The organism is Oceanicella actignis, assembly GCF_008124525.1.
Taxonomy (GTDB): Bacteria; Pseudomonadota; Alphaproteobacteria; order Rhodobacterales; family Rhodobacteraceae; genus Oceanicella; species Oceanicella actignis.
In genome coordinates this window covers 1-220,393 of sequence record NZ_VNHJ01000004.1, presented here as the reverse complement: position 1 = coordinate 220,393, position 220,393 = coordinate 1, and the positions used below count along the sequence as shown (strand labels likewise).

Sequence of the window (220,393 nt, the reverse complement as noted above, 5' to 3'; positions counted from 1 at the left end):
TGCGCCGCCAGGTTGACCACGAAGGGCGGCTCGTGCGCGTCGAAGACCGCGCGCAGCGCGTCGCGGTCGGCGATGTCGGCCTGGTGGAAGGCGAATCGCGGCCGCTCGCGCAGCTGCGCCAGGCGGTCGGTCTTGAGCTGCACGTCGTAATAGGGGTTGAGGTTGTCGAGCCCGACCACCGTCTTGCCCGCCTCGAGCAGGCGCAGCGCCAGGAAATAGCCGATGAACCCCGCCGCGCCCGTCACAAGGATCGGGGCGTCGTCGGGAATGTCGGCGAGCGGATCTCGGGTCATGGCGGGCTCCGTGGTTGCGCGCGGCGTCGGGGGCTGGAGGCTGATTAGGGCGCCCGGGCGGCCGCGGCAATGGCGGGGGCCCCCGCCGCTCCCCGATCAGCCGACGAGGCGCGCAAGCGCGGCCTCGAGCGCGTCGGGGTCGCCCTCGACGGCCACCTGCTTGACCCGCGCCTGGGCGCCGCGCTCGATGCGCACCGCGCCGCGCGGCACGCCAAGCGCCTTGGCCAGCAGGGCCGTCAGCGCGGCGTTGGCCGCGCCCTCGGCGGGCGGGGCGGCGACGCGCGCGCTCAGCGTCGGGCGGCCGTCGGCGTCAAGGCGCACGCCCTCGATCCGGTCGCGGCCGCCGCGCGGGGTCAGCCGCACGAACAGCGTCAGCCCGCCCGCGTCCCGCCGCCATGGGCGCCGCGCGCTCATGGCGCTCAGTAGGCGTGCAGCAGGTTGTTGGCAATGATCACCTGCAGCGCCATGATGCCGATCAGCACGATCACGGGCGACAGGTCCAGCCCGCCCATGGGCGGAATCACCGCGCGGATGCGCCGGTAGACCGGCTCGGTGATGCGGTTCAGGCCCGACCAGATCTGATAGACCAGCGGCTGGCGCAGATTGATGACGTCGAAATTGATGAGCCAGCTCATCACCGCCTGGATGATGACGATCCACCACGCGAGGTTGAGGATCATCAGCAGAATCGTCGCCAAGGAATGCATGTCGCCCCGATTTTCTCCGCCGCGCGCGGCCCTTCGCCGGCGCTGGCCACAGACCTAGCGGGCGCGGCCGCATCCTTCAAGCCGAGGCTGCGCGATGGCGCTTGACACCCCCCCGCGGACTGCTTATCAGACGCCGCAACGGGGCCGTAGCTCAGCTGGGAGAGCGTCGCGTTCGCAATGCGAAGGTCAGGGGTTCGATCCCCCTCGGCTCCACCAAGACAATCCGGCGAAGTCGGACGGGGACGGAGTTCTTGAAAAGGCGGGCCGGAGCCCGCCTTTCTCGATTCTCGCCCGGCGGGGCTCAGTCCTGCGCGCGGATGCGCTCGCGGCGCAGGGTGTAAAGGCCCGCGCCGATCACGATGGCCGCGCCCAGCAGCATCGGCGCGTCGGGGCGCTCGCCATAGAAGACCGCGCCCAGAATCATGGCGAAGACCAGAATCACGTAGCGAAACGGCGCCACGGCGGCGACGTCGCCCACCCGCATGGCCGCGATGACGCAGCCGAAGCCGACCAGGATCAGGCAGGCCGCCGCCGCCAGCCGCAGCGCCAGCGCCGGCGTCACCGGCGCCCAGCCCTGCGCGGCCGCCGCCGGCGCGGCCAGCAGCGTCAGCGCCGCCATGGTCCACAGCGTCGCCGTGGCTGAGGGCAGGGCGGGCGACAGGCTGCGGCTGAGCAGGTCGCGCGCGGTCATGCACGCCACCGCCGCCAGGACCCAGAGCGAGCCGGCGCCGAAGCCCTCGGGGCCGGGGCGAAGAATGACCAGCACGCCGACGAACCCCGCGGCGATGGCGCTCCACCGCCGCCAGCCCACGGGCGCGCCCAGAAACAGCGCCGCCGCGAAGGTCACCGTCAGCGGCAGCGCCTGGAGGATCGCCGTCGCGTTGGCCAGCGGCATGCGCATGAGCGCGGTCAGGTAGAACGCCGTCGCGCCCGCCTCGGCCGCGGTGCGCCAGGCCATCAGCCGCGCGTCGCGCCCGCGCGGCAGGCGCAGCGCCCCCAGCCGCCAGGCCGCCAGCGCCATCAGCGCCGTGCCCATCAGCCCCCGCAGGAACACCGCCTGGAACAGCGGCAGCGATTCGAGCACGCCCTTCATGATCGCGTCGTTGGCCGCGAAACCGGCCATGGCGGCGACCATCAGCGCCGCGCCGCGGGCGTTCTCGCCCGGGTCGCGCTCGGCCGCCGCGCCGGCGGGCGGGTGCGGGGGACCCTCGGCGACGCTCATGGCGCCAGCTGCGGCGGCAGGCGGGCGGACATGGCGCGCGCGCGCTCATACGCGTCGGCGAAGCGCAGCGCCGCCAGGTCCGCGCGCGGCGGAAAGATCAGCTGCAGCCCCATGGGCAGGCCGCGGGCGTCGAACCCCGCCGGCACGGCGACCGAGGGGCAGGGCGACATGCTGCCCGGAACCACGACCTCCATCCACTGGTGATAGGTCTGCATCGCGCGCGCGCCGATGCGCTCGGGCCAGGGGGTGCGGATGTCGAAGGGGAAGACCTGCGCCGCCGGCAGCGCCAGCGCGTCGAAGCGCGCGAACAGCCCCATCAGCGCGCGGAACCAGTCCGAGCGCGCCTGCGCCGCCGCCTGAAGGCGCTCGGCCGTCAGCGCCGCGCCGCGCTCGACCTCCCACAGCGCCTCGGGCTTGAGCGCGGCGCGCTTGAGCGGATCGGCCGCCAGCGGCGCCAGCCTGGCCGACACGAAGAAGCTGCGCAGGTCGAGCCATGCGCGCCACAGTCGCTCGGGGTCGAAGTCGGGTCGGACCGGCGTCGCGCGGCAGCCCATGCGCTCGATCTCGCCCAAGGCCGATTCGCACAGCTCGGCCACGCCGGGCTCAAGCGCATAGCGCCCGTCCCAATCGCCGATCCAGCCGATTCGCGCCCCCCGCGCCGGCCGCCCGAGCGCGCCAAGATAGCCCCCCCGCTGCGCGGGCAGCGACAGCGGCGCGCCCGGATGCGGCCCCGCGATCACGTCCATCAGCAGCGCCATGTCCCGCGGCGTGCGCCCCATGGGGCCCTCGGTGGCGAGCTGGGCGAAGAACAGCTCGGGCGCGTCCGGGTCGGGCACGCGCCCCATCGAGGGCCGCAGCCCGTAGACGTTGTTGAACGCCGCCGGATTGCGCAGCGAGCCCATCATGTCGCTGCCGTCGGCCAGCGGCAGCATGCGCAGCGCCAGCGCCGCCGCCGCCCCGCCCGACGAGCCGCCCGCCGTGCGCGCCGGATCCCAAGCGCAGCCCGTCGCCCCGTGCACGCCGTTGTAGGTTTGCGAGCCCAGGCCCCATTCGGGCGTGTTCGTCTTGCCCACGAAGATCGCGCCCGCCTTGCGCAGCCGCGCCGCCAGCAGCCCGTCGCGCCCCGCCACCGCGCCCGCCAGCAGCGGCGAGCCGCGGCTTGTCGGCAGGCCCGCCGCATCGGCCAGATCCTTGATCGCCATGGGCACGCCATGCAGCGGCCCGTCGGGTCCATTGCGGGCGCGGCGCCGGTCGGCGGCGCGCGCCTCGGCCAGAAGCTCTTCGGCCGGGCGCAGCGAGACGATCGCGTTCCACGCGCCGTTGAGCCGGCCGATCTGCTCGAGCGCGGCCTCCATCGCCGCCTCGGCCGAGACCTGGCCCGAGACGAGACGCCGCGCCAGCTCGGCACCCTCGAGCGCCATGAGCGGCGGCGGCGGCGCGGGCGGGGGCGGGGGCGGGTTCGGCGCGATTCGCGCCTGCGGCGAGGGCTGAACTGGGGCGGTCATGCGGGCTCCTTGCCAGGGCGGCGGCGCGCTCATGCTTGGCCGGGTCGGCCGGCCGGTCAAGCGGGCGATGGCGCGGTTTCCGTCGATACGAAATATTGTGCGCCGCAACATGGCGAAAGATAGGATGAAAACCCATAAAATAATCCAATCATGGGATGACGTTGCGCAAGGTCGCAATCGCTGCCCTGTTTGCGCAAATCCAGCCTCGCGCCGTTGCGCTATGATTGACGCAAGGACAGGCCGGCGCCGCGGCGCCGCCGAAGCGCCATGCAGGGAGAATTGCGAATGAACGCGCCCATCACGCTCGACGACAAATACGCCGCCGAAAGCGGCCAGGTCTTCATGAGCGGCACGCAGGCGCTGGTGCGCCTGCCCATCGCCCAGATGCGCCGCGACCGCGCGGCGGGGCTCAACACCGGGGCCTTCATCTCGGGTTATCGCGGCTCGCCGCTGGGGGGCTACGACCAGCAGCTGGCGAAGGCGCGCAAGCACCTGGCGCCGCTCGACATCCATTTCCAGCCCGGCGTGAACGAAGAGCTGGCCGCGACCGCCGTCTGGGGCTCGCAGCAGCTGCACCTGTCGCCCGGGGCGAAGAAGGACGGGGTGCTGGGCATCTGGTATGGCAAGGGGCCTGGCGTGGATCGCTGCGGCGACGTCTTCAAGCATGCCAACGCCGCCGGCACGGCCCCCCATGGCGGCGTGCTGTGCATCGCGGGCGACGACCATACGTGCAAGTCCTCGACCATTCCGCACCAGTCGGACCACGCCTTCATGTCGGCCCTGATGCCGATGATCTACCCCTCTTCGGTGCATGAATTCCTTGAATACGGCCTGCTCGGCGTCGCCATGTCGCGCTGGTCGGGCTGCTGGGTGGGCTTCAAGGTGATCGCCGACACGGTCGAGACCAGCTCGATCGTGGACCTGTCGCAGGAGCGGCGCGAATTCGTCATTCCCGAGGATTTCGAGATGCCCCCGGGCGGGCTCAACCTGCGCTGGCCCGACCCGCCGCTCGAGCAGGACCTGCGGCTGCAGGAATACAAGGGCTACGCCGCGCTGGCCTTCGCGCGCGCCAACCGCCTGGACGAGACGATCATCGACGCGCCGGGCGCGCGCTTGGGCATCGTCGCCTCGGGCAAGGCCTATGAGGACGCGCGCCAGGCCCTGCGCGAGCTCGGGATCGGCGAGGACGAGGCCCGCGCCATCGGCCTGCGGCTTTACAAGGTGCGCATGCCCTGGCCGCTGGAGCCGCACGGCATCCGCCATTTCGCCGAGGGGCTGGACGAGGTGGTGATCCTGGAAGAGCGGCGCGAGATCATCGAGAACCAGATCAAGCAGCAGCTGTTCAACTGGCGCGCCGACGTGCGGCCCAGGATCATCGGCAAGTTCGACCACCACGACCACGCGATCCTGAGCCATTCCAAGGCGCTGACCGTCGAGGACGCGGCCAACGTCATCGGCGCGCGCATCGCGCGGCTCGAGCTGGACGAGGGGCTCAAGGCCCGCATCGCCGAGCGGCTGCGCGCGCTGCAGGCCCGCGCCGCCCGCGCCCGCGCCCACGAGGCCCCCGTGGCGCGCACGCCCTTCTATTGCTCGGGCTGCCCGCACAACACCTCGACCAAGGTGCCCGAGGGCTCGAAGGCCATGGCCGGCATCGGCTGCCACTACATGGTCACCTGGATGGACCGCAACACCGAGACCTTCACCCAGATGGGCGGCGAGGGCGTGCCCTGGATCGGCATCGCCCCCTTCACCGAGGAAAAGCACCGCTTCGTCAATCTGGGCGACGGCACCTTCTTCCACTCGGGTCATCTGGCCATTCGCCAGGCCGTGGCCGCGGGGGTCAACGTCACCTACAAGATCCTCTACAACGACGCCGTGGCGATGACGGGCGGGCAGGTGGTGGACGGGCCGCTGACCCCGGCCAAGGTCACGCGCCTTCTGCATGACGAGGGGGTGGCGCCCATCTATCTGGTCTCGGACGCGCCCGAGACCTACGAGGGCGCGTCCGACCTCGCCCCCGGCGTGACGGTGCTGCACCGCGACGAGTTCGACCGCCTCCAGCGCGAGATCCGCGAGGTTCCGGGCGTGTCGGCCATCGTCTACGTGCAGACCTGCGCGGCCGAGAAGCGCCGCCGGCGCAAGCGCGGGCTGATGGAGGACCCCAAAAAGCGCGTCTTCATCAACCCCGAGGTCTGCGAGGGCTGCGGCGATTGCTCGATCCAGTCCAACTGCGTCTCTATCGAGCCGCTCGAGACCCCGATGGGCCGCAAGCGGACCATCAACCAGTCCACCTGCAACAAGGACTATTCGTGCGTGAAGGGCTTCTGCCCCTCCTTCGTCACGCTCGAGGGCGCCAAGCTGAAGAAAAGCCGCGGCGGCGCCGGCGCGGCCGAGGTCGCCGATCTGCCCATGCCCGCGATCCGCGACGTGGACGAGCCCTGGAACATCGCCATCGCCGGCGTCGGCGGCACGGGCGTGCTGACCATCGGCGCGATCCTGGGCATGGCGGCGCATCTGGACGGCAAGGCGGCGATGCTGCTGGACATGGCGGGGCTGGCGCAGAAGGGCGGGGCGGTGCTCAGCCATGTGCGCATCGGCCGGCGGGCCGAGGACGTGGCTGCGCCGCGCATCGTGCCGGGGGCGGCGGATCTGATGATCGCGGCCGACGACGTGGTCGCCGCCTCGGCCGAGGCGCGGGGCCTGTGCGACCCCGAGCGCACCCATGGCGTGGTCAACACCGCGCTCACGCCCGTGGCCGATTTCGTGCGCAACCGCGATTTCGACTTCAAGGCCCATGCGGTGCTGGCTTCGCTGCGCAAGACGCTGACGCCCGACTCGGCCTTCCTCGACTTCCGCGCCGCGGCCGAGGCGACGGCGGGCGACGCCATCGCCGCCAATGTGATGATGCTCGGGCATGCCTGGCAGTCGGGTTGGGCGCCGATCTCGCTCGACGCGATCATGGCGGCGATCGAGCTCAACGGCGTCGCCGTCGAGGCCAACAAGGCGGCCTTCGACTGGGGGCGGCTGCTGGCCGCGCGGCCCGAGAAGATGAAGGAGCTCCTGCGCCCCGACGACGCGCCGCCGGCGCTCGAGGACATGACCCTCGCGCAGATCGTCGCCCATCGCGAGGCGCATCTGACCGCCTATCAGGGCAAGCGCCTGGCGCGGCGCTGGCGCGCGCTGGTCGAGCGCGTGCGCGCCGCCGAGCAGGCCCTGGGCATGGACCCCGACGCGCCCGGCTCGCTGACGCGCGCGGCGGCGGTGTCCTACGCCAAGGTGCTGGCCTACAAGGACGAATACGAGGTGGCGCGGCTCTTGTCCGACCAGGGCTGGATCGCGGGGCTCAAGGCCCGTTTCGACGGCGAAGTCACGCTCAGCTACAATCTTGCGCCGCCCTTCCTGGGCGGGACGGATGCGAACGGGCGCCCGAAGAAGCGCGTCTTCGGTCCGTGGCTGCGCCCGTTGCTGAAGCTGCTGCGCCACGGCAAGGCGCTGCGCGGCACGCCGCTCGACCCCTTCGGCCGCTCCGAGGAGCGCCGCGCCGAGCGTCGGCTCATCGCCCGCTTCGAAGAGGATGTCGAGACCGCGCTCGGCGCCCTGCGTCCCGAGACCGCCGAGACGGCGCGCGCGCTGCTGGCGCTGCCCCAGCAGATCCGCGGCTTCGGTCCGGTCAAGGCCGAAGCCATGCGCAAGGCCGAGGCGGCGCGCGCGCGCCTGCTCGAGGCGCTGCGCAGCCCCGCCGCGCCCGGCCCCGAGGCGGCGCCCGACCAAAGCCGCATCGCCGCCCAGTGACGGCGCGCCCCGGCGCTTGCCTGCGCGCCGGGGCGGGTGCATTCTGGACGCCAAGCCCGACGGCCTGTCCCTCGCCGCGCCAGGAGACGCGCCATGACCCACCGGCCCACCCCGCCCCGGAGCGCGGGGCCATGAGCGCCCCGCGCCGCGCCGCGCCGCGCACCCTCGACGACGCCGATCTGCGCATCCTGCGCGTGCTCCAGAGCGAGCCGGCGCTGACCGTGGCCGAGGTGGGCGAGCGCGTGGGCCTGTCGCACACCCCCTGCTGGCGGCGCATCAAGCAGATGGAGGAAGCCGGCGTCATCCGCGGCCGCGCCGTGCTGCTGGACCCCGACGCGCTGGGCTTCGAGGTGTCGGTCTTCTGCCTGGTGCGGCTGACGCATCACGACGAAGAGGCGCTCAACGCCTTCGAGGAGGCCGCCCGGCGCCTTCCCGAGATCCTGCAATGCTACTCGCTGGCGGGCGAGAACGACTACATCCTGCGCGTGCTGGTGCGCTCGGTGAAGGAGTACGAGCAGGTGGTCAAGGTCTCGATCCTGCACCTGCCGCATGTGAGCCATGTGCAGTCGAACTTCGCCCTGCGCGAGGTCAAGAACACCCTGGCCCTGCCGATCTGAGCGCCGCCGGGGGCGTCCGGCCCTGATGGGGCGGGTCAGGCGGCGGGGAAGGACGCGGCGCGGGGCGCGTCGCGCCTTGGCGCAAGGCTTCGGCCCCGCAAGGCGCGCGGCGGCCCCGGGGACACACCCGTCGCTCCCGGCCCCGAAGACGCGCCCGCGCAGCTCGGACCCTGCGCCGCTCCGCACGTCCGCGGCCGGGACGCTGCGCCGCCTGCAACGCACGCAGCCGAGCGCTGGCGCAGGCCAAAACGCGCGGCCCCGCACGCCCGCGGCCTGGCTGGCGCGCAGCCCAGCGCGCACGCCGCTCGGCTTGAGCGTAGCCCCAAACGCGCGCGGCCCCGAACGCAGCCCCAAGCGCCCGGCCTGCGGCGCCGGCGCAGCCCCGAACGCGCGCGGCCCGGAACGCCTGCGGCCCGGAACGCGCGCAGCGCTAAACGCGCGCACCCCGAATGCCGCTCAAAACGCGCGCGGCGCCCACAGGGGGCGCCGCGAAGACGGGCGCCGCGCGGGCGCCGCCATGCCCTGGAAGGCTCAGTCTTCCTTGGGCTTGTAGTTGCTGCGCTCGGCGATGCGGGCCGATTTGCCGCGGCGCGCGCGCAGGTAGTAGAGCTTGGCGCGGCGCACCTTGCCGCGGCGCACCACGGTGATGCTGTCGATCAGCGGCGAGTGCAGCGGGAACACGCGCTCGACGCCCTCGCCGAACGAGATCTTGCGCACGGTGAAGGACGCGCCCAGGCCCGAGCCGCCATTGCGCGCGATGCACACGCCCTCGTAGTTCTGGACGCGGGTGCGGTTGCCCTCGGTCACCTTGAAGCCCACGCGCACCGTGTCGCCCGGGGCGAAATCGGGGATGTCCTTGCCAAGCTCCTTGATGTGCTCGGCCTCGATCTGCTGAAGCAGGTTCATCAGCGTTCGTCCTTCTTCTGCCCGCCTGTCGCGGCGGAGGTTTTCGCGTCCGAGAGCTCTGCCTCTCCTTCCGGGTCCGCGCTGCCTTCCGACAGGGCCCGCCAGAGGTCGGGACGACGTTCCTTGGTCAGGCGTTCGGACTGGGCGCGCCGCCAGGCGGCGATCTTCGCGTGATGGCCGGAGAGGAGCACCTCCGGTATCGCGCGGCCTTCCCATTCCGTCGGCCTCGTATACTGCGGGTGTTCGAGCAGACCGGAAGAGAACGATTCCTCCTGCGTCGACTCGGCGTTCCCGAGAACGCGGGGTATAAGCCGAACCGTGGCGTCGATCAATGCCATGGCGGGAATTTCTCCGCCCGTCAGCACGAAATCGCCCAGCGACACCTCCTCGACGCCGCGCGCGTCCAGAACGCGCTGGTCCACGCCCTCGAAACGGCCGCAAAGCAGCGTCGCGCCCCGGCAGGCCGCAAGGCGCCGCGCCATGGCCTGATCGAAGCGCCGCCCGCGCGGCGACAGGTAGATGACCGGCCATTCTTCGCGCGACAGCCCCGCATCGGCGTGGTCGATGGCCGCCGCCACCACGTCGGGACGCATGACCATGCCCGGCCCGCCCCCCGCCGGCGGCGCGTCCACCGAGCGGTGGCGGTCGAAGGCGAAGTCGCGGATGTCGATGGGCTCGAGCGCCCACAGCCCGCGCTCCAGCGCCCGGCCGGTCAGCGACATGCCGAGCGGGCCGGGGAACATCTGCGGAAACAGCGTCAGCACCCGCGCGGTCCAGACGCCGGGGGCGGGCGCCTTCATGCCCCGTCGCCCCCGTCGCGCGCGTCGAGCGCGTCGGGCGCGTCGCCGCCAGCGCCCGCGTCGTCGGCCCCGTGGGCGGCGTCCGCGCCGTCGCCGCGGGCGGGGAAGACCCCCTCGGGCGGGTCGGCCACGATGCGCCCGGCGGCAAGATCCACCGTCGGCGCCGCCTCGCGGGTGAAGGGCAGAAGGGCGGTGTGCGTCAGCCCCGGCCCGGCGATCTCGAGAAAGTCGCCCGCGCCGTGGTCATGCACCGCGATCACCCGCCCAAGGGGGGCGCCGCCGACGCTGACCACCTCGAGTCCGATGAGGTCGGCGTGGTAGAATTCGTCCTCGGGCAACGAGGGCAGCCGCTCGCGCGGGGCGTAAAGGCGCAGCCCGCGCAGCGCCTCGGCCTGCTCGCGCGTGCTCACGCCCGACAGGCGCGCGGCGTAGCCGTCCTTGAGCGGCCGGATCAGCGTGACCGAAAAGCTGCGCCCGTCGGCGGCGACCAGCGGCGCATAGTCGGCGATGGCGGCGGGCTCGGCGCAGAAGGATTTGAGCCGCACCTCGCCGCGCACGCCATAGGCGCCGGCCACGGCGCCGACGCAGACATGTCCGGCGGGGGCGTCGTCATGCGCCTTGGATGCGGTCATGGGCGTCGTCTCCTTGCGGGGCGGCCCCGCGCGCGGCGGGGACCGGCGCGGTCAGCGGACCAGCGGGCGGGGCGGCGCGGGGGCGCGCGACTCCCAGCCCGCGCGTTCAAGCTCGGGTTCTTCCAGGTTCTCTTCGGGCCAGCCGATGCACAGATAGGCCACCAGCGACCAGTCGGCGGGCACGTCCAGATCGCGCGCCAGCCGCTCGGGGTCCAGGATCGAGACCCAGCCCATGCCCAGCCCCGCGGCGCGCGCCGTCAGCCACATGTTCGTCACCGCCGCCACCACCGAGTAGCGGCGCGTCTCGGGCATGGTGGCGGCGCCCAGACCCGCGCCCTTGGGCGTGCTCTCGTCGCAGAAGACGGCCAGCTGCACGGGCGCCTCGCGCATGCCCGACAGCTTGAGCCCGGCGTAAAGGCGCGCGCGCTCGCCCGAATATCCGGCGAGCGCGCGGGCGTTGGCCTGCTGGAAATTCGCCAGCGCCGCGGCGCGGGCCGCTTCGCTGGCGACGTGGACGAAGCGCCACGGCTCGGACAGCCCGACCGAGGGCGCGAGGCGCGCGGCCGCGAGCATGGCCTCGATGACCTCGGCCGGCGCCGGGTCGGGGCGGAAGCGGCGAACGTCCCGGCGCAGCCGCATCAGCTCGGCGAGCCGGGCGCGGAAATCGTCGGGAAAGACGTCCATGCGCCGCCTCCTTGCGCCGCGGGCGCGCGGGGCTTACTCGGCCGAAGCCTCGGCGGCGGCGGCGGCCTTCTCGGCGCGGGCGGCGGCGCGCTCCTGCGCCTTCTTGCCCGGCTGGCCCTTCTTGAGGTTGGCGCGCTGCTTCTTCTCGATGGCGCCCGCCGCCTCGAGGAAGCGCGAGACGCGGTCGGTCGGCTGCGCGCCCTTGGAGATCCACTCCATGATGCGCTCGACGTTCAGCTTGACGCGGTCCTCGCTGTCCTTGGGCAGGAGCGGGTTGTAGGTGCCCAGCTTCTCGATGAAGCGGCCGTCGCGCGGCGCGCGGCTGTCGGCGGCGACGACGCGGTAGAAGGGACGCTTCTTCGAGCCCGCGCGGGCGAGGCGGATCTTGATGGCCATTGTCGTGTCTCCTTGGATGACCGGTGGCGGGCCGAGGCCCTATTTCTGCATCTGCTCGTGGTGGCGAATGACTTCCTGAATGATGAAGTTCAGGAACTTCTTCGCGAATTCGGGGTCCAGGTCGGCGTCCTGCGCCAGCTTCTGCAGGCGGGCGATCTGGCGCTCTTCGCGGGCGGGGTCGGCGGGGGGCAGGTCGTGCTCGGCCTTGAGCCGCCCGACCGCCTTGGTCGCCTTGAAGCGCTGGGCCAGGGTGTAGACCAGGATCGCGTCCAGATTGTCGATGTCGGCGCGGTAGGCGGCCAGAAGCTGCTGCGCGCGGGCGGCGTCGTTGTGCATTTCGCTCATTTCTTCTTGCCCGCTCCGCGCGTCAGGCCCGCAAGGCCCGGCGGCAGCGCCCCGCCGCCCAGACCGGGCAGCCCGCCCGGCAGACCGCCCGGCAGGCCCGGGGGCGTCGCGCCGGGCGCCAGCCCGGGCGGAAGGCCCGCCGCGTCGGGCGCCGGCGCGCCCTTGCCCAGCAGCGCGCCAAGGCCGCCGCGCAGCAGGCCCTTCTTGCCCATCTTGCCCATTTTCTTCATCATGTCCGCCATCTGGCGGTGCATCTTCAGAAGCTTGTTGACGTCCGAGACCTCGAGCCCGCAGCCCCTGGCCACGCGCTTCTTGCGGCTGGCCTGCATGATCTGGGGGTTGCGGCGCTCGGCCTTGGTCATGGACTGGATGATGGCGATCTGGCGCCGCAGCACCTTGTCGTCGAGGCCCGCGGCGTCCAGCTGCTTCTGCATCTTGCCCATGCCCGGCAGCATGGACATCAGGCCGCCGACGCCGCCCATGCGCAGCATCTGCTCGAGCTGGGTCTTGAGGTCGTTCATGTCGAAGCGGCCCTGACGGAACCGCTTCATCATGCGCTCGGCCTCTTCCTGCTCGATCGTCTCCTGCGCCTTCTCGACCAGGCTGACGATGTCGCCCATGCCCAGGATGCGGCCGGCCACGCGCTCGGGGTGGAATTCCTCGAGCGCGTCCATCTTCTCGCCCAGGCCGACGAACTTGATCGGCTTGCCGGTGACGGCGCGCATCGACAGCGCCGCGCCGCCGCGCCCGTCGCCGTCCATGCGCGTCAGCACGACGCCGGTGACGCCGATGCGGCGGTCGAAATTCTCGGCCGTGTGCACCGCGTCCTGGCCGGTCAGGCCGTCGACGACCAGCAGCGTCTCGCGCGGCTTGACCTCGTCGCGCACGGCCTCGACCTCGGCCATCAGCTCGTCGTCGATGGACAGGCGCCCGGCGGTGTCGAGCAGGTAGACGTCGTAGCCCCCCAGCATGGCCTGCTGGCGCGCGCGCCGGGCGATCTGCACCGGCGTTTCGCCGGGCACGATGGGCAGCACGTCCACCCCGATCTGCGCGCCCAGCACGGCCAGCTGCTCCATCGCCGCGGGGCGGCGCGTGTCGAGCGAGGCCATCAGGACCTTCTTGCGGTCCTTCTCCTTCAGGCGGCGGGCGAGCTTGGCGGTGGTGGTCGTCTTGCCCGAGCCCTGAAGGCCGACCATCAGCACCGGCGCGGGCGGGCTGTCGATGCGCAGGGCGCCGATCTCGCCCTCGTCGCCCGCCAGCATGGCCACCAGCTCGTCATGGACGATCTTGACCACCTGCTGGCCCGGCGTCACCGAGCGCGTGACCGCCTGGCCGGCGGCCTTGGCCTGCACCTGACGGATGAAGTCGCGCGCCACCGGCAGCGACACGTCCGCCTCGAGCAGCGCCACGCGCACCTCGCGCAGCGCCGCCGAGACGTCGGCCTCGGTCAGCGCGCCCTGCCTGGTGAGCTTGTCGAACACGCCCGAAAGGCGCTCTGAAAGGCTCTCGAACATCGGCGCCCCTCCTTGAGGCGAACGTTGCGGTGCGCCGCGGCCCCTGGGCCGTCGGCAAGCGGTTTCGCGCCGGCGGGCGCAACGCGCTGGCCGACGGCGATCCCCGCGCATGGCGGGGACCGGAAGCGTTGGCTTCCGGGGATTCCCGCGTCAGATACGCCGCCCGGCCCGGCAAGTCAACCGCGCCGGGCGCGGGCGCGTCAGGGCTCGAGCGCGTTCCACGCCGCGGTGAAGCCGGTGAGCGAGATGTCCACCGGGATCTCGCGGTTGGGCGGGGCGACGATGGTGAAGGTGGCCTTGGCGCCCTTCTTCATGGCCGCGATCAGGCGGTTCGGCGCCGGCTGCTGCAGGATGCACCCGCCGCGGTCGCAGATGGTGTAGCCGGCGACCAGGGGCTTGTCGCGGTCGATCTGGATGCGCACGCCCGCGGGCAGCAGCACGCCCAGCGGCACCGCCACCTGCATGGCCGCCTCGACCGTGCCGGCCTGGGTCTGCTGGGGCGGGATCTTGCGGATGCGCACCTGCATGATCTTCTGCCCCTGGGCGTTGAAGCCGTCCTGCAGCATCACGCAGGGCTTGCCCTCGGGCACGCAGACCACGCGCCAGTCGCCATGCCGCGCCACCTCGACCTCGCGCGGGGCGGCCGGGGCGGTCTTGGGCGCCTCGGCCTGCGCCGCCGGCGGCGCGGCGGGCTGGGGGGCCGGCTGGGGCGCGGCGGTCTGCGACCAGGCGGGGGCGGCTGCGGCGAGGGCCGCCGCGGCGAGCGCGATGCGAAGGGTGGAGGTCATGGGGTCGGTCGTCCTGAGTTTGTCCAGCCAAGAGCGGCGCCGGCGCCGCCCGTCTCGTGTCTGGGCGCGCGCGGCGGCGAAATCAAGGCCAAAGCCCGCCGCGCCCGGCGAATGCGCGCAGGAAATCGCGAGCGCCGTGGGGCGGCGCCCGCTTTCACGCACCGGTTTTCCGGATGTCGTCTCTTCCCTGTCGGACTGGCTCGGCCAATCGCTGAGGGCACGCTAGGCCGAGTCGCTCGGACGGTCAAGCCCTTGACTTGGCGGGAATCGCCGCCGCCCGCGCCCTCATCTTCCCTCGGCGCCGAGCGCCCCGCCCGCGCGCCGCCGCGCCGGCCCGGCCACGCAGGCCAGCGCCAGGATCAGCCCCGAGACCACCGCGATCATCCCCGCCGCGCTGACCGAGCCGCGCGCCCCCAGCCACAGCGGCCCGTAGCCAGCCAGCACATAGCCGACCAGCGCCGACAGCGCCGCGAACAGCATGCTCAGCCAGACCTGCCGCGACAGCGTGTTCGCGCACAGCCGCGCCGCCGCGGGCGGGCAGATGAACATGGCGATGACCAGGATCGAGCCCACCGCGTCGAAGGCCGCCACCGCCGCCGCCGCGGTCGCGCCCGTCAGGCCCAGGCTCAGCGCGCGCACCGGCACGCCGATGACCTGCGCATGGCCGGGGTCGAAGGTCGAGATGGTCAGCTCCTTCCAGAACAGCCGCGTCAGCGCCGCCATCGCCGCCAGCGCCGCCGCCAGCCGCCACAGCGGCGCCGGCAGCCCCGCCAGGGCGCGCGGATCGGCCGCCGAGCTCCAGCCCGTCGCGTCGAACCAGATCAGGCTTTCGAGATTGCCGTAAAGCGCGTGCTCGACGTCCAGATGCACGCCCGAGGCGCCCGTGCGCTCGAGCATCAGCACCCCCAGCGCGAACATGGCCGTGAACACCACGCCCATGGCCGCCCCGGGCTCGAGCCGGCCCACGCGCCGCACCGCCTCGATCATGCCCGCCGCGACAAGGGCCGCCGCGCCCGCGCCCAGCATCATCGTTCCGCCGGCCATCGAGCCGGTCAGCAGGAAGGCGGCGACGATGCCGGGCAGCGCCACATGCGAGACCGCATCGGCCAGCATCGACTGCCGGCGCAGCAGCAGAAAGTTGCCGGGCAGGGCGCAGCTCATCGCCGCCAGCGCGCCGATGACCATGGGCGGCAGGCTCAGCTGCACGAATTCCGGGCTCGAGATCTCGGCGATCAGGGGATCGATCATGGCGCCTCTCCGCCGCTTGCCATGGCCGCGTCCAGCGCCGCCAGCTGATCTGGCGCCAGCATGCGCTCGAGCGGGGTCAGCCCGTCGTCGCGCGTCAGGAACTCGGTCAGCCCCGCATCCAGCGCGTAGCCCCCGCGCAGAAAGCTGCGTCGGCGCATGTCGCGCGCCACCTCGGCGGCGGCCGCAAGCCCGCGCGCGGTGGGCGCGCCGTCGGGACCGATCATGCCGGCCCGGCGCAGCGCGCGAAGCTGCGCCGCATCGCCCGGGGCGGCGCCGCGCGCCAGGGCGGCCAGGCCCTGGCGCAGCAACATGCGCCGCCGCACCGCCCGCCTTGCGGCCAGCGCGGCCAGCGCGCCGCGCCTCGGCGCCGCCAGCATGGACAGCGCGAAAAGCCCGAACGCCGTCAGCACGATGAGCGCCCCCGCGGGCATGTCCTGCGCCGAGGCCGACAGCGCCGCGCCGATCCACCCCGCCGCCGCGCCCATCAGTGCGGCGAGCGCCGTCATCGCTTCGACCCGGTCGGTCCAGAAGCGCGCCGCCGCCGGCGGCACGATCAGCAAGGCCACCACCAGCACCAGCCCCACGATCTTGAGCCCGATCACCGTCACGCCGACCGCAAGGCCCATGATCGCCAGATCCACCGCGCGCACCGGCACGCCCATCGCCGCCGCATGGCCCGGATCGAAGCAGACCAGCGTCATCGGCCTGCGCAGCGCAAAGGCGATCAGTCCGGCCAGCGCGCCCGCCGCGGCGATGGTCAGCGCCTCGGCGCGCAGCATGCCCGCCGTCTGCCCCAGCAGAAAGCCCGACAGCCCCGCCGCCTTGCCCGCGTTCATGCCCTGGATCACCGTCAGCAGCACCACGCCCAGCCCATAGAAGGTGGACAGGATCGCGCCGATGGCCGCATCCTCGGGCAAGCGCGTGCGCGCGGCCATGCGGTCGGCCAGCCACATGCCCAGCGCCGCGCTCAGCGCCGAGCCCGCCAGCAGCCCCGGCAGCCAGCGCCCGTCGCCGCCCAGCCACGCCATCAGCATGAACGCCGCCGCCACCCCCGGCAGCGTGGCATGGGCCGCCGCGTCGGTGGCCAGGGCGCGCCGCCTGAGGCCGACGAAGGTTCCCGCCGCGCCGCCCGCCGCGCCCAGCAGCGCCGCGCCGACGGCGACCAGCGCGGCGTTGTAGCCGGCGTTCAAGGTCAGGGCGCGCAGGAATTCGCTCATCGGGTCCATAATCACGAGACCCTGCTTCGCGCGGCGCAGCCCCGCGCGCCTTCGCCCGCCGCGAGCTTGGGCGCAGGGCTGCGCGCGAGGAACGGGTGCATGGGGCGGCGGCGCCCGGAAGGGTCCTGCGGCGCGCGGCGGGACCCGGCCGCGCGGGTCATGGCGTCGCCGCGGTCTCGAGCCGGCCGCCATAGGCCAGCCGCAGGTTGCGCGGGGTCAGCGTCTCGGCCGTCGGGCCCTGCGCCACGACCACGCGGTTGAGCAGCAGCGCCCGGTCGAAATAGACCGGCGCGGTGCTCAGATCATGATGCACGCAGACCACCGCCCGCCCGGCGTCGCGCAGCTGGCGCAGAACCGCGACGATGGCGCGCTCGGTCGCCGCGTCGACGCCGGCGAAGGGCTCGTCCAGCAGATAGGCCTGCGCATCCTGCGCCAGGGCGCGGGCGATGAACACGCGCTGCTGCTGGCCGCCCGACAGCTCGCCGATCTGGCGCCGGGCGAAGCTCTCCATCCCCACCATGGCCAGGCATTCCATCGCCCGGCGGCGGTCGTTCCGGTCGAACAGGCGCCACAGCCCCTTGCGCCGGTAAAGCCCCATCAACGCCACGTCGATGACGCGGGCGGGGAACTCCCAATCCACCGAGGCGCGCTGCGGCACATAGGCGATCAGGTCGCGCGCGCGCTCGAGCGGGCGGCCCAGGACGCGCACCTCGCCCGTCAGCCGCGGCACAAGCCCGAGCGCCGCCTTGAGCAGAGTCGACTTGCCCGCGCCGTTGGGGCCGATGATGGCGGTCATGGCGCCGAGGGGAAAATCGGCGTCCACGTCCATGATCGCCGGGATGCGCCCGTAGCTGACGCTCAGACCGCGCACGCTCATGCCCTGGGCGGGGGCGAGCGCCATGGTCGCCGTCCCGGCCCTCTCGGCCGCGCCCGCCGCGGCATCGCGCGCAAGCCGGGCGGGTCCGGCCGCCGCGGCGGCTTCGCAGGCGGCGCTCATGTTTGCGCCTCGCGCAGAAGCCCGCGCATGCCGCGCGCCGGCGCCCGTCCGCCCAGCGCGCGGGCGATGGCGGTCACGTTGTGATCGATCATGCCCAGATACGTGCCCTCGTAGCTGCCCTCGGGCCCCATGGCGTCCGAGTAGAGCTCGGCCCCCACGCGCACCTCGTGCCCGCGCGCGGCCGCGCCCTCGATCAGCGCGCGCAGATTGCGCTCGGAGACCGAGCTTTCCACGAACACCGCGCCCACGCGGCGCGAGACCAGCACGTCCACCAGCTGGCGGATGCGCTGCAGGCCGGCCTCGGACTCGGTGGACATGCCCTGCACGCCCATCACCTCGAAGCCATAGGCGCGGCCGAAATAGCCGAAGGCGTCATGCGCCGTGATCAGCACGCGCCGCTCGGGCGGGACGGTGGCCAGGGTCTCGCGCGCATAGGCGTCGAGGGCGGCCATCTCGGCGCCGTGCCGCTCGGCCGCGGCGGCGAAGGCGTCGGCGCCCTCGGGGTCGATGCGCGCAAGCAGCGCCGCCGCCGGCGTCAGCAGGCGCGCCCACAGGGCCGGGTCCATCCACACATGCGGGTCCCAGCGGTCGGGGTAGGAGTCATGCGGGCGCAGCAGCGCGCGCGGCAGGGATTCGGCCAGCGCGGCGGCGGGCTTGCGCCGGGCCAGCTCGCGCAGGAAGTCGTCCATCTGCGCCTCGAGCCACAGCCCGTGCCACACCATCAGATCTGCGCGCAGCATCAGCGCCACGTCCGAGCGCGTCTGCCGGTAGGAATGCGGATCGATCCCCGGGCCCATGAGCGCCCGGACCTCGGCCCGGCCGCCGGCGAGGTTGCGCATCATGTCGCCCAGCATCGAGGTGGTGCAGACGACGCGCGGCTTGTCCTGCGCGCGCAGCGGCGCGGCCGCCGCCAGCGCCAGCGCTGCGGCGCCGGCCAGCAGGCCCCGCCGGGTCGGCGCGGCGGCGCGGGCGTTGGCGGCTTGCGCCAGGCGTCGGTGGGTCATGCGCGGTTCTCCTTCTTGCGAGCCGTTCTCATCTAGGCGCGCGGGCGGCGTCGCGTCAAGATAAATGAGAATGATTTTCAATTTCAGTTCGGCCCCGAACCGACGCGCTCTCGGGCCCCCGATCTCGAGCGCCCCGATCCCGCGACGCAAGATCGCCCCCCGGCCCGCCGTTGACATCCGCGCCCGCCGCGGCGCCCACTGGCGCGGCCGGCGCCCTGGCGCGCCCGCAACTGCGATGGAGGAGCGCATGTCCCCCAGGCGCCTGACCGACGGCCACGCCTTCGTCTCGGGCGGATCGAGCGGCATCGGCCTTGCCGCGGCCGAGCTTCTGGCGCGGCGGGGCGCGCCGGTGACCCTGGCCGCCCGCGACTCGGCGCGGCTGAGCGCCGCCGCCGAGCGCGTGCGCCGCGCCGCGCCGGGCGCGCGGGTGCGCGTCGCGCCGCTGGACGTGACCGACGCCGAGGCGGCGGCGCGAGCGCTGCGCGAGGCCGAGGGCGAATTCGGGCCGGTCGAGACGCTGATCCTGTCGGCGGGCGCGACCTTGCCGGGCCGTTTCGAGGCGCTGCCGCCCGAGGCGTTCCGCGCCTTGATGGAGGTGAACTATTTCGGCGCGCTCAACCTGCTGCGCCCGGCGCTTGCGGGAATGCGCGCGCGCAGGCGCGGCGCGGCGGGGCTGGTCGGGTCGGGCGCGGGGCTTGTGGGGCTGCCGGGCTACGCGGCTTACGGGCCGACCAAGTTCGCGCTGCGCGGGCTTGCCGAGACGCTGCGCGCCGAATGCGCGCCCTTCGGCGTCGGCGTCACCATCTGCCATCCGCCCGACACGGACACGCCGCAACTGGCGGCGGAACGGCCGCTCAAGCCGCCCGAGCTGGCGGCGCTGTCGGGCGCGGCGCGGGTGCGCTCGGCCGAAGAGGTCGCGCGCGCCTTGCTGCGCGGGATGGCGCGGGGCAGGGCCGAGGTCTTCGTCGGCGCCGAGCTGGCGGCGCTCGGCCGGCTGGGCGACGCCCTGCGCCCGGCGCTGCGGCTGTGGACCGCGCGCGCCGCGCGCCGCGCCCGCCGCGCCGAGCAGGGCCGCCGTCCCCCGCCAGGCTGAAGGCCGCCCCCGCCCCGGCGGCGCTTCGGCGGGGGCCGGCCGCGCGCGCCGGGCGGCGTCTTGCGGGCTGCGCGGCGACGGGGCACGCTTGCGCCGAAGCCGGCGTCGGGACCGGCGCGAGGGCGGAGGAGCGCATGGAAACGGAACGGGCGGATGTGCTGGTGATCGGCGCGGGGCTTGCGGGCATGACCGCCGCGGCCGAGGCGGCCGAGGCCGGGCGCAAGGTGATCCTTCTGGATCAGGAGGGGCCGCAGAGCCTGGGCGGGCAGGCCTTCTGGTCGTTCGGCGGCCTGTTCCTGGTCGACAGCCCCGAGCAGCGGCGCATGGGCGTGCGCGACAGCCGCGATCTGGCGCTGCGCGACTGGCTCGGCACGGCGGGCTTCCACCGCCCCGAGGACCGTTGGCCGCGCGCCTGGGCCGAGGCCTATGTGGACTTCGCCGCCGGCGAAAAGCGCGCCTGGCTGCGCGAACGCGGCGTGCGGTTCTTTCCCGTCGTGGGCTGGGCCGAGCGCGGGGGGCATGACGCTTCGGGGCCGGGCAACTCGGTCCCGCGCTTTCACGTCGCCTGGGGCACCGGCCCGGCGCTGGTCGAGGCGCTGGAGCGGCGGCTGCGCGCGCAGCAAGAGGCCGGGCGGCTGCGCCTGCTGTTCCGCCGCCGCGTCGACGAGATCGTCATGCGCGCGGGCGCCGCGGCGGGCGCGCAGGGGGCGATCCTGGCCCCGGACGAGGCCCCGCGCGGCGCGCCGACGAACCGGCGCGAGCTGGGCGCCTTCGCCGTCGAGGCCGAGGCCGTGATCCTGGCCTCGGGCGGGGTGGGCGGCGATCTCGAGAAGGTCCGCGCCCTGTGGCCCGAGCGCCTGGGCCCCGCGCCGCGCGCGATGCTGTCGGGCGTGCCGGCGCATGTGGACGGGCGCGGGATCGAGATCGCCGCCGCCGCCGGGGCGCGCCTGATCAACCGCGATCGCATGTGGCACTATGTCGAGGGCGTGCGCAACTGGGCCCCCATCTGGCCCGCGCACGGGATCCGCATCCTGCCGGGGCCGTCCTCGATGTGGTTCGACGCCTTCGGCCGGCGGCTCGAGGCGCCGTATCTGCCCGGCTTCGACACGCTGGGCACGCTCGAGCGGATCCTGCGCACGGGGCGCGATCATTCCTGGTTCGTGCTGACGCAGAAGATCATCCGCAAGGAATTCGCCCTGTCGGGGTCCGAGCAGAACCCCGACCTGACCGGGCGCAGCTGGCGCATGGTCGCGCGGCGCGCGGTCGGGCGGCGCGCGCCGGGGCCGGTCGAGGCCTTCAAGGAGAAGGGCGCCGATTTCATCGTGCGCGAGGATCCGCGCGCGCTGGTCGAGGCGATGAACGCCATGACGGGCGAGGATCTGCTGGACCCGGCCGACATGCTCGAGCAGATCGCCGCGCGCGACGCGCAGCTGGACAACCCGTTCTGCAAGGACGCGCAGATCATGGCCATCCGCAATGCGCGCCGCTATCGCGGCGACCGGCTGATCCGCACCGCGCCGCCGCACAAGCTGCTCGACCCGGCGAACGGCCCGCTGATCGCGGTGCGGCTCAACATCCTGACCCGCAAGACCCTGGGCGGGATCGAGACCGACCTGCAGGCGCGCGCCCTGGGCGCCGACGGCGCGCCCATGCCGGGGCTGTTCGCGGCGGGCGAGGCGGCGGGCTTCGGCGGCGGCGGGCTGCATGGCGCGCGGGCGCTCGAGGGCACGTTCCTGGGCGGGTGCATCTTCTCGGGCCGGGCCGCGGGGCGCGCGGCGGCCGGGCGCAGCTGAGGCCGGCGCGGGGGCGCTTCGGGCGCGATTCGCGGGGCGGTTCGGACGGCGGTTCGGGGGGCGGTTCAGCCGCTTCGGCGTTTTTTCGCGCCCGCCCGACGCAACGTCACGATCCTGTCACGACGAATCGATAGTTTCGGAATCGTTGATGACGCAATCGCATGGGGGGAGAAGACCGGCGGAGGGGAAGCCGCCGGCATCGACGGATCCCACGGGATCCCGACCGGAGCGGCGAAAGCCGCGGCGCCTGATTTGACAAGGCGTGCGTCGCGGGGCGCGCCGGTCCCTCTTGGTTGAAATTGATTTCAGTTCCGCATTCAAAGGCAGGCGCGGCGATCTCAAGGGTCGCCGCGCCATTTCCCGTGCCTCAGGCCGGCCCGCGCAGCGCGTCGGCGTCGCCCGCGCCCGGGGGCGCGCCGGCCGCGTCCTGCGTGGGGGCCTCGTCGGGCTCGACCGCGCGGCGGTAAAGATGCCAGGTCGCATGGCCCAGCACCGGCAGCGTCACCACCAGCCCCAGAAAGGCCGGCAGCATCGACAGCATCACCGTCGCGGTCACGATCCACGCCCAGCCGATCATCACCACGGGCGAGCGGAAAACCGTCTGGAAGCTGACGATCAGCGCCGTGATGAAGTCGCGCTCGCGGTCCAGAAGCAGCGGAATCGCCGTCACCGTGGCCGAGAACAGCACCGTCGCCAGAAAGGCGCCGTCGAGCGTGCCCACCGCCAGAAAGCCCAGCCCCTCGGGGGTGGTCGCGACGACGGTCAGGAACTCGTCCAGCGAGGAGAAGGACTTGCCCCCCAGGAACAGCGCCAGCAAGAGCCGCACCTGATAGATCCACACCCAGAAGATGAAGAGCGTCACGAAGGCCATCCAGCCCAGCTCGCGCCGGCTCTGGGCGAAGACCACCCCCAGAACGGCGCGCCAGCTCAGCGGCAGGCCCAGCTCGCGCCGGCGGCTGACCTCGTAAAGCCCGACCGCCGCGAAGGGTCCGATGAGCGGGAAGCCGACCCCGAGGAACAGGATCATCCACGGCATCTCGAGCCGCGTCAGGAAGGCCAGCATCAACAGCCCGCCCGCGGCGAAGATGCCGCCGAAGAACAGCCCGTAGAGCGGCGCGGCGCGGAAATCGTCCAGCCCCCTGGCCACCGCGTCGCGGATGTCGGCCCAGCTCAGCGGCCGCACCCTGGGCATGGGCGGATAGGCGCGCGGCGTTTGCGCGTTCATGGCGTTTCCCCCTGCGTCTTCGTTTCGTTGCGCAAAAGGTTAGCGCGGCGGGCGGGGGATCGCCAAGCTCAGCCTGCGGCGAATTCCTCGATCAGCGAATCGACGACCGCGCGCATGGCTTCGGCCGGATCGGCGCCGGCCTCGAGCGCGGCGGCGTGCACGCGCCGCTGCCGGTCGGCCGACACGCCCTGCGCGGCGATGGCGCGCGCATGGCGCAGCTCGGCCGCGCAGCCCAGCGCCTCGGCGTCGGGGCCGAGCATGTCGATCAGCTCCTCGACCAGGTCGGCCATGGGGGCAAGGCGCGCGCGCCCGTGATCGACCAGCTCGCCCGAGACGCCGTAGCGCTGGGCGCGCCAGCGGTTTTCGCGGATCAGCGTGTGCGGATACAGCCGCCAGCGCTGGTTGCGCGTGCGCAGGCGGAACAGATAGGCCAGAAGGCTCTGATAGAGCGCGGCCACCGTCGCCGCGTCGCGCGCCAGCGAGCACACGTCCGTGACCCGCTGCTCGAGCGTGGGGAAGCGGTCCGAGGGCCGGATGTCCCACCAGATGCGCGTCGCGTCCTCGATGCAGCCCGAGCGCACCAGCTGGTCGGTCAGGCGCCGGTATTCCGAATACGAGCCGAGCGGATCGGGCAGCCCGGTGCGGGGCAGGGCGTCGAACACCGTCAGCCGGTAGCTGGCCAGGCCGGTGTCCTCGCCCTCCCAGAACGGGGACGAGCAGCTGAGCGCCAGAAGATGGGGCAGGAAATACGCCGCCTGGTTCATCAGGTCGATGCGCAGGTCCTCGTCCTCGACGCCGACATGCACATGGCACCCGCAGATCAGCAGCCGGCGCACGGTCTGGCCCAGATCGGCGCGCAGGGCGTCGTAGCGCTCCTTGCGGGTGTGGGTCTGATCGCGCCAGCGGGCGAAGGGGTGGGACGAGGCGGCGATGGGCGCATAGCCGAACTCGGCCGCCGTCTGGGCGACGGCGGCGCGCAGGGCGCGCAGCTCGTCCGCCGCTTCGGGGACGGTGGCGTGCGGGGCGGTGCCGACCTCGACCTGGCATTGCAGGAACTCGACCGTCACGCGCTTGCCCAGGCGCCGCTCGCAGGCCTGCATGAAGGCGGGATCGGGACGGGCGACCAGATCGCGCGTCTCGCGGTCGACGATCAGGTATTCCTCCTCGATGCCGACGGTCAGGCTGGGTCGTTCCATCCGCTGTCCCCTCCGTGGGTTTTCGCTGCGCGCGGTCATGACGTTACCGGCGGGGCGCAGAGGGGACAACGGGCGCGGTTCGCGCGGGAACGGGGCGCCGTGCCGGCCCGACGGCGCGCGCCGCCGGGCCGGACGCCGCGTGGGGCCTAGGGCGCGCGGGGCCGAGGGCGCGCGCCGCCTCTCCCCCCGCGCGCGGCCGCAAGACCCCGGCCGCACGACCCTGGCCGCGAGACCCCGGCCGAGCGACCTTGGCGCCGCGACCCGGGCCGGTCGGCCCTGGCCGCTTCGACCCGGGGCTGCGGCCCTAGGCGCTCGGCCTTAGCGCAGCGCGGCGCAGAAGCGCTGGATGCGCCGGCAGGCTTCCTCGAGCAGCTCGTCCGAGGTGGCGTAGGAGACGCGGAAGTTCGGCGACAATCCGAAGGCCGCGCCGAACACCACCGCCACGCCCTCGGTCTCGAGCAGCTCGGCGGCGAAGTCCTCGTCCGTGGCGATCTTCTTGCCCGAGGGGGCGGTCTTGCCGATGCAGCCCTTGATCGAGGGATAGACGTAGAACGCGCCCTCGGGGGTGGGGCACTCGACGCCCTCGGCCTCGTTGAGCATCCGCACCACGAGATCGCGCCGGCGGCGGAAGGCCTCGCGCCGCTCGGCCAGGAAGTCCTGCGGGCCGTTCAGCGCCTCGACCGCCGCCCATTGCGAGATCGAGCAGGGGTTCGAGGTGCTTTGCGACTGCAGCTTGCGCATGGCCGCGATCAGCTCGACCGGGCCGGCGGCGTAGCCGATGCGCCAGCCGGTCATCGCATAGGCCTTCGAGACGCCGTTGCAGGTCAGCGTGCGCTCGTAAAGCCCCGGCTCGACCTGCGCGGGGGTGCAGAACTCGAAGGGCGGGTAGGCGATGTGCTCATACATGTCGTCGGTCATCACCCAGACATGGGGATGGCGCATGAGCACCTCGGTCAGGCCCTTGAGCTCGTCGCGCGAATAGCCCGCGCCCGAGGGGTTCGAGGGCGAGTTGAAGATGAACCACTTGGTCTTCGGCGTGATCGCCGCCTCGAGCTGCTCGGGGGTGATCTTGAAGCGGTTCTCGAGCGTGGCCTCGACGATCACCGGCGCGCCGCCCGCCAGCAGAACCATGTCGGGATAGCTGACCCAGTAGGGCGCGGGGATGATGACCTCGTCGCCTGGGTTGAGCGTGGCCATGAGGGCGTTGTAGAGCACCTGCTTGCCGCCCGCGCCGACCGACACCTGGGCGGGCGCGTAGTCGAGCCCGTTCTCGCGCTTGAACTTGGCGCAGATGGCCTCCTTGAGCTCGGGGATGCCGTCGACCGCGGTGTATTTGGTGTGCCCCGCGTCGATGGCGGCCTTGGCGGCGGCCTTGACGTTGTCGGGCGTGTCGAAATCGGGCTCGCCCGCGCCAAGGCCGATGACGTCGCGCCCGGCCGCCCTGAGCTCGCGCGCCTTGTTGGTGACCGCGATGGTCTGCGAGGGTTTCACGCGGGAGAGGCTGTCGGCGAGAAAGGCCATCGTGAAGGCTCCTTGGTTGCGTCCGCGCACTCTCTACGCCCGCCGCGGGCGCGCGGCAAGGCGAAGCGCGAGAGGGCGGGCAACTTGCCGGCCATGGCGCCCGCCGCGCGGCGATGCGCGGGGTTGGGACGGGCCGGGGGGCGATCGGGCGCCGGATCGGGCGGGGCGCCGGCCTTGCGCCGTCCTTGGCCGGGCGGGCCGGGCGCGGCGTCGCGCGCGGCCGGCAAGCGGCGCGCCCGTCCTCGGGGCGCGCGCGCTGGGCGAGGCCGGCGCGGACCGGATGCCGCACGCGCCGCGCGGCGGCTCAGGGCCGGTCGGGGCGGCCCCTGGTCGGCGGCGCGGCGCGCGGGGCGGGCCTGCGCGCGCGCCGCAGCGCCGCCGCGGCCCGGCCGTCGATCGCGATGAGCCCCAGCGCGATCAGCGCGAAGCCCAGATAGGCCGAGGGGGCCAGGCGCTCGTCCAGCACGACGCGCCCCAGCACGATCGCGGTCGGCGGGATCATCAGCGTCACCAGCATCAGGTTCGCGGCGCCCGCCATGGCCAGGATGCGGTAATAGAGCAGATAGGCCAGCGCCGTGCCGATCAGTGCGTAATACAGGATCGCGCCCCATGCCGCGGCGCCCAGATCCAGCCGCGGCGGCCCTTCGACCAGCAGCATGAGCGGCGCCATCATCAGCGTCGCCGCGCTGGTCATGCCCGCCGCCGCCACCACGGGCGGGCGCCCGCCCAGCCGCGCGCGCCCCCATACCGAGGCGAGCGCATAGCTCAGCGCCCCGCCCAGCACCGCCAGCTGCCCCAGCGAGCGGATGTCGAACGCGCCCAGCGCCTCGGGTCCGACGATCGCGGCGACGCCCGCAAGGCCCAGCGCCACCCCCGCGGCGCGCCCCGCGGTCAGGCGCTCGTCGCGCAGGAAGGCCGCCGCGGTCAGCGCGCCGAACACCGCCGTCGTCGCGTTGAGGATCGCCGTCAGGCCGCTCTCGATGCTGGTCTGCCCCCAGGCCATCAGCGTGAAGGGAACGACGTTGTTCAGCAGCCCCATGACCGCGCATGCGCCCCAGAAACGCAGGTCGCGCGGAACCCCGAGCCGCATCGCCAGCGCCGCGGCCCACAGCGCCCCCGCGCCCAGGCACACGCGCCAGAAGACCGCCGTGAACGGCCCCGTCGCCCGCAACGCCAGCGCGATGGTCAGAAAGGAGGCGCCCCAGATCAGCGACAAGAGCGCCAGCTCGGCCCAGGCGCGGTTGGTGATGCGCATGTCGGCTCCATGGTTGATTCCCTTTCCGTGCGGCGACCATGCGCCCCGCGCGCCGCCCCCGCCACCCGGATCTTGCGCGCCGCCCCGCATGCGGGCGTCAAGGCGCGCGCCCCGCCTGCGCCCCGACCGCTGCGAGGGGTCGCCCCTCGACCCGGCGGCGAGGGCGGCGCGCCGTTCTCGCCGGGGCCGCGGCGCCGGGCGCCTCATGGCCGCGGCGAGAGCCGTGCCCCCCGACCGCCGCGAGCGCCGCGCGCCCGGACCGGCCGGGGCGGGGGCCCTGACCGGCCGCGGGGGCGTCGCCGCGCGGCCCTTGGCGCGCCGCGGCGCGAAGGCTGCGCGGCCCCGCGGCCCGCCCCGTGCGCGGCGGCGCGGCCTTGTGCGGCGCATCGGGCCAGGCCGGGGCGGCCGCGCTCCGGCGCCTCGGGGCCGCCGCGCCGGTCGCCCCCGGCCGCAGCGCGGCGCGGCGCGCCAGGACCGGCCCGGGGCAGGGGCCCGAGGGCTGCGCGCCTGCGTCGCCGCGCCCCTTGCGCCCTGCGCGCGCATGATTAGGCTGCGCGTCATGGAGCTGTTCGACATCGGCGTGAACCTGGCCAAGTCGCATTTCGACCGCGACCGCGATCAGGTCGTGGCGCGCGCGAAGAGGGCGGGGGTGACGCGCATGGCCCTGACCGGCGTGGACGGGCCCGGCTCGGCGGCCTCGGCGGATCTGGCCGCGCGCCTCGGCTTCGTCTCGACCGCCGGCGTCCATCCCCACCATGCCGAGCGCTGGGACGAGGACGCCCCGCTTGTGCGTGCGCTGCTGGCCCGCCCCGAGGTGCGCGCGGTGGGCGAGTGCGGGCTGGATCTCGAGCGCGCCTACGCCCCGCGCGACGCGCAGATCCGCGCCTTCGAGGCGCAGCTGCGCCTGGCGGCCGATCTGGGGCTGCCGCTGTTCCTGCACCAGCGCGGCGCCGAGGCGCTGTTCTGCCGGATGCTCGCCGCGATGGGCCGGGATCTGCCGCGCGCGACGCTCCATTGCTTCACCGGCGGCGAGGCGCTGCTCGAAACCTGCCTCGAGCTGGGGCTGAGCTTCGGCGTCACGGGCTGGATCTGCGACGAACGCCGCAACGCCGAGCTCGTGCGCCTGATCGGCCGCATTCCCGCCGGGCGGCTGATGCTCGAGACCGATGCGCCCTATCTGTTCCCGCGCTCCATGCCCCGGACCGACGCGGGCGGCCCGCGCCGCGCGCGCAACGAGCCGGCGAACCTGGTCTGGATCGCCCAGGAGACCGCCCGCCTGCGCGGCGAGCGCCCCGAGGCCCTGGCCGCCGCGACCTTCGCCGCGGCCGAGGCGTTTTTCGCGCCCTCGGGGCCGGCGGCGCCACAGCCACGAAATCACGAGGAGGAAGCCCGATGACCGACCCGCAGGAATGGTATGGCGAAGAGGCCGCCACCCTCGGAGACCGCCTGGCCGCCGCGCGCATGGCCGCCGGTCTGAGCCAGGCGCAGCTGGCCGCGCGGCTTGGCGTGCGCCCCGCCACGCTGCGCAACTGGGAGGACGACCGCTCGGAGCCGCGCGCGAACCGGCTCCAGGTGCTGGCCGGTTTGCTGAACGTGTCGCTGGGCTGGCTGCTGACCGGCCGCGGCGAGGGGCCGGCGCCCGCCGACGAGGGCCCCGATGCGCCCCCGGTCGAAGAGGCCGCGCTGCTGGACGAGCTGCGCGCGATCCGCGCCGAGCATGGGCGGCTGGGCGACCGGCTGGCCCATCTGGAGAAGCGCCTGCGCAAGCTGGCGACGGCGCGGGGCTGATGCGCGCCGCCCGTCCCTGTCGCCCGGCGGCGGCATGAGCGGCGCGGACGACGCGCCCCGCCTTGGCCTCGACTTCGGCGGCACGAAGATCGAGGGGGTTCTGATGACCCCCGACGGGCGCGAGCTTGCGCGCATGCGCGCGCCCACCCCGCGCCATGACTACGCGGCCTGCCTGCGCGCGATGGCCGATCTGGCCGCCGCGCTCGAGGCGCGCGCGGGGGTGCGCGCGCCGCGCGCGGGCGTGGGGGCGCCGGGCTCGCTCTCGCCGGCCACCGGGCTGGCGCGCAACGGCAACGCGGTGTGGATGCTGGGCCGCCCCTTGGCGCGCGATCTGGCGCAGGCGCTGGGCCGGCCCGTGCGCGTGGCCAACGACGCCGACTGCTTCGCGCTGTCCGAGGCCGCCGATGGGGCGGGCGCGGGGGCGCGCAGCGTGTTCGGCGCAATCCTGGGCACCGGCGTTGGCGCGGGGATCGTGATCGCGGGGCGCGCGCTGCGCGGGCGCAACGGCGTCGCGGGCGAGTGGGGGCACATCCCCCTTCCCGCCCCGCGCGCCGACGAGCTGGACCCGCCGCGCTGCTGGTGCGGCCGGCGCGGCTGCATCGAGACGTGGCTGTCGGGGCCGGGGCTGGCGGCCGATTTCGCCCGCGCCGTCGGGGCGGCCGAGGGCGAGGGTCCGGACGCGGCCGAGATCGCGGCGCTGGCCGAGGCGGGCGACGAGGACGCCCGCGCCGCGCTCGATCGCTGGTTCGACCGGGCGGGCCGGGCGCTGGCGCTGATCGTGAACGTGCTCGACCCCGAGGCGGTGGTCCTGGGCGGGGGGCTGTCGAACCTGCCCGGCATCGAGGCGCGGCTGAGCGAGGCGACGCGGCCTCACGTCTTTTCGGACGTGTTCGAAACGGCCATAAGGCGAAACATGCATGGCGACGGATCGGGCGTGCGCGGCGCCGCCCGGCTTTGGGACGAGGAAGCGAGGGACACATGACGGGACACGAGCGCGACGGCGCCTTGGCGGACGAGGGCGCGGCCATGCGGCTCAAGCGGCTGCGGCTGCGCTGCTGGCGGCGCGGAACCAAGGAGATGGACCTGATCCTCGGCCCCTTCGCCGACGCGGTGGCCGAGGGCCGGGCCGCGTGCGATCTCGACGCGCTCGAGGCGCTGATGGCCGAGAACGACCAGGACCTGTATCTGTGGGTCAGCGGCGCCGCGCCCGCGCCCGAGCGGCACATGCCCATGATCGCGGCGCTGCGCGACTTTCACGGCATCGCGCCGCGCGGCTGATCCTGCCGGCGGCGGCGCCGGGGCGCGCGGCCGGGCGCAGGCCGAAGGCGGCCGGGTCATGGCGGCGAAACAGGGGCTCCCGCACGCCACCGCCGGGATCAACAGGCGCAACACCCGCGCAGAGGGCGGCCGACGGAACGACGGTGGCGGCGGTGACCGAGAAGGGATCGCCCGCGCGCGCCCGCGCGCGGAGGGTGCGGCCTGACCCGGCGCGAACCAGCCGGGCCAGCCGGGAACGCCCTCGCGGGCCGGGCCGCGCGGCGCGCGGGCGGAGCGATGGCGCGGCGGCGACCCTTTCCGCGCAGTGGGGCCGCCCGACGCAGACGCGCAAGCGTCGTGCGCGCCGGCGCTCGCATTCCGCCCGCACCGCCGCGCCGCGTTGCGCTCAGGTCAGCGCGCCCGCCTGGCGCAGCGCGTCGATGGCGGCGTCGTCCAGCCCGGCCTCGCGCAGAACCGCTTCGGTGTCGGCGCCGGCCGGGGCGGGCGGGCGCGGGGCGGGCGCCGGGGTGCGGTCGAAGCGCGGGGCGGGGGCGGCCTGAAGCACGCCCTCGACCTCGACATGCGCGCCGCGCGCGGCGTTGTGCGGATGGGCCGGCGCCTCGGAGGGCGCCAGCACCGGCGCCACGCAGGCGTCCGAGCCGGCGAAGATCCGCTCCCACTCGTCGCGGGTGCGGCTGCGGAAGACCTCGGCGTAAAGGCGCGCGCGCTCGGGCCAGTTGGCGCGGTCGTTCTGGTCGGCCAGATGCGCCGCCGGCAGCCCCGCGCGTTCGAGCAGCTGGGCGAAGAACTGCGGCTCGAGCGGGCCGACGGCCAGATACTTGCCGTCCCTGGTCTCGTAGCAGCGGTAGAAGGGGGCGCCGCCATCCAGCAGATTGGCCTGCCGTTCTTCTCGCCACGCGCCCAGCGCCGACATCATGCGGAAGATGCCGCCGAAGGCCGACACCCCGTCCACCATCGCCGCATCCACCACCTGGCCGCGGCCCGAGCGCCCGCGCTCCCACAGCGCCGCCAGAACGCCCAGCAGCAGGAACATCGCGCCGCCGCCGTAATCGGCCACCAGGTTCAGCGGCGGCGTCGGCGGGCGGTCGCGCTCGCCCATCATCCAGAGCGCGCCGGTCAGCGCCAGATAGTTGATGTCATGCCCGGCCGTGCGCGCCAGCGGGCCGCTCTGCCCCCAGCCGGTCATGCGCCCGTAGACCAGCGCGGGATTGCGCGCATGGCAGATCTCGGGGCCGAGGCCCAGCTTCTCCATCACGCCGGGGCGGAAGCCCTCGATCAGCGCGTCGGCGCGGTCGATCAGACGCAGCGCCGCCTCGACGCCCTCGGGGGTCTTGAGGTTCAGCGCCGCCGAGCGCTTGCCGCGGTTGTTCACGTCATGCGGCCGCGGCCCGCCCGAGGCGCGCTCGATCACGATCACCTCGGCGCCCAGATCGGCCAGCAGCTGCCCGGCCAGCGGGCAGGGGCCGAGACCCGCCATCTCGACCACGCGCAGCCCCTCGAGCGGGCCGCGGGAAGGGGCGGGGGCGGCCATCAGTCGCGCCTCCGCTCGTCAAGGCCAAGGCCGCGGGCGATGATCTCCTTCATGATCTCGGACGTGCCGGCATAGATGCGGCTGACGCGCGCGTCGGCGTAGATGCGGCAGATCTCGTATTCCTCCATGTAGCCCGCGCCGCCATGCAGCTGCAGGCATTCGTCGGCCACCTCGCACTCGACCTCCGAGGACAGAAGCTTGGCCTGCGCCGCCTGCTCGGCCGTCAGCCGGCCGGCGACATGCTCCATCGCGCAGTGGTCCACGAAGGCCTGGGCGGCGTCGATCCTGGTGCGCATCTCGGCCATCTTGAAGCGGGTGTTCTGGAAGGCGCCGATGGGCTTGCCGAAGGCGCGGCGCTCCTGCACCCAGTCGAGCGTGATGTCGAAGGCGCGCTGGGCCTTGGCCATGTAGCCGACCGCGCCGGTGATGCGCTCCTCGGCAAGGTTGGTCATCATCAGCTTGAAGCCCCCGGCGGGGTCGCCGATGACGTTCTCCTTCGGCACCTTGACGTCGTCGAAGAACAGCTCGGCCGTGTCCTGGCTGCGCAGCCCCAGCTTGCGCAGCCGCCGCCCGCGGCGAAAGCCGGGATAGCCCGATTCGACCAGGAACAGGCCGATGGCGTGGGGCCGGGCGGGGTCGGTGCGCGCCGCGACCACGATCAGATCGGCCAGATGTCCGTTCGAGATGTAGGTCTTGGCGCCGTTCAGCACCCAGTGATCGCCCCTGTCCTCGGCCCGGGTGCGGATGCCCGCCAGGTCCGAGCCCGCGCCGGGCTCGGTCATGGCGATGGCCAGGATCGTCTCGCCCGAGACCACGCCGGGCATGTAGCGGTCGCGCTGGTCCTCGGTTCCGAAGCGCTGCAGATAGGGGCCGACGATGCGGTTGTGCAGCGGGATGAAGAGCCCCGGCTCGCGCGGGCCGACCTCTTCGGTCAGGATCATGTCGTAGCGGAAGTCGTCGACCCCCGCGCCGCCGTATTTCCCGTCGGCATACATGCACAGAAAGCCGTTGGCGCCGGCCGAGCGCCAGACCTCGCGGCTGACCATGCCGTCTTCGCGCCATTTCTCGGAATGGGGAAAGACCTCGGCCTCGGCCCATTTGCGGACCGAGTCGCGGAACATCTCGTGCTCGGGCTCGTAGATGCGGCGTCTGAGCATGCGAATCTCCTTGCGGCGAAGGGGTCAGGCGGCGGCGCGGCCGTCGTCGCGCAGCCGGGCGAGGGCGCGCTCGGACAGGCGGAAGCGCTCGCCCCAGGCGTCGGCGAGCTGGTCGGCGCGGGCCTTGAAGGCCTCGGGCCCCATGCCGCGGATGAAGCGCAGCGCCCCGCCGGTGTGGTGCGGAAAGCCTATGGCCATGATCGAGCCGATGTCGCCCTCGACCTGCGAGCGCAGGACCCCCTCGTCGAGGCAGCGCAGCGCCTCGATGGCCTGGCGCCACAAGAGCCGGTCCTCGGCGTCGCGCATGGACGCGCCCGGCCCCTGCGCGAACTGCGCCAGCCCCGGCCACAGGCGCCGGCCCTCGGGGCCGTAGTCGTAGAACCCCGCGCCCGCCTTGCGGCCAAGGCGCCCCATCTCGACCATGGGGCCGGCCACGGCCAGCGTGGCGGCGTTGTCGGCGGGAAAGCCGTTCTCGACCCCCAGCCGCGCGTCCAGCGCCTTGTGCGTGGCGTGGACCTTCATCGTCAGCTCGAGCGAGACCTCGTCATGGACCTGGAGCGGGCCGACCGGCATGCCGATCTTCCACGCGGCGCGCTCGATGGCGGCGGGCGCCATGCCGTCGCGCAGCAGCGCCATGCCCTCGTCCAGATAGGTTCCGAAGACGCGGCTGGTGAAGAACCCGCGCGAGTCGTTGACCACGATGGGGATGCGGCCGATCTGGCGCACATAGTCCCAGGCCTTGCGGATCGTCTCGGCCGAGGTCTTCTCGCCCGCGATCAGCTCGACGAGCTGCATCTTCTCGACCGGCGAGAAGAAGTGGATGCCGATGAAGCGCGCGGGGTCCGGGCAGGCCTCGGCCAGGATCGAGACGGGCAGGGTCGAGGTGTTGGTGCCGTAGATCCCCTCTTCGGACAGAAGGGGGAAGGTGTCGGCGATGACCTTCTCCTTCAGCGCCAGGTCTTCGAACACCGCCTCGACGATCACGTCCGCCCCGGCGAAGTCGTCCTGCGCGGTGGGGCGGATGCGCGCCGTCAGCGCCTCGGCCTCGGCGGCGCTCAGGCGGCCCTTCTTCGCGCGCGCCTCGGCGATGGCGCCGGCGCGGGCCTTGCCGGCGCGGGCGGCCTCGTCCGAGACGTCGCGCAGCGCGGTTTCCAGCCCGCGCTCGGCATGGGCGTAGGCGATGCCCGCGCCCATCATGCCCGCCCCGATCACCGCCGCCGAGCGCGCGCGCCAGCGCGGCCCCTCGGGGCGGAAGCGGCCCGATTTGAGCGCGTTCATGCCGAAGAAGAAGGTCGAGATCGCCGCCTTCGCCTCGCGCGAGACGACCAGCTTGCAAAAGGCCCGGCTTTCCGCGCGCAGGGCGCTGTCGAAGCCCATGCGCATCGAGTTCACCGCCAGGTCCAGGATCCTTTCGGGCGCCGGCGACAGGCCGCGGGTCTTCCTTATCAGCAGCGTCGGGGCGACGGTCGCGGTCATGCGCACGTTCGGCGCGTCGGCGTCGCCGCCCGGATAGCGGAAGCCCTTGCGGTCCCAGGGCTGGACATGGGCGTCGGGATTGGCCCTGATCCAGGCCTTGGCGGCGGGGATCAGCGACTCGCGGTCGGGGACGATCTGGTCGATCATGCCCAGCTCGAGCGCGCGGGCGGGGGCGTGGGGCTTGCCCTCGAGCAGCACGGGCAGCGCCTTCTCAAGCCCCAGCAGCGCGGTGATGCGCACCACGCCTCCCGCGCCCGGCAGAAGGCCCAGCGTGACCTCGGGCACGCCGGTGACGGCGGCCGGATCGTCGACGCAGATGCGCCGGTTGCAGGCCAGCGCGATCTCGTATCCGCCGCCCAGCGCCGCGCCGTTGATGGCGGCGACGACCGGAACGGCCAGCCGCTCGAGCCGGCGCAGGAAGGCCTTGTTCTCCTCGACGTAGCGGAAATAGGTCTCGTCGGCCGTCTCGACCGCCAGCAGCGCGTTCAGATCGCCCCCCGCGAAGAAGGTCTTCTTGGCCGAGGCGATCACCACCCCGGTCAGGCCCTGCTCGGCCTCGAGCCGGTCCATGGTCTGCGCCATCAGCTCGCGGAACTGGGCGTTCATCGTGTTGGCCGACTGGCCGTCCATGTCCATGGTCACCACGACGACGCCGTCGGCGTCCTTCTCGTAATGGAACGGCATGATCAGACCCTTTCGATGATCGTGGCGATGCCCATGCCGCCGCCCACGCACATGCAGATCAGCGCGCGCTTGAGGCGCCGGCGCTCGAGCTCGTCGAGCATGGTCGAGACCAGGCACCCGCCCGTCGCGCCCAGCGGGTGGCCCATGGCGATGGCGCCGCCGACGACGTTCAGCTTCTCGTCCGGCACGTCGAGGTCGCGCTGCAGCTTCAGCGCGACCGAGGCGAAGGCCTCGTTGATCTCGACCAGGTCGATGTCGTCCATGCCCAGCCCCGCCTTGGCCAGCGCCTTCTTCGCGGCGGGGCCGGGGCCGGTCAGCATGATGGTCGGCTCGGTCGCCGTCAGCGCCACCGAGACCACGCGCCCGCGCGGCGTCAGGCCCAGATCCCTGCCCGCGCGCTCGTTGCCGATCATGACCAGCGAGGCGCCGTCCACGATCCCCGACGAATTGCCCGGGGTGTGGACATGCTCGATGCGCTCGACCTCGGGATACTTGGCCAGCGCGATCAGGTCGTAGCCCATGGCGCCGGGGCCGGCGAAGCTGGGCTTGAGCGCGCCCAGCTTCTGCATGTCGGTGTCGGGCTTGATGAAGTCGTCGCGCTCGAGGATGACCAGCCCGTTCTCGTCGCGCACCGGCACGACCGAGCGGTCGAACCAGCCGCTGTCGCGCGCATGGGCGGCCAGCTTTTGCGAGCGCATGGCGAAGGCGTCCACCGCGTCGCGGTCGAAGCCCTCGATGGTGGCGATCAGGTCCGCGCCCACGCCCTGCGGAACGAAGCCGGTGCGGATGTTGGTCTCGGGGTCCTCGGCGAAGGGGCCGCCGTCCGAGCCCATGGGCACGCGGCTCATGCTTTCATAGCCGCCGGCGCAGACCAGGTCCTCCCAGCCGCTGGCGACCTTGGCGGCGGCGGTGTTGACCGTGTCCAGCCCCGAGGCGCAGAAGCGGTTGACCTGCGCGCCGGCCACGTTCTGCGCCCAGCCGGCCTTTTGCAGCGCGATCTTGGGCAGCACGGCGCCCTGCTCGCGCACGGGGGTGACGCAGCCCAGCATCACGTCGTCCACCCGCGCGGTGTCCAGATCGTGGCGCGCCTGCATCTCGCGCAGCAGCGTCACCACCAGGTCGATGGGCTTGACCTCGTTGAGCGCGCCGTCCGCCTTGCCGCGCGAGCGCGGGGTGCGGATGGCGTCGTAGATATAGGCGGCTTCGGTCATGGGATGCTCCTTGCGATGGGCGCGAGGCGGCCGGGTCCGCGCATCGGGGCCGCGGGCGTCCGGGGCGGCGCGGCGGGGGCCGCGGGCGTCCGGGGCGGCGCCTCGGGGGCCGCGGGCGCGGCGCGCCCGGCCCCCACGGCTCAGAGCTGCGCGCGGCCCCGGGCGATGACGGCGGCGCGGCGCGCCTCGAGCTTCTCGGGCGTCTGGGCGGCGTTCCAGGGGCGCGAGCGCTCGGCCTCGAGCGCCAGCCCCTCGGCCAGGGTGCGCGCATAGCCGTCGTCGATCAGCGCCTTGTAGGCCATGATGAACTCGGGATCGGCCTGGGCGATCTCGGCGGCCATGCGCTCGGCCTCGGGCAGCAGCGCCTCGGGCGCGAAGACATGGTTCACCAGCCCCCATTGCAACGCGCGGTCGGCGCCGATGAAGGCGCCGGTGAATGACATCTCCTTCGCGCGCGAGGGGCCGATGATGCGCGGCAGCTTCTGGCTCAGCCCCCAGCCGGGCATGATGCCGACCCGCGCATGGGTGTCGGCGAAGCGCGCATTGCGCGAGGCGATGAGGATGTCGCAGGCCAGCGCCAGCTCGAACCCGCCGGTGATGGCCACGCCGTTGATCGCGCCGATCACCGGCTTGGGGCAGCGGCCGACGGCCAGGGCGGGGTCCTCGGCGGCCGAATCGGGGTTGGCGGCGGCGATGGCCTCGGGGTCGGCGCCCAGCTCCTTGAGGTCGAGCCCGGCGCAGAAGGCGCGCTCGCCCGCGCCGGTCAGGATGACGGCGCGCACCTCGTCGTCGGCCGACAGCTCGGCCATGGCGTGCGCCAGCGCGACGCGCAGCGCGCGCGAGAGCGCGTTCATCGCCTGCGGACGGTTGAGGATGACGGTCGCCACGCCGTCCTTGCGCCGCACGATCAGCGGCTCGGCCTCGCGCGGGGCGCTCATCGCGCGGCCCCCGAAGCGGGCGCCGCCGCGCGGGCGGGCAGGGCGGCGGAAAGGGGCGCGAATCCGGGCGCGGATCGGGGGGCGGATCGGGGGGCGCTGATGCGGCGCGTCACGGGCGTTCTCCTCCTTGCGCGCGGGCCGCGCCGGCTGCGGCCCGGGCTTGTCGTCGGGCTCCGCCGCGCGGCGCAGAGCCCTGTTTGACGCCGGCTTGAAGGCGAGGCTAGGGTTGGCGGCCGCTGAACTCAAGCGGCCTGTGAGGGTGACGCCGGGGCGCCCGCGCGCGCCGCGCGCGGGGCCGGGCGCAAGGGCTGGGAACGTGCGAGCATGAGCAATCCTTTCGATCTCGAGGGCCGGGTGGCCGTGGTCACCGGCGGCAATGGCGGGCTGGGTCTGGGCATGGCCCGCACGCTGGCGCGCATGGGCTGCGCCGTGTCGATCTGGGGGCGCAACCCCGAGAAGAACCGCCATGCCGAGGAAGAGCTGCGCGCGCTGGGCGCGGGCGCCGTCGCGGCCGAGCATTGCGACGTGACCGACCGCGCCTCGATCGCCGACGCCTTCGCGCGCACGCTGTCGCGCTTCGGGCGCGTGGACGGGATGTTCGCCAATGCCGGGGTGTCGGGCCAGCCCAAGCCCTCGATCGAGCGCACCCCGGACGAATGGCGCGCGCTGATGGCGGCGAATGTCGACGGCGTGGCCGCCTGCTTCCAGGTCGCCGCGCGCCACATGATCGAGCGCGCCAAGGCCGGCGACGCCTTCGGCCGGCTGGTGGCGACCTCGTCCGTGGCCTCGATCGAGGGCGCGGCGTGGAACGAGCATTACGGCGCCTCGAAGGGCGCGGTGAACGCGCTGGTGCGCGCGCTGGCGGTCGAGCTGGCCCGCCATGGCATCACCGTCAACGCCATCCTGCCCGGCTATGCCGAAAGCGAGATGACCGCGGGCCTGTTCGCCAACGAGAAATTCGTGCGCAACGTGCTGCCGCGCATCCCCATGCGCCGCTTCGGCCGGCCCGACGATTACGGCGGCGTGGCCGGCTATCTGATGAGCGACCTTTCCGGCTATCACACCGGCCAGTGCTTCGTGATCGACGGCGGCTACACGATCTTCTGACCGCCGGCCCTTCCGGGCGCCCGCCCGCCTGATCGCCCCGCCCGATCGCCGGTTTGATCGCCCGTCGCCGCCGCGCGCCTGACCGGCGCCGCGGAGGCAGGCGCGCAGGCGCGCGGGGGGGGGGCGGGCGCTCAGGCGCGCGGGGGGCGGACGCGGAACGGGCCGGGATGGCCGCGGGGCGCCGTCGCCGCGGCCGCGCGGCCGGCGCGATCGCGGCCTCGTCAGCCCTTGGCCGGCGGCTCGGCGCCCTCGGGCGGGAAGCGGTTGTCTCGCGGGAAGCCGCGCGGCGCCATGCGCCCTGCGCCGCCGCGCTTGCCCATCCATTCGTCCAGCTCGGGCCGCGCCACGGTGCGCACGCGCCCGCCGCCGTCGAACCAGCGCAGGCCCTGGTCGATCGCGAAGACCATGGCGTCGCTCAGCCCGCCATCCTTGTATTTCTGCAGCCGCACGCCCTTGCCGCGAGACATGCGCGGCAGCTCGTCCAGCGCGAAGACCAGAAGCTTGCGGTTCTCGCCCACCACGGCGACGTGATCGCCGACGGCGGGCCGGCACACCGCCGCGCGCACGCCCTCGCGCAGGTTCAGGGCCTGCTTGCCGGCGCGGGTCTGGGCCAGCAGCTCGGCCTCGTCCACCACGAAGCCGTCCCCCGCGCTCGAGGCCAGAAGCCGCGCCATGCCCGGGCGGTGCGGGAAGATGGCGACCAGGTCCTCGTCATTGGGCAGATCGACCATCAGGCGCACCGGCTCGCCCATGCCGCGCCCGCCGGGCAGGTTGGCCGCCGAGATGGTGTAGAAGCGCCCGTTCGTCGCGAACAGAAGGATGCGGTCGGTGGTCTCGGCATGGAAGGCGAAGCGCGGGCCGTCGCCATCCTTGAACTTGACCTCGGCGTCGAGCGGGTTGTGCCCCTTCATCGCCCGGATCCACCCGTTGCGCGAGCACACCACGGTGATCGGCTCGCGCTCGATCATGGCCTCGAGGGGCACCTCCTCGACCTTGGGCGCGTCGGCGAAGCCCGTGCGGCGCGCGCCCTGGGGCCATTCGGCGCCATGGCGGGCCTTGAGCGCGGCCAGGTCCTCGGCGAAGGTCACGGCGCGCAGCTCCTCGGGCGCGCCGAAGCGCGCGCGCACCTCGCGCAGCTTGCCGGCCACGCGCGCCCATTGCGCCTCTTCCGAGGCCAGCAGGGCCTCGAGCTCGGCGCGCTCGGCGCTCAGCGCGTCGCGCTCGGCGCGCAGCTCCATTTCCTCGAGCTTGCGCAGCGCGCGCAGGCGCATGTTCAAGATCGCCTCGGCCTGCGACTCGGTCAGGTGCAGCCCGCCGGGCCGGCGCGCAAAGTCCAGCGCCGCCGCCTCGGCGCCCGCGGCGGCGGACCAGTCCTCGGCCATCAGCGCCGCCTTTGGGTCGTCCTCGGTGCGGATGATCTCGATCACGCGGTCGAGGTCGAGATAGGCGATGATGTAGCCGGCCAGCACCTCGAGCCGGCGCGCGATGCGCTCGAGCCGGTGGCGCGAGCGCCGGACCAGCACCTCGCGCTGGTGGTCGAGGAAGGCGCGCAGCACCTCGGACAGCGAGCACACCCTGGGCGTGCGCCCGTCGATCAGCACGTTCATGTTGAGCGGAACGCGCACCTCGAGATCCGTCAGGCGGAACAGCGTCTCCATCAGCACGGCCGGATCGACGTTGCGCGAGCGCGGCTCGAGCACGAGGCGCACGTCCTCGGCGGATTCGTCGCGCACATCGGCCAGGATCGGGATCTTGCGGGCGTTGATGAGCTCGGCGATCTTCTCGATCAGGCGCGATTTCTGCACCTGGTAGGGGATTTCGTCCACCACCACGCGCCACTGGCCGCGGCCCAGATCCTCGACGCGCCAGCTCGCGCGCAGCCGGAAGCCGCCGCGGCCGGTGCGGTAGGCCTCGACGATCGACTCGCGCGGCTCGACCAGCACGCCGCCGGTGGGAAAGTCGGGGCCCGGGACATGGCGCAGCAGATCCTCGACCGAGGCGTCGGGATGAGCGATGAGGTGCAGCGCGGCGTCGATCACCTCGGCCGCGTTGTGCGGCGGGATCGAGGTCGCCATGCCCACCGCGATGCCCGAGGCGCCGTTGGCCAGCAGGTTCGGGAAGGCGCCGGGCAGAACCTCGGGCTCTTCGTCCTCGCCGTCATAGGTGGGGCGGAAATCGACCGCGTCCTCGTCCAGCCCGTCGAGCAGCTCGGCCGCGACGGCGGTCAGGCGCGATTCGGTGTAGCGCATGGCCGCGGCGTTGTCGCCGTCGATATTGCCGAAATTGCCCTGCCCGTCGATCAGCGGGTAGCGCACGGCGAAGTCCTGCGCCAGGCGCACCAGCGCGTCATACACCGCCTGGTCGCCATGGGGGTGATACTTGCCGATCACGTCGCCCACCACGCGGGCCGACTTCTTGAAGCCCTGCGCCGGGTCCAGCTTGAGCAGCCGCATGGCCCACAACAGGCGCCGGTGCACGGGCTTGAGCCCGTCGCGCGCGTCGGGAAGCGCGCGGTGCATGATGGTCGAGAGGGCGTATTGAAGATACCGATCCCCAAGCGCGCGGCGCAGGGGTTCGGCGATGATCGCGCCGCCCGCGCCGGGGCCCGGGCCGATGTCGTCGGTGTCGATGCTGTCTGCCATGGGCCGGTGATACAGCGGCCGCGCGGCGCGGTCCAGCGCCCGCTGCGCGGCGGGACGGCGCGCGGGCGGCGCGAGGGCGGATTGACAGGCGCGCGCCCGGCGGGCCTTCTCGCGGCGTCGGCGAGGGTGCGGATCGTCGGCGGAATGGCAGACGAAGGGGGCGGCGATGACCGATGCCAGGCGCCGGGCGGGCGGACGGACCGAAGGGCGCGGGGCCCAGAAGGTGAGCGGGAGGCCGGCCGAATCGCCTGCGGACGGGGCGCGCGGGGCCTCGGCCGCCGCGGCGCCCTATGGGGCGCCCGGACATGAAGCCGGACAAGAGCCGGGCGCCGACCCGCGGCGCGTGGCGCTCATCACCGGCTGCTCCTCGGGGCTGGGGCTGGCGGCGGCGCGGCATCTGCGCGCGCGCGGCTGGCGCGTGATCGCCACCTGCCGCGCCGAGGCGGACGCGCGCGCGCGCCGCGACGAGGGCTTCGAGAGCTTCGCGCTCGACTACGCCGACGAAGCGTCGGTCGCCCGCGCGCCCGAGGCGCTGCGCGCGCTGACCGGCGGGCGGCTGGACGCGCTGGTCAACAACGGCGCCTTCGCGCTGCCCGGCGCGGTCGAGGACGTGCCGCGCGCGGCGCTGCGCGAGATCTTCGAGACGAACCTGTTCGGCGTGCACGACCTGACGCGCCGCGCCATCGCGTTGATGCGCGCGGCGGGGGGCGGGCGCATCGTCAACGTCTCGTCCGTGCTGGGGCTGGTCGGGGCGCGCCACCGCGGCGCCTACGCGGCGACCAAGTTCGCGCTCGAGGGGCTGACCGAATCGCTGCGGCTCGAGATGCGCGGGACCGGCGTGCATGTGACGCTGATCCAGCCGGGGCCGATCCCCTCGATGATCCGGCGCAAGTCCGCGCCCCGCTTCGAGCGCTGGATCGACTGGCGCGCCTCGGCCCGGCGCGCGGAATACGAGGCCGAGCTGCTGCCGCGCCTGCGCGCGCCCGAGGACGGCCCGCCGGGCTTTCTGGGCGCCTCGCCCGAGGCCTATTGCCGCGCCCTGGCGCGGGCGCTCGAGGCGCGCAGACCGCCCGCGCGCGTGCTCGTCACCCGCGCCAGCTGGATCGCCGAGGGCCTGCGCCGCGCCGCGCCCACGCGCCTGCGCGACGCGCTGCTGGCGCGGATCTGAGCGACGGAGTCTGGCCGAAGGCGGCGCGGCGCGCTATGTCCTCGGCCATGTCCAAGCTGTTTCTTCTGTTCGCCGTCGTCTCGTGCCTGATCACGCTGGGGATCGTCATCTTCGGCGCGGGGTCCTTCGCGCGCGGCGGCGCCTTTCACAAGCGCAACGCAAACCGCATGATGCGGCTGCGGCTGCTGATGCAGCTGGTCTCGATCGGGCTGATCGTGGCCACGGTCTGGCTGGCGCGCCACGGCTACTGAGGCGCCCGCCGCGGCGCCGAGCGAAGGGGGATCCATGGTCGTTCTGAACCGAATCTACACCCGCACCGGCGACAAGGGCGACACGGCGCTGGGCGACGGCTCGCGCCGCGCCAAGGACGATCTGCGCGTCGAGGCCTACGGCGCGGTGGACGAGGCCAACGCCGCCCTCGGCCTGGCGCGCCTGCACGCCGAGGGCGAGATGGACGCGGCGCTGGCGCGTATCCAGAACGACCTGTTCGATCTGGGCGCCGATCTGTGCCGCCCGCCCCGCCCGGACGAGGCCGAGGCCGAGCATCCGCCGCTGCGCATGGCCGACTCGCAGGCCCGGCGGCTCGAGGCCGAGATCGACGCCATGAACGCCGCCCTCGCGCCGCTGCGCAGCTTCGTGCTGCCGGGCGGCTCGGCGCTGGCGGCGCATCTGCATCTGTGCCGCACCGTCGCGCGCCGGGCCGAGCGGCGCGCCGTGGCGCTGGCCGCGCGCGAAGAGGTCAACCCCGCCGCCATCCGCTACCTCAACCGGCTGAGCGACTGGTTCTTCGTCGCCGCGCGCGTCGCCAACGAGAACGGCGCGCGCGACGTGCTGTGGGTTCCGGGCGCGAACCGCTGAGGGGCGCGGGTGCGGCAGGCTGCCGCGGCTTGGGGCGGCTCTTGACTTACGCGAACGTCAACGTCAGGTTCGCCCCGCAGCCCCGCGCGGCGATTTCGGCGCGGCGCGGTCGTTTTTCGCCTCGTCCCGGCGCGCGCGCCGGGGTAGAGGGAGGGGACGTTTTCTTGCGCGGCGCCCCCGCCGCGCGCAACGAGGAGAAACGCTGAGATGAAGGTGCTCGTGCCCGTCAAACGCGTGATCGACTACAACGTGAAAGTCCGCGTCAAGGCGGACGGCTCCGGGGTCGATCTTGCGAACGTGAAGATGTCGATGAACCCGTTCGACGAGATCGCCGTCGAGGAGGCCATCCGCCTCAAGGAAAAGGGCGTGGCGACCGAGGTCGTGGCGGTCTCGATCGGCGTCAAGCAGGCGCAGGAGACGCTGCGCACCGCGCTGGCCATGGGCGCCGACCGCGCGATCCTGATCGAGGCGGCCGAGGACGTGACCCAGGACATCGAGCCGCTGGCCGTGGCCAAGCTGCTCAAGGCCGTGGTCGAGGAAGAGCAGCCGGGCCTGGTCATCGCCGGCAAGCAGGCCATCGACAACGACATGAACGCCACCGGCCAGATGCTGGCCGCGCTGCTGGGCTGGCCGCAGGCGACCTTCGCCTCGGAGCTGAAGATTGAGGGCGACCATGCCGTCGTCACGCGCGAGGTCGACGGCGGCCTGCAGACCGTGAAGGTCAAGCTGCCCGCCATCGTCACCGCCGACCTGCGCCTCAACGAGCCGCGCTACGCTTCGCTGCCCAACATCATGAAGGCGAAGAAGAAGCCGCTCGAGGTCAAGACGCCCGCCGATTACGGCGTGGACGTCTCGCCGCGCCTGACGGTGGTCTCGACCTCGGAGCCGCCCGCGCGCAAGGCGGGCGTCAAGGTGGCCGACGTGGCCGAGCTTGTGTCGAAGCTGAAGAATGAAGCGGGGGTGCTCTGATGGCCGTCCTGATCGTCGCCGACCATGACAACGCGTCGCTGAACGACGTCACCGCCAAGACCGTCTCGGCCGCCAAGGCCATCGGCGGGGACGTGCATGTGCTCGTCGCCGGCAAGGACGCCGGCCCCGCCGCCGAGGCGGCCGCCAGGCTCGACGGCGTCAAGAAGGTGATCCATGTCGAGGGCGACGCCTACGCCCATCAGCTGGCCGAGCCGATGGCCGAGCTGGTGCGCTCGCTGGCCGACGCCTACGAGCACATCCTGTTCCCCTCGGCCAGCATGGGCAAGAGCGTCGCGCCGCGCGTCGCGGCGCTGCTCGACGTTATGGTGCTGTCGGACGTCACCGCCGTGAAGGGCCCGGACGAGTTCGAGCGCCCGATCTACGCCGGCAACGCCATGCAGGTGGTGCGCAGCGCCGACCCCAAGAAGGTCATGACCATCCGCGGCGCCAGCTTCGACGCCGCCGGCGAGCAGGCCCCCGCGCCGATCGAGACCGCCCCCGCCGCCGCCGATCCCGGCCTGTCGGAGTGGGTCGAGGACAAGCTGGCGGCCAGCGACCGGCCCGAGCTGACCTCGGCGCGGATCGTCATTTCGGGCGGCCGCGGCGTCGGTTCGGCCGAGAACTTCAAGATCATCGAGCGCCTCGCCGACAAGCTGGGCGCGGCGGTCGGCGCCTCGCGCGCGGCGGTCGACTCGGGCTACGCGCCCAACGACTGGCAGGTCGGCCAGACCGGCAAGGTGGTCGCGCCCGAGCTCTATATCGCCGTGGGCATCTCGGGGGCGATCCAGCACCTGGCGGGCATGAAGGACTCGAAGGTCATCGTCGCCATCAACAAGGACGAAGAGGCGCCGATCTTCCAGGTCGCCGATTACGGCCTGGTCGCCGACCTGTTCGAGGCCGTGCCCGAGCTGGAGAAGCAGCTGGGCTGACGCGCCCCGCGCAGCGCCATGCCGCCGCCCGCCGGCGGCGCGGACCCCGGACGCCTCGCGCGTCCGGGGTTTTTCGCGTCGGTCCGGGCGGGGGCGCGGGCTGCGGGGCGGGGCTGCGGGGCGGGGCCGCGGGACCGGGCTGCGGGGCGGGGCTGCTGGACCGGGGGGCGACAGCCGGCCCGCGCCGCCGGCGTCGGCCCGGGGCCGCAGCGCGCAAAATGAAAAGGCCCCGTCGCCTGCGCGACGGGGCCGAAACCTGGTGGTGGGTGTACAAGGACTCGAACCTTGGACCCGCTGATTAAGAGTCAGCTGCTCTACCAACTGAGCTATACACCCTCCGTGAGCCGGGTATCTATACGGCGACTCAGGGCTTTGCAAGACCCGATCGAGAGAAAATCGCCGCAATTTCCGCGCGCCGCGCCAGCCCCCGCCAAGGGGGCGGATCAGGCGCCGCGGCGCGGCTCGGCGCGGGCAAGCTCGCGCACGAGGCGCGCGACGGCGGCGCGGTCCTCGCCCTCGGTGCAGGCCTCGAGACGGTCAAGCAGCTTGCCCAGCGCGGCCGAGGCGATGGGATCGGGGCGCGCATAGGGCAGGCACGCGCCCAGCGACGCCGACAGCAGCGCGGGCCAGGACAGCTGCGGCAGAACGACCAGGCCCTCTTCCTGGTCGCAGGCCGCGGCGCCGGCCTCGAGCCGGGCGATCAGCGCCGCGTGCAGCCAGTTCATGCAGTAAACCGCGGTGAAGGGATCGTTGACGCCGGGCGAGAGCGCGCGCGCGGCCACCTCGACCAGCTGCTCGACCAGGAACAGGGTGTTCTGCTCTTCGGTCTTGCCCTCGCCGATGGCGATGGTCTTGCGCAGCGCATCGGCCAGCTCGTCCGAGGGCGGCGCGCCCTCGACGCGAAAGGCGGGCTCGATGGCCGAGACGAAGCTGCCCGGCGGCGCAAGCAGCGTCACGCGCGCCGCGCAGTCCAGCGCGATGCGGGCGATTCCCTCGGGATCGACGGCGCGGACATAGCCGGGCTGCGCGGCCGTGACCTCCCAGGCGGGAAGGGTGCGTTCGGGCCGCAGGCCGCGCGTGCTTTCGGGCGCGGGCAGGTCGGGCCGGACGACGCGCGCGCACAGTCGCCGCCCCAGCGCCGCCACCAGATTGGCGATGTCGATCGTGTCGGGGATGTGGTGGAAGAAGTAGATCGTCGTGCCGACCGAAAGCAGCGACAGCAGCAGCGCCGCCCCGATCGAGATCTGGGGCACGAAGGCGTGCCCGCCATTCTCCGGGCCCGCGCCTTCGACGGCGCGCAGCGTCATCAGGGCGTAGACGAAGGCGGCCATCAGGATGCCGAGGCTCCACTGCGCGCCCCGATCGCGCATGAAATTGCCGATCAGCCGCGGTCCGTGCTGCCCCGAGGCGAAGGTGACCGCGACGATGGTGATCGAGAAGGCCACGCCCGCCACGCCGATGGCGGCCGAGGCGATGACCCCGAGCGTGGCGCGCGCATCCTCGGGGCGGGCGCTGAACAGCCCCTCGGGCACAAGCTCGGCCACGCGCGGGTGGCGGTCGGCCCAGCCCAGCAGCAGCGAAAGCGCGACGGCGGCCAGAACCAGCGACGCGGGAATGAACCAGTAGCTGCCGCGCAGCTCGATCGCGGCCTCGCGCAGCCGGACGGCGCCCAGATGCATGTCGCTCCTCCATTTTCGCGGCGGCGCAAGAGGCGCCGCGCATCCTCGGTCGATAAGAGCGCGATTCGCCCGTTGCGCGCGAGACATCCGCGCGGCGCGCTGGGCCGGGGGCGGCGGCGCGGCGGGCGGGCGCGGGCCGCCGCGGCGGGAAAAGGACGTGAAGCGCCGGCGCCTTGGGGCGCGTTCCTCGCGCGGCGGAGCCGGGGCGCGCGCCCTGTGGGGCATCGCATGGGGCGGCGCGGCGGCGGGCGGTCTCGCGCGGCAAGAAGACGTGAAGCGCCGGCGCCTTGGGGCGCGTTCCTCGCGTGGCGGAGCCAAGGCGCGCGCTTTTCAGGAGCGCGTCGCATGGGGCGGCGGCGCGTCGAGCCGTCTTTCTTGTTCAATCGAAAACAAAGGCCTGCGGCATGGTCTTCAAGCCACGCCGCAGGCCGCCTCGCGCCGTCTCGCCCGACGGGCTCATTCCCACTCGATCGTGCCCGGCGGCTTCGAGGTGATGTCGTAGGTGACGCGGTTGACGCCCTCGACCTCGTTGATGATGCGCGTGGCGGTCTCGGACAGGAAGTCGTGGCTGAAGGGGTAGTAGTCCGCCGTCATCCCGTCCACCGAGGTGACCGCCCGCAGCGCGCAGGCATAGTCATAGGTGCGCCCGTCGCCCATCACCCCCACGGTGCGCACGGGCAGCAGCACAGCGAAGGCCTGCCAGATCTCGTCATACAGGCCGTGCCGGCGGATCTGGTCCAGATAGATCGCGTCGGCCTTGCGCAGGATCTCGAGCTTCTCGCGGGTGATCTCGCCGGGGCAGCGGATGGCCAGGCCGGGGCCGGGGAAGGGGTGGCGGCCGACGAAGGCGGGCGGCAGGCCCAGCTCGCGGCCCAGCGCCCGGACCTCGTCCTTGAACAGGTCGCGCAGCGGCTCGACCAGCTGCAGGTTCATGCGCTCGGGCAGGCCGCCGACATTGTGGTGCGACTTGATGGTGACCGATGGGCCGCCGGTGACGCTGACCGATTCGATCACGTCGGGGTAGAGCGTGCCCTGGGCCAGGAACTTCGCGCCCCCGACCTCGCGCGCGTGCTTCTCGAACACCTCGACGAACAGGCGCCCGATGGTCTTGCGCTTCTCTTCGGGGTCGCTGACGCCCTCGAGCGCGGACAGGAACAGTTCGGATTCGTCGGCGTGGATGAGGGGGATGTTGTAGTGGTCGCGGAACAGGCTCACCACCTCGTCCGCCTCGCCCATGCGCATCAGCCCGGTGTCGACGAAGACGCAGGTCAGCTGATCGCCGATCGCCTCGTGGATCAGCACCGCCGCGACCGACGAATCGACCCCGCCCGACAGCCCGCAGATGACCTTGCCGTCGCCGACCTGGGCGCGAATCTTCTCGATCGCCTCGTCGCGATAGGCGGCCATGGTCCAGTCGCCCTTCAGGCCGCACACCTCGTGGGTGAAGTTGCGCAGCAGCCGCGCGCCGTTGGGGGTGTGGTGCACCTCGGGGTGGAACTGGACGCCGTAGAAGCGGCGCTCGGGGTCGGCGATGATGGCGTAGGGCGCGCCCGATGACGAGCCGATCACGCCGAAGCCCTCGGGCAGGGCGACGACGCGGTCGCCATGCGACATCCACACCTCTTCGCGCCCGCCCACGGGCGCCAGGCCTTGCAGCAGCGGATCCTCGGCCTTGATGGTGACGAAGGCGCGGCCGAATTCGCGCTCGGCGCCCGGTTCGACCTTGCCGCCCAGCTGCGCGACCATGACCTGCTGGCCGTAGCAGATGCCCAGAACCGGCACGCCCAGCGTCCACAGCGCCTCGGGGGCGCGGGGGCTGCCGGGGCGGGTGACCGAATCGGGGCCGCCCGACAGGATCACCCCCTTGGGCGCAAGGCGGCGCAGCGCGTCGTCGTCCAGCTTGTTGAACGGATGGATTTCGCAATACACGCCGCTTTCGCGCAGCCGGCGGGCGATGAGCTGCGTCACCTGGCTGCCGAAATCGACGATGAGGATGAGATCATGTGCCTGGGTCATGGCGCTGCGTAGCCCGAGCGGCGCGCGCGCGCAAGATCCGCGCGCGCCGGGGCGCGGCGCGCGTCTGCGCGAGCGCCGCGGGCCCGGCCCCGAAGCGCCCCCGAAGGGTCCCCCAGCGCCCCCGGCGCGACCCCCCGGCGCGCGGCCCCCGTTGCGCGGCCCCCGTTGCGCGGCCCCCGTTGCGCGGCCAATGCGCGCCGGATGCGCCCGACATGTCGCAACCGGCGCGCGGCGGGCCGCATTCGTGGGCTCGGCCGCGGACGGGCGGGGTATGTTCGTGCCAACGCTGACGGCGCACATATGGATGGATGACATGACGGAACTTCGGGACGAGGCCGCGGGCGCGGGACGGCGCAGGGCGCGCGGCGGAGGCGGCGCGGCGCGCCGGGCCGCGCGCACCGCGCGCCGGATCGAGGCCGCGCGCTTCATCGAGCGCAGGATTCCGAATTTCGAGATCCTCGACGAAGAGGCGCTGGAGATCATCGAGCGCAACGCCGAGACGGTGCTCGAGGAAATCGGCGTCAATTTCGTGGACAACCCCGCCGCGCTCGAGCGCTGGCGCGCGGCCGGCGCCGACATCGACGGCGAGCGCGTGCGCATCCCGCGCGGGCTGGCGCGGCAGCTGTGCGCCACCGCGCCCGGCAGCTTCGTCCAGCGCGCCCGCAACCCCGAGCGCGACGTGACCATCGGCGGGCGCAGCCTGGTGCTGGCGCCGGTTTACGGCCCGCCCTTCGTGCGCTGCAACGAGAAGGGGCGCCGCTACGCCACGATCGAGGATTTCCGCAACTTCGTGAAGCTGGGCTACATGTCCAGGTGGGTGCACCATTCGGGCGGCACGCTGTGCGAGCCGACCGACGTGCCGGTCAACAAGCGCCATCTCGACATGCTGCTGGCGCACATGACGCTGAGCGACAAGCCCTTCATGGGCTCGGTCACCGAGCCCTCGCGCGCCGAGGATTCGGTGCGCATGTGCGAGATCCTGTTCGGCAAGCCCGAAGGCGAGCTGGACACGGTCATGACCTCGCTCATCAACATCAACTCGCCGCTGACCTTCGACGCGACGATGATGGGCGCGCTCGAGGTCTATGCGCGGGCGAATCAGGCCTGCATCATCTCGCCCTTCATCGTCGGCGGGGCCATGGCGCCGGTCTCGGTGGCCGGAACGCTGACGCAGGTGCTGGCCGAGGTGCTGGCGGGCGTGGCGTATTCGCAGCTGATCCGGCCCGGCGCCCCGGTGATCTTCGGCGCCTTCGTGACCTCGATCGACATGAATTCGGGCGCGCCCACCTTCGGCACGCCCGAGGCGTCCAAGATCCTGTTCGGCGCGGGCCAGCTGGCGCGGCGTCTGGGGCTGCCCTTCCGCTCGGGCGGGGGGCTGTGCGGGTCCAAGCTGCCCGACGCGCAGGCCGCCTACGAGACCGCCAACACCCTGAACGCGGCGCTGCTGGGCGGCGTCAACTTCATGCTGCACGCCTGCGGCTGGCTCGAGGGCGGGTTGGTCTCGTCCTACGAGAAGTTCGTGCTCGACGCCGATCAGCTGGGCGTGCTGCACAGCCTGGCCGAGGGCGTGGACATGTCCGAAGGCGCCCAGGCGATGGACGCGATCCGCGAGGTCGGTCCCGGCGGGCATTATCTGGGCTGCGCGCACACCCAGGCGAATTTCCAGACCGCCTTCTGGCGCACCGAGGTCCTTGACTACAAGCCCTTCGAGACCTGGGCCGAGGAAGGCGCGCGCGACAGCGCCGCGCTGGCCGAGGCGCGCTGGAAGCGCATGCTGGCCGAATACGAGGCCCCGGCGATCGATCCGGCGACCCGCGAGGCGCTGGAGGCCTATGTCGCCCAGCGCAAGGCTTCCGAGCCCGACAGCTTCACCTGAGCGGGCCGGCTCCGCGCCCTCAGGCGCGGAGCGTGCGGGTCGGGGCGGCGGCCTCGGCGATCAGCGCGGCCAGAATGCCGACATGACGCACGGCGCAATAGCCCGTCGCCTTGGCGCGGCGGGCCTTTTCGCATTCGGCCTCGACCTGGCGCAGCTTGCCCATCAGTTCCGACGGATCGCGCGGCGAGAATCCCGGCAGCAGCCGCGGCAGGTCGCGCTTGCGCGCATAGCCCGCCGCGGCCGCGCGCGCGGCGCGGGCCAGGATGCGGGGGCGGCGCAGGCCGCGCAGGGCATGGGCGGGGGGGATGCGCGGCGTCGGCGCGGGCTCCGCGCCCTTGGGCGGGATGGCGGGGGCGGCGGTGGCGAAGGCCTGGGCGGGGAAGTAGGCGAAGGACATGGCCGTCTCCGTGGCTTGCGTTTCGTGACGGCGTTCATCTTGGCGCGTGATTCCGGGTGTTGCGCAACCATGGGTTGCAGCGCGCGCTGCGTGAAAATCCAATTAAATTAAGAATTTGTAAGGATTTGCTGCGAATCACCAAACATTTTTGCGACTTAACTCAATGTTCATAATTCAACCATAGCTTGAAAATTGCCTAAAGTTCCCCGAAAAGGCGAAAAAAATGACGCGCATCGCAGACCAGCTCGAACAGTGCCGCCGCGCCGCCATGTCGGTCCTGCACGCCGACGCCGACGATCGGCGCGTGACCGACGCCGCCCTCTACCTGGCGCATGTGGTTCTGGGCGTCTCGATGCGGGGGCTTGCGGCGCAGCAGGACTGCCAACCCTCAACCATCATGCGCGCCGTCCGGCGCGTGGAGCAGCGCCGGGACGATCCGCTTGCGGACGCCCTGCTCGAGGACGCCTCGGCCTGGCTTCGCGCGCATGCCTCAGCGCATGATTCGTCCATGGAGACCGCGTTGACCCATTCTCGCCCCTCCCGTCCCGCCGTCGGCGCCCCTGGCGACAAGGAGATCGTCCGCGAGGCCAAGCGCATCCTGCGCCGTCTGTGCGAGCCCGGCGCCTTCCTCGCCCTTGCCCGGGGCGCCGAAACCGCCTGCGTGTTCCGCAAGGGCAAGGACGGGCTCGTCACCCTGGCGCGCCTGTCCGTCGCCTACGCCAAGGCCTTCGCCGCGCGCGAGTGGATCGTGGCCACCACCTCGAGCCCCAACATGGCCTGCTACGAGATCAGCGCCGTCGGCCGCGCCTGGCTCAAGCGCGTCATCGCCGAAGAGGGCGAAAGGCGCCGCCGCGGCGCCGAGGCGCGCGAGATGGCCGAGGCCGCCTCGCCCTTCGCGCGCCAGCACGCCGTCGAGGGCGAGCGCCTTTTCCCCGAGAACGGCGAATCGGTGCGCCGCCGCGTCAATCTCGGCGAAACCCCGCTGGGCTGGCTGGCCAAGCGCAAGGGGCCGGACGGCAAGCCCTTCCTGACCTCGGCCGAGGTCGCCGCCGGCGAGAAGCTGCGCGAGGATTTCGAGCTGGCCCAGCTTGGCCCGCGCGTGGCGCAGGACTGGACGCGCCTGCTGGCGCCGGTGGACGAGGGCGGCGTGTCGCGCCTTCGCGGACCTTCCGAGGGGCCGATGGGCGCGCGCGAGCGCCTGGCCCGCGCGCTCGAAGCGCTGGGGCCGGGGCTGAACGACGTGGCGCTGCGCGCGTGCTGCTTCCTCGAGGGGCTCGAGGCGACCGAGCGGCGCATGGGCTGGTCGGCGCGCTCGGGCAAGGTGGTGCTCAAGATCGCCCTGACGCGCCTGGCCGAGCATTACGGCTATGCCGGCGCCGAAAAGGGCCGCAAGCTGCGCAAGGCGGTCTGAGGCGCGGGCCGGCGACGCGGCGGGCGTCTCGTCGCCGGCGCATCCGATGTTGCAATGCACAATGCGTGCGCGTATCTTGCGTGCAATGCAACATGGATTTGATCCTCAGGAGTGCGCCATGACCTTCGATGCGCCCTTCGGCGTCTCTCTGACCAAGAGGGATGACGAGACCGCCCTCGAATACGTCCTCAGCTTTTCGCCCATGGCCCCGTTCTTCGGCGTTCCCTGGCGGTTCGGCGCCATGTGGAGCCTGACCCTGGCGCCCGGCCAGACGCCCTTCGCCAGGGCGGCCGACGAGAAGGCCGCCGATGAGGCGGTCGAGGATGCCGTGATCGTGGCCGAGCCGGCCGAGCCGACCGCCCGCGACGAAGCCGCGCCTGTCGAGGCCCCGCGCGAGGAGGCTGCTTGCGACGACGCCCCGCGCCCCGAAGCCCCGCGCGACGATGCGCAGCCCGCCGCCGCGCCCGCCGCGCCGCCTGCCGCGGATCCCGAGGGCGCGCCCGAAGCCGACCTGTTCGGCGTCGTCGCAGCCCGGGGCAAGCCCGCCGACGATCTGAAGCGAATCAAGGGCATCGGCCCGAAACTTCAGGAAGAGCTTGCGGCGCTGGGCATCCGCACCTTCGCCCAGCTGGGCGCGCTGGACGAAGAAGGCCTTGCGCAGCTCAACGCGCGCCTGACCGCGGTGCGCGGTCTGCGCCCCGAGGCGATCGAAGAGGCGCGCCGGCTGGCCGCCGAAGGCTGAGCCTGGGCCGCGCGGCGGGCCGCGCGCCGACTCGGCCGCCCACGGCCATGAAAAGGGCGCGGCCGTCCACGGCCATGCGAAAAGGGCCTGCCGCTTGCGCGGCAGGCCCTTCGCGTTGCGCTCGGAGCGCGCTCAGGCGGCGCGCTGGGTCAGCATCTCGTCCACGCGGGCGGCGGCGGCGGCCTCGTCGATCGCCTGGACGGCCGCCAGCTCGCGCGTCAGCCGCTCGAGCGCGGCTTCGTAAAGCTGGCGCTCGGAATAGGACTGATCGGGCTGATCCTCGGCGCGATGCAGGTCGCGCACCACCTCGGCGATCGAGATCAGATCGCCCGAGTTGATCTTCTGCTCGTATTCCTGCGCGCGGCGCGACCACATGGCGCGCTTGACGCGGGCGCGGCCCTTGAGGGTCTCGAGCGCGCGCTCGACGATGTCGGGCGAGCTGAGCGTGCGCATGCCGATCGAGCCGGCCTTCGCGGTGGGGACGCGAAGCGTCATCTTGTCCTTCTCGAACGAGATGACGAACAGTTCGAGCTTCATGCCCGCGACTTCCTGCTCCTCGATGCTGACGATCTTGCCGACGCCATGGGCGGGGTAGACGACGTAATCGTTGGGGCGGAATTCGGGCTTCTTGGCGGTTTTGCTCATCTGCGATCGCTATCCTTTTTGGTCGCATGCCGGATGCGGGGAAAGGGGGGAAGGCCCTTCCGACGCGCCATTCGCGCGCCAAGCACGCCGTCCCGCCGGGAAGGACCCCGACGGGGGCGCATGCGTTTCGTGCTGTGACGACTTTATAACACAAAAACCGCCCGATTCCCATACCCTGCGCGCCCGCGCCGATTCGCGCGGGGGCGGGGCTTGCGCCGCATGGGCGCGCGGGCGGATTCGTCGGGCGTCAGTCGCCCACGCCGGGCTTTTCCGAGAAATACTTCTCGAGCTTGCCGGGCTCGCCGTCGTATTTCTCGGCGTCGGGATAGGGGTCGCGCTTGGTGACGATGTTGGGCCAGAGCTCGGCGTATTTGCGGTTGAACTCGACCCATTTCTCCATGCCCGGCTCGGTGTCGGGCGAGATCGCCTCGGCCGGGCACTCGGGCTCGCACACGCCGCAGTCGATGCACTCGTCAGGATGGATCACCAGCATGTTCTCGCCGACGTAGAAACAATCGACGGGGCAGACCTCGACGCAGTCGGTATAGACGCACCGGATGCAGTTCTCGGTCACGACATAGGTCATCGCTGGGATCCTCGTCAGGCTGCGGGTTCGGTCAGGGGGTTCTATGCCCGGGCGGAAGGGGTTTCAAGGGGCGCTCAGTCGTTCAGCGGGCCGCGGCCGCGCAGGCGGTCGAGCGCGCGGCGCTCGCGCCCGGTCGGCCGGCCGGCGCCGGGATCGCGGGCGGGCGGGGCGCCGGCGGGCCCCTCGCGCGCGGGGCGGGGCGGGGACAGGTCCTCGTAGAGCAGCCGCGCCTCGGGCGCCGGGCCGCGCCGCGCGCCCAGCGCCACGACCCGCAGGACAAGAACGCGCTCGCTCAGTGCGGCGGTCAGCACGTCGCCGGGGCGCACCAGCGCGGCGGGGCGGGCGATTCGCGCGCCGTTGATCCGCAGACCCGTCTGCCCGACGAAGCGCGCGGCCAGGGTGCGGGTGCGGAAGATGCGCGCATGCCAGAGCCACTTGTCCACGCGCAGACCCGCCCGCGCGTCCTCGTCGGGCGCTGCGGGCGGGCGCGTCATGGCGTCAGATCTTGTCCTTCAGCGCCAGAAGGGCGGCGAAGGGGCTGTCGGGATCGACCGGCTTGTCCTGGCGGGGCGGGCGCGCGGCGAACTGGCGCGGCGCCTCGTCGCGCGGGGCGCCCTTGCCCTTGGGCTTGGGCTTGCCGCGCGGCTTGCCCTTGGGCCTGGCGTCGTCGCGCCCCTTGCCGCCTTCGGCCGCGCGGCGGCCCTGAGCGGGGCGCGCGCCCTCGGCGCGGCGGCCTCGGCCGCCTTCGCGGCGCGGGCGCGGGGCCCAGGTGAAGACGTAGTAGGTCTGCATCTCGACCTGGGGCGGGGCGTCCTCGGCCGGGGCATCGGTCCCATCCGTCGCCTCGGCCTCGGCCTCGGGCGCCGGCGCTTCGCTCTTCGCCTCGGCTGCGGGGGCGGCGGAATCCTGCGCCGTCTGCGGGGCGTCGGCCGCCGACTCGGGCGCCTCGGACGCCTCGGCCTGGGCGGGCGCCTGCGCGGCCTGCGCGTCGGGCGTTTCCGCCGCAGGGGCTTCTGCGGCGGGGGCTTCGGCCGCCTCCTGCGTCGCGGCGCTCTCGGCCGCGCCGTCGGTCGCCTTCGGGGCGCGGGCGGGGGCGGGCTTGGGCCGCTCGCGCTTCTCGGCCTTGTAGCCGAGGCCTTCCATCAGCTCGGCGAACTGATCGAGCGTGCAGCCGGTGATCGAGAGCATGTCGGCGGTCGCCTCGAAGCCGGCGCGCGCGTCGAGGGCGCGGATCATGTCGGCGAGGCGCTCGAGCATGTCGATGCGGATGGCGCGCGATCCGGCCAGGCGATACCCCGCGCGGGGGTAGAAGTCTTCGGGCAGGCCGGGCTGGGCCGGGATCGTCACCAGACCGGGCGGCGGGGCGGGGGCGAACTCGTCATGCTCTTCCCACAGGCCCCACAGAATCAGCCGCAGGCGCGTGGGCGCGGGCTTGAGCAGGGCGGGCATGAACACGGTGTGCTGGCCGAATCGCACGCCGTGCTTGCGCAGCTGGCCGCGCCCCTCCTGATCCAGGCTCTTGACGTCCTGCGCGATCTGCGGGCGCGGAATCACGCCCAGCGCCTCGACCAGCTGGAAGGCGACGCCGCGCGCCAAGCCGGTCAGGGCCTCGTCGTCGCGCATCTTGATCAGCGGCTCGAACAGCGCGTTGACGCGGCGGTTGATCCAGTGGGTCAGCCGGCGCTCGACCTTCAGGCGCACGTCGTCGCCGGCCATCTCGTCGACGAAGGCGGCCACGCCCGGCGAGAGCGGATCGGCGCCCTTGACCAGCCGGCCCACCGCGTGCTCGCCCCACATCAGCCCGCCCTGTTCGGTCAGGTCGATCTCGGTGTCGGGCGCGTTGTAGAAGCGATCGGCCCGGCGCGAGAACTCGGATTGCAGCGCCTGGTTCGAGGCCGCGCGCAGGGTCCGCGCCTCGTCGCCGCGCGCCTCGGGGTCGGGGGTGAAGCGGAACCCGTCCAGACGGCCCAGCGCATGCCCCTCGGCCGTCACCTCACCCTTGTCGTTCACTTCAGCCACCAGGCTCTCCTTCTGCTTCAACCGCCGCATCAGAACCGATGTGCGGCGGTCGACGAATCTTTGCGTCAGCCGCGCGTGCAGCGCGTCGGACAACCGGTCCTCGACCTCGCGCGCCGTCTCGCGCCAGCGCGCCGCGTCCTCGACCCAGCCGCGCCGGTTGGCGACGTAGGTCCAGGTGCGGATGTAGGCCAGGCGACGCGACAGCGCGTCGATGTCGCCATCGGCGCGGTCCACCGACCTGACCCGGCTTTCCATCCAGTCGGAGGATATACAAGCCTTGTCCGATGCGAGGAACCGGTAAATTCGCGCCGCCAGGCGCGCGTGCTCGGCCTCGGAGGTCTTGCGGAAGTCGGGCAGCTGGCACACCTCCCACAGAAGCCGCACCATGGCCGGGCCGCGCGCCATGTCGCGGATCTGCGGATCCTCCCACAGAAGGCGCAGCGTGCGCAGGTCGTCCGCCTCGCGCGCGCGGGTCAGGCCGGGCAGCTCGGGCGCGCGCTCGAGCGCGGCCAAAAGCGCCGGGACCGAGCCGAAATCCAGCCGCGAGTTGCGCCAGTTCAGCCGCCGCACGGGCGCGAATCGGTGCGATTCGATGGCCTCGACCAGCTCGGGCTCGAGCGGGGCGGCCTCGGCGGTGACGCCGAAGCTGCCGTCGTTCACATGCCGCCCCGCGCGCCCGGCGATCTGCGCCAGCTCGGGCGCGGTCAGCTGGCGGTGGCGCGCGCCGTCGAACTTGCTCAGCCCGGCGAAGGCGACGTGGCCCAGGTCCAGGTTCAGCCCCATGCCGATGGCGTCGGTGGCGACCAGGTGCTCGACGTCGCCGTTCTGATACAGCGCCACCTGCGCGTTGCGCGTGCGCGGGCTCAGCGCGCCCAGCACCACCGCCACGCCGCCCTTCTGGCGGCGCATCAGTTCGGCGATGGCGTAGACGCTCTCGGCCGAGAAGGCCACCACCGCCGAGCGCGGCGGCAGGCGGCTGAGCTTGCGCGCGCCCGCATAGCTCAGCCGCGAGAAGCGCTCGCGGCGCAGGAAGCGCGCGCGCGGGATCAGCTCGCGGATGCGCTCGCGCATGGTCTCCGAGCCCAGGAACAGCGTCTCGCGCATGCCGCGCGCGTTGAGCAGCCGGTCGGTGAAGATGTGGCCCCGGTCCGGGTCGGCGCACAGCTGGATCTCGTCCACCGCCAGGAAATCGTGGCCCTGGCCGACGGGCATCGCCTCGACCGTGCAGATCCAGTAGCGCGCGCGCGGCGGCACGATCTTCTCCTCGCCCGTCAGCAGCGCCGCCGCCGAGGGGCCGCGCAGCGCCACGACGCGGTCGTAGACCTCGCGCGCCAGAAGGCGCAGCGGCAGGCCGATGACGCCGCTCTCATGGCCCAGCATGCGTTCGATGGCGTAGTGGGTCTTGCCGGTGTTCGTCGGGCCGAGCACCGCCGTCACGGTCGAATCGCGCGGATGTCCGATCGGGGCGCGGGCGGCGTCCTGGGCCATGGAGCGGTCCTTTCGCTGTCTGCGCTGCGGCGGCGCCGCCGGGGGCCTGATCGCGCCCCGCGCGGGCGCGTGTCAAGCCCCGCCGGCGGTCAGAGGGCCAGGCCCTCGACCTGCGGCGCAAGGCGCCGGGCGGCTTCGCGGATGTCGGGCTGGGCGGGGTTGACGACGAGCGAGGCGCGATAGGCGGCCAGCGCCTCGGGCAGGCGCCCGATCTGCTCGAGCGTCGCGCCAAGGCCCGCCAGCGCGCCCCAGTGGCGCGGCTCGAGCGCCAGCGCGCGCTCGAGGTCCGCCAGCGCGAGGCCGGGCCGGTCCAGCGCGAACCACGCCGCGGCGCGGCTGTGCCAGGCCTCGGCGAAGTCGGGGGCGATCTCGACCAGCGCCGACAGATGCTCGGCGGCGCGGTCGGGCGCGCCGGACTCCAGCGCCCTGCGCCCGCGCAGCAGCAGCAGATCCGCCGTGTCCGAGCCCGAGCGCGACCACATCTGCGCCACGCGGCGGGCGATTCGCGCGGCCTCCTCCTCGGGAGCGGCGGCCATGCGGTCGAGCAGCGCCTGCGCCTGGGCGCGCGCCGCCGCCTGCCGCTCGGCCGGAGAGGGGGGCGGGGGAAAGGGCGCGGCGGGCGCGCTCATGGCGGGCGGCGCGGCCCGGGGCGCATCGGGCGCGGCGGCGTCCTGCGCGCGCGCGCCCGTCGCGCAGACAAGCGCCGCCGCCAGCGCCCGCGCCAGACGCGCCCGGCCGCGCCCCGGCGGGCGGGCCGCGGGGCCGGGGCGCGCGCCGGCACGCGCGCCGGTCTGCGCTTGCGGGCGCGCGGAGAGACCGGGGTGACGCAGGGTGTCGCTTTGCTTCCTCATCGCAGGTGATAGTTTAGCGCCATGGAGCGCGAAAGCGAGAGCCGGGCGCGGTGTCCGGCGGGAAGGCTCCGGGAGAATTGACCATGAGCGACACTCTGAACGCCGCCGTCGCGGCGCTGCGCGAAAAGCTGGGCGACGGCAGCTTCGACGGTTCCGTCAAGTTCGAGATCGAGGGCGAGGGCGCCGTGCGCATCGAGGGCGGCGAGGTGAGCATCGACGACTCGGACGCCGACTGCACCATCCGCGCCGACGCCGAGACCTTCAAGGCCATGGTTTCGGGCGACCTCAACCCCACCTCGGCCTTCATGGCGGGCAAGCTGTCGGTGGACGGCGACATGTCCAAGGCCATGGCGCTGGGTTCGGTGCTGGGCTGATGGCCGAGGCGGCGCCTTTCTTCGCCGATCTGGCTCAGGCGCCGCCCCCCTTGCGCTGCGAGCGCATCGAATCGGCCGGCGCGCGGCTGCGCGCCGCCTATTGGCGCGGAAACGGGCGCGGCCTGGCGCTGGTGCTGCATGGGCGCACCGAGTATCTGGAGAAATACGGCCGCGTCATCGCCCGCCTGCTCGGGGCCGGGTTCTCGGTCGCCAGCGCCGACTGGCGCGGGCAGGGGCTGTCGGAGCGCACGCCCGGCGCGGGGATGCTGGGCGACGTGGCCCATTTCGACCTGTATCAGCGCGACCTCGCCGCCCTGCTGGCCTGGGCGCCCGTGGCCGCCGACCGCGCGCCGCGCTTCGCGCTGGCCCATTCGATGGGCGGCGCGGTGGCCATGCGCGCGATCATGCGCGGGGCGCTCGCGCCGCGCGCGGCGATCTTCAGCGCGCCCATGTGGGGCTTGAATCTGAGCCTGCCGGCGGCCCTCGCCGGGCGGCTGATGGCCGCGGCGGCGGTGCGGCTGGGGCTGGGGCTGGCGCCGGTGCCCGGTCAGGACCCCGACACGCCCTATGTCCTGCGCGAGCCCTTCGAGAGCAACGTGCTGACCTCGTGCCCCGAGCATTACGAATGGATGCGCGCCCATCTGCGCGCCCGGCCCGAGCTGGGCGTGACCGCGCCGACCATGCGCTGGGCGCATGCGGCCTTTCGCGAGATGGCCTTCATCCGCCGCGCGCCGGTCCCCGACACGCCTTTCCTGGCGCTGCTCGGTTCCGAGGAAAAGGTCGTCTCGCCCGAGGTGGTCGAATTGTGCGTCGAGCGCAGCGGCGCCCGGATCGAGCGTCTGAACGGCGCCCGGCACGAAGTGCTGATGGAGCCGTTCGACCGCGCGCCGGGCCTGCACGCCTGGCACGCCATGCAGGCGTTCCTGAACGCGGCGGGGTTCTGAGCGCCCGGCGCTTCGGCGTCCGCGCGGGCGGGGGCGAGCGGCCATCGGGTTCCTCGCGCGGGCGCCCGCGCGAGGGCAGGGCCGGGCGCGTTCAGAGCGCGGCCTGCATCAGCGCCAGCGCCGCGCGATGCAGCTCGGGCGTGGCCGCGGCCAGGACCCGTCCCTCGGCGCCCGGGGCGTCGTCGCCGCGCCAGCCGCTGACCGTCGCGCCCGCGCCGCGCAGCACCGGGACCAGCGCCTGCACGTCGTAAGGCTTGAGCCCCGCCTCGATCACCAGATCCACATGCCCCGCCGCCAGAAGCGCGTAGGCCATGCAGTCGAGCCCGTAGCGCGTCAGCCGCGCCTTGTCGCGCACCGCCTCGAAGGCGGCGCGCTCGGCGGCGGTTCCGACCTCGGGAAAGGTGGTGCAAAGCCGCGCGCGGGCCAGGTCCCGCACCCCCGAGACGGCCAGCGCGCGCGTCGCGCCTTCGGCGCCGCGGCGATGCCAGGCGCGCGCGCCGTCGCCCCAGAAGCGTTCGTCCACATAGGGCTGGTCGATCACCCCCAGCGCCGGCGCGCCGTTCTCTTCGAGCGCGACGAGCACGCCCCAGCTGGCCGCCCCGATCACATAGGCGCGCGTGCCGTCGATGGGGTCGAGCACCCAGCGCCGGCCCGAGGCGCCCGCCGCCGCGCCGTGCTCTTCGCCCAGTATGGCGTCGCGCGGGCGCAGGCGGGCCAGAAGCTGGCGCATGGCGGTTTCGGCCTCGCGGTCGGCGGCGGTGACGGGGTCGTAGGCGCCGCCGCCCGACTTGTCGTCGGCGGCCAGGTCCGGCGCGCGGAAATGCCTCAGCGCCGGCCCGCGCGCCGCGTCGGCCAGAAGATGCGCGACGGCGAGGTCGCTTTCGGGGTCGGTCTCGGGCGGAAGATAGGGCGAAACGGACGATCGAGGCATGGCGCGGCTCCTGGGCGGGGTGGGCCAAGCCATAGCCCGAGTGCGCGGCGCTCACAATGGCCCGGCGCGGCGGTTCCGCCGGGCGGGGGCGGCGATGGGCGAGGGGCAGGCCCGGCGGCTCGGGGGCCGTCGCCCCGCGCGAGGCCTGGCGCGCGGGGCGGGCAGGGCGAGGCCGGGCGGCGCCGTCGCGGCCCGGCAGGTCCGTTGCCGCGGGCGGTGGGAGCGACATGCGGCGGCATCCGGCGCGGCCGTCTGCGCGGCGCGAGCGCGGGCGGAGCGCGGGGGCGCATCCTTCGGGCGGCGCCCTACGACCTGTCCGGGCGTTGCTCGGCGCGTGTCGCGGACGGGGCCCCGCCCGGCGGTCGGGCGTGGTGTTCGCGCGCAGTGGTCGGGCGTGGTGTTCGCGCGCAGTGGTCGGGCGTGGTGTTCGCGCGTGGCGGTCGCGTGTGGTGGTCGGGCGTGGGGCGGTCTGGCCTCATGCCTTGCGGGACGGCGGGCGATGGCCGGATCGGATGGCGAAAGAGAGCCGGGAAGCGGGGCTGACGGAGCCGAGGCCCGAGCGCGGACCCGCCCGCCTGCCGATCGACGCCGGCGCGGACCGCGCGGATCGGATCGGGGCGGGGTCGGGGCGCGGTCGGGCCGCGCCGGGGCCGCCGGGCGCAGGGCGTCGGCGCCGTGGGGGCGCGCCTTCGCGCGCTTCCGGCCCCGGCGCCGTCCCAGCGTCCGGCCCGGTCGGTCAGGCGGCGTCCGACAGCACGCGGGCCAGGTCGAACAGGCGGCGGCGCTGCTCTTCGGGGATGGCGTAGTAGGAGCGCACCAGCTCGAGCGCCTCCTTGTCGGCCAGCAGGTCGCCGCGGGTCTGCGCCGCGGTCTGGGCGGGCGCCGCGGCCTCGCCTTCCTCGAGCCCTTCGAAGAAGAAGCTGACCGGAACCCCGAGCGCGCGGGCGATGTCCCACAGCCGCGAAGCGCTGATGCGGTTCATGCCGGTCTCGTATTTCTGGATCTGCTGGAACTTGATGCCGACCTTCTCGCCGAGCTGCTGCTGGGTCATGCCCACCATCCAGCGGCGATGGCGCACGCGCTTGCCGACATGCACGTCAACGGGGTGTTTCATATGCTCACGCTCCCTGCGTTCAAGGCGAAGATTGCGGCCTGTGCGGCCTGCGCCGAGTATGATGCAATCATCGTGCCAACTTTCGCGATTGCCCGCAATGCGCGCATTTTTTCGCGTTTCGGATCGTGCCTGCGTGCAACTGGCGGGTGTTCGGCGGCCGCGCCTCATTGCCTGTGCGATCTCTATCCTGAACACGAAATACGCCGGAGCATTGTAGCCCCGGCGCAAAATGCAATCCAGAGAGGATTGTGCAAAATGCAATGCGAAATGCGAAAGTTCAGCCCGCGGCCTGCTCGCTTCTCGCGTGACGCTTGCGCTCATGCGGGTCCAGGTGCCTTTTGCGCAGCCGAATGGCGTTCGGCGTGACCTCGACCAGCTCGTCATTCTCGATATAGGCGATCGCCTCTTCCAGCGTCAGGCGCTTGGGCGGGGTCAGCGTCACCGCCTCGTCCTTGCCCGAGGCGCGAATGTTGGTCAGCTTCTTCCCCTTGAGCGGATTCACCTCGAGATCGCCGCCGCGCGAGTGCTCGCCGATGATCATGCCCTGATAGACGGCCTCGCCCGGGCCGATGAAAAGCCGCCCGCGATCCTCGAGGTTGAACAGCGCATAGGCCACGCTTTCGCCCTGCTCCATCGAGATCAGAACTCCGTTGCGCCGCCCGGGGATCGGCCCCTTGTAGGGCGCCCAGGAGTGGAACACCCGGTTCAGGACGCCGGTGCCGCGCGTGTCGGTCAGGAACTCGCCGTGATAGCCGATCAGCCCGCGCGAGGGCGCAAGGAAGACGATGCGCGTCTTGCCGCCGCCCGAGGGGCGCATCTCGGTCATCTCGGCCTTGCGCTGGGACAGCTTCTCGACCACCGCGCCGGCGAATTCCTCGTCCACGTCCACGGTGACCTCCTCGATCGGCTCGAGGCGCACGCCGTTCTCTTCGCGCAGGATCACCCGCGGGCGCGAGACCGACAGCTCGAAGCCCTCGCGGCGCATGGTCTCGATCAGCACGCCCATCTGCAGCTCGCCGCGGCCGGCCACCTCGAAGGCGTCGCGGTCGGCGGTGTCCGAGACGCGGATGGCCACGTTGCGCTCGGCCTCCTTCATCAGCCGCTCGCGGATCACGCGCGACTGCACCTTGTCGCCGTCGCGCCCGGCCAGGGGGCTGTCGTTGATGCCGAAGGTGACCGAGATGGTCGGCGGATCGATGGGCTGGGCGGGCAGGGCGGTCATGATCTCGGGCGCGCAGATGGTGTCGGCCACCGTCGCCTTCGACATGCCGGCAAGGGCCACGATGTCGCCGGCCTCGGCGCGCTCGACCGGCTGGCGCGAGAGGCCGCGGAAGGCCAGGATCTTGGAGACGCGGAAGCGCTCGAGCTCGACCCCGTCGCGGCTCAGCGCCTTGACCTGCGCGCCCGGCGCGAGCGCGCCGCTCTCGATGCGGCCGGTCAGCAGGCGGCCGAGGAAGGGGTCGGCCTCGAGCGTGGTGGCCAGCATGGCGAAGGGCTCGTGCGCGCGCGCGGCCTGCGCGGGGGCGGGCACATGCGACAGGATCAGGTCGAAGAGCGCCGTCAGATCCTTGCGCGGGCCGTCCAGCGTCGGATCCGCCCAGCCCGCGCGCCCCGAGGCGTAGAGCATGGGAAAGTCGAGCTGATGCTCGTCGGCGTCGAGCGCGGCGAACAGGTCGAACACCTGGTCGTGCACGCGGTCGGGGTCGGCGTCGGGCTTGTCGACCTTGTTGACCACCACGATCGGCCGCAGCCCCAGGCGCAGCGCCTTGGAGAGCACGAACTTGGTCTGCGGCATCGGCCCCTCGGCCGCGTCCACCAGCAGCACCACGCCGTCGACCATGGACAGGATGCGCTCGACCTCGCCGCCGAAATCGGCGTGGCCGGGCGTGTCGACGATGTTGATGCGCGCGCCCTTCCACTCGACCGAGGTGCACTTGGCCAGGATGGTGATGCCGCGCTCGCGCTCGAGATCGTTCGAGTCCATGGCGCGCTCGGCGGTGGCCTGGTTCTCGCGGAAGGCTCCGGACTGCCTGAGCAGCTCGTCCACGAGGGTGGTCTTGCCATGATCGACATGGGCGATGATGGCGATGTTGCGAAGGTCCATGGATGCGCCTTTGAAAGAGCGCGCGCCCGGGCGGCCGTCGCCGGCCCGGCCGCGCCGCCGTCTGATGGAGTTGCCCCGGCATATGGCCCAAATGCTGCGTCGCGGCAAGGGTTGCCTTGCGCGGCCGGCGCGATCGCGCACGCCCGGCGGCGAGGATGCGGGCGTGCGGAAATGCGGCGCGGGTCGGGGGCTGCACGGCGCAACGCACGCGCATGCGCCGGCCACACCCTTTTGCGCACGCGCGGCATGCCTTTTCTCTCCGCTCCTCCCCTGGCGCGCGGGCATGCCGCTTGGCGTGGCGGGCGGAGCGGGGCGCCCCTTTGCGCGCCGCGCGGGGATGCCGGTTGGCATCGGCGCCGGGAGGCGGCGGCGCCAGGCTTTCCGCCCCGCGCGCGGGATGCGGCGCTGGCCGGCCCCTCACGCCGGCGAATGGCCTTGCCTTGTCCGCGCGCCGCCATGCCTTGGGCCGTCATGGACAAGCCGTCGCTCCGGCGCCCCGTCCCGCGCGACCCCGTCCCGCGCGACCCCGTCCCACGCGCCCCCGTCCCGCGCGCCCCCGTCCTACGCGCCCCCTTCCCACGCGACCCAGCGGCCGTGAAAATCCGCGCGCCCGAGCACGCGGCTGCGCCCGTCCGGCCATACGCGCAGCGTCAGCGCCGCCGAGCCCGGAACGTCGTCCGGCTCCATGCGCAGCCAGGCCAGCGGCGCATCGGACGCGGCGCGCGCGCCGGCGCGGGCCATGGCGGCGCGGATGCGCGCCCGGCTGTCGGGCGGCAGGTAGGGCCAGACGATGCTGTGCATGACCACGCGCGCGCGTCCCGGCGCGGGCGGCGCGTTCAGCCGCGCGTCAAGCCACGCGGCCGCCTCGCCTTTCTCGACCCGCCAGGGCTGCGCGGCGGCGAAGTCCAGCGCCGCCTCGGCGCGCGCCAGCCGCTCGGCCTGGTCGGGCCAGACATAGGCCAGCAGCCGCTCGCGATCCTCGGGCCGGGCCGGATCGGCGGGGCGCAGATCGACGCCCGCCCGCGCGGCGATCTCGAGCGGCGCGTCCAGCGGCGGGGGCGGTCCCCGCCATGCGCATGACAGGCGCACCGGCGCGCGCGCGTCGCCCCAGGCGCCGGCCTCGCCCAGCTCGTGCCGATAAAGGTCGAAGGCCATGTTCAACCCCGCCGAGGCGCCGAGCTCGAGGATCTCGAGCGGCATGCGCAGCTGCGCGGCAAGGTGCAGCGCGCCGCCCAGGAGCGCCGAGGCGCGGGCCGTCTCGTTCGTTTGCGGCGGGCTGTCGAGCCAGGGCAGCAGCCGCGCGTCATGCGCGCGGATCGCCCGCGCCGCCGCCGCGATCGGGTCCGCGCGCAGCCGCGGCGGCCAGGCTTCGGTCAGCTCGGGCGCGGCGCCCGAACGCGCCAGGGCGTGCAGCGCGCCGCACACGCGCAGCGCCAGCGCGTCCTTCCACGGGTCGCCGGGCCAGCGCAGGACGCGCGCCCCGAAGGCGGCGTCGGCGGGCAGGGCCTCGGGCAGCGCGGCGCACAGGCGCGCGGTGAAGTCCGAGCCCATCGCCGCGCAGGCCTCGGCCTGGCGCGCGAAGGCCTCGGCGACTGCGGGCAGGGGGGCGGGTGCGGGCATTGCGGGCTCTTGCGGCGGACATCCGAGCGCGGCGCCCCTGGCATGGCGGCCGGGGGCATGGCGGCGCGGGCTTCATCATGGCATGAAAACGGGCGAAACGGAATCGGAGGAGGCCCCATGCGCGCCATGCGCATCCACGAACCCGGCGCAAGGCTGCGCCTTGACGACGTGCCCGCGCCCGAGCCCGGACCGGGCCAGGTGCGCATCCGCGTCGCGGCCTGCGGCGTGAACTTCGCCGACACGCTGATGACCCAGGGCAAGTATCAGCTGCGCCCCGAGCCGCCCTTCGCCCCGGGCGGCGAGGTCTGCGGCGTGGTCGAGGCGCTGGGCCCGGGCGTCGAGCGCCCCGCCCTTGGCGCGCGCGTGGCCGCCGCCTGCGGCTGGGGCGGCTTCGCCGAGGCGGTCCTGGCCCCCGCGGCCGCCTGCGTCGAGGTCCCCGACGCCATCCCCTCGGACGAGGCCGCGGCCTTCCTGGTCGCCTACGGCACCTCGCACATGGCGCTGGACTGGAAGGCGGGGCTGCAAGCGGGCGAGACGCTGCTGGTTCTGGGCGCGGCGGGCGGGGTCGGCCTGACGGCGGTCGAGGTCGGCAAGCTGATGGGCGCGCGCGTGATCGCCTGCGCCTCGGGCCCCAAGAAGCTGGCGCTGGCGCGCTCGCGCGGCGCCGATCACCTGATCGATTCCAGCGCCGAGGACATCCGCGAGGCGACGCTGGCGCTGGGCGGCGCGGACGTGGTCTACGATCCCGTCGGCGGCGAGCAGTTCCGCGCCGCCATGCGCGCCTGCCGCCCCGACGGGCGCCTTCTGCCGATCGGCTTCGCTTCGGGCGAGGTTCCGCAGATCCCGGCCAACATCCTGCTGGTCAAGAACCTGACCGTGATCGGCTTCTGGTGGGGGGCCTATCCGAAGCTGCGCCCCGAGCGCGTGGCGCGCTCGGCGCGGCAGCTGATCGCGTGGCGGCTCGAGGGGCGGCTGCGCCCCCATGTCTCGGACCGGCTGCCGCTCGAGCAGGCGAACGAGGCGCTGGACCTGCTGCGCACGCGCCGCGCGATGGGCAAGGTGGTGCTGATCCCCTGAGGCGCCTCCTGCGCGGCGCCCCGTCTTGCGCCCCGTCTTGCGCCCCGCCCCGCGTTCCGCCCGGCATCGGCCCGGCGCCGCGTCTTGCCTCCGGCCGGCGCGGGGGCCGCAAGGGGCGGCCGGGGGCGCCGGGCCGCCGATCGGGGCGACGTCCTGCGCGCCGCGGCCCCCGCCGGGCGGCGACGGCCGCGCGAGCTGGCCGGACCGCGCGGCGGGCGCGGGGTCATGAATGCGCCGCGGGCGCGGGGTTGGTCATGCGTGCGCGGCGGGCGCGGGGTCATGAATGCGCCGCGGGCGCGGGGTTGGTCATGCGTGCGCGGCGGGCGCGGGGGGCATGAATGCGCCGCGGGCGCGGGGCGCTCACTCGGCCGCGGCCATGGCCGGGCCGGGGCGGGCGGCGTAGGCCTCGCGCACGATCTGGGCGACGCGGCCGGTCAGGCTGTCGCGCGCGGCGGGCGAAAGATACAGGTTGATCAGCGTCTCGGGCAGGTCGGGCAGGGCGCCGCCGTGGCGGATCTCTTCGAAATAGGGGGGGATGTTGTCGCTCACCGCCGCATGCACCGCCAGATCGGCCGACACGGTCGCCTCGATGGTGCGGGTGCTGTCCGAGGTCACGGCCATCTCCCACTCGATCCCGGCCGCGTCCAGCGCCGCCTGCACGGGCGCGCGGAAGATGCAGTTGTTCTCGAACGCCAGACGCAGCGGCCGCGCCCGCCAGGCCGCGCCGCCCGGCGCGCCGACCCATACCAGCGCCGAGCGCGCCAGCGTCTCGCCCCCCGGCCCGCAGGCGCCCTCGGTGGTCAGGATGATGTCGGCCTTGCCGCGCGCCAGCAGCTCGCGCAGGCGGCGCGTGTAGGACGAGACCAGCGTCACCTTGGCCCGCGGATACTCGCGCGCGATGCGCTGAAGCGCCGCCGGCAGCGAGGGATAGACGATGTCCGAGGGCACGCCCAGCACCACCTCGCCCTCATAGGCCTGGCCGGTCAGGCGGCCCCATGCCTCGTCGTTGAGCGCCACCATGCGCCGCGCGTAGGACAGCAGCAGCTCGCCCTGTCCGGTCAGCGTCACGCCGCGCCCCGAGCGGTCGAGCAGCGGCTGGCCCACGCTTTCCTCGAGCCGCTTGATCTGCATCGAGACGGCCGATTGCGTCAGGTTCAGCCGCGCGGCGGCGCGCGTCACGCCCCCCGCGTCGACGACGGCGACGAAGCTGCGCAGGGCGGTCAGGTCAAGATTGCGGCGCATATCTCATTCCGTGATGAAAGGGGTCACCAACATTCGTTTGGCAAATATACGCGGCGCGCGCTACGGAATCAATCACGGTGATGCGACAGCAGTTAGCATCACAATTGTTGATGGAGAAGATCAATGATCCGCACCGCAGACCGCGCTTCCATGCTCGCCGCTCCGGGGTTCTCGCTTTCGCGCGGTATGCGCGCCGCCCTCGGCCGCGCCGCGCTGATGCTGCGCCTGGCGGCCGAGCGCCGCGCCCTGGCGCGGCTCGACGCCGCCCGGCTGGCCGATCTGGGCATCGACCCCGAGGCCGCCCGCGCCGAAGCCGCCCGCCCCTTCTGGGACGCCCCGGCCGGGCGCGCCTGAGGCGCGCCGCGCGGCGTCAGCCCTCGTCTTCGCCGAGCGCCTCGCCCACATGCGCGGGCGGGGACAGGGCGAAGCGCGCCATCTCGTCATATCGCGCGCCGGCCGCGCTCAGCGTCGAGCGCATCAGGCTGAACGCCGCGACGCGGAAAGGCGGCAGCCGCAGCCCCGCCGATTGCGCCAGAAAGCGCGCCAGCCCCGGCCCCGCCGGGCGCGAGGCCGAAAACCGCGCCAGCGTCAGATGCGGCACGAAACGCTCCTGCGCCAGCGGCGCGCCGATCGCGGCCGCGGCCGAGCGCGCCGCCGCCCGCAGCCGCCGCAGCGCCGGATCGGGCCGCGCCAGCGCATGCACCGAGCGCGGGCGCGCGGGCGGGCCGAACGCGCCCAGCCCCTCGATGCGCAGATCGAAGGCGGGCAGGGCGCGCCCGTCCAGATCAAGCGCCAGCTCCTCGAGCTCGGCCGGGCGCCGGTCGCCCAGAAAGGCCAGCGTCAGGTGCATGTTGGCCGCGGGCACGGGGCGCCCCTCGCCGATGCGCTCGGCCAGCTCGGCCAGGGTCTGCGCCGTCTCGGGCGGGGGCGTCAGGGCCAGGAACGCGCGGATCATTTCGGCCTCTCCTTTCGCAGCTGCCCCTTGAAGATGGGAGCGCGCGCGACAATATACATGCATGGGCGCATTGCGCCCGCAGCAAACGCAACACGCAGCGCAGTTCAACAACGCCTCAACGAACCGAACAGGGTGAGACGCATGAGCAACTATCAGACCGTCGCGCGCAGCCGCGCCGCGGCGGCCATCGACGAAGGCCTTCGCGCCTACATGAACCGTGTCTACGGCCTCATGGCCGCGGCCATGGCGATCACGGGCGTCGTGGCCTACGTCATCGGCACCTCGCCGACGCTTCTGGCCGCGATTTACGGCGGGCCGCAGAAATACGTCGTGATGTTCGCGCCTCTGCTGGTGGTCTTCGCCTTCAGCGCCTCGATCAACCGCATGAGCCAGGCGACGGCGCAGCTCGTCTTCTGGGGGTTCGCGGCGCTGATGGGCGCGTCGATGTCCTTCATCTTCGCGGTCTACACCGGCGTGTCGATCGCGCAGACCTTCTTCGTGACCGCGATCGCCTTCGGCGGGCTCAGCCTTTACGGCTACGTCACCAAGCGCGACCTGAGCGGCTTCGGCACGTTCCTGGTGATGGGCGTGATCGGGCTGATCGTGGCCTCGATCGTGAACATCTTCCTGGTCTCGTCGGCGCTGCAGTTCGCCATCTCGGTGGTGGGCGTGCTGATCTTCGCCGGGCTGACGGCCTATGACACCCAGCAGATCAAGAACGAGTATCTGGGCATGTCGCAGATGGGCGCCGAGGGCGAGGCCATGATGGGCAAGGCCTCGATCATGGGTGCGCTGCGGCTCTATCTGGACTTCATCAACATGTTCATGTTCCTGCTGCAGTTCCTCGGCAATCGCGAGTGAACCGCGGTCAGGCGGAACGGCGAGGGGCCGGAGCGGCGACGCTCCGGCCCCTTTCGCCTGGTCGCCCGCCGCCGCGCAAGGCGCGTTCGCGGGGGCGTTCGGGGGGGGGCGCGCCGAGCGGCGGGGGCGCAAGGCCCGCTCAGCCGCCCGCGCTCTCCAGCCCGGCGTTGTTGGCGCGGATCGCGCGCAGCACCGCCTCGGGGTCCTCGTCCACGAAGCGGCCCAGAAGATCGCGGCGCATCCACCAGGTCAGCTCGGCCGCGGCGCGCATGATGCGGTCCTGCTCGTCATCCGAGATGTCGCCGTCGCGCACCGCCCGCTCGAGCCGGCTCAGCACCTCGCCGAAATGGCGGATGACGTCGCCGTCGGCCACCATCGCCAGCTTGTGATTGAGCACGCGCAGCTCGGCCAGCGCCTCTTCCTCGAGGCGGCCCTTCTCGACGATCTCGCCCAGATGCTCGATCAGCGCGAAATACACCCCCGACTTGCGGTCGAGCAGCAGAACCTGCCCCTCCTTGCGCAGCTCGAGCTCGGTCTGCCGGTTGATGAGCGCGGCGGTGATCAGAACCGTCGCCACCGCGCCGATGAAGACCAGCAGCAGCTCCTGGCTGAAGGGGAAGCTGTCCGAGGCGTTGAAGAGGAAGCGAAAGGTCAGATACGCCGCCGTGCAGGTCAGCAGCACCAGCAACAGCTGTGCGGCCGCGCGCGGGCGCGGGGGGGTCAATGCCCGCGCTCCGAGTCGCGATGCGCGCCCGGCAGCGCATGGCTGTGCGAGACGTAAAGCGCCACCCCGATCAGCGCCACCGCCCCGGCGAAGGTCAGCAGGTCGAGCGGCGTGGTCAGCTTCATGTCGAGACCGCTTTCGAACAGCTTCACGATCAGGATCATCACCACCACCTTGCCCAGCCGCGACTTGAGGTCGTCAAGATCCCGGATCACCAGCACCTTCGAGTAGAAGCGCGAGCCGCGGGCGGGGTCGAGCGGGCTGATGAACAGCTCGTAAAGCCCGAGCGCGAAGATCAGCAGCACCGTCGCCAGCAGAAATCCGTCCACCACCTCGACCACATGGGTGATCGTCTCGGCGCGCAGCTCGGCGCGCTCGGCGGCCAGCTTGGCCGGGTCGCCATAGCTCAGGACGTGATGGAACAGCAGCCCGGCATCGACGATGGTGATGTAATACATGGCGATCGAGGCCGCCAGGCTGGCCAGCACCGCAAGAAAGGTCAGCAGCCGCGCGCCCCAAAGGCCGTGCTCGACCGCCAGCTCGACCCGCCGGGCAAGCGTCTCGGGTCGTTCGGCGGGGATGGGGGGCTGCTTGGGCGCGTCCATGGCGTGTCTCCTGTGCGTCGGGGTGCGCGGGGCGCGCGGGGCTGCGGGGCGGCTGCGGCGCGGTTGTCTGCGGCCCGTTCGGGCATAGCGCGCCGGGGCCGGCGGGCGCAAGACCGGGGCTGGACGGCGCCCGCCCGGCTGCGCCATGCTGCGCGCGCGCCCAAGGCGCGAGGGAGGAGAGATGAAGGCGCTTCAGGATCTGTTCGCGCGCGCCGAGCGCGCTTGCGCCCGCCTTCAGGGCAAGGGCTGGGGCACGGCCACCGCCGCGGCCGAGGTCGCCGCCGCGCGCCGCCTGCTGGGCGGGCGAACGGCGCGGCTGTGCGTGGATGTGGGCGGCAATGCGGGCGAATACGCCGCCGCGCTGCTGCGCGCCTTTCCCGAGGCCCGGGTCGAGGTGTTCGAGCCCGCGGCGGTCAACGTCGCCGCCCTTGGCGCGCGCTTCGCAGACGAGCCGCGCCTGCGCGTGCACCCCTTCGCCCTTGGCGCGCGCGAGGGCGAGGCGACCCTGCACGCCGACCGGCCCGGCTCGGGGCTGGGCAGCCTGACGCGCCGCGGCCTTGATCATGCGCGCCTGCGCTTCACCCATGAAGAGCCCGTGCGCGTCATGCGCTTCGAGCGCTTCTGGATCGAGGAGCTGGGGCGCGCGCCGATGGATCTGGTCAAGCTGGACGTCGAGGGGCACGAGCTGGACGCGCTCGAGGGCTTCGGCGCGGCGCTGGACGCGGCGCGGCTGGTGCAGTTCGAGTTCGGCGGCTGCAACATCGACACGCGCACATGGTTTCGCGATTTCTGGCGGCTCTTCGACGCGCGCGGCTTCGATCTGTTCCGCATCACGCCCTTCGGTCCGGTCCCCGTGCCGCGCTATCGCGAAAGCTGCGAGGCCTTCGTCACCACCAACTACCTGGCGCGCCGCCGCGGATGAACGCGCCTTGATCCGAGGCGGCGCCCGGCGTTAACCTTGGGTCATCGAGGGCGCGCGGCGCCCGGACATGCCCAAGGACGGGGGGGCGCATGGCCACGCTGAACTATTACGGTCCCAACGGCCGCATCCTGAGCGACGCCTACACGGCATGGCCCCGCGCCTTCGCCGAGCTCGAGACCCTTTCGGCAAGCGAGACGCGGATCATCGCGCGCAACCCCGCGACCGAGGTGCGCATCGTCCTCAAGGGAACCGGCTTCGCCTATGATGCGCAGGACGGCACGCTGATCGACGGCGCCATCCACGAGGTGGCGCTGCGCCAGAACGGGCAGCTCCAGGCCAAAATCGTCAATCTGGACTGGGACGCGGCCGCCTTCGGCCCCGCCCTGGCCGACGCCGTCGCCACGGGCCGCGATGCGGGGCAGCTTGACCCGTTCATCGAGCAGCAGCCTTGGACGGTGGACGCGCGCGACGCCAGGGGGCCGGCCTCGGGCGTGGCGTTCGGCCAGATCGCCGAGACGCGGCCGGTGGTGTTCAAGGGCAGCCCCTTCGCCGACGATCTGAGCGCCGGCGCGGCCTCGGACCGGCTGTTCGGCAAGGGCGGCGCCGACACGCTGCGCGGCGGCGCGCGCGCCGACAAGGTCTATGGCGGCGGGGGCGACGACACGCTTTACGGCGAGGACGGGCGCGACCTGATCCTGGGCGGCGCGGGCAGCGACTGGATCAGCGGCGGCAGGGGCGCCGACCGCATCCGCGGCGGCGAGGGCGACGACCGCATGCTCGGCGACGCCGGGCGCGACGTGTTCATTTTCGCCGGCCGCGGATATGAGGGCCATGACCTCATCTTCGACTTCGAGAGCGGCCGCGATCACATCCGCATCGGCGCCGGCTTGCGCTTCGAGGATCTGACCATCGCGGGCGACGCGACGCAGACCGTGATCGCCCTCGAGACCGGCACGACCGTGACCTTGCAGGGCGTGGACGTGAACGACATCGACGCGGGCGATTTCATCTTCGTCTGAACGGCGCCTCCGCGGTCTGGCCGGCGCGACGCATGGATGATTGATTCCGATCAATGAGACTGAACGCGCGGCGATTCATGCTGCGCATAGCAATCGGCCGCGCGAAGCGGCGCAGGAGGAGCGAAGAGGATGGCGAAGATCACCTATTTCGGACCGGACCGGTTCTGGTTCGACCGCGGCTTTTTCGACGGCGACGGCTTGGCCGCGGACATGGAGGTCCGATTGTCCAGCGCGACCAAGATCGTCGCCGTCAATCCCGCGACGCATGCGCGGGTGATCGCGTTGGGGACCGGCTTCAGCCTCGATCCCGTCACGGAGGAGCCAACCGGCGGAACGATCACCTCCATGACCTTCAAGGAGAACGGGATCCAGGCCCAGATCACCGGGATCTCCCTGGATTTCCCGACCTTCGTGGCCGCGCTCGACGCCGTCAATTCGCCTTACGACACGGGGCAGCTCGATGCGCTGTTCGCGCAATACGCCTGGACGATCGACGCCACCCAGGCGGTCGCGGGGGTGTTCCATCTTGACGCGGTGTCGCCCCTCAAGCCGGTCACGCTGAAGGGCAGCGCGTATGACGACCTCTTGCAGGGCGGCGATGCGGCCGACAAGATGGTCGGCAACGGAGGGGCCGACGCCCTTGCCGGCGGCGGGGGCAATGACAAGCTCTTCGGCGGCGCCGGCGCCGACATGCTGGAAGGCGGGCGCGGCCAGGACCTGGCGGTCGGCGGCGGCGGGCGCGACATGCTGTGGGGCGGGCGCGGCGCCGACAGGCTCAATGGCGGTCGCGGGGACGATTTTCTTGACGGCGGACTGGGCGCGGACCTGTTCATCTTCAACGGCCGCGCCAACGAGGGATCCGACGTCATCGCCGATTTCGACGATGGTTTCGATCGGATCCGCATCGCGGGCGCGAGCTTCGACGATCTGACCATCGCGAATGGCGCGGATGGCGCGGTGGTGACGCTCGCATCGGGGACCGAGATCACGCTTCTCGATGTCGACGCCGCATCGCTGGATGCGTCGGACTTCATCTTCGTGTGAGCCCCGGCGGCCGTTTTCGCTTGACCTTCCAGCGGCTGGATGGCGCAGCCTGCCCTCGCTCCGCCCCCTTGGGCGGAGCGTTCAGGCCGTTGCGCAGGAGGGTTTCATGAGGCTCATTCCAGCCGCGCTCGCCGCCGCGCTTGTCGGCGGCGTCGTCATCTGGCAGGCGTGGGGTCCAAGCGACGAGGGCTCGGCCGCCACGGCTGAGGTCGAAGGCGCGCCCCTTGCGAAAGTGCGCCTGCCGCAGTCGCCGTCGCCCGAGGCGCAGATGGGCAAGCGAGCCTTCGACGCCCGCTGCGCGACCTGCCATGGAGAAAATGCGGCCGGCCGCGCCGGAATCGCGCCGCCCTTGGTCCATCGGATCTATGCGCCGGGCCACCATGGCGACCTGGCCTTTCTGCTGGCGGCGCAAAATGGAGTGCGAGCGCATCACTGGCCGTTCGGTGACATGCCGCCGGTCGCGGACGTGACGCCGGGCGAAGTGAAGCTGATCGTGCGCTACATTCGCGAGCTGCAGGCCGCGAACGGCATCCGTTGAGCGCGCAAAGGGGGGCTTCCGCCCCCTCCTGGCCTTCGGCCAGTTCACCCCCGAGGATATTTGCGGACAGATGAAGTCGAAAAGAAATGCGCCCGATCCCAAACGGGACCGGGCGACTTCACCTGTCGCGGTCATCGGCGTCCCCGCCTGTACCGCAACCCGATCATGCCGCGAGACGGTTAACGAAACCCTTCTTCATCTGTCCGCAAATATCCACGGGGGATCCCCAAGGGGGCGCGTGCGTCCCCTTGGGCGCGGGGTGCGGGGGCGCGCAGCCCCCGCGCGGCGTCAGCTGCGCTCGCGAACCAGCGTCTGTTCGACCCGCGCAAGAGGGCCGTCCTCGTCGACGATGGCGACGATGGCCTGCAACGCCTCGCCGCTTTGCGGCTCAAGACGGCATCGCGCCGTGACCAGCGCTGCAGGCCGGGGCGCTCGGTTCTGTTCGACGAGGCTCTGCGTTGCCGTCCACCTTTCGGCCGGCGCATCGTCCCATCCGGCCAATGCGGCGCGAAGGGCCTTGGCTGCGATGGCCAGCGGCCAGCCGGGATCCGGCGCGCCGTTCTCTCCCGCCGGGACGCGGAACCGATCCGCCGCCGCCACCGCGCGCATCCTGCCTTCATGCGCCGCGACCAGCTTACCCGCCCCCCAATCCGCGCGGCGCAGGGCGCGCAGGAAGGCCGTCAGATTGGAATCGCGGATTCGTTCGAGTTCGGCGATCGTCCATCGGCCCGACTGCGCGTCGGATTGCGCGGCGATCAATTCGACCAGGCGCTCGTCGAAAGGCGGCACGTCGGTCAGCCGGGTCCAGGGCAGGGCGAGGCAGGGGCCGAACTGGGCGAGGAAGTGCCTCATCCCCGCCTCGCCCCCCGCGATGCGGTAGGTTTCGAACAGCCCCATCTGCGCCCAGCGAAGGCCGAAGCCCAGACGGATGGCCTCGTCGATCTCTTCGGTGGTGGCGACGCCGTCGCGCACGAGCCAGAGCGCCTCGCGCCAGACGGCTTCGAGCAGGCGGTCGGCGATATGCGCGTCGATCTCCTTGCGCAGGCGCAGCGGGAACATGCCAAGGCCGCGCAGGATTTCCTCCGCCGCGTCCATGAGCGCCGGATCGGTCTGCGCCGATCCCACGGTCTCGACCAGCGGCAGCAGATAGACCGGGTTGAAGGGGTGCGCGACAAGGATCGAACCCGGCGCCCGCGCCCCCCGCTGCAGGTCGCTCGGGGTGAAGCCCGAGGTCGAGGAGCCGAGCGGCGCATCGGGCGCGACCGCCTGGATGTCGGCGAAGATGCGGCGCTTGAGATCGAGCGATTCGGACACGCTCTCCTGAATGTAATCGGCGCCTTCGACGGCCTCGGCGATGGAACGCGCAAAGACGACGCGCCCCTCGGGCGGCAGCGGCGCATCGAACAGCGCGCCCCAGGCGGCCCGCGCATTGTCCATGCAGCGCGCGATGGCGCGCGGGGCGTCCGGGCTCGGGTCATGCACCGCCACGTCCCAGCCGTTCAGCGCAAAGCGCGCCGCCCAGCCGGCGCCGATCACCCCCGCGCCGATGATCGCCGCGCGCCCCGGCGCGGCGCCCGTGGCGGCGGGCGGCGTCACAGCGGATCGCGCCTGGTCAGACCGAGCCGCGCGCGCACCTCGTCCGGGCCGATCACCCGGGCGCCCATGCGCTCGATGATGCCCACCGCGCGCTCGACCAGCTGCGCGTTGTCGGCCAGGACCCCGCGCTCGAGCCAGAGATTGTCCTCAAGCCCCACGCGCACATTGCCCCCCGCCAGAACCGCCGCCGCCACATAGGGCATCTGGTGGCGGCCCAGCGCGAAGGCGGACCAGGTCCAGCCCGCCGGCACGTTGTTGACCATGGCGAGAAAGGTGTTCAGATCGTCCGGCGCGCCCCAGGGCACGCCCATGCACAGCTGCGCCAGAACCGGCTCGGGGATGGCGCCTTCCTCGACCAGCTGGCGCGCGAACCACAGATGGCCCGTGTCGAAGGCCTCGATCTCGATGCGCACGCCGGCCTCGGTCATGCGCCGGGCCATGTCGCGCAGCATGCCCGGCGTGTTGACCATGACGTAATCGGACTCGGCGAAGTTCATCGTGCCGCAGTCCAGGGTGCAGATCTCGGGCCGGCATTCGAGGATGTGCGCCACGCGCTCGGCCGCCCCCGCCATGTCCGAGCGCGGCGACATGCGGTCCATCGCCTCGGTCCCGTCGAAGAACAGATCGCCGCCCATGCCCGCCGTCAGGTTCAGCACCACGTCGACGTCGGCGGCGCGGATGCGCTCGGTCACCTCGCGGTAAAGCGCCCGGTCGCGCGCGGGCGCGCCGGAGCGTGGATCGCGCACATGGCAATGGACCACCGCGGCCCCGGCGCGCGCGGCCTCGATGGCGCTGCGCGCGATCTGTTCGGGCGAGCGCGGCACATGCGGGCTGCGATCCTGCGTCGCCCCCGAGCCGGTGACGGCGCAGGTCACGAAGACCTCTCGGTTCATGGAAAGGGGCATGGAACCTCCGCGGCCTGCACTATGACGCCGGCGGGAAGTTGTCCCGCCGGCGCGTTTGTTTCAGTTTGCGTTTTTGACGGCGCGTCTGGTGAGGACGGCGGCGAGGTGGGCGCGGTATGCTGCGGTTCCGTGGATGTCCTCGATCATGCCGTCCGGGCTGAGGGCGAGGCCGTCGAGGGCTTCGGGGGCGAAGTTCTCGCGCAGGGCCTGTTCGGCCTCGGTCCAGCGGAAGACGCCGTTTTCGGACGCGCCGGTGACGGCGACGCGGACATGGTCGTCGTAGCGGGCGACGAAGACGCCGACGAGGGCGAAGCGCGAGGCGGGCTGCTCGAACTTCTGGTAGTCGGCGGCGGCGGGGATGGGGAAGCGGACGCGGGCGATGATCTCGTCCTCTTCGAGGGCGGTGGCGAACATGCCCTCGAAGAAGTCGTCGGCGGCGATCTCGCGCCGGTCGGTGACGATGGCGGCGCCGGTTCCCAGCACGGCGGCGGGATAGCATGCCGAGGGATCGTTGTTGGCCAGCGATCCGCCGATGGTGCCGCGGTTGCGCACGGCCGGATCGCCGATGCCGGCGGCCAGGCGCGCCAGGGCGGGGAAGGCCTGGGCGGCCTCGCGGGCGACGACGGCGTGGGGGGTGGCGGCGCCGATGGTGAGCGCGCCGTTCTCGGCCGAGACGCCGGTCAGCTCGGGCATGCCGGCGAGCGAGACCAGGCGCGAGGGCTGGGCGAGGCGCTGCTTGAGGGTGGGGATGAGGGTCTGGCCGCCGCTCAGGGGGCGGGCTTCGGGATCGGCGCGCAGGGCGGCGACGGCGTCGGCCAGCGAGGCGGGCTTGACGAATTCGAAGGCGTGCATGCGGGTCTCCTGCGGAGCGGGGCGCGGCGCGGGGCGCGCGCGCGGAATGGACGAAGCCGCGGCCCCGGGCGGGGCCGCGGGGCGGGGTCAGCCGTGCATGGCGGCCCAGACCCGGTCGGGGGTCAGGGGCATGTCGATGTGATCGACCTTGAAGCCGCCGGCGTTGAGGGCGTCGAGCACGGCGTTGACCAGCGCGGGCGGGGCGCCGATGGCGCCGGCCTCGCCGCAGCCCTTGACCCCCAGCGGGTTGTGGGTGCAGGGGGTGGCGCAGCTGTGGTCGACCTCGATGAAGGGCAGGTCGGAGGCGCGCGGCATGGCGTAGTCCATGTAGGAGCCGGTCAGCAGCTGGCCGTTGGCGTCGTAGACGGCGCGCTCGAGCATGGCCTGGCCGATGCCCTGGGCGACGCCGCCATGGACCTGGCCGGCGACGATCATGGGGTTGACGACGTTGCCGAAATCGTCCGCGGCCCAGAAGCCGACGACCTCGACCTTGCCGGTCTCGGGGTCGACCTCGACCTCGCAGGCATAGGCGCCGGCGGGGTAGGTGAAGTTCGAGGGATCGTAGAAGGCGGTCTCCTCAAGGCCGGGCTCGATCTCTTCGAGCGGGTAGTTGTGGGGCACGTAGGCGGCCAGGGTGACGTCGGTCCAGGCCACGGACTTGTCGGTGCCCTTGACGGTGAAGCGCCCGTCGGCCAGCTCGACGTCGCCCTCGGCGGCCTCCATCAGATGGGCGGCGATCTTGCGCGCCTTGGCGATCACCTTCTCGGCGGCGCGGACCATGGCCGAGCCGCCCACCGCCAGCGAGCGCGAGCCGTAGGTGCCCATGCCCATGGGGATCTTCGAGGTGTCGCCATGGACGATCTCGATCTGGTCCTCGGGGATGCCGATCATCTGCGCGATGACCTGCGGGAAGGTGGTCTCGTGCCCCTGTCCGTGGGAATGCGAGCCGGTGTAGACCGAGATCGAGCCCGTGGGATTGACGCGCACGGTCGCGCTCTCGTAAAGGCCCGCGCGCGCGCCCAGCTGGCCGACCAGGTTCGAGGGCGCGATGCCGCAGGCCTCGATGTAGCTGGCGATGCCCAGCCCGCGCAGCTTGCCGCGCGCGGCCGCCTCGGCGCGCCGCGCCGCGAAGCCGTCGCGGTCGCACATCTGCAGCACCTTGTCCATGGTGGCGTCGTAATTGCCCGTGTCGTAGGTCAGCGCCACCGGCGTCTGGTAGGGGAACTGGTCGGGCTTGATGAAGTTGCGCCGGCGCAGCTCGACCGGGTCGATGCCCATCTCGCGCGCGGCCTTGTCGATGACGCGCTCGAGCTGGAAGGTGGCCTCGGGTCGGCCCGCCCCGCGATAGGCGTCCACCGGCACGGTGTTGGTGAACACCGCGCGCACGTTCACATGGATCAGCGGCGTGGTGTAGTTGCCCGCCATCAGCGTCCCGTGCAGCCAGGTCGGCACCGAGGGCGCGAAGGTCGACAGATACGCGCCCATGTTGGCCAGCGTGTCGGTGCGCAGCGCCAGGAACTTGCCGTTCTCGTCCAGCGCCAGCTCGATCTTCGTCACGTGGTCGCGCCCGTGCGCGTCCGACATGAACGCCTCCGAGCGGTCCGCCGTCCACTTCACCGGCCGGCGCAGCGCCTTGGCCGCGAAGGTGCAGAAGGCCTCTTCGGCGTAGTGGAAGATCTTGGTCCCGAAGCCGCCGCCCACATCCGGCGCCACCACGCGCAGCTTGTGCTCGGGAATGCCCAGCACGAAGGCCCCCATCAGCAGCCGGATCACATGCGGGTTCTGCGAGGTGGTGTAGAGCGTGTGCTCGTCCGTCGAGGGGTCGTAGTCGCCGATCGCCGCGCGCGGCTCCATCGGGTTCGCCACCAGGCGGTTGTTCGTCAGCTCGAGCGTCGTCACATGGTGCGCGCGCGCGAAGGCCTCGTCCACCGCGGGCTTGTTCTCCTCGACGAAGCCCCAGTCGTAGCACAGATTGTCGCCCAGCTCGTCATGCACCAGCGGCGCGCCCGGCTCGAGCGCGGCGCGCATGTCCACCACCGCCGGAAGCTCCTCGATGTCGAGCGCGATCAGCTCGGCCGCCGCGCGCGCCTGCGCCCGCGTCTCGGCCACCACCGCCGCGATCGGGTCGCCCACATGGCGCACCTTGCCCTGCGCCAGCACCGGGTGCGGCGGCTCCTTCATCGGCTGGCCGTGCTTGTCCGTCACCTGCCAGCCGCAGGGCAGCCCGCCCACATCCTTGAAGTCCTCGCCCGTGAACACCCGCAGCACCCCCGGCGCCGCCGCCGCCGCCGACACGTCGATCGAACGGATGCGCCCATGCGCCACCGGCGAGCGCAGGAAATGCACATAGGCCTGCCGCGGCAGGTTGATGTCGTCCACATACTTGCCGTTCCCCGTCAGGAACCGCACGTCCTCGCGCCGCTTCGACGCGGCCCCGATCCCGAAATCCTTCGGCATTCGCTCGTCCTCCCTTGCGGGCCGCGCTCGGCGCCCGCCCGTTTTCGCGCCCGCGGCCGCGCCGCGGGCCCCGGGCGGCGCCGCGCGCCGCCCCGCCTTCCCCGCCGGGCCCCTGCGCGGCCCGGCCGCCGCCTCACTCGGCCGCCGCGGGCGCCGCGCGCAGCTCCTCGGCCGCCGCCAGGATCGCCTTCACGATGTTGTGATACCCCGTGCAGCGGCAGATGTTCCCTTCCAGATACGCCCGAACCTCCGCCTCGCTCGGCGACGGGTTCTCGCGCAGCAGCGCCGCCGCGCTCATCACCATCCCCGGCGTGCAGAACCCGCACTGAAGCCCGTGATGCTCCTGGAACGCGCGCTGGATCGCCCCAAGCGAGCCGTCCGGCGCCGCCATCCCCTCGATCGTCGTCACCTCCGCCCCCTGCGCCTCCAGCGCAAGCATCGTGCACGACTTCACCGCCGCGCCGTTCACATGCACCACGCACGCCCCGCATTGCGACGTGTCGCACCCAACATGCGTCCCCGTCAGCGAAAGACCCTCGCGAAGAAACTCCACCAGAAGCGTCCGGTCCTCCACCTCGCCCGCAACCGCGCGCCCGTTCACCCGCATCGATACGATCGTCATGCGTTCCGTCTCCCTGTTCCCTGTCGCACGACGGCTCAGCCGGTGATGCGGCTCAGCCAGCTCTTCTTCTTCGGCGCGTCGCCCTCGGCCGCGCCCTCGGCGGCTTCGGCCTCGGCTTCGGCCTGCGCATCGGGGCCCTCGACGACCTCCTTGAAGCGGGTGAAGAACTGATCGGCCATCTTCTTGGCGAAGCCGTCGATCAGCCGCGAGCCCAGCTGCGCCAGCTTGCCGCCGACGCTGGCCTCGACCTCGTAGGTGAGCTCGGTCCCCTCCTCGACGTCGCTCAGGCGCACATTGGCCGCGCCCTTGGCGAAGCCGGCCGCGCCGCCCTTGCCTTCGCCCGAGATGCGGTAGCTTTCGCCCTCGACCACGTCCGAAAGCTGCACCGCGCCCTTGAAGGTGGCCTTCACCGGGCCGACCTTCTGCGTGACGGTGGCCTCGAATCCCTCTTCGGGGCTGCCGGTCAGCTCCTGGCAGCCGGGGATGCACTGGCGCAGCACCTCGGGGTCGTTGAGCGCGGCCCAGACCTGGGCGCGGGGGGCCTTGATGATGCGGGAGCCTTTGAGTTCCATGCGCGTCTTTCCTTGCAAGTGCGCCGCGGCGCGGCCATGAGCGGCCGGCGCGGGCGGGGATCAGCCGTGATCGGCGCGCGGCATGGCCGCACGCTCATAGGCGGGATAAAGGTGAACGACCGAGCGCGCGAACTCGTCCGGCTGCACGCCCATGGCCGCGAATTCGGGCGGCAGCGGCGCGGCCATGAGCTCGGGCATCGAGAGCCCGCGCTCGGCGCCGTCGCGCAGCGCGCCGTCCAGCCAGTCGAGATAGGCGCGCGTCTGGCGCAGCGCGCGGCCTTCGGGGTCGATCGGGCCATGGCCCGGCAGCGTCGCCGCGGCGTCGAGCGCGGCCAGCTGGTCGATGCTGCGCCGCCAGGCGTCGAGATCGGCGTCGGGCGTGGTCGGCGCGCGGTCGAGAAAGGCGAGGTCTCCGGCGATCAGCGTGCCCGTGCGCCGGTCGAGCAGCGCCAGATCGGCCGGCGTGTGCCCCGACAGGGCCAGCGCCAGGAAGGGGCGGCCGCCCAGCGCGACCTCGCCCGGCTCGACGACCGCGTTGGGCGGCGTGGCTTCGGAGCCCCGCATCCAGTCGCCCAGCAGGCGATACATGTTGTCGGCGTAGGCGTCGCCATGCAGGGCGATCTGGCGCTGCGTTTCGGCCAGCGCCAGCACGGGCAGGTCGGCGAAGGCCTGCGCGCCCATGAAGTGGTCCGGGTGCTGATGCGTGACGAGGGCGGCGAAGACGGGCCTGCCCGTGGCGCGCAGCGCGGCGGCGCGCAGCTCTTCGCCGAAGCGCAGCGAGGGGCCGAGATCGACGGCCAGGACGCCCTCGTCGGTCTCGATCAGGGCGCAGTTGACGATGGCGCCGCCGTTCTCGGCCGAGAAGTATTCGCGCCGGCCCTCGATCATCCAGATGCCGGCGGCGACCTGGCGCGGCTCGAGCGCATAGGCGCGCCGCGCTTCGGCCCAGAGCGGCGCCGCGCCGCCCAGCGCGCCCGCCGCGAGGCCCGCCGCGCCAAGGGCCGCCGCGCAGCGCAGCGCCTGGCGGCGCGACAACGCAGCCGGGGCGGCGGGGACGGCGGCGGCGTCGGGCCCGCCGCGCGCCGGCCGGGGGGCGGCGCGGCGCGGCGCGCACCGGGGGCGGCGCGGGCTCATTGGCCCACCGCCGCGCGCAGCTCGGCGCGGATCTCGTTGCCGTTGTTGTCGCGCCCTTCCAGCAGCGCGGCCTCGCGGATCGCGCCCGGGGGCCAGAACAGGGTGAATGCGGGGTCTTCCTCGACCGGCTCGTGCAGCTCGATGCGCGCGGGCGCGGCGCCGCCGTCGGGGGCGACGGTCAGGGTCTCGATGAAAAAGGCGGGGATGCCGTCCGCAAGGCCCGTGTCCATGGGATGGTCGACGACGAAGCGCACGCGTCCGCTGTCGGGCCAGACGCGCCCGCGCACCTGGCCCAGCCGGTCGGCCCAGTCGTCGGTGGCGTAGGCGGCGGCGGGCGCGGTGCAGCCCCCGCCGGCGGCGTCCACATAGGCGCCGCCCACATGCCATGCGCCGTCGGAGGTGCGGGCGGCCGCGCGCACGGGCGTGGCCTGGTCGATCTTGAAGCGCAGGGCGATGCGCGGCTCGGCCCCGCCGGGGCGGTAGGTGAGGATGTGCGGGATCGGGCCGTAATCGACGCTGACCACAATCATCTCGACATCGCCCAGCGCGCGCGCGTCGACCAGCACGGGAACGTGAAAGCTGTCCTCGGCCGAGGCGGGGGCCAGCACGCGCACGCGATCGTCGAAGGCGATGCGGTCGGGGTCGCCCAGCAGCATCACCTGGTGGTAGTCCCACATGCCGCTGGCGAAGGGATCGTCCAGCTTGACGCGGGGCGCGTCGAGCGCGCGCGCGGGCGCGGCGGCCGACAGCGCGGCCAGCGCGGCCAGCGCGGCCAGCGCGGCGGGGGCGCGGGTGCGGGGTGCGGGCGTCATGGCGTCTCTCCTTCTCCGGCTCGGGTCCGGGGGCACGTCACCAGACCGGCGGCGCGTAGGTCAGGCCGCGCCGCGCGAAGATGGCGGCGACGCGCCCGTCCTCGACCGCGGCGCGCACGGCGTCGTTCACGGCGTAGCCCAGCGCGCGGTAGGTGTGGCGCACCGCGACCCCCAGCGGCCAGGAGGGGCGCGCCAGCCCCGGCAGGGGCGGCGCGTGCACGGCCATGCCCTCGGTCAGCGCCGCCTCGAGCTGGCCGCGCGGCCCCATCACGGCGGGCACCTCGCCGGCGGCCATGGCGGCCATGGCGGCGGCCGTGCTGGGGTAGTGGCGCACGTTCTGTTGCAGGGCGCCGCGCGCCGCGCCCAGAAGGTAGAGGTCCGCGATCGAGTCGGTCTCGACCCCCACCTTTGCGTAGCGGAAATAGGCGGGGCTGGGGCGCTCGTCGGGCGCGAAGGCATCGCGGCGCCAGGCGATGGCCAGCGTCTCGGTCATGTAGAGCCCCGTGATCACGGCCAGATCGTTGCGCAGCGCGAATTCGCGGTCGTAGGGCACGTGCATCAGCACGTTGACCACCTTGCGCTCGATCACGTCGCCCTTCCAGACATGGTTGCGCAGGTCGTCGTCCACGGTCTCGTCGGCGCCGACGAGGCGAAAGCGCGGCTCGACGTCCAGCGCCCGGGCGATCAGGCGCCCGATCTCGACGTCCACGCCCTCGGCGCGGCCGTCCTGCTCGTAGGACCACGGGGGGAAGGCGTCATAGACGCCGATCTCGATCCAGCCGCGCTCGACGATCTGGTCGAGCGACTGCCCGACCACGTCGCGCCCGGCGTTCTGCGGCCTGTCGCGGCCCGCGGCCGGCGCGCCCAGCCCCGCGCCCAGCCCCGCGCCAAGCGCCGCCGCCGCGCCCAGCACGAAGCGCCGCCTTCCGTTCCGCGCGGCCATGCCGTTCCTCTTGCGCCCGTCGCTCATGCGCGCATTCTCCGTCCGCGGGGCGGGCCGGTCAATGGCGCCTTGGTCGCCCCGGCCCGCGCGCGCCTCAATGCGAGGCGGAAAGGCCGATGGTCAGCTGCTCGGCGGCCTTGTGCGCGCCCGCCGCCCCCTCGGCCAGGGCCAGCGCCGCCTCGCGCGCGGGCGAGTCGGCGTATTCGGCGCCCGACAGGGTGGGGATCTGCTCGGCGATGGCCTCGAGCTCGGCGCGCAGCTGCGCGGCGCGCGCGTCGTCCACGCCGGCGGCCAGCTCGTCGCGGATCTGCCTGAGGCGCTCGGCATGCGGCTCGAGCGCCTCGTTGTCGGGGCGCGTCTCGATATAGGTGCGGATCGCCCAGGCCGCCTTCTGGCCCAGCAGCTCGCCGAAGGCGGGCATCTTGGTGATGCCGTTCTGGGTGTAGCCGTGGCGGAAGCGCTCGACGAACCACTCGTCGCCGTCGAAATCAGCGCTCAGATAGCGCAGGTCCGGCGCCAGCCCGCCCGACACCGCGCCCAGCCCGTGGCAGCGCGCGCAGTTCTGGTTGAAGCCCGAGGCGCCGATGCGCACGGCCTCTTCCAGCACCTCGCGGCCCATCGAGCGGTAGGGGTTCTCGTCCAGCCACTCCTCGCCCAGATCGGGCAGCGAGCCCGTCTCGACGGGTTGCGGAGCGACGTCGCCATGACCATGCGCGGCGGTGGCGGCGGCGGCGAGGACGAGGGCGAGCGCGGCGCGGGCCGCGGGGCGGCGGTGTGGCAAGGCTGATCCTCCCTGGATCTGGACCGCGCGGCGGTGGGCCGGCGGGGTCGGTTTCCGTTGCGTTCATCTAGGGGCGCCGGCCATGGTTGCGCCATTGAACTTTGGTTGCGGCGCGGGCGCTGCGGCGCCGTTCTTTCGTCGTATCGCCCCCACGCGCGAAGGCGCGCAAGATGCTCCCACGCGCGAAGGTGCGCAAGGCGATGGCCGCGCGCGCAGGCGCGCAACATGATTGCCGCGCGCCGGCGCGCGCTTGAGGAAGCGGCGCGTCGCCTTGCGCGAAGCGGCGCCGCGGGCAAGGTGGACGAGGGGCGCGCGTGCGCCCCCGATGTCGAGGGCGGAGGAAGGATGACGAGCTGGATCGGGGCGAAGACGCGCGGGGCCGCCCGGTTGCTGCTGGGCGCCGCGCTGGCGCTGGGGGCGGCGCGCGCGCCGGCGGCGCAGGACGCCGAGGCGTTCGAGATCGTCTATCTGGAACGCGCGCCCGCGCCCAGGCCGGTCTTGTCGAATCTCGACCCGCGCCCCGCGGATCTGGGCCTCGCGGGGGCGCGGCTGGGGGTGGCCGACAACGCGGCGATGGGGCGCTTTCTGGGCCAGAGCTGGCGGCTGAGCGAATTCGTCGTCCCGCCCGAGGGCGACTTCGCCGCCGCCGCCCGCGCGGCGCTGGCGCGCGGCGCGCCGGTGATCGCGAATGCCCCGGCCGAGGATCTGCTCGCCCTCGCGGACATGCCCGAGGCGGCGGGCGCGCTGATCTTCAACGCCGCCGCGCGCGACGACGCGCTGCGCCGCGGGGCGTGCCGCGCCAACGTGCTGCACACGATCCCCAGCCGCGCCATGCTGGCCGACGCGCTGGCCCAGTTCCTGGTGCGCAAGCGCTGGACGCGCTGGTTCGTGATCGAGGGCCGCGGCGCGCAGGACCGCGCCTTCGCCGACGCCATGGCGCGCGCGGCGGCCAAGTTCGGCGCCCGCATCGTCGAGCGGCGCGAATGGCCGCTGGACGCGGACATCCGCCGCACCGCCTCGTCCGAGGCGCCGCTGCTGACCCAGGCGCCCGAGCACGACGTGCTGATCCTGGCCGACGAGGCCGACGACTGGGACCGCTACATCCCCTACAACACCTTCAGCCCGCGCCCGGTCGCCGGCACCGAGGGCATGGAGCCCGTCGCCTGGTCGCGCCCGGTCGAGGCCTGGGGCGCGGCGCAGCTGCAGTCGCGCTTTCGCGATCTGGCCGGGCGGGACATGACCTCGGAGGACTACGCCGCCTGGGCGGCGGCGCGCGCGGTGGGCGAGGCGGTCACGCGCCTGGCCGCGGGGCGCGATCCGCACGATCCGCGGGCGCTGCGCGCGCATCTTCTGTCGGGCGCCTTCGAGATGGGCGGCTTCAAGGGCCGCAAGCTCAGCTTCCGCGCGTGGAACGGCCAGCTGCGCCAGCCGATTCCGCTGACGCATCCGCGCGCGCTGGTCGCGCAGGCGCCGATCGAGGGGTTCCTGCACCGCGTCACCGAGCTCGACACGCTCGGCTACGACCAACCCGAGGCCGGCTGCGCGGCCTTCGAAGACAAGGGAGAATGACCTCATGAGCATCCGCGCACGGATTGCGCCGCTGCTTGTCGCCCTGGCGCCGCTGACGGCGCTTGCGCCCGCCGGCGCGCAAGGCGCCGAGATCTGGGTGACGAACGAGAAGGACGACGCGATCTCGGTCATCGACGTCGAGTCGCTGTCGGTCACGCGCACCGTCCCCGTGGGCGAGCGCCCGCGCGGCGTCACCTTCTCGCGCGACTACTCCAGGCTGTATGTCTGCGCCTCGGATTCCGACGCGGTGCAGGTCATCGACCCCGAGACGGGCGCCTTGCTGCACAACCTGCCCTCGGGCGAGGACCCCGAGCAGTTCATCCTGCACCCCGACGACCGGCGCCTTTACATCGCCAACGAGGACGACGCCGTGGCCACCGTCGTGGACACCGCCGCGCGCACGGTGCTGGCGCAGATCGACGTCGGGGTCGAGCCCGAGGGCATGGCGGTCAGCCCCGACGGCAAGGTGGTGATCGTTACCTCGGAAACCTCGTCCATGGCGCACTGGATCGACGCGGACACGCACCGGATCTTCGCCAACACGCTGGTCGATCAGCGCCCCCGCCACGCCGAGTTCACCCATGACGGCAAGCAGCTTTGGGTCTCGTCCGAGATCGGCGGCACGATCAGCGTGTTCGACGCCGCCACGCAGGAGCTTCTGGGCAAGATCGGGTTCGAGATCCGCGGCGTGAACCCCGACCTCATCCAGCCGGTGGGCTTCAAGATGACCTCGGACGATTCGCTGGCCTTCGTCGCGCTGGGCCCGGCGAACCACGTCGCGGTGGTGGACGTGCCGGGCCGCAAGGTGCTGGACTACATCCTGGTCGGGCGCCGCCCCTGGCACATGGCGATGACGCCCGACGACAGGCTGCTTTTCGTCACCAACGGCGTGTCGGGCGACGTGACGGTGATCGACGTCGCCGCGCGCGAGGCCGTCAAGACGATCAAGGTCGGCCGCTATCCCTGGGGCGCGGCCTGGCGGCCCTGAGCGGCGGGGCCGGCCCGCGCGGCGGCGGCTCCGGGGCCCCCGCGGCGGGCGGTTGCGATCGCGGCTTGCGCCCGCGTTGCGCGCTTGCGGCATCGTATCGCGGGCGCGGCGCGCCCCCCGGATCGCGGCGCCCCGATCGCGGCCCCGAAGCGCGCCATTGACCGCGGCGCGCGGGCGGTGGAACCTGACGGCGCGCGCCGCGGCGGACGCTGCGCGCCAGGCGAAAGGAGCAGGGCATGAGCGATCGCGAACCCCGGGACAGGGTCGAGCGCTGGGTTGATCTCGATGCGGACGCGCAGAGGGTGTGGGCCGCGGTGGGCGGCTTCGGCGCCATCGCCGACTGGCACCCGCTGGTCGAGAGCTGCGAGCTGGTCGAGCTGGACGGCGACCTGCACCGGCATCTGCGCCTGGCGGACGGGGCGCTGATGCTCGAGCGGCTGGTCGACCAGGGGCCTCATCATTACCGCTACGAGATCGTCGAGGGGCCGCTGCCGGTCGAGGACTACCTGTCCACCTTCACCGTCTTCGCCCGCGGCAAGGGCTGCCGGGTCTTCTGGTCGGCCAGCTTCGAGCCGGCGATTCCCGACGCCGAGGAGGCCGACCGCGTGGTCGCGGCCGTCTACGAGGCGGGTCTTGCGGCCATCAGGGACCGGTTCTCGGCGTGAGCGGGGCGCGCATGGGCGCGGGCGAGGGGGCTCTGGCCGCCGGGCTGGCCGGAGGGCTGAGCGTGCAGGGGGTCAGCTTCGCCTATGGCGCGCGCGAGGCGCTGCGCGACGTCGGCTTCTCGGTCGCGCCGGGGCGCTTTTGCGCGCTGCTGGGGCCGAACGGGGCGGGCAAGTCGACGCTCTTCGCGCTGCTCACGGGGCTGGCGACGCCGGCGCGCGGGCGCATCGTGGCGGCGGGGGCCGACCTTGGCCGCGCGCCGCGCGCGGCGCTGGCGCGCATGGGCGTGGTGTTCCAGCAGCCGGCCATCGATCTGGATCTGAGCGTGCGGCGCAACATGCGCTATTTCGCGGCGCTGCATGGCCTGTCGGGGCGCGAGGCCGACCGGCGCATCGACGCGGCGCTCGAACGGCTGGGCATGCGCGAGCGCGCGCATGAGAAGGCCCGCGCGCTCAATGGCGGGCACCGCCGGCGCATGGAGATCGCGCGCGCGCTGGTGCATGATCCGTCGCTGCTGCTGCTGGACGAGCCGACCGCGGGGCTCGACGCGCGCGCGCGCGCGGCGCTGGTGGCGCATGTGCACGACCTGGCCGAGGACGGGGTGTGCGTGCTGTGGGCCACGCATCTGACGGACGAGGTGCGCGCCTCGGACGACGTGGTGATCCTGCATCGCGGGCGCGTGGCGGCGGCGGGCCGCGCGGACGAGATCTGCGCCGGGCGTCCGCTGGCCGAGACCTTCGCCGCGCTGGCCCCGGCCGAGGAGGCGGCATGAGCGCCGGATCCGCGCCCAAATCCGCCCCCGAGTCCGCCCCCGAATCCGTGCCCGAATCCGCGCCCGGCCTGCGCGGCCCCGGCGCCCCGGGGGCGGGGGGCGCGCGCCCGGCGCCGCGCCTTGGCGCGCGGGCGCATCTGGCGGCGCTGCGCGCCATCGTCGCGCGCGAGGCGCTGCGCTTTCTGACCCAGCGCGCGCGCTTCTTCGCCGCGCTGGTGCGGCCGCTGGTGTGGCTGCTGGTGTTCGCGGCGGGGTTCCGCGCGGCGCTGGGACTGTCGATCACGCCGCCATATCAGACCTACGTCACCTACGAGGTCTACATCGTGCCGGGGCTTGCGGCGATGATCCAGCTGTTCAACGGCATGCAGTCGTCGCTGTCGCTGGTGCATGACCGCGAGACGGGGTCCATGCGGCTGCTGCTGACCAGCCCGCTGCCGCGCTGGTGGCTGCTGTCGTGCAAGCTGGCGGCGGGCTGCGCGGTGTCGCTGCTGCAGGTCTACGTCTTCCTGGCGGCGGCGGCGCTGTGGGGCGTGCGCGCGCCGCTCGAGGGCTATGCGTTGGCGCTGCCGGCGTTGATGCTGACGGGGCTGATGCTGGGGGCGATGGGGCTGGCGCTGTCCTCGACCATCACGCAGCTGGAGAATTTCGCGGGGGTGATGAACTTCGTCATCTTTCCCACCTTCTTCCTGTCCACGGCGCTTTATCCGCTGTGGAAGATGCAGGAAAGTTCGCCGCTGCTGGGGCGGATCTGCGAACTCAACCCCTTCACCCATGCGGTCGAGCTGGTGCGCTTCGCGCTCTATGGGCAGATGAACTGGGCGGCGGCGGGCTGGACGGCGCTGGCCCTGGCGGCGTTCTGGGCGCTGGCGATGGTCGGCTACGACCCGGCGCGCGGGCTGATGCGCCGCCGGGCGCGCTGAGGGCGGCGCGCGGCATCGTGATCGGGTTTGAGCGCGCGGGCGCGGCGCGATGTGGCAGCCTGACGGCGATCCAGCGCCAGGGAGCCGAACCATGCCCCGACATCTCCGCCTTGCCTTGACGATCGCCCTTGTCTCGCCCGTCGCCTTTCCCGGCGCCGCGCCGGCGCCGGGCGGGGCGGGCGGCCACGGGATGACGGGGCATGTTTCCGCGCCCTCGCGGGGTCAGGCCGGTCCCGCCGGGGCCGTCCATGACCAGGCGGCCCATGGCCATGCGGGCCAAGGCCGCGCCGCCGACGGACATGCCGCCCATGACCGCGCCGCCCAAGGCCAGCCCGCCCACCACGACCGCGCCGCCGACGGACATGCCGCCCATGACCACGCCGCCGACGGGCGCGAGGCCCACGACCGCGCCCACCACGACGACGCCGCCCACGGCCACGCCGCCCACGGCCACGCAGCCATTGGCGCCCATGCGGCGGCGTTCGCGCCGCCGCGCGCGCCGCGGGGCGGGCGGATGATCGAGGTCGCGGGCGAAGTCATCGACAGCTGGTGCTATCTTTCGGGCGTGATGGGCGGCCCCGAGGCGGTGACCGGCTCGGCGCATCACGCCTGCGCGCTGTGGTGCGCGGCGGGCGGCATTCCGGTCGCGCTGCTGGCCGATGACGGCGCCGTGCACATGGTGCTCAAATGGGAGGGCGACGACCATGTCGCGGGCGGCGAGATGATCATGGACGCGCAGTCGCGCCGGGTGCGCGCGCGGGGGCTGTCCTTCGCGCGCGACGGAGTGCGCTGGCTTCTGGTCGAGCGCGTGCTGGCCGATGAGGGCGTGGTGCGCCGCTCGCACGAGGAATACGGCGTCGTTCCGGCCTTCGCCATTCCCGAGCCCGCCGCGCAGGGAGAGGACCGATGAGCCCCGCCGCGCGCCGGGTGCGCGCGGCGCGGGCCTGGGCGGGTCAGGGGGCCGTGCGCCGCTGCGCCGCCCGCGCGCGGCGCGCGCTGGCCGCGGCGCTGGCGCTGAGCTGCGCGGCGGCGCAGGGCGCGGCGCAGGAGGGCCGATTCGCCGCCGGCTCGCAGGCCGCCTCATGGGGGCTGGCCGGCGAGGAGAAGGCGCGCTTCGAGGCCCGCGTGACCGACATATTGTGCGAGCTGACGGGCGATTGCCCGCCCGATTGCGGCGGCGGGCGGCGGCAGCTGGGCCTTGTGCGCACGGCCGACGGCGCGCTGATCGCGGCGGCCAAGAACGCGCAGCCGGTCTTTTCGGGCGCGGTCGCGGATCTTGCGCCCTATTGCGGGCAGGTGATCGAGGTGGACGGGCTGATGGTCGGCGCCGATCCGCGCGATCCGACGCGGGTCTTCATGGTGCAGCGCATCCGCGCGCCCGGCGCGGCCGAGTTCGCGCCCGCCAACCGCTTCACCCGCGCCTGGGATGAGGCCCATCCCGCTCTGGCCCGCCTGCCGGGGCCGTGGTTCCGCAAGGATCCGCGCATCCTCTCGCGGATCGCGCGCGACGGCTGGCTCGGGCTGGGCCCCGCGGCGGACGCCGACTTCCTCGCCCGCTGGTTCGAGTAGCCCGCCCTTCCGCCAGATGAAACTTTCGTTCGCGGGGTGAGCAATTCGGGCGAAAGCAAGGCATTATTTCCTTCCGGGCGTGCGCGCCGCGCCGCGTCCGCATGAACGTCAGGGAGGATGACATGATCGAGAACGGCAAGACCACCCGCCGCCGCGCGCTGGCCGCGCTGGCCGGGGCGGGGGCGGGCGCGCTGGCGGCGCCGGCCATCGCCACCGCCGCCGGCCAGACCACGACCTGGAAGGTGCAGACCTCGTGGCCCGGCGGCGTGGGGCTCAAGATCTTCAAGGACTGGTGCGCCACCATCGTCGAGAAGACCGGCGGCGAGCTGGCCTTCCAGCCCTTCGGCGCGAACGACGTGGTGGGCGACTTCCAGCTGTTCGACGCCGTCAAGAACGGGGTGCTCGACGCGGTCAACCCCTTCACCATCTATGCGCAGGGAATCATCCCCGCGGCCACGTTCCTGACCTCGTATCCGCTGGGGCTGCGCAACCCGCACGAGTTCGACGTGTTCTACTACGGCCTCGGCGGGCTCGACATCGCGCGCGAGCTTTACGCGGCGCAGGGCATGCACTTCGTCGGGCCGATCCATCACGGGCCGAACATCATTCACTCGAAGGTGCCGATCCGCTCGATCGACGACTTCCGCGGCCGCAAGATGCGTCTGCCCGGCGGCATGGTGGCCGAGGTGTTCAAGGAGATCGGCGCCGAGACCACGGTTCTGCCCGGCTCCGAGATCTTCCCCGCGCTCGAGAAGGGCACGATCGACGTCGCCGATTATGTCGGGCCGGCGGTCAACTACGCGCTCGGCTTCAGCCAGGTGACCAAATACATCTCGATGGGCCCGCCGGGATTCATGTCGCTCTACCAGCCGGTCGACCTCATGGACCTGACCGTGGGCATGCGCAGCTGGGAGGCGCTGAGCCCGCAGATGAAGCAGTTCGTCGAGATGGAGGTGCACGAGTATTCCGACCTGCACCACGCCGCCATCCAGAAGGCGGACCAGGACGCGTGGAAGAAGTTCGAGGCCGACGGCGTCGAGATCACGCGTCTGAGCCAGGACGACGTCGAGCTGATGACCGAGGTCGCCGTGCCGATCTGGTTCAAATACGCCAACCGCGACCGCGATTCGGCGCGGATCTTCAAGATCCAGCTCGACTACATGATGTCGGGCTCGCTGGGCTATGTGACGCCCGAGATGGTCAAGGGCCTCGAGCTCAAGCTCTGACCGCGTCGCGGCGGGCGCCCCGTGCGTCCGCCGCGCCTTCTTGCGCCGATCCACCGCCAACCCTTCAGGAAGGAGGGGCTTGATGCCCGCTCTGGATTTCACCCTGCCGCACTGGGCCTATCTGCTGGGGCTGATCCTGTTTCCGGCCGCGGCCATGGTCCTGGCCCGCCGCCCGCGTCCCAGGGCGCGGCGCCATTCGCTGTTCCTGGGCTACCTGATCCTCGTCCTTGGCGGGATCATGGGGCTGCACAGGCTGTATCTGAAGAACTTGTGGGGCCTGGCCTACGCGCCCTTCTTCATCTTCATCCTCTACGCCAACGGCATGGCGACGGATGCGCGTTCGGACTATTCCGACGCGGCCGACCTGGTCCGCCAGGCCGAGCGCGTCATCGCCCAGGAAGAGCCGCGCGTCGCCCAGGCGCGCGAAGAGCTGGACCGCCTGCGCGCCGCCGTCGCCGAGACCGAGGAGGACAGCTTCGCCCGCAAGCGCGCCGAGAAGAACCTTCAGCGCGCCCTCGACCGCATCGAGCGCGGCGAGGCGCGGCTGGAGCAGGCGCGCGCCGACCTTGTGACCGCCCGCCCGCGCGAGGCCGAGGCCGCCGAGCGGCGCGCCTTCTGGAACGCGGCGGCGGGCTGGGCGCTGCGCGCGATCCTGCTGTTCATGCTGATCGACGCCGTGCTGATGCCCTGGATGGTGCGCCGCGCCGACGCGGCCATCGTGCCGGACGCGCCGCTGAGCGAGGCCGAGCGCAAGCTGGCCGAGATCGAGGAGGCCGAGCGCCGCCGCGACGAGGACCACGTCTCGGACGGGTGGACGGGCTGGATCGACCGGCTGTCGCTCTATTCGGGCGAGTTCGTGGCCTACTGGGCGGTGATCGCGGTGGTGGTCTACTACTACGAGGTCATCTCGCGCTATGTGTTCAACTCGCCGACCAGCTGGGCGCACGAGTCCATGTATCTGATGTTCGGCATGCAGTATCTGATCTCGGGCGCCTATGCGATGCTGACCGACAGCCATGTGCGGGTCGACGTCTTCTACGCCCGCCTGCCCCCGCGCGGAAAGGCGTTGGTGGATCTGCTGACCTCGGTCTTCTTCTTCATCTTCGCGGGCACGCTGCTGGTCACCTCGTGGATCTTCGCGATGGACTCGATCGCCGTGTCCACGGGCAACGGCCTCGTGTCGCAATGGGCGCGCGGCGAGCTGGGCCTGGGAGAGATGCTGGCGCGCTTCGATCTGGGGCAGCTGACCGACCCGGCGATCCGCTGGGGCGAGATTTCGTTCAACGAGTGGGAGATTCCCCTTTGGCCGATGAAGTGGATGATGGTCGCGGGCGGCGCGCTGCTGCTGCTGCAGGGCGTGTCGAAATTCGCGCAGGATCTGCGCGTCCTGGTGCGGGGAGGCTGAGCCATGGGGCTTGAGATTTCGATCGAGTGGCTGACCCTGATCATGTTCGGCAGCCTTCTCGTGCTGCTGATGGCGGGTCTGCCGCTGGCCTTCGTCACCGGCGGGCTGGCCTGCGCCTTCCTTTTCATCCTGGGCGACGCGCGGGCGCTGAACATCGTGCCCAGCCGCATCTTCCCGCTGATGACGAACTACCAGCTGTCGGCGATTCCGCTCTTCATCTTCATGGCGGCGATGCTGGAGCGGGCGGGCATCATCAACGACATGTTCGACGTCATCTACAAGGTGCTGGGCGGGGTGAAGGGGGGGCTTGCCTCGGCCACCATCCTGGCCTCGACCATCCTTGCGGCGATGGTGGGCGTGATCGGCGCGGCGGTGGTGACCATGGGCATCATCGCCCTGCCGGCCATGCTGCGCCGGGGCTACGATCCCAAGATCGCCATGGGCTCGATCATGGCCGGCGGCACGCTGGGCATCCTGATCCCGCCCTCGATCCTGGCGATCATCTACGCGGTGGTGGCCGAGCAGTCGGTGGGCGAGCTGTTCATCGGCGCGGTCATCCCGGGTCTGATGCTGTCGGGGCTCTACATCCTCTACGTCACCGCGCGCTGCTACGCCAATCCGCGCCTGGGGCCGCCGATCCCGGTCGAAGAGCGCATTCCCCTGCGCGCCAAGATCCGCCTCATCGGAAAGATGTCGGCCCCCATCGCGCTGATCGTCATCGTGCTGGGCGTGATCTTCACCGGCGTCGCGACGCCGGTCGAGGCGGCGGGCATCGGCACCTTCGGCGCCTTCATCGTCGCCGCCATCCACCGCAAGCTGGACTGGCCGACGGTGCGCGAGGCCTGCCTGACCACGCTCAAGGCCTCGGCCATGGTCATCTGGATCATGTTCGGCGCCACGATCTTCGTCGGGCTCTACGTGCTCGAGGGCGGGCAGCAATTCGTGCAGAACGCCCTGGCGGCGACCGGGCTGGGCCCGTGGGGGGTGCTGCTGACCATGCAGGCGGTGCTCATCATCCTGGGCATGTTCCTGGACTGGGTGGGCATCCTGCTCTTGTGCGTGCCGATCTTCGTGCCCATCATCAAGGCGCTGGGGCCGGCGGCCTTCGGCATGGCCGATCCCGATGACCTGGTGCTGTGGTTCGGGGTGCTCTACCTGGTCAACATGCAGATGAGCTTCCTGTCGCCGCCCTTCGGCTACGCGCTGTTCTATCTGCGCGGCGTGGCCCCGGCCGAGATTCCGATGAGCGACATCTTCCGCTCGGCGCTGCCCTTCCTGTTCCTGCAGGCATGCGGGCTGGCGCTGTGCATGGTCTTCCCGAGCATCGTCATCTGGCTGCCAAGGCTGGTCTATGGCTGAGCCCGCGCGGCGCGCCCCGAGGCGGGCGCGCCGCATCCGCGCTTGCCCCGCGGAGCGCGCGGGCTATCATGCCCGCGCAGCACGGAGCGCCGCATGAGTTTCTCGATAAGGCAGAAGCGCATCCTCGAGATCGCGCACAAGGTCGGCCACGTCACCGTCGAGGGTCTGGCCGAGGAGTTCGACGTCTCGCCCCAGACCATCCGGCGCGACCTGAACGAGCTGTGCGAGCAGGCGGCGCTGATGCGCACCCATGGCGGGGCGGTGGTGGCCTCGGGGGTGGCGAACATCGGCTACGACCAGCGCCGCGTGCACATGCAGGCCGAGAAGGAGGCGCTGGCGGCGCTGTGCGCGGCCGACATCCCGGACGGCTGCTCGCTGTTCATCAACATCGGCACCACCACCGAGGCGGTGGCGCGCGCGCTGCTCAAGCATCGCGAGCTGATGGCCATCACCAACAACATGAACGTGGCCATGACCCTGGCCCGCAACCCCGATTGCGAGGTGGTGGTGGCCGGCGGCGTGCTGCGCCGCTCGGACAACGGGCTGGTGGGCGAGGCGACGACCGACTTCATCCGCCAGTTCAAGGTGGACATCGCCATCATCGGCGCCTCGGCGGTGGACATGGACGGCACGCTGCTGGACTTCGACTATCGCGAGGTGCGCGTGGCGCAGGCCATCATCCAGAACGCGCGGCGGGTGTTCCTGGTGGCGGACGGGTCGAAATTCGAGCGCTCGGCGCCCGTGCGCATCGCCTCGCTGACGGATCTGGACGCGCTTTACACCGACCGCCAGCCGCCCGCGCCCATCCGCCGACTGTGCGCCGAGCACGACATCGCCCTGCGCGTGCCCGCCTGAGCGCGCCCGCCGCCCGACCCAGCGAGGCCAGATGAAGACGATCCGCGAACCCGCGCGCGACATTCCCGTGATCCACGAGACCGACGTGCTGGTGGTCGGCTCGGGCCCCGGCGGGCTGGCGGCGGCGCTGGCCTCGGCGCGGGCGGGCGCGCACACCGCGCTGGTCGAGCGCTTCGGCTGCTTCGGCGGCAACCTGACCGCGGTCGGGGTCGAGGGTTTCGCCTGGTATCGGCACGAGCGCACGCAGGACAGCGAGGGCATCGGCCGCGAGTTCGAAGAGCGCGCCCGCGCCGCCGGCGCCGGCACGCCCGAGCCGCAGTCGCAAAGCTGGGCCATTGACGCCGAGGGCTTCAAGGTCGTCGCCGACCGCATGGTGCAGGAGGCGGGCGTGCATCCCATGCTGCACCGCGCCTTCGCCGCGCCGATCATGGAGGGCGACGCGATCGTGGGGATCGTGGTCGAGTCCAAGGCCGGGCGCGAGGCGATCCTGGCGCGCCGGGTGATCGACGCGACGGGCGATGCGGACGTGGCCCACCGCGCCGGCGCCCCCACGCGCAAGACCGCGCGCGAGCGCATGCAGGCGGCGTCGGTCATGTTCTCGATGACGGGGGTGGACAAGCGCGCCTTTCTCGAGGCCGTCAAGGCCGAGGCGCCCACCTACAAGGACTGGGAAAGCGGCGAGTGGACGGTCGAGACCGACGGCAAGGAGGATGCGATGTTCTCGCCCTTCCTGCGCAAGCCCTTCGAGAAGGCCATGGCCGAGGGGCTGATCGATCCGGGCCTTCAGACCATCGCCGGCACCTGGGGCGCGGCCTATGACACGGGCGACCTGACCTATCTGAACCTGGTTCACCTGGCCGGCTGCGACGGCACGGACCCCGACGACCTGACCCGGTTCGAGATGGAGGGGCGGCGCCAGGCGATGCTGGCGGTCGAGGCGCTGCGCCGCCATCAGCCCGGCTGCGAGCGCGCCCGGCTGCGCAATTTCGGCATGACCATCGGCATCCGCGACACGCGCAAGATCCTGGCCGTGCATGACATGACCGGCGCCGAGGTGCGCGGCCAGGCGCGCTTCGAGGATTCGATCGGCATCTTTCCCGAATTCATCGACGGCTACGGCATCCTGATCCTGCCGACGACGGGGCGCTATTTCCAGCTGCCCTACCGCACGCTGCTGCCGCGCCGGATCGAGAACCTGCTGGTCGCCGGCCGCGCCACCGGCGGCGACGAGGTCAGCCACGCGGCGACGCGCAACATGATGTGCTGCACCGTGACGGGGCAGGGGGCGGGCGTTGCCGCGGCGCTGTCGGCGCGCAGCGGCCGCAGCCTGCGCGAGCTGGACGTCGGCGCCCTTCAGGCCGAGCTGCGCCGGCAGGGGGTGCGGCTGTGCTAGCGACGCCCTTCGCGATCATGGCCGCGGCGGCGCTGCTCGAGATCGCGGGCTGCTACGCGGTGTGGGTGTGGTGGCGGCTGGGCGGCTCGGCGCTGTGGCTGGCGCCTGGGCTGGTTTCGCTTGCCGGCTTCGCGTGGCTCCTTGCGCTGGGGCCGGCGCAATTCGCGGGGCGGGCCTATGCGGCCTATGGCGGCGTCTATGTGACCGCTTCGCTGCTCTGGCTGTGGGCGGTCGAGGGGCAGCGGCCCGCGCCGGCCGATCTGGCGGGCGCGGCGCTGTGCCTGGCGGGCGCGGCGACGATCCTGGTCGCCGCCCGCTGAGCGCGCCGCCGCCGGCCGCTTGGGCGGGCGATGCCCTGGGCCGACCTCGCCGCGGGGGATGGCGTCGTCGTCCGCCGGCGCGCGGGGGCCGCGTCGTGCGGGCGGCGCAGCCGAGGGGCCGCCCGCTGAGCGCGCCGCCGGCCCAGCCCGCCGGCGATGCGGCCGGCCGCCCCTTGCTTGGGCGATGCCGCCGGGCGCCCCCGGCGCGGTCGCGTCGGCCCTGCGCCGCGCGCACCATGCCGCGGCCGGCCCGCCGAGGCGCCGCCGGGCCGTCGGCGCGGTTCAGCGCCCCACCGAGACGTAGCGCAGCCCCGCGCGCTCGGCTTCGGCCGGGTCGTAGACGTTGCGCAGATCGGCGAAGCCGTCGCCCTTCATCACGCCGCGCAGCCGCGCCAGGTCCAGCGCGCGGAACTGGTTCCACTCGGTGATCAGCACCGCCGCGTCGGCGTCGCGCGCGGCCTCGTAGGGGTCTTCGACCCATTCGACGCCGGGCAGCAGGGCCTCGCCCTCCTTGCGGCCGGCGGGATCGCAGACCGCCACGCGCGCGCCCTGGCCGATCAGCGCGGGCACGATGGTCAGCGCGGGGCTTTCGCGCATGTCGTCGGTGTTGGGCTTGAAGGTCACGCCGAAGACCGCGATCTTGCGCCCGTTCACCGAGCCGCCGCACAGATCGATCACCTTCTCGGCCATGCGGCGCTTGCGCGCGTCGTTGACCGCGATCACCGTCTCGACGATGCGCATGGGCGCGGCGTGCTCCTGCCCGGTGCGGGCCAGCGCCATGGTGTCCTTGGGAAAGCACGAGCCGCCATAGCCCGGCCCCGCATGCAGGAACTTGGGCCCGATGCGCCCGTCCAGCCCCATGCCCTTGGCGACCTCCTTCACATTGGCGCCGACCTTCTCGCACAGATCCGCGACCTCGTTGATGAAGGTGATCTTGGTGGCGAGAAAGGCGTTCGAGGCGTATTTGATCATCTCGGCCGACTCGAGCGAGGTGAACATCACCGGCGCCTCGCGCAGGCTCAGCGGGCGGTAGATCTCGCGCAGGATCTCGCGGGCGCGGTCGGTCTCGGCGCCGACCACCACGCGGTCGGGGCGCATGAAATCCTCGATCGCGGCGCCCTCGCGCAGGAATTCGGGGTTCGAGGCGACCTCGAAGCCGATCTTGCGGCCCGTCTCGTCAAGACGCGCGCGGATGGTCTGCGCGACCATGCGGTTCGTGCCCACCGGGACGGTGGACTTGGTCACCACCACCGTGCCGTCGTCCATCACGTCGGCCAGCTCGCGCGCGGCGGCGAAGACGTAGCTCAGATCCGCATGCCCGTCGCCGCGCCGGGTGGGCGTGCCCACGGCGATGAACACCGCCTGCGCGCCGGCCGCCGCCTCGGCCAGATCGCCGGTGAAGGACAGGCGCCCGGCCTCGACGTTGCGGCGCATCAGATCCTCGAGCCCGGGCTCGTAGATGGGCGTGCGGCCCGTGCGCAGCGTGTCGATCTTGGCCGGATCCTTGTCGACGCACACCACATCGTGCCCGAAATCCGAAAAGCAAACCCCCGAGACCAGACCGACATAGCCCGTCCCGATCATCGCGATGCGCATGCCCGCGCCTCCTTGTCCCGCAATTGCGTCGTCCAAATCCCGCGGCCCGGCCGCGCCGGCGGGGTTATCAGGTTCAGGCGGCTTTCTCCAGCCCCGGAAGGTTCAGCGCGCGCACCAGGTCGCGCACCTCCTGGCGGGCGGCGACGTGGCTGAGCGAGAAGGTGAAGCCCTGCTCCTTGAGGTCGAGCAGCGTCAGCCCGTTCAGGAACATCTCGCGAAAGATCACGCGCTCGGAAAAGCCGGGCACGATGCGAAAGCCGATGCGCCGCGAGAGCTCGGCCATGGCCTCGCCGACCTTGTGCTTGTTGCGCGCGTGCAGCGTCGAGACGCGGTTGCGCAGCACCACCCAGTCGGCGGGCCTGAGGCCGGCGCGCGCGCGCAGCTGGCGCGCCTTCCAGACCATTTCCGAATAGATCGACGGCCCCAGCACGCGCCCGCTTTCGGGATCGACCCGCGCCAGCAGGTCGAAGTCCACGAGGCTGTCGTTGATGGGGGTGATGAGCGTGTCCGCCGCCGCATGGGCCATCTGGCTGTAGAAGCTGTCCGAGCCGGGGCAGTCGATCATGATGAAGTCGCACTCGCGCTCGAGCTCGGCGATGGCCTCGGAGAACCGCGCCTCTTCCTCCTCCTGCGCGGCGATGCGGTCGCGCAGGTCGGAGGCGGCCAGCGCGATGCGCCGCGGCAGCGCCAGCTGCTGGCCCGTGCGGCGGGCGAAGGCCTCGCGGTTCTCGAGATAGCGGAAGAAGGTCCTCTGCCGCAGGTCCAGATCGAGCGCCCCGACCCGCATGCCCGCGCGCGCCAGAGCGACGAAGATGTGCATGGCGGTGGTGGACTTGCCCGAGCCGCCCTTCTCGTTGCCGGTCACGATGATGTGCGCCACGCGCCGACCTCATGTCACGAATGCGAAAGCGCGCCCCGAAGCGGAGCGCGCCTGCAAGCTAGCGAATCCCCGCGGCGGGGGGAAGATCAGAAGCCGAGGCCCTCGTACTTCTTCTTGAACTTCGACACCCGGCCGCCGGCGTCCATCAGGCGCTGCCCGCCGCCCGTCCAGGCGGGGTGCGAGCTGGGATCGATGTCGAGCGCCAGCACGTCGCCTTCCTTGCCATAGGTCGAGCGCATCTTGACGATGGTGCCGTCGGTCATCTTGACGTCGATGAAGTGATAGTCGGGGTGGATGTCTTTTTTCATGACGTTGCGACCGGCGCCCGCCGGCCTCCTCTGTTGCGTCGGGACTGACCGCCGCGCGCGCCCGCGGGCCGGTGACGACGTCGCCCCCCAGATCCGAAGTCCGGCCTTTAGCGCATAGGCGCGCGCGCCGCAAGAGGGGGCGCGCGCGGCGTTGGCGCCGGGTCGCGGGCGGCCTATCGTGCCGCCGGGTCGGGGCGGAGCGGAAGGGGTTGCGGATGAGCGGCGGATCGGCGGGGCGGCCCGCGCTGGGTTTCGTCTTCGCGGCGGTGATGATCGACGCGATGGGCATCGGGCTGGTCATGCCGGTGATGCCGGCGCTCTTGCGCGAGGTGACGGGGCTGGGCCTCGATGGCGCGGCGCGCTGGGGCGGGGCGCTGTCGCTGTGCTACGCGGCGATGCAGTTCCTTTGCGCGCCGCTTCTGGGGGCGTTGTCGGACCGGCGCGGGCGCCGGCCGGTGCTGCTGACCTCGCTGGCGGCGCTGGGGGCGGCCTATCTGGCCATGGCGGCGGCGGGGTCGATCTGGACTCTTCTGGCGGCGCGGCTGGCGGCGGGCGCCGCGGCGGCCACGCATTCGACCGCCTACGCCTATGTCGCCGACGTGACCGCGCCCGAGCGGCGGGCGGCGCGCTTCGGCCTTCTGGGCGCGGCCTTCGGGCTGGGCTTCGTGCTGGGGCCGGCGCTGGGCGGCGCGTTGGGCGAGCTTGGGCCGCGCGCGCCTTTCCTGGCCGCCGCGGCGCTCGCCTTCGCGGCGGCGGGGCTGGGCCTGGCGGCGGCGCCCGAATCGCTGCCGCCCGAGCGCCGGCGCCGCCGCCTGTCGCTGCGCGGGGCGCACCCGCTGCGCGCTCTTGCGCGCGCGGCGCGGATGCCGGGCATGGGGCCGATCCTGGGGGCGGTGCTGCTCTACGATCTGGCGATCTACGCCTATCCCTCGGTATGGAGCTTTCACGTCGCCGCCGCCTATGGCTGGAGCGCGGGGCAGGTGGGCATGTCGCTGGCCGCCTATGGGCTGGTGTCGGGCATGGCGCAGGCCTGGCTGATCCGCCCGGCGCTGGCGCGGCTGGGCGAAAGGCGCACGGCGCTGATGGGGCTGGGGGCCGATGCGCTGGGCGCGCTGGGGCTGGCGGCGGCGCTGGGCGGGTGGAGCGTCTATGCGCTGATGCCGCTTCTGGGCGCGGCGGCCATGGCCGGGCCGGCGATGACGGCGATGCTCAGCCGCCGCGCAAGCGAGGCCGCGCAGGGCGAGCTGCAAGGCGTGCTGGCGGCGCTGTCGGGCGCGGCGGCGATGATCAGCCCGCCCGTGATGACCTGGATCTTCGACCTGTTCGTCGGGTCCGGCGCGCCCTTCCAGGCGCCCGGCGCGCCCTTTGCGCTGGCCGCGGCGCTGGCGGCGGGGGCGGCGTTGCTGCTGGCCGCGCGCGCCTGAGGCGTCGCCCGCCCCCGGGCGCGAAAGAACATCGCCCGCCCCCGGGCGCGAAAGAACATCGCCCGCCCCCGGGCGCGAAGATCATCGCCCGCCCCCGGGCGCGAAGAGCATCGCCCGACCCGGCGCCGCCGGCGGCGCGCGCTCAGTCGAAGCGGTAGAAGGCCTCGTAGATCGGCTGCAGCGTGCGCTCGTCGAACAGCGAGGAGACCGAGGTGTCGTTGCCCACGTTCAGGATCGCCTGTGCGAAGAGCGGCGCCACCGACACCGCGCGGATGTTCGGCGCGGCCTTGGCTTCGGCCGGCAGCGGGATCGAGTCGGTGATGACGAGGCTTTCCATCGCCGAGTTCGACACCCGCTCGACCGCCGGACCCGACAGGACGCCGTGGGTGATGTAGGCGTGCACGGCCTCGGCGCCCTCGTCCTTGAGCAGCTGCGCCGCCTTGCACAGCGTGCCCGCCGTGTCGCAGATGTCGTCGACGATCAGGCAGATGCGGTCCTTGACCTCGCCGATGACGGTCATCTCCTCGACCACGCCGGGCTTCGAGCGCCGCTTGTCCACGATCGCCAGCCCCAGGCCCAGGCGCTTGGCCAGCTCGCGCGCGCGCGCCACGCCGCCGACGTCGGGCGAGACCACCGTCAGCTTCGACAGGTCGGGGAAGTGATGGCGGATGTCCAGCGCGAAGACCGGCGAGGCGTAGAGGTTGTCCACCGGGATGTCGAAGAAGCCCTGGATCTGGCCCGCATGCAGATCCATGGTCAGCACCCGGTCCACGCCGGCCTGGGTGATCAGATTGGCCACCAGCTTGGCCGAGATTGGCGTGCGCGCCGCCGTGCGTCGGTCCTGACGGGCGTAGCCGAAATAGGGAATCACCGCCGTGATGCGCTGGGCCGAGGATCGGCGCAGCGCGTCGGCCATGATCAGCAGCTCCATCAGGTTGTCGTTGGCCGGGTTGCAGGTCGACTGGATGATGAACACGTCCTCGCCGCGGACGTTGTCGTAGATCTCGACGAAGATCTCCTTGTCGTTGAAGCGCTCGACGCGCGCGTCGGCCAGCTCCATGGGCGCGCCGCGATAGACGGTCATGCGCCGGGCGATGGCGTTGGCCAGCGCCGGGTTCGAGTTGCCGGCGATCAGCTTCAGATTGATGTCCGCCTTCATCTTTCGTCGCCCCTTCCTGTCATGGCCGCGCCCGCCGCCGGTTACGGCGCCCGCGCGCGGGTTGCGCCGCCTGTTCGCGCCGCCTGCGCCCGCCGCCGGCTCCGGTTCCGGCGCCCGCGCGCGGGCTCGGCCGCCTGCGCCCGCGGCCGCGTGCGCCCCATACCATCGGGCGGGGGGGTTGCAAAGCCCGATGAACGGGGCATTCTGGCGCAAACGCCCGTAAGGAGATCGAACGAATGCCGCAGGACGCCCCCGATCCCGCCGCCGATTCCGCAGCCGAGTGCGTGATCGAGTATTTCTTCTCGCCCCTTTCGCCCTTTTGCTGCCTTGCGGGGCTGCGGCTGGAAGAGATCGCCGCGCGCCACCGCGTCAGGGTGCGCTACATTCCCTTCGACATCATGAAGGTGTTTGCCGCCGTCGGCGCCCAGCCGGTGGGCAAGCGCCATCCCTCGCGCCAGGAATACCGCCTGCAGGAACTGCGCCGCCTGGCGCGGCTGAGCGGCATTCCCCTGCGCCTGTCGCCGGCGCACTGGCCGACCGACCCCGCGCCCGCCTCGATCGCGCTGGTCGCGGCGCAGCGCGCCGGGGCGGGGGATGTGGGCCGGGCGGCGCATGCGCTCATGCGCGCCTGCTGGGTCGAGGAGCAGGACATCGCCCGCCCCGAGGTCATCGCCCGCGCGCTGGCCGAGGGCGGCATCGACGCCGGCGCGCTGAGCCCCGACGCGAGCGACCGGGCCGAATACGAGGCCAACGCCGATCTGGCGCTGGCGCGCGGGGTGTTCGGCGCGCCCTTCTACATCGTGGGCGACGACCGCTTCTGGGGCCAGGACCGGCTCGGGCATCTGGACCTGCACCTGTCGGGGCTGCTGTGAGCAAGGCGCGCGTCGAGCTCGACGGGCTGTCCTTCGCCCTGCGCCGCGCCGGCCCCGAGAAGGGGGGCCGCGCGCCGGTCCTGCTGGCGCATTGCTCGCTGGCCCATTCGGGGCTGTGGCGCCCGATCATGGATGCGCTGGCCGACGAGCGGCGCTGCGTTGCGCCCGATCTGCCCGGCCATGGCGCCTCGGCCGCCCCGCCCGAGGGCGTGACGCTGCCCGATCTGGGGCTGCGGCTGTGCATCCGCCTGCTCGAGGAGCTGACCGAGGGCGGCGCCCGCCCGGCGCATGCGGTCGGCCTGTCGCTGGGCGCGGCGATCCTGGGCATGGCGGCGCGCGAGCGGCCCGACCTTCTGGCCAGCGCAACGCTGATCGAGCCGGTCTATTTCCACCTGCTGCGCCCCGCCGGCCGCGAGGAGGAGGCGCGCGAGGAAGACGCGCTCATGGCCGAGGTCGAGGCGCTTTGGCGCGCGGGCCGCGGCGCCGAGGGGGTGAGCCGCTTCATGCAGGTCTGGGGCGCGCCCGGCGGGCTGGCGAGCCGGGGCGAAGAGGGCCTGGCCTATGCGCTGCGCTGCTACGGCCATCTTCGGCGCGATTGGGACCGGCAGCGCGCGGGCGGGGGGCTGATCTCGGCGCAGGACATCGCCGCGCTGCGCACGCCGCTTTTGCTGGTCGACGGCGCGCGCACGCCGCGCCCGGCGGCGGCGGTTCTTGATGTGATGCAGGCGCTGAACCCGGCGGCGCGGCGCGTGACCATCGCCGAGGCGGGGCATCTGAGCCCCGTCACCCATCCGGCCGAGACGCTTGCGGCGCTGCGCGCCTTCTGGGATGAGGTCGAGACCCCGGCCCCCGGCGCGGCGCCCCGCGACCCGGTCGGGGCCGGGCCGCTCGGCTGATCCGACCCGGCGCGGCGCGCCGCGCGCATCTGGCGCCGGGGGGCGCGATCGGCTATGCGGTCCCTCGATCCGACATCCGAACAGGAAGCCCGCCATGCCCGAGCTCGACCTGGACTTCGTCCGCGACCAGTTCCCCGCCTTCCGCGAGCCCTCGCTGCGCGGCTGGGCGTTCTTCGAGAACGCCGGCGGCTCCTACGCCTGCCGCCAGGTGATCGACCGGCTCGACCAGTTCTACCGCCGCACCAAGGTGCAGCCCTACGGGCCCTATCCGGCCTCGCGCATGGCGGGGGCGTGGATGGACGAGGCTTATGAGCGCATGGCCCAGTGGCTGTGCGTCGGCCCGGACGAGGTGCATTTCGGCCCCTCCAGCTCGCAGAACGTGCAGGTGCTGGCGAACGCCTTCCGCCAGATCTGGGCCGAGGGCGACGCGGTCATCGTCACCAACCAGGATCACGAGGCCAATTCCGGCCCCTGGCGGCGCCTGGCCGACGCCGGCATCGAGGTGCGCGAGTGGCGCGTGGACGAAGAGGGGCGGCTCGACCCGGCGCGGCTCGACGCGCTGCTGGACGACAAGGTGCGCCTCGTCGCCTTTCCCCACGCGTCGAACATCGTCGCGCAGATCAACCCGGCCGCCGAGATCTGCGCGCGCGTGCGCGCGGCGGGGGCCGTGTCGGTGGTCGACGGCGTGTCCTTCGCGCCGCACGGCCTGCCCGATGTCGAGGCGCTGGGGGCGGACGTCTACCTGTTCTCGGCCTACAAGACCTTCGGCCCCCATCAGGGCGTGATGACCGTGCGCCGCGAGCTGGCCGACCGCCTGCCCAATCAGGGCCACTTCTTCAACGCCGGCGACCTCCGCAAGAAGCTGGTTCCCGCCGGCCCCGACCATGCGCAGGTCGCCGCGCTCGAGGGCGTCGTCACCTACATGGAGGCGCTCGACGCGAAGCACTTCCCCTCCTCGGCGGCGGCGGACCGGCGCAACGCGCGCGTGCGCGCCCTGATCCGCGCCGCCGAGACGCGGCTTCTGGCGCCGCTCATGGCCTATCTCGAGGGGCGGGGCGACGCGCGGCTGCTGGGGCCGGCCGATCCGGCCGGGCGCGCCCCGACCCTGGCGCTGGACACCCGCCGCGACCCGCGCGAGGTCGCCGAGCGCCTGGCCGAAAGCCGCGTCATGGCCGGGGCGGGGCATTTCTACGCCTGGCGGCTGATCGAGGCGCTGGGGATCGACCCGCGCCGGGGCGTGCTGCGGCTCAGCTTCACGCATTACGCCTCGGACGAGGAGATCGACCAGCTGATCGCCGCGCTGGACCGGGCGCTCTGAGCCATGCGCGTGGTGGGCGGAGCGCTGCGCGGACGCCGCCTGGCGGCGCCGGGCGCGGCGGGGGGCGGCGCGGCGCATCTGCGCCCGACCGCCGACCGCGTGCGCGAGGCGCTGTTCAACATCCTGGCCCATGGCGTGCCCGACCAGCCGCCCCCGCCGCAGGGGCGGCGGGTGCTGGACCTGTTCGCGGGCACCGGCGCGCTGGGGGTCGAGGCGCTCAGCCGCGGCGCCGAGCGCGCGACCTTCGTCGACGACCTGCCCGCCGCCCGCGCCCTGATCCGTGAAAACGTCGAGAACCTGGGCCTGATCGGGCGCGCGCGCATCCTGCGCCGCGACGCGACCCGGCTGGGGCCGTGCCGCGAGCGGCCCTATGATCTCGTCTTCCTCGACCCGCCCTACGCGCAGGGCCTGGGCGAGCGGGCGCTGGGTTCGGCGCAAGAGGGCGGCTGGCTTGCGCCCGGCGCGCTGATCGTGTGGGAAGAGGCCGCCGAGGTCGAACCCGCCCTCCCTGCCTGGGCCGAGCTTGTGGACGCGCGGCGCATGGGGCCGGCCTCGCTGCGCATCCTGCGCGCGCGCTAGCGCGCCGCCCCGCTCCGCCGGGCGGGGCGGGCGCAGGGCAAGGGCGGGGCGGAGCTTGGCAGGCGACTCGTGCGAACGCGCCGGCCAGCCAAAGGCCCCTGGCGCGGAGTTCGGCGGATGACGCGCAAGAGAACGCGCGGGCCGGCCGCCGGTTCCGGGGCGCGGGGCGCAGCGCCTGGGGCGCGCGCGAGAAGGCGCGCCGGTCCGGGGCGCGGGCGCCCGCCGCGCCGGCCGGCCTCGGCGCCCATGCCCCAGGCGCGGGCCGATAGGCGGCGCGGGCCGCACCTTGTCGTTGCCTCTGGCGCCGCGCGCGCGGGCCGCTATGTTGATGCGCGGACAATCCATGTCGCAGCGAGAGGAACCCGTCATGACCATCGAACCCGGCCAGCGCCTGCCCGAGGCGCGTTTTCTGGAGCTTGGCCCCGAGGGCCCCGTCGAGGTCCCGTCCGAGGCGCTGTTCAAGGGGCGCCGCGTGGCCGTCTTCGCCGTGCCCGGCGCCTTCACGCCGACCTGCTCGAACGCCCATCTGCCCAGCTTCGTCAAGGCCGCCGGAGAGCTGAGCGAGAAGGGCGTGGACGAGATCGTCTGCATCGCCTCGAACGACCCGTTCGTGATGCGCGCCTGGGGCGAGGCGACGGGCGCGCTCGAGGCCGGCATCCGCATGCTGACCGATCCCGACGGCGCCTTCGTGCGCGCGCTCGGGCTCGACTTCTCGGCTCCGCCGGCGGGGCTCTTCAACCGCGCCAAGCGCTTCTCGATGCTGGTCGAGGATGGCGAGCTCAAGGTCCTCAACGTCGAGGACAACCCCGGTCAGGCCGTGTGCTCGACCGGCGAGGTGCTGGTGGACATGATCTGATCCGCCCCGGCCGGACGCGGCCGCGCGCCGCCTCCGGCCCTTGCGGGCGCGGCCGGGGCGGCGATGGCCCATGCGCATCCTGCCCGGCGGCGCGCGGCGCGGCCTTGCCCGCGCAACAGCCGCGCCGCCTGTCGCGCCTTCATCGCGCCCGAACCCATATTGGCCGCGGCGGCGTGCGCGCCGGCCGCGCGCCGCGCCCGCCTCAGCCCGGCGCGCCGCCCTTGCCGCGCGCGGCGCGGGCGCGGGCCGAGCACAGATCCTCGACCGGCTCCGAGTGGTCCACATGCACGCGCGCGTCGGGGCCGGCCAGCGCGTCCATGCGCCGCGCCAGGCGCAGGTCCAGCTCGCTCAGCCCGCCGCAGTCATGGGTCGAGAGCGTCACGTCCACGACGTTGTAGACATTCGTCCATTCGGGATGGTGGTTCAGCTTCTCGGCCCACAGCGCCGCGCGGGTCATGAAGCCCCACGCCTCGACGAAGCTCTTGAACTCCCAGATCTTGCGGATGGCGTCGCGGCCCGGAACCGCGCGCCAGCCCGCGCGGCCCAGCTCGGGCAGCGCCGCGGCGCGCGCGTCGTCGTCAAGCGGAGCTGTCATCGCGGTCCTCCTGCGATTCGGCGCCGGGGGCGTCCTTGCGGTAAGGGGCGCGCGCCCCCGCCCAGGCGATTTCGCGCGCCACCGCCGCGCGCTCGGCGGCCAGGTAGTCGTCGAGCGCGGCGCGAAAGCCCGGATCGGCGACCCAGTGGGCCGACCAGGTGGGCCGGGGCTCGTAGCCGCGCGCCAGCTTGTGCTCGCCCTGGGCGCCGGCCTCGACGCGCGACAGGCCCATCTCGATCGCCGCCTCGACGGCCTGATGATAGCACAGTTCGAAATGCAGGAAGGGGCGGCGCTCGAGGCAGCCCCACCAGCGGCCGAACAGCGCCTCGCGGCCGATGAAGTTGAGCGCCCCCGCGATCGGGCGCCCCTCGCGCTCGGCCAGAATCAGCAGGATGTCGTCGCGCAGATGCGCGTGCGCCTCTTCGAAGAAGGCGCGCGTCAGATAGGGCCGGCCCCATTTGCGCGCGCCCGTGTCCTGGTAGAAGCGCCAGAAGGCGTCCCAGTGCTCGGGGCGGATGTCCTCGCCCGTCAGGCGGCGGATGCGCAGGCCCTCGGCGCCCTCGCGCCGCTCGCGCCGGATCTGCTTGCGCTTGCGCGAGGACAGGGCGGCCAGAAAGTCGTCGAAGCCGCCATAGCCGCGGTTGAACCAGTGGAACTGCTCGCCCATGCGCGGCAACATGCCCAGCCCCTCGGCCAGGCGCGCCTCGTCCTCGGTGCAGAAGGTGACGTGCAGCGAGGACAGCCCCGCGCGCTCGGCGACGCGCGCCGCCGCGCGCAGCAGGGCGGGCGCCGCCTCGGGCGGGGCGTGCGCGCCGGTCAGCAGCCGCCGCCCGCCGACCGGGGTGAAGGGCACGGCCGATTGCAGCTTGGGGTAATAGCGCCCGCCCGCGCGCTCATAGGCGTCTGCCCAGGCATGATCGAACACATATTCGCCGAAGCTGTGCGACTTGACGTAAAGCGGCATCACGGCCAGCGGCGGCGCATCGTCCCGCCCGGCCGGGCGCAGGGTCAGATGGGCGGGCGTCCAGCCCGTGCCTGGCCCGACCGAGCCGCTGTCCTCGAGCGCCTTGAGAAAGCGGTGCGTGACGAAGGGATCGGCCGGCCGGCCGCCCGCCGCCGCCTCGGCGCAGGCGTCCCATTCGCGGGCGGGCAGGGCGCCGACGCCCTCGAGAAGCGTTGCGACGAAGCCCTCGCCCGGCGCGTTCATGGGCGCGCCGCCCTCAGGCGCCTGGCCGCGCGGCGGGGGCGGGGCGCCGGGCCGCGTAGCCCTCGAAGGTGACGTTGTCGGCGTGCTGACGCGCGCGGTCGTCCTCTTCTTGCGAGCGGGTGGTCCAGCACAGCACCGGCACGCCCCGCGCGCGCAGCGCCGCGCAGGCGGGCGAGGGGAAGTCGCGCGCGCCGAACGAGACGAAATCGGGCCCGAGCGCGTCGAAATCCTCGAGCCGCGACAGCCGTCCGCGCTCGTCCTCGCTCAGCGAGGCCAGCGCCTCGGCGTCGCCATAGCCATACGAGACGATGCCCCGCGCCCATTGCGGCGCGTTGTCGCGAAACCACGCCACGACGCGCGGATCGAAGGACATCACCGCCACCGGCCCGCGCGCGCGCGGCAAGAGCTCGGCCACGCGGCGCTCGAGCGGGCCGACGCCGACGTCGATGTGCTGGCGCTTGATCTCGATGAGCAGCGGGGTGTCGACCAGCTCCATCAGCTCGGCCAGGGTGGGAATGGTTTCCGTCCCGCCCATCAGGGTCATGCGCCCCAGCTCGGCCGCGCTGCGCGCGCGCACCGGCCCTGCATGGCCGGGAACGAGGCGGTCGAGGCAGTCGTCGTGGAACACCATCGCCTCGCCGTCGGACGAGATCTGCACGTCGGTCTCGACGCCGTAGCCTGCCGCGCAGGCGGCGCGGGCGGCGGCGCGCGAGTTCTCGGGCGCGCGCGCGGGGTCGTTCAGGTCATGCAGCCCGCGATGGGCGATGGGCACGCCCAGGAAGTCGGGATGAAGGCGGGTCATCGGATCTCGAACACTCCCTCGACCTCGACCGCCACGCCCAGCGGCAGCGAGGGCACGCCCACCGCGGCGCGGGCATGCGCGCCGATCTCGGGGCCGAAGACCTCGGCCATCAGGTCCGAGGCGCCGTTCATGACGATCGGGTGGTTCTCGAAATCGGGGGCGGCGTTGACGTAGCCGGTCAGCTTGACCACGCGCGTCACGCGGTCGAGATCGCCGCCGCAGGCGGTCTTGAGCTGCGCCAGAAGGTTCAGCGCGCAGGCCCGCGCGGCGCGCATGCCCGCGTCGATCTCCATGTTCGCGCCCAGCTTGCCCAGGATCAGGCGGTCGCCCTCCTTGGCGATCTGGCCCGAGACGAAGACCAGATCGCCGCTGCGCACCCAGGGCACGTAATTGGCCGCGGGGGCGGGGGCGGCCGGCAGTTCGATCCCCAGTTCGGCGAGCCGCGCCTCGATGCGTCCGGTCATGGCCTCTCCTCTCTCTCTCGTTGCGCCTTCAGCCCTCGCGCAGGGCGCGGGCGAAATAGTCGGTCAGCGGTTTGGTCAGATAGCTCAGCGGCGATCTTTCCGTCGTCTTTATATAGGCTTCGGCGGGCATTCCGGGAACCAGCTTCAGCCCGCCGAGCTTGGCCTCCTCGCCCTCGTCCATCTGCAGCGTGACCACATACCACGAGCGCCCCGTCGCCTGATCGACGAAGGCGTCGGGCGAGACGCGCAGCACATGCCCCTCGATCTGCGGCGTGGTGCGCGAGGAAAAGGCCGGAAAGCGCAGCGTGGCCGGCTGGCCGGGGTGGATCTGGTCCACGTCGGCCGGGTTCACCTGCGCCTCGATCAGCAGCCGCGCATCGGTGGGCACAATGTAAAGGATCGGGTCGCCCGGGCGCACCACCGCGCGCACCGCGTGCACGGCCATCGAGTGGATGACGCCGCCGATGGGCGCGCGCACCTCCATCCGCTCGAGCCGCTCGTTCAGCGAGGCCAGCCGCTCGCGCAGCTGGTTGGCCTGATACTGGATGTCGCGGGCCTGGGCGATGGCGTCCTCGCGCCGCTGCGCCTCGAGCTCGAGGATCTGGATCTCGATCTCGGCGGCGCGTCCGCGCGCCTCGGCGATGGCGGCGGCCAGTTCGCCGACCTGGCCCTGCAGCCGCGCCTCTTCGCGCTGCAGCGCCAGCAGGCGGCCCAGCTGCGCAAGGCCCTGCTCATACAGCTTGCGCTGGCCCTCGAGCTCCTGCTCGACCAGCGCCAGCTGCCGGCGCAGGGCGTCGGCCTGGGCCTGGGCGCCGGCGATCTGCTCGTCGATCTGGGCGCGGCGCTCGCGCAGCTGCTTGATCTTCTCGCGCAGGGTTCGGCGGCGCGCCTCGAACAGCTGGCGCTGGCCCTCGACGATGGCGCGCGCCTTGGGGTTGACGGCGGCCGCTTCGAGCAGCTCGGGATCGAACGAGATCTCTTCGGCGTCGTCGCGCTCGGCCTGCAGGCGCGCGCGGCGGGCCAGAAGCTCCCAATACTGGCCTTCGAGCGCGGCCTTCTCGTTGCGCATGAGCGTGTCGTCGAAGCGCAGGAGCGGCTGCCCCGCCTCGACCCGGTCGCCCTCCTGCACGAGGATCTCCTTGACGATGCCGCCGTCCAGGTGCTGGACGACCTGCTGGCGCGTCTCGACCACGACCCGGCCCGGCGCGACGACCGCGCCGGCGATGTTGCTCAGCGCCGCCCACGAGCCGAAGCCCCCGACCAGAAGCGCCAGCCCGACGAGCCCCGTCAGCACGGCGCGCCGGGCGGGAAAGCGGCGGGCGGGATCGTCGTCGGGCGCGGGGGCGGGCTTGCGGGTCGCGGGTTCGGCGGGGCGGGCGCGCCCGCGGGCGGCCTGGGCGGTCATGGGCGTTCTCCCTTCGCGCCGGGCCAGGCCTTGGCCGCCGGGCCGCCGAGCCCGGGATCGGACGCGGGATCGGACGCGGGATCAGATGGCGGGCGCGGGGCGCGGCCGGCGGCGGAGCCGGGCGCAGAGACGGGCCGGCTCGCGGGCGCCGCCGAGGGCAAAGTTGCGCCCGCCGGGGCGGAGGCGGGGGCCGAACCCGGCGCCGCGCCCCGCGCCGATGCCGCCGCCGATGCCGGGGCCGACGCCGGGGCCGATGCCGGGGCCGAACCGGGCGCGGCGGCCGCGGGCGGGCGGGCCGCCGCGGCGCCGGGGACGACCTGCGCGTGATTGAGAACATGCTGGCGCAGCACCTCGTCGCGCGGGCCGAAGGCGCGGCGCACGCCGTTCTCCATCATCAGGATCAGGTCGCAATGCTGGATGGCCGCGGGGCGATGCGCCATGACGATCACCGCCTTGCCGCGCGCCTTGGCCTCGACGATGGCGCGGTTGAGCGCCTCGGACCCCTCGGCGTCGAGATTCGAGTTCGGCTCGTCCAGGATCAGCACCGCCGGGTCGCCGTAAAGCGCGCGCGCCAGCGCGATGCGCTGGCGCTGGCCGCCCGACAGCCGCGCGCCGCCGGCGCTGACCTGGGTGTCGTAGCCCTGGGGCAGGTTCAGGATCATCTCGTGCGCGCCGGCGCGCTTGGCCGCCTCGACCACCTTGGCGTCGTCGGGCCGGTCGGACATGCGGGCGATGTTCTCGGCCACCGTGCCGTCGAACAGCGCCACCTCCTGCGGCAGATACCCCACATGGCGCGCCAGATCCTCGTCCGAATACTGATCGAGCGCCGCCCCGTCGAGCCGCACCGTCCCCGAGGCTGGCTTCCACACCCCCGCGATGGCCTTGGCCAGCGTGGACTTGCCCGAGGCCGAGGGGCCGATCACGCCCATCGCCTGACCCGGCTCGATGCGGAACGAGATCATGCGGATGGTCGCCTGGCTTTCGCCCGGCGCAAGAACCGTCAGGTGCTGCGCCTCGAGGATCGAGCGCGGATCGGGCAGGCGCGTGCGCGGCGGCTCGGGCGGGCTGCGGTCGAGCAGCTCGGACAGCGAGCGCCAGCCCTGCACCGCCCGCTGCAGCAGCGGCCACTGCCCGATCGCCTGCTCGATGGGCGCCAGCGCGCGCCCCATCAGGATCGAGGCGGCGATCATCATGCCGGGCGACACGTCGCCGCGGATCGCCAGATAGGCGCCCAGCCCCAGCATCAGCGACTGCAGGAAGAAGCGCAGCGTCTTCGACGCGGTCGAGAACCAGCCCGTGCGGTCCGAGGCCGCGATCGCGCTTTCCAGCGCCAGCCCGCGCACCTGCGCCCAGCGGTCGAGGATCGCGCGCCGCATGCCCAGACCCAGCACCGTCTCGCCGTCGCGCCGGGCCGCCTCGGTTAGCGCCTCGGCCTCGGCGCCGGCCATGGCGGCGCGCTGCTGCAGCTCGCGCGACAGGCGCTGGTTCAGCCAGGTCAGCGTGACCAGCAGCGCCCCGCCCGTCAGCGCCAGCGCGCCCAGCATCCAGTGGAACGAGAAGATCGCCAGCAGGAACACCGGCGTCCAGGGCATGTCGAAAATGGCGAAGGGCGCCGGACCCGACAGCAGCTTCTGCACCGCCTCGAGGTCGCGCAGCCCCGTGGCCGGGCGCGCGCGCTCGGCCGGCGAGACGGCGCGGCGCAGGATCGCGTCGAACACCCGCCGGTCCAGCCGCGCCTGAAAGCGCGCCCCTGCCCGCGCCAGCACCCGCGCGCGCGCATGGTCCAGAACGCCCATCATCAGGAACAGGAAGCTCATGATCGCCACCAGCGCCAGCAGCGTCGCCTCCGAACGGCTGGCCAGCACCCGGTCGTAGACCTGGAGCATGAAGATGGGACCGGTCAGCATCAGAAGGTTGACGAAGACGCTGAACAGGGCGACCGAAAGGAACAGCCGCCGGCCCTCGGCCAGCGCCGTGCGCAGCTCGTCCCGTCCCGGGCTTGGCTTGGCGGTCATGGAACCTCGTATGCCGGCGCGGCGTTAACCGCGCGTTTCGATCATGCGCCGATCCTGAGGCCCTGGGCGCCCGGCGGGGCGAGTCGGCAGGGCGAGTCGGCAGGGCGAGTCGGGGCGCGGCGGATCGCGCCGCTGCGTCCAGTCATACCAGCCCCGCGCCACGGCTGCGAGGCGATTGCGCGGCGCCGGCGCAACATCGGGGGGCGGGATGGCCGCGCGCGCGGCGGGGCCGATTGCGCCGGGCAGGCGCTTGCTCTAATCGGTCGGGACCGCCGGCCGCAGAAGCGAAGGGATGTTTTGCCGTGAAGCCGCTTTTCAGATCCGTTCTCGTCGCCTCCGCCCTTGCGCTGTCGGGCTGCGCCGCATCGAACGCCCCCGACGCCTTCGCCGCGGACCCGTATGAGGGCGCGAACCGCGCGGTCCACGGCTTCAACAAGGGCGTGGACACGGTGGCGCTGCGGCCCGCGGCCGTGGTCTACGACGTCGCCGCGCCGGCGCTGGTCAAGCACCTGGTGGGCAACGCGCTGGACACGCTGGCGCTGCCGGGGCGCTTCTTCAACCGCGTGCTGCAGGGCGACGTCGACGCGGCGCTGACGGCGGCGGGGCGGCTGACGGTGAACCTGATCATGGGCCTTGGCGTGCTCGACCCCGCGACCGAGATGGGCCTGCCCAGCGAGCCGACCGATTTCGGCGTCACCCTGGCGCGCATGGGCGTCGAGGAAGGCCCCTATCTGGAGCTGCCGCTTCTGGGCCCGAGCACCGCGCGCGACGCCGTCGGCCTGGTGGGCGACGTGCTGCTCAACCCGCTGACCTACGCCGCCTCGGGCACGCTGGCGGGCGATTACGGCTATCTGCGCGCGCCGGTCGCGGCGGTGCATGGGCGCGCCGGCGCCATGGCCGCCATCGACCAGGCGCTCTACGAATCCGAGGACAGCTACATCGCCGTCCGCAGCGCCTATCTGCAGCGCCGCCGCCGCCAGATCGAAGGCGGCGCCTCGGCCGAGTCGCTGCCCGACATCTACGGCCAGTGACCGGCGCGCATGCGCGACGAAAGAACGAGGTTTTCGAGATGATCAAGATCGGCCGCCGCGGTTTCCTGGCCCTGTCGGGCGCGCTCCTGCTGGCGCGGCCGGCGGCGGCGCTCGACGTCGGCGCGGCGCGCGGCTTCGTCGCCGATGTCGTCGGGCGCATCCAGGCGCTGGTCGATTCGGGCCGCCCGCCGGCCGAGCAGGCCGCCGAGTTCCGCCGCATCCTGACCGAGGTCGCCGACGTCGAGGCCATCGCCCGCTTCGTCGCCGGCCGCCCCTGGCGCGAGATGAGCGACGCCCAGCGCGCCGCCTTCCGCGAAGCCTTCCTCGACTACGTGTCGCGCCTCTATGCGAACATCATGGCCGACTACAAGGGCGAGCGGATCGAGATCGTCGACGCGCGCGATTTCGGCAAGAAGGGCGTGCTGGTCGTCGGCCGCATCCTGCGCCCCGCGGGCGACGGCTCGCAGGTCGAGTTCCTGGTCTCGGATCGCGGCGGCGATGGGCTCAAGGTGGTGGACATGGTGGTCGAAGGGGTGTCCATGCTCCAGACCCAGCGGCAGGAGCTGGCCGCCATGCTCGAGAAGCGCGGCGGCGACGTGGACCGGCTGATCGCCGACCTGCGCGGCTGAGCGGCGCTCAGCCCTTGCGCGGCGACAGGTATTTCCACACGCCCGAGGCGCGCAGCGTCTGACGGCCGCCGGCGTAAAGCTCGCACTCCATGAACGCCAGCTCATGCGTGGCGCGCACCAGCCGCGCGGCGCCCAGAAGGCGCTGCCCCTTCTTGGCCGCGGCGATGAAATGCGCGTCCATCTGGATGGTGGTGCAGGGGCGGTTGCCGCCCGCCGCATAGGCGCCCGAGCCCATGCCGATGTCGGCCAGCGTCAGCGACACGCCGCCATGGCAGACGCCGCCGATGTTGATGTGGTGCGCCTCGATGTCGAGAAAGAATCGCCACTCCGAGTCCGAGACGCGGGCGAAGGAAACGGGGCCGACATGGGCGTTGAAGCCGTGTCCGTGTATGGTGCGCCAGGGAAGGTTGGGGTCGAATTCCATGTCGGATTCCATTCGGGCCTCGCGTTTGGTTGAAAAAACGGAATAGCATTTCGCAATGAGGCAGGCGACAGGAATGATCGTCCGGCGCACGCCGGGCCCCGGTCTGTTCGACATCACCCCCGAGGCGCGCACCTGGGCCGAAGAGCGCGCGCGCGGCGCCGACGGGCTGCTGACGCTGTTCTGCCGCCACAGCTCGGCCTCGCTGACGGTGCAGGAGAACGCCGATCCCGACGTGCGCCGCGATCTTGAGGACGCCTTCGCGCGCCTGGCGCCGCGCGGCGCGGGCTATCGTCATGCCATGGAGGGGCCCGACGACATGCCCGCCCATCTGCGCGCGGTCCTGTCGGGCGTGAACGTCGCCGTGCCGCTGATCGGCGGCAGGCTGGCGCTGGGAACCTGGCAGGCGATCTATCTGTGGGAGCATCGCGACCGGCCGCACCGGCGCGAGGTCGCGCTGCATCTGCTCTGGGGCTGATCTCAGCCGCCCGCGCGCATCGCGCGCGCCGCCGCCAGCCCCGCGGCGCGCCCCGTGGCCAGGCAGGCGGTCAGCAGATAGCCGCCCGTCGGCGCCTCCCAGTCCAGCATCTCGCCCGCGAAGCGAAGGCGGGGCAGGGCGCGCGCCGCAAGGTCCCGGTCCAGCGCGTCGAAGCGCAGCCCGCCGGCGGTCGAGATCGCCTCTTCGATCGGGCGCGGCGCGGTGACGGGCAGGGGCAGGCGCTTGAGCGCCGCGGCCAGCGCGGCCGGATCGGTCCGCGCCCGGCGCGGCGCCAGCTCGCGCGCCAGGGCGGCGCGCACGGGGTCGAGCCGCGCGCGCTTGCGCAGCCGGTTGGCCAGCGACTCGCCGTGCGGCGCGCGCGCCAGCGCCCGCGCCAGATCGGCCTCGTTCCGGTCGGGGACCAGATCCAGCGTCAACGCCGCCGGCCCGCGCGCCAGCGCCTCGCGCAGCGCCGCCGACAGGGCGTAGACGGCGCCGCCCTCGATGCCGTGGCGGGTGACGACGAATTCGCCGCGCACGCGCAGCGCGTCCAGTTGCAGCGCCGCGCCCTTGACCGGCGCGCCGGCGAAACGCGCGCGCATGGTTTCGGACCAGGGCGCGTCGAAGCCCATGTTGGCCGGCTTGAGCGGCGCGATCTCCAGCCCCAGCGCGCCAAGCGGCGCGGTCCACGCGCCGTCCGATCCCAGGCGCGGCCAGCTGGCGCCGCCCAGCGCCATCACCGTTTGCGCCGCGCGGATGGCGCGCGGCCCCTCGGGGGCGTCGAACAGCGCCGTCCCGTCGGGCGCGAAGCCGGTCCAGCGCCAGCGCGCGCGCAGATCCGCCCCCGCCCCCGCCAGGCGCCGCAGCCAAGCCCGCAGCAGCGGCGAGGCCTTCATCTCGCGCGGGAACACGCGCCCGGACGAGCCGACGAAGGTCTCGACCCCCAGTCCGCGCGCCCATTCGCGCACCTCGTTCGGGCCGAAGGCGTCGAGCGCCCGGGCCAGCGCCTCGGGCATCGGGCCGAAGGCGGCGCGAAAGCGCTCGGGCGGCTCGGCCTTGGTCAGGTTGAGCCCGGACTTGCCGGCCATCAGCAGCTTGCGCCCGAATGAGGGCTTGGCCTCGGCCACGATCACGCGCAGCCCGGCGGCGGCGATCGCCTCGGCCGCCATGAGCCCGGCGGGTCCGCCGCCGATGACGAGGGCCTGGGTTGTCTCGACGTCTTTTTCCTGCAGCATGACGGTCGTTTAGCGTTTTTGGGCGGTGGCCGAAATGATCAAGGCGATTGAGATCGCGAATTTCCAGCGCCTCGAGGGGCCGGTCCGGATCGAGCTTGGCCGGGTCACGGTGCTGGTTGGCGCGAACGGTTCGGGCAAGTCTTCGGTGCTCAAGGCGGTGCATTGGGCGACCCGGTGCGCCTGGTTGGCGAGCGGCGCCAAGCCGGGCCGGGTGACGCTGGAGCAAATGGACTATGTCCCGTCGCGCGAATTTCACGCCCTTGCCCATCGCCAGCGCCTGCAGGCGAAAGCGCGCCGTGGAAACCCCAAGAAGCCGGTCGTCGTGGCGTTCGAGGATGCGAACGGCCAAAGGACGACGATCGAGGTGAGCGCCGTCAGCAACGAGGCGGGCTTCAGCGCGCCCGCGGACGGGCCCTTGGCCGACGCGCTCACCGCCGAGCAACCGGCCACGGCCTACATTCCGGGCCTTGCCGGGCTGGCCGAGCAAGAGACGATTCTTGCGGAGCCGATCCTGCGGCGCAAGGCCGCCTCGGGCGAAGGCGGCTCGGTCCTTCGCCAGCTCTTGCTCAAGCTGGCGGCCGGGGACAAGGGCGACACGGGCGCCAAGGAACAGGAGCCCGGCGACCTTGCCGAATGGGTTGGCAAGGTCATTCCCGGGGTGACGTTCTGGGTGAAGTTCGATCGCCGCCGCGACGCGGTCGTCGAGGCGTGGTTCCTGACGCCGGACATGCTCATCGTCTCGGGCGGCAACAATACGTCCCAACGTCGGCCGCTGGAGATGGCCGGGACGGGCCTTTTGCAGGTCACGCAGATCTTCGCTATTTGCTCCACTTCAAGCCGACGCTGCTGCTGATCGACGAGCCCGACGCGCATTTGCACCCCTCGGCGCAAGAGCGCCTGATGCGCGCGCTCGAGGAAGCGGCCGAGGGGTTTCCCCAAACGCAGATCATCCTGACAACCCATGCGCCGCGCATGGTGCGCGCGGCGGGCCCTGACACGAGGGTCGTCTGGATGGAGGACGGCAAGGTGCGCGACACGGGCGCGTCAGTGGCCGAGCGGATGGGTTGGGGCGCGCTCGACAAGGACGTGATCCTTTTCACCGAGGACGAGAACGCGGCGATGCTGCAGGCGCTGCTCGAGCAATGGCCCGAATGGTCGCGCCGCGTGGCCATCTGGCCCTGCTTCGGCGCCGGCGGGCTGCCGGATGGTCGCAAGCTGGCGAAGTTCCGCGAACGGCACAAGATCGGGACGCTGGTGCACAGGGACCGGGACTTCATGTCCAAAGCCGACGTGGCGAGTTTGCGGGAGAAGAAGGAATGGCGCGAGGAGGACCTCTGGGTCACCCCCGGCTCCGACATCGAGGATTGCTTTCACGACCCCGAGCACATCGCGCGCGCGCTGGACATTCCCTTGGCGCTGGCCAAACGCGCCCTGGGCGATGCGATCGCCGCCCTCGACGAGAACGAAAGCCGGAATGAGTTCGAGGACGCCTATCGCGCGGCGGTGAAGTCGATCCCTTCGGGCGACCGCGTGGCTGCGGGCGCGCGATACGACGAACTTGGCAGGCACGCTCGCGCGACCATCAAGGGAAAGACGCTCAAGACGGCGCTTTGGAAGTCGCTTGTGAAAATCCTCAGGCAAGAGGGGCTGGCCGATCGTCTGGGCCGCAAGCAGCGCCTTTGTCGCGGCGATCGCGCGCGGCCCCTTGCGCCTTGCCTGAAGGAAGCGCTCGAGCGGGCGGCGCGCGCCGTCTGACCCGGCGTCGCCTTTGCGCCGCTCGGCGTCGCGCGCGGGCGGCCGGGGCGGGTGGCGCGGCGCCAAAATGCGGGCCGAGCGCACGGCGATGGCGTCGCCGGGGGGCGCGGCCCCTGCTCGTCTTCGTCCTGAACGCCCGGATGCCTTTCGCCGGGCGCCGGTCGCCCGGCAGATGCGGGAGATCGGAACATGACCGAAACCAAAGCCGACGAGCGGCCCGAATTCTTCACCTTCCGCAACGGCCCCAAGGCCCCCTTGCCCTTCGCGCCCGAGGAATACGCGGCGCGGCTGGCGGGGCTGCGCGCGATCATGGCGCGGCGGGGGATCGACGCGGCGGTGCTGACCTCGATGCATTGCGTGGCCTATTACTCGGGCTTTCTCTACTGCGCGTTCGGCCGGCCCTATGCCTGCGTGGTGACGCAGGAGGCGGCGACGACCGTTTCGGCCAACATCGACGGCGGCCAGCCCTGGCGGCGCTCGGCCTGCGACAATCTCGTCTACACCGACTGGAAGCGCGACAATTTCTGGCGCGCCGTGCGCGCGCTGGTCCCCGCGGGCGGGCGGATCGGGATCGAGGGCGATCACCTGACGCTGCAGCAGTCGGCCAAGCTGGCCGAGTTCCTGGGCGCGCCCGAGACGGCCGACATCGCCCCCGACGCCATGCGCCAGCGCATGGTCAAGTCGCCGGCCGAGATCGCCCTGATCCGCGAGGGCGCGCGCATCGCCGATCTGGGCGGCGAGGCGATGCGCGGCGCGATCCGCGAGGGCGCGCGCGAGATCGACGTGGCCATGGCCGGGCGCGACGCGATGGAGCTGGAGATCGCCCGCGCCTTCCCCGAGTCCGAGCTGCGCGACACCTGGGTGTGGTTCCAGTCCGGGCTCAACACCGACGGCGCGCACAACCCGGTCACGACGCGGGCGCTGCGGCGGGGCGACATCCTCAGCCTCAACGCCTTTCCGATGATCAACGGCTACTACACCGCGCTCGAGCGCACGCTGTTCCTGGGGGCGCCGGACGCGGCCTCGCTGAAGATCTGGGAGGCCAATGTGGGCGCGCACGAGCTGGGGCTGAGCCTGATCCGCCCCGGCGCGGTCTGTTCCGAGATCTGCGCGCGGATCAACGACTTCTTCGCCGAGCGCGGGCTGTTGCAATGGCGCTCGTTCGGCTACGGGCATTCCTTCGGCGTGCTCTCGCACTACTACGGGCGCGAGGCGGGGCTGGAGCTGCGCGAGGACGTGGACACCGTTCTTGCGCCCGGCATGGTCGTGTCGATGGAGCCGATGCTGACGATCCCCGAGGGCCGGCCCGGCGCCGGCGGCTATCGCGAGCATGACATCCTGATCGTGACCGAGACGGGGGCCGAGAACATCACCCGCTTTCCCTACGGGCCCGAGGCGAACGTGATCGACGCCTGAGCCCCGCGCGGCCCCGGCGGGGCCGCGCCGCGGCGCGCTCAGCGGGTTTCGAGCTCGTCCATGATGCGCACCAGCATCCCCGCGATGCCCGGCTCGGACAGGGCATGGCCGGCGTCGGGGACCATGTGCAGCCGCGACTCGGGCCAGGCGCGGTTCAGCGCCCAGGCCGAGACCGGCGGGCAGATCAGGTCGTAGCGCCCCTGCACGATATGGCCCGGAATGCCCCGCAGCCGCCCCGCGTCGCGCAGGATCTGGCCGTCCTCCTCCAGCCAGCCGCCATGCGCGAAGTAGTGCGCCTCGATGCGGCTGAAGGCGCGCGCATAGGCGCCGTCGGGCGCGCCGCCGCCCCCGCGCAGGGTGGCGCAGGCGGCCTCCCAGCCGGCCCACAGGCGCGCATGGGCCGTCTGGACGTCCGTGTCGGGATCGGTCAGGCGGCGGTAATAGGCCGCGATCAGGTCGCCGCGCTCGTCCTCGGGTATGGCCTCGACGAAGCGCGACCACGCCTCGGGGCGGAACAGCCCCGCGCCGCCGCCATAGAACCAGTCGAGCTCGCGCCGCGTCATCAGGAACACGCCGCGCAGCACCAGCGCGGCCACGCGCTCGGGGTGGGCCTGGGCGTAGAGCAGCGCCAGCGTCGCGCCCCAGCTGCCGCCGAACACCGTCCAGCGCTCGATGCCCAGCGCCTCGCGGATGCGCTCGATGTCGGCGACCAGGTCCCAGGTCGTGTTCGCCTCGAGGCTGGCATGGGGGCGCGAGCGCCCGCAGCCGCGCTGATCGAACAGCACCGCGCGCCAGCGGCGCGGGTCGAAGAAGCTGCGCATGGCCGGGCTGCACCCGCCGCCCGGGCCGCCATGCAGCACCACCACGGGCTCGCCCAGCGGGGCGCCGCATTCCTCGACATACAGGTCATGCCCTCCGGGAACCTGCAGCCGCATGGTGCGGAAGGGTTCGATGGGCGGATGAAGGGGGCGCCGGGCGCGCGGGTCGTTGTCGCTTTCTCGCATCGTGGGATTATGTCATAGGCTGCGCATCCAACATGTCCAGAGGCAACCGCATGACCGTCAACACCGTGGATCCGGCCGAGGTGGCGAAATTCGAGGCCATGGCGGCCGAATGGTGGGACCCCAACGGCAAGTTCAAGCCGCTGCACATGCTCAACCCCTGCCGGCTCGACTATGCCGTGGCGCAGATCGCGGCCCAGCACGGGCGCGATCCCGACGCCCCACGTCCCTTCGAGGGGTTGCGCATTCTCGACATCGGCTGCGGCGGCGGGCTCCTGTCCGAGCCGATGGCCCGGCTGGGCGCGCAGGTGGTGGGCGCCGACGCGGCCGAGCGCAACATCCCCGTCGCGCGCCTGCACGCCCGGCGCATGGGGCTCGAGATCGACTACCGCCACACCACGGCCGAGGCCCTGGCCGAGGCGGGCGAGCGCTTCGACGCCATCCTCAACATGGAGGTGGTCGAGCATGTGCCCGATCCGCAGGCCTATCTGGACGCCTGCGCGACGCTGCTGCGGCCCGGCGGGGTGATGATCTGCTCGACCATCAACCGCAATCCCAAGAGCTTCCTGTTCGCCATCATCGGCGCCGAGCATGTCATGCGCTGGCTGCCGCGCGGCACGCATGAGTGGTCGCGCTTCATCACGCCCGACGAGCTGGCCGCGCATCTGGCGCGCGCGGGGCTGCGGCTGGTCGATCGGAAGGGATTCGTGTTCGATCCGCTGCGCTGGTCGTGGTCGATCTCGGCGCGCGATCTGTCGGTGAACTACGTCACCGCCTCGGTCAAGCCGACGGCCTGACTCAGCCCTCGGGCGGCGCGAAGGGGCGCGCATTGGCCAGCGCGGGCACGCGCGCGCGCGCCTCGTCGCAGGCGCGCGGGTCCAGATCCGCCAGAATCATGCCCGGCGCCGCGCCGGCGTCGGCCAGCACCTCGCCCCACGGGCTCACGGCCAGCGAATGGCCATAGGTCGCGCGCGCGCGACCCTCGCGCGCGGGGTGGGTTCCGGTCTGGGCCGGGGCCAGGACGAAGCATCCGGTCTCGATGGCGCGCGCGCGCAAGAGCACATGCCAATGCGCGCGGCCCGTGGGCACGGTGAAGGCGGCGGGCGAGGTCAGAACCCACGCCCCGGCCTCGGCCAGCGCGCGGTGCAGGGCGGGAAAGCGGACGTCGTAGCAGATGGTCAGCCCCATGCGCCCCCAGGGGGTGTCGGCGGCGACGGCGCGCGCGCCGGGCCGGAACGCGGCCGATTCGCGATAGCGCGCGCCGTCTTCGCCGCCGGGCTCGGCGTCGAACATGTGGATCTTGTCGTAGCGCGCGCGCAGCTCGCCCGCCGCGTCGATCATCAGCGCGCGGTTGACGAACATGTCGGGCGCGTCCTCGGCGCGCAGCAGGGCCGAGCCGACCAGGATCCAGATGCCCAGCTCGGCCGCCAGCTCGCGCATTCCGGCGACGAAGGGGTCCTCGGCCTCGGGGCGCAGCACGCGCCGCTGCAAGGCGCGCGAGAAGGTGATCAGGTTCGAGGCTTCGGGCGTCAGCGCCATCTGCGCGCCCTCGGCGGCGGCGCGGCGGATGAGCGCGCGCGCCGCGTCGAGGTTCTCGGCCGGATCGTCGGACGAGGTCATCTGAACCAGCGCCGCGCGCAGCGGCCGCGGGGGCGGGGCCATGCGCAGGGGCGCGGGGGGCATCGGCTCAGGCCGCGCTCAGCAGCGCGTCGAGCTTGCCCGCGCGCTCGAGCGCGTAAAGATCGTCGCACCCGCCCACATGGCGCCCGTCGATGAAGATCTGCGGCACGGTGCGCCGGCCGCCCGAGCGCTGGATCATCTCGGCGCGAAGGCCGGGCTCGCGCATCACGTCGTATTCGACGAAGGGCACGCCCTTGCGCGAAAGCAGCGCCTTGGCGCGCGCGCAATAACCGCAGATGGGGGTGGCGTAGATCTCGACCTTGTTCACGCTTCTCGTCCTTTCGCCCGGCCATGCGCGAACCCGCCGCGCGCGCAGCCCTGAGGCAATATATGCCGCCCCGGCGCGGGCGCAACGCCGGGCGATCGCCCGAGGCGGCGATTCGCGGGCCGCCCGCTCCGCGAAGCGCGCCCGACGTCCCCCCCGACGTCCCCCCGACGTCCCGCAGCCGCGGCCCGGCGCCTTCAGGGAGCGTCGTCCTCGGCGAAGGGCTCGGGCACGGCGCGGGCCAGCGCCAGGGCGAAGACCTCGGCCGCGCCCGCTTCGCGCAGCGCGTCGGCGCAGGCCGAAAGGGTGGCGCCGGTCGTGATCACGTCGTCCACCACCAGCACCCGCCGGCCGGCCACGCGCGCGCGCAAGGCCGGGCGCACGCGGATCGCGCCCGCGAGGTTGGCGCGGCGCTCGTCGCGGCTCAGGCCCTTCTGGCTGGGCGTGGCGCGCACCCGCTCGAGCAGGTCGGGAACGAGGTCGTCCTTGCGATCGGCCAGCCGCGCCACCTCGCGCGCCAGCGTCGCCGCCTGGTTGGCGCGGCGGGCGAAAAGCCGCCGCCAGTGCAGCGGCGTCGGCGCGATCAGATCGGCCGAGTCGATCAGCGGGCGGCCGATGCGCCGCATCCACAGCGCCGCCGGCCGCGCCACGTCCAGCCGGTCGCCATGCTTGAGCGCCAGCGTCAGGCGCCGGCCGATCCCCTCATAGACCAGCGCGGCGCGCGCGCGCGCGAAGCTGGGGGCCTGGTGCAGGCAGGCGTCGCAGATGTCGGCGTCCTCGTGCCCCAGCGTCGGCGCGCCGCAGCGGTCGCATACGGGCTCGGCGACGAAGGTCGTCTCGCGCCAGCAGGCGGGGCACAGGCCGTGCGGGGTCTCGACCTCGGCGTGGCAGTTGATGCACAGCGGCGGGAACAGCGCCTCGGTCAGCCAGCGCGCGGCGCGGCGCAGCGGCGTCGGGGGGCGTTCGTCCCGGTGCGGGCGATGGGGGGCGCGCGATGGCGCCGCCGCGGCGGAGCGGGGCGGGCGGGCGGCCGGTTGCGCAAGCGGGTCCGGGGCCGCCGCGCGCGCGGCGATGATGGATGGAGCCGTCGACGTCATGCGCTCTCCTTCCCCTCGCCGCCCGGGGGCACTATACCCTCGTCGCGCGCCGCTGTCGCGCGCGATGTGCGCCGCGACGCGGGCGCAGGCAAGGGCGCGAAGGAGGGCGGCGCATGACCCACGAACCCCCGCTTCTGTTCGACCGCGCGCTGCTGATGGCGCGGCGCGCGCGCGTCGGCGCGCCCGGCGCGGCCGACTTTCTGCACGCCGAGGCCGCCGCCGGCGCGGCCGAGCGCCTGATTCCCATCGCCCGCGCGTTTCCCCGCGCGGCGCTGGTCTGGCCCGGCGCGCCGGCGTGGCGGCGCGCGCTCGAGGCCGCGCCCTCGGTCGGGCGCATCGACGAGGTCCCGCTGCGCGCGGACGAGACGCTGGACCTGCCCGAAGGGGCCTATGATCTGGCGGTGTGCGGGCTGACGCTGCACTGGGCGAACGACCCCGTGGGGGCGCTGATCCAGATGCGCCGCGCGCTGCGCCCCGACGGGCTGATGATCGCCTGCCTTCTGGGCGGGGCGACGCTGCACGAGCTGCGCGCCGCGCTGGCCGAGGCCGAGGCCGCGGAGGAGGGCGGGCTGAGCCCGCGCGTCGCCCCCATGGCCGAGATCCGCGACCTTGGCGGGCTGCTGCAGCGCGCGGGCTTCGCCATGCCCGTGGCCGACGGCGACCGCATTCAGGCCACCTATGCCGATCCGCTGGCCCTGATGCGCGAGCTGCGCGCCATGGGCGAGACCAACGTGATGACCGCGCGCCGGCGCCGCTTCCTGCGCCGCGCGACGCTGGCGCGGGCGTGCGAGATCTATGCGCGTCACTTTCCCGCCCCCGGCGGGCGCGTGCGCGCCACCTTCGAGATCATCACCCTGACCGGCTGGGCGCCCGGACCGGGCCAGCCGAAGCCAAGGCGCCCCGGTTCGGCCACGGCGCGGCTCGCCGACGCGCTGGGCGTGCCCGAGCTGCCGGCCGGCGAGAAGGCGCCGCCCGCGCCCGCCGCGCCGCCGTCGACCGACGGCCCCGGCGACAAGGATGGCGGCCAGGGCGGCCGAAGCTGACGGCGCATCCGCCCGGTCGGCGGCGACGCGGACGCAAGGCGGCAGGCGGCAGGCCACGTCCGCCCGCGTCGCTGCGGCGCGCCCGCCCCGGGGCCTGCGCCGCCCGAGCCGCCCCTGCGCCGCGCCGGCGCCGCGCCGCATCCCTTCGCGCCCGGCCCCGGCCGAACGGCGCCCCCCCCCCGCGCCTGCGGCATCCGGCCCGCCCGCCGGCATCGGCCTTTGATCGCGGCGCGCCGCGGGCTAACTAAGCGCCAGCCCGCGGCGCGTTCGCGCGATCATGCATGCCAATTCAGACGGAGACCCGTATGCCCGACGCCAGCCCGATCCTCGACCGCCCCGGACAGGGGCGCCTGGCCCACGCGCCCGCCGATCACCCGCCCGTGCCGCGCGCGCGCATCGGGGTCATGCTGGCCAATCTCGGCACCCCCGACGCCACCGACTACTGGTCCATGCGGCGCTATCTGAACGAGTTCCTCTCGGACCGGCGCGTCATCGACTATCCGCGCTGGTTCTGGCAGCCGCTGCTGCAGCTGGTGATCCTGACCAAGCGGCCCTTCACCTCGGGCGCGGCCTATCGCAGCATCTGGAACGTCGAGCGCGACGAAAGCCCGCTGCTGACCGTCACCCGCGCCCAGACCGAGGCGCTGGCCGAGCGGCTGACCCGCGATCTGGGCGAGCGCGTGGCGGTCGATTTCTGCATGCGCTACGGCAACCCCTCGACGCGCGAGCGCGTGCGCGCCATGGCCGAGGCAGGGTGCGAGCGCATCCTGTTCGTGCCGCTCTATCCGCAATACGCCGGCGCGACCACGGCCACGGCCAACGACGCCTTCTTCGCCGCGCTGGCCGAGCTTGACCGCCAGCCGGCCGCGCGCACCGCGCCGGCCTATTTCGACCACCCGGCCTATATCGACGCGCTGGCCGCCTCGGTCGAGCGCGCCTACGCGGCTATGGAACGGCGTCCGGACGTGCTGGTGGCCTCGTATCACGGCCTGCCCAAGCGCTACCTGACCGAGAAGGGCGACCCCTATCACTGCCAGTGCGTCAAGACCTCGCGCCTGTTGCGCGAGCGGCTCGGCTTCGCGCCCGACGAGGTGGTCACCGCCTTCCAGTCGCGCTTCGGCTCGGAGGAATGGCTTCAGCCCTACACGGTCGAAGAGGTGGCGCGCCTGGCGCGGGCGGGCAAGCGGCGCATCGCGGTCATCGCGCCGGCCTTCGCCGCCGATTGCGTCGAGACGCTCGAGGAGATCAACGAGGAGATCCGCGAGGCGTTCCTCGAAGCCGGCGGCGAGTCGTTCGACTACATCCCCTGCCTGAACGACGACCCGGCGCATATCGACGCGCTCGAGCAGATCGTGCGGCGCGAGCTGGCGGGCTGGATCTGAGGGGCCGGCCCGGCCCGGACCGGGCATGGGCGACGATGCCGGACCTGCCCCCCGAGCGGTTGCCGCGCGGGTCATGCGGGGCCCTCGGCCGGTCGCGCGGCCCATTTGACGCGCCCGCCCGCGCCGCTAGGGTGGAGCGGGCCGAATCCCCGCGCCCCCGCGGCGCGGTTCCCCATCGAGCGGAGAGCACCATGACCGACCCCACCCCCGTCGCGGCCGTCGCCCTTTATGCCGGGCTCAACGGCCTGATCCTGGCATGGATGGTCATCGCCATCGTGCGGCTGCGCGTGCGCCTTGGCGTGTATTTCGGCGATGGCGGCCACGCGATCCTGGCGCGGGCCATGCGCGGGCAGGCCAATTTCATCGAGTTCACGCCCATGTGCCTGATCCTTCTGCTGATGATGGCCATGCTGGGCGCGCCGCTCTGGGTGCTGCACCTGTTCGGCGCGACGCTGACGCTCGGGCGTCTGCTGCACGCCATGCACTTCATGGCCGCCGACGCTCCGGCCTGGCAGCGCAGCGTGGGCGCGACGCTGAGCCTGGCGGTTCTGGTCCTGGGCGCGCTGGGCGTCGCGGGGCACGCGCTGGCGGCGATGTGAGGCGGGCCATGACGGATTTCGACCGAGCGATCGACCCCGCCGCCGTCGCGCGCGCGCTTCTGGACGAGGCGCGCCGCGCCGGCGCGGCCGAGGCCGACGCCGTGGTGGCGGCCGGGGTCAGCCTGTCGGCGGATGTGCGCGGCGGCGCGCTCGAGCACGCCGAAAGCGCCGAGGGGGTGGATGTGGGGCTGCGCGTCATCCTGAACGGGCGCCAGGCCTGCGTCTCGGCCTCGGACGCGTCGGCGCGCACGCTGCGCGCGCTGGCCGAGCGCGCGGTGGCCATGGCGCGCGTCGCGCCCGAAGACCCCTGGTGCGGTCTGGCCGCGCCCGAGCAGCTGGCGCGCGACGTGGACGCCTCGGCGCTCGAGCTCGAGGACCCCGCGCCGCCCCCCGCGCCGGCCGAGCTCGAGGAGCTGGCCCGCGCCGCCGAGGCGGGCGCGCTCTCGGTCAAGGGCGTGAGCCAGGTCGAGGGCGCGGGCGCCGCCTGGGGGCGCAGCGTGTTCCACCTGGCCGCGACCAACGGTTTCGAGGGCGGCTATGCGCGCACCACCTCGTCGATCCATGTCTCGGCCATCGCCGGCGAGGGGCTGGGCATGGAGCGCGACCACGCCGCCGAAAGCCGCCGCCGGCGCGACGCGCTGCCCGACCCGGCCGAGATCGGCCGCCTTGCCGGCGCGCGCGCCGTGGCGCGTCTGGGCGCGCGCAAGCCGCCCTCGGGGCCCGTGCGCGCGGTGTTCGAGCGGCGCGTGGCGGCGACGCTGATCGGCCACCTGACCGCGGCGGCCAACGGCGCGGCCGTGGCGCGCGGCGCCAGCTGGCTCCGCGATCGTCTGGGCGAGGCGGTGCTGCCCGAGGGCTTCGACCTGATCGAAGAGCCCCGGCGCAAGCGCGGCCCCGCCTCGCGCCCCTTCGACGCCGAGGGTCTGCCCACCGCCGAGCGCGCCATCGTGCGCGGCGGCGTCCTGCAGGGCTGGACGCTGGACCTGGCCAGCGCGCGCCAGCTGGGCATGGCCCCCACCGGCAACGCCCAGCGCGGCGCGGGCTCGCCCCCGCATCCCGGCGTCGGCAACCTGCGCCTGCGCGCGCCGGCGGTCAGCTTCGACTCCCTTCTGCGCGAGCTTGACCGGGGCGTGCTGGTGACCGGGCTCATGGGCGCCTCGATCAACCCGACCACGGGCGATTACAGCCGCGGCGCCTGGGGGTTCTGGGTCGAGGACGGGCGCATCGTCCATCCGGTCGGCGAGATGACCCTGGCCGGTTCGCTGCCGCAGATGCTGCGCACGCTGCGCGCGGCCGACGACGCGGACGAGCACCGCGCCTTCGTCGTGCCCAGCCTGCTGGTCGAGGGGCTGACCCTTGCCGGAAGCTGAGCGCCCCGCGCCCGGCCCGCGGGGCGGCGACGCGCCCGCGCCGCCGGCGCAGGACTGGCGCGCGGCCGATCTGCGCCTTCTCGAGGACGCCGCGCGCGAGGCCGGGCGCCTGGCCATGCGGCGCTTTGGCGGCGCGCTCGACAGCTGGGACAAGGGCGGCGGGCAGGGGCCGGTCTCGGAGGCCGATCTCGAGATCGACCGCATGCTGCGCGCCGAGCTGCGCGCCGCGCGCCCCGATTACGGGTGGCTGAGCGAAGAAACCGAGGACGACCCCGCGCGCCTTGACGCCGAGCGGGTCTTCGTCGTCGATCCCATCGACGGCACGCGCGCCTTCATCGCCGGACAGCCGACCTTCGCCCATTCGCTGGCGGTGGTCGAGGGCGGGCGCCCCCAGGTCGGGGTCGTGTTCCTGCCGGCCAAGGAGCGCATGTTCGCCGCGCGCGCCGGCGCCGGATCGACGCTGAACGGCGCGCGCCTGACCCATGGCGGGCGCGAGACGCTCGAGGGCGCGGCGGCGCTGACCGGCGCGGCGCAGCTGGCGCCCGAGCTGTGGCCGGGCGGCCCGCCGCCGGTGCGCCGGCATTTTCGCTCGTCGCTGGCCTATCGGCTGTGCCTGGTGGGCAGCGGCCGCTTTGACGCCATGATCACCCTGCGCGACGCGTGGGAGTGGGACGTGGCGGCGGGCGAGCTGATCGCCGCCGAGGCGGGCGCGGTGGTGACCGACGCGCGCGGCGCGCCCACGCGCTACAACGGGCCGCGCGCGCGCCTGCCCGGAATGATCGCCGCCGCTCCGGCGCTGCATCCGCAGATCATGGCGCGGCTGCGGCGCGCGGATTGACGCGCGCCGCCCCGCCGGTCTAGGGCTGCGCGCAGAACGCGCCATGGGCGCCTGAACGATCGGAGCCGGACATGACCCAGAGACTGCACCTCGTCTTCGGCGGCGAGCTTGTCGATCCGCAGAGCACCAGGTTCAAGGATGTGAGCAAGATCGACGTGGTCGGCATCTTCCCCAACTACGCCGCGGCCTACGACGCCTGGAAGGAGGCCGCCCAGCGCACCGTCGACGACGCGCACACGCGCTATTTCATCGCCCATCTTCACCGCCTGCGCGACGAAGAGACCGAGGCCAGCCCCACCGAAGAGCTCGGCTGAGCCCGATGGCCGCGCCCCTGCGGGCCATAAGGCGCAACGCCTTCGCGCGCGAGCTGGCGGCGCGGCTGGGCGCGTGGCTGATCCGCGCGCTCGACCGCACGGTGCGCTGGCGCGTCGAGGGCGAAAGCGTGCGCGCCGCGCTGCGCTCGGGGCGGGGCAGGTGGCTTCTGGCGGCGCCGCATGGGCGGCTCTTGATGGCGCCGGCGGAAAAGACGCCGGGGCTGCGCGTGGCGGCGATGATCTCGGCCAACCGCGACGGCGAGATCATCGCCGCCGTGGTGCGCCGCTTCGGGGTCGAGGCGGTGCGCGGCTCGAGCTTCGATCCGCGCAAGGTGCACAAGGATCGCGGCGGACGCAAGGCGCTGGCCGAGGCCGGCGCGATGTTGGCGGCCGAGGAGGACCTGCTGATGGTCCTGACCCCCGACGGGCCGCGCGGCCCGCGCCTGCGGCCCAAGGCCGGGCTGTCGGTGCTGGCCGCGCGCACGGGCGCGCCGGTGGCGGTGTGCGCCTATTCGGCGCGCCCGGCGCTGGTGCTGGGCAGCTGGGACCGCTTCATGATTCCCTTGCCCTTCGCGCGCGGCGCCAAGGTCTACGGTCCCGTCATCCCGCCGCCCGACGGCGCCGAGCCCGCCGCCATCGAGGCGCACCGCCTGCAGGTCGAACGCGCGATGATCGAGGCGGTGCGCCGCGCCGACGCGCTGGTCGGGCGCGCGCCGCTCGAACCCGGGCCGCCGCTGGGGCAGGCGCGCGCCGGCATCGACCGTGACGACCCGGCCCCGCTCGCCGGTCGGGCCGGACCCGCGCGCGCCGCCGCGCCGGATTCCGACGCATGAGCGCGCGCGCGCCCTTCAGCCCCGCGCTTGCGCTTTACCTCGGCGCGGCGCGGCTGGCCGAGGGGCCGGCGCGGTTGCTGCTGGCGCGGCGCGCGGCGCGGGGCAAGGAAGACCCCGCGCGGCTGGCCGAGCGGCTGGGCCATGCCTCGCGCCCGCGCCCCGACGGGCCCCTGGTCTGGATCCATGCCGCCAGCGTGGGCGAGTCGCTGTCCGCCCTGCCGCTGATCGAGGCGCTGGGCGCGGCGCGCGGCGATCTGCGTTTTCTCGTCACCACGGGCACGCGCGCCTCGGCCGAGCTGATGGCCGTGCGCCTGGGCCCGCGGGCGCTGCACCAGTACGCGCCGCTCGACGCGCGGCCCGCGGCGCGGCGCTTCGTGGCCCATTGGCGGCCCGATCTGTGCGTGTGGCTTGAAAGCGAGCTGTGGCCGGCGCTGATCGTCGAGGCCGCCGCGTCGGGCGCGCCCCTGGCGCTGGCCGGAGGGCGGATGTCGGCGCGCTCGGCCGCGCGCTGGCGGCGGCTGGCCCCGGGCATGGCGCGCGCGCTGCTCGGCCGCTTCGCCGTCGTGGCGGCCCAGGACGAGGACGTAGCCGCGCGCCTTGCGGCCCTTGGGGCGCGCGAGGTGCAGGCGACGGGCTCGCTCAAGGCCGGAGCGCCGCCCCCGCCCGATCTGCCCGAGGCGCGGGCGGCGCTGGCGGCGCTGGGGCGGCCGCTGTGGCTGGCGGCCTCGACCCATCCGGGCGAAGAGGCGATGGTCGGCGCGGCGCATCGCGTCGCCGCGGCGCGGGTTCCGGGGCTGTTGACGCTGATGGCGCCGCGCCATCCCGCGCGCGCGCAGGAGATCGTCGATGAGCTGCGCGCCCAGGGGCTGACGGTCACGCGCCGCGCGCTGGGCGAGGCGCCGACGGGCGACGTGCACCTGCTCGACACGCTGGGCGAGATGGGCGCCTGGTTGCGGGTCGCGCCGGTCGCCTTCGTCGGCGGCTCGCTGGCGCCGGTGGGCGGCCACAACCCGCACGAGCCGGCCGCGCTGGACGTGGCCATCCTGCACGGGCCGCATGTCGGGAATTTCCGCGCCGAATACGAGGCGCTCCGGGTCGCGGGCGGCGCCGTGCGCGTGGACGACGCCGAGGCGCTGGGGCGCGAGGCGGCGGCGCTGCTGCGCGACCCCGACCGCCGGCTGGCGCTGACGCGCGCCGCGCGCGCGGCGCTTGACGGCGGCGCGCGGGCCGTGGCGCGCACCGCGGCGCTGCTGACGCCGCTGCTGCCCGCGCCGGCGTCGCCCCAGGCGGAAAGGGGCGGGACATGATGCGCGCGCCCCGGTTCTGGTTCCGCCCGCCCCAGGCGCCGGGCCTTGCCGCGCGGCTGCTGGCCCCGCTTGGCGCGGCCTACGCGGCGGCCACGCGGGCGCGGCTGGCGCGCGGGCAGGGCTGGCGCGCGCCGGTTCCCGTGATCTGCCTGGGCAATCTGACGGCGGGCGGCGCGGGCAAGACCCCCGCCGCGATCCACGCGCTCGAGCGGCTGGCCGAGATGGGCGTGCGCGCCCATGTCGTCACGCGCGGCCATGGCGGAACGGCGCGCGGCCCGCATCTGGTGGACCTGGCGCGCGACGACGCGGCGCTGACCGGCGACGAGGCCCTGCTGCTGGCCGCCTTCGCGCCGGTGTGGGTGGCGCGCGACCGGGCGGCGGGGGCGCGCGCGGCCGTCGCCGCGGGGGCCGAGGCGCTGGTTCTGGACGACGGCTTCCAGAACCCGGCCCTGGTCAAGGACCTGTCCATCCTGGCGGTGGACGCCGAGACCGGCCTTGGCAACGGGCGCCCCATTCCCGCCGGCCCCTTGCGCGAGCGTCCGGCCGAGGGCATGGCCCGCGCCGACGCCGTGCTGCTGATCGGCCCGCCCGAGGCGCGCGCCGCCGCCCCCGCGCGATGGCCCGTTCTGCGCGCGCGGCCCATCCTGAACGCCGAGCTGCGCGCCCGTCCCATAGGCATCGACTGGCGCGGGCGGCGCGTGGTCGCCTTCGCGGGGATCGGCCGGCCCGAGAAGTTCTTCGACACGCTGCGCGCGCTCGGCGCCGAGCTGGTCGGCGCGCACGCCTTTCCCGACCACGCGCCCTACGCGCCGCGCATCCTGCGCCGCCTGCAGGCCGAGGCCGCGCAGGCCGACGCGCAGCTGGTCACCACCGAGAAGGACGCCGTGCGCCTGCCGCCCGCCTTTCGCGGCATGGCCATGCCGCTTCCCGTCGCGCTGGTTCCCGAGGATCAGGCCGCCTTCGACGCCCTTCTGCGCCGCGCGCTTGAGGGCGCGGGCGGCCGCTGACCGCGCGCCGGGCGGATTTCGGGGCACATCGGCTCATCGGGCGGCGCAAGGGGGCGCTTGCGGGCGCGTGGCCCCTTGGCGGCGCTTGCCGCACCCCGCCTGGGGCCGTGCGGCGCTTGCCGCACCGGGCGCGGCCCTTTGCGTCGCTTGCGGCGACCCGCTTCGAGCGCGCGACGCGGATGGCGCGCGCCCGAACCTTGCCCGCGCCGCCCGCCGAGCAGCCCCGTGCGCGCCGAAGGCGGGCGGCTCGGGCGACGGCGTGGCCAAGCCGGCGGGCGCGCCGCGCGCGAGGGCTTGCGCGCCGCGCGCCGCCACGCGCACAAAGTCTGATGGCGGCGCGCGGCGCGCGGGCCTAGCATGGCGCCATGATCGCTCGTCTGGCCGCCTTCGTCGTCTTCGCGCTGCTGGCGCTGGCCGCGCCGCCGGCGGCCGCGGCGCAGCCCGACAACGCGCCCCTGCTCTCGGAGCAGGAGCTGGCCGCGCGCGTGCCCGCCCCCTACCGGCTGGGCGCGCGGCTGACCGAGGACGGCGTGCACGAGATCATCGATCTGAGCGGGCGCCCGGCGGGCTACATCTTCGAAACGCGCCCGCTTGCGCCCATTCCGGGCTTTTCCGGCGCGCCGATCGACCTTCTGGTGACGCTGGACGGCGAGGGGCGCTTTGTGAACGTCGAGCTGATCGACCATAACGAGCCGGTCTTCGTCTCGGGGTTGGGCGAGGCGCCGTTCCACAAGTTCGTCGAGCAGTATCGCGGCCGCTCGATCGCCGAGAACCTGACCGTGGGCGTGCCCTATGGGGCGCAGGGCGGCGCGGGCTCGGGCGCGGCCTATCTGGACGGGGTGACCAAGGCCACCGCCTCGGTGCGGATCGCGCATGAAAGCATTCTGGCCGCCGCCTTCGCCGTCGCGCGCGAGCGCATGAAGGGCCTGCGCGTCGGCCCGCCGCGCGCGCCCGATCCCGACCATGACGAGAAGCTGGACTGGGCCGCGCTCGAGGCGCAGGGCCTGGCGGGGCGGCTGACGGTCACGAACCGCCAGCTGCAGGAGGCCTTCGCCGGCTCGTTGTGGGAGGATGACGACCCCGAGGCGGCGGCCGACCCCGACGGCGTGTTCCTGGATCTGTGGGTGGTGGATGTCGGCCCGCCCGCGCTGGCGCGCGCCGCCCTTGCGCCCGAAACGCTGGCCGAGCTGCGCGCCTTCCTGGCCGTCTCGGATCATGACGAGCCGCTCTTGGTCATCGATGCCGGCCGCCATGGTCTGGTGTCCGACGACTTCGTGCGCAACACCGCGCCCGACCTGATCACGCTCGAGCAGGACGGCCTGCCCATCGCCCTGCGCGACGCGGATCTGGAGGTGCAGCTTGCGCCCGGCGGCCCCGAGGCGGCGCGCGCGATGATCCTGCGCACCGATCGGCGGCTGGGCTTCGACCCGGCGCGGCCCTGGACGCTGCGCATCGCCGCCTTGCGCCGCCACGGCCCCTTCATGCCCGAGATCGGCGCGCGCAGCTTCGAGCTGACCCACGTCACGCCCGAGCGCTTCTTCCGCGCGCCGCAGGCCGCGCCCGCGCCCGCGCCGCCCTGGGTCGAGGCGGCGCTGGCGCGGCGGGTCGATCTGGCGGCGCTGGCCGTCGTTCTGCTGGCGCTGTTCGCGGCGCTTGGGCCATGGATGCGGCGCCTGGCCGCGAGCCGCCTGCATCTGCCCGCGCGGCTGGCCTTCCTGGCCGCGATGATCGTGTTCGTCGGCTGGCATGGACAGGGCCAGCTTTCGATCGTCACGGCGCTGGGCGCCTTGCGGGCGGCCGTTCAGGGGGGCGGCTTCGCCTTCCTGCTCTACGACCCGTTCTCGCTCATGATCTGGGGCGCGGCGATCCTTGGCTTCGTGCTGTGGGGGCGGGGGCTGTTCTGCGGCTGGCTGTGCCCCTACGGCGCCATGCAGGAGCTGGCCCACCACGCGGGCCGCGCGGCGCGCCTGCCGCGTCTGCGCGTGGCCGAGGGCTGGGACCGCCGGCTCAAGCTGGTCAAATACGCCGTGCTGGCCGTTCTGGCGGCGGCGGCGCTGATCTCGCCCTCGGCCACCGACGCGCTGGTCGAGGTCGAGCCCTTCAAGACCGCCGTCACCGTCGGCTTCGACCGCGAGTGGCCCTATGTTCTTTACGCCGCCTTCTGGCTGGCGCTGGGCGCGGCGCTGTTCAAGGGGTTCTGCCGCTATGTCTGCCCGCTCGGGGCGCTGATGGCGCTGGGCGGGCTGCTGCGCGGGCGCGACTGGATCGCGCGCCGGGCCGAGTGCGGTTCGCCCTGTCAGCTGTGCCGGGCGAAATGCCCCTACCAGGCGATCGAGAAAAGCGGCCGCATCCGCTATGATGAATGCTTCGCCTGCCTCGACTGCGTCTCGATCTACGAGGACCCGGCCCGCTGCGTGCCCCGCGTCCTGGCCGCGCGCAAGGCCGGGCCGAGGCGGCAGGCGCCGGTCGCCGCGTCGTCCGCAGCGGCCAGGGCGCGCTGAAGGGGGCGGAGGAGCCCGGCCTTCCGCCGGGCCATCGCAGCCGGGGCAGGGGAAGGCGCCGGGGGCGAAGCGGCATGTGCGCATGGCCCCGTCGCCCGCCTCGGCAAGGCCGTTGCGCGGGCGCGCGCGCGGCGGATAGGCTGACCGCGACGCGCGGGGCAGGGAGGATGCGATGGATTACGACGCCATGGACGCGACGGCGCTGGCCGCGCTGGTCGCGGCGGGCGAGGCGACGCCGGACGAGCTGCTGGACCTGGCGCTCGATCGGCTGCGCGCCGTGGACGGAACGCTCAACGCCGTGCCGCTGGTGTTCGAGGAGATCGCGCGGCGAAAGATCGCGCAGGGGCTGCCCGAGGGGCCGCTGCGCGGCGTGCCCTTCCTGCTCAAGGATCTGGGCGCCGAGGCGCGCGACTACCCTTCGCATAACGGCTCGCGGCTTTTTCGCTGGACGCGCTATGACCGCGACTCGGCCATTTACGAGCGCCTGGCCGCCGCCGGGCTGGTGGTGTTCGGGCGCACCGCCTCGCCCGAACTGGGGATCGGCCCGGTCACCGAGGCCGCCGTCTATGGCGGGCCCACGCGCAACCCGTGGGACCCGTCGCGCACCCCCGGCGGCTCGTCGGGCGGCTCGGGCGCGGCGGTGGCGGCGGGGGTCGTGCCGGCGGCGCATGGCTCGGATGGCGGCGGGTCGGTGCGCATTCCCGCCTCGAGCTGCGGCCTGTTCGGCTTCAAGGCCACGCGCGCGCGTCTGCCCGACGGCCCCTATGCGGGCGAGGGCTGGGCGGGAATGGCCATCGACGGGTTCCTGACCCGCAGCGTGCGCGACTCGGCGCTGTTGCTGGACGTGACGCAGGGGCCGGACCTGGGCGCGCCCTACTGGGCGCCGCCGCTGCGCGAGGGCTTCCGCGCCGCGCTGGCCCGCCCGCCGCGGCCGCTGCGCGTGGCCTTGTGCGAGACGACGCTGACCGGCGCGCCGGTGCATCCCGAATGCCGCGCCGCCGCCGAGGAGGCCGCCGCCCTGCTGGCCGATCTGGGGCACGAGGTGACGCCCGCGCGCCCCGACGCCGATCACGAGGGGATGATGGCCGCCTGGACCGACATCGTCGCCTGCGGCACGGCGCTGAGCATCCGCAAGGCGGTCGAGGCGCGCGGCCGCCCGCTCGAGCCCGACGAGGTCGAGGGCGTGGCGCGCGGCGCGGCGGCGCATGCGCGCACCATTTCGGGCGACCGCTACCTCGAGGCGGTCGGGCGCATCCACGCCTATGGCCGGCGCATGGCCGAGTTCTTCCTGCGCCACGACATCCTGCTGACCCCGACCCTGGCCGAGCCGCCGGCGCGGATCGGGCGCTTCGCCCATGACCGCGAGGATTACGTCGCCTACCGCATGGGGCCGGACGGCGTCTTCGCCTATTCGCCCTTCACCGCCGCCTTCAACGCCACCGGCCAGCCGGCGGCTTCGCTGCCGCTGCGCTGGACCCCCGAGGGGCTGCCCGTGGGCGTCCATCTGGCCGCGCCCTTCGGCGAGGACGAGCTGCTGATGGCGCTGTGCGGGCAGATCGAGGCGGCGCGCCCCTGGTTCGACCGCCGGCCGCCGCTCGTCGCCGGCGGGCAAGGCGCTTGACGCCGCCGACGCCGCCTGCGACCCTTTGTCCGGGCAATGACGGGGGGAGCCGCTTGACCGAAGATGACGCTGCGGTCGAGATTCGCTCGGCGCGCAAGGAATACCCCAGCGCCGCGGGTCCGGTGCGGGCGCTGGACGACGTGTCGCTGACCATCCGCAAGGGCGAGTTCTTCACGCTTCTGGGCCCGTCCGGTTGCGGCAAGACCACGCTGCTGCGCCTGATCGCGGGGTTCGAGACCCCCGATGCGGGGCGCATCCTGCTCGAGGGGCGCGACATCACGGACGATCCGCCCAACCGGCGGCCCGTGAACACCGTTTTTCAGAGCTACGCGCTGTTCCCGCATCTGAGCGTGGCGCGCAACATCGCCTTCGGGCTCGAGATGCTGGGCCGCCCGGCCGCCGAGACGCGCGCGCGCGTGGCGCAGATCCTTCGCCTCGTGCGGATGGAAGAGATGGCCGACCGCCGCCCCGACCAGCTTTCGGGCGGCCAGCAGCAGCGCGTCGCGCTGGCGCGGGCGCTGGCGCCGGCGCCGCGGGTGCTGCTGCTGGACGAGCCGCTTTCGGCCCTCGATCTGAAGCTGCGCAAGGAGATGCAGCGCGAGCTCAAGCGCCTGCAGCACGAGACCGGGATCACCTTCGTCTTCGTCACCCACGACCAGGAAGAGGCGCTGACCATGTCCGACCGCGTCGGCGTGATGCGCGGGGGCCGCCTGCAGCAGGTCGGCCCGCCGCGCGAGATCTACGCGCGGCCGGTCAACCGCTTCGTGGCCGACTTCATCGGCGAGACGAACTTCCTCGAGGGCGTCGCGCGCGGCGGCGCGGTGCATCTGCCCGCGGGCGCGGCGCTGCCCGCGCCCGGCGGCGCGCCGGCCGAGGGCGCGCGCATCACGCTGACCGTGCGCCCCGAGCACCTGCGCCTGAACGCGCCGGGCGCGGGAAGGCTGGAGGCGACCGTGGCCGAGATCGTCTATTTCGGCCCCGCCGCCCATTGCCACATGAAGCTGGACGACGGCACGCCTATCGTCGCGCGGCTGGAGGAGGGGCGCATGCCCGAGCCCGGCGCGCGGGTCGGGCTGGACTTCGCGCCCGGCGCGCTCCAGGCGCTGGAAGATTGAGGAGGGACGCCATGAACCGGCCCGCGCGTCCGCCCGCCCGATGACCGCCGAGGAAAGACGGCGCGCGCGCCAGGGCTGGCTGCTGTCGGCGCCGGCGCTGGCGCTGCTTCTGGCGGGGGCGTCGGGGCCGCTGCTGATCGTCGTCGTCTACGCCTTTCTCGAGCCCGGCGAATATTCGGGGGTCGAGTGGAAGTTCTCGCTCGAGGCGTGGTTCCGCGTCCTGTTCGAGCGCGACATCTTCGACGGCACGGTGCGCCTTGCCGACGCGCATCTGTCGATCTTCTGGCGCTCGGTCAAGCTGTCGCTGCTGACCACGCTGCTGACCTTCGTCTTCGGCCTGCCGACGGCCTGGTTCATCGCCACGCGCCCGGCGCGCACGCGCATGCTGTGGCTGTTCCTGATCACGGTGCCGTTCTGGACCAACCTTCTGATCCGCACCTTCGCCATCATGGAGGTGCTGCGCAACGAGGGCATCCTGAACGGCGCGCTGATGCGCCTTGGGCTGATCTCGTCCCCGATCCAGATCCTCTACACCGACGTCGCCGTGCTGATCGGCATGACCTACGTCTATCTGCCCCTGATGGCGCTGCCGCTCTATGCGGCGATCGAGCGCTTCGACATGCGCATGGCCGAGGCCGCCTACGACCTTTACGCCTCGCGCTGGCAGGTGCTGCGCAAGGTGGTGCTGCCGATCGTGCGGCCGGGGGTGGTCGCGGGCTCGATCCTTGTCTTCGTGCCGTCGCTGGGCGCCTATGTGACGCCGCGGGTTCTGGGCGGGGGCAAGAACATGATGATCGGCAACTTCATCGAGCTGCAGTTCGGCGCCGGGCGCAACTGGCCGCTGGGCGCGGCGCTGTCGCTGATCCTGCTGGCGATGGTGGCCTGCGCGCTGACGATCTATGTGCGGGCCGCCGCGCGGGCGGGCGCCGATGGCTAGGGCGCGCCCATTCTCGGCCGCAAGGCTGCCCGGCTTCGCCGCGATGGCCGCGGCGACCTTCCTGATCCTTTATGCGCCCATCGCCACGCTGGTGATCTATTCGTTCAACGGATCGGATTCGGTGGCGGTCTGGGGCGGCTTCTCGCTCAAATGGTATGGCGCCGCGTGGGAGAACGCCCAGGTGCAGGAGGCGACCATGCGCTCGGTCGTCATCGCGCTGGCCGCTTCGGGCATCGCCACCGTCACGGCGACCATGGCGGCGCTGGGCACGACGCGGCGCGGACGCTTTCCCGGGCAGACGCTGATCTACGCCATCATCAACCAGCCGCTGATGGCGCCCGAGATCGTCACCGCCGTGGCGCTGCTGATCTTCTTCTCCTCCATCAAGGTCGCCACCGGCTATACGGGGCTGGGCTATCTGATCCTGGCGCATGCCGCCTTCTGCGTGCCCTTCGCCTATCTGCCCATCCGCGCCCGGCTCGAAAGCATGGACCTGACGCTCGAGACCGCGGCCGCCGACCTTTACGCCACGCCCTGGCTGGCCTTCCGGCGCGTGACGCTGCCGCTGCTGGCGCCCGGAATCGCGGCCGGGGCGATGTTGGCCTTCGTCATCTCGCTCGACGACGTCATCATCACCGAGTTCGTCAAGTCGGCCGGCCAGGACACCCTGCCGACCTACATGCTTGGCCAGATCCGCCGCGCCGCCACGCCCGAGGTCAACGCGATCTCGACCGTGCTGCTGGCGGTGACGGTCGCGTTGCTGAGCCTGTTCTTCGCGGTCACGAGAAAGCGGGCCTGAACCGTTCGCGCCGCGCCAACCCGGCGGGCCCTCCGGTCCGCCATCCGACAAGGAGAGAAAGTCATGCGCATTCCCGCCCTGGCGGCCGCGACGGCCCTTGCCGCCGCCGCCGCTCATGCCGAAGGGGCCCTGAACATCTACAACTGGGGCAACTACACCAATCCCGAGCTGATCAAGAAGTTCGAGCAGACCTATGACGTCAAGGTCACCATCACGGAATACGACTCGAACACCACCGCCCTGACCAAGGTCGAGGCGGGCGGCCACGGCTTCGACATCGTCGTGCCCTCGCACAGCTTCGTGCCGATCTTCATCGAAAAGGGGCTGCTGCTCGAGACGCGCCCCGATCAGATGGAGAACTTCAAGAACGTCGATCCCGTCTGGGTCGACGTGCCCTGGGATCCGGGCCGGCGCTACACCGTGCCCTGGCAGTGGGGCTCGACGGGCATGGCGGTCAATGTCGACGCCTATGACGGCGACATCAACACCTCGGCCATCTTCCTCGATCCGCCGCCCGAGCTGGCGGGCAAGATCAACGTCGTGCCCGAGATGCAGGACGTGATCAACCTGGCGCTCTACTATGTCGGCGGCGAGGCCTGCACCGAGGACAAGGCCAAGCTCAAGGCCGCGCGTGACGCGCTGGTCGCGGCCAAGCCCAAATGGCTGTCGATGGATTACGGCACCACCGACAAGCTGGCCTCGGGCGAGTGGGTCGCCAGCGTGAACTGGAACGGCTCGACCTTCCGCGCGCGGCTGGCCAATCCGAAGGTCCGCTACGGCTACCCGCGCGAGGGCTATCCGCTGTGGATGGACTCGGTCGCCGTGCTGGCCGACGCGAAGAACGTCGAGAACGCCAAGCTGTTCCAGAACTTCATCATGGATCCCGAGAACGCGGCGCTGATCTCGGCCTTCGCGCGCTACTCGAACGGGATCAAGGGGTCGGACGCCTTCATGCCGCCCGAGATGAAGGACGCGCCCGAGATCAACCCGCCGGCCGAGCTGGCCGCCGCCGGGCGCTTCGGCCCCAGCTGCCCGAAGGAGATCCAGGCGATCTACACCGCCATCTGGACCGAGCTTCAGAAGTGAATTGCGGCCGGGGCGCGCGCGCCCCGGCAACGCGCCCGCACTCAGGCGTCCAGAAATCCCTCCAGAACGTTGACCGCGTTCACCCCGATCGCCTCGATCGCGTAGCCGCCCTCCATGCAGAACAGCGTCGGCAGGCCCAGCCGCCCGATGCGCCGGCCCGCATCGAGGAAATCGGGGCTGTCGAGCGTGAAGAAGCTGATCGGGTCGTCCTTGTAGGCGTCCACCCCCAGCGACACCACCAGCGCCTCGGCGCCGAAGGCGCGGATGCGCGCCAGCGCGGAGTCGAGCGCCTCGGCCCAGAGGCCGTAGCCCGCGCCCGGGGGCAGGGGCAGGTTCAGGTTCGCGCCCTCGCCGGGACCTTCGCCGGTTTCGTCCGCATGGCCCAGATAGTAGGGGAAGGCGTGCTCGGGCGCGCCGTGGATCGAGGCGAAGAACACGTCGCCGCGGCGATAGAAGATGTCCTGCGTGCCGTTGCCGTGGTGAAAGTCGATGTCCAGCACCGCGACGCGCGCCGCGCCGTCGGCGCGGAAGGCCTCGGCCGCCAGCGCCGCGTTGTTGATGAAGCAATAGCCGCCGAACATGTCGGCGGTGGCGTGGTGGCCCGGCGGGCGGCACAGGGCGAAGGCCGCCCGCGCCCCGCCCGCCACGATGCGCTGGGCGGTTTGCGCCACGGCCGCCGAGGACAGCGCCGCGGCCCAGGTTCCGGCGGTGATGGCCGTCTCGGCGGCCAGCGCGTAGAAGCCGACCTTGCCGTCGATGTTCGTGGGCGCGCGATCGGCGTTCATGCGCCGGGCGGGAAAGCTGGCGGGAATGATCTCGCCCGCGCAGCCGGCCCGCTTCCATTCGTCCCAGGCGTTTTCCAGAAATGCCAGGTAATCGGGCCGGCACAGGGCGCGGATGGGCGCCATGGCGACGGGATCGGGCGCGGCGATGTCGTCAAGGCCGCGCTCGCGCAGCCGCGCCAGGATGTATTCGACGCGGCTCGGCCGCTCGAAGGGCGTGACGAACTGGCCGGCATGCAGCTCGGCCTGCGGGAAGTGCAGGCGGTGGTCCTCGCTGTAGATGGTGCGCATGGCGTTTCCCTTCAGGCCCCCGGGGGCCGCTTCATCGGCCGGCCGCCCGACCACACGGCCTTCACCGCGCGGTCGTCGCCCAGGATCATGGTCGCGAACAGCGCCTCCCACACGTCGCGCGCCCGCGCGGCGCGCTGGGCGGCGACGGGCGTTGCGGCCAGGTCCAGCGCGACCAGGTCCGCTTCCAGGCCCGGCTCGAGCCGCCCGATCCGGTCGTCCAGCCGCATGACCCGCGCCGAGCCGGCCGTGGCCATCCACAAGAGCTGCGCCGGATGGAGCGGGGCGCCGCGCAGCTGGCTGATCTCGTAGGCCGAGCGCATGGTCGCCAGCATCGAGAAGCTCGACCCGCCGCCCACATCCGTCGCCAGCCCCACCGGCACGCCGCTGCGCGCAAGCCCGGCCACGTCGCACAGGCCCGAGCCGATGAAGGCGTTCGAGGTCGGGCAATGCGCGACGCCGGTTCCCGTCTCGGCCAGCGCCGCGCGCTCGCGCTCGGTCAGGTGAATGGCATGGCCCATGATCGCGCCGGGCCCGGCCAGCCCGCGCGCCTCATAGACGCCGAAATAGTCGGGATCCCCGGGGAACAGCTCGCGCACCCAGGCGATTTCGTCGGGCTGTTCGGACAGATGGGTCTGCATGAGGCAGTCGGGATGCGCGGCCCAGAGCGCGCCCGCGGCCTCGAGCTGTTCGGGCGTCGAGGTGGGGGCGAAGCGCGGCGTGACCGCGTATCCCAGCCGCCCGCGCCCATGCCAGCGCGCGATCAGCGCCGCGCTTTCGTCATGGCCGCGGCGCGGGTCGTCGGTCAGGCCGGGGGGCGCGTTGCGGTCCATCATCACCTTGCCCGCGCACAGGCGAAGGCCCCGCGCGAGGGCCGCGGCGAACAGCGCGTCGGCGCTTTGCGGGTGCACGGTGCAATAGACGCAGGCGGCGGTGATGCCGTTGGCCAGGTTCAGGTCGAGGTAAAGCTCGGCCTGCGCGCGCGCGTATTCGGGATCGGCGAAGCGCAGCTCCTCGGGGAAGGTGTAGGCGTTGAGCCAGTCGATCAGCCGCTTGCCCCAGCTGGCGATGATCCCGGTCTGGGGATAGTGCGCATGGCAATCGACGAAGCCGGGGATGATGAGCGCATCGCCCATGTCCTCGACCCGCGCGCGCGGGTGGGCGGCGCGCAGCGCGTCGGCCGGTCCGACGGCGGCGATGCGGCCTTCGCGCACAAGAACGCCGCCGCGCGAGTCATGCGCGGCGCAGTCCTCGGGCGGGACCAGGAAGGGATCTTCGCGCAGGCGCAGGGTCTGGCCAAGGATCAGCCGCTCGTCCTGCGAAGCTGCGCCGGGTTCGGCGGCGCCGGTCATGGGGTCTTCCATTCTTGGGGGTCGGGTCGGGCGCGGCTCAGGCCTCTTCGAGACGGTCGGTCGCGGGCGGCGGCGTGCGCGACAGGGCCGAGATGCGCGCGCGCAGCTCGTCGGTCATGTCGAACTCGGCCGCGGCGAGCGAGGGGCGCAGCTGCTCGAGCGAGCGCGCGCCGATGATGGGCGCCGTCACCGCCGGGTGCGCGCCCGCCCAGGCCACCGCCAGCGTCGCCGGATGCACGCCCAGCTCGCCGGCCAGGGCGACGAAGGCGCGGGCGGTCTCGTGCATCCAGTCCTCGCCGTAGCGGGCGCGATAGGCGGGGTTGACCGCAAGGCGGCCCGTCTCGCCGCGCAGATACTTGCCCGTCAGCAGCCCGCCGCCGAGGGGGCTGTAGGGGATGACCCCCAGCCCCTCGGCCTGGGCGAGGGGCATGAGCTCGACCTCGGCCTGGCGCTTGACCAGCGAATACATGGGCTGGAGCACGTCGATGCGGCCCCAGCCGCGTAGCGCCTGAACGCCCAGCGCCGTCGCGACGCGCCAGGCGGGGTAGTTCGACAGGCCCAGATAGATCGCCTGGCCCGAACGCTGGATGTCCTCGAGCGCGCGCAGCCGGTCCTCGAGCCGCGCCGGGTCGGCGTCGTGATGCAGGAACAGAACGTCCACCCGATCGGTTCCCAGCCGGCGCAGGCTGGCCTCGACCTGGGCGCGGATCGCCCGCCGGCTCGATCCGCCGAGCATGTGGCACTTGGTCGTCACCACCAGCGAGTCGCGCTCATGCGCCATGAGCCGGCCGAGGATGCGCTCGGCCTCGCCGCCATTGTAGACGTTGGCGCAGTCGATGAAGTCCACTCCCGCGTCGCGGGCGGCGGCGTAGATGCGGGCGGCCTCGGCCTCGTCGGCGTCGCCGCCGAAGGACATCGTGCCAAGGCACAGGGCCGAGACCTCGACCCCCGTGGCTCCCAGAAGCTTGCGGCGCATGACGGCTCCTTCGCGTGGCGCGCCCGGCGCGCGGCCGGGCGCCGCCGATCGCGGATCACTTGGGCAGTTCGCCCTCGATCCCCTCGACGTAGAAGTTCATGCCGGCCAGCGTGGCGTCATCGGCCACCTCGCCTTCCTTGAGCCAGACCGAGCCGTCCTGACGGCGGATCGGGCCGGTGAAGGGGTGCAGCTTGCCCGCCGCGATGGCCTCGATGGCGGCCTGCGCCTCGGCGCGCACCTCGGGGGGGATGCGCTCGGAGAAGGGCGCGAACGCGACCATGCCCGAGGCGATGCCGTCCCAGGTGTCGGCGGATTCCCAGGTTCCGTCCAGCACCGCCTTGGCGCGGCGCACATAGTAGGGCGCCCAGTTGTCGATGATCGCCGTCAGCTGCGCGTTGGGGCCGAAGCGCTTCATGTCCGAGGCCTGGCCGAAGGCGAAGATGCCCTTTTCCTCGGCCACGGTCATCGGCGCGGGGCTGTCGGTGTGCTGCATGATCACGTCCGCGCCCTGTTCGATCAGCGCGTTCGCCGCGTCGGCTTCCTTGCCCGGGTCGAACCAGGTGTTGACCCAGACGATCTTGAACTTGACGTCGGGGTTGACCGACTTGGCCGCCAGATAGGCGGCGTTGATGCCGCGCACCACCTCGGGGATGGGGAAGGAGGCGATGTAGCCGATGGTGTTGGTCTTGGTCATGCGCCCGGCGATCAGGCCGATCACATGCCGCCCCTCGTAGAAGCGCGCCGAGTAGGTCGAGACGTTGTGCGCGCGCTTGTAGCCGGTGGCGTGCTCGAACTTCACGTTCGGGAACTGCTTGGCCACCTTCAGCGTCGGGTTCATGAAGCCGAAGGAGGTGGCGAAGATCAGGTCGTGGCCCGCGCGCGCCATCTGGCGCAGGGCGCGTTCGGCGTCGGGGCCTTCGGGCACGCTCTCAAGATAGGTGGTCTCGACCTTGTCGCCCAGCGCGGCCTCGATGGCCTGGCGGCCCTGGTCGTGCTGATAGGACCAGCCGAAATCGCCCACCGGGCCCACATAGATGAAGCCGACCTTGATCTTGTCGGCCGCTGCGGCGGCGCCCGCCAGGCCCAGCGCGGCGGCCGCGGCCAGAAGCGTTCGGGTGAGTTTCATGCGGTGACGTCTCCTCTGTCGGTTCTCGCGCGGCGGAGCCGGGCGCGCCGCGCCGGGCTCTCGGGCGGGAACGATACCCGCGTCGCGCCTTTGCGTCACCGTGCAATCTTCGCGCCCGGCGCTTGTGCGCGCCGTCAGCCGACGAGGGCGGCGCCGGCCCCGTCGCGCGGGTCGGCCAGCGGCGAGGGACGGGCGGGGCAGGGCTCGAGCGTCGCCTGCAGCCCCGTGCGCGCCCGCGCCGCCGCTTCGGACAACGAGCGGTCGTCGGCCCGGATCTCGGTCACCCCGAGGCGCGCGGCCGCGGCCCCGTCCTCGTCGATCAGCCGCTGGGCGACGCGCAGCGCCGCCACCGCCGCCGCGGGAGCGTCCGACTCGGGCAGTATGAGGGCGAGGACGTCCTCGGCGATGAAGGCCGCGATGTCGGACACGCGCAGATCGCGCAGCGCCAGGGGCGCGCCGCCCATGGGCGCGCGGGTGAACTCGATCAGCGCCAGCGCCGCGGGCCGGCCCTTGCGCGCCCGCAGACCCGCCGCGGCGCGCAGCGCGGCCTCGATCCCGGCCGGTCCGGGCGTCTGGGCGCCCGCCGGCGCCGCGATGGCGCGCGCATCGGGCGCGCCGCAATCCTTGCGCGAGGTCATGGTCTTCGCTCCCCTATCCATCCCACCGCGGACAGGATAGGGGCAAATCCCTAACGAAACGGGAACGCGCTCAGCCCTCGGCGCGGAAGGGCTTGCCCAGGCACGCCGGCGCCTCGGCCGCGCGGCGCCGCTCGCCCGAGATCAGCACCAGCACCAGGATCGTGGCCAGGTAGGGCGTCATCGACAGATACTGGCTCTGGATCGAAACCCCCAGCGCCTGCAGGTTCAGCTGCACGATGGTCACGCCACCGAACACATAGGCGCCCAGCAGCGCCCGCCAGGGCCGCCACGAGGCGAAGACCACGATCGCCAGCGCGATCCAGCCGCGGCCGGCGGTCATGCCCTCGACCCAGAGCGGGGTCTGCACCAGCGCCAGATACCCCCCGCCCAGCCCCGCGCAGGCGCCGCCGAACAGCACCGCGGCGAAGCGGATCGCCGTGACGCGGTAGCCGATGGCATGGGCGGCGTGGTGATTCTCGCCCACCGCGCGCAGGATCAGCCCCGCGCGGCTGCGCCCGAGCCACAGCCACGTCCCCGCCGTCAGCGCCAGCGACAGATAGACCAGCGGATCGTGCGAGAACAGCAGCCGCCCGAAGAAGGGCAGGTCCGACAGAACCGGCAGCGACAGGGCCGGGAACTCGGGCGCCGGCATGCCCGAATAGGGCTGCCCCAGCATCGCCGCCAGCCCCAGCCCGAACATGGTCAGCGCCAGCCCCGTGGCCACCTGATTGGCCATCAGGATCAGCGCGAAGAAGGCGAAAACCGCCGACAGCGTCGCCCCGGCCGCCGCCGAGGCGACCACCCCCAGCAAGGGCGAGCCCGTCTCGACCGCCGCGGCGAAGCCGGCGATGGCGCCGACGATCATCATGCCCTCGACGCCGAGGTTCAGCACGCCCGACTTCTCGACCACCAGCTCGCCCAGCGCCGCGAAAAGCAGCGGCGTCGCCGCCACGATCAACGCCGCCCCGATGGCGGCGGGGTTCAGAACGCTTAGATCCATCACGCGGACTCCGTGGCCGGTGCGCGGCGAAGGCGCAGGCGATGGTTGACGAACACGTCCGCCCCCAGAAGGAAGAAGAGCAGCATCCCCTGAAAGACCGAGATCGCCGCCGCGGGCAGCTGCATCTCGAGCTGCGCGGACTCGCCGCCGATATAGGTCAGCGCCATCACCCCGCCGGCCAGCACCACGCCGCCCGGATGCAGCCGCCCGAGAAAGGCGACGATGATGGCCGTGAAGCCGTATCCCGCCGGCAGACCCGGCACCAGCTGCCCGACGGGGCCCGCGGCCTCGAACACCCCCGCCAGCCCGGCCAGCGCGCCCGAGACGCCCATGCACGCCAGCACCGCGCGCCGCTCGGAGAAGCCGGCGAAGCGGGCCGCGCGCGGCGCCTGCCCCATGACCTTGAGCGAAAAGCCGAAAACATGCCGCTGCAGCGCCAGCCAGGCCAGCCCCGCCACGGCCAGCGCGACCAGAACGCCGACATGGGCGCGCGTGCCCTCGATCAGGATCGGCATGGTGGCGCTGTCGTGAAACAGGCGCGATTCGGGAAAGTTGAACCCCTCGGGGTCGCGCAGCGGGCCGCCGACCAGCGCCGAGAGCCACAGCTCGGCCACATAGACCAGCATCAGGCTGACCAGGATCTCGTTCGTGTTGAAGCGGATGCGCAGGATGGCTGGGATCATCGCCCATGCGAAGCCGCCCAGCATGCCCGCCGCGCACATCATCGGCAGCACCCAGAGCCCCGGCGTGTCATACACGGCCAGCCCCGCCGCGCCGCCGGCGACGGCGCCGATGATGAACTGCCCCTCGGCGCCGATGTTCCACACGCCGGCGCGAAAGCCCAGGCTCAGCCCGACCCCGATCAGCACCAGCGGCGCGGCCTTGACCAGAAGCTCGGCGCGCGAGAAGGGCGAAAGCAGCGGCTCGACGAAGATGATCTCGACCGTGCGCAGCGGGTCCTTGCCCAGCGCGGCGAACAGGACCATGCCGAAGACCAGCGTCAGCAGCACCGCCGCGGGCGGCGTCGCCCAGACCATGAGCCGCGAGGGCTCCTTGCGCGGCTCAAGCCTCAGCATGCGCGACCTCCCCGCCCGTTCCGCCCATCATGCGCCCGATCTCCTCCACGCTCAGCTCGGCCATGGGACGCGGCGCGCTCAGCCGCCCGCCCGCCATCACGGCGAAGCGGGTGGAGATCTCCATCAGCTCGTCCAGATCCTGGCTCACCGCCAGAACCGCCGCGCCCGCCTCGGCCATGTCGCGCAGCGCCTGGCGGATCGCCGCCGCCGCGCCCGCATCCACGCCCCAGGTCGGCTGCGCCACCACCAGAACCGCGGGGTTCTGCATGATCTCGCGCCCGACGACGAATTTCTGCAGGTTGCCGCCCGACAGCGATCGCGCCGCGTGCTCGACGCCGGCGGTGCGCACGTCGAAGCGCTCGACCACCGCGCGGGCGAAGCGCGCGGCCGCCCCAAGGCGCAGCACGCCCCCGCGCGAGGCCAGGCGCGCGCGCCGCCGGGCGGTCAGGATCGCGTTCTCGGTCAGGCTCATGTCCGGGACCGCCGCATGACCCAGGCGCTCTTCGGGCGCCACGCACAGCCCCAGCCGGCGCCGCCGATCCGGCCCGAAGGCGCCGATCGGCGCGCCGTCCAGGCGGATGGCCTCGTGCTGGGCGCGGCGCTCGCCCGACAGGGCCTCGACGAATTCGTCCTGCCCGTTGCCCGCGACGCCGGCCACGCCCAGGATCTCGCCCGCGCGCAGATCGAACGAGATGTCGCGCAGCGCCGTGCCGAAGGGGCGGTCCGCCGCCAGGCTCAGCCCGCGCACCGTCAGCCGCACCTCGCCCGGCGCGGCCGAGAGCGGGCGCGTGGCGGCCAGCTCCTGCCCGATCATCATCTCGGCCAGGCTGCGCGCGCTTTCGCTGCGCGGATCGCAGCGGCCCGTCACGCGGCCATGGCGCAGGATGGTGGCGGCCTCGCACAGCTCGCGGATCTCGTCGAGCTTGTGCGAGATGTAGAGGATCGAGACCCCCTCGTCGCGCAGTTGGCGCAGCGTGCGGAACAGCTGCCCGACCTCCTGCGGGGTCAGCACCGAGGTCGGCTCGTCCATGATCAGCAGCCGCGGGCGTTGCAGCAGGCAGCGCACGATCTCGACGCGCTGGCGCGCGCCCACCGACAGCTCGCCCACCCGCCGCTCGGGATCGAGCGGCAGGCCGTAGGCCGCCGACACCTTGCGGATGCGCTCGGCAAGGTCGGCGCCGGCCTCTTCGGGCGGCAGGCCCAGCGCCACGTTCTCGGCTACGGTCAGCGCGTCGAACAGCGAGAAATGCTGGAACACCAGCCCCACCCCCGCGCGCCGCGCCGCGCCGGGGTCGGTCGGCGCATAGGGCTGCCCCTCGAGGCGCATGGCGCCGGCGTCGGGGCGCATCGAGCCATAGATCATCTTGACCAGCGTGGACTTGCCCGCGCCGTTCTCGCCCAGAAGCGCGTGGATCTGGCCGCGCTCGACGGCGAAGCTGACCGCGTCGTTCGCCAGCACGCCCGGAAACCGCTTGGTCAGCCCCTCGACCTCAAGCAAAGCCGTCACGCCGTCGCCTCCCTCTCACGCATGCCGCGCCCCTCGGCCATGCGGGCGCGCCAGGCCAGCAGATCGGCCGCGATCGCCACCGCCACCTGCGCGGGCGCCTTGCCCAGCGCCGGATCGCCGATGGGGCAGGCCATGGCCGCCACCTGCGCCTCGTCATGGCCCAGCGCCCGCAACCGGGCGCGAAAACGCGCCGCCTTGGTGCGCGAGCCGATCACCGCCAGCCGCACGCAGCCGCGCCGCAGCGCCCGATGGCATATCTCCAAGTCGAGCGCATGGGAACAGGTCATCGCCACATGCACCGCCTGCGGCGGCGCCAGATCGACCGCATCGGCCGGATCGGGCGCGATCAGAACCCGCGCATGGGCGGGGGCCGGATCGGGAAAGCGCTCGCGCGCCGAGTCGATCCAGGTCAGCGCGAAGGGCAGGTCCTGCAGAACCCGCGCCAGCGCCCGCCCCACATGCCCCGCGCCATACAGAAAGAGCGGCGTCGGCGCCTCGGCCAGCGGCTCGAACAGCCAGGGCGGATCGGCCGGCGCGCAAACCGGGCCGGGCGCCGCGCCGGCGCCCCTTGCGCGCGCCGCCGCCGCCAGCGCCGCCCGGATCGCCGCAGGCGCATCCGCGGCCCGTCCGACCCCGCCCAGAGGGCGGGCGAGGGCGGGCCGGCCCCCCGTCCGCCCGGCGCGCGCGCGCGCCTCGTCGGCCAGCGCCTCGAGCCGCGACAGAACATCCGCGTCCACCACCTCGTAGGCCAGCGTCGCCGCGCCGCCGCAGCACTGCCCCAGCGCCGGCCCCAGCGCATGGCTCTCGAGCCCCGAGCGGCCGCTTCCAAGCCGCCGGCGCGCCTCGGCCAGCGCCGCGAATTCCAGCGCGCCGCCGCCGATCGTGCCCGCGAAGCCGTCCGCCCAGACCAGCATCTGCGCGCCCGCCTCGCGCGGGGTCGAGCCGCGGGTCTGCGCCACGACCACCCGCGTCACGCGCCCATGCGCGGCCACGGCGGCGCGCAGCGCGTCGATGTCCAGCCCCGCGCCGCCCCCCGTGCTCATGGCCAGCGCTCGCCCCGCGCGCGGGCGATCGCGCGCAGCACCCGTTCGGGCGTGGCCGGCGCGTCCAGCGCCGGATAGGCCGGGCCGCACGAAGCCGCCGCGTCCGACAGCGCCAGCCAGGCCGAGATGCCCAGCATCAGCGGCGGCTCGCCCACCGCCTTCGAGCGGTGGATCGTCGGCTCGCGATTTTCGCCCCGCTCCCAGATGCGGATGTTCATGTGCCGCGGCCGGTCGCCCGCCGCCGGAATCTTGTAGGTCGAGGGCGCATGGGTCCTGAGCCGGCCCGCCTCGTCCCAGACCAGCTCCTCCATGGTCAGCCAACCCATGCCCTGCACGAAGCCGCCCTCGATCTGGCCCAGGTCGATCGCCGGGTTCAGCGAGCGGCCCACATCGTGCAGGATGTCGACCCGCTCGATGCGCCACTGGCCCGTCAGCGCATCGATCGCCGCCTCGGTCGCCGCGGCGCCGTAGGCGAAGTAGTAGAACGGACGCCCGCGCCCCGCGGCCCGATCCCAGCTGATGCGCGGCGTGGCGTAGAACCCGGTGGCCGAGAGCGGCACGCGCGCCTCCCAGGCCATGCGCACGAGGTCGGGAAAGGCGATCTCCTCCTCGCCGACCCGGACGCGGCCGGGCAGAAAGCGCACCTGATCGGCCGAGGTCTGGAAGCGCTCGGCGGCGAAGGCGGTCAGGCGGCGCTTGATCTTCTCGCACGCGTCGCGCACGGCCATGCCGTTCAGATCCGAGCCGCTCGAGGCCGCCGTGGCCGAGGTGTTCGCCGCCTTGCCCGTGTCGGTGGCGGTGATGCGCACGCGGTCGAGGTCGATCTGGAAGGCTTCGGCCGCCACCTGCGCGACCTTGACGAACAGGCCCTGGCCCATCTCGGTGCCGCCATGGTTCAGATGCACCGAGCCGTCGGTGTAGACATGCACCAGCGCCGCGGCCTGGTTCAGATGCGTCAGCGTGAAGCTGATGCCGAACTTGACCGGCGTCAGCGCAAGGCCGCGCTTGATGACCTGGTTGCGCGCGTTCCATTCCGCGATCTCGGCGCGCCGGCGGGCATAGGCGCAGCTCTCGGCCAGCTCGTCGACGATCTCGGCGATGACGCAGTCCTCCACCGTCATGTGATAGGGCGTCAGCGTGCGCGCGCCGCCCGGCGGGTCGTAGAAGTTGCGCCGCCGCACCTCGAGCGGGTCCAGCCCCAGCGCATGCGCGACATGGTCCATCACGCGCTCGATCCCCGCCATGCCTTGCGGGCCGCCGAAGCCGCGAAAGGCTGTGTTCGAGACCGTGTTCGTCCGGCAGCGCCACGAGCGGATGCGCGCATGGGGCAGGTGATAGGCGTTGTCGGCGTGCAGCATGGCCCGGTCGCAGACCGGCAGGCTCAGATCCGTCGCCCAGCCGCAGCGCGCCGCCTGGTCGATGACGACCGCCAGGATGCGGCCCTGGTCGTCGAAGCCGACCTCGTAGTCGATGCGGAAATCGTGCCGCTTGCCGGTGACGAGGAAGTCGTCGTCGCGGTCGTAGCGCATCTTGACCGGCCGCCCCAGCAGCCGCGCCGCCGCCGCCGTCAGGCAGGCCGGGGCGTTGCCCTGGCTTTCCTTGCCGCCGAACCCCCCGCCCATGCGCCGCACGATCACGGTCACCGCGTTGAACGGAACGCCCAGCGTCTCGGCCACCTTGTGCTGGATCTCGGTCGGGTGCTGGGACGAGGCGTGCACCGTCATCTCGTCGCCCTCGCCGGGCACGGACAGCGCCGCCTGGCCCTCGAGGTAGAAATGCTCCTGGCCGCCCAGCTCGACCCGCCCGCGCAGGCGCCGCGGCGCCGCCGCCAGCGCCGCCTCGGGGTCGCCCTTGACCATCTCGCGCATGGGCTCGAGCAGGCTGCCCGCCGCCAGCGCCTGATCGATGGTCAGGATGGCGGGAAGATCCTGGTAGCGGATGCGCGCCTTGCGCGCGGCGCGGCGCGCGGCCAGATGGCTTTCGGCGATCACCGCGAAGATCGGCTGGCCGTGGAAAAGCACCTCGTCCTCGGCCAGAAGCGGCTCGTCATGCGCCGAGGCCGACACGTCGTTCGCCCCCGGCAGGTCGCGCGCCGTCAGCACCGCCACCACGCCCGGCGCCTCGCGCACCTCGGACAGGTCCAGCTCGAGAATGCGCGCATGGGCGCGCTCGGACAGGCCGAAGGCGGCGTGCAGGCAGCCCGGCGGCTCGGGGATGTCGTCGACATAGACCGCCTCGCCGCGCACATGGCGCACGGCCGAGTCGTGGGGAACCGGCGTCGCGACGCCCCCCTTGATGCGCTCGGGGTCCGTCATGCCGCGCCCTCGCGCGTGCCGGCCAGGCGCGTCGGGGCGCCGGGCGCCATGTCCTCGATCAGCCGCTTGCGCAGCAGCGCGCCGGCGACGCGCAGCCGGTAGGCCGCCGAGGCGCGCATGTCGTCGATGGGCGCGAAGTCCCGCGCCAGGGCGGGCAGCGCGTCTTCGACCGTCTCTTCGGTCCACGGACGGCCCAGCAGGGCCTGTTCCGTCGCGCGCGCGCGCCGCGGCGTCGCCGCCATGCCGCCGAAGGCGATGCGCGCATGGCGCACGACGCCGTCCTCTACCGCGATGTCGAAGGCGCCGAGGACGGCGGTGATGTCCTGGTCGAAGCGTTTCGAGATCTTCCAGCACCGCAGGCGCGCCGGGTCCGCCGGGCGGGGCAGGCGGATCGCCGTCAACACCTCGCCCGGGGCGCGGTCCTGGCGGCCGTAATCTATGAAGAAATCCTCGAGCGGCAGGCTGCGCCCGCGCGCGCCCAGGCGCAGCTCGACGCGGGCGCCCAGCGCGATCAGCGCCGGCGCCATGTCGCCGATGGGCGAGCCGTTGGCGATGTTGCCGCCGATGGTGCCGGCATTGCGCACCTGCACCGAGCCGATGCGGCGGATCAGCTCGCCCAGATCGGCGGCGGCGCGGGCCAGAACGGGGCGGGCGTCGACGTAGCGCGCGCCGGCGCCGATGGTGATTTCATCATCTTTTTCAGTTATATGTCGCAGCTCCTTCACGCGGTGCATGAAGATCAGCTCGGCCGGCTCGTCAAGCCGCTTGGTCAGCCACAGCCCCACATCCGTCGCCCCCGCCACCAGCAGCGCCCCGGGCCGCTCGGCCGCCAGCGCGCACAGCGACTCGAGCGAGGCCGGCGCATGGGCGACGCAGCCGCCGCCCTCGAGGCGCAGATCCTCGTCGTCGTCCAGGCCCCGCAGCATGGCCGCCATGGCCTCGTCGTCGGGCTCCCAGTCGGGGCGCGGGGCGGCGCGCGCCTGGCGCGCGGCCTCGAGCAGCGGGCCGTAGCCGGTGCAGCGGCACAGATTGCCCGCCAGCAGGTCGGGCGGCGAGTCGGCCTCGGGCGGGGCGCCGGGGCCGCAGGCGGCATGGATCGACATGACGAAGCCCGGCGTGCAGAAGCCGCATTGCGAGCCGTGCAGCCGCACGATCGCCTCCTGCGCTGGGTGCAGGCGCCCGGCGGGGGCCGCGCCCTCGACCGTGGTCACGGCGCAGCCGTCGAGCATGGGCAGAAGCTGGATGCAGGCGTTCAGCGCCCGGCGCGCCGGGCGGCCGTTCTCGAGCCGCGTGACGCTGACCGTGCAGGCCCCGCAGTCGCCCTCGTTGCAGCCTTCCTTCGTGCCGGTCATGCGGCGGCGAACGCGCAGCCAGTCCAGCAGGGTCATGCGCGGATCGACCCCGCGCAGCTCGACCGCCCGTCCGTTGAGCAGCAAGCGGATGGCGTCGCGCATTCAGGACCCCCTGTAGGTGGAATAGCCGTAGGGCGAGAGCAGAAGCGGCACGTGGTAGTGCGCATCGGGGTCGTCCACGCCGAAGCGCACGGGCACGTCGGACAGGAATTTCGGGCTGGGCAGCGCCAGCCCCGCCGCGTCGAAATAGGCGCCGGCGTGGAAGACCAGCTCATACACGCCCCGGCGCAGCGCCGCGCCCTCGAGGAGCGGCGCGTCGCAGCGTCCGTCCTCGTTGGTCACGGCGTCCAGCAGGTGGTCGCGGCTGTCGACCGACAGCCGGTAAAGGCCGATGCGCAGCCCCGCGGCGGGGCGGCCGCGCGCGGTGTCGAGAACATGCGTGGTCAGGCGTCCCATGCGCCGATCCTCCGTGGCGTCGAGCGGAGCCGCGCCGCGCGTCATGCGTCCGAGTCGCGGCCCGACATGCGTCAAGTCAAACGCGCCGCGCGGCGCCGGGCAAGGATTTTTCCGTTTGGAAAAACTTTTGCGGCGCTCCCGGCCGATTCCCGGCCGATCAGTCGGCGCCGGGATCGGCCGCCGCGGCGGCGCGGCGCTCGACATGGATGAACCACAGGTTGCGCGCGTAGATGAAGAAGCCCAGCGACTGGCCCAGGATGAACACCGGATCGGCGCGATGGATGGCGTAGGCCAGCAGGATCGCCGCCCCCGCGATCGAGAACCACCAGAACGAGGTCGGCACCACCGAGCGCCGCGCCTTCTCGGAGGCCAGCCATTGCAGGAGGAAGCGCATCATGAACAGCAGCTGCCCGCCCAGCCCGATCGCGATCCAGGCGAGCTCGGCGGGCGTCTCGGCCCCCAGCCAGCGTCCCAGCGTCTCGATCACGGGTCGATCCGCTCGATGCGGGCCAGCTTGCGCCGGCGCAGCAGCCACCACACCCCGAACAGGTCCAGCGCCCCGACCATGGCCCGCCCCAGATTGGTGTAGTGCGAGCGGCCGGCCCCGCGCGGGCGGTGGCTGACGTTCACATGCGCCACCTCGTAGCCCTCGCGCCGCACGAGGGCGGGCAGGTAGCGGTGGATGTGGTCGAAGAAGGGCAGCTCGAGGAACACGTGCCGCGGAAAGGCCTTGAGCCCGCAGCCCGTGTCGCGCGTGTCGTCGCGCAGGATGCGCGCGCGCAGCGCGTTGGCCGTGCGCGAGGCCAGCCGCTTGGACAGCGTGTCCTGGCGCGCCACGCGCTGGCCCGCCACCAGCCCCAGCCGTCCCTCGCGGTCGGCCAGCAGCGGCGCGACCAGGCGCGGGATCTCGGCCGGGGGGTTCTGCCCGTCGCCGTCCAGCGTGCAGATGATGGGCGCGCGCGCCGCCCGCACCCCCGACAGCACCGCCGCCGACTGGCCGCAGCTTTGCGCATGGCGCAGCTCGCGCAGCCAGGGATGGCGGCGGCGCGCCTCGGCGATGGCCTCGGCGGTGCCGTCGTCCGATCCGTCGTTGACGAAGATCGCCTCGAACGGGGCCAGGGGGGCGCAGGCCTCGGCGATCTCGTCGGCCAGCGCCATCACCGAGCCCGCCTCGTTCTTCATCGGGGCGATGACGGTGATGCGCGGCGTCTGGGGCTGGGGCCGTTCCATGGATGCGCTCATGCCTGCGCCGCGCTCAGCGCGCGAACTTCTTGTACTTGATGCGCTTGGGCTGCGCGGCGTCGGCGCCGAGGCGGCGGATCTTGTCGGCCTCGTATTCGGCGAAGTTGCCCTCGAACCACTCCACATGGCTGTCGCCCTCGAAGGCGAGGATGTGGGTGCACAGCCGGTCCATGAACCAGCGGTCGTGGCTGATGACCATGGCGCAGCCCGCGAACTGCTCGAGCGCGTCCTCGAGCGCGCGCAGCGTCTCGACGTCGAGGTCGTTCGAGGGCTCGTCCAGCAGCAGCAGGTTGCCGCCCTCGCGCAGCAGCTTGGCCATGTGCACGCGGTTGCGCTCGCCGCCCGACAGAAGGCCGACCTTCTTCTGCTGGTCCGGGCCCTTGAAGTTGAAGGCGCCGCAATAGGCGCGGCTGTTCACCTCGGCGTCGCCCAGCTTGATCACGTCGAGCCCGTCCGAGATCTCCTCCCACACGGTCTTGTTCGGGTCGAGCGCGTCGCGCGACTGGTCCACATAGCTCAGCTTGACCGTGTCGCCGAACTCGATCGTGCCGGCGTCGGGCTTCTCGTGGCCGGTGATCATGCGGAACAGCGTGGACTTGCCCGCGCCGTTGGGGCCGATCACGCCGACGATGGCGCCCGGCGGCAGGCTGAAGGACAGGTCCTCGATCAGCACGCGGTCGCCATAGGCCTTGGTCAGGCCGTTGACCTCGAGCACCTTAGAGCCCAGCCGCGGCCCGTTGGGAATGATGATCTGCGCGCGGCCCACGCGCTCGCGCTCGGACTGGTTGGCCAGCTGCTCGTAGGCCTTCAGGCGCGCCTTGGACTTGGCGTGCCGCGCCTTCGCGCCCTGGCGCACCCATTCGAGCTCGCGCGCCAGCGTGCGCTGGCGGGCCTTGTCCTCGCGCGCCTCCTGCTCGAGGCGCCTGGCCTTCTGCTCGAGCCAGGACGAGTAGTTGCCCTCGTAGGGAATGCCCCGGCCGCGGTCCAGCTCGAGGATCCAGCCGGTGATGTCGTCGAGGAAGTAGCGGTCATGGGTCACGATCAGGATCGTGCCCTTGTATTCGATCAGGTGCTTTTGCAGCCACAGCACCGTCTCGGCGTCGAGGTGGTTGGTCGGCTCGTCCAGCAGCAGCATCTCGGGCGCCTCGAGCAGCAGCCGGCACAGCGCCACGCGGCGCTTCTCGCCGCCCGACAGCTTGGTCACGTCCGCGTCGTCGGGCGGGCAGCGCAGCGCCTCCATGGCCACGTCCACCTGCGCATCCAGATCCCACAGGTTCTGCGCGTCGATCTGGTCCTGAAGGGCGGTCATCTCCTCCATCAGCTCGTCCGAGTAGTCCTCGGCCAGCTTCATGGCGATCTCGTTGTAGCGGTCGACCAGGGCCTTCTTGGCCGCGACGCCGTCCATGACGTTCTCGCGCACGGTCTTCGTGGGGTCGAGCTCGGGCTCCTGCGGCAGGTAGCCCACGCGCACGCCCTCGGCCGCCCAGGCCTCGCCCTGGAAGTCCTTGTCGATGCCGGCCATGATGCGCAGCAGCGTGGACTTGCCCGCGCCGTTGACGCCGACGACGCCGATCTTCACGCCGGGCAGGAAGTTGAGGCGGATGTTCTCGAAGCACTTCTTGCCGCCGGGGTAGGTCTTGGAGACCCCGTCCATGTGATAGACGTACTGGTAGGAGGCCATCTGCGCGCCCTTGATGCTTGAAACGGTCTTCGCCGCCCGTCTATCGGTTTCCGGCCGCGGGCGCAACGGCGCGCCCGGCCCGGCGCCGCGCAAGGGGGCGCCGGGGGCGCGGGCCGGGCGAGGGGCCCGGAGCGGAGCGAGGATCGGGCCGCAGGGGCCGAGCGGAGGGATGCGCATGCGCGAGGGATTGCCGGAGAACCCCGACGGGCTGCGCATCGGGCTGCTGGGGGGCTCGTTCGATCCGCCGCATGAGGGGCACGCGCTGATCTCGCGCCGGGCGCTGGCGACGCTGGGGCTCGACCGGGTCTGGTGGATGCCGACGCCGGGCAACCCGCTCAAGCCGCGGCCGCCGGCGGATCTTGCGCGGCGCCTGGCGGCGTGCCGGCGCGCGGCGCCGGGGCCGCGCGTCAAGGTCACCGACATCGAGGCGCGCCTGGGAACGCGCTATACGGTCGACACGCTGCGGCATCTGCGCGCCATGTGCCCGCGCACGCGCTTCGTGTGGCTGATGGGCGCCGACAACCTGGCGCAGCTGCACCGTTGGCGCCGCTGGGACGAGATCATGCGCCTCGTCCCCGTGGCGGCCTTCGCGCGCCCCGGCGCCATGGTGGCGGCGGGGCTGTCGCCGGCGGCGCAGCGCTTTGCGCGCGCGCGGCTGCGGCCCGAGGCGGCGCGCGCGCTGGCCTTGGCCGACCCGCCCGCATGGACGCTGCTGCCCGGCCCGACAAGCCCGCTCTCCTCGACCATGATCCGCGCTTCCGGCGCGTGGCCCTGAAGGGCGCGTTCGGCGGCGTCCGGCTCCGGCAAGGTGCGGGCGACGTCGCCGTTGGGGCCGCCTCCTTTGCGCCGGGCGGCGCGCGAGGGCGGCCGCTTCGGGCGAGAGCGGCGCCGGCGGCCGCCCGCGCAACCGCCGGTCGCCTGCGCGCAACCAGGCGCGCGCCATGGCTTCGGTCCCCTTGTCCGGCCGCGCCCCCCTCTGCGCCCCGCCTCTGCGCCCCGACTCTGCGCCCCGACTCCGCACCCTGTCCCTGCGCCCGTCGCCGCGCCCGCCTGGCGTGCCGCATCGTCGCGCCGCTGGCCTTCGCGTTCCAGCTTTCGCCGGCCCGGAGCCGGGTCCCGGACGGCGTCTGCGCGTCGCGCCCTGCGTTGCGCCTTCGGCGCGCGCGGGGCATGATCGCGTCTGCGGCGCTTGTCTCGCCGCGCAAGGCCGGAGCGCGCATGCCCATCTCTCGAGCGTCCAAGCCCCCCTTCAGCCTTCGCCGCGCCGCCGCGCTTCTTGGCTGGCTGGCGGCCCTGGCCTCTGCCGGCCCGCTCTGGGCGGCGGCCGCGCCGCGCGCGGCGCCGGCGCCCGCCGCGCGCCCGGGTTCGGAAACGCCGCTCGACGCGGGCGCGATCGTCGCGCGGCTTGCGCCCTCGGGGCGCGCGGGCTTTGCGCTGATCGACCTGCAAAGCGGCGCCATGGTCGAGGGGCGCGACGCCGCCCGCCCCTTTCCGCCCGCCTCGACGGCCAAGGCCGTGGCCGCGGCCCGCGCCCTGGCCGCGCTGGGACCCGAGGCGCGCTTCGTCACGCGGCTGGTCGCCTCGGCCCCGCCGCGCGAGGGTGTGCTGCGCGGCGATCTGGCGCTGGCGGGGGGCGGCGATCCCGAGCTCGATTCGGACGCGCTGGCCGAGATGGCCGCCCAGGCCGCCGCGCGCGGGCTGCGCCGCGTCGAGGGCGCCTTCCTGGCCGATCGCGGCGCGCTGCCGGCGGGGCCGCGCATCGACCCCGAACAGCCCGAGCAGGCGGCCTACAACCCGGCCTATTCGGGGCTGAGCCTGAACTTCAACCGCGTCCTCTTCTCGTGGGGCGCCGAGGGCTCGGCGGGCGGCCTGCGGCTCGAGGCGCGGGCGCTGCGCGCCTCGCCCGCGGTGACGGGGATCGTGATCGACGCGGCGCCGGACCCCTCGGCGCCGCTGTTCCAGCGCGAGGACGGACGCGGCGACGCGCCCGAGCGCGAGCTGTGGCAGGTCAACGCCGAGGCGCTGCGCCCGGCCGAGGGGCGTCGCTGGCTGCCCGTGCGCCATCCCGAGCTTTACGCCGCCGAGGCGCTGCGCGCGCTGGCGGGCGAGGCGGGGGTGAGCCTGCCCGCGCCGCGCCTGGGCGCCGCGCCGTCGCCCGGCACCGAGCTGGCGCGCCGCGAGAGCCGGCCCCTGCGCCAGATCCTGCGCGCCATGCTGCGCCATTCGACCAACCTGACGGCCGAGCTTGTCGGACTGGCCGCCGACGCGGCCGAGGGCCGGGCCGGGGCGCGGGCCGAGGCGGCGGATCCTCTGGCGGCCGCGGGGGCGCGCAGCTCGGCCTGGGCGGCGCGGCTGGCGGGGGCGGCGCCCGCGTCCATCAAGCTGCGCAACCATTCGGGGCTGAGCGCGCAATCGCGCGTCACGCCCGCGGCCATGGCGGCCTTCCTGCGCGCGGCGGCGCGCGGGGCGCTGGGGCCGCGCGCGCGCTCGCCCGAGCTTGACGCCGAGGCGGCCGAAGCGCCCGCGCCCGGCCCGCTGGCGGCGCTCTTGCGGCCGCTGCCGCTGCACGCCGCGCCCGGCGAGCCGCCGGTCCCCGATGACGCCGCCGCGGTCGCCAAGACGGGCACGCTGCTTTATGCGCGGGGGCTGGCGGGATATCTGCGCGCCGGATCGGGCCGCGTCTACGCCTTCGCCATCTATTCCGAGGATCTCGAGCGCCGCGCGCGCCTGGCGGATCTGAGCCGCGCCGACCACGCGGCGCGCGCATGGATGACCCGGGCCGTGGCCTTCGAACGCGCGCTGCTGCGCAGCTGGGCCGTCCGTTTCTGAGCCGCGCGAGGGGCCGCGCCGCCCACGGCCCGCCCCTCGCGCCGCGGCCGGGGCCGACCCCGCGCCGGGCGGTCCGCGCCGGGCGGGGGCCGGTTCATGGCCGCCGCCCGGCGCGTCAATCTGCGCGCGCCGGAGCCATCATGGCGGTCCCTGCGCGTCGCTGCGCACAAGCCGATCCGCGCATGTGGCGCGCCTCGCGCCCCATGTCCGCGACGGTCCGCGCGGGGCAGGCCGGGCGGTTCCGCTCCGGGCCGGCCGCCCGGCAGGTTTCGGCCCCGGCGCATCGATCCGGGCGTGTCGGCCCCTGCGGGTGGGACCCTGCGCGTCGCTCTGAAAAAGTCGGCCCGCGCAGGTCGCGCGCATGTGACGGGCGCTTCGCGCTCGATGACCGCGCCGGTCCGCGCGGGGCGCGCCGGGAGGTTCCGTTCCGGGCCGGTCGCCCGGCTGGCTTTCGCCCGCGCGCGTCAATCCGCGCGCTTCGGTGGGATCCCTTCAGTCCCTGCGCGTCGATCCGCGCAAGGCGCTCGGCGCAGGTCAGTCCGCGCGCGGAATGCGCATGTGGCGCGCGCGTGCGCCGCGCTCGATGGCCGCTGCGGCCAGGCGGCCGACGTTCAGCTCGTGGCGCACCATCTCCAGAAACCGCAGCTCCGTCATCTTGACCCGCCCGTCCGCCGCCGCCACGTCGCAGGCCATGGCGTAGGCGGTCTCGCCCAGCTCGTCGGGCAGGGCCTCGCGCACAAGGCCCAGTATGGCGTCGAGGCCGTCCTCCTCGGACAGCATGTCCATCACCATGCGCGAGACCATCGCCACGCGGTCGGGGTCGTAGCCCTCGAAGGCGGGCATGGCGCTCACGATCCGCTCGATCGAGAGCAGCTCGGGCGTGGAAAGCCGCTGATCGGCCGCCGAGGTCGTCACCATCACCGCCACCAGGGCGTCCTGCGGGGTCAGGACCGTCATCGCTTCGCCTCCTGCCAGAGCGCCGCCTGTCGCGGGGCGCGCGCGCACGATATTGACCGCGACGCGCGCGGGCAATAGGAACTGGGGCCCGCGCGCGCCAGCCCGCCGCGCGCGCCGCCGCCCGCCCCGCGCCCGCCCTGCGCCGCGCCCGGCGCGGAGGCCCCGCGGGCCGCAAGGGGGCGCCGCCCCCGCCCAGTTTCGAAGGACGAACGCCGATGACCAAGCTGCGCGAAGCCGCGATGACCTCCCGGGCCTGGCCTTTCGAGGAAGCGCGCCGGCTGGTCAAACGCTACGAGAAGAAGCCCCCCGAGAAAGGCTACGTGCTGTTCGAGACCGGCTACGGCCCCTCGGGGCTGCCGCATATCGGCACCTTCGGCGAGGTGGCGCGCACGACCATGGTGCGCCGCGCCTTCGAGGCCCTCTCGGACATCCCCACGCGGCTGCTGTGCTTCTCGGACGACATGGACGGGCTGCGCAAGGTTCCCTCGAACGTGCCGAACCGCGAGGAGCTGGAAAAGGACCTGAACCTGCCGCTGACGCGCGTGCGCGACCCCTTCGGCACGCATGAAAGCTTCGGCGCGCACAACAACGCGCGCCTGCGCGCCTTTCTCGACCAGTTCGGCTTCGACTACGAGTTCGCCTCCTCGACCGAGTATTACCGCTCGGGCCGCTTCGACGAGATGCTGCTGCGCTGCCTCGAGAAGTTCGACGAGATCATGGCCATCATGCTGCCCACCCTGGGCGAGGAGCGCCAGGCCACCTATTCGCCCTTCCTGCCCATCAGCCCCAAGACGGGGCATGTGCTGCAGGTCCCGACGCTCGAGCGCAACCTCAAGCGCGGCACGATCGTGTATGCCGAGCCCGACGGCGAGCGCGTCGAGATCCCCGTCACCGGCGGGCATGTGAAGCTGCAGTGGAAGCCCGACTGGGCCATGCGCTGGGCCGCGCTCGGCGTCGATTACGAGATGCACGGCAAGGACCTGATCCCCTCGGCGCAGATCGGCGCGAAGATCTGCCGCGTGCTGGGCCGCCCGACGCCCGAGCTGTTCAACTACGAGCTGTTCCTGGACGGCGAGGGGCAGAAGATCTCGAAGTCGAAGGGCAACGGGCTGACCATCGAGGAGTGGCTGACCTACGCCAGCCCCGAGAGCCTGCAGCTGTTCATGTATCAAAAGCCCAAGGCCGCCAAGCGCCTGCACTGGGACGTGATCCCCAAGGCGGTGGACGAATACCACGCCCATCTGCGCGCCTATCCCGAGCAGAGCCTCGAGGACCGGCTGCGCAACCCGGTCTGGCACATCCACGCCGGCCAGCCGCCCGCCTCGGACATGGTGGTGCCGTTCTCGATGCTGCTGAACCTGGCCTCGGCCGCCGGCGCCGAGGACAAGGCGACCATGTGGGGCTTCATCCGCAAATACGCCCCGGACGCCGCCCCCGAGACGCACCCGATGCTGGATCAGGCGGCGGGGCACGCGGTGGCCTACTACAACGACAAGGTCAAGCCGACCAAGACCTACCGCGCCCCGACCCCGGCCGAGGCCGCCGCGCTGGCCGATCTGCGCGCGCGCCTGCGCGCCTGGCAGGGCGGGGCGGATGCCGAGGCGCTGCAGGACATGGTCTATCAGGTGGGCAAGGACCATGGCTTCGAGAACCTGCGCGACTGGTTCAAGGCGCTTTACGAGGTGCTGCTGGGCGCCAGCCAGGGCCCGCGCTTCGGCGGCTTCATCGCGCTTTACGGGGTCGAGGAGACCGCCGACCTGATCGACCGCGCGCTGGAAGGCCGCCTGGCCGATTGATCCGGGCGCGGCCCGGCGCCCCGCGGCGTCGCCGGGCCTTGCCTTGGCGCGCCGCGCGCCCGCATGGCGGCCGGCGGCGAAGACGTGCGGCGAAGAACCGTCGGGAAATTGGGGGGGGGCGAAAAGCCGCCCGATACGCAAAAGGCCCCGCCATGGCGGGGCCTTTCGCTTGTCCGGCGGGGCCGGGCTCAGCGGTTTTCGACCTCGACATAGTCGCGGCGCACCGGGCCGGTGTAGAGCTGGCGCGGGCGGCCGATCTTGGACTTCTCCTCGATCATCTCCTTCCACTGCGCGATCCAGCCGACGGTGCGCGACATGGCGAACAGCGCGGTGAACATCGAGGTCGGGAAGCCCATGGCCTCGAGGATGATGCCCGAATAGAAGTCCACGTTCGGGTAGAGCTTCTTCTCGATGAAGTATTCGTCCTCGAGCGCGATGCGCTCCAGCTCCTTGGCGACCTGCAGGGTCGGGTTGTCGTCGATGCCCAGCAGGTGCAGCACCTCGTCCGCGCTCTGCTTCATCACCTTGGCGCGGGGGTCGAAGTTCTTGTAGACGCGGTGGCCGAAGCCCATCAGGCGGAAGGGATCGTCCTTGTCCTTGGCGCGCTTGATGTATTCGGGGATGCGGTCGACGGTGCCGATCTCGCGCAGCATGTTCAGGCAGGCCTCGTTCGCCCCGCCATGGGCCGGCCCCCACAGGCACGCCACGCCCGCCGCGATGCAGGCGAAGGGGTTCGCGCCCGACGAGCCCGCCAGCCGCACCGTCGAGGTCGAGGCGTTCTGCTCGTGATCCGCGTGCAGGGTGAAGATGCGGTCCATCGCGCGCGCCAGCACCGGGTCCACGTGATACTCCTCGGCCGGCACGGCGAAGCACATGTGAAGGAAGTTCGAGGCGTAGTCGAGATCGTTGCGCGGATAGACGAAGGGCTGGCCGATCGAATACTTGAACGCCCAGGCGACGATGGTCGGCATCTTGGCGATCAGGCGAATGGTCGCCACCTCGCGCTGCCAGGGGTCGTTGATGTCGGTGCTGTCATGGTAGAAGGCCGACATGGCGCCGACCACGCCGCACACGATCGCCATCGGGTGCGCGTCGCGCCTGAAGCCGCGGTAGAAATACTGCATCTGCTCGTGCAGCATGGTGTGGCGCGTGACGCGGTTCTCGAAATCCTCGAGCTGCGCGGCGTCGGGCAGCTCGCCGTAAAGCAGCAGGTAGCAGACCTCGAGGTAGTGCGACTTCTCGGCCAGCTGCTCGATCGGATAGCCGCGATACAGAAGCTCGCCCTTGTCGCCGTCGATGAAGGTGATCTTGGACTCGCAGGCGGCGGTCGAGGTGAAGCCGGGGTCGAAGGTGAACACGCCCGCATCCGCATAGAGACGCTGGATGTCCACGACCGACGGGCCAAGGGTGCCGTCGCGTACGGGAAGCTCGACCTGACGTCCGTCGATGGACAGGGTCGCGGACCGGCTCGTGTTCGTGCTCATGGGCAAAACCCCCCTTGATGGTTGCTTGGCGCTGACGTCGCGCCCGATCTTGCTCCGCGGCCGCGCAGGCGCGCCACCGCGTTCGGTCATTTCGTGCCTTGAACGGCGTCCTCGATCCGCGCGAGGGTCTCGTCGCGTCCGAGCGTGACCATCACGTCGAAGACGCCGGGCGAGACCGCGCGGCCCGTCAGGGCGGCGCGAAGCGGTTGCGCGATCTTGCCCAGCTTCAGCCCTTCGGTTTCGGCGAAGCCGCGCACCAGAGCCTCCAGCGCAGCGCCGTCCCACGGGCTAGCATTCCGCAATTGCGAAGTCAATCTGGCCAGCATCCGGCGCGCATCCTCGTCCAGGATGCGGCGCGCCTTCTCGTCCGGCTCGAGGGGCCGATCGGCGAGAATATAGTAGGCGATGTCAACGAGTTCGACGATGGTCTTGGCGCGTTCCTTAAGGCCGGGCATCGCCTGCTCGAGCATCGCCAGCCGGGCCGGGTCGGGCAGGGGCTTTTGTTGCGCTGCGAAAAGATCCTTCACCGCCTCGACCAGCCGCGCGTCCGAAGCCGCGCGCATGTGCTGGCCGTTCAGATTGGCCAGCTTGGCGAAGTCGAAGCGCGCCGCGCTCTTGCCGATGCCGGGCAGGTCGAACCAGGCCTGCGCCTGGGCGTCGTCGAAGAACTCGTCGTCGCCATGGCTCCAGCCCAGCCGCGCCAGATAGTTGCGCATGGCCTCGGGCAGGTAGCCCATCTTGCGGTATTCCTCGACCCCCAGCGCGCCGTGGCGCTTGGACAGCTTGGCGCCGTCGGGGCCGTGGATCAGCGGGATGTGCGCGAAGACCGGCGTGCGCCAGCCCATGGCCTGGTAGATCAGCGTCTGGCGCGCGGCGTTGGTCAGGTGGTCGTCGCCGCGGATCACATGCGTCACGCCCATGTCGTGATCGTCCACCACCACGGCCAGCATGTAGGTGGGCGTGCCGTCCGAGCGCAGCAGGATCAGGTCGTCCATCTGCGCCGCGTCCCAGGTCACCGTGCCCTGCACCGCGTCCTCGACCTGCACGCGCCCCTCGCGCGGGGCGCGCAGGCGCACGGCGTAGGGCGCGCCCTCGGGCCAGTCCTCGGGGCCCTTGTCGCGCCAGGGGCTCTGGAACAGGGGCGGGCGGCCCTCGGCGCGGGCGGCCTCGCGGAAGGCGTCGATCTCTTCCTTGGTGGCGTAGCAGCGATAGGCCGCGCCCGAGGCCAGCATGGCCTCGGCCACCTCGCGGTGGCGCGCGACGCGCGAGAACTGGCTGACCGGCTCGCCGTCCCAGTCGAGGCCGAGCCATTTCAGCCCCTCGAGGATCGCCTCGGTCGCCTCGGGCGTCGAGCGCGCGCGGTCGGTGTCCTCGATCCGGAGCAGGAACCGCCCGCCGCGTCCGCGCGCATAGAGCCAGTTGAACAGCGCCGTGCGCGCGCCGCCGATATGCAGGAAGCCCGTCGGCGAGGGCGCGAATCGCGTGACGACAGGGGCGTCTTCGGTCCTGGTCGGAGTCATGGCTTCATCGCGTCCCGATTTTGTCTAAAGTGCGCCGGTCTTATCGCAACCCTTCGCACGGAGAACAAGCGGCTTGAGGCGTGAAGATCTGGTTGACTGGCTGTTGCGCGAACGCCGCCGGGCCGCGCTGTGGGCGCCCGTCTGCTTCGGCTTCGGAAGCTGGGTCTACTTCCAGGGCCCCGACGAGCCGGGCGCATGGGCCCTGTCGGCGGCGACGGCGGCGGCCGCGGCGCTGATCCCGGCCGCCTTCGCCGGCCGCGCGCCCTGGCTGCGGCTGGCGCTGATGGCGCTGGGGCTGCTTTGCGCCGGCTTCTCGGCGGCGGGGCTGCGGGCGCGGGCGGTCGCCGCGCCGGTGCTGCCGGCCGCCATCGACGCCACGGTCGAGGGGCGCATCGTCGAGATCACGCGCTCGCGCACCGACATGCGCCGCGTGATGCTGGAGGACGTCATCATCTACGGCCTGGCGCGCGCCGACACGCCGCGCCGCGTGCGCGTCGCGTTGCTCGAGGGCGACTTCGCGCGCGACGTGCGGGTGGGCGAGCGAGTCGCCCTTTACGCGCGAATCGGCCCGCCCGCCCCGCCGGTCGAGCCGGGGGGCTTCGACTTCCGCCGCTGGGCGTGGTTTCACGGCGTCGGCGGGGTGGGGTTCGCGCGCGGTCCCGCCATGCCCGCCCCGCCGGCCGAGCTGCAGGGCCAGCTGGCGCGCGCGCAGGACTGGATCGGACGCGCGCGCGGCGCCATCGCCCGCGCCATTCAGGCCGCCGTGCCCGGCGAGCGGGGGGCCTTCGCGGCGGCGATCCTCGTCGGCGTGCGCGAGGGGGTGACGCAGGAGGCGCTTCAGGCGCTGCGCGATTCGAACCTGGCGCATCTGCTGGCGATTTCCGGGCTGCACATGGGGCTGCTCTCGGCGCTGGTCTTCGCGGTGGCGCGCATGGCTCTGGCGCTGATCCCGGCGGCGGCGCTGCGCGTCGAGCCGAAGAAGGCCGCGGCGGCGGCGGCGATGGCGGCGGGGCTGGTCTATCTGGTGCTGTCGGGCGCGTCGGTGGCCACGCAGCGCGCCTTCCTGATGGCGGCGGTCGCGCTGACGGCGCTGATGATCGACCGCGCGGCCATCTCGTTGCGGGCGCTGGCGGCGGCGGCGCTGGTCATCCTGCTGCTCAGACCCGAAAGCCTGTTCGACGCGGGCTTTCAGATGTCGTTCGCCGCCACCGGGGCGCTGATCGCCTTCTACGAGTGGGTGCGCGAGCGCGGCCTGACGTCGTCGCCCGAGCGGCGCCCGGGCCTGCCTGGGCGCATCGGCCGGATCGCGGCCGGGGTGGCGCTGACCTCGCTCATCGCCGGGATGGCGACGGCGCCCTTCGCCGCGGCCGCCTTCAACCGGCTGCCCCTTTACGGGCTGCCGGCGAACATGATCGCGGTGCCGGTGATGTCGTTCTGGGTGATGCCGGCGGCGGTGCTGGCGGCGGCGCTGGCGCCGTTGGGCGCGGCCGGGCCGGCGCTGTGGGCCATGGGCGAGGGGATCGGCGTCATCCTTTGGGTGGCGCGGCTGGCGGCGCAGATGCCCGACGCGGTGCGCCCGGTGGTCGCTCCGCCCGAGGGCGCGCTGGCGCTGATCGCGCTTGGCGGCCTGTGGCTGTGCCTGTGGCGCACGCGCATGCGGCTGGGCGGGGCGGCGGCGCTGGCGGCGGGGCTGGCGATGTGGGCGCAGGGCGGCGACCGGCCCGAGCTCTTGATCGCGCCCGAGGGGCAGGCGATCGGGCTGATGGGGCCCGAGGGGCGGGCGGTGGATCGCGCGCGCGGCGCGGGCTATGCGATCGAGACCTGGCTTGCGCGCGACGGCGACGGCGCAGACCAGAAGACCGCCGCCGCGCGCCCGGGGCTCGAGCGCGACAAGACCGGCGCCCGGGGCGAGATGTCGAATGGCTGGCGCGTGGTGCTGGCCGGTCGGCGCGCGCCCGATCCGGCGGCGCTGTGCGCGCCGCGCACGCTGCTCATCCTGCCGCGGCGGCCCGGCCCCGCGCCCGAGGGCGGGTGCCTGGCGCTGACCGACGCCGAGCTGGCGCGGCTGGGCGCGGCGGCGGTGCGGCCCGACGGCGACGCGCTGCGGATCGAGGGCGCGTTGCCGGCGGCGCGGGGGCGGCTGTGGGGCGGGGGCGGCGGCTGAGACCGCCCGCCTGGGGCGAAGGAGGGCCCGGAGCCCTCGGGCTCGGACCGTTCCCCGCACGCCCCGGCGGCGCGCCGCCGAATGATCTCCCGGACGCGCCCCCGGCCGCCGGGCGCCGTCAGGACGCGCGCCCCCCGAAGCCGGGGCGCAAGCGGGGGCTGGCGGCGGCTCAGTAAGAGCGGATCAGCCCCACCAGCTTGCCCTGGATGCGGACCTTGTCGGCCGGATAGACGCGGGTCTCGTAAGCCGGGTTGGCGGCCTCGAGCGCGATCGTGTCGCCGCGCCGGCGCAGCCGCTTGAGCGTGGCTTCCTCCTCCTCGACCAGGGCGACGACGATGTCGCCGTTCTGCGCCACCTCCTGCCGCTGGATGACGACGATGTCGCCGTCATGGATGCCGGCCTCGATCATCGAGTCGCCCCGCACCTCGAGCGCGTAATGCTCGGCCCCGGGGCGCAGCATGGTGCTGGGCGCCTGCACGCGGCCGTGCTCGGTCTGGATGGCCTCGATCGGCACGCCCGCGGCGATGCGGCCCATGATGGGGATCGAGGTCGCCCCCTCGGGCATGGCGGCGGCGAAGGCGCCGGTCGGGCGCGGGTCGGGCTCGGCCGCGCCGCCCTCGATCACGCGGGGCGCGAAGCCTCCGCGCCGCTCGGCGGTCAGCGCCTCGGGCAGGCGCAGGATCTCGATGGCGCGCGCGCGATGGGGCAGGCGGCGGATGAAGCCGCGCTCCTCGAGCGCGGTGATCAGCCGGTGGATGCCCGATTTCGAGCGCAGCTTGAGCGCGTCCTTCATCTCGTCGAATGAGGGCGAGACGCCCTCGGCCTCGATCCTCTCGTGCAGGAAGGCGAGCAGCTCGCGTTGTTTCTTGGTCAGCATGGCGTCCCCGGCTCCGTCGTTCCCATTGTCACGTTCTACTTAGGTTCCTGTTTTGTGTCAACGCATTGACAATTGAGATCAACTTAAAGGGGAATATATTTCAAATTCGTTCCCGTCTCCATCGCCGGCGCGTTCGCGGGGATCTCGGCCAGGCAGTCGGCCGCGGCCAGGAGCGACAGAACGGCGCTGTCCTGATTGGCGAAAATCTCGAGCGCGGGGCCGTCGGGGCCGTCGATCAGCCGCGCGCGCGCGTAATGGGCGCGCGGGCCGTTGGCCGGCAGCGGATGCGCCAGGCGCGCCGTCAGCCGCCGCGGGGCGGGGGCCGGGTCGCCGGCCAGGGCGCGCGCGGCCGGCACGGCGAAGAGCGCGCCGCACACCATGGCCGAGACCGGATTGCCCGGCAGCCCCAGCGCCGTCGCGCGTCCCAGCCGCCCGGCCATGAGCGGCTTGCCCGGGCGCATGGCGATCTTGTGGAACGACAGCTCGGCCCCCGCCGCGAGCAAGGCCGCGCGCACCAGGTCATGCTCGCCCACCGAGGCGCCCCCCAGCGTGACGATCATGTCGGCCTCGGCCGCCGCCTCGAGCGCGGCGCGCAGGCTGGCCGGGTCGTCGCGCGCGATGGGGGTCAGGAACGGATCGGCGCCCGCCTCGCGCAGCATGGCGTGCAGCCCGTAGCCGTTCGAGCTGACGATCTGATCGGGGCCGGGGGTCTGGCCGGGCTCGACCAGCTCGTCGCCCGTGGGGATCAGCGCCACGCGCGGACGGGCGCGCACGGGCACGCGGTCGATGTTCATGGCGGCCAGAAGCGCCACGTCGCGCGCGCTCAGCCGGCGGGGCGCGAACAGATCGCCCTCGGCGAAGTCGCCGCCGGCCGGGCGCACATGGCGCGCCGCGTCGGGATTCTCGCGCACGCGGATGAAGGCGCCGTCGTCTTCGGGCGCGGCGTCCTCCTGGATCAGCACGCGGTCGGCCCCTTCGGGCATGGGCGCGCCGGTGAAGATGCGCACCGCCTCGCCCGGCCCCACGCGCCCGTCGAAGCGCTGGCCCGCGCGCGCCGCGCCGATCACGCGGAACCGCGCGCCGGGGCGCAGCTCGTCGCCGCGCAGGGCGTAGCCGTCCATGGCCGAGGCGGCGAAGGGCGGCTGGGTGCGGCGCGCGCGCAGGGGGCGGGCCAGCACGCGGCCGGCGGCCTCGGTCAGCGGAACCTCCTCGATCCGGGGCAGGGGGGCGGCCAGGGCGAGCACGCGGCTCAGGGCGTCTTCGACGGTGATCATGCGCGGGCGGTCTCCGTTCTGTCGTTCGCGCCCCCGTGCGGGGCGGTTGATTCGCCGCCGCGGCGCGGCGACGCCTCGGTTCTAGCACGGGCCGGGCAGGCGGCGCGCCGGGCGCCGCGTCGCGGTGGGCGAGCGGCCGATTGCGCGGGCCGGCGGGCGCGGCCGATGGCGCGGGAGGGCGGGCGCGGGAGGGCTGCGAATCGAGGGGCGCGGCGGCCTTGCGGCGCGGCGCCGGATGCAGCGCGCCATGCATGACGTTCGGCGCGCCTGACGCGGCGCGAAGGCGCGCCGCCGCGACGACCTGCGACGCAGGCGGCGCAAGGCGGCGTCTGGCGAGGCGGCGTCGGGCGAGGCGGGGCGCGCGCGCAGCGGCCGCCCGCGGGCCCTTGCGCGCGGCGCGGCGCGGCGCTAGCCTCGGGCGCAATCCGTTGGGGCGCCCCGCAAGGGGGCTGAGAGGTCTTGGACCGACCCATCGAACCTGATCCGGGTCATGCCGGCGTAGGGAACGGAGCGAAGCGCGGCCTTTCAGGGGCTTGGCGCGTCCTTTCGTCCTCCTTGCGCGCGGCGCAAGATGGAGGACGACAGATGACCCCCGTCGCTTTGACCATCGCCGGCTCCGACAGCGGAGGCGGCGCCGGCGTCCAGGCCGACCTCAAGACCTTCGCGGCCCTTGGCGTGCACGGCGCCTGCGCGCTGACGGCGGTGACGGCGCAGAACACCTGCGCGGTGACCGCGGCGCAGGCGCTGGAGCCGGCGCTGGTGCGCGCGCAGATCGCGGCGGTGGCGGCCGACATGCCCCCCGCCGCCGTCAAGATCGGGATGCTGGCCAATGCCGAGATCGTCGAGGCGGTCGTCGAGTCGCTCGACCTTCTGGCCGCGCCGGCGGTGCTTGACCCGGTGATGACGGCCAAGTCGGGCGACGCCCTGCTCAGCCCCGATGCCGAGGACGCCCTGCGCGCGCGCCTGCTGCCCCGCGCGGCGCTGGTGACGCCGAACCTGCCCGAGGCGGCGCGGCTCCTGGGCCGGCCGCCGGCGCGCGACGCGGCCGAGGCGCTCTCGCAGGCGCGCGCGCTGGTGGCGCTGGGCGCGCGCGCGGCGCTGGTCAAGGGCGGGCATGCCGAGGGCGAGATCTGCCGCGACGTGCTGGTCTGGCCCGGCGGCGAGGTCGCCTTCGCCGCGCCGCGCATCGCCACGCGGCGCACGCATGGCACGGGGTGCACCCTGTCGGCTGCCATCGCGGCGCTGCTGGCGCGCGGCTGGGCGCTGCCGGACGCCGTCGGGCGCGCGCATGCCTGGCTGCACGCGGCCATCCGCGCGGCCGATGCGCTGGCGGTGGGGCGCGGGCGCGGCCCGGTGCACCACTTCCACGCGCTCTGGCCCCCCGCCGTTCCCGAACCCACGCCCATGGGCCCGGCGGCCGAACCCGGCGCCGGGGCGGAAGCGGAAGCATGACGCGGTTCCTCGTCCTTGGCGCGGGCGTGGCGGGGCTGTGCGCGGCGGCCGAGCTGGCCGCGCGCGGCGCGCCGGTGCGAATCGTCGATCCCGCCGGCGGGCCGGGGCCGCAGGGCTGCTCGTGGTGGGCGGGCGGCATGCTGGCCCCCGACTGCGAGGCCGAGAGCGCCGACCCCCTGATCGCCCGCCTCGGCCGCGAGGCCGCCGACTGGTGGGCGGCGCGCGGCGCGCAGGTGACGCGGGCAGGCTCGCTGGTGGTGGCGCTGCCCGGCGACGGCGCGGCGCTTGACGCCTTCGCCGCGCGCAGCTCGGGCTGGCGGATGCTGGACGCCGAGGCGCTGGCGGCGCTCGAGCCCGACCTTGGCGGGCGCTTCTCGCGCGCGCTGTTCTTTCCCGACGAGGCGCATCTGGACCCGCGCGCCGCGCTGGCCGCGCTGCGCGACGGGCTGGCGGCGCGCGGCGTCGAGGTGGCGCGCGCCCTCGACCCGGCGGCGCCGCGCCCGGCGGCCACGCTCGACTGCCGCGGGCTTGGCGCGCGCGACCTCTTGCCCGATCTGCGCGGCGTCCGCGGCGAGATGATGATCCTGCGCGGCGCCGAGCTTCGCCTCGGCCGGCCGGTGCGCGTGCTGCATCCGCGCCACCCGATCTACGTCACCCCCCGCGCGGGCGGCGCGCTGATGCTGGGGGCCACGCAGATCGAAAGCGACTGGCGCGGCCCGGCGCGCGCGCGCTCGGCGCACGAGCTGCTGAGCGTCGCGCTGGCCCTTCACCCGGCCCTGGCCGAGGCCGAGATCCTCGAGCTGGGCGCCGATGCGCGCCCCGCCTTTCCCGACAACATCCCGCGCCTGCGCCGACAGGGCGACAGGATTCACGTCAACGGCCTGTTCCGGCACGGCTTTCTCATGGCGCCCGTTCTGGCGCGCATGGCCGCCGAACACCTGCTGGACGGGCGCATGCCGGAGCTGATGGACCATGCTGCTGAGAATTAACGGAGAGCCCGCGCGCGCCGGTGCGCGCAACCTGGCCGAGCTCATCGAGGCGCTGGGTCACGACCCGCGCGCCGTCGCCACCGCCCGCAACGGGCGCTTCGTGCCCGCCTCGGCGCGCGCGCAAGAGCCGCTGGCCGAGGGCGACGAGATCGAGATCGTCTCGCCCCGGCAGGGGGGCTGAGCCATGACCCGCGCGCCCCATGCCGGACCCGAACCCGCGCCCGAGCCGCAGGACGACGCCGGCGGACCCATCTTCTACGGGCGGCGCATGCGCTCGGCCCTCATGCTGGGAACGGCGGGCTACCCGTCGCCGGCGGCGCTGGCCGAGGCGGCGCGCGCGGCCCGGCCCGCGGCGGTGACGGTTTCCTTGCGCCGCGAGGACGCCGGCGCGCGCGCCGGCGCCGCCTTCTGGGAGCTGGTGCGCGGCCTGGGCGCGCCGGTGCTGCCCAACACCGCCGGGTGCTTCACCGCCCGCGAGGCCGTGACCACCGCCCAGATGGCGCGCGAGCTGTTCGGCACGGACTGGATCAAGCTCGAGGTCATCGGCCGGGCCGACACGCTGGCGCCCGACCCCTTCGGCCTGGTCGAGGCGGCGCGCATCCTGTGCGCCGAGGGCTTTCGCGTCTTTCCCTACGCCACCGAGGACGCGGTCCTGGCCGAGCGCCTGCTCGAGGCGGGCTGCCAGGTGCTGATGCCCTGGGGCGCGCCGATCGGGGCCGGGCTGGGGCTGGCCAATCCGCATGGGCTGCGCGCCCTGCGCCGCTGCTTTCCCGATGTGCCCATGGTCATCGACGCCGGGCTCGGGCTGCCCAGCCACGCGGCGGCGGCGCTCGAGATGGGCTTCGACGCGGTGCTGGTCAACACCGCCGTCGCGCGCGCGGCCGATCCGGCGCGCATGGCCCGCGCCTTCGCCCGCGCGGTCGAGGCCGGCGCGCTTGGCCGCGCGGCCGGGCCCATTCCGCCGCGCGAGACGGCGACCCCCTCGACGCCCGTGGCCGGGAGGCCCTTCTCATGACCCTGCCGGCGCGCTTCTACCCGATCTTCGATCACCCCGAATGGTTCGCCCGCATGCTGCCGCTGGGCGTGCGCATGGCGCAGCTGCGCGTGAAGGGCGCCGGCACGCGGACGTTGCGCGCCATGATCGCCGAGGCGCGCGATCTGTGCGCCCGCCACGGCGCGCTGCTGGTGGTCAACGATCACTGGCGCCTGGCGCTGGACGAGGGCTGCGCCGCCGTCCATCTGGGGCAGGAGGACCTTGACGGCGCCGATCTGGGCGCCATCCGCGCCGCCGGCCTGCGCCTTGGGCTGAGCACGCATGACGAGGCCGAGCTGGCCCGCGCGCTGGCGGCGCGGCCCGATCACGTGGCGCTGGGGCCAATCCACGCCACCACGCTCAAGCCCATGAAGCACCGCCCCCAGGGGCTGGCGCGGCTGCGGCGCTGGCGGGCGCTGTGCGGCCCGCTGCCGCTGGTGGCCATCGGCGGCATGACGCCCGCGCGCGGCGCGGCGGCGCTGGCGGCGGGGGCCGACTGCGTGGCCGTCGTCACCGACGTGACCATGGCGCGCGACCCCGAGGCGCGCGTGCGCGAATGGCTGGCGGCGCTGGAGGACGTTCCGCGCGCCGCCGCGGATCCCGCCCCCCCGGGGGCATTGGAAAGGAGAACGACATGACCCGCCCGACCTTCCTGCGCCGCGCCTGCGCGCGCGCCGCGCGCCCCCTGGCCGCCGCCGCCCTGGCCCTTGGCCTGAGCGCGGCGCCCGCCGCCGCGGCCCAGCGGCTGACCCTGGCGCTCGACTGGTTCGTCAACCCCGACCACGCCCCGATCATCGTCGCGCAGCAGCGCGGCATCTTCGCGCGCCACGGGCTCGAGCTGCGCATCGTCGCTCCCGCCGACCCGTCCGATCCGCCTCGCATGGCCGCGGCGGGGGCGGCCGACATCGCCGTCTCCTACCAGCCGCAGCTGCACCTTCAGCGCGCCCAGGACATGCCGCTGCGCCGGCTCGGCACGCTGGTGGCCACGCCGCTCAACTGCCTGCTCGTGCGCGCCGACGGGCCGGTGCGCGCCATCGCCGACCTGCGCGGGCGGCGCATCGGCTACTCGGTGGCGGGGATGGAGCGCGCGGTTCTGGGCGCGATGCTGCGCTCGGCGGGGCTGAGCGAGGCGGATGTCGAGCTGGTCAACGTCAACTGGTCGCTCTCGCCCTCGGTCATGTCGGGGCAGGTGGATGCGGTCATCGGCGCCTTCCGCAATTTCGAGCTGGCGCAGATGCGCCTCGAGGGCGTCGAGGGGCGTTGCTTCCATCCCGAAGAGCATGGCGTTCCCGTCTATGACGAGCTGATCTACGTCGCCAACCCCGCGCGGCTCGACCCCGAGGCCGGGCGCCGCTTCCTGGCCGCGGTCGAGGAGGCGACGCTGTTCATCCTCAACCACCCCGAAGAGGCGTGGCGCGATTTCGTCTCCTACGCGCCCGAGCTGGACGACGCGCTCAACCGGCAGGCCTGGGCGGCGACCCTGCCGCGCCTGGCGCTGCGTCCGGCCGCGCGCGACGAGGGGCGCTACGCCCGCTTCGAGGCCTTCCTGCACGCCGCCGGGCTGATCGCGCAGCCGCGCCCGGCCGACGAGCTGCTGATGGCGCCGCCGGCCGCGCCGCCCGCGCGATGAGCGCGCCGCCCGGGCTGACGCTGCGCGGGGCGTTGCGCGCGGGCGGGCGGGCGTTGACGCCGCCGCTCGAGATCGCCTTTCCCGCCGGCGCCTGGAGCTGCCTCCTCGGCCCTTCGGGGGCGGGCAAGTCGACCCTGCTGCGCGTGATCGCGGGGCTGGACGACCAGCCGGGGCAGGCGCGGATCGCGGCGTCGGACGGCGCGCCGGCGGCGCCGCGCGCGGCGCTGATGGCGCAGGAGGCGGCGCTTCTGCCCTGGCTCGACCTGCGCGGCAATGTCGAGCTGGGGCCGCGCCTGCGGGGCGTTCCGCCGCCGCCCGGGCGGGCCGATTCGCTGCTGGCGGCGGTGGGCATGGCGGGCATGGCGCGCCGCCGCCCCCGGGGGCTGTCGGGCGGGCAGCGCCAGCGCGTGGCGCTGGCGCGGCTGCTGATGGAGGAACGCCCCATCGCGCTGCTGGACGAGCCCTTCTCGGCGCTGGACGCGGGTCTGCGCGCGCGCATGCAGGAGCTGGCGGCGCGGCTTCTGGCCGGACGCACGGTGATCATGGTGACCCATGACGCGGCCGAGGCGGCGCGCATGGCCGACCGGATCATCCTGCTTGGCGCCGAAGGCGCGCGCACGCTCGCGCCGCCGCCCGGCCGGCCGCCGCGGCCGCTGGACGATCCGGGCGCGCTGCGGGCGCAGGCGGCGCTGCTGCGCGCGATGCGGGCCATGGCGGCATGAGGGCGGGTCTGGCGCGCGCGCTGCCCGCCTGCGCGGGGCTTGGGCTGTGGGAGGCGGCCGCGCGCCTGGGCGCGGCGCCGCCCTACATCCTGCCGGCGCCCTCGCGCGTGGCGCAGACGGCGTGGCGCGCGCGCGCGCTGCTGGCCGAACACGCCGCCGCGACGGCGGCCGAGATCCTGGCCGGCCTGGCGATCGGCGCGGCGCTGGGGATCGGGGCGGCGCTGGCCATGGCCGCGAGCCGCCCGCTCGAGCGCGCGCTGCGGCCCGCGCTGACGGTCAGCCAGGCGCTGCCAGTCTTTGCGCTGGCGCCCATGCTGACGCTGTGGATGGGCTACGGCATGGCGCCCAAGATCGCGATGGCGGTGCTGATCATCTTCTTCCCCGTCGCCTCGGCCTTTCACGACGGGCTGCGCGGCGCCGATCCCGCATGGATCGAGCTGGCGCGCAACCTGGGCGCGCGGCCCGGCGCGATCCTGCTGCGCATCCGCGCGCCGGCGGCGGCGCCGCATCTGGCGGCGGGGCTGCGGATCGCGGCGACGACGGCGCCCATCGGCGCGGTGGTGGGCGAGTGGGTCGGCTCGGGGCGCGGCCTGGGCTATCTGATGCTGCTGGCCAACGGGCGCGCGCAGACCGACCTGATGTTCGCCGCCCTCGCCGTTCTGGCGGCGCTGGCGCTGGCGCTGCGGGCCGGAGTGGAGGCGGCCTGCGCCGCGGCGCTGGCGCGGCTTGGCTTCGCGCCGGGCGAGACGACCGGGGACTGAACCGCGCCGGGGGGCCGGCTCAGAACCTGCGCCAGATGCCGATGCGCAGATGCGCGCCGCCGGGGCCGCCGGCGCTCCAGTCCTCGGCGCCCATGGTGAAGGAGAGGCTGGCGCGCGGAGAAATCTCGCGCACGAGGCTGGCTTCGGCGTTGAGGCGGCGCGAGTCGCCGGTCTCGATCGCGCCGCGCGCCATGGCCAGCCAGCCCGCGGCCGGGCGCGCGCCCAGCGTCGCGCCCATCTGCGCGCGCCCGTCGCCGCCGCCAAGGGCCGAGACGTAGCCGAGCTCGGCCTCGGCGAAGCCGCCGCCGGAACCCAGCGCGAAGCCGCGCCCGAGGCGCAGGCGCATGGCGCTTTCAAGACCCGATCCGGCGTCGCCGGCGGCCTCGAACTCGACCGAGGCGACCTCGCCCGACGCGCCCTGCCAGACGCGCTGGCGCACGAAGGCCGCCGCGCGCGTCAGCTCGGCGCCGCCGACGCCCTCGCGCCGGGACATGCCGCCGCCGACGGTCACGCCCTCGCGCCAGCCATGCTCGAGATAGCTGTCGAGGCGCGCGCGCGGCTCGCCCCATGTGTCGAAGCTGCGGGACTGGCTGAAGAAGGTCGCGCCGGGCTCGGCCGTCCAGGCGCCGGCCTGCGCGGAAAGGGGAAGCGCCGCGGCCAGCGCGGCCGCGAGGGGAAGGGGAGTGGGAACGCGCATCTTGGCCTCCATTTCCGGCGGCCGGGGGCGCCGCCGCAGAAGGCAGGATGCGCGTTCTTGGTAAACCGGCGGTTAAGCGGTCAGGCCGCGGCCCGCCGCGCAAGCGCCGCGTCGAACAGGCGGTAGACGATCATTCCCGCGATCATGGCGGCGACGAACAGCAGCGAGGGCGCGCCGCCCACGGCCATGCCGACGATGGCCGGCCCGGGGCAGATCCCCACCAGCCCCCAGCCGACGCCGAAGATGGCCGACCCGGTCAGAAGCCGCCAGTCGATGCCCTGGCGCGGCGCGGGAATCGGCCCGCCCAGCGCCGCCTCGCGCCGGCGCGCGGCCACGGCCCAGGCGGCGGCGCTGACGATCATCGCGCCGCCCATGACGAAGATCAGCGTCGGATCCCAGGCCCCCGCCGGGATCGCGGCGAGGTCCAGAAAGGCCAGCACCCGCGCGGGGTTGACCATGTCCGAGATCATCAGCCCGAGGCCGAAGATCAGGCCCGACAGAAAGGAGACCAGCTTGCGCATGTTTCGCTCCTCAGAAATGACGGACCAGCCAGACCGTGATCACGGCCGTGGTCATGAAGGTGCACAGCGCCGCGATCGAGCGCGCCGAAAGCCGCGCCGCGCCGCACACGCCGTGCCCCGAGGTGCAGCCCGAGCCCAGCCGCGAGCCGAAGCCCACCAGCAGCCCGCCCGCCGCCAGCAGCGCCGGATCGCGCGCGATCTCGATGCTCTTGGGGCCGAACAGGGTCATGTAGACCAGCGGCGCGGCCGCCAGTCCGAGGACGAAGAGCGCGCGCTCGACCCAGACGTCGCGGGGCGAGGGTTCGAGCAGGCCGCCCAGAATGCCGCTGATGCCGGCGATTCGCCCGTTGGCGAGCAGCAGCAGCGCCGCCGCGGCGCCGATCAGCGCGCCGCCGACAAGGCCGTTGATCCAGTCGGGGTTCATGTTCCCTCCTTCCGATCGCCGCGCGCGGCGGCGGTTGCATTCGTGATGTTGAATGTATAGGCGCGAAACGGGCCCGGCGCCAGAGGCGCAAACGAAAAAGCGCGCCGGAGGCGCGAATTGAAAGGCTTGCCCGAGGCGGACCCAGGTGCGACGACGAAAAAAAGCGCCCCGGCGCGCTGGGCGTCCGGGGCGCAGTCGCGGTCGGCCGCCTGGCCGTCCGACGGGAAGGGCTCAGTTCTTCTGCTTGTCCACCAGCTGGTTCGACTTGATCCAGGGCATCATGGCGCGCAGCTTGGCGCCGACCTCCTCGATCTGGTGTGCGTCGTTGTTGCGGCGGATGGCCTTGAAGCTGGGCTGGCCGGCCTTGCACTCGAGCATCCAGTCGCGCACGAAGCGGCCCTGCTGGATGTCGTCCAGCACCGCCTTCATGCGGGCCTTGGTCTCGGCATGGGGCACGACGCGCGGACCCGAGACGTATTCGCCATACTCGGCGGTGTTCGAGATCGAGTAGTTCATCGTGGCGATGCCGCCCTCGTAGATCAGGTCCACGATCAGCTTCACCTCGTGCAGGCACTCGAAATACGCCATCTCGGGGGCGTAGCCGGCCTCGACCAGGGTCTCGAAGCCGCAGCGGATCAGCTCGACCAGACCGCCGCAGAGCACGGCCTGCTCGCCGAACAGGTCGGTCTCGCACTCTTCCTTGAAGTTGGTCTCGATGATGCCCGAGCGCCCGCCGCCGATGGCCGCGCAGTAGGAGAGCGCGATCTCCATCGCCTTGCCCGAGGCGTTCTGGTGCACCGCCACCAGGCAGGGCACGCCGCCGCCCTTGACGAACTCGCCGCGCACGGTGTGGCCGGGGCCCTTGGGCGCCATCATGATGACGTCCACGGTCTGCTTGGGCTCGATCAGGCCGAAATGCACGTTCAGCCCGTGGGCGAAGGCGATGGCCGCGCCGTCGCGCAGGTTGTCGTGGATGTATTTGTAGTAGGTGTCGGCCTGCAGCTCGTCGGGCATGGCCATCATGATCACGTCGGCCCAGGCGGCGGCCTCGTCGATGGCCATCACGGTCAGCCCCTCGGCCTCGGCCTTGGCCGCCGAGGCCGAGCCGGGCCGCAGCGCCACCGCGAGGTTGCGCGCGCCCGAGTCGCGCAGGTTGAGGATGTGCGCGTGGCCCTGGCTGCCGTAGCCGACCACCGCCACCTTCTTGTCCTTGATCAGATTGATGTCGCAGTCGCGATCGTAATAGACGCGCATGGCGCTCTCCCTTTGCGTTTGGCTGGGGGCAGCATAGCGGCGGCGCGCGGCGAAATGCTTTCTTTGATTTTGCGGTTGCGCCGGGATGCGCGAAAACCTATTCGCAAAGCATCCGAACGGAGAAAGGATCATGCGCCAGCTTGACGAGACCGACCGCCGCATCCTGCGCGTGATGCTGCGCGAGGGCGACCTGACCGCCGCCCAGATCGCCGAGCGCGCGGGCCTGTCCGCCGCGCCCTGCTGGCGGCGCATCGACCGCATGACGCGCGAGGGAATCATCCTGGGCCGTTCGGCGCGCATCGACTGGGCGCGGCTGGGCTATGCGGTGCGCGTGTTCCTGCGCGTGACGCTGGACAAGACCGCGCCGCGGGCCTTCGACGAGTTCGTCGCCGCCGCGCGCGAGCTGCCCGAGGTGGTCACTCTGCAGACCCTGCTGGGGCGGGTGGATGTGCGCATGGACGTGATCGCCCGCGACCTCGATCACTACCGCCGCATCTATCGCGAGAAGATCCTGCCGCTGCCGCACATCGCCGACCTGGAAAGCCTGCTGCTGGTCTCCGAGCTCAAGAACGACGACTGGGCCCCGGTATGAGCGCGCGCGCCGAATTCGACGAAGTGGACATGGCGATCCTGCGCGCGCTGCAGGAGGATGGCGGCCGCTCGGCCAAGGCGGTGGCGCAGCTGGTGGGGCTGAGCCAGCCGGCGTGCTGGCGGCGCATCCGGCGGCTCGAGGAAGAGGGCGTGATCCGGGGGCGGCGCGTGCGGCTCGATCTGCGGCGGCTGGGCTACGAGGTGACGGTGTTCCTGGGCGTCAAGCTGGCCGCGCGCGGACGCGCCAGCCTCGAGGATTTCGAGCGCGCGGTGACCGCGATTCCCGAGGTGCAGCTGGTGCAGCATGTGCTGGGGGTCTACGACTACCGGCTGAAGGTGGTGGCGCGCGACCTTGCCGATTTCGAGCGCATCCTGCGCCGGCGCATCCTGACCCTGCCGGGGGTGGGCGAGGTCGAATCGAACGTGCTTCTGTCGGAAGAGAAATCCACGCCGGGCCTGTCCTGACGCCGTCCGGCGCGCCGCCCGCAGCCGCCGCCAGCAGCCGCGCGCGCGTCCGCCCCGCGCCTGCCCTGCGTGGGCCGGGGCGCGGCAGGACGCGGCGGCGGCCTCGGGCCGCATTGTCAGGCGCGCGCCGACGCGCTACCTGCTCGGGCCAGGCCCACAAGCCCAGGCACACAAGCAAGGAGCCCGCCCATGATCGGACGCCTCAACCACGTCGCCATCGCCGTCCCCGACCTCGAGGCCGCCGCCGCCAGCTATCGCGACACGCTGGGCGCGAAGGTCAACCCGCCCCAGGACGAGCCCGAGCATGGCGTGACCGTGGTCTTCATCGAGCTGCCCAACACCAAGATCGAGCTGCTGCACCCGCTGGGCGAGAACTCGCCCATCAAGGGCTTTCTCGAGAAGAACCCCGCCGGAGGCATCCACCACATCTGCTACGAGGTCGACGACATCATCGCCGCCCGCGACCGGCTGCGCGCGGCCGGCGCGCGCGTTCTGGGCGACGGCGAGCCGAAGATCGGCGCCCATGGCAAGCCCGTGCTGTTCCTGCATCCCAAGGATTTCCAGGGAACGCTGGTGGAGCTGGAGCAGGCATGACCATCACCGCCGCCATCGTCCTTTACGCGGTCAGCTGGTTCATGACGCTGTTCGTGATCCTGCCGCTGGGGATGCGCTCGCAGCAGGATGAGGGCGACGTGGCGCCGGGCACGCCGGCCTCGGCGCCCGCCGATCCGCAGATGCGGCGCAAGTTCCGCAACACCACCATCGTCGCGACGCTGATCTGGATCGTGCTGATGGTCGTGATCACCACGCGGATGGTGACGCTGGACGACATCTTCGCCTACGGGCCGACGGGCGCCTACTGAGTCCGCCGCGCCGCTTGCGCCGGGCGTCCGCGCGGTCGCCCGGCGGCGCGGCGCTCAGGCGTCCGGCGGGGCCGGGGCGTCGCCGTTCAGGCGGTGGAACTGGTGCGTGAAGGCGGCCACGCCCAGCACCGGAACGGCCAGCGAAACGATCGGAACCGACAGCGGCACGGCCAGCATCGCGCCCCCGGCCCAGACGCGGGCCAGATGGCGCCGGCGCAGGCGGCGGGCGGCGCGAAAGCCGATGCGCCGCGCGGCGGCCAGCTCGAAATACTGCCGGCCCAGAAGATAGCCGTTGACCGCCAGGAACACGAAGGGCGCCAGCGGCCCGCTGATCAGATAGACCAGAAGCGCCGCCGCGTTCGCGCCCAGAAGCGTCAGCGTGAACAGCACGCCGTCCCAGATCGTTTCCAGAAGGCCCAGCGGCTTGGCCGGCGGCAGGTGCGGGTAGTGGCGCGCCTCGACCGCGGCGGCGATCTCTTCCAGAAAGAAGCCGATGAACAGCGACGCGGCCGGGAACATCAGAAACGCCAGCCCCACCAGCCCCGCCGCCCAGGCCAGCCAGCGCGCGGCCTCGTCCAGAAAGCCGATCTCGGCGCCGAACAGCGTGAAACGCATGTCCGGGATCGCGGCGACGGCCATGCTCCACAGCAGGTAGAGGGCGGCCAGAAGCGCCGCCGTCAGCAGGATCGACAGGACGAAGACGCGCCGGAAACGCGGGTCGGACAGCTGCGCGGCGGCGCGGATGAAATCGGCGACAAGCGCGCTCATGCGTCGGCCCAGGTCACGATGCGGTCAAGGTCGGGGCGCGGGCGCTCGGGCGGGGCGGCGCGCTCGGTCCCGATATGGATGAAGCCGGCGACGCCCTCATGCGGCGCAAGGTCGAGGCCGCGGGTGAGGAACTCGCGATCATGGGCCATCCAGCCCGTCAGCCAGTTCGCGCCCCAGCCCGCCGCCAGCGCGGCGTTGAGCAGCCCAAGGCACACCGCCCCGGCCGAAAGCAGCTGCTCGACCTCGGGGGCCTTCTCGGAGGGCTTGGGCGAGAAAATCACCGCCACCGCCAGCGGCGAGCCGTCGAAGGCCGAGGCGTCCTTTTCCACCTTGTCGGGATCGAGGCCGCGGGCGCCGCCCAGCTCGCGCGTCAGCGCCGCCAGGCGCGCCAGCGCCGCGCCGCGCAGCACGATGAAGCGCCAGGGTTCGAGCTTGCCATGATCGGGCGCGCGCGCGGCCGCCGTCAAAAGCGTGCGCAGCTCGGCGTCGTCGGGGGCGGGGGGCTGAAGCAGCTTCGCGGGGCGCGAACGCCGGGTCAGCAGGAACTCGAGCGCGGCGGGGTTCGGAGCGGGCAAGGGGGCCTCCTGATCTGGTGGACGAGCATTGGCGGGCGCGGCCGCCGCCCAGATGTCGGCCCGCGGGCGCGCGGCGTCAAGTCGCCGCCCGCGCGGCAAGCGGGCGCGAGGGGCGGGCCTGAACGGATCGCAGGGTTCCGGGCCGGGGCTTCGGCGGGGCGCCGAGCGCCTGCCTGCGGGCTGGCCTTGCGGCGGATGGCGGCCGGCGGCCGGGCCGGTCGGCCATCGCGCCCCGCCGGCTGGCGAAGCCTCGGCGGGCCGGCTTCGGGCGGCGCAGGGCGGGCGCGGGGCAGGCGGGCGGGCCGACGCCCGCGGCTCGCCATGACGGGCGGGTCCGCCGTCTCAGGCCAGAAGCCGCGGGTCCGCGCCCATGTCCAGCCCCGGGAACACCGTGCGTTCGAGCGCGTCGCGCGGCAGGCCGAACGCGCCGCGCAGCGCCCAGGCGGCGTAGCGGCGCAGATCGTCGGTCGGCATCAGGTCGCGTCCCTGGTAGAGGTCGCCCTCGGCCAGCCCCGGCCAGCGCCCATGCGCGCGCGCCCCCGACAGCGCGCCGCCGGCGAACAGCATCACCCCGCCGGTGCCATGATCGGTGCCGCGGGTGCCGTTCTCGTGCGCGGTGCGGCCGAACTCGGTCATGCACAGCACGGTCGTGCGCGCCCAGTTGGGCCCCAGCCCCTGGCGCAGGGCCTCGATGGCCTCGGCCAGCTGCTCGAGCGGGCGGCGGATGGCGCCGGCCTGTCCCTTGTGGGTGTCGAACCCGCCCAGCGAGAAGGCGGCGATGCGGCTTTCGGCCGACAGCATCCGCGCCGCCAGCGCCGCAAGGGCGCGGGCGTCCACGCGGCGGGCGCGCTCCATGCCGCCCGCGTCCAGCTCGCGGTCGATCATGATCGCCTCGCGCCCGGCCTCGGCGAAGAGCGGATCCTGCGCCAGCACCCGCTCGAGCAGGTGCAGCGCCGGTTCGGACAGGCGCAGATCGCCGTCCGGCGCCCAGCCCAGCGCCGGCGCGTCGCCCTCGAGCAGCAGCATCCGCTCGCGCCCGACCGCGACGGCGGTGCGCGCCTCGGCGCCGGGCATGAGCGAGAGCGCGCGGTTGAGCCAGCCGTCGCGGCGCGCGCCCGTGGGGCCGTCGGCGGCGCCCGAGCCGGTTTCGAGCGCGTCCTGCCCGTCGAAATGGCTGCGCTTGTCGCGATAGGGGGTGCTGACGGCATGGGCGAAGGCCAGCTCGCCCCGCCGCCACAGCGGCGCGAGCGGCGCCAGCGCCGGGTGCAGCGCGAAGCGGCCGTCAAGGTCGATCGCGCCGTTCTCGGGCAGCACCGCCAGGGTGGGGCGCAGCGCGCGGTAATGCGGGTCGCCGTATGGCGCGACGGCCGCCAGCCCGTCGAGCGCGCCGCGCAGCACGATGGCCACCAGCCGGTTCTCTCCGGGCGCCGAGGCGAAGGTGACGCGCGACATCAGCGGAAACGCGGCCGCCGAGCACCCCAGCGCAAGGCCGGCGCGCAGCAGCGCGCGGCGCGAGGGCGAGCGAAGATCTTCGGTCATGTCTGCCTCCCGGGCATGGTCAACGGCGGTTGAAGTCGGGCGAGACGAGCAGCAGCGCCACCGCCTCCCAGCGCTCGCCGGCGGCCGAGACGGCGAAGGCCGTCTCGCGCCCCAGCGCGTCGCGCAGCGCGACGCGGGCGAAGTCGCGCGGATCGGTCCGCGCCGCGATCACGCGCCCGATGCGGCCGGCCCAGTCGAGCCGCGCGGCCAGTCCGCCGGGGGTGATCCAGGCGTCGGCCTCTTCCTTCCAGCCATCGGGGCCGGGGACGCTGTCGATCGGCTGGCCCATGCCCTCGAGCGCGCGGATGGTCAGCGGCGGCCCGAAAGGCCCGCCGGGCGCCAGATCGGCCTCCTGCGCCCCGGCCGCGCGCAGGGTCGAGACGACCAGATCCCAGGGCTTCTTGACCTTGGCGGCGGGGCCCAGCCGGGCGCGGTCGGTCCAGGCCAGTTCATGCGCGATCATCGCCCGCGTCATGGCGCCAAGATCGCCCCCCGTCGCGCCGGCATAGGCGCGGGCCATGGCGTCGACCAGCGGGGCGGGCGGCGCGTCCGAGACGAAGTGGCGCGCCATCTTGAAGGCCAGCCGCCGGGCCGTGGCCGGGTGATCGGCCAGCATGCGCAGCGCCTCCTCCGCGCCCTCGGGGCCCATGCCGCGCCAGCGCCGGCCAAGCACGGTCTTCTCGCCCGGCTCGGCCATGTTCTCGCGAAAGCGGAAGCCGCCCGCGTCATGGGACCATCCGGCCAGCAGGCGCGCGAAATCGCGCACGTCGCGCTGGTCGTAGGGGCCGTGAACGCCCAGCGTGTGCAGCTCGAGGATCTCGCGCGCGAGGTTCTCGTTCAGCCCGCGCCGGGGATTGCGCCGCGCCATGCGCGAGTTGGGGCCCGCCGACACCGACTGGTCGAGGTAGAAGAGCATGGCCGGGCTTTTCGTCGCCGCGATCAGCATGTCGGCGAAGCGGCCCGTCAGGTGCGGGCGGATGGCCAGCTCCTGCATCGGCAGGATGAAGGCGCCGTGGCGCGGATTGCGCCGCGCGACGGCGAAGTGCCCGCACCAGAAGCGGTGCAGGCGCTCGACGAAGCCGTCGGGCGTGGTCGCCGCGCGGGCGAGGCGGGCCAGCGCGTCGTCGCGCGTCATGCGCCGGCCCTCGGCCAGCGTCTGTTCGAAGCGGCGCGCGGCGTCGGCGTCGCCCTGTTTCGCGCGTCGGCGCAGGGCGACGAAGCCGTCCTGGATCGCGTAGCGGCGCCGGGCCTCGGCCTCGTCCACCAGCGCGCCGCGCGGGGGCGCGGCGATCTGGCGCAGCAGATCCTCGGGGCCGGCCGGGGCCGGGCGGTCGGGGCGGAAGCCGCATCCGAAGCGCAGCTCGGCAAGCGTCTGGCGGCTGACGGCCATGAAAGGCGCTCTCCTTCCTTCGTGCTCGTGCCCATGCGCGTGCGCCGCGCCTGGGCGGGGGCGGGCGCTTCTTGCACGCAGGGCGCGCGCGTTTCCGTCGCGCAGGCCGGTGCGCCGGCCCGCGACGGCGCAGCGTGGCGCGCGATCATGGCGGCGCGATGGCGGCCGCGCAGCGACGGGCGCGTTCACGGGCGCAAGACGGCGGGCGCGATGGGGCGCGCGGACAGAAGCTTGCCGCAATTGCGTGCTTGGCTGAAGATGCTTGCGCCGGATTCGGCGCCTCGCGGCGGGCGGAGGGTTCGCGCCCCCGCCGCGGACAAGGCTTGCGGACACGAAATTCGAAAAGGAGCGGCTCATGATCCGCAATTCCGTCATCGCCATCACAACCGTCGCATTCCTGGGGGCCTGCGCGGGTCCGAACGGGCAGGGCGGCATCTCGCAACGCCAGGGCGTGGGCGCGCTGGCCGGCGCGGCCACGGGCGCGGCGCTGGGCACGCTGGTGGGCGGCGACGACCGGCGCAACGCCCTGGTGGGCGCGGGCATCGGCCTGTTGGCCGGCGCGGCGATCGGCACCTATCTGGACGAGCAGGAGCGCCAGCTTCAGGCCGATCTGGCCGGGACCGGCGCCGAGGTCAAGCAGGTGAACGGCAAGCTCATGGTGCGCCTGCCCGAGCGGGTGAGCTTCGACGTGGACAGCGCCGAGGTGAAGCCCGGCATGCGCAAGCGCCTGCGCCGGGCGGCGCGCAGCCTGGCCGAGAATCCGTCCAGCTACATCGACATCGTCGGCCACACCGATTCGACCGGCCCGGCCGACTACAACCAGCGCCTGTCCGAGCGTCGCGCGCGGGCGGTGGCCGACATCCTGCTGCGCAACGGCGTGCAGCCCCAGCGCGTGCGCGCCTATGGCCGCGGCGAGAGCGAGCCCATCGCCTCGAACGCCACGCCCGAGGGGCGGGCGCGCAACCGGCGGGTTGAAATCATCATCACGCCGGCCACCTGAACAGGGGCGGGGGCGGCGCCGGGGCGCCGCCTCTTGCGCCGGCCCCGCCGCCGACCCGATCTCCGGGCCCCGGCCGCGGGGCGCCAAGCAGGGAGCCGCCCTTGACCGACGCCGTTCAGCGCCCCGCGCCCGGGCCCGCGCCCCACGTCCCGCGCCCGGCCGGGCGCATCGCCCGCCTTGTGCTGTGGGCCGAGTTTCTGACCTTGTATCTGGCGGCGCCGCTGTTCATGGCGCTGGCCGCGCCGCCGCAATGGATCTGGCCGTTGCTGGCGGGGGCCACGGCGCTGGGGGTGGCGCTGTTGTTCCGCACGCCCGGCTTCTCGTGGCGCGAGCTTGCGCGCGCCCCCGATCAGGGCGACTGGGCGTGGGCGGCGGCGTTCGCGCTGGGCACGCTGCTGCTGGCGGCGGGGCTGTGCGCCTGGATCAACCCGGACGCCCTGTTCGGTCTGGCGCGCGAGCGGCCGCAGCTGATGGTCATGATCCTGCTGTTCTATCCCTTCCTGTCCGCGCTGCCGCAGGAGCTGTTCTTCCGGGCGCTGTTCTTCCGTCGCTACGGGGCGTTGCTGGGCGCGCCCACGCGCCCGGCGGCGATGCTGGCCAATGCGGCGCTGTTCGCGCTGGCGCATCTGTTCTACTGGAACTGGGTGGCGGTGGGCTTCACCTTCGTCGGGGGGCTTGTCTTCGCCTGGGCCTACGCGCACCGGCGCAGCTTCCTGCTGGCCTGGGCGCTGCACGCGGCGGCGGGGGGCATGGTGTTTCTGTCGGGGCTGGGCGTCTATTTCTACCATGGCGCGATCGGCGCCCCCGCCGTGGCGGCGCAATCCGTTCATCTGCGGTAAAGCGACGCATCCTTAAGGTTATCTCAGCCGGTTCTTCCCCGCCGGTCATGTTGCTTGCCGAAGGATGCCGCCATGCAGGGATCGCTCCCCCACCGTTCCTCCGATCCGCTCTGGCTGCGCGCACTCCCCCGCTCGGCGCGGCTGGAGAGGCGGCTCGCCGGCGCAGCGTCGCGTCTTGCGCGCGGCTGGCTGGGGCTGTCGGCGCTGGGCGGGCTCAGCTTCTGGGGCGCGCTGGCGCTGGTGCTGGCGCTTGACGCGCCGGCTGCGCTGATGACCGCGCCTCTGGTGACGCTGGCGCCGCTGCTGGGCGCGGCGGCGCTCGGGGCGCTGCTGGCGGCGCTGCCGGACGGGCCCTTCGCGCCGAGCCCCGCCCCTGTTCCGGCGCCGTGGGGCGCGCGCCCGCGCTGAGGCCGCGCCGCCGATCGGCTGCCTTTCCATGACCGTTCCACGCCCGGCGCAGGCGCCCCGACCGCCGCACGCGGCGCGGGCGCCCGAGGCGGCGTCGGGCCCCGCCGCGGTTCCGGCGCCGGGGCCCGTTTTCCATGGCCCCGCCGCCGCCCGCCATCCGCCGCGCCCGGGCGCCGCTTCGCGCCCCCGCCGGGCCGCGCCGGACGCGCCGGGCCTTGACATCCGGGCCTCGAAAGGGTGTTTCCGGGCCAAAGACGGCCCCGGCGTCCGCGCGGGGCGGGAATCTTGTCCAGAGGAACGCCATGCACCCCTACCGCACCCACACCTGCGCCGAGCTGCGCAAGGAGCACGTCGGCCACACCGTTCGCCTCTCGGGATGGGTGCACCGGATCCGCGACCATGGAGGGATCCTCTTCATCGACCTGCGCGACCACTACGGCATCACCCAGGTGCTGGCCGACCCCGACAGCCCCGCCTTCGCCGAGGTCGAGAAGGTGCGCGCCGAGTGGGTCATCCGCGTGGACGGCGTGGTCAAGGCCCGCGATCCCGAGCTGGTCAACCCCAAGATCCCCACCGGCGAGGTCGAGGTCTTCATCAAGGACATCGAGGTTCTGGGCCCGGCCGAGGAGCTGCCCCTGCCGGTGTTCGGCGACCAGGAATACCCCGAGGAGACGCGCCTCAAATACCGCTTCCTCGACCTGCGCCGCGAGAAGCTGCACCGCAACATCGTGCTGCGCTCGAACGTCATCGCCAGCCTGCGCCGGCGCATGACCGAGCGCGGCTTCATGGAATACCAGACCCCGATCCTGACCGCCTCCAGCCCCGAGGGCGCGCGCGACTTCCTCGTGCCCTCGCGCCTGCACCGGGGCAAGTTCTACGCGCTGCCCCAGGCGCCGCAGCAGTTCAAGCAGCTGATCATGGTCGCGGGCTTCGACCGCTACTTCCAGATCGCGCCGTGCTTTCGCGACGAGGACCCGCGCGCCGACCGCAGCCCGGGCGAGTTCTACCAGCTTGACGTCGAGATGAGCTTCGTCACGCAGGAGGACGTGTTCCAGACCATCGAGCCCGTCATGCGCGGCGTGTTCGAGGAGTTCGGCGGCGGCCGCCCGGTCACGCAGGAATTCCCGCGCATTCCTTACCGCGAGGCGATGCTCAAATACGGCTCGGACAAGCCCGATCTGCGCAACCCGATCCAGATGCAGGTCGTGTCCGAGCATTTCCGCGGCTCGGGCTTCCAGATCTTCGCCCGCCTGCTCGAGCAGGAGGGGAACGAGGTGCGCGCCATTCCCGCGCCGACGGGCGGCTCGCGCGCCTTCTGCGACCGCATGAACGCCTGGGCGCAGAAGCAGGGCCTGCCGGGCATGGGCTACATCTTCTGGCGCGAGGAGGGCGGCCGCCCCGTCGGCGCCGGCCCGCTGGCCAAGAACATCGGCCCCGAGCGCGTCGAGGCGCTGCGCGTGCAGCTGGGGCTCGACGCGGGCGACGCGGCCTTCTTCCTGGCGGGCAAGCCTGCGGCCTTCGTGGACGTGGCCGGGCGCGCGCGCAACGTCATCGGCGAGGAGCTGGGCCTGACGCGCAAGGACAGCTTCGAGTTCTGCTGGATCGTCGATTTCCCGATGTACGAGCTGGACGAGGAGACGGGCCAGCTCGACTTCTCGCACAACCCCTTCTCGATGCCGCAGGGCGGGCTCGAGGCGCTGAACGAGCTGCCGCCGCTCGACGTGCTGGGCTATCAGTATGACATCGTGTGCAACGGCGTAGAGCTTTCCTCGGGCGCGATCCGCAACCATCGCCCCGAGATCATGTATCGCGCCTTCGAGATCGTGGGCAAGGACCGCGCCTTCGTCGACAGCCATTTCGGCGGCATGATCAACGCCTTCCGCTACGGGGCGCCGCCGCATGGCGGCATCGCGCCGGGCATCGACCGCATGGTGATGCTGCTGGCCGACGCCGAGAACATCCGCGAGGTCATCATGTTCCCCATGAACCAGCGGGCCGAGGATCTGATGATGGGCGCGCCCTCCGAGCCGACCAACGAGCAGCTGCGCGAGCTGGGCCTGCGCATCGTCCCGCGCGAAGACTGATCGGGCGATGATCTACGAGCGGACCGACTACGACCCCGCGCGGCACCTGGTCCTGTTCATCCACATCCGCAAGACGGGCGGCTCGTCGCTGGGCGCGCAGCTGGCCGACGCGCTGGCCGCGCGCGGCGCGGCGGGGGGCTACCGGCGGCTGCGCATGCAGGGCGTCGAGACCTACAACCAGGGCTGGCGGCGCGCGCACGAGCATCTGCGCCGCCGCCTTCAGCACCTGCGCGACGAGGCGCGCGAGCGCGGCCGCGCCCTTCTCGGCCTGCCGAACCTGGCGCTGGATTCGGTCGCCGTCGCCAGCGGCCATGTGCGCGTGGACAGCATCGGCCTGCGCCGCCGCGAGCCGCTGATGATCACGCTGGTGCGCGAGCCCGTCGATCGCCTGGTGTCCGAGTATTTCTTCACCCGCGACCGCGTGGCCGGCGCCCGCCGCCTGCCCGGCTCCGAGAAGAAGAAGCAGGCCTGGGCGCGCAGCTTCGAGGATTACGCGCAGATGCTGCTCGAGCGCCGCGATGCGCTGCCGCTCAACGGCCAGTGCCTGTATTTCTCGCGCGAGGGCTCGTTCGAAGCCGCGCGCCGCGTCATCGACGAGCGCTTCCTCCTGGCCGGGCGCACGCAGGACATGGCGCGCTTCACGCAGCTTCTGGGCGCCAAGCTGGGCATCCCCATGGGGCCGCCGCGGCGGGTGAACAAGGGCCGCTCGCGGCCCGAGGGCTACGCCCCGCCCGCCTGGCTGCGCGCGCGCCTCGAAGAGGCGATGGCCGACGACATGGCGCTTTACGAGCATGTGGGGCGCGAATTCGCGGCGCTTGACGCGCGTATCACGCATTCATAGACAATTCACGATTGTGGCGCGTCTTCCGGCGCGCAGGTCAACCCGCAAGGGCAGCAAGGGAGCGGCGCGACGCAAGCATGAACATCATCACCGACACCCAGGCGCTCGAGGCCTTCTGCGACGCGTGCCGCGCGCATCCCTACGTGACCGTCGACACCGAGTTCCTGCGCGAGCGCACCTACTGGCCGCAGCTGTGCCTGGTGCAGATGGCCCATCCGGGCGAGGGCGAGGATTCGGCCGCCATCATCGACCCGCTGGCCGAGGGCATCTCGCTCGAGCCGCTCTTCGCCCTCATGCGCGACGAAAGCGTGGTCAAGGTCTTTCACGCCGCGCGCCAGGATCTGGAAATCTTCTGGAACCTGGGCGGGCTGATCCCGGCGCCGCTGTTCGACACGCAGGTGGCGGCGATGGTGTGCGGCTATGGCGACCAGGTGGGCTACGAGACGTTGGTGCGCAAGATCGTCGGGGCCAAGCTGGACAAGTCGTCGCGCTTCACCGACTGGGCGCAGCGCCCGCTTTCCGACAAGCAGCTGGCCTATGCGCTGGCGGACGTGACGCATCTGCGCGGGATCTACGAGAAGCTGGCGCGCGAGCTGCGCGAAAGCGGCCGCGCCGAATGGGTGGCCGAAGAGATGGCCACGCTGCTCAGCCCCGACACCTATCGCAACGACCCGGACGAGGCGTGGCGGCGGCTCAAGACGCGCTCGAGCTCGGACAAGTTCCTGGCCGTGGCCAAGGCCCTGGCCGCCTGGCGCGAGCGCCGCGCGCAAGAGCGCAACGTGCCGCGCAGCCGCCTGCTCAAGGACGACGCCCTGCTCGAGATCGCCTCGAACCGGCCCAAGACCCTCGAGGAGCTGGGCCGCTCGCGCCTGTTGCTGCGCGAGGCGCGCAAGGGCGACGTGGCGCAGGAGATCCTGGCCGCCGTGGCCGAGGGCGAGGCCACGCCCCCCGAAAAGCGCCCCCGCCCGCCCGAGCCGGCGCAGAACCGGCCCGGCACGGGGGCGCTGGTCGATCTGCTCAAGGTGCTGCTCAAGGCGCGCGCCGAGGAAATGGGCGTGGCGCCCAAGCTGCTGGCCTCGACCGAGGATCTGACGCGCCTCGCGAATGACGACGAACCCGACGTGCCGGCGCTGCGCGGCTGGCGCCGCAAGGCGTTCGGCGAGCTGGCGCTGCAGCTGCGCCGCGGCGAGATCGCGCTGTCGGCCTCGCGCAAGGGCATCGAGATCGTCGAGCTGGACGATTGAGCCCGCCGCGCGGCGGCGCTCAGAACCGCGCCGCCGCCGCCCCCTGCGCGGCGAACACGCGCACGCCCGCCGCGCCGCGCACGGTCTGTTCGCTCAGCGGCAGGGCGGCTTGCAGGCGCCGCTGCGCGGGCAGGCCCCTCGCGCCCGGCGCGCCGCCGTTCAGTTCGGGCGGGGCGGCCAGGAAGTCGAATTCCAGAAATCCGTCCGGCGCCGGCGCGCCGCCGCCGCGCGGGCGCAGCGTCGCGGCGAACCAGCGCGTCGTGGGGGCGAGTCCCACGGCATGGATCAGCGCGCCGTCGCGGGTCACGCCCAGCTCGATCAACTCGATGGCCTCGACGGGCTTGAGCGTCAGCGCCTCGCGCGGGGCGGGCTTGGGCGCGGGCTCGGGCTCGACCGAGGGGGACAGCGCCTCGATGCGCACATAATCGTTGCCGCAGCCCGCAAGCCCGGCGGCAACAGCCATAAAGGCCGCGGCAAGGGGGCGGGCGCCGGGGCGGCGAAGGGGTCTTGCGGGCATGGCGCAACTCCGTCTGTTAACAGGCGCGTGAACGCAATCTGCGTGCATGTGCATAGCCCTGGGCGCGGCGGAATGAAAGACGCGGCGTGCGCGGCGTGCGCGGCGGGGGCGTCGCGTGGCGCCTGCGGCCGAGCGGCGAGGGGCGAGGAGCGTGCGCGGCATTGCGGCGGCTCGGGCGCTTGGCTAACGTGCTTGCGTCGGGGGAGAATTGTCCGGCTTGCCTCGACGACATCTTTCTCTGCGCCGGGCGTTGAAGGGATTTCGACATGTTCAGGAAATTGGCCTGCGTTTTGACGATTGCGTTCGTTCCCGCCGCGTCATGGGCGGCGCCGGCGCCGGTGGATCTCAACGCCTGGGTGGCCGCCGGCGGCGGCGGCGAGGGCGCAGGAAGCTGGACCATCTCGGCGGACGGGAATTCGGTGGTTCAGAGCGCGAACGGCGATCCGACGGTGTTCCACAACAACGCCAACAGCCGGGGCGCGGCGCTGAGCGGCACGATCACGGTCGAAACCGCCTCCGACGACGACTTCATCGGCTTCGTGCTGGGCTACGAGGCCGGCGATCTGACCAATCCGTCGGCCCACTACCTGCTGATCGACTGGAAGCAGGCCGCACAGACCTATGCCCCTTACGGCGGGGAGGCCAAAGCCGGCCTCGCCATTTCGCGCGTGAGGGGGGCGCTCTCCAACAAGGGAGCCTGGCTTCATGATCCGGCCGAAGGAGTCGTCGAGCTGCAGCGCGGCGCCACGTTGGGTTCCACGGGATGGGTCGACAACACGACATACACGTTCGATCTGATCTTCACCTCGACCGTGGTGCAGGTGTTCGTGAACGGCGTCAAGGAGCTGGACATCGCCGGAGCCTTCCCCTACGGCGGCTTCGGCTTCTACAACTTCTCGCAACAGGGCGTTCGCTACGCCGGGCTCGAAGAGCGCGCCGCCCCGCAGATCGGCGCGGTTCCGCTGCCCGGCGCGCTGCCGCTGATGGCGCTGGGCCTTGGGGCGCTGGGGCTGCGGGGGCGGCGGCGCTGCGCCTGACCTCGCCGATAGAACCGGACCGCCGCGCCTGGCTGGCCGGGCGCGGCGTCGTCGTCCTGGGCGATTCGTCCGAAGCGCGCGCGCTGACCGCGGCGCTGGCCGCGCTGGGTTGCGCGACGGGGCCCGAGCAGGCCGCGGCGCCGCTCGCCGTGGTGGACGCGGCCCATCCTTTCGACCGCGAAGGGGCGCGGCTGGCCGCGGCGACGGCGCGGCGGCTGGGCGCGCCGCTGGTCACGCTGCGGCGCGCGCCCTGGCTGCCGGGGCCGGGCGACCGCTGGCGGCGCGTGCGCTCGGCGCGCGCGGCGGCGCTGGCGCTGCCGGCCGGGGCGCGGCGGGTGTTCGTGGCGCTGGGGCGCGATCAGCTGGCGCCCTTCGCGGGGCGGCCCGACCTGACGCTTCTGGTGCGCGCGCGCGGCGCGTCGGGGCCGGCGCAGGCGCCGCGCCCCCGCCTTGCGCGCGCGCGCTTCCTGACCGCGCCCGGGCCCTACACGCCCGCCGGCGAGGCGCGCCTGTTCCGCGCCCTGGGCGTGCAGGCGCTGGTGGCGCGCAACGCCGGCGGCCCCGACGCCTGGCCCAAGATGGCGGCGGCGCGCCGGCTTGGCCTGCCGGTGATCCTGCTCGAGCCGCCGCCCGCGCCGCCCGGCGCCGTGCGCGACGTGCCCGCGGCGCTGGCCGCGCTCGATCGCCTGGCGCGCGCCGCCGAGGGCTGAGAAGGCGGGCCGGCGAAGCGCGCTCGGCGCTTGCTCCGGCCGCCCGCGCGGCCTAAGTCTTGCCCCGACGCAGGAGGCCCAGATGACCGACGCCACGCCCGATTTCGAAGAGATCGCCGAAACCTTCGCCTTCCTCGACGATTGGGAGGATCGCTACGGCTACGTGATCGAGCTGGGCAAGGCCATGGAGCCCATGCCCGATTCGCTCAAGGGCCCCGAGACCAAGGTCGAGGGCTGCGCCAGCCAGGTCTGGATCGCGCCGAGGATCGAAGAGGGGCCGCCGCGCCGGCTGCATTTTCAGGGCGACAGCGACGCGATGATCGTGCGCGGGCTGATCGCCATCTTGCGCGCCCTCTATTCGGGCCGCACGCTGGACGAGATCCGCGCGCTCGACGCGCAGGCCGCGCTCGACCGGCTGGGCCTGGCCGAGCACCTGTCGGCGCAGCGCTCGAACGGGCTGCGCGCCATGGTCGGACGCATCCGCGCGCTGGCCGGCGCCGAGACGGTCTGAGCGCATGGCCCGAGAACCGGCCCGAAAACCGGCCGAAAAACCGCGCCGAGGTCGCGATCGCGCCTGCGCTGCGTCGCGTTTTTGACGCGCCGGCGCTGATGTCGGCGTAATGTCGCACCCGACAGCCCAACCCGGCCGCCCGCCGCGGCCCGCCCCGGAGACGACGCCATGTCCGAAGAAGAAGACGATCTGGTCCTGAGCGAGCTCGACGACGACGAGCTGGTGCAGCAGATGCATGACGATCTGTATGACGGCCTGAAGGATGAAATCGAGGAGGGCGTGCGCATCCTGCTCGAGCGCGGCTGGACGCCCTACGACATCCTCACCAAGGCCCTGGTCGAGGGCATGCGGATCGTCGGCATCGACTTTCGCGACGGCATCCTCTTCGTGCCCGAGGTGCTTCTGGCGGCCAACGCGATGAAGGCGGGCATGAACATCCTGCGCCCGCTGCTGGTCGAGACCGGCGCGCCCAAGATGGGCTCGATGGTCATCGGCACCGTCAAGGGCGACATCCACGACATCGGCAAGAACCTGGTCTCGATGATGATGGAGGGCGCCGGCTTCGAGGTCACCGATCTGGGCATCAACAACCCGGTCGAGAACTACCTGCAGGCGCTGGAGGAGAAAAAGCCCGACATTCTGGGCATGTCGGCCCTGCTGACCACCACCATGCCCTACATGAAGGTGGTGATCGACACGATGGTCGAGCAGGGCATCCGCGACGACTACATCGTGCTGGTGGGCGGCGCGCCGCTGAACGAAGAGTTCGGCAAGGCCATCGGCGCCGACGCCTATTGCCGCGACGCGGCGGTGGCGGTCGAGACGGCCAAGGCGCTCATCGCCCAGCGCAAGCACAACCAGGTGGCCGGCTGATCGCCGGCCCCCGCGCCGAGGCGGCCATGAACCCGACGCCCGAGCATTCGCCGGCCGGCCCGCCCCGCACGCTGCTGATCGCGTGCGGGGCGCTGGCGCGCGAGATCCTGGCGCTGATCCGCCTCAACGGCTGGCGGCACATGGAGCTTCTGTGCCTGCCGGCCAAGCTGCATCTGACGCCCGAGCGCATTCCCGCCGCCGTCGCCCGCGCGGTCGAGGAGAACCGCGCGCGCTTCGATCGCATCGCCGTCGTCTTCGCCGATTGCGGCACCGGCGGGCTGCTGGACGCCGAATGCGCCCGCCTCGGGGTCGAGCGCATCCCCGGCCCGCATTGCTACAGCTTCTTCGACGGCAACGAGGCCTTCGCCGCCCGGGCCGAGGCCGAGATGCGGGCCTTTTACCTGACCGATTTCCTGGTGCGCCAGTTCGACGCCTTCGTCTGGCGGCCCATGGGGCTGGACCGCCATCCCGAGCTGCGCGAAATGATCTTCGGCGGCTATGAAAAGCTGGTGCATCTGGCCCAGACCGAGGATCCCGAGCTGGACGCCCAGGCGCGCGAATGCGCCCGCCGGCTGGGCCTGGCGCATGAGCGCCGCTTCACCGGCTATGGCGATCTGGACGTCTTCCTGCGCGGACTGGACGCGGCGCCGCTCAATCCTTGACCACGCGCAGGGCCGGGCGCGGGCGCCGTTCGTCGCGCGGCGCCTCGGGGTTGCCCTCGATGGCGGTCAGCACCGCGGCGGGCTGACGGCGGGCGAAGGGGGCCGGCGCCTCGGCCAGGAAGCGGCCCGCATCCTTGTCGCGCCGGTCCTGCGGCGGCGCCGGCGCGCGCCGGCCGCAGCGGGCCGGGTCGAACTCGATCGGCAGCAGCTTGGCCCCCATCAGGCGCATGCGCAGGGGCGGGCTGTCGGGGGCGGGCGGCTCGAGCATGTTGATCGCGCCGAGGATGCGGTCGCGCCCGCCCAGCTCGCTGCGCATGGGCAGCAGGATCATCTCGCCGCGCGGCTCGAAGGGCGCGGGGCGCGCGGCGCCGAAGGCCGAAACGCCCTTGACGCGCATGACGGCGATGGCGGGCTCGGCGGTCACCTGGCGGGCCATCTGCAGGATCTGCCCGGCGCTGGCCTCGTCCATCACCGCGTCCGCGATCATGCCGCGCGGCTCGATCCCCAGCAGCGCCACAAGCCCCGTGCCCGCAAGGCGAAAGCGCACGTCGTCCGGGTCGAGCTGTTCGAGGATGAACATGTTCTCGAGCGCCGCGCTGATGCGCCGCGGGTCGATCTCGGAGCGGAAAGGCGCGTCGCGCCCCGCCCTGAGCGATTCCCAGTGCTCGTAGATCGCGCGCGTGCTTTGGTGATCCATGAGACGGCCCATAAATGTGAATTTGCGTATCATTTTGATTCAAGCCTCATTAGTCCAGCGCGAAATTTGCGCCGCGTCGCATCCTTGCCCGATGCCGAGAGCTGCCGCGACGCCGCCGCGTCGTCCTTGTCCAGATGACTCGAAATCCGGTCGAAAAAGAAGCTAATTCAACGTTAACGCCTGAACCGCCCGGCGTCGGCTTGCGCGAGCGCCCCTCGGGGGCGCGCGAGATTGCGGCGCGGGCGGCGCGCGGATAGGATCGCGCCGCGCCGGCCGCGGCGCAAGAGGCTTGAGGATCGGGAGGGCGCATGACCCTTGCCAGCATGACCGGTTTCGCCGCCGTCGAGGGGGCGCTGGGCGCGACCGCCTGGCGCTGGGAGCTCCGTTCGGTCAACGCGCGCGGGCTGGATCTGCGCATCCGCGCGCCCGAGGGGCGCGAGCGCGTCGAAGCGGCCATGCGCGAGGCGCTCAAGAGCCGCTTCGCCCGCGGCGCCGTCACCGCCACCTTGCGCGTCGCGCGCGCCCAGGGCGCGGCGGCGAGCGCGGCGCGCCTCGATCCCGCGGCGCTGGCGGCGGCGGCCGAAAGGCTGCGCGCGGCGGCCGACGCGCTGGCCGCGGCGGGGCTCGAGGTCGCGCCGACGCCGCCCGAGGCGCTGCTGGCCATGCCCGGCGTGCTGGTTCAGAACGGTGCGCCCGAGGCCGACGAGGCCGAGGCGCTGGACGCGGCGATGATCCGCGACGGGCGCGCCGCCGTCGAGGCCCTGGCCGCGGCCCGCGCCGAGGAGGGCGCGCGCCTGGCCGAGACGATCGGCGACATGATCGACCGCATCGCGGCGCTTTCGGACCGGGCCGAGGCGGCGGCCGCCGCGCGCGCCGAGGCCGCCGGCCCCATGCTGCGGCGCAAGCTGTCCGGGGTGCTCGAGGCGCTGGACCCCTGCGCCGCGCCCGACCCGCAGCGCCTGGCGGCCGAGCTGGCCATGCTGGCGGTCAAGGGCGACGTGCGCGAAGAACTGGACCGCCTGCGCGCCCATGTCGCCGCGGCGCGCGCGCTTCTGGCCGCCGACGGCCCGGCGGGGCGGCGCTTCGATTTCCTCGCGCAGGAGCTCAACCGCGAGGCCAACACCCTGTGCGCGAAGGCCGATTTTCACGAGCTGACCGCCGCGGGGCTCGAACTCAAGACCGTCATCGACCAGCTGCGCGAGCAGGTCCAGAACGTGGAGTGACCATGAGCGACCCCGATCAGGAGAGCGCCCGCGGCGCGGCCAGGGCCCGGGCCGAGGCCCGCAGCGGCGAGGCGCGCGCCGCGCTCGAGCGCCGGCGCGGGCTGCTGTTCATCCTCTCCTCGCCCTCGGGGGCGGGGAAATCGACCCTGTCGCGCCGCCTGCTGGCCAGCGACGACGCGTTCGTGTTCTCGGTCTCGGCCACCACGCGCGCGCCGCGTCCGGGCGAGGTGAACGGGCGCGATTACCATTTCCTCTCGCGCGAGGAATTCATGCGCATGGTGGAAACGGGCCAGATGCTCGAGCACGCCGAGGTGTTCGGCAATCTTTACGGCACGCCCCGCGCCCCGGTCGAGGCCGCGCTCGAGGCCGGGCGCGACGTGCTGTTCGACGTGGACTGGCAGGGCGGGCAGCAGCTGCGCAACTCGCCGCTCAAGGACGCGGTGGTGTCGGTCTTCATCCTGCCGCCCTCGATCGCCGAGCTCGAGCGGCGCCTGCGCGCCCGCGGCCAGGACAGCCCCGAGGTCATCGCCGGGCGCATGGCCAAGGCGCGCGACGAGATCAGCCATTGGGCCGAATACGATTACGTTCTGGTCAACGACGATCTCGACCGTTGCGAGGCCCAGATCCGCGCCATCCTGGCCGCCGAGCGGCTTCGCCGCGAGCGCCGCCCCGGGCTGGTCGGCTTCGTGCAGGCGCTCAACCGCGAATTCGAGGAGAGAATCGCATGAACGGACTCTACGAGCTGGACGGGATCGCGCCCGTCGTGCCCGAGGATGGCGACTTCTGGATCGCGCCCGGCGCGGCGGTGATCGGCAAGGTGATTCTCGAGCCGGGCGTCTCGATCTGGTTCAACGCCGTGCTGCGCGGCGACAACGAGCCCATCCGCATCGGCGCGGGCAGCAACATCCAGGAAGGCGCCGTGCTGCACACCGATCCCGGGCGGCCGCTGACGGTGGGGCCGAACGTGACGGTCGGTCACAAGGCCATGCTGCATGGCTGCGAGATCGGCGAGGGGTCGCTGATCGGCATCAACGCGGTGATCCTGAACGGCGCGCGCATCGGCAAGGGTTGCCTGATCGGCGCCGGCGCGCTGGTGACCGAGGACAAGGAGATCCCCGACGGCGCGCTGGTGATGGGCGCGCCGGGCAAGGTGGTGCGCCAGCTGGACGAGGGCCAGCGCGCCGCCCTCATGGCCAGCGCCGAGAAGTATCGGGCCAACATGCGCCGCTTCAAGGCCGGGATGCGGCCGCTGGGCTGAGGCGCTCAGCCCGCGGGCGAAGACTCGGCCGGAACCTCGGCGCGCAGCGCCAGCGACTCGGCGCTCGCCTCGTGCGACAGGCGCGCGCCGCAGGCCAGCGCGTTGATCCGCGTCAGGGGGTAGTGCACCTCGGCCGGGGCCGGGCGCGGCGCGGGCGCGCCGTCGAGCCATGCGCGGGCGTTCTCGGGCAGGCGCGTCGGGCCGCCCCCGGCCGTGACCGCAAGGCTGGCGGCGCCGCCCGGCGCGAACTCGGCCGTCACCGTGATGCGTCCGCCGCGGGGCAGGGCGCCGACGGCCACCAGCAGCATGTCGAACAAAAGCCGCGCGGCGGCGCGGCCCGCCTCGGCCTCGGACGCGCCGCAATCCCACTCGATGCGGGCGCGATCGCGGGCGAAACGCTCCTCGACGATCCGGCGCAGGCGCTGAACGGCGATGCGCTCGCCCGGCGCGGCGGCGCCGAAGGCGATGCGGTGGAACTCGAGCGCGGCGGCGGCGGCGCGGGCGCTGTCGCCGATCAGGCCCAGCTCCTCGGTCATCTCGGGCGCGATCTCCTGCATCAGCTCGACGCCGTTGCCCACCGCCCCCACGGGCGATATCAGATCATGGCAGATGCGCGAGCACATGAGCGCGCTCAGTTCGGCCTCGCTCATCGGGGCGGGCGCCGGTTCGGCCGCTTCATCGCCCAGGGACGCGACGGCGGGGGCGCAGGCTGCGGCGTCAAGGCTCATCGGCTGGTCCTCCTGCGGGTGCGGCCAGGGCCGCGAAAGGAAACGCTATGAACGACTTTCTCGAGCCGGGCATGTTCGTGCGGCACCCAGGCGCGCCCGATTGGGGGCTGGGGCAGATCCAGTCGGTGATCGGCCATCGGGTGACGGTGAATTTCGAACATGCGGGCAAACGGCTCATCGACGTTGAACATGTGCGCCTCGAGGTTGTTCAGCTCGATCGGGGCGAACGATTCTGAACCAAGGCTTAACGACGATACACCCAGAAGGCGAGTCGTCAACCATTTCACAATCTTGGGGCGGCAGCGCGCCCGGGGCGTCGCATTTGCGCCACAATTGCGGCCGCTCCGAAGCATCGCCGCAGGCCATTGCCTCGGCCGCACGGTGAACATATGGTCCGCGCGACGCGCGGCGTGGCCGCGCAAGGCAGCGAAAGGTGCGCGCAGATGCAGATCGACGCGGGGCGTTTCACGGTTCGCCTGGCGCAGAGCGAAGAGGACATCGCCGCCGCCCAGCGGCTGCGCTACAAGGTCTTCGTCGAGGAGATGGGCGCCAAGCCAACCCCCGAGGACGCCGCGCTGCGGCGCGAGCGCGACCGCTTCGACCCGTATTTCGAGCATCTGATCCTGATCGACAACGAGGCGCCGACGGACGATCCGCTCGAGCGGGTGGCGGGGGTCTATCGCCTCATGACCGGCGAGCGCGCGCGCGAGGGCATCGGCTTTTACGGCGCGACGGAATACGACCTGACCAAGCTCGAGCAGCTGGACCGCAAGGTGGTCGAGCTGGGGCGCTCCTGCGTCGGGGCGCCCTATCGGGGCGGGGCGGCGATGCATCTTCTGTGGACGGGGCTGGGCGAGTTCGTCACCTCGCGCGGGATCGAGATCATGTTCGGCACGGCCAGCTTCCACGGCGCCGATCCGGCGCCGCTGGCCCATGCGCTGAGCCATCTGCACCACAACCACCTGGCGCCCGAGGATCTGCGCGTGCGCGCGCGCCCCGAGCATTTCGTGCCCATGGACGCCCTGCCGCCCGAGCAGGTGGACCGCAAGCTGGCGGCGCGCCAGATCCCGGCGCTGATCAAGGCCTATTTGCGCCTCGGCGGCTTCGTGGGCGAGGGCGCCTATGTGGATCGCGAGTTCAACACCGTGGACGTGTGCGTGCTGATGGACACGGCGCGCATGGTGGCGCGCTATCGCGACTTCTACGGACGCGAGAGTTCCTCGGCGCGATGAGCGACGCGCCCGCATCGCCCGCCTGGAACGGCCGCGCGCCCGAGCCGGCGCCGCGCGCGCCGCTCTGGCGCCAGGCTTGGGGGTGGGCGCGGATCGTGGCGCTGGCGCTGGCGACGGCGGCGGCGCTGGGGCTTTACGCGTCGTGCAAGGCCGTCGAGCGGGTCTTTCCGCGATTCGACGGGCGCTGGCGGGTGCAGACGGGCTGGGCACGGCTGGCGGCGCGGATGCTGGGGCTGCGGGTGCGGCGCGTCGGGCGACCCATGCCCGAGGGCGGGGCGCTGGTGTCGAATCACGTCTCGTGGACCGACATCATCGTTCTGCGCGCCGCCGCGCGCGTGACCTTCGTCGCCAAGGCCGAGGTCGCCTCGTGGCCCGGGGTGGGTCTGATCGCGCGCGTCACCGACACCGTCTTCGTCGAGCGCCGCCGCGCCGCGGCCCGCCGTCAGGAGGCCGAGCTGCGCGCGCGCATGCGCCGCGGCGAAAGGCTGGTCTTCTTTCCCGAGGGGACCTCGACCGACGGGCTGCGGGTGCTGCCGTTCAAGAGCACCCTGTTCGCCGCCTTCCTGTCGGATGAGCTGCGCGCGCATGTGCGCGTCCAGCCCGTCACCCTGGCCTATCGGCCCGATCCGGCCAGCGGGCTGCCGGCGCATTTCTTCGGCTGGTGGGGCGACATGGACATGCTGTCCCATCTCAAGGCGCTGTGCATGTTGCGCCATGGCGGACAGGTGACGGTGATGTTCCATCAGCCCGTGCGCGCGGCCGATTTCGACGACCGCAAGCGTCTGGCGCGCATCTGCCATGAAGAGGTGCTGGCGGGCCTGCGCCAGGCGCTGCCCGACGCGCCCGAGCCCATCGCCGACCGCTGAGCCCCCGCCAGGGCGCCTGAGTCCCCGCCAGCGCGCCGCCGCGCGCGAGGATGCGGGGCCGGCCGCGCCGCGGCGGGGGCGTCAGTCCGAGGCCGCCGCGCGTCCGGCGCCCAGCGCGGCGTGCAGCTCGGCCAGGCGGGCGGGCAGGTCCTCGGTCCAGAAGGCCGGATCGGGAACGACGAAATCCACGCTCGGACCCAGGCGCCGCGCCAGCGCGACGTCGACGCCGCCCTCGGCGACGACGGGCGTCTCGATCATCTCGGCCCACCATTCGAACAGCTCGGGCGTGGCGGCGGCGCCGTCGCCAAGCGTCGGATCGGGCGCGACGGGCGCGAACAGGACGTAGTCCGCGCCCGCCTCGGCGGCGACCATGCCCGCATGGCGCGTGGGGGCGCAGCGCGCGCCCAGGATCAGGTCGGGGCCCAGCGCCTCGCGCGCGTCGCGCAGACGCACCCGCGCCGCGTCCACCTGCGCGCCGTCCAGCCCGAGGGCGCGCGCCAGGCGGAAGTGATCCGACAGGATCAGCGCCACGTCGCGCGCATGGCACAGCTCGCGCAACAGGCCCGCGGCGGCGCGCAGCGCGCGCTCTTCGGCGCCGGGCATGTCGATGCGCACGCAGGCGACCAGCCCCGAGTCGAGCGCGGGTTCGAGCAGCCGCGCCGCCCGCTCGGGCTCCATGCGCGGCGGCGTGGCCAGGGTGATGCGCGGTTCGGCGGCGGGCGCGCCATGCTTGGCTTGGGTCATGGCGGTGCAATATCCAGTCCGGTGCCGCGCGTAAAGCCCGCCCCTTGCGCTCGATCAAGGCGAGGCGCAAGAATCGACGCGACAAAGGGCTCGGACGCAAAGGGCCGAGACGGGGCGCAAGGGGGCCGAAATGCTGAACATACCGCGCGACACGCTGGCCTGGATCATCGCCAAGGCGCGCGAGGTCGAGGTCAAGGACGTGGACACATCCGACGGCGAGACCGACGGCGACGACCCGCTGGGCGTGCTCGAGGACCGGGGCGACGACGCCTCGGCGCACGAGCTGCGCAGCTGGATCGAGGATCTGGACGACGAGGGCCGCGCCGAGCTGGTGGCGCTGTTCTGGCTTGGCCGCGGCGACGGCGGCCCCGAGGACTTTCCCCAGCTCAAGCGCCAGGCGCTGGCCTCGGCCACGCGCTCGACGGCCGACTACCTGCTGGGCGAGCCGCTGATGGCCGACCTGCTGGAAGAGGGGCTCGAGGCGCTGGGGATTTCCGCTTCCGAGGTCGAGGACGAGATCTGACGCCCGCAAGCCGCGCCGCCGCCGGCCGCCGCCTTGCGCGCAGGACGCGCCGCGGCCGATCGCGCCCCCGGCCGGCGAGCGGGCGCGACGGGGCCGGCCGCGGCCGGGCGCGCGAAAAACCCGCGAGCGGGGATCGCCGCGCGCGGGTCGGGTCGGCCCGTCGGGCCGCCGCGGCGCGCCCGGGCGCCGCGGCGAGGCGGATCAGCAGGAGTAGTAGAGCTGATACTCGACCGGGTGCGGGGTGTGCTCGAAGGCATAGACCTCCTGCCACTTGAGCGCCATGTAGCCCTCGATCTGGTCGCGGGTGAACACGTCGCCGGCGAGCAGGAACTCGTGATCGGCCTCGAGCGACTGCAGCGCCTCGCGCAGCGAGCCGCAGACGGTCGGGATCTCGGCCAGCTCCTCGGGGGGCAGGTCGTAGAGATCCTTGTCCGCCGCCTCGCCGGGGTCGATCTTGTTGCGGATGCCGTCGAGGCCGGCCATCAGCAGCGCCGAGAAGGCCAGATACGGGTTGCAGGTCGGATCGGGGAAGCGGGTCTCGACGCGCTTGGCCTTGGGCGACTCGGTCCACGGGATGCGGATCGAGGCCGAGCGGTTGCGCGCCGAGTAGGCCAGCAGCACCGGCGCCTCGAAGCCCGGGATCAGGCGCTTGTAGGAGTTGGTCGAGGGGTTGGTGAAGGCGTTGAGCGCCTTGGCGTGCTTGAGGATGCCGCCGATATACCACAGCGCCTCGTCCGACAGGTCGGCGTATTTGTCGCCGGCGAAGAGCGGCTTGCCGTCCTTCCAGATCGACTGGTTCACATGCATGCCCGAGCCGTTGTCGCCGGCGATGGGCTTGGGCATGAAGGTGGCCGTCTTGCCGTAGGCATGCGCCACGTTGTGGATGACGTACTTGTATTTCTGCATGTTGTCGGCCTGCTCGACCAGGCCGCCGAACACCAGGCCCAGCTCATGCTGGCACGAGGCGACCTCGTGGTGGTGCTTGTCGACCTTCATGCCCATGCGCTTCATGGTCGAGAGCATCTCGCCGCGCAGGTCCTGCGCCGCGTCCACGGGGTTGACCGGGAAATAGCCGCCCTTGACGCCGGGGCGATGGCCCATGTTGCCCATCTCGAACTCGGCGTCCGAGTTCCAGGCGGCGTCGGCGGCGTCGACCTCGAAGGCCACCTTGTTCATCGTGTTCGAGAAGCGGACGTTGTCGAACAGGAAGAACTCGGCCTCGGGGCCCCAATACGAGGCGTCGCCGATGCCCGACGACTTCAGATAGGCCTCGGCCTTGCGCGCGGTGCCGCGCGGGTCGCGCTGGTAGCGCTCGCCGGTGTCGGGCTCGACCACGTCGCAGTGCAGGCACAGCGTCTTCTCGGCGTAGAACGGGTCCATGTAGGCCGAGGAGGGATCGGGCAGCAGCTTCATGTCCGACTGGTCGATCGACTTCCAGCCCGCGATGGACGAGCCGTCGAACATGAAGCCCTCTTCCATGAAGTCCTCGTCCACCAGGTCGGCGACCACGGTGACGTGCTGCAGCTTGCCGCGCGGGTCGGTGAAGCGGATGTCAACGTAATCGACGTCCTCGTCGCGGATCGTCTTGAGAACGGCGTTCGCGTCGCTCATGGGTGTTCCTTTCGGTTTCTGCTCGGGCCGGGGCGAAGGGGCTCCGGCCGCCTGGGGCGCGGCCGCGGCCCGGGGGCGCGCGGCGCGGCGTGGGTTGCGGCGGGGGCGGGCGTCAGAGCGCCTCGACGCCCTCTTCGCCGGTGCGGATGCGGATGGCCTGCTCGACCGGGGTGACGAAGATCTTGCCGTCGCCGATCTTGCCCGTGCGCGCGGCCGAGATGATGGCGTCGATCGCCTTCTCGACCATGTCGTCGTCCAGCACGACCTCGATCTTCATCTTGGGCAGGAAGTCCACGACGTATTCGGCGCCGCGGTAAAGCTCGGTATGGCCCTTCTGGCGTCCGAAGCCCTTGGCCTCGATGACCGAAAGGCCCTGCACGCCGACCTCCTGGAGCGCTTCCTTCACCTCGTCCAGCTTGAAGGGCTTGATGATGGCTTCGATCTTCTTCATCGGCGTCGGTTCCCTTTCGCTGCGGCGGCGCCGCGGGCGGCTTGCGGCCGCGCGCGCGTCCGCGTTCAATGCGCAGCACATGCGAAGCATTTCGCGCGGCCCGATTCAACGCTCGGGCCGCGGCGCGATGCGAGAAGCGGGCGGAAATCGCGACGGGCGCCCATGGATCGGGCAAAGTGCACAATGTTTGGGCGCCGCGTGAACGCGCGGCCGGAGGCGAAGCGGGATGACGAACGAGGCGGGCGCGGAATCGGCCATGGGCGGCGGCGCATGGGGCGCCTTCGACGGCCCCACGGTCGAGCTGCTGGACGGCGCGCGCATGCGCGCGCTCGAGCAGGCGCAGATGGCGGCGGGCCGCATCTCAGGGCTCGAGCTGATGGAGGCGGCGGGCGCGGCCATCGTCGCGGCGCTGTCGTCGGCGCGGCCCGAGCTGGCGCGGCGCGGCGGGCGCGCGGCGGTTCTGTGCGGGCCGGGCGCCAATGGCGGCGACGGATTCGTGGCGGCGCGGCGCCTGGCCGGGCGCGGCTGGGCCGTCGAGGTCTTCATGCTGGGCGACCCCGCGCGCCAGCCGCCCGACGCCGCGGCCAACCGGCGCCGGTGGGAGGGGCTGGGCCCCGTGCGCGACATCGCGCGGGCGGCCGATGCGGCGCCGGGGGCGTTCGACGCGGTGATCGACGCGGGCTTCGGCACGGGGCTGTCGCGGCCGATCCCGCGGACGCTGCGCGCGGCGCTGGACGCGGCCTCGCGCGGGGCGTTCGTCGTGGCGGCGGACATGCCCTCGGGCTGGTGCGCCGACAGCGGCCGCCATCTGGGCGAGGGGCCGGCGCCTGCGCGCGGGGCGGATCTGACGGTCACCTTCCACCGCCCGCGCCTGGGGCATGCGCTCGGGGACGGGCCGCGCGCGGTCGGGCGGCTGGTCGTGGCCGACATCGGGCTGCCGCAGGACCCGATCGCGGACGCGCCGCTTCTGTTCCTCGGGCCGCCGCGGGGGCTGGACAAGGCCGCCGCGGGCCCGCGCGCGCACAAATACGTCCATGGCCATGCGCTGGTGCTGGCCGGCGGCTGCGGCAAGGGCGGCGCGGCGCGGCTGGCGGCGCGCGCGGCGCTGCGGGTGGGGGCGGGGCTGGTCACCGTCGCGCCGCCGCCCGAGGCGCTGGCCGAGAACGCGGCCCGGCTCGACGCGGTGATGCTGCGTCCCGTGGCCGACGCCGAAGCCTTGCGCCGGGCGCTGGCCGATCGGCGCATCAACGCGCTGGCGCTGGGGATGGGGCTGGGCGCGGATGCGCGCGCGCGGGCGCTGACGCTGGCCGCGCTCGAAAGCGGGCGCGCGGCGACGCTGGACGCCGACGCGCTTGGCGCCTTCGCCGCCGATCCCGCGCCGTTCTTCGCCGCGCTGCGGCCCGATTGCGTCCTGACCCCGCATGAGGGCGAGTTCGCGCGCCTGTTCCCGGACCTGGCCGAGCGGCTGCGCGCGCCGGCGCTTGCGGGCCCGGCCTTCTCGCGCCTCGACGCGGCGCGCGCGGCGGCGCGGCGCGCGGGCGCGTGCGTGCTGCTCAAGGGGCCCGACACGGTGATCGCTTCGCCCGACGGCGCGGCGATGGTGCATCTGGCCGCCGGCCCGCGCGCCGCGCCCTGGCTGGCGACGGCGGGGGCGGGCGACGTCCTGGCGGGGCTGATCGCGGGGCTGACTGCGCGCGGCTTCGCGCCGCTCGAGGCCTGCTCCGCGGCGGCGTGGCTGCATGTCGAGGCGGCGCTGCGCGTCGGCCCCGGCCTGATCGCCGAGGATCTGCCCGAGGCGCTGCCCGCCGTCCTGCGCGCGCTGCCGCCCGCCGGCGCGGCCCGCGCGCCCTGGCCCTGGGGCGGCTGATTTTCGACTCGCGCGCGACGGGCAAGCCTGTTAGGAAGCGCCGGACTCCGGCCGCGATGGGACCGGCGGCGGTTCGGTCCGGCGGACGGAAGGGCTGCGGGCGTGGCGGAACTGGCAGACGCACTTGGTTTAGGTCCAAGCGCCGCAAGGCGTGGGGGTTCGAGTCCCTCCGCCCGCACCATGCGCGCCGCAGGCCGCGAAACGACGAGGAATGAGGACGAGAATGCAGGACACCGAAACGCAGTCGAATGGTCTCAAGCGCGAGCACGCGATGACCGTGCCCGCCGCGGACCTGGCGGCGAAGATGAACGAGAAGCTCGAGGCGGCGCGCGAGACCGTCCAGCTCAAGGGCTTCCGCAAGGGCAAGACGCCGCTGCCGCTGCTCAAGAAGATGTTCGGCAAGTCCCTGATGGGAGAGGTCGTCCAGGAGGCGGTGGACGCCGCCGTGCGCGCGCATTTCGAGAAGACCGGCGACCGCCCGGCCATCCAGCCCGACATCCGCATCACCAACGAGAACTTCGACGAGGGCGACGATCTGAACCTGTCGCTGACCTATGAGGTGCTGCCCGAGATCCCCGAGACCGACTTCTCGGTCATCAAGCTCGAGCGCCTCGTGGTCGAGGTCGAGGATTCGGCGGTCGACGAGGCGCTGGCCAACCTGGCCGAGAACGTCAAGGACTTCGCCCCGCGCGAAGAGGGCGAGGCGGCCCAGAACGGCGACCAGGTGGTGATCGACTTCGTCGGCAAGCTGGACGGCGAGCCCTTCGAGGGCGGCGCGGCCGAGGACTACCCGCTGGTGCTGGGCTCGGGCGCGTTCATCCCCGGCTTCGAGGAGCAGATCGTCGGCGCCAAGGCGGGCGATGAGATCGAGGTGAAGGTCGCCTTCCCCGAGAATTACGGCGCCGAGAACCTTGCCGGCAAGGACGCGGTGTTCGAGGTCAAGGTCAAGGAGGTGCGCGCGCCCCAGGCCGCCGCCATCGACGACGAGCTGGCCAAGAAGTTCGGCGTCGAGGATCTCGAGACCCTCAAGTCCCAGCTGCGCGAGCGCCTGGGCGAAGAGTTCAAGGGCGCCGCGCGCGCGCTGCTCAAGCGCAAGCTGCTGGACGCGCTGGACGAGATGGTGAAGTTCGACCTGCCCCCGACCCTGGTCGAGCAGGAGGCGCAGCAGATCGCCCACCAGCTGTGGCACGAGGAGCACCCCGAGGTGCAGGGCCACGACCACCCCGAGATCGAGGTGACCGACGAGCACCGCAAGCTGGCCGAGCGCCGCGTGCGGCTGGGGCTGCTTCTGGCCGAGCTGGGCCGGCGCAACGAGATCGAGGTGACCGAGCAGGAGCTCAACCAGGCGATCTTCAACCAGGCGCGCCAGTATCCGGGGCAGGAGAAGGCCTTCTTCGACTTCGTGCGCCAGAACCCGCAGGCGCTGCAGCAGATCCGCGCGCCCCTCTTCGAGGACAAGGTGGTGGATTACGTGCTCGAGCTGACGCAGATCGAGGACAAGACCGTCACCAAGGACGAGCTGCAGAAGGCCCTCGAGGCGCTCGAGCAGGACTGACGCGGCCCCGCGCGCCCCGGCGCGCGCCCGGCCCCGACGACGACGGCGACGACCACGGCCCGCGGCCTCCGCCGCGGGCCGTTCGCGTCGCGCCCCTTGAAGCCCTTCGCGCCACGGACTACACCGGAGGCGGAGCGATGACGAAACGCCGGCCGGATCCGCCGTCCGGCCCGCTGAAAGAGGCCAAAGAGAACATGAAAGACCCCGTCGAGCACTACATGAACACCCTCGTCCCGATGGTGGTCGAACAGACCGCGCGCGGCGAACGCGCCTACGACATCTTCTCGCGCCTGCTCAAGGAGCGCATCATCTTCGTCTCGGGCCCGGTCCATGACGGCATGGCGACGCTGATCGTCGCGCAGCTGCTGTTCCTCGAGGCCGAGAACCCGAAGAAGGAAATCGCCATGTACATCAACAGCCCCGGCGGCGTCGTCACGGCCGGGCTGTCGATCTACGACACCATGCAGTACATCCGCCCCAAGATCTCGACGCTGTGCGTGGGGCAGGCGGCGTCGATGGGCTCGCTGCTGCTGGCGGCGGGCGACAAGGGGATGCGCTTCGCGCTGCCCAACAGCTCGATCATGGTGCATCAGCCCTCGGGCGGCTTCCAGGGGCAGGCGACGGACATCGCGATTCACGCCCGCTACACCCTTGATCTGAAGGAGCGGCTGAACAAGATCTACGTCAAGCACTGCGGCCAGGAATACAAGGCGGTCGAGGACGCGCTCGAGCGCGACAACTTCATGACCCCCGAGCAGGCGCGCGACTGGGGTCTGATCGACGAGATCGTGACCAGCCGCGAGGCGCCCAAGGACGCCTGACCGCAGCCGCCGCGCCGTCCGCGGCGCGGCGCATTCGCCTTGCACCCGGCGGCGCATCATGCACCAATGGAGGGCAGGACGGATTCGAACCGGACGACGCGCTCACCAACTGTTCACCTTGTTCGTGGATAGAGAGACGTCGAAGACACCCAGCGCCCCGCGGGGCGGGAGAAGTTGATGACGAAGACAACCGGCCAGGACTCCAAGAACACCCTCTACTGCTCCTTCTGCGGGAAGAGCCAGCACGAGGTTCGCAAGCTCATCGCGGGGCCCACGGTCTTCATCTGCGACGAGTGCGTCGAGCTGTGCATGGACATCATCCGCGAGGAGGCGAAATCCTCGCTGGTGAAGTCCTCGGACGGCGTGCCCACCCCGCAGGAGATCTGCAAGGTCCTCGACGACTACGTGATCGGCCAGGAGACCGCCAAGAAGGTGCTCTCGGTGGCCGTCCACAACCACTACAAGCGGCTGCACCACGCCCAGACCAAGGGCGACGTCGAGCTGTCCAAGTCGAACATCCTGCTGATCGGTCCGACGGGCTGCGGCAAGACGCTGCTGGCGCAGACGCTGGCGCGCATCCTCGACGTGCCCTTCACCATGGCCGACGCCACGACGCTAACCGAGGCGGGCTATGTCGGCGAGGATGTCGAGAACATCATCCTCAAGCTGCTCCAGGCCGCCGACTACAACGTCGAGCGCGCCCAGCGCGGCATCGTCTACATCGACGAGGTCGACAAGATCAGCCGCAAGTCGGACAACCCCTCGATCACCCGCGACGTGTCGGGCGAGGGCGTGCAGCAGGCGCTGCTCAAGATCATGGAGGGAACGGTCGCCTCGGTGCCGCCCCAGGGCGGGCGCAAGCATCCCCAGCAGGAGTTCCTGCAGGTGGACACGACCAACATCCTCTTCATCTGCGGCGGCGCCTTCGCCGGGCTGGACAAGATCATCGCCCAGCGCGGCAAGGGTTCGGCCATCGGCTTCGGCGCCGAGGTGCGCGCGGACGACGACCGCGGCGTGGGCGACATCCTGCAGGATCTCGAGCCCGAGGATCTGCTCAAGTTCGGCCTCATCCCCGAATTCGTCGGCCGCCTGCCCGTGATCGCCACGCTGCGCGACCTTGACGAGGACGCGCTGGTCACCATCCTCACCCAGCCCAAGAACGCGCTGGTCAAGCAGTATCAGCGCCTGTTCGAGATGGAGAACGTGAAGCTCAGCTTCACCGAGGACGCGCTGCGCGCCGTCGCCCGCAAGGCGATCGAGCGCAAGACCGGCGCGCGCGGCCTGCGCTCGATCCTCGAGAACGTGCTGCTCGACACCATGTTCGAGCTGCCGGGCTCGGAGGGCATCGAAGAGGTGGTGGTCAACGCCGACGTGGTCGAGGGGCGCGCCAAGCCGCTGCTGATCTACGCCGACAAGGCGACCGAGAAGGCCGGCGCCGGCGCCTGAGCTCGGGCGGATCGGGGAATGCCGGCGCCGAGGCCCCGAGCCGGGCGAGGAATCCGGGGCGCGGGGCCCGGCGGGTTCGGGAAAGCCCGAGCGCCGGCGGCGCGGCGCAACATCTTGGGGCGTCGCGCGGCCCGAACGCCGGATCTGGCGGCGGCGCGCAGCCGCGCGGCGCGTCCGCGCCTTGAAACGCCGCGCCGCAGCCACCACATATCACGGCAACGCATCCATGGGAGCGCGCCGGTCGCCGTCGAACGGGGCCGCGCGCTCTGCAAGAAGGAAACGCCATGACCGAACATTCCACCCAAACCCATGTCACGCTGCCGGTCCTGCCGCTGCGCGACATCGTGGTCTTTCCGCACATGGTCGTGCCCCTGTTCGTCGGCCGCGAGAAATCCGTGCGGGCGCTCGAGGCGGTCATGCGGGACGACAAGCAGATCATCCTGGCCAGCCAGATCGACGCGGCCGAGGACGATCCCGGCCCCGACGGCATCTACAAGACCGGCGTCGTGGCCAATGTGCTGCAGCTGCTCAAGCTGCCCGACGGCACCGTCAAGGTGCTGGTCGAGGGCCAGAGCCGCGCGCGCATCGAGAAGTTCCTCGAGGTTGACGGTCATTTCGAGGCCGAGGCCGAGCTCGTCCCCGACGAGCTGGGCGACCCCGCCACGGTCGAGGCGCTGGTGCGCTCGATCGGCGAGGAGTTCGAAAAATACGCCAAGCTCAACAAGAACATCTCGGACGAGGCCGTCGCCGCCATCGAAGAGACCGAGGACCCCGCGCGCCTGGCGGACGTGATCGCCAGCCATCTGGGCATCAAGATCGCCGAGAAGCAGAAGCTGCTTGAGGAGCCCACCGTCGAGAAGCGGCTCGAGGCCATCTACGGGCTGATGCAGGCCGAGATCTCGGTGCTCAAGGTCGAGCGCCGGATCAAGTCGCGCGTCAAGACCCAGATGGAGAAGACCCAGCGCGAGTATTACCTCAACGAGCAGATGAAGGCGATCCAGCGCGAGCTGGGCGAGGGCGAGGACGGCCGCGACGAGGCCGCCGAATACGAAGAGCGCATCAAGAAGACCCGCCTTTCCAAGGAGGCGCGCGAAAAGGCGCTGGCCGAGGTCAAGAAGCTGCGCCAGATGGCGCCGATGTCGGCCGAGGCCACGGTGGTGCGCAACTATCTCGACTGGCTGCTGTCGATCCCGTGGGGCAAGCGCAGCCGCGTCAAGACCGATCTCGAGAACGCCCGCCGCATCCTGGACGAGGACCATTACGGCCTCGAGAAGGTCAAGGAGCGCATGATCGAGTATCTGGCCGTGCAGGCGCGCAGCCGCAAGCTCAAGGCGCCGATCATCTGCCTCGTGGGGCCGCCGGGCGTGGGCAAGACCAGCCTCGGCAAGTCGGTGGCGCGCGCCACCGGGCGCGAGTTCATCCGCATCAGCCTGGGCGGCGTGCGCGACGAGGCCGAGATCCGCGGCCACCGGCGCACCTATATCGGCGCCATGCCGGGCAAGATCATCCAGGCCATGAAGAAGGCCAAGACGATCAACCCGCTCATCCTGCTCGACGAGATCGACAAGATGGGGCAGGACTTCCGCGGCGATCCGGCCAGCGCGATGCTCGAGGTGCTCGACCCCGAGCAGAACGCCACCTTCATGGATCATTACCTCGAGGTCGAATACGACCTGTCGAACGTGCTGTTCTTCACCACGGCCAACACCTACAACATGCCCCGGCCGCTGCTGGACCGCATGGAGATCATTCCCATCTCGGGCTACACCGAGGATGAGAAGATGCAGATCGCGCGCCGTCACCTCCTGCCCAAGCAGGAGAAGGCGCACGGCCTGAAGAAGGGCGAGTTCGAGCTCACGGACGAGGCGCTGACCTTCATCGTGCGCCGCTACACCCGCGAGGCGGGCGTGCGCAACCTCGAGCGCGAGCTGGCCAAGCTGTGCCGCAAGGCGGTGACCGAGATCGTCAAGGGGCAGGCCGAGAAGATCGTCGTCACCCCCGAGAAGGTCGAGGAGTATCTGGGCGCGCCGCGCTTCAAATACGGCCTGGCCGAGGAGACGGACCAGGTCGGCGTGACCACGGGCCTGGCCTGGACCGAGGTCGGCGGCGACCTTCTGTCGATCGAGGCGCTCAAGCTGCCCGGCAAGGGCCGGATGAAGACCACCGGCAAGCTGGGCGACGTGATGAAGGAATCGATCGACGCGGCCTCGTCCTATGTGCGCTCGAAGGCGGTCGAGCTGGGCGTCAAGCCCACCGTGTTCGAGAAGGTGGACATCCACGTCCACGTTCCCGACGGCGCCACGCCCAAGGACGGCCCCTCGGCCGGCATCGCCATGGTGACGTCGATCGTCTCGGTGCTGACCGACATCCCGGTGCGCAAGGACGTGGCCATGACGGGCGAGGTCTCGTTGCGCGGGCATGTCCTGCCCATCGGCGGGCTGAAGGAGAAGCTTCTTGCGGCGCTGCGCGGCGGCATCCGCACGGTGCTGATCCCGAAGGACAACGTGAAGGACCTGCGCGAGATCCCCGACAACGTGAAGGAGGGGCTCGAGATCATCCCGGTCGAGAACGTCAGCGAGGTGCTGGCCATCGCGCTGACGCGCAAGCCCGAGCCGATCGAGTGGTCCGAAGAGGACGAGCCCGCCGCGCCGGCCAAGGCCGAGCGCGCCGAGGAAAGAGAGATCCGGGCGCACTGAGGGCCCCGTCCCGAAACGGCGCGACGCGCCCTGGCCCCGCCGGTTTGCCCGGCGGGGCTTTTTCGCGTCCGCGCCCTCGATTGCCGCAAACGCGCATCTTGCCGTCAGGCGCAGTTCATCCGCGGGCGTGAATCATGGAACCGGCCCGGGCCGCCCCGATCCGAGGCCGGACCGATCTGAGGGAGAGCGATTTCATGACCAGAAGTTTCGCCATCTGCGCCGCCGCCGCGCTTGGCGCCGCGCTCGGCGCCGCGCCGGCGCAAGCCTATGAGGTCTTTTTCGGCGCCGACCCCGGGGCGGGCGGCGCCATGGTCGCGGGCGGGGCGAGCGCCGCGCGCGCGGCCTTCCTGGCGCGCCTCGACGATGCGGGGATCGAGGATTTCGAATCCTGGACCGAGGGCGACGTGCTGCCGGCCGAGCTCCGCCCCGCCGTCTTCGCCGGATCGCCCGACCCGACGACCGCGACCCTGACGCCGGGCGATGCGGGAACGCTGGCGCGATCGACCGCGCTTGTCACGAACACCGCCGCCGAAGGCGCCTTCCCCGCCTCGGGCGATCGTTACCTGATCGTCAGCCAGGCCAGGAACCTCGAGGTCGTTCCCATCGGCGAAGAGCGACCCGAAGATCCGCCGGCGCTGATCGTCGATTTCGGCGCGCCGGTTTCGGCCTTCGGCTTTTACGGCATGGGGATGAGCGACCATCTCTGGGGCGCGCAGGTCAACCTCATCCTCTCGAACGGCGACGAATTCGCGGTGAGCCCGACCGACCCCGCGCCCGAGGGCGACCTTCTGTTCTTCGGCATCGCGGCGCAGAGCGCGGCCGAGACGTTCTCGAGCGTCGTCTTCGAGGTGCGGCCCTTGGCGGGCCTGGGCACGACGGGCGATACGACCGATCCCTTCGGCCTCGACGATCTGATCGTCGGCGCCCCGCGCGCGGCCTCGCCGCCGGCGGGCGTGCCGCTGCCCGCCGCGGGGCTGTTGCTGACGGCGGGCATCGGCGCGCTGGCGGGATTGGGGCGCGGGCGGGCGCGCGCGGCGCGTTGACCCGGGGGCCTCGCCGCGGCGGGCGGGCGGCTGGATTGACCCTGCGCGCCGCCTGGCCTAAGCACGGATGGCCGGGCGGTTAGCTCAGCTGGCAGAGCGCCTCGTTTACACCGAGGATGTCGGGAGTTCGAACCTCTCACCGCCCACCATATCTCGTCGCGCGCCTTGTGGCGGCCGACGAAATCCCGTATCTGCTGACTCCCGTGACGACGCGCCGGACGGCCCCGCGGCCCCGAGCGCGTCGCGGCGATTCATGGCCCCCCGCGGGGCGCAGGGCGGCGCTCGTTCCGCCCCGCGCGCGGGACGGCAAGCAACGGGACGACACGCATGGCGCGCTACATCTTCATCACCGGCGGGGTCGTATCGAGCCTGGGGAAGGGCCTGACCTCGGCCGCCCTGGGCGCGCTGCTTCAGGCGCGCGGATACTCGGTGCGGCTGCGCAAGCTGGACCCCTATCTGAACGTCGATCCGGGCACGATGAGCCCCTTCGAACATGGCGAGGTCTTCGTCACCGACGACGGCGCCGAGACGGATCTGGATCTTGGCCATTACGAGCGCTTCACCGGCGTGGCGGCGCGCCGCACCGACAGCGTCTCGTCCGGGCGCATCTACTCGAACGTGCTCGAGAAGGAGCGGCGCGGCGACTATCTGGGCAAGACCATCCAGGTCATTCCCCACGTCACCAACGAAATCAAGGACTTCCTGGCCATCGGCGATGACGAGGTCGATTTCCAGCTGTGCGAGATCGGCGGCACGGTGGGCGACATCGAGGGGCTGCCCTTCTTCGAGGCCATCCGCCAGTTCGCCCAGGACCGCCCGGCGGGCGAGTGCATCTTCATCCATCTGACGCTGCTGCCCTGGATCGCGGCGGCGGGCGAGCTCAAGACCAAGCCGACGCAGCACTCGGTCAAGGAGCTGCGCGCCATCGGCATCGCCCCCGACATCCTTGTGTGCCGCGCCGAGCACCCGATCCCGGCCAAGGAGCGCGCCAAGCTGGCGCTGTTCTGCAACGTGCGCCCCGAGCGGGTGATCGCGGCGCTGGACCTGAAGTCGATCTACGAGGCGCCGCTGGCCTATCACGCCGAGGGGCTGGACCAGGCGGTGCTGGACGCCTTCCGCATCTCGCCCGCGCCGCGGCCCGATCTGCGCAAGTGGCAGGAGGTGGCCGAGCGCGTCAACAACCCCGACGGCGAGGTGCGCATCGCCATCGTCGGCAAATACACCCAGCTCGAGGACGCCTACAAGTCGATCAACGAGGCGCTGACCCATGGCGGCATCGCCAACCGCGTGCGCGTGCGCGTCGAGTGGATCGACGCCGAGATCTTCGAGAGGGGCGATCCCTCGCCGCATCTCGAGGGGTTCCACGGCATTCTCGTGCCCGGCGGCTTCGGCGAGCGCGGCACCGAGGGCAAGATCAACGCCGCCCGTTTCGCGCGCGAGCGCAAGATCCCCTATCTGGGAATCTGCCTGGGCATGCAGATGGCGGTGATCGAGGCGGCGCGCAATCTGGCCGGCGTGCGCGACGCGGGGTCCGAGGAGTTCGACCACGAGGCGGGCGCGCGCCGCTTCACCCCGGTCATCTACCACATGAAGGAGTGGCTCGAGGGCGACCGCAAGGTCACGCGCTCGGAGACCGACGACAAGGGCGGCACCATGCGCCTTGGCGCCTACGAGGCCGTCCTGGCCGAGGACAGCCGCGCCGCCCAGATCTACGGAACCACCCGCATCAGCGAACGCCACCGCCATCGCTACGAGGTGGACATCGCCTTCCGCGAGAAGCTCGAGAAGCACGGGGTCCGCTTCTCGGGGCTTTCGCCCGACGGCAAGCTGCCCGAGATCATGGAGATCCCGGACCACCCGTGGTTCATCGGCGTGCAGTTCCACCCCGAGCTCAAGTCCAAGCCCTTCGATCCGCACCCGCTGTTCCGCAGCTTCGTCAAGGCGGCGGTCGAACAGTCGCGCCTGGTCTGACGGCGCGATCGCCCGCAGGTCCTGCGGCGGGGCGGCCCGAAGCCGGACGAGCCCGAGGGGGCGTCGGGGCCAGGGGCCGCCCCGGGCCCGCGTCGCGCGCCCTCGGAGGCGTCGGGGTCCGGCTTGGCGGCTGCGCGCCGGACGCGCTTGACGGCGCGTGGGCGGCGGCCCCACCGTCGGGCGCGATGGCGCCCGAGCGCCTGCAACAGGGCCGGCGCGCGCGCCATGCGAGGCGGCGGGGTTCGGCGTCGGGCGCGGCGCAGTCGGCTTCGCGCCGCATCGCGCGCGCAGGGCGCGCCACGGGGGCGCTTCGGGCAGGCGCGGCGGCCTTGTCTTATGAATTCGGGAGGTTCCGTGGTTAGAAGGGACCCACTGCCCGCCACGCCATTTATGGCGGGCAGTGGCGGCGGTTGGATCGAGGAGGCCTGGGTCTTCAGGAGCGTTTCTGAGTAGGATCGACCGCCGTCTTCACCACGGGCCTGAACGGATACGCGTGTTTGAGCCACGCATGACAATAACAGGACGGGCGAAGATGACGGAGCATGGCATCGGGATCGACATTTCCAAATCCCACCTCGACGTTTTTCATCTGGAGACGCAGACGGCGAAGCGGTTCGAGAATTCGGCGAGCGGCTTTCGCGCTCTACGCAAATGGCTGTCGCCGCTGGCGGTGGCGCGGGTGGTGTTCGAGGCGACCGGCCCCTATCACCGCGCCTTCGAGAAGGCGTTTTCCAGCAAGCTCCCGCTTGTGAAGGTCAACCCTCTGCAAGCCCGGCGCTTCGCGCAGGCTTGCGGGACGCGGGTCAAGACCGATGCGGTGGACGCCCGCCTTCTGGCGCGGATGGGGGATGCGCTCGCGCTGGTCCCCGATGTGCCGGTTTCGGAAAAGACACATGATCTGCGTGACTTGCAGGTCGCGCGGACGGCCCTGACCAAGGAGCGCACCCGGCTGCGCAACTGCGGCCAGATGCAGACCAGCGCGGTTCTCAAACGCCAGACCAAAGCCCGCCTGGCGCTGGTCGAGCGACAGATCGCCGAGCTGAACGACGAGATTGCGAAGCGCATCGCTTATGTGTTCTCTTAACCTTCTTGACTGACGAATGACATGACGGTTTCGATGGGGCGTCTGCCCTGGTTTCGGTAGCCCAGATGCGGGCGCTCGGTATTGTAGTGCACCAGCCAGGCGTCGAGGTCGGCCTGCAGCGCTTCCACGGTCTCGTAAAAGGTCTCGCGCATCTTCACCCGGAAGAACTCGTCCAGCACAGTGCGGTTGAAGCGCTCGACGAAGCCGTTCGTCTTGGGGCTGCGGACCTTCGTTCGGCGGTGCTCGATGTCGTTCAGGTCGAGGTAGAGCTCGTAGGGGTGGTTCTCGGTGCCGCAGAACTCGCGACCATTGTCCGTCAGCAC

General features: G+C 72.9%; 212 protein-coding genes, 4 tRNA genes, 1 pseudogene and 1 riboswitch (1 of these 218 cut by a window edge). Of the genes and pseudogenes, 112 read left to right on the top strand and 105 right to left on the bottom strand.

Features of this window, described 5'->3' with window-relative positions:
• From LY05_RS08145 to LY05_RS08135, 3 genes are all read right to left on the bottom strand, one after another.
• A protein-coding gene (locus LY05_RS08145) for an NAD-dependent epimerase (protein ID WP_148922783.1) crosses the window boundary here: on the bottom strand, positions 1–293 show its beginning. 751 nt of this gene lie to the left of the window's left edge; 293 of the gene's 1,044 nt are visible here — the first part of the coding sequence; it begins with the start codon at positions 291–293; its stop codon lies off the left edge, out of view.
• A gap of 96 nt (positions 294–389) precedes the next feature.
• Positions 390–707, bottom strand: a complete 318-nt coding sequence (locus LY05_RS08140) for a DUF167 family protein (RefSeq protein ID WP_072748252.1) — start codon at positions 705–707, stop codon at positions 390–392.
• A gap of 5 nt (positions 708–712) precedes the next feature.
• A complete protein-coding gene (locus LY05_RS08135; RefSeq protein ID WP_072748251.1) occupies positions 713–1,000 on the bottom strand; it encodes a YggT family protein in 288 nt (95 codons plus the stop codon).
• A gap of 140 nt (positions 1,001–1,140) precedes the next feature.
• Here LY05_RS08135 and LY05_RS08130 point away from each other — a divergent pair.
• Positions 1,141–1,216, top strand: a tRNA-Ala gene (locus tag LY05_RS08130).
• An 85-nt stretch (positions 1,217–1,301) separates the two neighbouring features.
• Here LY05_RS08130 and LY05_RS08125 read toward each other — a convergent pair.
• Positions 1,302–2,222, bottom strand: a complete 921-nt coding sequence (locus LY05_RS08125; protein WP_148922782.1) for a DMT family transporter — start codon at positions 2,220–2,222, stop codon at positions 1,302–1,304.
• The gene (locus tag LY05_RS08120; protein WP_148922781.1) at positions 2,219–3,727 is read right to left on the bottom strand and encodes an amidase; all 1,509 of its coding nucleotides are present in this window, start codon (positions 3,725–3,727) and stop codon (positions 2,219–2,221) included. The genes LY05_RS08125 and LY05_RS08120 overlap by 4 nt, the downstream gene beginning before the upstream one ends.
• 285 nt (positions 3,728–4,012) lie before the next feature.
• Between LY05_RS08120 and LY05_RS08115 the strand changes: the two genes are divergently transcribed.
• Together LY05_RS08115 and LY05_RS08110 are read left to right on the top strand one after the other, a co-directional pair.
• Entirely contained in the window at positions 4,013–7,519 is a 3,507-nt protein-coding gene (locus LY05_RS08115) for an indolepyruvate ferredoxin oxidoreductase family protein (protein WP_148922780.1), read from the top strand.
• A 131-nt stretch (positions 7,520–7,650) separates the two neighbouring features.
• A complete protein-coding gene (locus tag LY05_RS08110; protein WP_072748250.1) occupies positions 7,651–8,136 on the top strand; it encodes an Lrp/AsnC family transcriptional regulator in 486 nt (161 codons plus the stop codon).
• 531 nt (positions 8,137–8,667) lie between these two features.
• Here LY05_RS08110 and rplS read toward each other — a convergent pair.
• The 12 genes from rplS to LY05_RS08050 form a co-directional block, all read right to left on the bottom strand.
• On the bottom strand, positions 8,668–9,042 hold the full coding sequence (gene rplS, locus LY05_RS08105; protein ID WP_072748249.1) for a 50S ribosomal protein L19: 375 nt from the start codon (positions 9,040–9,042) through the stop codon (positions 8,668–8,670).
• The gene (gene trmD / locus LY05_RS08100) at positions 9,042–9,842 is read right to left on the bottom strand and encodes a tRNA (guanosine(37)-N1)-methyltransferase TrmD (RefSeq protein ID WP_148922779.1); all 801 of its coding nucleotides are present in this window, start codon (positions 9,840–9,842) and stop codon (positions 9,042–9,044) included. The genes rplS and trmD overlap by 1 nt, the downstream gene beginning before the upstream one ends.
• Entirely contained in the window at positions 9,839–10,474 is a 636-nt protein-coding gene (gene rimM / locus LY05_RS08095; RefSeq protein WP_148922778.1) for a ribosome maturation factor RimM, read from the bottom strand. The genes trmD and rimM overlap by 4 nt, the downstream gene beginning before the upstream one ends.
• A 51-nt stretch (positions 10,475–10,525) precedes the next feature.
• On the bottom strand, positions 10,526–11,158 hold the full coding sequence (gene bluB, locus LY05_RS08090) for a 5,6-dimethylbenzimidazole synthase (protein ID WP_148922777.1): 633 nt from the start codon (positions 11,156–11,158) through the stop codon (positions 10,526–10,528).
• A gap of 33 nt (positions 11,159–11,191) precedes the next feature.
• Complete coding sequence (gene rpsP, locus LY05_RS08085; RefSeq protein WP_072748246.1) at positions 11,192–11,554, bottom strand: 30S ribosomal protein S16; 363 nt, start codon at positions 11,552–11,554, stop codon at positions 11,192–11,194.
• A 39-nt stretch (positions 11,555–11,593) separates the two neighbouring features.
• Positions 11,594–11,890, bottom strand: a complete 297-nt coding sequence (locus tag LY05_RS08080) for a chorismate mutase (protein WP_428842396.1) — start codon at positions 11,888–11,890, stop codon at positions 11,594–11,596.
• Positions 11,891–11,895: 5 nt separating this feature from the next.
• Positions 11,896–13,413, bottom strand: a complete 1,518-nt coding sequence (gene ffh / locus LY05_RS08075; RefSeq protein WP_148922775.1) for a signal recognition particle protein — start codon at positions 13,411–13,413, stop codon at positions 11,896–11,898.
• Positions 13,414–13,613: 200 nt separating this feature from the next.
• Positions 13,614–14,201 (bottom strand): invasion associated locus B family protein, encoded by a 588-nt coding sequence (locus LY05_RS08070; RefSeq protein WP_148922774.1) that lies wholly within the window; start codon positions 14,199–14,201, stop codon positions 13,614–13,616.
• A 285-nt stretch (positions 14,202–14,486) separates the two neighbouring features.
• The gene (locus LY05_RS08065) at positions 14,487–15,449 is read right to left on the bottom strand and encodes a metal ABC transporter permease (protein WP_249041898.1); all 963 of its coding nucleotides are present in this window, start codon (positions 15,447–15,449) and stop codon (positions 14,487–14,489) included.
• The gene (locus LY05_RS08060; protein WP_148922773.1) at positions 15,446–16,666 is read right to left on the bottom strand and encodes a metal ABC transporter permease; all 1,221 of its coding nucleotides are present in this window, start codon (positions 16,664–16,666) and stop codon (positions 15,446–15,448) included. The genes LY05_RS08065 and LY05_RS08060 overlap by 4 nt, the downstream gene beginning before the upstream one ends.
• A 157-nt stretch (positions 16,667–16,823) precedes the next feature.
• Positions 16,824–17,567: a metal ABC transporter ATP-binding protein gene (locus tag LY05_RS08055; protein WP_148922826.1), complete on the bottom strand. Its 744-nt coding sequence runs from the start codon at positions 17,565–17,567 to the stop codon at positions 16,824–16,826.
• A 92-nt stretch (positions 17,568–17,659) separates the two neighbouring features.
• Positions 17,660–18,667, bottom strand: coding sequence for a metal ABC transporter solute-binding protein, Zn/Mn family (locus tag LY05_RS08050; protein ID WP_148922772.1), 1,008 nt, complete (start codon positions 18,665–18,667; stop codon positions 17,660–17,662).
• A 247-nt stretch (positions 18,668–18,914) separates the two neighbouring features.
• On the opposite strand from LY05_RS08050, the gene LY05_RS08045 reads away from it, so the two are divergent.
• Together LY05_RS08045 and LY05_RS08040 are read left to right on the top strand one after the other, a co-directional pair.
• The gene (locus LY05_RS08045; RefSeq protein ID WP_170258898.1) at positions 18,915–19,760 is read left to right on the top strand and encodes an SDR family NAD(P)-dependent oxidoreductase; all 846 of its coding nucleotides are present in this window, start codon (positions 18,915–18,917) and stop codon (positions 19,758–19,760) included.
• A 134-nt stretch (positions 19,761–19,894) separates the two neighbouring features.
• Positions 19,895–21,553, top strand: a complete 1,659-nt coding sequence (locus LY05_RS08040) for an FAD-binding dehydrogenase (protein ID WP_148922770.1) — start codon at positions 19,895–19,897, stop codon at positions 21,551–21,553.
• Between the two features lie 367 nt (positions 21,554–21,920).
• Here LY05_RS08040 and LY05_RS08035 read toward each other — a convergent pair whose 3' ends face one another.
• The 4 genes from LY05_RS08035 to LY05_RS08020 form a co-directional block, all read right to left on the bottom strand.
• On the bottom strand, positions 21,921–22,778 hold the full coding sequence (locus tag LY05_RS08035) for a DUF2189 domain-containing protein (RefSeq protein ID WP_211356299.1): 858 nt from the start codon (positions 22,776–22,778) through the stop codon (positions 21,921–21,923).
• Positions 22,779–22,846: 68 nt separating this feature from the next.
• Positions 22,847–23,974 (bottom strand): carboxylate-amine ligase, encoded by a 1,128-nt coding sequence (locus LY05_RS08030; protein ID WP_072748238.1) that lies wholly within the window; start codon positions 23,972–23,974, stop codon positions 22,847–22,849.
• Between the two features lie 318 nt (positions 23,975–24,292).
• Entirely contained in the window at positions 24,293–25,495 is a 1,203-nt protein-coding gene (locus tag LY05_RS08025; protein WP_148922769.1) for a pyridoxal phosphate-dependent aminotransferase, read from the bottom strand.
• Positions 25,496–25,799: 304 nt separating this feature from the next.
• A complete protein-coding gene (locus LY05_RS08020) occupies positions 25,800–26,750 on the bottom strand; it encodes a DMT family transporter (protein WP_148922768.1) in 951 nt (316 codons plus the stop codon).
• 541 nt (positions 26,751–27,291) lie between these two features.
• On the opposite strand from LY05_RS08020, the gene LY05_RS08015 reads away from it, so the two are divergent.
• The 4 genes from LY05_RS08015 to LY05_RS08000 are packed head-to-tail and all read left to right on the top strand — an operon-like array spanning position 27,292 to position 29,816.
• A complete protein-coding gene (locus tag LY05_RS08015; protein WP_211356298.1) occupies positions 27,292–28,146 on the top strand; it encodes a TatD family hydrolase in 855 nt (284 codons plus the stop codon).
• Positions 28,143–28,538 carry a helix-turn-helix domain-containing protein gene (locus LY05_RS08010; RefSeq protein WP_148922767.1) on the top strand — a complete coding sequence of 132 codons (396 nt, stop codon included), beginning with the start codon at positions 28,143–28,145 and terminating at the stop codon, positions 28,536–28,538. Before LY05_RS08015 ends, LY05_RS08010 begins: the two co-directional genes overlap by 4 nt.
• A 34-nt stretch (positions 28,539–28,572) precedes the next feature.
• Positions 28,573–29,520 (top strand): ROK family protein, encoded by a 948-nt coding sequence (locus LY05_RS08005; protein WP_148922766.1) that lies wholly within the window; start codon positions 28,573–28,575, stop codon positions 29,518–29,520.
• Positions 29,517–29,816, top strand: coding sequence for a succinate dehydrogenase assembly factor 2 (locus LY05_RS08000; RefSeq protein ID WP_072748233.1), 300 nt, complete (start codon positions 29,517–29,519; stop codon positions 29,814–29,816). Before LY05_RS08005 ends, LY05_RS08000 begins: the two co-directional genes overlap by 4 nt.
• A gap of 385 nt (positions 29,817–30,201) precedes the next feature.
• On the opposite strand, the gene LY05_RS07995 is transcribed toward LY05_RS08000, so the two are convergent.
• The 5 genes from LY05_RS07995 to LY05_RS07975 all read right to left on the bottom strand — a co-directional run bounded on the left by LY05_RS07995 (position 30,202) and on the right by LY05_RS07975 (position 36,813).
• Positions 30,202–31,347 carry a CaiB/BaiF CoA transferase family protein gene (locus tag LY05_RS07995; protein WP_148922765.1) on the bottom strand — a complete coding sequence of 382 codons (1,146 nt, stop codon included), beginning with the start codon at positions 31,345–31,347 and terminating at the stop codon, positions 30,202–30,204.
• Positions 31,347–32,504, bottom strand: a complete 1,158-nt coding sequence (locus LY05_RS07990) for an acyl-CoA dehydrogenase family protein (RefSeq protein WP_148922764.1) — start codon at positions 32,502–32,504, stop codon at positions 31,347–31,349. The genes LY05_RS07995 and LY05_RS07990 overlap by 1 nt, the downstream gene beginning before the upstream one ends.
• Positions 32,505–32,528: 24 nt before the next feature.
• Positions 32,529–34,664: a 3-hydroxyacyl-CoA dehydrogenase NAD-binding domain-containing protein gene (locus tag LY05_RS07985; protein ID WP_282957559.1), complete on the bottom strand. Its 2,136-nt coding sequence runs from the start codon at positions 34,662–34,664 to the stop codon at positions 32,529–32,531.
• Positions 34,665–34,666: 2 nt separating this feature from the next.
• Complete coding sequence (locus LY05_RS07980; protein WP_148922763.1) at positions 34,667–35,875, bottom strand: acetyl-CoA C-acetyltransferase; 1,209 nt, start codon at positions 35,873–35,875, stop codon at positions 34,667–34,669.
• Positions 35,876–36,015: 140 nt separating this feature from the next.
• A complete protein-coding gene (locus LY05_RS07975) occupies positions 36,016–36,813 on the bottom strand; it encodes an enoyl-CoA hydratase (RefSeq protein WP_148922762.1) in 798 nt (265 codons plus the stop codon).
• 324 nt (positions 36,814–37,137) lie between these two features.
• Here LY05_RS07975 and LY05_RS07970 point away from each other — a divergent pair, with 324 nt between their 5' ends.
• Positions 37,138–37,920, top strand: a complete 783-nt coding sequence (locus LY05_RS07970; protein WP_072748227.1) for an SDR family NAD(P)-dependent oxidoreductase — start codon at positions 37,138–37,140, stop codon at positions 37,918–37,920.
• A 221-nt stretch (positions 37,921–38,141) separates the two neighbouring features.
• On the opposite strand, the gene parC is transcribed toward LY05_RS07970, so the two are convergent.
• Positions 38,142–40,562 carry a DNA topoisomerase IV subunit A gene (gene parC, locus LY05_RS07965; protein ID WP_148922761.1) on the bottom strand — a complete coding sequence of 807 codons (2,421 nt, stop codon included), beginning with the start codon at positions 40,560–40,562 and terminating at the stop codon, positions 38,142–38,144.
• Between the two features lie 343 nt (positions 40,563–40,905).
• Between parC and LY05_RS07960 the strand changes: the two genes are divergently transcribed.
• From LY05_RS07960 to LY05_RS07940, 5 genes are all read left to right on the top strand, one after another.
• Positions 40,906–41,730: an SDR family NAD(P)-dependent oxidoreductase gene (locus tag LY05_RS07960; RefSeq protein ID WP_249041897.1), complete on the top strand. Its 825-nt coding sequence runs from the start codon at positions 40,906–40,908 to the stop codon at positions 41,728–41,730.
• Positions 41,731–41,765: 35 nt separating this feature from the next.
• Positions 41,766–41,981, top strand: coding sequence for a twin transmembrane helix small protein (locus LY05_RS07955; protein ID WP_249041896.1), 216 nt, complete (start codon positions 41,766–41,768; stop codon positions 41,979–41,981).
• A gap of 34 nt (positions 41,982–42,015) precedes the next feature.
• Positions 42,016–42,588 (top strand): cob(I)yrinic acid a,c-diamide adenosyltransferase, encoded by a 573-nt coding sequence (locus tag LY05_RS07950; protein ID WP_072748225.1) that lies wholly within the window; start codon positions 42,016–42,018, stop codon positions 42,586–42,588.
• 207 nt (positions 42,589–42,795) lie between these two features.
• On the top strand, positions 42,796–43,557 hold the full coding sequence (locus LY05_RS07945; RefSeq protein ID WP_072748224.1) for an electron transfer flavoprotein subunit beta/FixA family protein: 762 nt from the start codon (positions 42,796–42,798) through the stop codon (positions 43,555–43,557).
• A complete protein-coding gene (locus tag LY05_RS07940) occupies positions 43,557–44,486 on the top strand; it encodes an electron transfer flavoprotein subunit alpha/FixB family protein (RefSeq protein ID WP_072748223.1) in 930 nt (309 codons plus the stop codon). Before LY05_RS07945 ends, LY05_RS07940 begins: the two co-directional genes overlap by 1 nt.
• A 260-nt stretch (positions 44,487–44,746) precedes the next feature.
• Here LY05_RS07940 and LY05_RS07935 read toward each other — a convergent pair.
• From LY05_RS07935 to guaA, 3 genes are all read right to left on the bottom strand, one after another.
• Positions 44,747–44,822: transfer RNA gene (locus LY05_RS07935), tRNA-Lys, on the bottom strand.
• A 107-nt stretch (positions 44,823–44,929) separates the two neighbouring features.
• Entirely contained in the window at positions 44,930–46,165 is a 1,236-nt protein-coding gene (locus LY05_RS07930; protein ID WP_170258896.1) for a DUF2254 domain-containing protein, read from the bottom strand.
• Positions 46,166–46,621: 456 nt separating this feature from the next.
• Entirely contained in the window at positions 46,622–48,181 is a 1,560-nt protein-coding gene (guaA, locus tag LY05_RS07925; protein ID WP_148922758.1) for a glutamine-hydrolyzing GMP synthase, read from the bottom strand.
• A 313-nt stretch (positions 48,182–48,494) separates the two neighbouring features.
• Between guaA and LY05_RS07920 the strand changes: the two genes are divergently transcribed.
• Entirely contained in the window at positions 48,495–50,057 is a 1,563-nt protein-coding gene (locus LY05_RS07920) for a trimethylamine methyltransferase family protein (protein WP_148922757.1), read from the top strand.
• 19 nt (positions 50,058–50,076) lie between these two features.
• On the opposite strand, the gene LY05_RS07915 is transcribed toward LY05_RS07920, so the two are convergent.
• Positions 50,077–50,454 carry a DUF6477 family protein gene (locus LY05_RS07915; protein WP_083581557.1) on the bottom strand — a complete coding sequence of 126 codons (378 nt, stop codon included), beginning with the start codon at positions 50,452–50,454 and terminating at the stop codon, positions 50,077–50,079.
• Positions 50,455–50,677: 223 nt separating this feature from the next.
• On the opposite strand from LY05_RS07915, the gene LY05_RS07910 reads away from it, so the two are divergent.
• Together LY05_RS07910 and LY05_RS07905 are read left to right on the top strand one after the other, a co-directional pair.
• Entirely contained in the window at positions 50,678–51,865 is a 1,188-nt protein-coding gene (locus LY05_RS07910; protein ID WP_249041895.1) for a DUF6456 domain-containing protein, read from the top strand.
• A gap of 118 nt (positions 51,866–51,983) precedes the next feature.
• A complete protein-coding gene (locus LY05_RS07905; protein ID WP_148922756.1) occupies positions 51,984–52,607 on the top strand; it encodes a hypothetical protein in 624 nt (207 codons plus the stop codon).
• Positions 52,608–52,739: 132 nt separating this feature from the next.
• Here the strand turns inward: LY05_RS07905 and LY05_RS07900 are convergent, their stop codons facing one another.
• From LY05_RS07900 to LY05_RS07880, 5 genes are all read right to left on the bottom strand, one after another.
• On the bottom strand, positions 52,740–53,252 hold the full coding sequence (locus tag LY05_RS07900; RefSeq protein WP_072748218.1) for a CarD family transcriptional regulator: 513 nt from the start codon (positions 53,250–53,252) through the stop codon (positions 52,740–52,742).
• Between the two features lie 247 nt (positions 53,253–53,499).
• Positions 53,500–53,838 carry a ferredoxin FdxA gene (gene fdxA / locus LY05_RS07895; RefSeq protein WP_072748217.1) on the bottom strand — a complete coding sequence of 113 codons (339 nt, stop codon included), beginning with the start codon at positions 53,836–53,838 and terminating at the stop codon, positions 53,500–53,502.
• Between the two features lie 74 nt (positions 53,839–53,912).
• Positions 53,913–54,332, bottom strand: a complete 420-nt coding sequence (locus tag LY05_RS07890) for an RNA-binding S4 domain-containing protein (protein WP_148922755.1) — start codon at positions 54,330–54,332, stop codon at positions 53,913–53,915.
• A 4-nt stretch (positions 54,333–54,336) separates the two neighbouring features.
• A complete protein-coding gene (locus LY05_RS07885; RefSeq protein WP_148922754.1) occupies positions 54,337–57,345 on the bottom strand; it encodes a helicase-related protein in 3,009 nt (1,002 codons plus the stop codon).
• 89 nt (positions 57,346–57,434) lie between these two features.
• Complete coding sequence (locus LY05_RS07880) at positions 57,435–57,974, bottom strand: hypothetical protein (RefSeq protein ID WP_170258894.1); 540 nt, start codon at positions 57,972–57,974, stop codon at positions 57,435–57,437.
• A 305-nt stretch (positions 57,975–58,279) separates the two neighbouring features.
• Between LY05_RS07880 and LY05_RS07870 the strand changes: the two genes are divergently transcribed.
• Positions 58,280–58,570, top strand: a complete 291-nt coding sequence (locus LY05_RS07870; protein ID WP_072748214.1) for an SCP2 sterol-binding domain-containing protein — start codon at positions 58,280–58,282, stop codon at positions 58,568–58,570.
• Positions 58,570–59,514, top strand: coding sequence for an alpha/beta fold hydrolase (locus LY05_RS07865; RefSeq protein ID WP_148922752.1), 945 nt, complete (start codon positions 58,570–58,572; stop codon positions 59,512–59,514). Before LY05_RS07870 ends, LY05_RS07865 begins: the two co-directional genes overlap by 1 nt.
• A gap of 91 nt (positions 59,515–59,605) precedes the next feature.
• Here the strand turns inward: LY05_RS07865 and LY05_RS07860 are convergent, their stop codons facing one another.
• From LY05_RS07860 to LY05_RS07845, 4 genes are all read right to left on the bottom strand, one after another.
• Positions 59,606–60,445 carry an inositol monophosphatase family protein gene (locus LY05_RS07860; RefSeq protein ID WP_148922751.1) on the bottom strand — a complete coding sequence of 280 codons (840 nt, stop codon included), beginning with the start codon at positions 60,443–60,445 and terminating at the stop codon, positions 59,606–59,608.
• Positions 60,446–61,181: 736 nt separating this feature from the next.
• Positions 61,182–61,559, bottom strand: a complete 378-nt coding sequence (locus LY05_RS07855) for a helix-turn-helix domain-containing protein (protein ID WP_072748211.1) — start codon at positions 61,557–61,559, stop codon at positions 61,182–61,184.
• A gap of 277 nt (positions 61,560–61,836) precedes the next feature.
• Positions 61,837–63,663, bottom strand: a complete 1,827-nt coding sequence (gene typA, locus LY05_RS07850) for a translational GTPase TypA (RefSeq protein WP_148922750.1) — start codon at positions 63,661–63,663, stop codon at positions 61,837–61,839.
• A 561-nt stretch (positions 63,664–64,224) separates the two neighbouring features.
• On the bottom strand, positions 64,225–65,283 hold the full coding sequence (locus tag LY05_RS07845) for a DUF2332 domain-containing protein (protein ID WP_148922749.1): 1,059 nt from the start codon (positions 65,281–65,283) through the stop codon (positions 64,225–64,227).
• Between the two features lie 117 nt (positions 65,284–65,400).
• Between LY05_RS07845 and LY05_RS07840 the strand changes: the two genes are divergently transcribed.
• The gene (locus LY05_RS07840) at positions 65,401–66,360 is read left to right on the top strand and encodes an NADPH:quinone oxidoreductase family protein (protein ID WP_148922748.1); all 960 of its coding nucleotides are present in this window, start codon (positions 65,401–65,403) and stop codon (positions 66,358–66,360) included.
• 360 nt (positions 66,361–66,720) lie between these two features.
• Here the strand turns inward: LY05_RS07840 and LY05_RS07835 are convergent, their stop codons facing one another.
• On the bottom strand, positions 66,721–67,602 hold the full coding sequence (locus LY05_RS07835; RefSeq protein ID WP_072748207.1) for a LysR family transcriptional regulator: 882 nt from the start codon (positions 67,600–67,602) through the stop codon (positions 66,721–66,723).
• 123 nt (positions 67,603–67,725) lie between these two features.
• Between LY05_RS07835 and LY05_RS07830 the strand changes: the two genes are divergently transcribed.
• Positions 67,726–67,956 (top strand): hypothetical protein, encoded by a 231-nt coding sequence (locus LY05_RS07830; RefSeq protein WP_148922747.1) that lies wholly within the window; start codon positions 67,726–67,728, stop codon positions 67,954–67,956.
• Between the two features lie 16 nt (positions 67,957–67,972).
• Here the strand turns inward: LY05_RS07830 and thpR are convergent, their stop codons facing one another.
• The gene (gene thpR, locus LY05_RS07825; RefSeq protein WP_170258892.1) at positions 67,973–68,557 is read right to left on the bottom strand and encodes an RNA 2',3'-cyclic phosphodiesterase; all 585 of its coding nucleotides are present in this window, start codon (positions 68,555–68,557) and stop codon (positions 67,973–67,975) included.
• A gap of 141 nt (positions 68,558–68,698) precedes the next feature.
• On the opposite strand from thpR, the gene LY05_RS07820 reads away from it, so the two are divergent.
• Complete coding sequence (locus tag LY05_RS07820; RefSeq protein WP_148922745.1) at positions 68,699–69,418, top strand: Bax inhibitor-1/YccA family protein; 720 nt, start codon at positions 68,699–68,701, stop codon at positions 69,416–69,418.
• A gap of 139 nt (positions 69,419–69,557) precedes the next feature.
• Here LY05_RS07820 and LY05_RS07815 read toward each other — a convergent pair whose 3' ends face one another.
• Together LY05_RS07815 and LY05_RS07810 are read right to left on the bottom strand one after the other, a co-directional pair.
• The gene (locus LY05_RS07815) at positions 69,558–70,142 is read right to left on the bottom strand and encodes a hypothetical protein (RefSeq protein WP_148922744.1); all 585 of its coding nucleotides are present in this window, start codon (positions 70,140–70,142) and stop codon (positions 69,558–69,560) included.
• On the bottom strand, positions 70,139–70,747 hold the full coding sequence (locus tag LY05_RS07810; protein WP_148922743.1) for a YqhA family protein: 609 nt from the start codon (positions 70,745–70,747) through the stop codon (positions 70,139–70,141). The genes LY05_RS07815 and LY05_RS07810 overlap by 4 nt, the downstream gene beginning before the upstream one ends.
• 181 nt (positions 70,748–70,928) lie before the next feature.
• Here LY05_RS07810 and LY05_RS07805 point away from each other — a divergent pair, with 181 nt between their 5' ends.
• From LY05_RS07805 to LY05_RS07790, 4 genes are all read left to right on the top strand, one after another.
• Entirely contained in the window at positions 70,929–71,669 is a 741-nt protein-coding gene (locus LY05_RS07805; protein ID WP_072748204.1) for an FkbM family methyltransferase, read from the top strand.
• An 89-nt stretch (positions 71,670–71,758) separates the two neighbouring features.
• The gene (locus LY05_RS07800; RefSeq protein WP_148922742.1) at positions 71,759–72,688 is read left to right on the top strand and encodes a calcium-binding protein; all 930 of its coding nucleotides are present in this window, start codon (positions 71,759–71,761) and stop codon (positions 72,686–72,688) included.
• Positions 72,689–72,817: 129 nt separating this feature from the next.
• Positions 72,818–73,732, top strand: a complete 915-nt coding sequence (locus LY05_RS07795) for a calcium-binding protein (protein ID WP_148922741.1) — start codon at positions 72,818–72,820, stop codon at positions 73,730–73,732.
• 106 nt (positions 73,733–73,838) lie between these two features.
• On the top strand, positions 73,839–74,270 hold the full coding sequence (locus tag LY05_RS07790; RefSeq protein ID WP_148922740.1) for a c-type cytochrome: 432 nt from the start codon (positions 73,839–73,841) through the stop codon (positions 74,268–74,270).
• Positions 74,271–74,558: 288 nt separating this feature from the next.
• Here LY05_RS07790 and LY05_RS07785 read toward each other — a convergent pair whose 3' ends face one another.
• The 10 genes from LY05_RS07785 to pedF form a co-directional block, all read right to left on the bottom strand.
• The gene (locus tag LY05_RS07785; protein ID WP_148922739.1) at positions 74,559–75,866 is read right to left on the bottom strand and encodes a 3-hydroxyacyl-CoA dehydrogenase NAD-binding domain-containing protein; all 1,308 of its coding nucleotides are present in this window, start codon (positions 75,864–75,866) and stop codon (positions 74,559–74,561) included.
• Positions 75,863–76,771, bottom strand: coding sequence for a 3-dehydrocarnitine:acetyl-CoA trimethylamine transferase BcoG (gene bcoG / locus LY05_RS07780; RefSeq protein WP_148922738.1), 909 nt, complete (start codon positions 76,769–76,771; stop codon positions 75,863–75,865). The genes LY05_RS07785 and bcoG overlap by 4 nt, the downstream gene beginning before the upstream one ends.
• A gap of 60 nt (positions 76,772–76,831) precedes the next feature.
• A complete protein-coding gene (locus tag LY05_RS07775) occupies positions 76,832–77,623 on the bottom strand; it encodes an FAD binding domain-containing protein (RefSeq protein WP_148922737.1) in 792 nt (263 codons plus the stop codon).
• Positions 77,624–77,710: 87 nt separating this feature from the next.
• Positions 77,711–80,080: a xanthine dehydrogenase family protein molybdopterin-binding subunit gene (locus LY05_RS07770; RefSeq protein WP_148922736.1), complete on the bottom strand. Its 2,370-nt coding sequence runs from the start codon at positions 80,078–80,080 to the stop codon at positions 77,711–77,713.
• 133 nt (positions 80,081–80,213) lie between these two features.
• Entirely contained in the window at positions 80,214–80,702 is a 489-nt protein-coding gene (locus tag LY05_RS07765; protein ID WP_148922735.1) for a (2Fe-2S)-binding protein, read from the bottom strand.
• 35 nt (positions 80,703–80,737) lie between these two features.
• Positions 80,738–81,274, bottom strand: coding sequence for an SRPBCC family protein (locus LY05_RS07760; protein ID WP_072745629.1), 537 nt, complete (start codon positions 81,272–81,274; stop codon positions 80,738–80,740).
• A 60-nt stretch (positions 81,275–81,334) separates the two neighbouring features.
• The gene (locus tag LY05_RS07755; protein ID WP_249041894.1) at positions 81,335–82,309 is read right to left on the bottom strand and encodes a quinoprotein relay system zinc metallohydrolase 1; all 975 of its coding nucleotides are present in this window, start codon (positions 82,307–82,309) and stop codon (positions 81,335–81,337) included.
• Between the two features lie 95 nt (positions 82,310–82,404).
• A complete protein-coding gene (locus LY05_RS07750) occupies positions 82,405–83,220 on the bottom strand; it encodes a quinoprotein dehydrogenase-associated SoxYZ-like carrier (protein ID WP_148922733.1) in 816 nt (271 codons plus the stop codon).
• 37 nt (positions 83,221–83,257) lie between these two features.
• Positions 83,258–84,190 carry a substrate-binding periplasmic protein gene (locus tag LY05_RS07745; protein WP_249041893.1) on the bottom strand — a complete coding sequence of 311 codons (933 nt, stop codon included), beginning with the start codon at positions 84,188–84,190 and terminating at the stop codon, positions 83,258–83,260.
• A 67-nt stretch (positions 84,191–84,257) separates the two neighbouring features.
• Positions 84,258–84,944, bottom strand: coding sequence for a cytochrome c-550 PedF (pedF, locus tag LY05_RS07740; protein ID WP_072745631.1), 687 nt, complete (start codon positions 84,942–84,944; stop codon positions 84,258–84,260).
• 345 nt (positions 84,945–85,289) lie between these two features.
• Between pedF and LY05_RS07735 the strand changes: the two genes are divergently transcribed.
• From LY05_RS07735 to LY05_RS07670, 13 genes are all read left to right on the top strand, one after another.
• Entirely contained in the window at positions 85,290–86,513 is a 1,224-nt protein-coding gene (locus LY05_RS07735) for an ABC transporter substrate-binding protein (RefSeq protein WP_148922732.1), read from the top strand.
• Positions 86,514–86,517: 4 nt separating this feature from the next.
• Positions 86,518–87,501 carry a YVTN family beta-propeller repeat protein gene (locus LY05_RS07730; RefSeq protein WP_148922731.1) on the top strand — a complete coding sequence of 328 codons (984 nt, stop codon included), beginning with the start codon at positions 86,518–86,520 and terminating at the stop codon, positions 87,499–87,501.
• A gap of 236 nt (positions 87,502–87,737) precedes the next feature.
• Positions 87,738–88,166 (top strand): SRPBCC family protein, encoded by a 429-nt coding sequence (locus LY05_RS07725; RefSeq protein WP_148922730.1) that lies wholly within the window; start codon positions 87,738–87,740, stop codon positions 88,164–88,166.
• Positions 88,167–88,177: 11 nt separating this feature from the next.
• A complete protein-coding gene (locus tag LY05_RS07720; protein ID WP_072745635.1) occupies positions 88,178–88,936 on the top strand; it encodes an ABC transporter ATP-binding protein in 759 nt (252 codons plus the stop codon).
• Positions 88,933–89,856: an ABC transporter permease gene (locus LY05_RS07715; protein WP_148922729.1), complete on the top strand. Its 924-nt coding sequence runs from the start codon at positions 88,933–88,935 to the stop codon at positions 89,854–89,856. The genes LY05_RS07720 and LY05_RS07715 overlap by 4 nt, the downstream gene beginning before the upstream one ends.
• 91 nt (positions 89,857–89,947) lie before the next feature.
• Complete coding sequence (locus tag LY05_RS15370) at positions 89,948–90,766, top strand: hypothetical protein (RefSeq protein ID WP_249041892.1); 819 nt, start codon at positions 89,948–89,950, stop codon at positions 90,764–90,766.
• A complete protein-coding gene (locus tag LY05_RS07700) occupies positions 90,763–91,425 on the top strand; it encodes a hypothetical protein (protein ID WP_249041891.1) in 663 nt (220 codons plus the stop codon). Before LY05_RS15370 ends, LY05_RS07700 begins: the two co-directional genes overlap by 4 nt.
• Positions 91,426–91,547: 122 nt before the next feature.
• Positions 91,548–92,651, top strand: coding sequence for a TRAP transporter substrate-binding protein DctP (gene dctP, locus LY05_RS07695; protein WP_072745636.1), 1,104 nt, complete (start codon positions 91,548–91,550; stop codon positions 92,649–92,651).
• An 82-nt stretch (positions 92,652–92,733) separates the two neighbouring features.
• Entirely contained in the window at positions 92,734–94,056 is a 1,323-nt protein-coding gene (locus tag LY05_RS07690) for a TRAP transporter small permease subunit (RefSeq protein WP_148922728.1), read from the top strand.
• 3 nt (positions 94,057–94,059) lie between these two features.
• Positions 94,060–95,415 carry a TRAP transporter large permease gene (locus LY05_RS07685; protein ID WP_072745638.1) on the top strand — a complete coding sequence of 452 codons (1,356 nt, stop codon included), beginning with the start codon at positions 94,060–94,062 and terminating at the stop codon, positions 95,413–95,415.
• A 93-nt stretch (positions 95,416–95,508) separates the two neighbouring features.
• Positions 95,509–96,270, top strand: a complete 762-nt coding sequence (locus tag LY05_RS07680; RefSeq protein WP_072745639.1) for a DeoR/GlpR family DNA-binding transcription regulator — start codon at positions 95,509–95,511, stop codon at positions 96,268–96,270.
• Positions 96,271–96,301: 31 nt separating this feature from the next.
• Positions 96,302–97,663 carry an FAD-dependent oxidoreductase gene (locus tag LY05_RS07675; RefSeq protein WP_148922727.1) on the top strand — a complete coding sequence of 454 codons (1,362 nt, stop codon included), beginning with the start codon at positions 96,302–96,304 and terminating at the stop codon, positions 97,661–97,663.
• A gap of 17 nt (positions 97,664–97,680) precedes the next feature.
• A complete protein-coding gene (locus LY05_RS07670) occupies positions 97,681–97,983 on the top strand; it encodes a YnfA family protein (RefSeq protein ID WP_148922818.1) in 303 nt (100 codons plus the stop codon).
• Positions 97,984–98,265: 282 nt separating this feature from the next.
• On the opposite strand, the gene LY05_RS07665 is transcribed toward LY05_RS07670, so the two are convergent.
• The 3 genes from LY05_RS07665 to rpmE form a co-directional block, all read right to left on the bottom strand.
• Positions 98,266–99,579, bottom strand: a complete 1,314-nt coding sequence (locus LY05_RS07665; protein WP_148922726.1) for a UDP-glucose dehydrogenase family protein — start codon at positions 99,577–99,579, stop codon at positions 98,266–98,268.
• A gap of 73 nt (positions 99,580–99,652) precedes the next feature.
• Positions 99,653–100,459 (bottom strand): division plane positioning ATPase MipZ, encoded by an 807-nt coding sequence (locus LY05_RS07660; protein WP_148922725.1) that lies wholly within the window; start codon positions 100,457–100,459, stop codon positions 99,653–99,655.
• Between the two features lie 86 nt (positions 100,460–100,545).
• A complete protein-coding gene (rpmE, locus tag LY05_RS07655; protein WP_072745644.1) occupies positions 100,546–100,767 on the bottom strand; it encodes a 50S ribosomal protein L31 in 222 nt (73 codons plus the stop codon).
• Positions 100,768–100,982: 215 nt separating this feature from the next.
• Here rpmE and LY05_RS07650 point away from each other — a divergent pair, with 215 nt between their 5' ends.
• Positions 100,983–102,191: an MFS transporter gene (locus LY05_RS07650; RefSeq protein WP_148922724.1), complete on the top strand. Its 1,209-nt coding sequence runs from the start codon at positions 100,983–100,985 to the stop codon at positions 102,189–102,191.
• 142 nt (positions 102,192–102,333) lie between these two features.
• Here the strand turns inward: LY05_RS07650 and LY05_RS07645 are convergent, their stop codons facing one another.
• Positions 102,334–103,350 (bottom strand): ribose-phosphate pyrophosphokinase, encoded by a 1,017-nt coding sequence (locus LY05_RS07645; protein ID WP_148922723.1) that lies wholly within the window; start codon positions 103,348–103,350, stop codon positions 102,334–102,336.
• A 236-nt stretch (positions 103,351–103,586) separates the two neighbouring features.
• Between LY05_RS07645 and LY05_RS07640 the strand changes: the two genes are divergently transcribed.
• From LY05_RS07640 to LY05_RS07620, 5 genes are all read left to right on the top strand, one after another.
• Positions 103,587–104,222 carry a 2-hydroxychromene-2-carboxylate isomerase gene (locus LY05_RS07640; RefSeq protein WP_148922722.1) on the top strand — a complete coding sequence of 212 codons (636 nt, stop codon included), beginning with the start codon at positions 103,587–103,589 and terminating at the stop codon, positions 104,220–104,222.
• Positions 104,219–105,118, top strand: coding sequence for an alpha/beta fold hydrolase (locus LY05_RS07635; RefSeq protein ID WP_170258890.1), 900 nt, complete (start codon positions 104,219–104,221; stop codon positions 105,116–105,118). The genes LY05_RS07640 and LY05_RS07635 overlap by 4 nt, the downstream gene beginning before the upstream one ends.
• Positions 105,119–105,212: 94 nt before the next feature.
• Entirely contained in the window at positions 105,213–106,436 is a 1,224-nt protein-coding gene (locus LY05_RS07630) for an aminotransferase class V-fold PLP-dependent enzyme (RefSeq protein ID WP_148922721.1), read from the top strand.
• Between the two features lie 3 nt (positions 106,437–106,439).
• Entirely contained in the window at positions 106,440–107,015 is a 576-nt protein-coding gene (gene rsmD, locus LY05_RS07625; protein WP_148922720.1) for a 16S rRNA (guanine(966)-N(2))-methyltransferase RsmD, read from the top strand.
• 367 nt (positions 107,016–107,382) lie between these two features.
• Positions 107,383–107,871, top strand: coding sequence for a peroxiredoxin (locus tag LY05_RS07620; RefSeq protein ID WP_072745651.1), 489 nt, complete (start codon positions 107,383–107,385; stop codon positions 107,869–107,871).
• Between the two features lie 304 nt (positions 107,872–108,175).
• Here the strand turns inward: LY05_RS07620 and LY05_RS07615 are convergent.
• From LY05_RS07615 to LY05_RS07590, 6 genes and pseudogenes are all read right to left on the bottom strand, one after another.
• Positions 108,176–108,466 (bottom strand): annotated as a pseudogene (locus LY05_RS07615) (4a-hydroxytetrahydrobiopterin dehydratase); the annotation flags it as partial.
• Positions 108,450–109,673, bottom strand: coding sequence for a GNAT family N-acetyltransferase (locus tag LY05_RS07610; protein ID WP_148922718.1), 1,224 nt, complete (start codon positions 109,671–109,673; stop codon positions 108,450–108,452). The pseudogene LY05_RS07615 and the gene LY05_RS07610, both read right to left, overlap by 17 nt.
• 13 nt (positions 109,674–109,686) lie before the next feature.
• Positions 109,687–110,475, bottom strand: coding sequence for a glycerophosphodiester phosphodiesterase family protein (locus tag LY05_RS07605; RefSeq protein ID WP_148922717.1), 789 nt, complete (start codon positions 110,473–110,475; stop codon positions 109,687–109,689).
• Complete coding sequence (locus tag LY05_RS07600; protein WP_072745655.1) at positions 110,472–110,939, bottom strand: RidA family protein; 468 nt, start codon at positions 110,937–110,939, stop codon at positions 110,472–110,474. Before LY05_RS07600 ends, LY05_RS07605 begins: the two co-directional genes overlap by 4 nt.
• A 28-nt stretch (positions 110,940–110,967) precedes the next feature.
• Positions 110,968–112,344, bottom strand: a complete 1,377-nt coding sequence (locus LY05_RS07595) for an HlyD family type I secretion periplasmic adaptor subunit (RefSeq protein WP_148922716.1) — start codon at positions 112,342–112,344, stop codon at positions 110,968–110,970.
• The gene (locus tag LY05_RS07590) at positions 112,341–114,359 is read right to left on the bottom strand and encodes a type I secretion system permease/ATPase (RefSeq protein ID WP_211356297.1); all 2,019 of its coding nucleotides are present in this window, start codon (positions 114,357–114,359) and stop codon (positions 112,341–112,343) included. Before LY05_RS07590 ends, LY05_RS07595 begins: the two co-directional genes overlap by 4 nt.
• A 302-nt stretch (positions 114,360–114,661) precedes the next feature.
• Here LY05_RS07590 and LY05_RS07585 point away from each other — a divergent pair, with 302 nt between their 5' ends.
• Together LY05_RS07585 and LY05_RS07580 are read left to right on the top strand one after the other, a co-directional pair.
• Positions 114,662–115,390, top strand: a complete 729-nt coding sequence (locus LY05_RS07585; RefSeq protein WP_170258888.1) for an MlaA family lipoprotein — start codon at positions 114,662–114,664, stop codon at positions 115,388–115,390.
• A gap of 38 nt (positions 115,391–115,428) precedes the next feature.
• A complete protein-coding gene (locus tag LY05_RS07580; protein WP_148922714.1) occupies positions 115,429–116,019 on the top strand; it encodes an MlaC/ttg2D family ABC transporter substrate-binding protein in 591 nt (196 codons plus the stop codon).
• A 7-nt stretch (positions 116,020–116,026) separates the two neighbouring features.
• Here LY05_RS07580 and LY05_RS07575 read toward each other — a convergent pair whose 3' ends face one another.
• A complete protein-coding gene (locus LY05_RS07575; RefSeq protein ID WP_170258886.1) occupies positions 116,027–116,443 on the bottom strand; it encodes a PaaI family thioesterase in 417 nt (138 codons plus the stop codon).
• Positions 116,444–116,498: 55 nt separating this feature from the next.
• Here LY05_RS07575 and LY05_RS07570 point away from each other — a divergent pair, with 55 nt between their 5' ends.
• Complete coding sequence (locus LY05_RS07570) at positions 116,499–116,918, top strand: secondary thiamine-phosphate synthase enzyme YjbQ (RefSeq protein WP_148922712.1); 420 nt, start codon at positions 116,499–116,501, stop codon at positions 116,916–116,918.
• A 2-nt stretch (positions 116,919–116,920) separates the two neighbouring features.
• Here LY05_RS07570 and LY05_RS07565 read toward each other — a convergent pair whose 3' ends face one another.
• Positions 116,921–118,153 (bottom strand): TIGR03862 family flavoprotein, encoded by a 1,233-nt coding sequence (locus tag LY05_RS07565; protein ID WP_148922711.1) that lies wholly within the window; start codon positions 118,151–118,153, stop codon positions 116,921–116,923.
• Positions 118,154–118,187: 34 nt separating this feature from the next.
• Here LY05_RS07565 and LY05_RS07560 point away from each other — a divergent pair, with 34 nt between their 5' ends.
• From LY05_RS07560 to LY05_RS07550, 3 genes are all read left to right on the top strand, one after another.
• Positions 118,188–119,006, top strand: a complete 819-nt coding sequence (locus LY05_RS07560; RefSeq protein WP_148922710.1) for an AAA family ATPase — start codon at positions 118,188–118,190, stop codon at positions 119,004–119,006.
• Entirely contained in the window at positions 118,976–119,908 is a 933-nt protein-coding gene (locus tag LY05_RS07555) for an ATP-dependent nuclease (RefSeq protein ID WP_170258884.1), read from the top strand. Before LY05_RS07560 ends, LY05_RS07555 begins: the two co-directional genes overlap by 31 nt.
• Before the next feature lie 189 nt (positions 119,909–120,097).
• Entirely contained in the window at positions 120,098–121,324 is a 1,227-nt protein-coding gene (locus LY05_RS07550) for an aminopeptidase P family protein (RefSeq protein WP_148922708.1), read from the top strand.
• 38 nt (positions 121,325–121,362) lie between these two features.
• Here the strand turns inward: LY05_RS07550 and pip are convergent, their stop codons facing one another.
• Entirely contained in the window at positions 121,363–122,328 is a 966-nt protein-coding gene (gene pip / locus LY05_RS07545) for a prolyl aminopeptidase (protein WP_148922707.1), read from the bottom strand.
• Positions 122,329–122,360: 32 nt separating this feature from the next.
• Between pip and ubiG the strand changes: the two genes are divergently transcribed.
• Positions 122,361–123,122: a bifunctional 2-polyprenyl-6-hydroxyphenol methylase/3-demethylubiquinol 3-O-methyltransferase UbiG gene (ubiG, locus tag LY05_RS07540; protein ID WP_249041890.1), complete on the top strand. Its 762-nt coding sequence runs from the start codon at positions 122,361–122,363 to the stop codon at positions 123,120–123,122.
• 1 nt (position 123,123) lies between these two features.
• Here the strand turns inward: ubiG and LY05_RS07535 are convergent, their stop codons facing one another.
• From LY05_RS07535 to LY05_RS07525, 3 genes are all read right to left on the bottom strand, one after another.
• Positions 123,124–124,008: a carbon-nitrogen hydrolase family protein gene (locus LY05_RS07535; protein WP_249041889.1), complete on the bottom strand. Its 885-nt coding sequence runs from the start codon at positions 124,006–124,008 to the stop codon at positions 123,124–123,126.
• Between the two features lie 4 nt (positions 124,009–124,012).
• The gene (gene grxC, locus LY05_RS07530) at positions 124,013–124,273 is read right to left on the bottom strand and encodes a glutaredoxin 3 (RefSeq protein WP_148922706.1); all 261 of its coding nucleotides are present in this window, start codon (positions 124,271–124,273) and stop codon (positions 124,013–124,015) included.
• Between the two features lie 194 nt (positions 124,274–124,467).
• Positions 124,468–125,367: a ComF family protein gene (locus tag LY05_RS07525; protein WP_148922705.1), complete on the bottom strand. Its 900-nt coding sequence runs from the start codon at positions 125,365–125,367 to the stop codon at positions 124,468–124,470.
• Positions 125,368–125,480: 113 nt separating this feature from the next.
• On the opposite strand from LY05_RS07525, the gene LY05_RS07520 reads away from it, so the two are divergent.
• The 15 genes from LY05_RS07520 (at position 125,481) to LY05_RS07450 (ending at position 142,119) form a co-directional block, all read left to right on the top strand.
• Positions 125,481–126,410: a class I SAM-dependent methyltransferase gene (locus LY05_RS07520; RefSeq protein WP_148922704.1), complete on the top strand. Its 930-nt coding sequence runs from the start codon at positions 125,481–125,483 to the stop codon at positions 126,408–126,410.
• Positions 126,411–126,715: 305 nt separating this feature from the next.
• Positions 126,716–127,792: a ferrochelatase gene (gene hemH / locus LY05_RS07515; protein WP_249041888.1), complete on the top strand. Its 1,077-nt coding sequence runs from the start codon at positions 126,716–126,718 to the stop codon at positions 127,790–127,792.
• A gap of 191 nt (positions 127,793–127,983) precedes the next feature.
• Entirely contained in the window at positions 127,984–128,391 is a 408-nt protein-coding gene (locus LY05_RS07510; RefSeq protein WP_148922702.1) for an MAPEG family protein, read from the top strand.
• An 8-nt stretch (positions 128,392–128,399) separates the two neighbouring features.
• Positions 128,400–129,761 (top strand): TldD/PmbA family protein, encoded by a 1,362-nt coding sequence (locus LY05_RS07505; protein WP_148922701.1) that lies wholly within the window; start codon positions 128,400–128,402, stop codon positions 129,759–129,761.
• A complete protein-coding gene (locus tag LY05_RS07500) occupies positions 129,748–130,599 on the top strand; it encodes an inositol monophosphatase family protein (RefSeq protein WP_249041887.1) in 852 nt (283 codons plus the stop codon). Before LY05_RS07505 ends, LY05_RS07500 begins: the two co-directional genes overlap by 14 nt.
• A gap of 71 nt (positions 130,600–130,670) precedes the next feature.
• Entirely contained in the window at positions 130,671–130,913 is a 243-nt protein-coding gene (locus tag LY05_RS07495; protein WP_072745671.1) for a DUF4170 domain-containing protein, read from the top strand.
• Between the two features lie 5 nt (positions 130,914–130,918).
• The gene (locus tag LY05_RS07490; RefSeq protein WP_148922700.1) at positions 130,919–131,746 is read left to right on the top strand and encodes a lysophospholipid acyltransferase family protein; all 828 of its coding nucleotides are present in this window, start codon (positions 130,919–130,921) and stop codon (positions 131,744–131,746) included.
• The gene (locus tag LY05_RS07485) at positions 131,743–133,053 is read left to right on the top strand and encodes a 3-deoxy-D-manno-octulosonic acid transferase (RefSeq protein ID WP_148922699.1); all 1,311 of its coding nucleotides are present in this window, start codon (positions 131,743–131,745) and stop codon (positions 133,051–133,053) included. The genes LY05_RS07490 and LY05_RS07485 overlap by 4 nt, the downstream gene beginning before the upstream one ends.
• Positions 133,053–134,060 carry a tetraacyldisaccharide 4'-kinase gene (gene lpxK / locus LY05_RS07480; RefSeq protein WP_148922813.1) on the top strand — a complete coding sequence of 336 codons (1,008 nt, stop codon included), beginning with the start codon at positions 133,053–133,055 and terminating at the stop codon, positions 134,058–134,060. The genes LY05_RS07485 and lpxK overlap by 1 nt, the downstream gene beginning before the upstream one ends.
• A gap of 365 nt (positions 134,061–134,425) precedes the next feature.
• Entirely contained in the window at positions 134,426–136,561 is a 2,136-nt protein-coding gene (locus tag LY05_RS07475) for a 4Fe-4S binding protein (RefSeq protein WP_148922698.1), read from the top strand.
• Positions 136,562–136,733: 172 nt separating this feature from the next.
• Positions 136,734–138,182, top strand: a complete 1,449-nt coding sequence (locus LY05_RS07470; RefSeq protein ID WP_148922697.1) for an amidase — start codon at positions 136,734–136,736, stop codon at positions 138,180–138,182.
• Between the two features lie 53 nt (positions 138,183–138,235).
• Positions 138,236–139,297: an ABC transporter ATP-binding protein gene (locus LY05_RS07465; protein ID WP_148922696.1), complete on the top strand. Its 1,062-nt coding sequence runs from the start codon at positions 138,236–138,238 to the stop codon at positions 139,295–139,297.
• A gap of 40 nt (positions 139,298–139,337) precedes the next feature.
• Positions 139,338–140,234 (top strand): ABC transporter permease, encoded by an 897-nt coding sequence (locus LY05_RS07460; protein WP_072745677.1) that lies wholly within the window; start codon positions 139,338–139,340, stop codon positions 140,232–140,234.
• Positions 140,227–141,033, top strand: a complete 807-nt coding sequence (locus tag LY05_RS07455; RefSeq protein ID WP_170258882.1) for an ABC transporter permease — start codon at positions 140,227–140,229, stop codon at positions 141,031–141,033. Before LY05_RS07460 ends, LY05_RS07455 begins: the two co-directional genes overlap by 8 nt.
• 63 nt (positions 141,034–141,096) lie before the next feature.
• A complete protein-coding gene (locus LY05_RS07450) occupies positions 141,097–142,119 on the top strand; it encodes an extracellular solute-binding protein (protein WP_148922695.1) in 1,023 nt (340 codons plus the stop codon).
• A 41-nt stretch (positions 142,120–142,160) separates the two neighbouring features.
• Here LY05_RS07450 and LY05_RS07445 read toward each other — a convergent pair whose 3' ends face one another.
• From LY05_RS07445 to ettA, 15 genes are all read right to left on the bottom strand, one after another.
• Entirely contained in the window at positions 142,161–143,192 is a 1,032-nt protein-coding gene (locus tag LY05_RS07445) for a histone deacetylase family protein (protein ID WP_148922694.1), read from the bottom strand.
• Positions 143,193–143,203: 11 nt separating this feature from the next.
• Positions 143,204–144,541, bottom strand: a complete 1,338-nt coding sequence (gene guaD / locus LY05_RS07440; protein ID WP_148922693.1) for a guanine deaminase — start codon at positions 144,539–144,541, stop codon at positions 143,204–143,206.
• Positions 144,542–144,578: 37 nt separating this feature from the next.
• Positions 144,579–145,517: an aldo/keto reductase gene (locus LY05_RS07435; protein WP_148922692.1), complete on the bottom strand. Its 939-nt coding sequence runs from the start codon at positions 145,515–145,517 to the stop codon at positions 144,579–144,581.
• A gap of 55 nt (positions 145,518–145,572) precedes the next feature.
• Complete coding sequence (locus LY05_RS07430) at positions 145,573–146,643, bottom strand: BMP family ABC transporter substrate-binding protein (protein ID WP_148922691.1); 1,071 nt, start codon at positions 146,641–146,643, stop codon at positions 145,573–145,575.
• A 134-nt stretch (positions 146,644–146,777) separates the two neighbouring features.
• Positions 146,778–147,281 (bottom strand): hypothetical protein, encoded by a 504-nt coding sequence (locus LY05_RS07425; RefSeq protein WP_148922690.1) that lies wholly within the window; start codon positions 147,279–147,281, stop codon positions 146,778–146,780.
• A 70-nt stretch (positions 147,282–147,351) separates the two neighbouring features.
• The gene (locus LY05_RS07420; RefSeq protein WP_148922689.1) at positions 147,352–148,281 is read right to left on the bottom strand and encodes an ABC transporter permease; all 930 of its coding nucleotides are present in this window, start codon (positions 148,279–148,281) and stop codon (positions 147,352–147,354) included.
• Positions 148,281–149,357: an ABC transporter permease gene (locus LY05_RS07415; protein ID WP_148922688.1), complete on the bottom strand. Its 1,077-nt coding sequence runs from the start codon at positions 149,355–149,357 to the stop codon at positions 148,281–148,283. The genes LY05_RS07420 and LY05_RS07415 overlap by 1 nt, the downstream gene beginning before the upstream one ends.
• A complete protein-coding gene (locus LY05_RS07410; protein WP_148922687.1) occupies positions 149,344–150,864 on the bottom strand; it encodes an ABC transporter ATP-binding protein in 1,521 nt (506 codons plus the stop codon). Before LY05_RS07410 ends, LY05_RS07415 begins: the two co-directional genes overlap by 14 nt.
• Complete coding sequence (gene xdhC, locus LY05_RS07405) at positions 150,861–151,907, bottom strand: xanthine dehydrogenase accessory protein XdhC (protein ID WP_148922686.1); 1,047 nt, start codon at positions 151,905–151,907, stop codon at positions 150,861–150,863. Before xdhC ends, LY05_RS07410 begins: the two co-directional genes overlap by 4 nt.
• Entirely contained in the window at positions 151,904–154,222 is a 2,319-nt protein-coding gene (gene xdhB / locus LY05_RS07400) for a xanthine dehydrogenase molybdopterin binding subunit (protein WP_148922685.1), read from the bottom strand. The genes xdhC and xdhB overlap by 4 nt, the downstream gene beginning before the upstream one ends.
• On the bottom strand, positions 154,219–155,676 hold the full coding sequence (xdhA, locus tag LY05_RS07395; protein WP_148922684.1) for a xanthine dehydrogenase small subunit: 1,458 nt from the start codon (positions 155,674–155,676) through the stop codon (positions 154,219–154,221). The genes xdhB and xdhA overlap by 4 nt, the downstream gene beginning before the upstream one ends.
• Positions 155,677–156,030 carry a hydroxyisourate hydrolase gene (gene uraH, locus LY05_RS07390; RefSeq protein ID WP_072745689.1) on the bottom strand — a complete coding sequence of 118 codons (354 nt, stop codon included), beginning with the start codon at positions 156,028–156,030 and terminating at the stop codon, positions 155,677–155,679. It lies immediately after the preceding gene.
• A gap of 157 nt (positions 156,031–156,187) precedes the next feature.
• On the bottom strand, positions 156,188–156,517 hold the full coding sequence (locus LY05_RS07385) for a lipid-A-disaccharide synthase N-terminal domain-containing protein (RefSeq protein WP_072745690.1): 330 nt from the start codon (positions 156,515–156,517) through the stop codon (positions 156,188–156,190).
• A complete protein-coding gene (locus tag LY05_RS07380; RefSeq protein ID WP_249041886.1) occupies positions 156,514–157,260 on the bottom strand; it encodes a glycosyltransferase family 2 protein in 747 nt (248 codons plus the stop codon). Before LY05_RS07380 ends, LY05_RS07385 begins: the two co-directional genes overlap by 4 nt.
• Positions 157,261–157,285: 25 nt before the next feature.
• On the bottom strand, positions 157,286–158,953 hold the full coding sequence (ettA, locus tag LY05_RS07375) for an energy-dependent translational throttle protein EttA (protein WP_148922682.1): 1,668 nt from the start codon (positions 158,951–158,953) through the stop codon (positions 157,286–157,288).
• Positions 158,954–159,128: 175 nt separating this feature from the next.
• On the opposite strand from ettA, the gene LY05_RS07370 reads away from it, so the two are divergent.
• Positions 159,129–159,728 carry a nicotinate-nucleotide adenylyltransferase gene (locus LY05_RS07370; RefSeq protein ID WP_148922681.1) on the top strand — a complete coding sequence of 200 codons (600 nt, stop codon included), beginning with the start codon at positions 159,129–159,131 and terminating at the stop codon, positions 159,726–159,728.
• A 443-nt stretch (positions 159,729–160,171) separates the two neighbouring features.
• Positions 160,172–161,782, top strand: coding sequence for a D-alanyl-D-alanine carboxypeptidase/D-alanyl-D-alanine endopeptidase (dacB, locus tag LY05_RS07365; RefSeq protein WP_148922680.1), 1,611 nt, complete (start codon positions 160,172–160,174; stop codon positions 161,780–161,782).
• A gap of 534 nt (positions 161,783–162,316) precedes the next feature.
• On the opposite strand, the gene LY05_RS07360 is transcribed toward dacB, so the two are convergent.
• Positions 162,317–162,739, bottom strand: a complete 423-nt coding sequence (locus LY05_RS07360) for a tellurite resistance TerB family protein (RefSeq protein ID WP_072745693.1) — start codon at positions 162,737–162,739, stop codon at positions 162,317–162,319.
• Between the two features lie 215 nt (positions 162,740–162,954).
• On the opposite strand from LY05_RS07360, the gene LY05_RS07355 reads away from it, so the two are divergent.
• Complete coding sequence (locus LY05_RS07355; protein WP_148922679.1) at positions 162,955–164,535, top strand: lysine--tRNA ligase; 1,581 nt, start codon at positions 162,955–162,957, stop codon at positions 164,533–164,535.
• Positions 164,536–164,723: 188 nt separating this feature from the next.
• Here LY05_RS07355 and gltA read toward each other — a convergent pair whose 3' ends face one another.
• Together gltA and gltX are read right to left on the bottom strand one after the other, a co-directional pair.
• Positions 164,724–166,019 carry a citrate synthase gene (gltA, locus tag LY05_RS07350; RefSeq protein ID WP_072745695.1) on the bottom strand — a complete coding sequence of 432 codons (1,296 nt, stop codon included), beginning with the start codon at positions 166,017–166,019 and terminating at the stop codon, positions 164,724–164,726.
• Positions 166,020–166,105: 86 nt separating this feature from the next.
• The gene (gene gltX / locus LY05_RS07345; protein ID WP_148922678.1) at positions 166,106–167,539 is read right to left on the bottom strand and encodes a glutamate--tRNA ligase; all 1,434 of its coding nucleotides are present in this window, start codon (positions 167,537–167,539) and stop codon (positions 166,106–166,108) included.
• 73 nt (positions 167,540–167,612) lie between these two features.
• Between gltX and LY05_RS07340 the strand changes: the two genes are divergently transcribed.
• The gene (locus tag LY05_RS07340) at positions 167,613–169,703 is read left to right on the top strand and encodes a ComEC/Rec2 family competence protein (RefSeq protein WP_148922677.1); all 2,091 of its coding nucleotides are present in this window, start codon (positions 167,613–167,615) and stop codon (positions 169,701–169,703) included.
• A gap of 169 nt (positions 169,704–169,872) precedes the next feature.
• Here LY05_RS07340 and lexA read toward each other — a convergent pair whose 3' ends face one another.
• Positions 169,873–170,580 carry a transcriptional repressor LexA gene (gene lexA / locus LY05_RS07335; RefSeq protein ID WP_148922676.1) on the bottom strand — a complete coding sequence of 236 codons (708 nt, stop codon included), beginning with the start codon at positions 170,578–170,580 and terminating at the stop codon, positions 169,873–169,875.
• Positions 170,581–170,663: 83 nt separating this feature from the next.
• Complete coding sequence (locus LY05_RS07330; protein WP_148922675.1) at positions 170,664–171,854, bottom strand: molybdopterin molybdotransferase MoeA; 1,191 nt, start codon at positions 171,852–171,854, stop codon at positions 170,664–170,666.
• Between the two features lie 419 nt (positions 171,855–172,273).
• Positions 172,274–172,376, top strand: a riboswitch (TPP riboswitch).
• A gap of 63 nt (positions 172,377–172,439) precedes the next feature.
• Here LY05_RS07330 and thiD point away from each other — a divergent pair.
• The 8 genes from thiD (at position 172,440) to LY05_RS07290 (ending at position 178,441) form a co-directional block, all read left to right on the top strand.
• Complete coding sequence (gene thiD / locus LY05_RS07325) at positions 172,440–173,306, top strand: bifunctional hydroxymethylpyrimidine kinase/phosphomethylpyrimidine kinase (protein WP_148922674.1); 867 nt, start codon at positions 172,440–172,442, stop codon at positions 173,304–173,306.
• Positions 173,303–174,295 (top strand): FAD-dependent oxidoreductase, encoded by a 993-nt coding sequence (locus LY05_RS07320; RefSeq protein WP_148922673.1) that lies wholly within the window; start codon positions 173,303–173,305, stop codon positions 174,293–174,295. The genes thiD and LY05_RS07320 overlap by 4 nt, the downstream gene beginning before the upstream one ends.
• Entirely contained in the window at positions 174,279–174,476 is a 198-nt protein-coding gene (thiS, locus tag LY05_RS07315) for a sulfur carrier protein ThiS (RefSeq protein WP_072745701.1), read from the top strand. Before LY05_RS07320 ends, thiS begins: the two co-directional genes overlap by 17 nt.
• Before the next feature lie 87 nt (positions 174,477–174,563).
• Positions 174,564–175,310 carry a thiazole synthase gene (locus LY05_RS07310; RefSeq protein ID WP_211356302.1) on the top strand — a complete coding sequence of 249 codons (747 nt, stop codon included), beginning with the start codon at positions 174,564–174,566 and terminating at the stop codon, positions 175,308–175,310.
• Entirely contained in the window at positions 175,307–175,966 is a 660-nt protein-coding gene (locus LY05_RS07305; protein WP_148922671.1) for a thiamine phosphate synthase, read from the top strand. The genes LY05_RS07310 and LY05_RS07305 overlap by 4 nt, the downstream gene beginning before the upstream one ends.
• Positions 175,963–176,958: an ABC transporter substrate-binding protein gene (locus tag LY05_RS07300; RefSeq protein ID WP_148922670.1), complete on the top strand. Its 996-nt coding sequence runs from the start codon at positions 175,963–175,965 to the stop codon at positions 176,956–176,958. The genes LY05_RS07305 and LY05_RS07300 overlap by 4 nt, the downstream gene beginning before the upstream one ends.
• Positions 176,955–177,680 (top strand): ABC transporter ATP-binding protein, encoded by a 726-nt coding sequence (locus LY05_RS07295; RefSeq protein WP_148922669.1) that lies wholly within the window; start codon positions 176,955–176,957, stop codon positions 177,678–177,680. The genes LY05_RS07300 and LY05_RS07295 overlap by 4 nt, the downstream gene beginning before the upstream one ends.
• Complete coding sequence (locus LY05_RS07290) at positions 177,677–178,441, top strand: ABC transporter permease (protein ID WP_148922668.1); 765 nt, start codon at positions 177,677–177,679, stop codon at positions 178,439–178,441. The genes LY05_RS07295 and LY05_RS07290 overlap by 4 nt, the downstream gene beginning before the upstream one ends.
• A 19-nt stretch (positions 178,442–178,460) precedes the next feature.
• Here the strand turns inward: LY05_RS07290 and LY05_RS07285 are convergent, their stop codons facing one another.
• From LY05_RS07285 to ilvC, 4 genes are all read right to left on the bottom strand, one after another.
• On the bottom strand, positions 178,461–179,138 hold the full coding sequence (locus LY05_RS07285) for a hypothetical protein (RefSeq protein ID WP_148922667.1): 678 nt from the start codon (positions 179,136–179,138) through the stop codon (positions 178,461–178,463).
• Between the two features lie 80 nt (positions 179,139–179,218).
• Positions 179,219–179,659: a DUF6691 family protein gene (locus LY05_RS07280; protein WP_148922666.1), complete on the bottom strand. Its 441-nt coding sequence runs from the start codon at positions 179,657–179,659 to the stop codon at positions 179,219–179,221.
• Positions 179,660–179,669: 10 nt separating this feature from the next.
• On the bottom strand, positions 179,670–180,083 hold the full coding sequence (locus tag LY05_RS07275) for a YeeE/YedE family protein (RefSeq protein ID WP_072745707.1): 414 nt from the start codon (positions 180,081–180,083) through the stop codon (positions 179,670–179,672).
• 231 nt (positions 180,084–180,314) lie between these two features.
• Positions 180,315–181,469, bottom strand: coding sequence for a ketol-acid reductoisomerase (gene ilvC, locus LY05_RS07270; RefSeq protein WP_148922665.1), 1,155 nt, complete (start codon positions 181,467–181,469; stop codon positions 180,315–180,317).
• On the opposite strand from ilvC, the gene LY05_RS07265 reads away from it, so the two are divergent.
• The 4 genes from LY05_RS07265 to LY05_RS07250 all read left to right on the top strand — a co-directional run bounded on the left by LY05_RS07265 (position 181,468) and on the right by LY05_RS07250 (position 183,256).
• Positions 181,468–181,929 carry an Lrp/AsnC family transcriptional regulator gene (locus tag LY05_RS07265; RefSeq protein WP_148922664.1) on the top strand — a complete coding sequence of 154 codons (462 nt, stop codon included), beginning with the start codon at positions 181,468–181,470 and terminating at the stop codon, positions 181,927–181,929. The two genes, ilvC and LY05_RS07265, sit on opposite strands and share 2 nt — an antisense overlap.
• A complete protein-coding gene (locus LY05_RS07260; protein WP_072745709.1) occupies positions 181,926–182,393 on the top strand; it encodes an Lrp/AsnC family transcriptional regulator in 468 nt (155 codons plus the stop codon). Before LY05_RS07265 ends, LY05_RS07260 begins: the two co-directional genes overlap by 4 nt.
• 189 nt (positions 182,394–182,582) lie before the next feature.
• Positions 182,583–182,987, top strand: coding sequence for a methylmalonyl-CoA epimerase (gene mce, locus LY05_RS07255; protein WP_072745710.1), 405 nt, complete (start codon positions 182,583–182,585; stop codon positions 182,985–182,987).
• Positions 182,984–183,256: a DUF1467 family protein gene (locus tag LY05_RS07250; protein WP_148922663.1), complete on the top strand. Its 273-nt coding sequence runs from the start codon at positions 182,984–182,986 to the stop codon at positions 183,254–183,256. Before mce ends, LY05_RS07250 begins: the two co-directional genes overlap by 4 nt.
• Before the next feature lie 54 nt (positions 183,257–183,310).
• Here the strand turns inward: LY05_RS07250 and LY05_RS07245 are convergent, their stop codons facing one another.
• The 4 genes from LY05_RS07245 to LY05_RS07230 form a co-directional block, all read right to left on the bottom strand.
• A complete protein-coding gene (locus LY05_RS07245; RefSeq protein ID WP_148922662.1) occupies positions 183,311–184,024 on the bottom strand; it encodes an EI24 domain-containing protein in 714 nt (237 codons plus the stop codon).
• A complete protein-coding gene (locus LY05_RS07240) occupies positions 184,021–184,599 on the bottom strand; it encodes a nitroreductase family protein (protein WP_148922661.1) in 579 nt (192 codons plus the stop codon). Before LY05_RS07240 ends, LY05_RS07245 begins: the two co-directional genes overlap by 4 nt.
• 342 nt (positions 184,600–184,941) lie before the next feature.
• Entirely contained in the window at positions 184,942–186,138 is a 1,197-nt protein-coding gene (locus tag LY05_RS07235; RefSeq protein ID WP_148922660.1) for a DUF1501 domain-containing protein, read from the bottom strand.
• 19 nt (positions 186,139–186,157) lie between these two features.
• A complete protein-coding gene (locus tag LY05_RS07230) occupies positions 186,158–187,528 on the bottom strand; it encodes a DUF1800 domain-containing protein (RefSeq protein ID WP_148922659.1) in 1,371 nt (456 codons plus the stop codon).
• A 355-nt stretch (positions 187,529–187,883) separates the two neighbouring features.
• Between LY05_RS07230 and LY05_RS07225 the strand changes: the two genes are divergently transcribed.
• The 6 genes from LY05_RS07225 to rnd all read left to right on the top strand — a co-directional run bounded on the left by LY05_RS07225 (position 187,884) and on the right by rnd (position 193,944).
• Entirely contained in the window at positions 187,884–188,528 is a 645-nt protein-coding gene (locus LY05_RS07225) for a YiaD family glycine zipper/OmpA-like lipoprotein (RefSeq protein WP_148922658.1), read from the top strand.
• A gap of 101 nt (positions 188,529–188,629) precedes the next feature.
• Positions 188,630–189,367: a CPBP family glutamic-type intramembrane protease gene (locus LY05_RS07220; protein WP_249041885.1), complete on the top strand. Its 738-nt coding sequence runs from the start codon at positions 188,630–188,632 to the stop codon at positions 189,365–189,367.
• Between the two features lie 72 nt (positions 189,368–189,439).
• Complete coding sequence (locus LY05_RS07215) at positions 189,440–189,775, top strand: hypothetical protein (protein WP_148922657.1); 336 nt, start codon at positions 189,440–189,442, stop codon at positions 189,773–189,775.
• A 302-nt stretch (positions 189,776–190,077) separates the two neighbouring features.
• A complete protein-coding gene (gene aspS, locus LY05_RS07210) occupies positions 190,078–191,859 on the top strand; it encodes an aspartate--tRNA ligase (protein WP_148922656.1) in 1,782 nt (593 codons plus the stop codon).
• A 7-nt stretch (positions 191,860–191,866) separates the two neighbouring features.
• Positions 191,867–192,700 carry a sulfotransferase family 2 domain-containing protein gene (locus LY05_RS07205; RefSeq protein WP_148922655.1) on the top strand — a complete coding sequence of 278 codons (834 nt, stop codon included), beginning with the start codon at positions 191,867–191,869 and terminating at the stop codon, positions 192,698–192,700.
• A gap of 77 nt (positions 192,701–192,777) precedes the next feature.
• Positions 192,778–193,944 carry a ribonuclease D gene (rnd, locus tag LY05_RS07200; RefSeq protein WP_148922654.1) on the top strand — a complete coding sequence of 389 codons (1,167 nt, stop codon included), beginning with the start codon at positions 192,778–192,780 and terminating at the stop codon, positions 193,942–193,944.
• Between the two features lie 19 nt (positions 193,945–193,963).
• Here rnd and LY05_RS07195 read toward each other — a convergent pair whose 3' ends face one another.
• The gene (locus LY05_RS07195; protein ID WP_148922653.1) at positions 193,964–194,461 is read right to left on the bottom strand and encodes a hypothetical protein; all 498 of its coding nucleotides are present in this window, start codon (positions 194,459–194,461) and stop codon (positions 193,964–193,966) included.
• 290 nt (positions 194,462–194,751) lie between these two features.
• Between LY05_RS07195 and LY05_RS07190 the strand changes: the two genes are divergently transcribed.
• The 5 genes from LY05_RS07190 (at position 194,752) to LY05_RS07170 (ending at position 198,254) form a co-directional block, all read left to right on the top strand.
• The gene (locus tag LY05_RS07190; RefSeq protein WP_211356296.1) at positions 194,752–195,498 is read left to right on the top strand and encodes a hypothetical protein; all 747 of its coding nucleotides are present in this window, start codon (positions 194,752–194,754) and stop codon (positions 195,496–195,498) included.
• Positions 195,499–195,647: 149 nt separating this feature from the next.
• Positions 195,648–196,208, top strand: coding sequence for a precorrin-6A/cobalt-precorrin-6A reductase (locus LY05_RS07185; RefSeq protein ID WP_211356295.1), 561 nt, complete (start codon positions 195,648–195,650; stop codon positions 196,206–196,208).
• 82 nt (positions 196,209–196,290) lie between these two features.
• A complete protein-coding gene (locus tag LY05_RS07180) occupies positions 196,291–196,719 on the top strand; it encodes a SufE family protein (RefSeq protein ID WP_148922651.1) in 429 nt (142 codons plus the stop codon).
• A 168-nt stretch (positions 196,720–196,887) separates the two neighbouring features.
• Positions 196,888–197,592, top strand: coding sequence for a corrinoid protein (locus tag LY05_RS07175; protein WP_148922650.1), 705 nt, complete (start codon positions 196,888–196,890; stop codon positions 197,590–197,592).
• 26 nt (positions 197,593–197,618) lie between these two features.
• Positions 197,619–198,254, top strand: a complete 636-nt coding sequence (locus tag LY05_RS07170) for a DUF1638 domain-containing protein (protein WP_148922649.1) — start codon at positions 197,619–197,621, stop codon at positions 198,252–198,254.
• On the opposite strand, the gene LY05_RS07165 is transcribed toward LY05_RS07170, so the two are convergent.
• A complete protein-coding gene (locus tag LY05_RS07165) occupies positions 198,244–198,951 on the bottom strand; it encodes a PAS domain-containing protein (RefSeq protein WP_170258880.1) in 708 nt (235 codons plus the stop codon). The two genes, LY05_RS07170 and LY05_RS07165, sit on opposite strands and share 11 nt — an antisense overlap.
• Positions 198,952–199,259: 308 nt before the next feature.
• Between LY05_RS07165 and LY05_RS07160 the strand changes: the two genes are divergently transcribed.
• Genes LY05_RS07160 through LY05_RS07150 form a run of 3 tightly spaced genes read left to right on the top strand, consistent with a single transcriptional unit; the run spans position 199,260 to position 201,432 of the window.
• Complete coding sequence (locus LY05_RS07160) at positions 199,260–200,174, top strand: YicC/YloC family endoribonuclease (RefSeq protein WP_148922647.1); 915 nt, start codon at positions 199,260–199,262, stop codon at positions 200,172–200,174.
• A 2-nt stretch (positions 200,175–200,176) separates the two neighbouring features.
• Positions 200,177–200,902 carry a guanylate kinase gene (gene gmk, locus LY05_RS07155; protein WP_148922646.1) on the top strand — a complete coding sequence of 242 codons (726 nt, stop codon included), beginning with the start codon at positions 200,177–200,179 and terminating at the stop codon, positions 200,900–200,902.
• The gene (locus LY05_RS07150) at positions 200,899–201,432 is read left to right on the top strand and encodes a gamma carbonic anhydrase family protein (RefSeq protein ID WP_148922645.1); all 534 of its coding nucleotides are present in this window, start codon (positions 200,899–200,901) and stop codon (positions 201,430–201,432) included. Before gmk ends, LY05_RS07150 begins: the two co-directional genes overlap by 4 nt.
• 5 nt (positions 201,433–201,437) lie before the next feature.
• Here the strand turns inward: LY05_RS07150 and LY05_RS07145 are convergent, their stop codons facing one another.
• Entirely contained in the window at positions 201,438–202,160 is a 723-nt protein-coding gene (locus tag LY05_RS07145; protein ID WP_148922644.1) for a histidine phosphotransferase family protein, read from the bottom strand.
• Between the two features lie 47 nt (positions 202,161–202,207).
• On the opposite strand from LY05_RS07145, the gene LY05_RS07140 reads away from it, so the two are divergent.
• The 3 genes from LY05_RS07140 to LY05_RS07130 all read left to right on the top strand — a co-directional run bounded on the left by LY05_RS07140 (position 202,208) and on the right by LY05_RS07130 (position 204,258).
• The gene (locus LY05_RS07140; protein WP_072745731.1) at positions 202,208–202,396 is read left to right on the top strand and encodes a DUF3553 domain-containing protein; all 189 of its coding nucleotides are present in this window, start codon (positions 202,208–202,210) and stop codon (positions 202,394–202,396) included.
• Positions 202,397–202,603: 207 nt separating this feature from the next.
• Positions 202,604–203,392: an L-ornithine N(alpha)-acyltransferase gene (gene olsB, locus LY05_RS07135; RefSeq protein WP_072746074.1), complete on the top strand. Its 789-nt coding sequence runs from the start codon at positions 202,604–202,606 to the stop codon at positions 203,390–203,392.
• Entirely contained in the window at positions 203,389–204,258 is an 870-nt protein-coding gene (locus LY05_RS07130; RefSeq protein ID WP_148922643.1) for a lysophospholipid acyltransferase family protein, read from the top strand. Before olsB ends, LY05_RS07130 begins: the two co-directional genes overlap by 4 nt.
• An 81-nt stretch (positions 204,259–204,339) precedes the next feature.
• Here the strand turns inward: LY05_RS07130 and LY05_RS07125 are convergent, their stop codons facing one another.
• Positions 204,340–205,002, bottom strand: a complete 663-nt coding sequence (locus LY05_RS07125; protein ID WP_148922642.1) for a thiamine phosphate synthase — start codon at positions 205,000–205,002, stop codon at positions 204,340–204,342.
• A gap of 130 nt (positions 205,003–205,132) precedes the next feature.
• Here LY05_RS07125 and LY05_RS07120 point away from each other — a divergent pair, with 130 nt between their 5' ends.
• The gene (locus tag LY05_RS07120) at positions 205,133–205,525 is read left to right on the top strand and encodes a DUF3775 domain-containing protein (protein WP_148922641.1); all 393 of its coding nucleotides are present in this window, start codon (positions 205,133–205,135) and stop codon (positions 205,523–205,525) included.
• A 201-nt stretch (positions 205,526–205,726) separates the two neighbouring features.
• On the opposite strand, the gene glnA is transcribed toward LY05_RS07120, so the two are convergent.
• Together glnA and LY05_RS07110 are read right to left on the bottom strand one after the other, a co-directional pair.
• Complete coding sequence (gene glnA, locus LY05_RS07115; RefSeq protein ID WP_072745735.1) at positions 205,727–207,136, bottom strand: type I glutamate--ammonia ligase; 1,410 nt, start codon at positions 207,134–207,136, stop codon at positions 205,727–205,729.
• Between the two features lie 112 nt (positions 207,137–207,248).
• Entirely contained in the window at positions 207,249–207,587 is a 339-nt protein-coding gene (locus tag LY05_RS07110) for a P-II family nitrogen regulator (protein ID WP_072745736.1), read from the bottom strand.
• A 226-nt stretch (positions 207,588–207,813) separates the two neighbouring features.
• Here LY05_RS07110 and LY05_RS07105 point away from each other — a divergent pair, with 226 nt between their 5' ends.
• The 10 genes from LY05_RS07105 (at position 207,814) to LY05_RS07060 (ending at position 220,070) form a co-directional block, all read left to right on the top strand.
• Positions 207,814–209,454 carry an NAD(P)H-hydrate dehydratase gene (locus LY05_RS07105; RefSeq protein WP_346265229.1) on the top strand — a complete coding sequence of 547 codons (1,641 nt, stop codon included), beginning with the start codon at positions 207,814–207,816 and terminating at the stop codon, positions 209,452–209,454.
• Between the two features lie 96 nt (positions 209,455–209,550).
• A tRNA-Leu gene (locus tag LY05_RS07100) sits at positions 209,551–209,635 on the top strand.
• A 42-nt stretch (positions 209,636–209,677) separates the two neighbouring features.
• Positions 209,678–211,009, top strand: coding sequence for a trigger factor (gene tig, locus LY05_RS07095; protein WP_072745737.1), 1,332 nt, complete (start codon positions 209,678–209,680; stop codon positions 211,007–211,009).
• 194 nt (positions 211,010–211,203) lie between these two features.
• Positions 211,204–211,830, top strand: coding sequence for an ATP-dependent Clp protease proteolytic subunit (locus LY05_RS07090; RefSeq protein WP_148922640.1), 627 nt, complete (start codon positions 211,204–211,206; stop codon positions 211,828–211,830).
• A 177-nt stretch (positions 211,831–212,007) separates the two neighbouring features.
• On the top strand, positions 212,008–213,276 hold the full coding sequence (gene clpX, locus LY05_RS07085) for an ATP-dependent Clp protease ATP-binding subunit ClpX (RefSeq protein ID WP_148922639.1): 1,269 nt from the start codon (positions 212,008–212,010) through the stop codon (positions 213,274–213,276).
• Between the two features lie 284 nt (positions 213,277–213,560).
• On the top strand, positions 213,561–215,972 hold the full coding sequence (gene lon, locus LY05_RS07080) for an endopeptidase La (protein WP_148922638.1): 2,412 nt from the start codon (positions 213,561–213,563) through the stop codon (positions 215,970–215,972).
• A gap of 194 nt (positions 215,973–216,166) precedes the next feature.
• A complete protein-coding gene (locus LY05_RS07075; protein ID WP_148922637.1) occupies positions 216,167–217,015 on the top strand; it encodes a VPLPA-CTERM sorting domain-containing protein in 849 nt (282 codons plus the stop codon).
• Between the two features lie 73 nt (positions 217,016–217,088).
• Positions 217,089–217,164 (top strand) — tRNA-Val (locus LY05_RS07070).
• A gap of 178 nt (positions 217,165–217,342) precedes the next feature.
• Entirely contained in the window at positions 217,343–218,986 is a 1,644-nt protein-coding gene (pyrG, locus tag LY05_RS07065) for a CTP synthase (RefSeq protein WP_072745741.1), read from the top strand.
• A 532-nt stretch (positions 218,987–219,518) separates the two neighbouring features.
• Positions 219,519–220,070 (top strand): IS110 family transposase, encoded by a 552-nt coding sequence (locus tag LY05_RS07060; protein WP_170258878.1) that lies wholly within the window; start codon positions 219,519–219,521, stop codon positions 220,068–220,070.
• On the opposite strand, the gene LY05_RS07055 is transcribed toward LY05_RS07060, so the two are convergent.
• A partial coding sequence (locus LY05_RS07055) for an integrase core domain-containing protein (RefSeq protein ID WP_148922635.1) occupies positions 220,067–220,393 on the bottom strand: 327 nt, incomplete at its 5' end. The two genes, LY05_RS07060 and LY05_RS07055, sit on opposite strands and share 4 nt — an antisense overlap.

Excerpts from the sequence above, each read along its gene's own strand:
- LY05_RS08140 (WP_072748252.1), bottom strand. The coding sequence starts at position 707 with ATGAGCGCGCGGCGCCCATGGCGGCGGGACGCGGGCGGGCTGACGCTG.
- LY05_RS08135 (WP_072748251.1), bottom strand. The coding sequence starts at position 1,000 with ATGCATTCCTTGGCGACGATTCTGCTGATGATCCTCAACCTCGCGTGG.
- LY05_RS08125 (WP_148922782.1), bottom strand. The coding sequence starts at position 2,222 with ATGAGCGTCGCCGAGGGTCCCCCGCACCCGCCCGCCGGCGCGGCGGCC.
- LY05_RS08120 (WP_148922781.1), bottom strand. The coding sequence starts at position 3,727 with ATGACCGCCCCAGTTCAGCCCTCGCCGCAGGCGCGAATCGCGCCGAAC.
- LY05_RS08115 (WP_148922780.1), top strand. The coding sequence starts at position 4,013 with ATGAACGCGCCCATCACGCTCGACGACAAATACGCCGCCGAAAGCGGC.
- LY05_RS08110 (WP_072748250.1), top strand. The coding sequence starts at position 7,651 with ATGAGCGCCCCGCGCCGCGCCGCGCCGCGCACCCTCGACGACGCCGAT.
- rplS (WP_072748249.1), bottom strand. The coding sequence starts at position 9,042 with ATGAACCTGCTTCAGCAGATCGAGGCCGAGCACATCAAGGAGCTTGGC.
- trmD (WP_148922779.1), bottom strand. The coding sequence starts at position 9,842 with ATGAAGGCGCCCGCCCCCGGCGTCTGGACCGCGCGGGTGCTGACGCTG.
- rimM (WP_148922778.1), bottom strand. The coding sequence starts at position 10,474 with ATGACCGCATCCAAGGCGCATGACGACGCCCCCGCCGGACATGTCTGC.
- bluB (WP_148922777.1), bottom strand. The coding sequence starts at position 11,158 with ATGGACGTCTTTCCCGACGATTTCCGCGCCCGGCTCGCCGAGCTGATG.
- rpsP (WP_072748246.1), bottom strand. The coding sequence starts at position 11,554 with ATGGCCATCAAGATCCGCCTCGCCCGCGCGGGCTCGAAGAAGCGTCCC.
- LY05_RS08080 (WP_428842396.1), bottom strand. The coding sequence starts at position 11,890 with ATGCACAACGACGCCGCCCGCGCGCAGCAGCTTCTGGCCGCCTACCGC.
- ffh (WP_148922775.1), bottom strand. The coding sequence starts at position 13,413 with ATGTTCGAGAGCCTTTCAGAGCGCCTTTCGGGCGTGTTCGACAAGCTC.
- LY05_RS08070 (WP_148922774.1), bottom strand. The coding sequence starts at position 14,201 with ATGACCTCCACCCTTCGCATCGCGCTCGCCGCGGCGGCCCTCGCCGCA.
- LY05_RS08065 (WP_249041898.1), bottom strand. The coding sequence starts at position 15,449 with ATGATCGATCCCCTGATCGCCGAGATCTCGAGCCCGGAATTCGTGCAG.
- LY05_RS08060 (WP_148922773.1), bottom strand. The coding sequence starts at position 16,666 with ATGAGCGAATTCCTGCGCGCCCTGACCTTGAACGCCGGCTACAACGCC.
- LY05_RS08055 (WP_148922826.1), bottom strand. The coding sequence starts at position 17,567 with ATGGCGCTCGCCCCCGCCCAGGGCATGAGCGTGCGCGGTCTGAGCGTC.
- LY05_RS08050 (WP_148922772.1), bottom strand. The coding sequence starts at position 18,667 with ATGACCCACCGACGCCTGGCGCAAGCCGCCAACGCCCGCGCCGCCGCG.
- LY05_RS08045 (WP_170258898.1), top strand. The coding sequence starts at position 18,915 with ATGTCCCCCAGGCGCCTGACCGACGGCCACGCCTTCGTCTCGGGCGGA.
- LY05_RS08040 (WP_148922770.1), top strand. The coding sequence starts at position 19,895 with ATGGAAACGGAACGGGCGGATGTGCTGGTGATCGGCGCGGGGCTTGCG.
- LY05_RS08035 (WP_211356299.1), bottom strand. The coding sequence starts at position 22,778 with ATGAACGCGCAAACGCCGCGCGCCTATCCGCCCATGCCCAGGGTGCGG.
- LY05_RS08030 (WP_072748238.1), bottom strand. The coding sequence starts at position 23,974 with ATGGAACGACCCAGCCTGACCGTCGGCATCGAGGAGGAATACCTGATC.
- LY05_RS08025 (WP_148922769.1), bottom strand. The coding sequence starts at position 25,495 with ATGGCCTTTCTCGCCGACAGCCTCTCCCGCGTGAAACCCTCGCAGACC.
- LY05_RS08020 (WP_148922768.1), bottom strand. The coding sequence starts at position 26,750 with ATGCGCATCACCAACCGCGCCTGGGCCGAGCTGGCGCTCTTGTCGCTG.
- LY05_RS08015 (WP_211356298.1), top strand. The coding sequence starts at position 27,292 with ATGATTAGGCTGCGCGTCATGGAGCTGTTCGACATCGGCGTGAACCTG.
- LY05_RS08010 (WP_148922767.1), top strand. The coding sequence starts at position 28,143 with ATGACCGACCCGCAGGAATGGTATGGCGAAGAGGCCGCCACCCTCGGA.
- LY05_RS08005 (WP_148922766.1), top strand. The coding sequence starts at position 28,573 with ATGAGCGGCGCGGACGACGCGCCCCGCCTTGGCCTCGACTTCGGCGGC.
- LY05_RS08000 (WP_072748233.1), top strand. The coding sequence starts at position 29,517 with ATGACGGGACACGAGCGCGACGGCGCCTTGGCGGACGAGGGCGCGGCC.
- LY05_RS07995 (WP_148922765.1), bottom strand. The coding sequence starts at position 31,347 with ATGGCCGCCCCCGCCCCTTCCCGCGGCCCGCTCGAGGGGCTGCGCGTG.
- LY05_RS07990 (WP_148922764.1), bottom strand. The coding sequence starts at position 32,504 with ATGCTCAGACGCCGCATCTACGAGCCCGAGCACGAGATGTTCCGCGAC.
- LY05_RS07985 (WP_282957559.1), bottom strand. The coding sequence starts at position 34,664 with ATGCCGTTCCATTACGAGAAGGACGCCGACGGCGTCGTCGTGGTGACC.
- LY05_RS07980 (WP_148922763.1), bottom strand. The coding sequence starts at position 35,875 with ATGACCGAAGCCGCCTATATCTACGACGCCATCCGCACCCCGCGCTCG.
- LY05_RS07975 (WP_148922762.1), bottom strand. The coding sequence starts at position 36,813 with ATGAGCGCCCCGCGCGAGGCCGAGCCGCTGATCGTGCGGCGCAAGGAC.
- LY05_RS07970 (WP_072748227.1), top strand. The coding sequence starts at position 37,138 with ATGAGCAATCCTTTCGATCTCGAGGGCCGGGTGGCCGTGGTCACCGGC.
- parC (WP_148922761.1), bottom strand. The coding sequence starts at position 40,562 with ATGGCAGACAGCATCGACACCGACGACATCGGCCCGGGCCCCGGCGCG.
- LY05_RS07955 (WP_249041896.1), top strand. The coding sequence starts at position 41,766 with ATGTCCTCGGCCATGTCCAAGCTGTTTCTTCTGTTCGCCGTCGTCTCG.
- LY05_RS07950 (WP_072748225.1), top strand. The coding sequence starts at position 42,016 with ATGGTCGTTCTGAACCGAATCTACACCCGCACCGGCGACAAGGGCGAC.
- LY05_RS07945 (WP_072748224.1), top strand. The coding sequence starts at position 42,796 with ATGAAGGTGCTCGTGCCCGTCAAACGCGTGATCGACTACAACGTGAAA.
- LY05_RS07940 (WP_072748223.1), top strand. The coding sequence starts at position 43,557 with ATGGCCGTCCTGATCGTCGCCGACCATGACAACGCGTCGCTGAACGAC.
- LY05_RS07930 (WP_170258896.1), bottom strand. The coding sequence starts at position 46,165 with ATGCATCTGGGCGCCGTCCGGCTGCGCGAGGCCGCGATCGAGCTGCGC.
- guaA (WP_148922758.1), bottom strand. The coding sequence starts at position 48,181 with ATGACCCAGGCACATGATCTCATCCTCATCGTCGATTTCGGCAGCCAG.
- LY05_RS07920 (WP_148922757.1), top strand. The coding sequence starts at position 48,495 with ATGACGGAACTTCGGGACGAGGCCGCGGGCGCGGGACGGCGCAGGGCG.
- LY05_RS07915 (WP_083581557.1), bottom strand. The coding sequence starts at position 50,454 with ATGTCCTTCGCCTACTTCCCCGCCCAGGCCTTCGCCACCGCCGCCCCC.
- LY05_RS07910 (WP_249041895.1), top strand. The coding sequence starts at position 50,678 with ATGACGCGCATCGCAGACCAGCTCGAACAGTGCCGCCGCGCCGCCATG.
- LY05_RS07905 (WP_148922756.1), top strand. The coding sequence starts at position 51,984 with ATGACCTTCGATGCGCCCTTCGGCGTCTCTCTGACCAAGAGGGATGAC.
- LY05_RS07900 (WP_072748218.1), bottom strand. The coding sequence starts at position 53,252 with ATGAGCAAAACCGCCAAGAAGCCCGAATTCCGCCCCAACGATTACGTC.
- fdxA (WP_072748217.1), bottom strand. The coding sequence starts at position 53,838 with ATGACCTATGTCGTGACCGAGAACTGCATCCGGTGCGTCTATACCGAC.
- LY05_RS07890 (WP_148922755.1), bottom strand. The coding sequence starts at position 54,332 with ATGACGCGCCCGCCCGCAGCGCCCGACGAGGACGCGCGGGCGGGTCTG.
- LY05_RS07885 (WP_148922754.1), bottom strand. The coding sequence starts at position 57,345 with ATGGCCCAGGACGCCGCCCGCGCCCCGATCGGACATCCGCGCGATTCG.
- LY05_RS07880 (WP_170258894.1), bottom strand. The coding sequence starts at position 57,974 with ATGAGCGCGCCCGCCGCGCCCTTTCCCCCGCCCCCCTCTCCGGCCGAG.
- LY05_RS07870 (WP_072748214.1), top strand. The coding sequence starts at position 58,280 with ATGAGCGACACTCTGAACGCCGCCGTCGCGGCGCTGCGCGAAAAGCTG.
- LY05_RS07865 (WP_148922752.1), top strand. The coding sequence starts at position 58,570 with ATGGCCGAGGCGGCGCCTTTCTTCGCCGATCTGGCTCAGGCGCCGCCC.
- LY05_RS07860 (WP_148922751.1), bottom strand. The coding sequence starts at position 60,445 with ATGCCTCGATCGTCCGTTTCGCCCTATCTTCCGCCCGAGACCGACCCC.
- LY05_RS07855 (WP_072748211.1), bottom strand. The coding sequence starts at position 61,559 with ATGAAACACCCCGTTGACGTGCATGTCGGCAAGCGCGTGCGCCATCGC.
- typA (WP_148922750.1), bottom strand. The coding sequence starts at position 63,663 with ATGGACCTTCGCAACATCGCCATCATCGCCCATGTCGATCATGGCAAG.
- LY05_RS07845 (WP_148922749.1), bottom strand. The coding sequence starts at position 65,283 with ATGCCCGCACCCGCCCCCCTGCCCGCAGTCGCCGAGGCCTTCGCGCGC.
- LY05_RS07840 (WP_148922748.1), top strand. The coding sequence starts at position 65,401 with ATGCGCGCCATGCGCATCCACGAACCCGGCGCAAGGCTGCGCCTTGAC.
- LY05_RS07835 (WP_072748207.1), bottom strand. The coding sequence starts at position 67,602 with ATGCGCCGCAATCTTGACCTGACCGCCCTGCGCAGCTTCGTCGCCGTC.
- LY05_RS07830 (WP_148922747.1), top strand. The coding sequence starts at position 67,726 with ATGATCCGCACCGCAGACCGCGCTTCCATGCTCGCCGCTCCGGGGTTC.
- thpR (WP_170258892.1), bottom strand. The coding sequence starts at position 68,557 with ATGATCCGCGCGTTCCTGGCCCTGACGCCCCCGCCCGAGACGGCGCAG.
- LY05_RS07820 (WP_148922745.1), top strand. The coding sequence starts at position 68,699 with ATGAGCAACTATCAGACCGTCGCGCGCAGCCGCGCCGCGGCGGCCATC.
- LY05_RS07810 (WP_148922743.1), bottom strand. The coding sequence starts at position 70,747 with ATGGACGCGCCCAAGCAGCCCCCCATCCCCGCCGAACGACCCGAGACG.
- LY05_RS07805 (WP_072748204.1), top strand. The coding sequence starts at position 70,929 with ATGAAGGCGCTTCAGGATCTGTTCGCGCGCGCCGAGCGCGCTTGCGCC.
- LY05_RS07800 (WP_148922742.1), top strand. The coding sequence starts at position 71,759 with ATGGCCACGCTGAACTATTACGGTCCCAACGGCCGCATCCTGAGCGAC.
- LY05_RS07795 (WP_148922741.1), top strand. The coding sequence starts at position 72,818 with ATGGCGAAGATCACCTATTTCGGACCGGACCGGTTCTGGTTCGACCGC.
- LY05_RS07790 (WP_148922740.1), top strand. The coding sequence starts at position 73,839 with ATGAGGCTCATTCCAGCCGCGCTCGCCGCCGCGCTTGTCGGCGGCGTC.
- bcoG (WP_148922738.1), bottom strand. The coding sequence starts at position 76,771 with ATGCCCCTTTCCATGAACCGAGAGGTCTTCGTGACCTGCGCCGTCACC.
- LY05_RS07775 (WP_148922737.1), bottom strand. The coding sequence starts at position 77,623 with ATGCACGCCTTCGAATTCGTCAAGCCCGCCTCGCTGGCCGACGCCGTC.
- LY05_RS07770 (WP_148922736.1), bottom strand. The coding sequence starts at position 80,080 with ATGCCGAAGGATTTCGGGATCGGGGCCGCGTCGAAGCGGCGCGAGGAC.
- LY05_RS07765 (WP_148922735.1), bottom strand. The coding sequence starts at position 80,702 with ATGACGATCGTATCGATGCGGGTGAACGGGCGCGCGGTTGCGGGCGAG.
- LY05_RS07760 (WP_072745629.1), bottom strand. The coding sequence starts at position 81,274 with ATGGAACTCAAAGGCTCCCGCATCATCAAGGCCCCCCGCGCCCAGGTC.
- LY05_RS07750 (WP_148922733.1), bottom strand. The coding sequence starts at position 83,220 with ATGACGCCCGCACCCCGCACCCGCGCCCCCGCCGCGCTGGCCGCGCTG.
- LY05_RS07745 (WP_249041893.1), bottom strand. The coding sequence starts at position 84,190 with ATGAGCGACGGGCGCAAGAGGAACGGCATGGCCGCGCGGAACGGAAGG.
- LY05_RS07735 (WP_148922732.1), top strand. The coding sequence starts at position 85,290 with ATGACGAGCTGGATCGGGGCGAAGACGCGCGGGGCCGCCCGGTTGCTG.
- LY05_RS07730 (WP_148922731.1), top strand. The coding sequence starts at position 86,518 with ATGAGCATCCGCGCACGGATTGCGCCGCTGCTTGTCGCCCTGGCGCCG.
- LY05_RS07725 (WP_148922730.1), top strand. The coding sequence starts at position 87,738 with ATGAGCGATCGCGAACCCCGGGACAGGGTCGAGCGCTGGGTTGATCTC.
- LY05_RS07720 (WP_072745635.1), top strand. The coding sequence starts at position 88,178 with ATGGGCGCGGGCGAGGGGGCTCTGGCCGCCGGGCTGGCCGGAGGGCTG.
- LY05_RS07715 (WP_148922729.1), top strand. The coding sequence starts at position 88,933 with ATGAGCGCCGGATCCGCGCCCAAATCCGCCCCCGAGTCCGCCCCCGAA.
- LY05_RS15370 (WP_249041892.1), top strand. The coding sequence starts at position 89,948 with ATGCCCCGACATCTCCGCCTTGCCTTGACGATCGCCCTTGTCTCGCCC.
- LY05_RS07700 (WP_249041891.1), top strand. The coding sequence starts at position 90,763 with ATGAGCCCCGCCGCGCGCCGGGTGCGCGCGGCGCGGGCCTGGGCGGGT.
- dctP (WP_072745636.1), top strand. The coding sequence starts at position 91,548 with ATGATCGAGAACGGCAAGACCACCCGCCGCCGCGCGCTGGCCGCGCTG.
- LY05_RS07690 (WP_148922728.1), top strand. The coding sequence starts at position 92,734 with ATGCCCGCTCTGGATTTCACCCTGCCGCACTGGGCCTATCTGCTGGGG.
- LY05_RS07685 (WP_072745638.1), top strand. The coding sequence starts at position 94,060 with ATGGGGCTTGAGATTTCGATCGAGTGGCTGACCCTGATCATGTTCGGC.
- LY05_RS07680 (WP_072745639.1), top strand. The coding sequence starts at position 95,509 with ATGAGTTTCTCGATAAGGCAGAAGCGCATCCTCGAGATCGCGCACAAG.
- LY05_RS07675 (WP_148922727.1), top strand. The coding sequence starts at position 96,302 with ATGAAGACGATCCGCGAACCCGCGCGCGACATTCCCGTGATCCACGAG.
- LY05_RS07670 (WP_148922818.1), top strand. The coding sequence starts at position 97,681 with ATGGCCGCGGCGGCGCTGCTCGAGATCGCGGGCTGCTACGCGGTGTGG.
- LY05_RS07665 (WP_148922726.1), bottom strand. The coding sequence starts at position 99,579 with ATGCGCATCGCGATGATCGGGACGGGCTATGTCGGTCTGGTCTCGGGG.
- rpmE (WP_072745644.1), bottom strand. The coding sequence starts at position 100,767 with ATGAAAAAAGACATCCACCCCGACTATCACTTCATCGACGTCAAGATG.
- LY05_RS07650 (WP_148922724.1), top strand. The coding sequence starts at position 100,983 with ATGAGCGGCGGATCGGCGGGGCGGCCCGCGCTGGGTTTCGTCTTCGCG.
- LY05_RS07645 (WP_148922723.1), bottom strand. The coding sequence starts at position 103,350 with ATGAAGGCGGACATCAATCTGAAGCTGATCGCCGGCAACTCGAACCCG.
- LY05_RS07640 (WP_148922722.1), top strand. The coding sequence starts at position 103,587 with ATGCCGCAGGACGCCCCCGATCCCGCCGCCGATTCCGCAGCCGAGTGC.
- LY05_RS07630 (WP_148922721.1), top strand. The coding sequence starts at position 105,213 with ATGCCCGAGCTCGACCTGGACTTCGTCCGCGACCAGTTCCCCGCCTTC.
- rsmD (WP_148922720.1), top strand. The coding sequence starts at position 106,440 with ATGCGCGTGGTGGGCGGAGCGCTGCGCGGACGCCGCCTGGCGGCGCCG.
- LY05_RS07620 (WP_072745651.1), top strand. The coding sequence starts at position 107,383 with ATGACCATCGAACCCGGCCAGCGCCTGCCCGAGGCGCGTTTTCTGGAG.
- LY05_RS07610 (WP_148922718.1), bottom strand. The coding sequence starts at position 109,673 with ATGAACGCGCCGGGCGAGGGCTTCGTCGCAACGCTTCTCGAGGGCGTC.
- LY05_RS07605 (WP_148922717.1), bottom strand. The coding sequence starts at position 110,475 with ATGACCCGCCTTCATCCCGACTTCCTGGGCGTGCCCATCGCCCATCGC.
- LY05_RS07600 (WP_072745655.1), bottom strand. The coding sequence starts at position 110,939 with ATGACCGGACGCATCGAGGCGCGGCTCGCCGAACTGGGGATCGAACTG.
- LY05_RS07595 (WP_148922716.1), bottom strand. The coding sequence starts at position 112,344 with ATGACCGCCCAGGCCGCCCGCGGGCGCGCCCGCCCCGCCGAACCCGCG.
- LY05_RS07590 (WP_211356297.1), bottom strand. The coding sequence starts at position 114,359 with ATGACCGCCAAGCCAAGCCCGGGACGGGACGAGCTGCGCACGGCGCTG.
- LY05_RS07580 (WP_148922714.1), top strand. The coding sequence starts at position 115,429 with ATGATCAAGATCGGCCGCCGCGGTTTCCTGGCCCTGTCGGGCGCGCTC.
- LY05_RS07575 (WP_170258886.1), bottom strand. The coding sequence starts at position 116,443 with ATGGAATTCGACCCCAACCTTCCCTGGCGCACCATACACGGACACGGC.
- LY05_RS07570 (WP_148922712.1), top strand. The coding sequence starts at position 116,499 with ATGAGGCAGGCGACAGGAATGATCGTCCGGCGCACGCCGGGCCCCGGT.
- LY05_RS07565 (WP_148922711.1), bottom strand. The coding sequence starts at position 118,153 with ATGCTGCAGGAAAAAGACGTCGAGACAACCCAGGCCCTCGTCATCGGC.
- LY05_RS07560 (WP_148922710.1), top strand. The coding sequence starts at position 118,188 with ATGATCAAGGCGATTGAGATCGCGAATTTCCAGCGCCTCGAGGGGCCG.
- LY05_RS07550 (WP_148922708.1), top strand. The coding sequence starts at position 120,098 with ATGACCGAAACCAAAGCCGACGAGCGGCCCGAATTCTTCACCTTCCGC.
- pip (WP_148922707.1), bottom strand. The coding sequence starts at position 122,328 with ATGCGAGAAAGCGACAACGACCCGCGCGCCCGGCGCCCCCTTCATCCG.
- ubiG (WP_249041890.1), top strand. The coding sequence starts at position 122,361 with ATGTCCAGAGGCAACCGCATGACCGTCAACACCGTGGATCCGGCCGAG.
- LY05_RS07535 (WP_249041889.1), bottom strand. The coding sequence starts at position 124,008 with ATGCCCCCCGCGCCCCTGCGCATGGCCCCGCCCCCGCGGCCGCTGCGC.
- LY05_RS07525 (WP_148922705.1), bottom strand. The coding sequence starts at position 125,367 with ATGACGTCGACGGCTCCATCCATCATCGCCGCGCGCGCGGCGGCCCCG.
- LY05_RS07520 (WP_148922704.1), top strand. The coding sequence starts at position 125,481 with ATGACCCACGAACCCCCGCTTCTGTTCGACCGCGCGCTGCTGATGGCG.
- hemH (WP_249041888.1), top strand. The coding sequence starts at position 126,716 with ATGCCCGACGCCAGCCCGATCCTCGACCGCCCCGGACAGGGGCGCCTG.
- LY05_RS07510 (WP_148922702.1), top strand. The coding sequence starts at position 127,984 with ATGACCGACCCCACCCCCGTCGCGGCCGTCGCCCTTTATGCCGGGCTC.
- LY05_RS07505 (WP_148922701.1), top strand. The coding sequence starts at position 128,400 with ATGACGGATTTCGACCGAGCGATCGACCCCGCCGCCGTCGCGCGCGCG.
- LY05_RS07495 (WP_072745671.1), top strand. The coding sequence starts at position 130,671 with ATGACCCAGAGACTGCACCTCGTCTTCGGCGGCGAGCTTGTCGATCCG.
- LY05_RS07490 (WP_148922700.1), top strand. The coding sequence starts at position 130,919 with ATGGCCGCGCCCCTGCGGGCCATAAGGCGCAACGCCTTCGCGCGCGAG.
- LY05_RS07485 (WP_148922699.1), top strand. The coding sequence starts at position 131,743 with ATGAGCGCGCGCGCGCCCTTCAGCCCCGCGCTTGCGCTTTACCTCGGC.
- lpxK (WP_148922813.1), top strand. The coding sequence starts at position 133,053 with ATGCGCGCGCCCCGGTTCTGGTTCCGCCCGCCCCAGGCGCCGGGCCTT.
- LY05_RS07475 (WP_148922698.1), top strand. The coding sequence starts at position 134,426 with ATGATCGCTCGTCTGGCCGCCTTCGTCGTCTTCGCGCTGCTGGCGCTG.
- LY05_RS07470 (WP_148922697.1), top strand. The coding sequence starts at position 136,734 with ATGGATTACGACGCCATGGACGCGACGGCGCTGGCCGCGCTGGTCGCG.
- LY05_RS07460 (WP_072745677.1), top strand. The coding sequence starts at position 139,338 with ATGACCGCCGAGGAAAGACGGCGCGCGCGCCAGGGCTGGCTGCTGTCG.
- LY05_RS07455 (WP_170258882.1), top strand. The coding sequence starts at position 140,227 with ATGGCTAGGGCGCGCCCATTCTCGGCCGCAAGGCTGCCCGGCTTCGCC.
- LY05_RS07450 (WP_148922695.1), top strand. The coding sequence starts at position 141,097 with ATGCGCATTCCCGCCCTGGCGGCCGCGACGGCCCTTGCCGCCGCCGCC.
- LY05_RS07445 (WP_148922694.1), bottom strand. The coding sequence starts at position 143,192 with ATGCGCACCATCTACAGCGAGGACCACCGCCTGCACTTCCCGCAGGCC.
- guaD (WP_148922693.1), bottom strand. The coding sequence starts at position 144,541 with ATGACCGGCGCCGCCGAACCCGGCGCAGCTTCGCAGGACGAGCGGCTG.
- LY05_RS07435 (WP_148922692.1), bottom strand. The coding sequence starts at position 145,517 with ATGCGCCGCAAGCTTCTGGGAGCCACGGGGGTCGAGGTCTCGGCCCTG.
- LY05_RS07430 (WP_148922691.1), bottom strand. The coding sequence starts at position 146,643 with ATGAAACTCACCCGAACGCTTCTGGCCGCGGCCGCCGCGCTGGGCCTG.
- LY05_RS07425 (WP_148922690.1), bottom strand. The coding sequence starts at position 147,281 with ATGACCTCGCGCAAGGATTGCGGCGCGCCCGATGCGCGCGCCATCGCG.
- LY05_RS07420 (WP_148922689.1), bottom strand. The coding sequence starts at position 148,281 with ATGGATCTAAGCGTTCTGAACCCCGCCGCCATCGGGGCGGCGTTGATC.
- LY05_RS07415 (WP_148922688.1), bottom strand. The coding sequence starts at position 149,357 with ATGCTGAGGCTTGAGCCGCGCAAGGAGCCCTCGCGGCTCATGGTCTGG.
- xdhC (WP_148922686.1), bottom strand. The coding sequence starts at position 151,907 with ATGAGCACGGGGGGCGGCGCGGGGCTGGACATCGACGCGCTGCGCGCC.
- xdhB (WP_148922685.1), bottom strand. The coding sequence starts at position 154,222 with ATGACGGACCCCGAGCGCATCAAGGGGGGCGTCGCGACGCCGGTTCCC.
- xdhA (WP_148922684.1), bottom strand. The coding sequence starts at position 155,676 with ATGCGCGACGCCATCCGCTTGCTGCTCAACGGACGGGCGGTCGAGCTG.
- uraH (WP_072745689.1), bottom strand. The coding sequence starts at position 156,030 with ATGGGACGCCTGACCACGCATGTTCTCGACACCGCGCGCGGCCGCCCC.
- LY05_RS07380 (WP_249041886.1), bottom strand. The coding sequence starts at position 157,260 with ATGGAACGGCCCCAGCCCCAGACGCCGCGCATCACCGTCATCGCCCCG.
- ettA (WP_148922682.1), bottom strand. The coding sequence starts at position 158,953 with ATGGCCTCCTACCAGTACGTCTATCACATGGACGGGGTCTCCAAGACC.
- LY05_RS07370 (WP_148922681.1), top strand. The coding sequence starts at position 159,129 with ATGCGCGAGGGATTGCCGGAGAACCCCGACGGGCTGCGCATCGGGCTG.
- dacB (WP_148922680.1), top strand. The coding sequence starts at position 160,172 with ATGCCCATCTCTCGAGCGTCCAAGCCCCCCTTCAGCCTTCGCCGCGCC.
- LY05_RS07360 (WP_072745693.1), bottom strand. The coding sequence starts at position 162,739 with ATGACGGTCCTGACCCCGCAGGACGCCCTGGTGGCGGTGATGGTGACG.
- LY05_RS07355 (WP_148922679.1), top strand. The coding sequence starts at position 162,955 with ATGACCAAGCTGCGCGAAGCCGCGATGACCTCCCGGGCCTGGCCTTTC.
- gltA (WP_072745695.1), bottom strand. The coding sequence starts at position 166,019 with ATGAGCACGAACACGAGCCGGTCCGCGACCCTGTCCATCGACGGACGT.
- gltX (WP_148922678.1), bottom strand. The coding sequence starts at position 167,539 with ATGACTCCGACCAGGACCGAAGACGCCCCTGTCGTCACGCGATTCGCG.
- lexA (WP_148922676.1), bottom strand. The coding sequence starts at position 170,580 with ATGCTGACCAAGAAACAACGCGAGCTGCTCGCCTTCCTGCACGAGAGG.
- LY05_RS07330 (WP_148922675.1), bottom strand. The coding sequence starts at position 171,854 with ATGATCACCGTCGAAGACGCCCTGAGCCGCGTGCTCGCCCTGGCCGCC.
- thiD (WP_148922674.1), top strand. The coding sequence starts at position 172,440 with ATGACCCCCGTCGCTTTGACCATCGCCGGCTCCGACAGCGGAGGCGGC.
- LY05_RS07320 (WP_148922673.1), top strand. The coding sequence starts at position 173,303 with ATGACGCGGTTCCTCGTCCTTGGCGCGGGCGTGGCGGGGCTGTGCGCG.
- thiS (WP_072745701.1), top strand. The coding sequence starts at position 174,279 with ATGCTGCTGAGAATTAACGGAGAGCCCGCGCGCGCCGGTGCGCGCAAC.
- LY05_RS07310 (WP_211356302.1), top strand. The coding sequence starts at position 174,564 with ATGCGCTCGGCCCTCATGCTGGGAACGGCGGGCTACCCGTCGCCGGCG.
- LY05_RS07305 (WP_148922671.1), top strand. The coding sequence starts at position 175,307 with ATGACCCTGCCGGCGCGCTTCTACCCGATCTTCGATCACCCCGAATGG.
- LY05_RS07300 (WP_148922670.1), top strand. The coding sequence starts at position 175,963 with ATGACCCGCCCGACCTTCCTGCGCCGCGCCTGCGCGCGCGCCGCGCGC.
- LY05_RS07295 (WP_148922669.1), top strand. The coding sequence starts at position 176,955 with ATGAGCGCGCCGCCCGGGCTGACGCTGCGCGGGGCGTTGCGCGCGGGC.
- LY05_RS07290 (WP_148922668.1), top strand. The coding sequence starts at position 177,677 with ATGAGGGCGGGTCTGGCGCGCGCGCTGCCCGCCTGCGCGGGGCTTGGG.
- LY05_RS07285 (WP_148922667.1), bottom strand. The coding sequence starts at position 179,138 with ATGCGCGTTCCCACTCCCCTTCCCCTCGCGGCCGCGCTGGCCGCGGCG.
- LY05_RS07280 (WP_148922666.1), bottom strand. The coding sequence starts at position 179,659 with ATGCGCAAGCTGGTCTCCTTTCTGTCGGGCCTGATCTTCGGCCTCGGG.
- LY05_RS07275 (WP_072745707.1), bottom strand. The coding sequence starts at position 180,083 with ATGAACCCCGACTGGATCAACGGCCTTGTCGGCGGCGCGCTGATCGGC.
- LY05_RS07265 (WP_148922664.1), top strand. The coding sequence starts at position 181,468 with ATGCGCCAGCTTGACGAGACCGACCGCCGCATCCTGCGCGTGATGCTG.
- ilvC (WP_148922665.1), bottom strand. The coding sequence starts at position 181,469 with ATGATCCTTTCTCCGTTCGGATGCTTTGCGAATAGGTTTTCGCGCATC.
- LY05_RS07260 (WP_072745709.1), top strand. The coding sequence starts at position 181,926 with ATGAGCGCGCGCGCCGAATTCGACGAAGTGGACATGGCGATCCTGCGC.
- mce (WP_072745710.1), top strand. The coding sequence starts at position 182,583 with ATGATCGGACGCCTCAACCACGTCGCCATCGCCGTCCCCGACCTCGAG.
- LY05_RS07250 (WP_148922663.1), top strand. The coding sequence starts at position 182,984 with ATGACCATCACCGCCGCCATCGTCCTTTACGCGGTCAGCTGGTTCATG.
- LY05_RS07245 (WP_148922662.1), bottom strand. The coding sequence starts at position 184,024 with ATGAGCGCGCTTGTCGCCGATTTCATCCGCGCCGCCGCGCAGCTGTCC.
- LY05_RS07235 (WP_148922660.1), bottom strand. The coding sequence starts at position 186,138 with ATGACCGAAGATCTTCGCTCGCCCTCGCGCCGCGCGCTGCTGCGCGCC.
- LY05_RS07230 (WP_148922659.1), bottom strand. The coding sequence starts at position 187,528 with ATGGCCGTCAGCCGCCAGACGCTTGCCGAGCTGCGCTTCGGATGCGGC.
- LY05_RS07225 (WP_148922658.1), top strand. The coding sequence starts at position 187,884 with ATGATCCGCAATTCCGTCATCGCCATCACAACCGTCGCATTCCTGGGG.
- LY05_RS07215 (WP_148922657.1), top strand. The coding sequence starts at position 189,440 with ATGCAGGGATCGCTCCCCCACCGTTCCTCCGATCCGCTCTGGCTGCGC.
- aspS (WP_148922656.1), top strand. The coding sequence starts at position 190,078 with ATGCACCCCTACCGCACCCACACCTGCGCCGAGCTGCGCAAGGAGCAC.
- LY05_RS07205 (WP_148922655.1), top strand. The coding sequence starts at position 191,867 with ATGATCTACGAGCGGACCGACTACGACCCCGCGCGGCACCTGGTCCTG.
- rnd (WP_148922654.1), top strand. The coding sequence starts at position 192,778 with ATGAACATCATCACCGACACCCAGGCGCTCGAGGCCTTCTGCGACGCG.
- LY05_RS07195 (WP_148922653.1), bottom strand. The coding sequence starts at position 194,461 with ATGCCCGCAAGACCCCTTCGCCGCCCCGGCGCCCGCCCCCTTGCCGCG.
- LY05_RS07180 (WP_148922651.1), top strand. The coding sequence starts at position 196,291 with ATGACCGACGCCACGCCCGATTTCGAAGAGATCGCCGAAACCTTCGCC.
- LY05_RS07175 (WP_148922650.1), top strand. The coding sequence starts at position 196,888 with ATGTCCGAAGAAGAAGACGATCTGGTCCTGAGCGAGCTCGACGACGAC.
- LY05_RS07170 (WP_148922649.1), top strand. The coding sequence starts at position 197,619 with ATGAACCCGACGCCCGAGCATTCGCCGGCCGGCCCGCCCCGCACGCTG.
- LY05_RS07165 (WP_170258880.1), bottom strand. The coding sequence starts at position 198,951 with ATGGATCACCAAAGCACGCGCGCGATCTACGAGCACTGGGAATCGCTC.
- LY05_RS07160 (WP_148922647.1), top strand. The coding sequence starts at position 199,260 with ATGACCCTTGCCAGCATGACCGGTTTCGCCGCCGTCGAGGGGGCGCTG.
- gmk (WP_148922646.1), top strand. The coding sequence starts at position 200,177 with ATGAGCGACCCCGATCAGGAGAGCGCCCGCGGCGCGGCCAGGGCCCGG.
- LY05_RS07150 (WP_148922645.1), top strand. The coding sequence starts at position 200,899 with ATGAACGGACTCTACGAGCTGGACGGGATCGCGCCCGTCGTGCCCGAG.
- LY05_RS07145 (WP_148922644.1), bottom strand. The coding sequence starts at position 202,160 with ATGAGCCTTGACGCCGCAGCCTGCGCCCCCGCCGTCGCGTCCCTGGGC.
- LY05_RS07140 (WP_072745731.1), top strand. The coding sequence starts at position 202,208 with ATGAACGACTTTCTCGAGCCGGGCATGTTCGTGCGGCACCCAGGCGCG.
- olsB (WP_072746074.1), top strand. The coding sequence starts at position 202,604 with ATGCAGATCGACGCGGGGCGTTTCACGGTTCGCCTGGCGCAGAGCGAA.
- LY05_RS07130 (WP_148922643.1), top strand. The coding sequence starts at position 203,389 with ATGAGCGACGCGCCCGCATCGCCCGCCTGGAACGGCCGCGCGCCCGAG.
- LY05_RS07125 (WP_148922642.1), bottom strand. The coding sequence starts at position 205,002 with ATGACCCAAGCCAAGCATGGCGCGCCCGCCGCCGAACCGCGCATCACC.
- LY05_RS07120 (WP_148922641.1), top strand. The coding sequence starts at position 205,133 with ATGCTGAACATACCGCGCGACACGCTGGCCTGGATCATCGCCAAGGCG.
- glnA (WP_072745735.1), bottom strand. The coding sequence starts at position 207,136 with ATGAGCGACGCGAACGCCGTTCTCAAGACGATCCGCGACGAGGACGTC.
- LY05_RS07110 (WP_072745736.1), bottom strand. The coding sequence starts at position 207,587 with ATGAAGAAGATCGAAGCCATCATCAAGCCCTTCAAGCTGGACGAGGTG.
- LY05_RS07105 (WP_346265229.1), top strand. The coding sequence starts at position 207,814 with ATGACGAACGAGGCGGGCGCGGAATCGGCCATGGGCGGCGGCGCATGG.
- tig (WP_072745737.1), top strand. The coding sequence starts at position 209,678 with ATGCAGGACACCGAAACGCAGTCGAATGGTCTCAAGCGCGAGCACGCG.
- LY05_RS07090 (WP_148922640.1), top strand. The coding sequence starts at position 211,204 with ATGAAAGACCCCGTCGAGCACTACATGAACACCCTCGTCCCGATGGTG.
- clpX (WP_148922639.1), top strand. The coding sequence starts at position 212,008 with ATGACGAAGACAACCGGCCAGGACTCCAAGAACACCCTCTACTGCTCC.
- lon (WP_148922638.1), top strand. The coding sequence starts at position 213,561 with ATGACCGAACATTCCACCCAAACCCATGTCACGCTGCCGGTCCTGCCG.
- LY05_RS07075 (WP_148922637.1), top strand. The coding sequence starts at position 216,167 with ATGACCAGAAGTTTCGCCATCTGCGCCGCCGCCGCGCTTGGCGCCGCG.
- pyrG (WP_072745741.1), top strand. The coding sequence starts at position 217,343 with ATGGCGCGCTACATCTTCATCACCGGCGGGGTCGTATCGAGCCTGGGG.
- LY05_RS07060 (WP_170258878.1), top strand. The coding sequence starts at position 219,519 with ATGACGGAGCATGGCATCGGGATCGACATTTCCAAATCCCACCTCGAC.